We start from the raw sequence: 230,686 nt of genomic DNA on the forward strand, positions 1-230,686 counted from the left end.
TAACAAGGCCTCCAGCCATAATATGGAATAGCGGATCTCCGCTAAATAAACCTGTCGGTCCAAATATCCAAGTTAAAATACCTACAGTTCCAATCATAAATACAGGAACTTCCCAATTTACATATCCTTTATAAATTAAATATATGCCTCCAATCACTAGTAAAACTGTAGATGTCTCACCAATACTTCCACTGCGAGCACCAATGAACATAGCTTTATACATTTGAGGTGCACTTCCAAATGTATCAATGAGTTTTCCATATCCTTGTTGTTTTAAAATATTTAAAGGCGTTGCAGTAGTTACTACATCTACACTTGTACTCATTCTTGTCCAAGTTGTCATTGCAATAGGCCATGATACCATAAGAGCTGCCCTACCAATATGAGCTGGGTTAAAAATATTATACCCAAGACCACCCATAGAATGCTTTGCTATTACGATAGCAATAAATGAACCAACTATCGCCATATAAGGTGGAATCGTCGGTGGCAAACACATTGCAAGCAATAGTCCTGTTAGGAATGCACTTCCATCAGAAATAGTTATTTTCTTTTTTCTAATTTTTTGCATTAGGCACTCGAACCCAACTGCTGACAGACTTCCCATAAGAAGTATAATTAAAGCAGGAATCCCAAAGTGATAAATCCCAAAAATTGCAGCTGGCGACAAAGCCAAATTCACAGTCCACATAATTTTAGAAATAGATGCCTCTGAACGTATATGTGGAGATGTTGAAATGGTAAAGAGATTATCTTGTAATTTTATTTCACTATTCATTTAGCTAACATCTCCTTTTTTTTTGCAGCATCCGCTGTATTTTGCATTTTACAATATCTAATGTATTGTACTATATTCCGCTTAGCGGGACATACATAAACACAACTTCCACATTCTGCACAATCAAAAAGATTTTGTTCAAGCTTTGCTTCTTCATACATGTTTTTTTCTCCCAATATACTTAGCATACTTGGATTAAGTCCACAAGGACAAATGCTTACACATTTCCCACAACGAATACAAGGAGATTGCTTTCCATTATTAATATCTTTTTTATTTAAACATAAAATTCCAGAAACGCCTTTAACAATAGAAACATTTAAATTTGATTGAGCAAATCCCATCATGGGACCACCCATAATAATTTTAGCTGGTGCCTCTACAAATCCACCACAATTTTCAATAGCATCTTTAAAACTTGTTCCAATTCTAAGCAAAAGATTTTTAGGTTCATTTACAGCACTTCCACTTACAGTTATTACTCTTTGAATCAAAGGAATTCCTTTTACCACAGCATCATATATTGCAATAACTGTTCCTACATTTTGAACAACGACTCCTACATCCATTGGCAAACTACCGGATGGAACCTCACGATCCACTAACACTTTAATAAGCATCTTTTCCGCACCTTGTGGATATTTAGTAGGAATTGCCTTAACTTCTACTCTGGTTCCTGCAAAAGTTTTTTGCATAGCACTAATTGCATCTGGCTTATTATCCTCTATTCCCACATATGCTTTTTGAACACCGAGGACCTTCATTACTATTTTTACACCAGTAAGAATTTGCTGGGAATACTCTAGCATCATTCTGTGATCTGCGGTTAAAAACGGTTCACATTCGGCCGCATTTAAAATAAAAGTATCAATTTTGTTTTCTTTTGGTGGCGATAATTTTACATGAGTTGGAAAAGTTGCCCCTCCCATTCCAACGATACCAGCTTCTTTAATAATATCTTTTATTTCATTATCATTTAACTTCTCCCAATCTCTTTCAATTGGAATTCCTTCTATCCAATCATCGAAGCCATCATTTTCAATTACAATAGAAAGACACTTTCCAAATACCGGATGAGGGTATTCTGCCACATCTATAACAATACCGGATATTGATGCATGCACAGGGCTAGATACAAAAACTGTGTTATTCGCTATAACCTGTCCTTTTTTTACAAAATCACCCTTAACTACAATGGGTGAACACGGCGCACCAATATGCTGCCTCACAGGAATAACAACCTTACTTGGCATTAGTGCTATTTCTATAGTCTTATCCGCGGTATAATTTTTATTATCATTTGGATGTATTCCTCCACGAAAACTTTTTATCACTTTCCCACCCCTATTTAGCATATTTTAAAATATATTGAATTATATAGATATCTTTAAATCAAAAAAACTATTTCAAGATAGAATCCGAGTAATAACAAGTTGCATTTCGTCATTATTATGAGCAAATTCATCAAAAATTTTTATATTCACTATGGACAATATAAATGTTAGTATTCCGCCTCCTATTTGAAAACCTCGCACAGAATAACCAATTTTTTTTGCTATTACTTGTCCAGCGATAACCCCCACTACAATAGCAATAAGAGGCACTATATATACAACAAAAGCTGCCATTAACATATTTGTTTCTTTCATTTCAAAGGCAATTCGTTGTCCAGCCTTAGCCCCAATAAAATTTTGAGCCTGAATCACCAATGAACTATCACCTGGGCATGCACCACAATTTTTACATTCGTTATGCCTACCTACCTTGACTTTCGCAATGTTATCCTCAAATGTTTCTATTATAATTCCTTCTTCCTCTTTTATCACCTTTACAGCTCCTCTCCTTGACTACAATATTAATTTTATTGTAAGGCTACGATAAAGTTTTTATATATTCCACATGTAAAATTATACACCGCCTGTTAAATTATATATTAATTTCAATTTCTACAACTTAAGATAGTTTTTTTCAGAGTAAAAGTCAATAATAATTAATTTTTTAACAAACAAATATATAATGATTTACATTTTTTTTACTCAAAAACCATTCTTTTGTAAATGTATACAAAACATTTTGTCCACCTTTTATTTTCACAATTCCTACTTATTCGTACTAATGTTTTGAACAATCCCTAACATATTACTGTGTTAAAGTATTAGCGTAAGCTCTTATATATTCTTTTTTCAGTATTATTACAATTTTATTTGTTAATATTTTTTTATTTTAACTCAATTTAATATTATTGTTAATTCGTGTTAAAATATTAACAATGCCTTCTTATGATACTAAAACTAAAAGTAATCATGCAAAAGCATTGCTAATAAGGAAATAAAAAAGAGATGCATTTGCATCTCTTTAACCCTTATTAATTCATTAATCTTATATTTATATTGCTATTGTTGCACCCTTTAAATACTCTAGTTCTTCTCCTTTTAAATATGGGGAAAGTTTCTCAAATACGGTTCTATGATAATTATTTAGCCACGCCTTTTCGTCATATGTTAATAAAAGCGCATCTATAGCTTCTAAATCTATAGGGCAAAAGGTTAAAGTCTCAAACTTCATAAATTGTCCACCATATTGAGTTTTTTCATCTTCCTTAACAGTAACTAAGTTTTCTATTCTTATACCATGTTTTCCATCCTTATAAACCCCTGGTTCATTGGACACTATCATTCCTTTTTCAAGCTTAATAGTACTGGCAGCCATAGATATTCGATGTGGCCCCTCATGAACATTTAAAAAGAAACCTACTCCATGCCCTGTTCCATGTTTAAAATTCATACCCGCATTCCAAAGTGGAATTCTAGCTATAATATCCAAGTTTGAACCAGTGGTTCCATATAAAAATCTCTGCATACTTAAATCAATCATTCCTCTTAAAACTAGAGTGAAATCTGTTTTCTCTTCTTCCGTTAATGGGCCTACTGCTAGGGTCCTTGTAATATCTGTTGTTCCATCTAAGTACTGAGCACCAGAATCTAATAAATAAAGGCCTTCTTTCTTTATAGTAGCCTGATTTTTTTCTGTAGCAGTATAGTGAGGCATAGATGCATTTGCTCCGTAAGCCGAAATAGATGCGAAACTTAAATCATAAAAATTTTCTCCTGCTTTTCTTATTTCGCAAATTTTATCTGATGCCTCTATTTCAGTAATATTACGCGTTTTTATAGTTTTTTTCATCCAGTTTATAAATTTAACCATAGCCACGCCATCACGTACCATTGCCTTTCTAACATTTTGAATTTCAACATCATTTTTTATACCCTTAAATTTTGTAGTTATATCCATAGCTTCTACCGTTTTAATCTTTATGGCACTATATATCCAAGTACTGTTTTTCGCTGGATCAAATAATATTGTTCCGGCTTTAATATTTTTTAAAAATTCCCCTATGCTATCGTATGGCATTATTTCTACATTGGCCTTTTCAAGCTCAGATCTAACTTTTGAATTAATCTTTATTTCATCTATAAATAAATAACATTTTTCCTCTGAGATAACTGTATAAGCTATTGTTAAGGGATTACATTTTACATCTCTTCCTCTAATGTTTAATAGCCATGCTATATCATCGAGTCCTGATATAACATAGTAATTTGCTCCCATATTCTTCATTTCCTGGACTACTTGCGCAAGTTTTGTTCCTCTTGACTTTCCTGCATACACTATATCGTGCAAAATCACCTCACTGGAGGGTCTTGCTGGTCTATCCTTCCATATTTTATCTATTAAATCTTCATTAACTTCAAATGAAAATTTCTTACTTTCTAACGCTTTCTCTAACCCTCTAAAATACTCTACTGAAATAACCTTGCCATCAAAAGCAATCTTTGCTCCTTCGCTAAGAGATTCCTTCAAAAATTCCTCAACAGTTGGAACATTACTCTCTCCCATTTTAAATAAAGTTACACCTGTACCTTGTAATTCACTTTCTGCTTGAATAAAATATCTTCCATCTGTCCAAAGATAAGCATCCGTAAGTGTTATAATTGCAGTACCAGCAGAACCTGTAAATCCTGTTATAAACGTTCTAGCAGTATAATGTTCTGCTACATATTCACTTTGATGTGGATCTGAACTAGGTACTATATATGCTTCTATGCCTCTTTCTCTCATACCATTTCTTAACTCTTCAATTCTTTCTTTTACATTCATCATATTCACCCCGTTAATTTGCAAGCGTTTACTTACAATTTTTAAATTACTTGTTTAATTATACCATAAATAAGTTGGGATTATTAAAACAAAAACTGTAATTTTATATAATTTTTAAGTTTTGAACTATAAGTACTTATATTAAGTCTTTTATTAAAACTATCCTAGCAGGAGCACCATCTGCTCCCTTAATTTTAAGTGGCATAGCACACATGAAGTATTCATCTTCTTTTATTTCTTTTAGTCTAACACCTTCTATTATAGTTATTCCCTTGCTAAAAAGAATTTTATGGGTTTCATGTTCTGGCTGAGACCTTTCTATTCCAAGTGAATCTATTGCTACTCCAATTATTTCTCTTTCTGCTAGATACTCTGCTCCACTTTTTTCAAGAAAAACAAAATCAAATTCAAACTCATTTGTGAATGAGTTGCGAGTTTTAAGCAATAAGAATTCACCTGGCCTTATGTTTTTATCCATAAGATCTTCTTTTGTTATTCCATTTACTATTTTTGTTAAATCCAAAACTCTACACTTTGTAATCAATTTATTTAAATCAATAGCATCAATAGTAGCACCCATATCATCTACATGATACGGTGCATCAATATGAGTTCCTGTATGTAAATTCATACATATACTAGATTCATTAATGCTATCCTTTGTGATTTTCCTTTCAAATTTAATCACTGGTCTTTTTCCCTCTATATTCTTGTATACTCCCATACTTTTTTCTATAGTCATAGATATATCATATATAATCATGTTACGCCTCCTTAATTTTGTGCTGTATTCCACCACTGTCCGCCATCCCGCTCAACTAAATGCATTGCTTCCTCTGGGCCTGAGGTCCCTGCTGAGTAATTAGGATAATTAGGTATATTATTTTCAAATCCTTTTTCAATACTTTCAATAAATTTCCATGAGTATTCAAGTTCATCCCATCTAGTAAACAAAGATGAGTTATTTCTAATTGCTTCAAGTAATAGCCTCTCATAAGCCTCGGGTGAATCATTTAAATACTTACAGCTTTGACAATAATCTAATTCAACTTTTTCCATTTTAAATTCACTACCTGGCCTTTTAGCATTTATCTGAAAGAAAAAGCCCTCTTCTGGCTGAATTTTTAAGACTAAAAGATTATGACTAATCTGATTAAACTCCTTATAATAATTAATTCCAGGAAGTTTTTTAAACTGAATAACTATCTCTGTGCTTTTAGTATCCATTCTTTTTCCTGCTCTTATATATATGGGTACTCCTCCCCACCGGAAATTGTCAATATAAGTCTTAAGGGCTATAAAAGTATCTGTGTTTGACACTTTTGATACCCTATCTTCGTCTCTATACGCCACCTCTTTTATACCATTGACAAAGCCAGAGCCATATTGACCCCGAACAATATTTTCCGTGCAAGTCTCAGCGGTAAAAGGTCTGAGTGATCGTAATACCTTGACTTTTTCATCTCTTATAGATTCAGGTTGGAAGTCTACTGGAGGTTCCATCGCAATCATAGTCAATATTTGTAACAAATGATTTTGAAGCATATCTTTTAAAATACCAGCATTTTCATAATATCCGCCTCTGTTCTCTACGCCTAAAAGTTCATAGGACGTAATTTGAATATTATCAATATAATTTGCATTCCATAGTGGTTCAAATAATGAGTTACCAAATCTTATTGCTAATATGTTTTGGATCATTTCCTTTCCCAGATAGTGATCTATTCTAAATATATCCTCTTCAGGTATAAGCTTTGATATGTTATCATTTAAAATCCTAGCCGTTTTCAAACTTGATCCAAAAGGCTTTTCGATCATTATCCTCTGCCAGCCAGTGTCTTTGCAAACCATAGCATTATTCTTTAAATTTCTAATTATCCCTTCAAAAAACTCTGGTGCAACTGCTAAATAATATAATCTTTTGCCTCCAGTTAAATATTTAGTCTCCATTGTTTCCAAAAATGAATCTAAATCCTTGTACGCTTCATTATCTGAAGTAAAATCAAAATTCTTATAAAAAATTTTCTTACTAAATTTATCCCATAGTTCTTCATTTAAAGAAAACCTAGAGAATTTTTTCACTGATTCATACATTTCTTCTCTATATTGCTGATTTATTTTTTCCCGTCTTCCTATAGACACAATTGTAAAATTTTCAGGTAATTTCTCCTCGTACATCAAACTAAAAATAGCTGGAATAAGTTTTCTTTTTGTCAAATCACCAGTTCCACCAAAAATTATAAATATACTAGAAAGTTCTTCATCCATACTTTTCTCCATTAAAAGTGCTCCTTCCTGCAATTCTTTTCATACGCACTATTTCTTATTTTTTTGTTCTGATCATAGCATATTAATTAATAACTACATCTACGGGTTTACTTAAATGAAATAGCTATCATATTACAATTTCAATTAATAATAATATACCACAAACTCATGAAATGCGTAAAAGTATATTTGCAAGTACTTTTGTTGAATTTCTATATATTGTATTTTTTTCATTAGAAATTAGTGTTTCTAAATAAAAAGCCAACCTGTAAAAAAATACAGATTAGCTTTATTTATATTCTATAAATCTACAATTGTTACACCTTTTCCGAATACCGTTTCAAAATCAGCTGTAAAATCCTCCACCGTCTTCGGAGAATACCGAAGCCTTGATTATGTAATGAAAGAGGTTATTATACGTATCCCCGTAATACCTGGTATCAATGATAGTTTGGAAGATGCGCAGGGCTTTTGTAATCTATTAAAAGAAGTGGGTGTAGCCGAAGTAAATCTATTACCCTTCCATCAATTTGGACAAAATAAATATTCCTTATTAAATAAGGAATACAAGTTTGCAGATGTTGCGCAACTACATGAAGAAGATTTAAACTCATATAAAGAGATATTTATTCAAAACGGCCTAAATTGTATAATATAATTTAGGCTATTTTTTATTCCAGTTTGTTTCATAGAAATCAGGGAATGCTATCTATAAAAAGATAGATTGGCGGTATGAAATCATGATAAATATAAAAGTAAAGGTGGAAAGCCTAACAATTACAATGTTATTGCTAGCTGCTATTGGCATTACAAGCGGCTATCCATCAAAAATCAGTAAAAGCGAAAAGAGCATAGGAACATTTAAATTACAAAATACTGCAATAAAAAAAACTCCAGACATTAAAAGTATGAACGCTGTGGTAATACGGAAAAATGAATTACTTTTAGTCTCCTTAAATGATAAAAATGATAATATCACATTAGATAGTGGAGGTACCTTTTCTCACCCACTCATATCTCCTGATAAAAGTCTGGTTTCATACATGAATGATAGTGTTTTATATATTACAACGGATAAACTGGAACATATAAAAGTAGTCGATAATGCGTCACAGTTATCATTTGCATGGCAAGATAAAAATACTTTACTATACTCTCCTACCACTGGCGGCTTATATGTTTATGATGTTGTAAATAAAATCAGTAAACCTTACCTTCAAAATGAGTTTAATTACCAAAATATTACCTTAGATAGTAAAGGAAGAATATATGCAGAGCAGTACCTATACTATAAAAAAAATGGATCTGATTATAGAAATGATTATGGAATATTATTTTTTGATCCAATAGCAAAAACACAAAAAATAGTTATAAAATCAATCCCAAGTAAAATAGATACAGGTGACGATTTAGGAATGTATCCTATCATAATCGGTATATCAAATGATGATAAGTATCTGTATATATGGAAACATCCACATGCAGGCTCTCTTCCAGCAGATGGAGTTGATTTGGCAGTGTACGATATTTCACAAAATAAATTAATAGAATATACTAATCCAAATATAATTTCACTAGGCTATAGTGATAATATATACCCAAACCCTAAAAACAGTAACTCTTTAGCATTAATCTACGGTGGTGGTAGAGAGATGGGTAATAACAAAGTTTTAGTTGTTCTAGATATCTTAACTGGCAAATTTCAGTCCTTATCCCCAAAGGGAAAAACAATCATGACACCTTATTACACAAATGATGAGAATACAATCCTATATGCTTCCTCTAAAGAACAAAAATATGTGCCTAGCGGCTTAACTCAATGGCTTTTAAACGGGCGACACCATATTTTCAGTATTGATACAACTACAAAACAAATAAAACAGCTTACAAATAACCAAAATTATTTCGATTTTTCGCCAATATATATAAATAACAAAGACATCATATTCTTCCGTAGTGATAAATCTGAAAATGTGTCTATTTGGAAATATGCTAATGGCCAGGAAACTATGCTTGCAGATGGTTTAATATTTTATGATGATATGAATTATCCAGCCCAAAACTATTTTGGTCATTTTAACACCACTCAGTATACTGATATACGATAGCAAATTGAAGTTATCCCCTTTCTATGGATGATTTTTACGTAATATAAAATTTATTACTTTCATTTATGATAAATAAAGTTCAAAAAGGTTCTAGCAAAATTGCTAAAGCCCTTTATTTAATAGCGAGAAAAATATATATTAAAAATAAATAGACCTTTTGAATCTTTATAGATTAATTACTCCATTTAATGTTGGTTTGTTTTCATCTCTTGAATTTAGCTCTATTATATCTGGTAATTTCCAATTTCTTATTCCTCTATTAAATCTCCGTGGTAATAGATATCTAGCTGGCTTATACCCCTTTTTCCGGTGATTCATTATATCTTCCTCAAACATGTTTTTTACTTCGTTCATATGACAACTATTTATTTTAATTTGTTTAAACTTAAGTTCACTTACAATTTTCAAAAACCTATCTACTTCACTTTGAAAAACTTTGGCAAAAAAAGCATTTGCCTTATTGCCATCACAAATTAATATTGGATTTAATTGACTTTCATTTATAATAGCTTTCAATTTAAATACATCTTTTTTACTCTTCCCAATAAAATAACCATAATTAATATAATTAGGATCACTATCTTCGGGAAAAATCACATTATATAACAATTCTTCTTCTTTCATTTTAATCCTCACCTTTCTAATAAAATACTAGATTAATAAAACTAAAATTTTCAAAGCCTCTGATATATATATTCGTTGTAGTTATTATAGTAGTTAATTGTAAATAATATGTTATGAATTTGTTTAGACTTGACTACGTATTGTTAATTTTCAAAACATTCTTTAAATTCCTTCTTGATAATTAAAAAGTCCTCTAAATCATTTAAAAATAGAAATAATAATGCCCTATTTTCAAATTCATTTCTATTCTTTGGCAATGCCATAATTTCATAATCTTTCCTAAGTAAAGTGAGCTTATTAATAAGTTCGATGCAATCATTATCTTCATGAATATTAGTTGCAACATCATTAGTAAATTCTGACAATGTTATAGTTTGATCATAGGTTATATAAAATCTTGAAAAATGTCTTTTCATTCTTTTTATAGCCTCTAATTGTATTTTTCTCATATCTATATAACTTACATAATAATCATTACTCTTAAACAAATGATTATTATTTATTATTTGTACCATCAATTTAGTATTTTTAATTAGTTTTTCAACACTCGAAATTACTTCTTGCTCATAAATTGGTACAGCTTGTGAAATCAAACTTAATGCCATATCTGATAATATTAATCTATATTGTTCTTCTATATTCTCTTTATTCTTCTCAAAATCCTCTTCTAATGATGCTGTATATAAATTAAAAACCATTGCAACCCCAATACCTATTATAGTTAACTTTGCTTCATTTATAATCCAAAAAATATTAATATCTGTACTTATTAAAAGATGTGTTGATAATACTGCGCCAATAACCATACCCTCACTTGTTTTCAAAATATTAGTTATCGGTATAAATATAAGTAAAAATAGTCCAAATACAATAGGATTATTACCAAGTAAAATATATAACATAAAAGATAAAAGTATAGCTACGGTCGATGCGATTATTCTCCTACCTGCAACTAATATAGATTCTTTCTTCGTATCTTGAATACTTAATATTGCAATTATACCCGAAGTTACTCCAAATTCTAATCCCATATAATTTGATATAATAATTGCTATTGTTGCAGACAAAGTTATCTTAACTGTTTTTGATTGTAAATATTTTATCATTTCACAACTTTCTCCTACTACCATAATTATATGGTATGTTCTTTATTTATAATTAACTTTTTTGCTTTTTATTTCAGTCAGGTTTCTTATTATGGTGCATCATATAACAAAAAACCTTTGAATTTCAAGGTTTTTTATTTGTTTTCTTTATCAAGTACAATCCATATTTCTATTGACTTTGCTAAGATAGCGATAGATACTAGGCTCTGAACAATAAAGTTGTTTTGCTACTTCACTTACAGCTCCCTTAAGCATAAAAACACCTTTTCGGTTTAATATATCAATGATATTTATCCGTTCATTCTTCGACAATCGATCAATAGGGATGTTATTGTCGTCTAATACCTTATTTAAAACAGTTTCTGTTACTTCGGCAATAGATCCCGAAAAGGTCTCAGTATTATCATTCAAAAGAGAATTAACAGATTCATATGTGCTATTTTGCTCAATTAATTTATCTGGGTGACAAAGCTTTAATATTTGGTCGCTTATATCTACATATTTTTTATCGTCGAAATTAATGCACAACATCCCCACAAGCTCATCGTTATCGTCCTTAATAAACATGGTTGAAGATCTCAATATGCGTTGATCTTTAGAAACTCCATTATAGTTGAGTTTATAGTTGTTATTTTTATAACTCTTATCTGATATAATACTCAGTGCTAGATTAGTCATGGGAGCACCAACTGTTCGTCCGCTAACATATCCATTCGCTATTGCAACTACGGAATTTGTATCGTATCCAAAATCATGTAAAGCAACTTCATAGTCTGGACCTAGGGACTTTCCTAAAAATTCTACAAGAATGCTATATTGTTTTAACATAATGTCATTCATTTTTCCACCTACTCTTATATATTTATTACACCACTTTATATGGAACTTCATAACTAGTGTATTTATTATAGAAATTTTAAAATCTAAATTTATAATATGCTATATAGATTATCACAATTATATAAAAGTTACAACGTAAACGTTACTTTATTAATAATTTATTATTAATAAAGTAATTACTTATCAACTACAAATTCATTTAAAGCTATAAAAAATCCTTAAATCAGGCAAAACAGTATAACAAATCCCATTTACTAGTAATTATTTCTACTTATTGTTAATAATTTTATTAAGACCATTGACTAGATATTATTGCAGTGATAAAATCGTTCTATAGGGGGTTTAAAATATAAAAACCATTATATTACAGGGGGGCAATGATTTATTCATTCAACATAATTACATTTTAAATAAATAAAATGGAGGTTTTTATTATGAGCATAAAATATATACCAGAACCATTTAGAATTAAGATGGTAGAGACTCTTAAGATGCTTACACGTGAGGAAAGAAAACAAAAGATTGCTGAAGCAAAATACAATATGTTTAACCTTCGTGGTGAAGATGTTTATATTGACTTATTAACAGATAGTGGAACTAATGCAATGAGTCAAGAACAATGGGCTGGTATCATGAGAGGCGACGAAGCCTATGCTGGTTCATCAAGTTACTATAAACTTGTAGAAGCAGGTCAAGATATTTTTGGTTATAAATACATTCAGCCAGTTCATCAAGGTCGCGCAGCGGAGAAGGTTATGTTTGGATTATTAATGGAAAAAGGTAAATACGCTATCTCTAATACCTTCTTTGATACAACAAGAGCACACGTAGAAGCAACAGGTGCAAGAGCCATTGATTGTGTTGTTGCTGAGGCTAAGGATCCAGCTAAAAGAGCACCTTTTAAAGGAAATATGGATGTTGAAAAATTAGAATCTTTAATTAAAGAGTATGGTGCCGATAAGATTGGTCTTGTTGTTATTACAGTTACAAATAATTCAGCAGGTGGTCAGCCAGTATCTGTACAAAATGTAAGAGAAACATCAAATGTTTGTAAAAAATATGGTATTAAATTATGTATCGATGCTGCACGTTATGCTGAAAACGCTTACTTAGTAAAACTAAGAGAAAAAGAGTTTGCAGATAAATCAATTAAAGAAATTGTAAAAGAAATGTTTAGTTATGCAGATATGTTTACAATGAGTGCTAAGAAAGACACAATTGTCAATATGGGTGGATTAATTGGTATTAAATATGATGATAAATTGTTCCAACTTTGTAAGGCACGTACAATTTTATTCGAAGGTTTTATTACTTATGGCGGTCTTTCAGGTCGTGATCTTGAGAGTTTAGCAATTGGTCTTTATGAAGGACTTGATGAAAATTACCTTAACTATCGTATTGGACAAATGGAGTATCTTGCAGCACGACTTGATGACGCAGGCGTTACGTACCAATCACCAGTAGGAGGCCATGGTGTATTTGTAGATGCAAAGGCGTTGTTACCTCAGATTCCATACTATGAATTTCCAGGGCAAGCTCTAGCGATTGAGCTTTATATAGAAGCCGGAATTCGCACATGCGATATTGGATCTTATATGATGGGAAATGATCCTGATACAGGAAAACAAATAGAATCAGAATTTGAGTTTACACGTTTTGCAATTCCACGTCGTGTTTATACTCAATCACATATCGATATTATGGCAGATGCCCTAATTGCAATTAAAAAAAGGGCAAGCGAAATAACAGGTTACCGAATTACATGGGAGCCAGCTGTTCTTAGACACTTCCAAGCAAGTCTTGAACCAGTAAAAAAATAAGATATTTTAAATAAAAGCTTGCAATTTTTTTAAGTTGCAAGCTTTTATATTACTCCACTACGCCTTCCATTACATGAATAACTCCAGTCTCAGCATCCATTTCCACCCTTGCTCCAATGGGAAGGGTGAGTTTTGGATAGTCATGACCTGAGCAAAACCTTGAAAACATTGGGATACCTAACTTATATAATCTATCTTGAAAAACCTCTTCTAAAGTAAGGCTTCTTTGATAACTAGGTAAATCACAACCTTTAAATTGGCCTAAAATAATCCCCTTGCACTGTTGAAGTTTTTTAGCTAATAGGAGTTGTGTTAGCATCCTATCAACTCTATAAGGTTCTTCGCCAACCTCTTCTATAAAGAAGATTTTATCTTTCATATTAATTTCATAGGGAGTTCCAAGCAAGTTGCATAATAGCCCAAGATTACCACCTATAAGATTACCCTCAGCCTTACCTTTTGTAATACACTTAGTAGTAAATCCAGATGGGTTTTTAATAGTATAGGGCTTATACCCTTCCATAAATGTGAACATAAAACTTTTAAAAGTTTCAATATCTTCTAGATTAGAACTGCCCATTGGGCTATGAAATGTAGTTAGTTCACATTTCTCATAAAATGAATTTAGAAAAACTGTTATGTCACTAAAACCCGCAAATATCTTTGGATTTTTTTTTATTACATCAAAATCTAGATAAGGGAGTACTCTGCTTGAACCATATCCCCCTCTTATGCAGAGGATCATATCTACTGCTTGATTTTTGAACATTTCCATTATATCTGTTGCTCTGTCTTCATCCTTGCCAGCAAGATATCCCCACTTATCATATAGGTGTTTTCCTTCTATTATATTAAACCCTCTATTTTTTAGAAATGAAATTGCCTTTTGTATTGCTTCAATATTTTCTGGGCTGGCAGGAGCAATGAGTCCAATAGTGTCTCCTAAACATAGTCTTTTTCCAAGCATTATTAACACTTCCTCGAATTAATTTGAGATAATATCTTTTATAAAATATTCGAATTAAATCCTCTACCATCTACTTCTGAAGCATCTATTATTGAAATTAAAGCATCCTCGTCTATTTTCTGCACTGAATATTTAAACTCTGGTAATTTTGATACATGTACTATGCAATAGATAACTTTTCTTTCTTTGCCTGTAAGTGCGTTGCCCTTTAGTATTGTAGCTCCACGGTGCTTAGAGTTTGTTATATACTCACAAACTTCCTCCTCTTTATCTGTAATTATAAGTAATACCTTTTTTCGTGATAAACCGCGGATTATCTTATCTGTAACAAAAGCTGCTATATACATGCTCATTAACGTGTATAATGCAATAGTTATTCCATTTAGTAGCATTCCTAAAAATACTATAATGCAATTTACAATAAAACCCAATTGACCTACATCAAAACTATCACATTTCTTTTTAATTAACATTACTATTATGTTCATACCACCCTCTGAGCCGTGGTTTGAGTATGCAAGCCCTGCTCCTGCGCCCATTAATACCCCTCCATATACAGAAATTAGAAGCGCATCATGTACCGTAATAATACTGCTTAAATTTTTAGTCATTACTAAAAATAGCGATAGTGATACAGTCCCTATCATACTGTATATAGTAAATCTTTTGTTTAATTTCCTATAACTTAATGCCAATAAAGGTATATTAGCTAGTAGTACAGTATATCCTGCTGGAACCTTCAAAGCATACTGTATTAAAATTGCCATACCTGACAGACCTCCACTGAATAGTTTTGCATTTACTAAAAACATATTTACACCTATAGCAGATAATAAACACCCCAGTATCACAAAAAATGCATTCTTTATATTTTGCTTGTTTAATATCGTATCAACTTTCATACTAGCCTCTCCATCTTTATTTATTTTGATTATCTTTACTCATAAACGTAAACATTTCTTCTTTATACCAATATATAGTCAAATTATTTTTTTGTACCGTTTCTAGGCTAAAGATTTATTTAGCCTTAAACTTTGCACCCAATCTTGTCTTTATTAAAATTTTAAAAAATTATGTCAAGCATTTTTGAAAATGTCCCAAAATATTTAAAACATTAGCACCAGTTTTTCTGGTGCTTTTACATTGATTTTGATTACCTAATGCATGTTGTGCAAACTGGATATAAGATTATTTAGTTACTTTGAAATTTCTCCTAAAATCTTTCCTAAATATCTTTTAGCCGTAGGCTTATAATTTTTGATGCATTAAAGCATCTCCTTCTGAAATGTCATTAAAACTGAAAAATTGTTTTTGAGGGTATGCAAGAATCCTTCCATTTATATTAGCGTAGCTAGTGAATGGGAATCCAGTTATTTTTGTCAATTTGATTTTATTAGCTTTTGCTTCCATTGGCCAGTTTCTTAATCTATTATTGAGATATGTTTTGGGTTCACTTAATAAACCTTAGAAGATTGTCTTTTTCAAAGATCTAAAATGAACAGATTTTTAGTGTTCCTATGCTACATTATCGCTGCGGTGAGCCTGTTTATTTAGATACCGCTCAAAAGAATCTTGTTTCCAAGGATGACTCATTGGTGGTATGTAGCGTTTTCTAGGTTGGTCATTTGGAACAACTAAATCAAAGTTCTTAGAGGAAAGTTTATGCCCTGGTAATAAATCTAGCGCATAAACCTTTTCATCTACACACAAGAAAATCTCGTCACTAAATGCCTGAATTACCATTCCAGATGTTCCTTTGCGATAATGTACAGGATGACCATTGGAATCTATAGGTAAATAGTAATTCTTTTTAAATTTGATACAGCTTCCGTTATCTACCTTCCTACTAGTCAATACGGCAAGAGTTAAGTTGATTTTTTCATTATCTGGTTGCATTTCAAAGACAGATTTGATATCATCAACAGGTAATGCAAACTGAGCATTGAATTCTTTTATGTAGGAGTTTAAGAATTCGTTTGCTTGCTCAATTGTGTTTATACCAGCTAGTCGCATTTCCAAGGGGAGGCGTGATTGTAACGTCTGAAACATTCTTTCTACGCGTCCCTTGGCTTGTGCAACACTACTGGTTCTAATTTCTATACCCAATTGTTTACACGCATAGCTAAACTGTGTAAATGTGTCCTCTTCAACTGAAGGGGATTTTTTTTGTTTATATTCAAATACAGTACGTCTATCAGTGAATAACATGTAGGGAATACCATAGTCAGTAAGCACTTGGTGTAGTACATGATAGTATCCGTTTAAAGTTTCCTGTGGATCGAAATAAGCCCCCATAATAGCGCCAGTGGCATCATCTACAGCGATATGCAACTGACTTTTTTCATTACCGAACCAAAGATGTACCGAAGCATCCATTTGAAGCATTTCACCTGTATAAGCACATCTTGGACGTCTAGGATGTGCATCCTCGGCAGCAATTATGGAACTTTGAATTTCAGCAATTTCTTTAATAGAATTAGTTGTTTTTTGTAGTTCTTTTAATTCTGCCTTGATCCTTTTTCTTGTAGCACGCTTCGCCTTAGGGGACAGGATGAAATCCTGTATAAGGATAGAGTGAATAGTGCTAGTAGAAACCGTTATATTGTGATGTTTTTTTAGTAATTCAGAAAAGTGAGTAAAATTGGCTTCAGAGTATTTGGTACGGTATAAATCCAGGATTAACTGCTTTGTATTAACAGTGAGGGCATGTGAGGGCTTCCGCCCTCGATTACCATGAATAAAGAATTCCTTTCCACTTTCTTTATATCCCTTAACCATTCTGTTAATATGCCTAACTGAACAATTGAGAGCTATAGCTGCTCGCTTTTTATTTCCATCTGTTTCTACTAATTTTTTTATAGTAGAGTACTTATCTATTTCTTCCATAGTTAAATTCACCTTTCTCATTATCGGCACCTCATTTCTAGTCATGAGGTTTATTATACAATGTTTTCATATTTGGGACATAATCAAATGTGGTATAGTAAGACATTATCATAAATCAATCATAGTCTTTATTAAAATTTTAAAAAATTATTGACATATTTAGTAGTTCTGATATAATAAAAATTGTGATTCATTGATAATGATTGTCATTTGCAATTATCACTCATATAAATAATTTATGATTTCGGTTAATCATTGGGTCGTATACATATCTAATTCAAATTAAACTAGGAGAGATTTATTATGAAGAAAAAAAGATTATTAGGATTAATAACATTAACAGTAATTTCCATTATAGCTTTTACAGGTTGTTCAAAAACCGTTGAAGAAGTTAAAGAAAAGAGTGTAACCAAGGTGGTTAGTACAATAAAAGGTGATGTAACAGTCCCTACTACCCCCCCTAAACGTATTGTAGATATATCTGGATCAAGCGAGGAATTATTAATTTTAAACCATATCCCCGTAGGTACTGCAAATGCTGATTCTTATAAAACTACGGAAATACCAAGTTATCTAAAAGATAAAATGAGTACCTCTGAACTTGTAGGCTTTTCCATGATGGATACTATGGATATGGAAGCTATACTAAAATTAGATCCAGATTTAATTTTAATGAGCGAAAGGCAAACAAAAATATATGCTCAGTTAAAAGCTATTGCACCTGTCGTAATGCTTAAAGACTATGCTAACGATTGGCGGACCCGATTAACTGATGTTTCCAAGCTATTTGGGCAAGAAAAAGATGCTCAAAAATGGCTAGCTGAATACGATAAAAAAGCTATTCATATAGGATCTGAGATAAAGAAAGAAAATGGCCCGCAAACTTACCTTACGCTACTTGCAAGTTCAGGCAAATTTTATATTTTCAGTGATGCAGGTATAGGTTCAATACTATTGTCAGATATGAAATTAGCTCAACCGTCTAACATTCCAAAGCAAGAAGGAATAAGTTTACCAGTAGTAACTATGGAAGGTTTATCATCCATTGATGCAGATCATATTGTGGTTATAGCAGCTGATGCTGATAAAAAAGATTTAGAGAGTAGTACTGTTTGGAAAAGCATGAGAGCTGTAAAAAATGGAAATGTTACAACACTTGATAGTAGCCCATATTTTGCACAAGGTTATTCTCCAATAGGAAGAGAATTATTACTTGATTTGATAAAGAAAGAATTCGTGAAATAACATATATTATATTTCTAGGTGATAAATGATATATTTCCATATACCGTTATCACCCTTTTATCCTAATACATTTTAATCTAAGGCTAATGTGAGGTGTACCGCTTTAATGGAAAAATCGATAGTTACAGAACATAAGAAAAAAATGAATAGACTAATCATAAGCTCATTATTAATTGTAATTGGACTTATTATACTATTTTTTGGTATGGTATTGTCCGTATCCCTGGGTGCAAAACATATAGACCTATATACAGTAGTTAATAGCATATTTTTAGATGGCGTTGATATAAACTCAAAGATTATCCGTGATATAAGACTTCCCCGGATGATTGCAGCTGCTTTGGTCGGAGCTTTTTTAGCAGTATCTGGTGCTATAATGCAAGGAATAACAAGAAACCCAATAGCTGACCCCTCTATAATGGGTATTACTCAAGGTGCAACTTTTACCATAGCTATAGCCTTTGCAATGAGGGCTAATATAGGGACTTCAGGACTGATCTTTTTCGCTTTTATTGGAGCTAGTTTAAGTGGTGTATTCGTGTATCTATTAAGTTCAAAATCTAGTAAAGGTGTTAGTCCCATTAAACTTATTTTAGCGGGAACTGCTCTAGGAACTCTTTTAATATCTCTCGCAACCGCTATTGCAATGTATTCTAATTTATCTCAGCAACTAAGCTTTTGGGTTGCTGGTGGATTTGTTACTGCAAAATGGCAAGGGGTAAAATTATTAGCCTCCGTTGGTGCCTTTGGTGTCATTGCCGCAATAATTATATCTCCTAAAATAACCATTTTAAGTCTAGGGGAAGAGATTGCCATAGGCCTTGGTCAAAAGACAAATATCATAAGATTTATTGGTATAGTCATCGTAATATTACTTAGCGGTAGTTCAGTCGCGGTAGCCGGAAATATTTCTTTTCTTGGGCTTATTGTGCCACAAATTGTAAGAAGTTTAGTTGGACCAGATTATAGATTTATAATCCCGTGTTCACTAGTACTCGGTGCGGATTTGCTAGTTTATAGCGATATAGCAGCTAGGATGATAAATCAGCCTTATGAAACTCCTATCGGGTCGCTAACAGCATTACTGGGTGTACCCTTCTTCATATATATTGTCAGAAAGGAGGCCAATTCATTATAATGCGAAACCATAAAAGAAAGAAAAAGCTAATTTTGATTATAAGCATATTATTCGTTCTACTCTTTTCAATATTTATAATTAGCTTTAATATTGGAACTTTTGCTATAGGTCCTCTAGATGTAATTAAAACTTTATTTGGGCAGGGAAATAAAAAGCAGGAACTGGTACTCTTCACTATGAGGCTTCCACGAATAATTATAGCTATACTTGTGGCAAGTGCCTTAGCTATAGCAGGAACCGTACTTCAAGGAATAACTAAAAATGATCTGGCTGACCCCGGCATATTAGGCATAAGTTCTGGTGCAGCCTTGGCTGTAGTTATTTATATATATTTTATGAATGGAGAAGTATATTCTGATATAAGCATGCTAACAGTGTTTACCATACCTATCGTAGCTTTGCTTGGAGCAGGTTTTGCAGCTTTCCTTATTTATACTTTAGCTTGGAAAAAGGGGCTAAATCCTACTAGATTGATTTTGATGGGGATAGGTATTAATTCTGCTTTTAATGCTATATTGATCCTATTTCAATTTAGATTTACAACTCAAGATTTCAACAAAATAATGGTTTGGACCTCAGGAAGTATTTGGGGAACCAATTGGAGTTATGTTATTGCAACTCTGCCATTTGTATTTATTTTTACCGGACTTATAATTTATAAAGCAAGATATCTAGATGTTTTAAGTTTAGGCGACGAACTCTCAGTTGGACTCGGCGTACATATAGAAAAAGAAAGAAGATCACTACTAATATATACCGTGGCATTAGCTGGTACGGCTACGGCGGTTGCCGGAACCATATCATTCTTAGGGCTAATTTCCCCACACATAGCAAGGCGGCTTGTTGGACCAAAGCACAAATTATTAATACCAACTGCAGCACTAGTTAGTTCAATAATTTTATTATTGTCTGATACCATAGCTAAAAATGTTTTAGCTCCTATTGAAATGCCCATTGGAATAGTTGTTTCAATTATTGGCGTACCCTATTTCATCTATTTAATCATGAAGGAATAACTTAGGAGGTTACATATGAACAGCATAAAAACCGAAAATTTATCTATATCTTATGGATATTTTGACATAGTAAAAGATTTAAATTTGAACATACCTAAAGGAAAAATCACAACTATTATAGGCTCTAATGGATGTGGGAAATCAACTATATTGAAGACTATTGCAAGAATATTGAAGCCTAAAAATGGAGTCATATACATAAATGATAATGACATTCAGGATTTAAGTTCTAGTTTCATATCTAAAGAAATGGCGGTTTTGCCACAAAGTCCTCAAGCACCAAATGGATTAACTGTTGGTGAGCTCGTATCCTATGGAAGATTTCCCCATCAAAGTGGATTCGGTAAACTAACTAGTCAAGATAAAGAAAAAATAGATTGGGCACTGAAGATAATTGGCATGCAAGAATTTAAGGACAGACCTATAGAGACATTGTCAGGTGGCCAAAGGCAAAGAGTTTGGATAGCTATGGCACTCGCCCAAGAAACTGAAATATTATTATTAGACGAACCTACTACCTATTTAGATTTAGCACATCAGCTAGAAATTCTACAATTACTAGAAAGTTTGAATAAGACGCAAGGACAAACCATTGTTATGGTTATTCACGATCTAAATAATGCCGCAAGGTTTGCAGATTATATGGTAGGAATTAAAGATGGTAACATAGTTTGCACTGGCAGTCCTAAAGAAATAATGACTAAAGATAACTTAAGGAAAATATTTAATATAGATGCTGTAGTAGTTAATGAGCCCCTAAATAACAAACCAGTTTGTATTACATATAACTTAATATAAAGTTATTAATATGCTTTCCTATGTTTGATGCAAAGTGTGATTTCATAGGCAAGCATAACAATCCATCGGTATTACTGATATTGTTGCATTATTTTAGGGGCTACTATTAATTAACTTGTTTTTTTGTACTTATTTCTTTGATGTTTTTTTATAGAGAAGCAATAATATATATGCACAAACACACATAATCACACAAGTTATAAATGCTGAGGACGTTGAAATATCAGCGGTCTTTCCAATAATTACATTTGCTCCTGCAGCAGTTAAATCTCCAAACATAGCAAATACTGATAAAAGGGTCGCCCTGCTAGCAGTACTTATATTTCTATTTTCAATATCTAAAACTATAGGTGAAATTATAGCTGCACTTCCACATATAACAATTATTGAAAGTATAGTTAATGCAGCGCTAGATGTAAATATAAGTATTGTACAACATATAGTAATAATCATATATATAATTTGAATACTTCTATTGGAACCTAGCTTAATGCTTACTTTATAAGCTTTAATTGAACTCAATCGAACTATTTGCATAACAACTGCCAATACTCCAAAATATTTAATACTTATTCCACAACGCACATATTGTGATTGATTTAAAAATACACCTACTACTTGAACTCCTTCATTTATTAAGGCAAAAGAAATTACCAATATAATAATGCTTTTGTTTTTAAAAGCTGTTAGTAAACTTTGCTTAAACTTAGGCTTTTCGATTTGCTGCACATTAACCTCTTTTATAAACAAAGTTAATACTGCTGCCACTGCATAAGGTATAATAGTCCAAAATGCAGTACTATCCATGGACTGTTTTACGAGTATTGAAAACATAATAGAGGCAATTAAATAACCACCAGTTGAAAATGCATTATATATTCCAAATACTTTTTCACTCTCCTCTTGCTTAACTGATGAATATATTAGAGCAATGTCACAACCTGAAATTCCGGCTAATGCTACTGCTAATAACACTCGTTCTATGAGGAACATCCCAAAGGAATTTGATTTATAAAAAACTATTTTTGATATAAAAAATATAAAATTTGAGATAACAAGTGTTTTCTTATACCCAAATTTATCTGCAAACCATCCCCATGGGATTTCAAAAATAATCATTAATATCCAGGATATAGACTCTATTAAAAACATATTAGACAAAGATAAGTTTCTATTTTGCCTTATCAATGATTGCCCATTTTTCAAAATAATTCGCTAAAATTTTATTCTTACTTATCCATATAAATTGTGCATCACTATTAAGTCTTTCTGTATTTACATTCGTAATTTCGCCTGTAGATAAATTTAATAATTTTACGTTTTTATGAAGAAGCTCTCCTGAATCAAGAGCTTTTTGCCATTCCGGACTTTCACATTTAGGAATGGTTCTTGCCTCTGAATAAAGAACATACTTTTTATCAGGAGACACACCCATAAATTCATCTATATTTACATCAAGGAAAAGATAACAGACCCAATATAAAGAAGATTTTTTTGATTTTCCTGCGTTTTTCCTGAATTTTTTAAAATTGATCGATTACCAATGTTGCAATAAGGGCTTGGAACTGCATAAATGCCGTATCCTAAAAAATGTAAAATCCTGTTTGAGAAGGTTCTGAAAAATCGCATTTTGAATAATATAAATAGGCTGAACTCCTGTTTTTTTTATTTTATTGATAGTAAAAAAACCCGAACATCACTTATATCAATGATTTTTAAGATACAAATGCTAAAGTGTTGGTGGTAAGCATTTGTCCACTATTCACTATTTAATATTTGTTACATATACTGTTACCGGTAAGTATCCAAAAATGCAGACTTCTAAGCAACCAGATTTATGTTCCTATGATGAGTTTTATTGAGAGGATGAGGAAAATATGATAGAAAATGATCCGATTTATTCTACCTTTTTAAATATAAAAGATCATTGCTTTATTAATGGAATTGTAACGGACAAACAGGGAAATTTCTATGTACTAACTAATGAGATTTCAGCAGAAGAATCAACCCTGTATCAAGGATTAGTTGTTATAAAAAAATTTAACTCTTCTGGTAACTTCTTAAAGATTTTTTACTGTGCAAACCTTGTTTAGGCTATGGACTCACAATAGATAAAAAAGGTGATATTTATATTACAGGCCTAATAGCTGACGTGAAAGATGTTGATTTCCCAGTTACAAAAAATGCTGCTCAAACTAAGCGAAAAACCGATGGGTTAGCTCATGCATTTGTAGCAAAAGTAGAAGGAAAAACCTTTGAAACTAAACCTACTGTAATTTATGCAACTTATTTAGGCGGTTCTAGTTCAGATGTAGGTTATGCCATAGCAGTAGATGATGCTGAAAACGCCTGGGTAACAGGCTCAACTACTTCTGCAGACTTTCCAATAACAGGCAAGCCATATCAAGAAAAACTAGCATATGCTGGTGGATTGCCAAGTGTTGATGCTTTTATAACTAAAATTAATAGCACTGGTAGTGAATTTTTATATTCAACCTTTTTAGGTGGTCAACAAGAAGACACCGGACTGGCAATTTCCGTGGATGATAAAGGAAATGTATATGCCACAGGCTTTGCAGACTATGCCATAGTTGATAATTATTACAATGGCAAGCCTTATCAAAACAAGTTTAAAGTATCAGAAAACGCTTTTCAAAAACAATTTGGTGGCGGAGCTAATGCTGCTTTTATCATAAAGTTAACTAATGATGGCACCGTTGTCTATTGCACCTATTTAGGTGGAAAAATTGCTGACAGTGGAACTGCTATTTCTTGTGATAAAGAAGGAAATGCCTATGTGTCTGGAAAAACTTTCGGAGATTTTATTGTTACAGAAGGTGCCTTTAATCCTAGTTTTCCTGGAGGGAATCAATCAATTTTTGTAACCAAAATGAGCAGTGATGGCTCCAAACTATTATATTCAACCTATTTAGGAGGGAGTAGCACCGATGAGGTAAAGTTCATTAGATTAGATAATAACAATAATTTATATTTAGTTGGGAATACCACCTCCTGTGATTTTAATGTTACCAATGGAGCTTATGAAACAAAATATTTTGCAGGAAATGGAGACGGTTTTTTATCTAAGCTTAATGAAGATGGAAATAAGTTGATTTATTCAACCTATATTGGAGGAAGTAAAAAAGATAGTTGTGACTCTTTCTATTTAGGTAATACTGGTATTGCCTATATATCTGGTGTAACGAGTTCTAAAGATTTTTTTGTGACTGAGGATGCCTTTTGTAAAACAAATCCCAGTAAAAATAACGATGGCTTTATTATAGAACTTTCACTAAAAGTTGCAGAAGAAAAAGAAATAGATATGCCTGATATTGATTTAAAAAAAACTTTAAATGAAATGCTAGGTAGAGATGGTAATCATAAAATTACTAATAATGATATGGAAAAGCTACCAATAGAAATAAATTTAAGTTCTAAAAGCATTGAAAATTTAAAAGGATTAGAATATGCAGTGTATGTAAGAAGCTTAAATATAGATAACAATAAAATTCGGACTACGATGCCCCTATTAAATTTAGTTTGATTGCAATATTTAGATGCTAGTAAAAATTTATTAAATAATATTGGTGCACTTAAAAATTCGGAAAATTTACTGCAGTTATATTTAAATGAAAATAGCATTGATAATTTAGATGTACTTTTAGAAATGAAGCAATTAATGGATTTAGAAATGAATAATAACCATATAGATGATGTGTCTGCCTTAGCAGAATTAAAATGGCTAAAAAAAGTAGATTTTAGTGGTAATAAAATTGTTGATCTATCCCCACTAAAAAACCTACACCACATTATTAAAATAAACTTTAGCAATCAAAAAGTTATACTAGCTCCCATAGAAAAATCTCTATATGATGATGCAGTATTAGTATTAGACTTCTTATCAAATATTGACGGAAGCACGCCGTTAATATTTGACATTTCCGATAATGGAGTTTATAAGGATAATATGATTACTTGGGGGGAAATCACTAAAAATAAAGATGTAACTTTTAAGTTTGCCAGTAATAACAATTTTAGTGGATTAATTACCACTCCAATAAAAATAATATAAAAATAAAGTATAAGTGGTGAAGATAATATGAATATAGTAGAGGTATTAAACCAACCAAGTCCTGTTGATGTTACAGGTGAATTATTTTCAGACACAAAATATTCAACACTTCTAGGGATGCCCAAAAATTGTGAAGTAAAAGGATTAGTTAAAGATAAAAGTGGTAATGCTTTTATCCTAGTTAATGAAGGTAGTGATCTCAACAATGTAATGCTAATTAAGAAGCTAAATAATACAGGTGAAAAACTTCTTGGAGAATTTGCTCTTCCTAAGGGAAATATAGGAACGGGGCTGGCAATAGATAAAAATGGCGATGTTTATGCTTGTGGATGGACTGGAAATATTGATAATTCTTTTCCAGTAACTCCAGGCGCAGCGCAAGAAGAAAAGGGAAGTTTAGGTGCGACTGGGATTATTATAAAACTTAAAGGTGAATCTTTTTTTGAAACTAAAGCCGAAATAATATATGCCACTTATTTAGGCGCTCAAGCGGTAATGACAATGGATATGATAAATGCCATAGCAGTGGATAATGATGGCAATGCATGGGTAACTGGTAGCACTATGGGTATTATGGCAAAGAATTTTCCAACTACAAAAGAATCTGCGTATCAATGTGAAATTTCTGGAATACAGAATGCATTTATAACTAAATTTAATAGCAGCGGCAGTAAATTTTTGTATTCGACACTTCTAGGAGGAAAACAGTCAGACAGCGGTAATGCTATTGCTATTGATAAAAATAACAACGTATATGTTACTGGAATAGCTGACCAATTAAGTGAAAATGAGTCACCAGAAGGCCAAGGACACTTCAAGGTTACCACTGGTTCCTATCAAGAAAAATTTGGAGGTGGTAACGGTGATGCTTTCGTCATAAAACTTAACAATCTAGGCAACGTTAAGTACTGCAGTTACCTCGGAAGCAATGGTTCCGATAGTGGAATGTCCATTGACTGTGATAATGATGGTAATGCTTATGTAGCTGGGATTACTACAGGAAATTTTGAAATAACTAAAGATGCTTATCAAAAAATCTATTACGCTGGGGACCAAACTACTTTTATAGCAAAAGTTAACACGGATGGAACTAATTTAGACTACTCTTCTTATTTTGGTGGATGCAACAATAATTCTGTTAAGGCTATGAAAGTAGATAATGGCGGGACTGTTTTTATGGTAGGTAGCACCAACTCATCTGATTTTAAAACTACAGAGGGAGCTTATAAAACAACCTATTTGGGTGGAGAAATAGATGGATTTCTAAGCAGATTAAATGTAGTGGATAATAAATTAGCATACTCCACTTTTATTGGTGGTTCTAAAAAAGATAGTTTAGATGCGTTAGCTTTAGGCGATTTGCCAACTGTTTATATAGCTGGTCCAACAAATTCAGGCGATTTTGCAACTACAACTAATGCTTATTGTGAGAAATATGCTAGTAAATCAAATGATGGCTTTGCAATGAAATTTGATGCTAAAAATTCAACTGTTATTAAAGTGGATATTCCAGATGAAAACTTAAAAAAGGCCATAAATCAAATACTAAAAAGAGATGAAACTCATAATATTACTGATTCTGATATGCGAAATCTTCCAAAAGAGCTTACTTTGGCTTCGAAAGGGATTAAAAATATTAAAGGGCTAGAATATGCTATTAATGTTACAAAACTTGCTATAAATAATAATGAAATTCAAACCTTATCATCTATAGGTACCCTTCATAATTTAGAGTATCTATATGCTAGTAATAACAACATTCATAGTATTACTCCATTAGCATCCCTGAATAAACTAAAAACTTTATATATGGGTAATAATAAAATCGAATATATTAATGCATTATTATTTTTAGACAAATTAGTAGTTTTATCCTTAGAAAAAAATGAAATAGAGAAAATTGCCTCTTTAGCAAATTTGGAACAGTTAGAATATTTAAATCTTGCTGACAACCAAATTGAAAACTTGATGCCAATAATAAAGCTTAAATATTTGGTGAATGTAGATTTTAGCAATCAAAAAACAAAACAAAATAAGATAATAAAAACAACAGCAGAAGATGCTATATTATATTTAGATTTTCTTTGGGATATAGATGGAACAATACCATCTATCGTAAATATTTCTTATAAAGGTGTTTTAAGTGATGATAGAATTGTTTGGCATGGAATTACTACTAATAACGATGTATCGTTTACTTATAAAGGCAAAGGTACTTTTAATGGAACGGTGACTGTGCCATTAAGAAATAGGTAGTTAATTTCAGCGCCTGGCACACCAGTAAAACCCTCAACTAATTAATTAGTTGAGGGTTTTACTGGTGGAGGCGAATCACATTATGCAACATCCACCACTTATTAAAACTATTTCGTATTACATTAATCCATTTACTCTTTCCCACTTTGTCGTCAAACAGACATCACAAAGCCCTTTTCCAGGAAAATACCATAGCAAAAGGGACTCTAACATTTCTGCTAGAGTTCTTTATTTTGGCGGAGAAAGGGGGATTTGAACCCCCGGAACGGAATAACCCGTTCGCCTGTTTTCGAGGCAGGTACCATAGGCCACTCGGACATCTCTCCATATATTAAATTGCTTTTTAATTATACCATATTTGAATTTTATTTAAAACACCTTTTATCTTTAAATTAGAAATTAAACCGCATATACAATATTTGTCTTTTTGTATTTACATTTATGGTGTAGGATATAAATGGATGTTATTACCTTGAATAATATGAAATTTTTATTTAATCTTGTATACTTATAATATAAATTGTAAAAAAGGAGATAATTAAATGAATGATTTAATTAAAATAGTATTAAATAAGAAATCTAGTACTTCTATATCGATAAAAAAAAACCATGAAACACAAATAATTATTTTACTTTTCATAATCCTTGTTGCTGTTTTTTTTATTTCACTAACAGTAGGCAGGTATACAATCCCTCTCTACCAAATTTTTAACATCATTTATTCAAAGCTATTTAACCTTCCAATAACATGTCCACCTGCTGTAGAATCTGTGTTGTTTAAAGTAAGACTACCAAGGGTTATAGCCGCTATTCTAGTCGGGACTTCTCTTTCCATATCTGGTGCAGCCTACCAGGGCTTGTTTAAAAACCCCATGGTATCTCCCGATATACTTGGAGCTTCTGCTGGTGCTGGCTTTGGTTCAGCTTTAGCAATTCTTTTGTCATTTAATATTATTGCTATACAGTTTTCATCATTCGCCTTTGGACTAGTAGCAGTTACATTTACTTATTTATTAGGTAAAATTATAAGCCGTGGAAACAATTCAGTTATGGTACTAGTATTGATTGGCATGGTTGTTTCAAATCTATTTACAGCCTTTATTTCAATAATAAAATATGTAGCTGATACAGATAACAAACTTCCAGCAATAACTTTTTGGTTATTGGGTGGATTATCTTCGGTTACCTTTAAAGATTTGAAAATTATAATTTTCCCTATAATCATAAGTATAATACCCCTGATTTTATTGAGGTGGCAAATGAATGTGATTTCATTTGGAGATGAGGAGGCTGCCTCTCTTGGTATTAATACTTCTAAAATGAAAGCTATTGTTATCATATGTTCCTCACTGCTAACTGCCGCCGCGGTGTCAATTAGTGGCATGGTAGGATGGATTGGGCTTATTATACCCCATCTTGCCAGAATGATTGTTGGGCCTAATTATAAAACCCTATTGCCTGCTTCTCTCTTGTTGGGAAGTATCTTTCTTCTACTAGTAGACGATTTAGCTCGTAGTATGTTTCCAGTGGAAATACCATTAGGTATTCTAACATCATTGATTGGAGCACCATTTTTTATTTATCTATTGTTAAAAGGAAGGAGAAGTTGGTTATGATACTTGAGATAAAAAATGCAGTATGTGGATATGGATCAAAACCCATTGTAAATAACATATCTACAAGCGTTAAATCTGGGGAAATATTGTGTATACTTGGACCAAATGGTGTAGGAAAGACAACATTTTTTAAGACTATACTGGGATTTTTAAAATTGCAGGGTGGAGAAATATTATTAGATGGCAAAAATACTAAGAATTGGTCCAAAAACCAAATAGCGAAAATGATTAGTTATGTTCCTCAGACTCATACGCCCCCATTTCCTTTCAATGTATTTGATGTAGTATTAATGGGAAGAACAGCTCATATAGGTATGTTTTCTGCCCCTTCCAAAACGGATAAAGAAATTGCAGAATCAGCAATTAATGACTTAAACATATCCTATCTCAAAGACAAAATATATACGGAAATCAGTGGTGGCGAAAGACAAATGGTTTTAATAGCTAGGGCCCTTGCGCAACAGTCTAAAATACTTATCTTGGACGAGCCTACCTCTAATCTAGACTTTGGTAATCAGATACGTGTTTTAGAACAGATTAATAATCTTGCAAAAAAAGGCCTTGGAGTTATAATGACTTCGCATTTTCCCGATCATGCTTTCCTATGTTCTACTAAAGTAGCACTGATGCATAAAAACAATAAATTTATCATTGGAAGTATGGACGAAGTTATAACTGAAGAAAATCTTAAATCCGCCTATGGCATCAATGTTAAAATCATAAGCACAGAAACTAGCAATGGTGAAAAAATCAAATCATGTATACCGTTGTTAAATAATGTAAAATCTTACTAATTCAAAATCTTATATATAAAAAAGGATGGATTAAAATGAAAAGAAATAATTTTTTTTTATCAATACTAGTAGTTATTATAATAATTATTTCGTTCACTGGGTGTGGGAATAATGCTAGTTCCTCAAAAACTTCACAAAAGAATCAACCTACAACAAGAACAATTACCAATATGTCTGGAGAAAAAGTTAAAATACCAACAAACATTCAAAAAATTGGTGACTCATGGCCTGCCCATAATGAAGTATTAAGTATGCTAGGTTCAGGTGAAAAAATTGTTGCTACAGTCCTCACTCCACGGGGAAGACCTTGGTTATATAAAGTAAATCCTCAGATGAACAAATCAGAAACCGTTTTTACTGCTGCAGATGTTAATGTAGAAGAGCTTTTGAAAACAAAACCTGATATTGTATTTATGCCTTCAAGCTATAAATATAGCGACAAAATAACAAGTGCAGGTATCCCCGTTGTTCAATTAAATTTTACAAATTATGAAGAATTAAAAAGTTGCTTCAAACTCACAGGAGATATACTTGGAACCGAAGCTAAGCAAAAAGCAACTAAATACAATTCATATTTAGATAGTAAACTTAAAATGGTAACAGATATAACTTCAATTATACCAAAAAATCAGAAACCAAAGGTTCTTCATATAAGTTCACTTTCACCATTAGCTATTGACGGTAGCAGCTCAATTATTGATGCATGGATTAATGCTGCTGGTGGAACAAATGTTGCAGGTGAAATCAAAGGCAATATGAAGGTTGTATCTATGGAACAAGTACTTAAATGGAATCCAGATGTTATCATTCTTGGAGCAGATACAAAAAATTCAGAAAGTGTTATGAGTTCTGATGGCTGGGAAAAAGTAACTGCCGTTCAAAAGGGAAAAGTAGTTCACAATCCTGATGGAGCTTATATGTGGGATCGTTACAGTGCTGAAGAAGCATTACAGATACAATGGGCTGCAAAACTTTTACATCCTGATAAATTTAATAATTTAGATATTGTTAAAGAGACTATGAACTTTTATAAAGAGTTTCTTAACTATAACCTTACAAAAGAAGAGGCAAATCTAATAATTAGTGGTAACCCTCCGACAAAAGCACAATAATAAAGATATTTATACGCATCTACTGCACAAGAGGCCTCTTCTCTTATATATTATCTTACAGCCTCTGGAGTAGGTTTTATTTTCATATTCATTTATGTGGTGCTAATCCAACAATTACTGTTAAATCATAAATAACAAGGGAATCACCTAAATTAGCGCTGATTCCCTTGTTGCTTTTACTTTCCAAAATCATCCTCATCCACCTCCCAATTAGACATTTATAGCAATGTTTGAAATTTATGAAACTATAGTCCCAATTCTTTTAATTTTTCTTCCGTTGGAATACCTTTTTCATTCCAGCCTCTTTCATTATAATATGATGGAAGAAGTTCAGATAATCTGTGCACATTCCCTTTTGAAGGTCCTTCTGGAATTGGCTCCTCTAGTAATCTTTTGGGTAGTGTATCCTGCGTCGCATCTATTCCAGCCTGTAAATTAAATTGTCTTTCAATGTTCCAAATTCTGTCTCCTGAATCAAGTATGGATTCTGCAGTGTGCTCTGTACCACATACTGCATTATACAAGTTAGCATAATCTTGAGCTCCCATAGCAAAAGACGTAAACAAACACAATCCAAGGGAATCTATAGATGCAGTTAAGTCTTGGAAAATCTTAACCCAAGTAGCTTTTCCTTCAAGTGAAAATCTATCCAACTTTTGTGGCAAGCCTAATATTTCTGGTGATATCATATATCCTCTAACATGGCATCCGCCTCTGTTTGAAGTAGCAAATTGAAGCCCTTGTCCCATTATACCCCTTGGATCATAAGCAGGAATTTCAAGCTTTTTAACTGACATTGAAAACTCTGGTGCACCATAAGATGCGCATAGTCTGTATGAACCTTCAGACATTTTTGCTCCTAGTCCTTCAGCTTTACCTATTTTTATTGTCCATTCAACTACACCCTCTATGTTTCCAAATTCTAGAGGAGTCCCTTCAAGTTCTTCGTTTTTAATATATCCCTTTTCACGTAGTTCCATAGCCGCTGCGATAGTTGTACCTACAGAGATTGTGTCCATACCATATTCATTACACCAGTAGTTCGCCTTGAAAGTTGTAACCATATCAGAAATACCACAATCTCCACTAAAAGCCCAAAGTGTTTCATATTCAGGTCCGCCTACTTCTATACCCATATCCTCTATTTTTACATATCTGCCACAGGCAATGGGACATCTATAACAAGGGTTTTTACGAACAAGGTAATCCTTTGTCATTGCCTCTCCACTTACGTCATCAGCTTTTTCAAAGTAAGACTTTTGAAAATTATTGGTTGGATATATCCCATTTTCATTTAGTATATTTACAAGTACTGCAGTTCCGTATGTTGGGAGACCTGTGCCTGTAACCCCATTGGCTTTTATAGTCTTCAACCAAACTTTCGAAACCTCTTTTAGCGTTGTCGCATCTGCTACTTGTGGTTTTGAACTTCCTTTAACTACAATAGCTTTGAGATTTTTCGAACCCATAACAGCTCCGACACCAGAACGGGCCGCTGCTCTATCATAATCATTCATTATAGCAGCCATATTGGATAGTCCTTCTCCTGCCGGTCCAATGGTCATAACTCTTGATTTATCAGGCATTTCTTTCCTTAGAATATCTGTAGTTTCTGTAACAAGCTTTCCCCAAAGACTGCTAGCATCCTTTATTTCCACTTTATCATCTATTATAGTTAAGTAAACTGGTGCATCAGCCTTGTCCTCAAATATGATCATATCATAGCCTGTAGCTTTGAATTCAGCTCCCCAATAACCACCTGAATTTGAACAAGCAATTGTACCTGATTGTGGTGATTTTGTAACTACCATGTATCTTCCACCGGTTGGAACAGGCGTACCTGTTAATGGTCCTGTAATAATTATAAGTTTATTTTCAGGGCTTAATGGATCAACTCTCGGATCTACTTCATCCATAAATATTTTTGTTCCAAGCCCTCTACCACCAATAAATTTTTTAGCTTGCTTTAAATCAAGTACCTCAACTTTAATAGTCTTATCTTTTAAATTAATTCTTAATATTTTACCATTGTAACCGTACATTAAAATTCCCCCTTTTATTTTCTCTAAATACTTATTCCTCCACTACAATCTCATCTCCAGCCTGGATATACCCCTCCTCTAGTACCTTAGCAAATATCCCTTCTCTTGGCATTATACAGTCACCAACCAATTTCATAATTTCACAACCCTTATGACATTCCTTTCCTATTTGTGTTACCTCTAAAACTACATTTCCTATTTTAAGTTTAGTTCCCACAGGCAGTTCATACAAAATTATTCCTTCGGTAGTAATATTTTCAGCAAACTTTCCTGAACATAAGCCCAGAGCTCCCTTAGCTTTCATTTTATCAATACTCTCAACACCAAGAAAACTCACCTGTCTATGCCAATTACCTGCATGTGCATCTCCCTCAAGTCCGTGATTGACTTTAAAAAAGCCTTTCTCTATAGGGTGTTTTATCACACCTTTTTTTTCACTTGTATTTATTGCAATAACCTTTGCCATTATAACGACTTCCTTTCGAATATTCCTGATTTTCCCCCGCTTTTTCTCACAAGCATAATATTATTTATAAGCATTTCCCTGTCAATTGCCTTACACATATCATAAATAGTTAATGCTGCAACAGATACCGCAGTTAGCGCTTCCATCTCAATGCCTGTCTTTCCTACAGTCCTTGTCGTTGCTTCTATTTCTATTTTAGTATTTTCAAAGTCAATTTTAAAACTTATATCACAAGCTGATATCATTATAGGATGGCACATTGGTATTATTTGCGAAGTACTTTTTGCACCCATAATTCCCCCTACTTGTGCTACAGCTAGTACGTCTCCTTTTGAAATAGACCCATCCCTTATTCTTTCAAGTGTTTCTCTTTTCATAGAAATTGACCCAACTGCTATAGCTTCCCGAACAGTGTCACACTTTTCAGATACATCAACCATTTTAGCTCTTCCTTCTTCATTTATATGCGTAAGTTCCATCACTTTATCCTCCTATCTGATACATCATCTTTTCACTTCTACTGGTTTTTTCCTCTTCAAGATGATGTTCGAGCGGTTTATTAAAAATTGCTTGTTTTAATTCATTTGTAAGCATCTCTTCGTTATTTAGGTATTTCCTAATATTTATTTCTTCCTTTGAATGAAGACATGCTTTAATAGTTCCTGTAGATGTGAGCCTTATTTTATTACAATCCGCACAAAATTTACAACTTACTGGACTAATGAATCCAATTTTTCCTTTTGTCCCTTTAATCTTGTACAATTGAGCGGTGCTACTTTTAGAGGTTTCTATTTCAGTTAACTCAGGATGCAACTTTAGCATTTCCCTAAAACTTAATTTACTTTTTTCATAAAGTTTAATACCTTCACCTATTGGCATGAGTTCAATAAACCTTACTTCGATTGGCATTTCTCGAATTAAGGTTAAAAAGCCTTCAAACTCTGCATCATTAAAGCCTTTCATTAATACTGTGTTTATTTTGACCGGTTTTAACCCAAGGGTTAAACATTTATCTATACTTTCCATTACCTTATCTAGATTTCCTATTCTCGTTATACTTTTAAACTTTTCTTTATCTAAAGTATCAAGGCTAATATTTACCCTTTTAAGTCCAGCTTTTTTCAAATCTGATGCCATACCAGATAGTAAAATACCATTTGTAGTTATAGCAATATCATCTATTCCTGGCAGTTTTGAAGTTTCATATATAAGCTTGTCTAAATCTTTCATTACTAGTGGTTCCCCACCAGTGTATCTTACTTTATTAATACCTAATTTTTCTGCTGCCTTCACAATTTTTAATATCTCTTCAAAACGTAGAATATCCACATGATTCTTACTCTTAATTCCCTGCTCTGGCATGCAATATATACATCTTAAATTACATCTATCAGTTACCGATATCCTTAAATAATTGATATCTCTTCCATGACTATCCCTCATAAAACCGTCTCCTAAAGTTCAATTATTTCCCCTATTTGCGTATAATCATAGCCTCCAAGTTTATCAAGCTCACCTTTAAATTCATCTGTTTTAATTACTTTAATGAATTCCCTTATCATATCCATATCTATAAATTCCTTAGGCACAACAAAATCATAATCCTCATCCCCAAGTTTTATAAAATCTAGACCCAAAAGCTTGGCTGCAGAATAAATTCCAAGTCCACAATCTGCATCTCCTGCTGCAACTACTGCTGCGACGGCAATATGGGTGAATTCTTCTCTTTCATATCCTGATATGTTTTGTGGATTAATATGGAGCTTTTTTAAATTATAATCTAGAAATAACCTTGTACCTGAACCTCTTTGCCTATTTATAAATCTTCTACCTTTTATAACTATATCCTGTAAACATTTAATATCTAAAGGATTCCCTTTAGAAACCATAATTCCCTGAACTCTTTTAACACCTTTAATTAATACCATAGGTTTATTCGGTAAATACTTTTTAATATAAGAAATATTATAAATACCATTCTCCATATCCAATAAATGAATAGGTGCTATATGAGTTTCTGAACCTATTAATGCCATTATTCCTCCCATACTTCCAACATGAGCAGAAGAAAGAAAATACTTCCCATTTTTTATATGAAAAAGATCCGAAGCTATATCAACTATTGGGTCATGGCTTCCAATACATACAACTGTATTTTTAATTTCTTCCTTGCTTCTTAAAAGTTTAACATTCACCGCAGTTCCTACTTCATAGCCCTCAATATTTTGTGGTATTTCTAATATACCATCTGCCCTTACTAATGACATTGTTGTTCCAGCTCCACGACCTATAGGTGTTGCAATATATTTTCCCGAAACAAATCCAATTTTAACTCTTACAAATTCTAAATATTTTAAAGTAGACATTATACGCCTAGTAAGTACAACCTCAACAGTGGTATATTCTTCTTCATTTATCCCTATATAAGCATGTACTATTTTCTTGCATATATTGTCCATTACGACATAAGCAGATACTGGAAATCCAGGTATACCAATCACAGGCTTTCCCTCTATACTTCCAAGAATAACAGGTTTACCGGGCTTTATAGCTATTCCATGTACATAAACCTCACCTAATTCTTCTATTACATTACAAGTAAAATCCTCTCTACCAGCTGAAGATCCTGCATTAATAAGTATAATATCGCATTGCTGGACTGCCTTTTTTACAGCATCTTTAATAAGCAAATAATCATCTTTTACTATATCAAATCTTAGGGGTATACCTCCCCATTCCTGAACTTGGGCAGAAAATACTCTTGAATTGAACTCAATTATGTCCCCAATATTAAGTTCTTCACCTGGCTCCACCATCTCCGTTCCAGTCGGAATTATTCCAACCACCGGCCTTTTATAAACATCAATATTATTTACTCCCCCAGCTATAATAGAGCCTATATCTACTGGTCTAATCATATAATTTGAAGGGATAATAAGTTGTGTTTTTACAATATCTTCTCCAATTGGTCTAATATTCTGAAAAGGGGCAGCACTTTTATAAATAGCTACTTTTCCCTTATCTAAATTTATCAAATCCTCTACCATAATTACACAATCGAATTCTTTAGGTAGTGGATCTCCAGTATCCACTACTAAATAATCAATTCCTTCTTGAAGTTGGATATGACTCCGATCTGTTGCTCCATATGTTTTGGTACTTATAGTTGCAATACCATCCATAGCAGAACTCTTATAAAAGGGTGAAGATATTTTCGCAAAAATTGATGAGTATGAAACTCTTCCTACAGATTCCCAAGTAACCACATTTTCCTTTTCACCTTTAATGCATAATAACTTATTAAAATATATTTTAACTGCTTCATTCAAATCAACATTTGATAGAAAGACTTCTTGAGCCAATACTCTCATCTCCTTTATAATTTATAGACTTCAACTGCTTGTCCTTCTTTTAAACCTTCCGCGTTTTTTTCTATCTTTATATACCCCCATGCCTTTGAAAATGCTGTTATAATCCCAGATTTACCAAACACCGGCTTTGCAATAACCATGCCTTCTATTGTTTCAAGCTCTACAGGTAGATATTCTTCCCGGCCTTTAGCTTTATGGTAATTTATACTCATTACTGCATTTGTTCCATAAATCTTTTCGCTTTGAAGCATTAGGCTATATATATAATTTTGAACTAGTATTTTATATATAATACAACATGCAAGTGGATGTCCTGGAAGTCCAAATATTATTTTTTCTTTATGTTTTCCTATTATAGTTGGTTTCCCAGGCTTTACTGCTATTTCATGTACCAAGACCTCTCCATCGTCAAATGAAGCTATAACCTTTAAAGTGTGATCTTTCGTGCCAACAGAACTTCCTCCTGAAATTAGTACCACATCACATTCATTAAATGCTTTTTGTGTTGCACTCTTTAACAGTTCATAATCATCCTTAATAATTCCATAGCTTACTGGCTCCATTCCATCCTCAAGAAGTAGAGACCAAATCAGGTAAGTGTTTATGTCCCTCACTTCACCCAAAGAAGGCTTTACTTCGCAGGGTACTACTTCATCACCAGTTGAAATAATACCAACCCTAGGTCTTTTATAAACCATCACCTCAGAAATTCCTATACTTGCAAGAACACCTATCTCATAAGGTCTGAGTTTACTTCCCTTTTTTACGACAATATCCTGAGTATTTATATCTTCACCAATTTGTATTACATTATCACCCATAGCCACAGGTGAATAAATAAGTATTGTATTATCATCTAGCTTATGGCTGTACTCAACCATAACAACACTATCTACGCTTTCCGGAAGCATCCCTCCTGTAGGTACGTATAAGCACTCCCCCCCTGCAATATCCGAGGGTGGGATATTCCCCATAAATACCTCACCCTTTAGTTCAAGCATAGACGGGAGTCCTTCACTAGCTCCAAATACATCTCTTGATCTTACTGCAAAGCCATCTACTGTCGATCTCTTAAATTCTGGTATATTACATTCTGCTTTTATATCTTTAAAACTAATTCTATTAACGCTTTGCATAATGTTAATTTTTTCAGATTCAATCTTATAGATAAAAGAACTATCTATTATTTGTTTAGCTTCTTTTACAGATACCACATTAAAAAATTCCATTCTCATTCTCCCTTTTGTTAACTTCTACCACACTCGCTAGCTTCCCCTGTAAGTATAGCAATTCCATGTGGAATTGCAGGTATTATAAATTGAAGATTTTCTACAGCACCTTTTGGGCTTCCTGGAAGATTAATAATTAGGGTTTTTTTGCGGATTCCTGCAATGCTTCTTGAAATCACAGCCTTTGATGTAATCTGGAGTGATTTCATCCTCATAACCTCACCAATGCCGGGTACATATTTCTCAATTACATTTCTAGTTGCCTCTGGCGTAACATCTCTTTCTGAAAACCCCGTTCCTCCATTAGTTAAAATTAAATCCACCTTAAGCTCATCACATAAATAAATCAATTCTTTTTCTATTTCCTGTTTCTCATCAGAAATTATTTTATAGAAACTTATAACAAATCCTTTACCTTCTAATTCACTTCTTATTGCAGGACCTGTCCCATCAATTCTTTCTCCCCTAGAACCTTTATCACTCATGGTTAAAATTGCAGTTTTTATCATTTTCATCACTCCTTTTCAACATCGGTCTTAACAATTTATGCCTAGAAACTTAAGAACCTTATTTTTTTACTTAATTTTCTTAATTTTAATCTCATTATTATATTTTCAATTACTGAAGAATTCAATAAATAGGGCTTTTAAATCATAACTAATATATCTCTTCTTATAAATTCACAAGTCTGGGATAATAAATGACAAGGTTATACTTACTGGTTATTTTTTAAATTTTGTACTTTTTTGTTTAATTATAACATTTTACTATAATACAAGTATTTTACCACATTTTTAATTTATATACTATGTGGCTAGTTACATAACAATATTAGCGACTACTCACCCCTCCTCTCTATCTTTATTTTTTTACATTTACCTAAAATTGAAAAAAAAGTGGGAAACTCAAAATTCAGTTCCCCACTCCACAGTATTATTAGTCTTGAAATAAAATTATGTGAATTCTTCCACCCAATGTATTTTACCCGCCCCCAAATTATATTCAATAGTAGTATTAATTTGAATGTTATTTTACAACAACTGAAACTCCATCTGGTATTACTGTTATTGTCGCATCATCTCCCTTTATTTTAAGAGCTCTAACAAGCGCTTCTTCAAAGGTAAATGCATGCTGCATATGCATATTCTTTATCATTTCAGGGTCACACATATCTGTAACAAGAATTACGGTATGCGCATCTAGTATCCGCGCAAGAATCTGAAATTCCCATTGATCTGGTGCTGTATCATTTCTTCCTACTTTAATTACCCTATCAAGAACTTCTCTTGGGCTACTTGCATTTGCGATATTGTCATAAAATGACTGACCACCATGTCCATCATTACAAGCAGACACCATGATTATAAGTCCGCCGACCTTACAAGTTGCTTCTGCTGCAGTCATACCTTTTACAGTCTGATATATATTTTGGTCTAGTGGATATCCTCCATTAGTTGATATTGCAATATCTGCCTTCACAGCTTTCACAGCTGCAAGTTCCATAACAAATTTACAACCTTCAACGTGGGCAAGCTCACTATCTCCTGCAAATGCATTTATAACATTCTTCTCACTGTCAATAACAACATTTAGTATAAATGCCAGTTTAGCTTGCTTCGCAGCGTAAAGCATATCTCTATGAATTGGATTATTTTCAATAACTCCAGACCGTGCGTACTCACTTGCTATAAATTCAGAACAATGATTTGCCATAACTGTCTTTGCTGATGCCACTCCAGGGAGAACACTCTTTCGTCCTCCAGAAAAACCTGCAAAGAAGTGTGGTTCTATAAATCCTTCTGAAATTAAAAGTTCAGCTTCCATCGCTATCTTATTAAGCAATAGTTCTCCACCTGAGGGAAGAGTTCCGACGCGTACCATATCGCCATAATCCTCTGATACATGATTTATTATAACTTCATTATCTACTATTTCCTGACCAAACTTATCAATCATTTCTTCTCTTGTAGTAGGTCTATGGAAACCAGTAGCAATTAATATTGTTATTTCAATTTTAGGGTTCGATGATCTTATTCTTTCAAGTAGTATTGGCAGTGTTACTTTACTTGGTACAGGTCTTGTATGGTCACTAGTTATTAATACTAAGTTTTTCTTCCCCTTAACTAGCTCTTCTAGTTTTGCACTTCCAATAGGGTTATCAAGTGCTTTTTTTACAATTTCCTGCTGAGTACTTTCAACTTTGTATGCATGAGCTTTTGATTCTAATATTGCTACCAAATTTTTATCTGGAATTTCAATTTCCAAAAATTGTTTTGAATATGGTATTTTTACTTTAGTCATATATGTTCCTCCCTACATTATAAAATATTTTGCTCCAAAGTACGTAATTAATCCTAATATTGCTACATATGCAAGGCAAAATTTTAAAGTTGCCTTTAATATCTTACCTTCAGCTCCTACAAGTCCAGTGGCTGCTGTGGCAACTGCAATACTTTGAGGAGAAATCATTTTACCTGCAGTGGCACCACCAGTATTAGCAGCTGCTAACCAATAAGGACTCATATGTAAATTTTTTGCAACTTCAACTTGAAGTGGTCCGAACAATACATTTGCAGAGGTATCACTACCAGTTACAAAAGTACCTAAAGCACCTATGATTGGAGCAAATAATGGATAAAAGCTTCCTGTTGCTGCAACTAAGACCACAGCAATAGATGTTATCATTCCGCTATGACTCATTACCTTTGCAAGAGAGACTATTGCAAGTATTGTAATTGCAGTTTTACTCATTTGTTTGCATGTATCAATAAATACTTTTACTATTTCTTTAAACTTAGCTCCCTGAATAAGCCCCCCTATAAATGTGGCAAGAATTATAAGTGTCCCTGGATTAGCAATCCATATAAAGGAACTAATTTTTGCATCTGGGCCATTATATATTTGAACAGATGTTTGTATAGATGATAATGGTTTATTGATTGCTGGTATAAGAGAACTTGTTATTAATATAAAAGTCAGAACTAATATAAATGGCACCCATGCCAATAACCCTTGTTTTGCGGATATATTAACTTTATCTTTAGATGCAGTATTTTTATAGAATATTTTAGTTATTGCAACTGTTACAATAATACATATTATTGAACCAATTAGTGCTGGAAGTTCAGGACCCATATATTTTGCAACTAGAAGTTCTGGTATTGCAAAAGCTAGCCCTGACGCAATACAAATAAGCACAACTCCCTTTATTGCCTTTACACTTTTACCTGTTAGCATTACTAATATTAATGGTAAAACTGCAATTAATACAAATAATTGAAGTGCAACTGCATAGCTTAAAGTAACAGGATCAATTGCTGCAACCTTTGCTAAGGTTGTTACAGGTAGACCTATTGCTCCAAAAGCTGTTGGTGTTGTATTTGCAATAAGACATATTATTGCTGCAAATACAGGATTAAAGCCAAGTGCGGCTAAAATACTGGCAGGTATTGCAACTGCCGTACCAAAGCCTGCAATTGCTTCAAGAAATCCACCAAAACCCCAAGCAATAATTAAAACTAAAATTCTCTTATCAGTTGTTATTCCTGTCATCATATCCTTTATTACGTCCATACTTTTTGTATGAATAGAAAGATTGTAGGTGAACACTGCTGCAATTATTACAACAATTATTGGCCATATTGCCATTGCTGCACCCTCAAGTGTCGCTGTGAGAGCTTGACTAATTGGCATCTTCCAAACTAGGATTGCAAGTATTATTGTAATTACGAGTGTGATTGAACAAGTTTTATGTCCTGGCATTTTTAAAACACCGAGCGAAACCATGAGCCATACAATGGGGATAAGTGCTATGAAAAATAATAAATAATTATTCATCTTTTATTCCCTCCTCTATTAATAACACTAGTCATAATACTGGAATCGACTACATTAAAGTATTATTATATCGCCAACATCTTTAAAAGACATTGGCGATATCATTTTTTCTATTCACAAACCTTTCCTGGATTTAATATATTGTTAGGATCAAATGCCAATTTTATATTTTTCATAAGTCCTACATATACAGGACCAAATTGTTCAAGCATATATGCTTTCTTAGCAAATCCAATTCCATGTTCTCCAGATACTAAACCCTTGAGCTCCCTTGATTTTTCATACATTGCTTCAAATACTTCTTCAATCTTCACTGACCATTCTTTATCTGTAAGCTCATCCTTTAATACATACACATGTAAATTACCATCACCTGCATGACCAAAGCTTCTTATTCTCACATCAAATTCTTTTTGAAGTTCATTAGTATACTTAATGAACTGCGCAACTTTATTTCTTGGAACAACAACATCACATTCATCCATATCAGTTGTCGTTGCTTTAACAGCTTCAAGGAAAGCTCCTCTTGCAGACCAGACAGCCTCTTTTCGCTCATCTGTATCAGTTATAAATACATCAAGAGCACCTTCTTCAAGGCAAATGTTGGCTACACTTTCATAAGCTCTTTCTATTTCTTCTATGCTATTACCATCAAAAGTTAATAAAAGATATGCATCTGACGAATTATCTGGGAATTTTTTTCCTAGGAATTCTTCAGCAGCGATAATAACTTCTCTTTGCATAAATTCTATAGCAGTTGGCGCAGATTTTGATTTAACTATCAAAGGTACTGTTCCTATTGCCATATCAAGATTTGGAAAAGGTATTAAGAGCGATACAGCTTTCTTAGGTAGTGGTATAAGTTTTAATATAATTTTTGTGATTATTCCAAGGGTTCCTTCAGATCCACATATTAAATCTTTTATGCTGTATCCAGTAGAATTCTTAACTACTTTTCCTCCAACATCAAGTATTTCTCCGTTTGGGAGCACTACTTCAAGGCCTCTTATATAATCTCTAGTAACTCCGTACTTAACAGCTCTCATTCCACCTGCATTTGTATTGATGTTACCAGCAATTGTAGCCGACTTTTCACCTGGGTCTGGTGGATAAAATAAATCAAACTCTTCAACATATTTGCTTATTTCCATTAAAAGTACGCCTGGTTCAAGGGTTAATGTTAAGTTTTCTTCATCAATCTCAAGTATTTTGTTCATTCTGGACATATTTATCATAATTCCACCGTGAATTGGAACTGATGCTCCAACTAGTCCTGTTCCAGAACCTCTTGCTACAACAGGAATCATGTTTTCATTTGCATATTTCATAATCTTTGATACTTCACTTGCTTCAAGAACCTCAACTAATACGTCGGGCATTTTGCTTATTCCACCCATCTCGTCATGGCTGAAATCATCATTTATTGCTTCTCCAGTAAACACCCTATCTTTATCTAATATTGACACTAAAAACTCTATATCCTTAGCATCAAGTTTTTTGTAATCCATAAAATTACCTCCTCGATTCTGAATTTAGTGTTTAAACTTAGTTAGTTTAAACACTAACTTACTTATTATCTATAACTCCAATTTAAAAGTTAACGTATACAATACTCAGCTCCTGAATTTTTAATATTTTCAATCAACTGAGGAACTATTTCATAAATATCTCCTACTATCCCATAATGAGCTACATTGAATATAGAAGCATTTTCATCTTTATTTATTGCAAATATACGCTCTGAACTATTCATACCAGCTGTAAACTGAACTGCACCAGAAATTCCAAGAGCTATTATTAGCTTTGGTTTAACTGTTCTACCAGAAAGACCAATTTGTTTCTTAGCATTAATCCAACCTGCTTCAATTGTTGGTCTTGTCCCAGCTATTTGAGCACCAAGAATGTCTGCTAATTCTTGAATCATAACCATATCCTTTTCTGATTTTAATGCCCTACCAACTGCAATGATTACTTCTGCATCTGAAATATTTTCCTCAACTTCTTTCTTTGTAACCTTTAATACTTCAATATTCGAATCGAGTTTTGCTCTATCCATTTCACAGATTGTAATCTTACCTTTTGCATCGCACTGTTTTTCAGGTGCATTCATAACCTTATATCTTACTGTTGACATCTGTGGTCTATTATTAGGACATACAATTTGAGCCATAATGTTACCACCAAAAGCAGGTCTTATCTGTACAAGGTCTGTATTTTCTTTCATTTTAAGTATTGTACAATCAGCTGTGAGTCCAGTTCTAAACCTTGCTGCTACTCTTGGAGCAAGAGATCTACCAATTGTTGTAGCACCAACCAATAATGATGATGGCTTTACCTTGTTTACAAAGTCTTCAAATGCAGCTGTATAAGGTTCTATCCTAAACTCCTCAAATTCTTTATAATCGTATACAAAGACCTCATCAACTCCATAATGAAGCAATTCTTTAGCCTTTTCCTTTATGTTATAACCAATAAATACACAATATACTGGGAAATTAACAACTGCGGCAAGCTCCCTAGCTTTACCGATAAGCTCCATTGTTACAGGATGTATAACTCCTTCTACATGGTCAACATATACTCCTATACCCTTCCATAAACTTTTATCAACTTGCACGGCCTCTGTTTCAATAAATTCCATTACACCTGTTGGACCTTTTTTAACGCAAATCTTACACATTTTGCATCCTGCATTAACTTCAACTTTACCATCTATGTATTCAATAGCACCAAAAGGGCAAACCTTTATTAATTCTTGAATATTTGAATCGTTTACTTTCTCTTGGTTACAAATTAACTTACTCATGAAAATTCCACCCTTCTCTATACAAATTTTAATTGTTTAAGTTTTGCAGCTATTTTTAAACTAAGCTCTGCACCATTGCCTGTCCATGTTTCTCTATCATTATTTACATCTGGTGGAAATATTCTTTCTACCTGAGTTGGTGAACCATTAAGTCCATATTTCTTTTCATCTTTATCTTCAAAATCGTTTAATGTTATCATTTTTATTTCTCTATCTTTTGTAGCTAATTTTTTCCTATAAGATGGAAGTCTTGGTTGAAATATATCTTTATCTACAGTTAAAAGACATGGAAATTGAATCTCTGCTACTTCAACAGTATTTGCCATATCCATTTCTACAATAATTGATTTTTCTTTTATTTCTATTATTTTTAAAACGTTTGCAATGTGAGGAATATTAAGATATTCAGCCATTTCTGGTCCTACTTGAGCAGTGTCTCCGTCTGTTGTCTGCTTTCCACATAATATAAGATCAAATTCTCCCATTTTCCTTACACCTTGTGAAAGTGTATAAGCTGTAGCAAGAACATCTGCTCCGGCAAACTTTCTATCAGACACGAGTGCTCCTTCATCTGCTCCCATCATATATGCTTCGCGAATTACATCATTTGCTTGTGGTGGTCCCATAGTTATAACCTTAATTACCCCACCTTTTTCTTCCTTTATTCTAAGTGCTGTTTCTAATGCATATAAATCATAAGGATTCATTTTTGAATCTACACCATCTCTTTTTAAAACACCTGTAACTGGATCTACTTCAACTTTTGAAGTTCCTGGAACTTGCTTTATACAAACTAAAATTTCCATATGTGCTCCTCCATTCTTTTTATAGAAAATCTAAAACTCATTAATGGTAAGATGGTCTGACCATCTTTTAAATCATAATAACACACTATTGAAAATATTTCTACTATTATTAATTAATTAATTAACAATATTTATTTTATTCAAAAATTTAAAAGCGAGGGTAATATTTGTTATTACTCTCACTTTTTGCTTTGGACAAAATTATATGTTTTGAAATCATTTTATTTTACTCATATACCTATTTGCAAAATCTAAATGTTCCCGCATTGCTTTTCTAGCATCAGCTGAGCTATGTTTTTCCATAGATAAATATATCTCATTGTGCTGAGAAAAAAGTATTTCTTTATTTTCTGGGTCAACTAATATTAATTTTCTTGCATCCTTAATAAAATGATCTACAAGCGTTGAAACTGTTTTAAGAATGTTAAATACTAAAACATTGCCCGAGCACTCAGCAATCTTATAATGAAATTCTTTATCAATTTCAACATTAGTATTCTCATCCGCACAATTCATAAATCTTTGAGTAAGCTCTTTTAACTCTTTTAGTTGTTCACTCGTTATCCTATTCGCAGCAAGGCCTGAAGCCTCCACCTCCACAATCTTTCTAAGCTCCCATATCTCTTCTGGATTGCTTCCCTCTAACATAAACATAATTGATAGCGGTTCAAATAATTTATCTTGAAAATTTGCTTTTATATAACTACCTTCTCCTTGTCTGCACTCTATAAGTCCAATGACTTCTAATGTTCTAAGCGCTTCACGGATAGAAGCCCTGCTTACCTTTAATTGCTCCACTAAATTCCTCTCTGAAGGAAGTTTGTCACCCTTTTTAAGCGTACCTTTATCAATCATATTTTTTATTTGATCTATTACCTGTTCATAAACTTTTGTGGTTTTTATTGGACTAAACATCTTGTTCCCCCTGTATATTTCTGCAAATAGTTAAATATAAACTTTACATTTTTTTTCATTACGCTTCTTCTAATATTCAAAACCCACACAACGTATACATTTTATTCAAATTCCACATAATATATACATTATAACATAATATTTGTATTGCAACGTAATAATTATAGTTTCATAATACTTCAAAAAATTTCTTAATAACTATTTATAATTGTGGATTGGCATAATAAACATCATCAGAGTGGATTAAAAAACCGACAAGACTCATACAGTCTTATCGGTTAAATCATCACCTTCGTAGCTGCTCATCATCTTGGACGCTGCAAAATTAATCTTACAGTTTAAATTTTGAACCATGCTATTCAGTTTTCCCGCTAATTTGGATTGATTTTCAGAAGCAAAGCCTTCTCACATAAATTTTTAATGCGATAGCCTTTAATTTCAGTATTTATGGTTGAAAAATAGAAGGACATCCCCTTATTTGGCATAATTGAATGACAACACACAAAAACCAAAAGGGGATGTTCTTTATGAATATAATTATAACAAAAAATTATACTGAAAAACAGTTTAATTTGATAAATTTTTTATTGTTTTTATTATAATCCTCAATAATTAAAAATGCCCTTGAACCATTATTAAGAGAAAATAAAATTAATTTTATTTTCTTCAAAAAATTCTATATATTTTTCAGATGGTTTTCTATCTGTTATAAGATAATCTATATCTGTTAATTGACAATAAGTCATAAGTGATGAAACTTCAAATTTAGACGAATCTGCTAACAAATACAACTCATTACTCTTTTCTACTATAATTTTTTTAATCTTATATTCTAATGGTGAAGAATTTGTGGCTCCATTAGATATAGAAATACCTGAAGCAGCCATAAATGCTTTATTTATATTATAATCTTTGAATATTGTAAGAGTATTTATCACCTCAAAAGAATTTGTTTTTCTTATTAACCTTCCTCCCGTACAAATAACATTTAAATTTGGAAAAGGGAGTGCGATTATTATAACATTCAAACTATTCGTCAGTATAGTTACATCATTTTTGTTTTTTAAGAAGTCTATCATATTAATTGTTGTTGTCCCAGAATCAATGAATATTACATCTCCATCATTTACAAATTCAGATGCAACCTTAGCTATTGCCATTTTTTCATAATTATTTTTAATGTTTCTTTCTTCGAAAGGAATTATTTCTTTAATAATAGCTGTTACTCCTCCATAAACTTTTTTTACACTCCCTTTTTTTACAAGTTCATTTATATATCGGCGAATTGTATTTTTAGAGATTTTAAAAATATCGCATAATGAATCTAAAGTGACTGATTCATTTCTTAATATATATTCCTCAATTTCTTTGATTCTATTAATTTTCATAATCAATTATCCTTTCGCACATGATTTTTCTAGGCGATAGATTGTAATTTCAGTATTTATAGCAAAAACCCATAAGAACATTCTCTTATTTCTTTTTTATTTAGCAAGTCCTAGTGGTGAAAATAATATATACATTCCGATCATACAAATTACAACAGCTATTCCAATACACTTTCCATATTTCCAAGGTGTTAAATCAACTTTACTTTCATCATCTTGAATTTTGAATGGTATTTCCATCGGTTTTAATTTACCAATTAATAACATTATTAAAATATCCAAGAAAAATAAACCACTCAATACGTATAAAAAATTAACATCAGCAAATAAAAATTTAGAAATCGTATAGGCTATAATATGAAAAATCATTGTTACTTTTGCGGCTAAGGCAGGAACACGTTTTGTATAGAAACCAAGCAGAATAATTGCTAGTAATGGCATATTATAAAAGCCATTGTATTCTTGAAGGAAAGTATACAAACCTGCTGGTGCATAAGCAATAAAAGGGGCTACAACTATTGAAACTATTGCTACAAATGCTGTCACTATTTTCCCAACTTTAACAACTTCTTTGTCAGAAGCTTTAGGCCGAATTATTGGTTTATAAAAGTCTAATGCGAATAGGGTTGAAGTACTATTTAAAGCTCCTGCGAAAGAACTTAAAATAGCTCCAAAAATTACTGCTCCGAAAATACCATAAGCCCATGTTGGAAGTACTGCCGTGACTAAAGATGGGTACGCATCATCAGCTACTTTTAGTGTCTTTCCAAACATATTATATGCAATAATACCCGGAAAAACTAAAAATAAAGCTCCAAAAATTTTAAAAAAGCCTACATATAAAGCACCCTTTTGTGCTTCTTTAAGATTTTTTCCAGCTAATGCTTTTTGAACAATCATTTGATTAGTACACCAATAAAATAGATTATTGAAAAACATCCCGAGGAACAATGTCGGCCAAGGAATCAATTTTGAATCAAGTGCTCCGATAGCATTTAATTTGTCTGGAGTTCGCTGGATTATTAATTGAATCCCTCCAGTGAAACTACCGTTACCGAGCAAGATTAATCCTAAAATTGGGATTGAAATACCTCCAACAATTAAACCAACACCATAAATCGTATCACTAAAGGCACTTAAAGAAATTCCTCCAATCAACACATACAGGAGTCCAACCAAGCCAATAAATGCTGCTACAATTATAATTGCAACTTGGCCATTTACATTTAATAACTTATCTATATGGAAAAGTTTATTAAAAACTAACGCTCCTGAAAACAATACGACCGGTAAAAAAGTAACTGTATAACTTACTAGAAACAAAAATGATATAATTCTTTTAGTCGTTGTATCATAACGAATTTCAATAAAATCAGAAATAGTACTAATTCCATGTTTTAAGTATTTAGGTAAGAAAACAAACGCCAGTAGTACACAAGCAAAAGCAGCTGTAACCTCCCAAGCCATTACCTCCATTCCAGCTACGTAACTTTGGCCATTTTGTCCAACAATTTGCTCTGTAGATAGATTCGTCATTAGAATTGTTCCAGCAATTGTTATTCCTGTTAGGCTTCGTCCTCCAAGGAAATAACCATCCGCATCATCTTTGTTAATTAATTGTGATTTTTTCCAAGCAATAAACCATACAGTTGCAACGATAGCCATAAATGTAATTCCTGAAAAGAGATTCATTAAGTCACCCCCTTTTTGTAATAGGATTATGCTCCGCATATATCTTTAATATATTTTCTTGCCTTTACTGCATATTCAAATGGATTTGCCTTTGCTGGGTCTTGCTCTGCTTCCACCAATAGCCAACCCTCATAATTATTTTCTGCTAAAATTTTGAATATTGGCTTAAAATCAATGCTTCCATCACCTGGTACTGTAAAAGCTCCTAATCGAACTCCTTTTAAAAAACTAAGTTTTTCATCTTTAACCTTTTTTACTATCTCCGGTCTAATATCTTTTAAATGAACATGCTTGATTCTATTTATATATTTTTTAAGTATTGCTATATGATCCTCACCTGAATATACTAAATGACCTGAATCAAATAACAAGTAAACTAACTTTTCATCAGTAATACTCATAAGCTTATCTATCTCTTTTGTTGTTTGTACTCCTGTTCCCATATGATGATGGTAAACCATTTTCATTCCCTTATCTTGAGCTAACTTTCCTAGCTTGTTTAATCCATTTCCAAGCAGCTTCCATTCTTCCTCATTAAAATGGTACTTCCCATCAAACACTGGAGTATCTAGTTCACCTTGTACGCTATGTCCTTGCTCAGCTACAACGATTACATTAGCCCCCAGATCATGTAGAAAATCTCTATGCTTAATAAATTCTGCCTCAGTTTCTTCATATGGTTTCGTAGTTAAGAACGAACTAAACCAAGCACTTGCAATTTCCAACCCTCTAAGCTCTAAAGCCTTTTTTAAAACTTTAACATCCTTTGGATACTTATTTCCTACCTCTGTTCCTTGGAAACCGGCTAATGCGGCTTCACTCAAGCACTGATCAAAAGTATTTTCTTTTCCTAAATCTGGCATATCATCATTTGTCCATGCAATTGGAGCAATACCTAATTTGACCTTTTTACTATCTAACATAATTAACACCCCTCATAATTAAAATTTAATTTCAGATAATTTAACTGGTCTATTCTCATGTAATGATTTTGTAGCAGCTTCACCAATTAATACAGCTTGTAAGCCATCTTCGGCATCTACGGGTGTATCTGTATTATTTACAATTGCGTCAATAAATTCTGTTATTTCCTGCGCATAAGCCTGCATATATCTTTCTAGGAAGAAGAATAATGGCTTTTCTCCTGTAACACCATTTTCATTTGATATTACTGCCGATGAAGTGCTATCATTTGCTATTGAAACCTGACCTAATGATCCAAACACTTCAGCCCTTTGATCATATCCATAAGCTGACTGCCTTGAGTTATCAATTACTGCTAAAGTTCCGTTTTGCATCTTTAATGTTATAATAGCTGTATCAATGTCCCCAGCTTCGCCTATAGCGTTGTCTATCAATACATTACCGACTGCATAAACTTCTTCAACTTCACTATCTAAAAGATATCTAGCCATATCAAAATCATGAATTGTCATATCTAAGAACATGCCACCAGAAATCTTCACATAATCTATTGAAGGTGGCTCAGGATCTCTTGAAGTTATTTTCAAAATATGAGGTTCTCCAATTTTTCCACTAGCAACCGCATTCTTAACTGATTTAAAGTTATGGTCAAATCTTCTATTAAACCCTACTTGATACTTAACCTTAGATTTACCTAATTCATTAATGACTTCTTTTATTCTAGTTAAATCATGATCAATTGGTTTTTCACAGAAAACATGCTTTCCTGCTCTTATTGCTTCTATTGAGATTGGTGAGTGTGTATCTGTTGAGGAGCAAATTAATACTGCATCAATTTCTGGATCTTCTAATATTTTTTTATAGTCAGTATATACCTCAAGTATTCCCTTACTCTTTGCCCATTCTCTTGTAGCATCGTTTAAGTATGCATCAGCAATTGATTTAATTTCAACATTTTTAACATATTTTGATATACTTTCTCCATGTACCTTCCCAATTCTTCCTACACCAATAATTCCAACCTTTAACATAATAACATCTCTCCCCGTTTTAATATTTTCTTGCATTTGTAAGATTATCTGTTTTGTTAATGTACGCATTTTTTATTGAATCTTTATCAGAAACCTCAGCAACTCCTACATGCCACCAAGACTCATAACCGTTTGTCATTGTTTTTGGAAGTGTTTTTATATCTATTAAAGTAGATCTAGTTTGTTTTTTGGCATCTACTAGCGCTTCTTTAAGCTCTTCTATTGTTTTGACTGTATAGCTTTTTACTCCATACCCTTGTGCACATTTTGCAAAATCTATTGGAATCAATCCACCATTAAGCTTGCCGCTTTTTTCATTTCTATATCTAAATTCTGTTCCAAAACTGCCCATTCCATTTCCCATTTCTAAATTGTTAATGCAACCAAATCCACTGTTATCAAATAGTAATACATTTATCTTCTTGTTTTCTTGAATAGACGTTATTAATTCCGAATGAAGCATTAAGTAACTTCCATCACCAACAAATGCATATACTTCTTTATTAGGTTCTGCAAGCTTCACTCCTAAAGCTCCTGATATTTCGTATCCCATACATGAATAACCATATTCCATGTGGTAGCTATACTTATCTCTTGAAGTCCATAACTTTTGTAAATCGCCTGGTAAACTTCCCGCAGCACCCACTACAACATAATCTTTTTTAAGAAAATTATTAATTTCACCTATAACTGTGGTTTGTGGAAGAGCTTCTCCGCAAAGTTCATAAAATTCTCTTAAGCTTGCTTCATTTTGTCCTAGCATTTCAGGTTTGAAATTATCTTCAATATATTTTATACTATATAATCTCTCAATTTCTTTTCCCCATTTATTTTTGGCATCAGAAATCTCCTTGTTATACTCGCTTTTATATCCTTTTTCAATAAGCTTATATCTAAGTTGTTCTAAATTAACCAATACATCCCCGACCACTTTAGTAGCATCCATTTTAGTTGCATTATATTTAGATGTATTTATTGTCAAGAATTCAACTTCATCATTCTTAAATAATCCTTTAGAAGCTGTTGTAAAATCTGTAAATTTTGTTCCAAGTCCTATTATGAGGTCTGCATCTTTAGCTATAATATTTGCAGCAAGGGTACCTGTAACTCCAATACCTCCTAGATTCAGATAAAGGGTTGATTCTACTGCACTTTTTCCTGCCTGCGTTTCTGCAATAGGTATATTAAATTCCTGCGCAAATTTCTTTAGTTCTTCACCTGCTTCTGAATATTTGGCTCCTCCACCACAAATGATTAATGGTTTTTTCTTTCTAGCTATTAAACTTATAGCATCTTCTATTTCTAAATCCGTAGCTTTTCTTCTTTCAATTCTATGCACTCTCTTCTTGAAAAAATATTCTGGATAATCGTAAGCCTCTCCTTGAACATCCTGTGGCAGTGCAATACATACTGCGCCAGTATCTCCCTCATCTGTTAATACTCTCATTGCATTTATCATAGCTGACATCAATTGTTCTGGTCTGCTCACTCTATCCCAATATTTACTTACAGGTTTAAAAGCATCATTTGTAGTAATTGAAGCATCATGATCTTGTTCGACTTGTTGAAGTACAGGATCTGGCTGCCTTGTAGCAAATGTATCACCTGGAAATAATAATACAGGTATATTATTTGCTGTTGCTGTTGCGGCAGCAGTTACCATATTAGCAGATCCAGGACCTACCGATGATGTACATGCATATATTTTTTTCCTTCTTTTTTGCTTAGCGAAAGCCACAGCTGCTTGGGCCATGCCTTGTTCATTTCTACCTTGACGCACTATTAATTTGCCAGGATCTTGTTCTAATGCTTGACCAAGACCTAATACATTTCCATGTCCGAATATTGCGAAAATTCCTTCGATGAATCTTTCTTCTTTGCCATCAAAACTTATAAACTGGTTATTTAAAAATTTAACCAATGCTTGTGCAGTAGTCAGTTTAATTGTACCCATCTCAAACCCCCTTATATCTTAATCAATCATTTATACTATTTTTCTGGCCATATCTTAACATTTTTGTCCCAAAGCCAAGTATGATCTTTATCATCTATTCTGTCAGTCCATGGGTTATTATCTAAATGTCTTATCATCCAACAATAGTACATAGCATAACCTGGTGCAGCTGTTTGAGGATGAACGAGGCCTCCTTGAATTAAAGCAAAGCTTCTATCTGTTATCTTATAAGCATTTTCACCTATTAGACATAAACCAAATCCTTGAGGTTTATTAAATTTATAGTAATAAACTTCAGGTTGTGGATGATGATGTGGTGGGTAACTTGACCATTTACCAGGATAAGTAATAACTTCTCCCATTACCATGTTTGAATATGGTTCATTTTTATAATCAAATACTGTTCTAACTACTCTTCTTGCAGTACCATTCCATACCCCTTCACCAAATACTTCACTTTTACAATCTTCTGGATAATATAATTTTGCTTCAAAGGTATTTTTATTATCTGTATATTGAAGAAGTATTTCGCTTTGTTCTAAAATTTCTACTTGGACCTTTGTATCCTTTGGCACATGTAAACACCAGGGACCTTCATCAAATACTGAAGTTCTCTCTATTACTTTTTTATTTCCTGACCACCTAATTTCAAGTTTTCCTGTTAACATCAATACAGCCAATTCTTTGAAATCTGAATAGTACGTTTTAACTGAACCTTTTTCAAGTTTTATTACAGCAATATCCATTAACATTTTTTTGTTTTTACCGTTAATCTCGCATATTGTATTTTCACCGTATTTTAGATTACCTAAACTTTCTACCATTTAAATCCTCCTTATGATTTTACGACCATTTCACCATATTCCTCTTTGCTCTTTCTTATAAATTCATTAATCCCTTCGACTTTTGGCATCGCATCAGAGCAGCTGTGACTTGCAACTAACATTGATGCTGAAGCACTACCAAACTCTAAGCAGTCAATAATATCCCATCCTTCAAGTAATCCATAAACAAATGCAGACCCATATGCATCCCCGCCACCAAAAGATTTAAGAAGTTTAACTGGGAAAGGCTTTATATTAAAGCTTTTTTTATCTGATGTATAAGCAGTTGATCCATCTTTTCCATGCTTTATAACAACAATTTTACTACCATAATTAAACCATCTATTAGCGGTTTCCTGATCGCTACTATCTTGTCCAATTATTCCTTGCGTTAAATCAAATTCTTCTCTTGACCCTATTATAACATCACTGTTTTTCGCGACTAGAGCATAATAAATTGCAATCTCATCATTATTAGCCCATGAATATTCCCTATAATCAATATCAAAAATAACTACTGTATTATTTTTCTTTGCATACTCTAATGCCTTCAAGGTTGCTTCTCTTGACGGACTCTGAGATAAAGCAGTCCCAGATATTATAATAGCTTTAGTATTCTTAATATATTCTTCACTAATTTCGGAGACCTCCAGCGCTAAATCTGCAACACCATTTCTGTACATTAAAATACTACTTTCTGTTGGACTAAATATTTCAGTAAAAGTAAGTCCTAAATTTTCTCCATTTTTAGCAAAATAAATTTGCGTTGTATCTATTCCTTCATTTTTAAAATAGTTAATAACAAATTCACCAAACCTATCATTTGATACTTTACCAATAAACCCTACCTTTTTACCTAGTCTTGCAAGTCCAACTGCAGTATTAGCTGGCGACCCACCTAAATATTTTTTAAAAGTCGTACTTTCTGAAAGTGGCATATTTATATCAATAGGATTAAAATCAATTGCAGCTCTTCCGAGTGGCACAATATCAAATTCTCTACTATTATCAAATTTAATGTAACCCATTATTTCCCCCTATGCTTTGTTTTGACTTCCGAATACCTTAATATGTCTCTTTACATTAATATAAGCACCTTCTATTTCTTTCTCATGCAACTCGAAATAATCAACTTTTTCGGACTCTTCATATAACTTCCCAACATTTTCTTCAACTGAAGCAAATGTTGCTGTTGCTATATTAATTTTTCTAATTCCAAGACTTACACATTTTCTAAAATCGTCATCACTTATACCTGTTCCCCCATGCAATACTAATGGAACATCTACCCTTTTGTTTATTTTGTCTAATACATCAAAATTTAATTTCGGATTTTCTAAATATACTCCGTGAGCATTTCCTATTGCCACTGCTAATGCATCAATGCCTGTTGCATCGAAAAACTCCTTTGCCTCATCTACCCTAGTAAACAAACCTGATATTTCTTTTAAGCCATCTTCACTACCGCCTACTCGTCCTATTTCAGCTTCTACGTCTGCATTATATTTTTTTGCTTCATCTATAACTTCTCTTGTTAACCTTATATTATCTTTCAGTGGATATTTTGAACCATCTATCATAACTGAAGTAAATCCAATCTGGAGAGCTTCCTTTATCTTTTCTAAAGTTAAACCATGATCAAAATGTATAGCTACTGGTATTTTCGCTTTTTTTGCTCCTGCAACCATCATAGATCCTATTAACTCTAATGGCGATGCTTTTAATCTTACTTCTGCAATTTGAATTATTATTGGAGAATTTAACTCTTCACCAGCCTTTATAGCACCGATTAACATTTCCATATTTGCTACGCTAAAAGATCCAACAGCATATTTTCCTTTTTCTGCTTTACTCAATAAATCTCGCATATTTACTAGTGGCATTTATTTCACCTGTTTCCATAATAATTTATAAATATTTATTATGTCTTCCTTTTCAGTCTTTCTTCTTGTATTTCCTGGGCTGCCACTGTCTAAAGCATCGCCCGCCATTTTTTCTAAATTTTCAAAGAATTTTTGCTTATTAACACCAACCTCTTCAAGGGTTTGAATGTTTAAGTCTCTACATAGATCTCCAATTTCTTTTATAAAAGCTTGACCTGCTTCTATATCACTCTCACCTTTCTTATAGATGCCTATAGCTTTAGCTAAATCACAAAATCTTTCTGGTGTTCCAGATAGTGCAAAATTCAAACAATCTTGCAACAATATAGCATTAGATAATCCATGTGGTACATGATAAAGTGCACCCACTGGTCTACTCATACCGTGAACTATTGTCACTGAAGAGTTATTAAAAGCAATTCCAGCTTCAAGTGCAGCTATTGACATTTCTGTTCTAGCTTCAACATCATTCCCATTTTGATAAGCTTTTAATAAATACTTAGTTATCCTTTTAACCGCAGAAAGAGCAAAGGTATCCGACATTGGCTGCGATTTCTTTGATGTATATGCTTCGATTGCATGAGTTAATGCATCCAATCCTGTAGCTGCTGTTACGTTAGGTGGAGCTGTCGTCGTAAAAATCGGATCTATTATTGCTAAAGTTGGCATTAGATAAGATCCCTTTAACAACATTTTTATATCCCTCTTTGTATCCGATATTATAGTGAACTGAGTTGCTTCTGAACCCGTTCCTGCTGTTGTAGGTAATGCAACTAGAGGAGGGGTTGCATTAGGAATCGTTTTCCCTAAATAATCATTAATTTCCCCCGTATTCGTTATCATAGCCCCTACCGCTTTCATTGTATCTATAGGGCTTCCTCCACCTAATCCAATTAAGAAATCACATTTTCCTTCTTTATAAGCTTTAGTTCCATCGTTTACCATGATATCTGTCGGTTCACTATTTACTTTACTATAGATCGCATATTCAATATTAATACTATCCAACATATCTGTTACTTTTTTTAAACTTCCAATCTTGACCATTACATCATCGGTTACAATTAAAGCTTTTTCCCCTAGCTGTTTAACGTTTTCGCTAGCTAGATTAAGTGCTTCCTTTCCAGTAATTATATATCTTGGTGTTAAAAACAAGTTGCTCATTATATAACCTCCCATGTTGTTGTTTTAATGTCACTTCTTAAGTATATTATGCGCAACTTAACCAATATATGTTAATAATAGTAGTATATTTAATTATTTCTTCACATTCATTATCATTATCATTTTCCCTGGAATATCGTAGACAACTGAATAATAGTTATAATTATGATGCTAATCTATATTAATAATTTTACAGTATACTGTTAAAGGTGATGTAGTTCTATGAAAATATTAAAACCTAAAGAAGCTGCTGAGTTAGTAAAGGATGGCGATTATATTGTAACAGATGGATTTGTTGGCAGTTGTTGTCCTGAAACCCTTACTACAGCTTTAGAAAAGCGTTTTTTAGAAACTGGTAAGCCTATAAATTTAAATCTTATATACTCCGCTGCTCAGGGTAATCAAAATGGAAGAGGTGCAGATCATTTTGCACACGAAGGAATGACTAAAAGAGTAGTAGGTGGTCATTATAACATGGCACCTGCCCTAGGAAAATTAGCTGTAGAAAATAAAATAGAAGCCTATAATCTTCCACGAGGAACCCTTTCTCAGCTTTTTAGGGATATTGCCGGTAAAAGGGTTGGTACTATAACTCATGTAGGACTAAACACATTTGTTGACCCTAGAATTGAAGGAGGGAAATTAAATGATATTACAAAGGAGGATATTGTAAAGATAATTGAAATCGAAGGTGAGGAGAAGCTACTATATAAATCATTTCCAATTGATATCTGTTTTGTACGCGGTACATATGCAGATAAAAATGGTAATATTAGTCTAGAAAGAGAAATAGCTACTCTCGAAGCAACATCCATTACTCAAGCAACAAAAAACTGCGGTGGAATAGTTGTAGTTCAAGTTGAAAGAGTAGTAGCTGATGGCACCCTTGATCCACGACTTGTGAAAATTCCTGGTATATATGTAGACTATGTTGTTGTTTCAAAACCAGAGGAACATGAGCAGACCTTTGGATTTGAATATAATCCAGCTTGTACAGTTGAAATAAAAGCAATAATGGATTCAATTGAAAATACCCCTTTAGATATTAGGAAAATATCTAAAGGAGAGCTGCCTTTGAGCTTAAATCTAATACTGTTGTAAATTTAGGAATTGGAATACCTGAGGTGATATCATTAGTTGCTAGTGAAGAGGGAATTTGCGATTATATGACACTTACAGTAGAGGCAGGCGCAGTTGGTGGATTGCCACAGGGTGGATTAGCTTTTGGTGCATCAGTAAACCCAGAAGCAATTCTAGACCAAGCATGCCAATTTGATTTTTATGATGGTGGTGGAGTTGATTTAGCATTCTTAGGATTAGCTCAAGTTGATAAAGACGGTAACTTAAATGTAAGTAAGTTTGGAACACGTGTTGCAGGATGCGGTGGCTTTATCAATATTACCCAAAATGCAAAAAAAGTTATGTTCTGTGGAACATTTACAGCCCAGGGACTTAAACAAGAAATAAAAGATGGAAAGCTTGTTATCAAACAAGAAGGTAAGCTATTTAAATTTATTGATCAAGTTGAGCAAATTACTTTTAGTGGGAAATATGCACAAAAGGTAAATCAGCCAGTAATGTACATTACTGAAAGAGCTGTATTCGAACTTAAAAAGGACGGACTTTATCTTACTGAAATAGCGCCAGGTATTGATTTGCAAAAGGATATTTTAGATTTAATGGCTTTCAAGCCAAAAATGAATGATATTCCCAAACTTATGGATGAGCGCATTTTCTATGATAAACCAATGGGATTAATAGATTTTAGTTTATCAAGAGAGAAATATATTTAATAAGATAAAAGCCTCATACTAGATTAATTAAATAGTATGAAGCTTTTTTTTTATTTTGTTCTAAGTCTTTACCTTAAAAAATATCTACTTTATATCTGCCCAATTAGCAGGATATGTCACAAACATAAATTTTGCATAGTTTGGAACACTGAATTGAATTTTTGAATTTTTAGGAATTAAAATCATTTCCCCTTTATTGGCTACAACTTTTCTTCCATCAATATTTACTTCTAAAGTTCCCTCTATAACATAATCTATTTCATCATATTTTAATGTCCAATCAAAGCACGTTTCTTTCATTTCCATAAGACCGCATCCAAGTCTCGGACTTTCTTCTAATGTTAAAACATCTGTTAAAAGTACGTCATCTCCCTCTTTGCCAGTATCAAACTTACCCATTTTTACAGTGTCTAATTTTATTGACATTATACCACTAGGATCTACATGCTTTTCAAATTCGCATTTTTCCTTTGATAAACTTTCTGCTATGATTTTTCTAACCATGTCTTCAATTAATTTTGAATCTATATTTTCCATTTTAATTCCTCCATTCATTATTATCTTATAATGCTATTATGCTTGAACAGACTTATCTTTTTTATTTTTCGAAAGTATAAAACAAGCTAACGCAACCGCTGCAACTCCACCGACTAATTTTGCAACTATCATAGGGAATATCATTCCTTTTTCTACTCCAGCAACAAAACCTAAATGATCTCCAAATACAAAAGCTGCACTAACTGCAAATGCAACGTTTATTATCTTACCCCGCTCATCCATGTCTTTCATCATTCCAAACATTGGTATACTATTTGCAAGACTTGCCACCATACCTGCTGCTGAAATATCATTCATACCTAGTAATGAACCAAGCTTCATTAGAGGTTTTTTAAATACTTTTGTTATAACATAAACCATTGGGAAGGCTCCTGCGAGTACTATTGCAATAGAACCTACTATCTCAATGCCTTCGGATAGTGGTGCCATTCCAGGAATAACAACTACTCCTGTTAAAGTTTCTATTATTATAGCTGCAAGACCTATTGTTATAAGCACAACTACGCCTTTTCCGAAAACGGTAAAGCCTTTTATCATTTTTTCAGGAATTAACCATAATCCTACAGCGAGAAGTGCTGCAAATATTATTATTGGCACAAGATTTTTAAGTAACATTATTACTCCAAATCCAGCTACAAGTCCACCTATAAGCGCGCCTATAGGAATTGTTATTATCCCTGCAAGTACACCTGTTGCCAAAAATTTATGGTCTTCTTTTTTAATTATTCCAAGAGCAACTGGTATAGTAAATACAATAGTTGGTCCCATCATAGATCCTATAATTACGCCTGAGAAGCTTGCTGCTTGTGCTGTTTGTGCAAGTTCTTTTGCAAGAGGATATCCTCCCATATCACAAGCAAGTAAAGTAGTAGCAAACATAGATGGATCTGCTCCTAATGCAGTGTAAATTGGGACTATTACAGGTTTTAATACACTAGCAAGTACTGGTGCTAAACAAACTACACCAACCATTGCTATAGTTAATGAACCCATTGCCATAAATCCCTCTTCAAATTGTTCTCCTAAACCAAATTTATTTCCTATGCACTTATCTATTGCACCTAAAACCATGAAAACAACCATTATATATATAATAATTTCATTTATTCCCATTTTTTCTCCTTCCAGAAAATTATTTTTTGATCATATGTATTTTTTTAGAATTTATCTACATTGTTAACTATTATTATAAGCTACTGATTAGTTCCTTAGATGGTGATGGAATTACTATACTTGAAACTATTTTTTTCTCATCAATTTCTCTTAAAGCTTCTTTTACAGCTTCCTGCACAGAACTCATATCACCATATATAATAAAATAAGATTTTCCACCAATTAAAGTGCCGAGACTTAACTTAAAAAGCCTTACCTCTGCTGCTTTAAGCGCCTTATCTAAGATAAATATTCCAGAAACTACATTAGTGGTCTCCACTACTCCTATAGCTCCATTAGGTACTACTTTTATTTTATTTTTTAATGATTGTATAATATCCTTATGTACATTAGGAAGTAGAAAACTTCCTATCAAAAAACCTTTACTTTGATTCGTCCCCTTGTCTAAGGCTTCTTTAACAGATCCTACTTCTCCTGATATAAGTATCATAAATTTCCCTGGACAAATAGTTCTACAAAATACTAATTCTACCTCTGCTGCTTTTAGAACTACATCCGCTATTTCTATTCCTTTTGCAATACTTCTAAATTCCATCATTCCTAAAGTTTTAATCATAGATTCACTCCAAATAAATTTATTTATACGAGAAGTGCTTAATTATAGAAATTCTGCATCTACTTCTAAACTATCTATTATACCTACTATAACAGCATCCACAGGCACATCTTTTATATGCAGTGATGCGCTAGCAGCGCTACCTTTAGTCACTAGTACACTATCCCCTATGCCAGCCCCTACTATATCTGCGGCAACAAAAATTCCGCTCCCCTCGCCGGCTGCAGCTTTAGATGGTTCTATCACTAAGAATTTTAATCCATTTAATTTTTCATCTTTTCTTGTAGCCCAAACATTGCCTATAACTTTACCAATAATCATTAACTGCCCCCCCTTTTTATCTTTTAAAATGTTTTAGAATAACCCTAAACTCTATTTATCTTTAATCGTTTTATTCTTATAAAATCTTGAGCAAGTGGGGTTAATATAGCTTTTTTAATTAAGTTTACTTCCTTTATTCCGTTCATATATAATTTTCTAAGGTCTGATTCTGTAATCAGTCTTTTATTATTTATTTCTACTATTTGATGAGATTGCACAGTATCCTCTGAAACCGCTTTTTTAGCTTGTGATTCAGTTTTATTATGCATATCATCGATTACTATATTTGATTCTATTGAGCAGGATTTTTGCACTGATTCATCATTGCAATTAGCGCCCATTTGCATGCTTTTTAATAAATCCTTTTGATGGACTAAAACAATTCCATAAGACATGATTTTGTGTTCATATTGATTATATAGATTATATAAAGCTTCATTAGACGTACTTAAATGTTTTCTGTACTGTATTCCCTCTTTTAATACATAAACCTTCTTACCGTTAAAAAGAGCCTCTACTATAAACGCTTGTACACCATTATTACATAACCCAAGCGCCATTGATGATAATCCTTTATTACATAAATTTGTAACTATTATATGCTCATAGTCTCTCAAATTTATATCTTCTTTATCATAAATATGAACCTCGTATTTATCTTCTACAAGCTCTTTAATCACTGTTAACTCTTCTTCAGAGGAACTTATTACCAATACCTTTTCTTTATCCATTGCAGTACTATTTCTACTGCTAGGAATCCTCTTCATAACTTCCTTAGTGATCATATCTACTAATTTTTCTATATCCACTTAAATCACTTCCTTATATAAAAATTATAATGTTTAATACAGCTTAACATATAAGGTATATCATCTTATTTTTAAAATCATCTATAAAACAACAATTCTATTTTATAATTTTTGCAGTAGTGCCTTTATTATATCCACAGGCATTTGCCTCATCATAATCTATGTGCATAAATGTTCTAAATTCTTTCTTTACCCTAATTACAACATCATCAAATATTAGCGGTCTTTCCCCAGAAACTTCAACTTTAACTATATCTTTATCACGAACCTTAAATAACTTTGCATCTTCTAATGTTAAATGTATATGACGTTTTGCAACTATTAACCCCTCTTTAATTGTTAAAGAAGCTTTTTCTGTAGATATAGTTACACCTGCACTACCCTGTAATTTTCCTGATTCACGAATTGGTGCTTTTACTCCTAAAATAACAGCATCACTCTTAGATATTTCAGCCTGTGTGTGTGTTCTTTCTGGTCCAAGTACAACTACATTTTTAATTGTTCCTTTAGGCCCAGTTAGGCTAACTCTTTCGTTGCAGCTATATTGACCTGGTTGTGATAATTTCTTTACCTCTGTTAATTTATAACCCTTACCAAATAATGTATCAATACTTTCTCTTGAAAGATGAACATGTTTTCCTGAAGCTTCCACTGTAATTTTAAATTTTTCATTTACTCTTTTTATGACTTCTTCTATAATGTATTCAATGTCTATACCGGTCACTGATGTGCCCCCTCTATTTATATTTTCCTGACAAAAACTTAAACATCATTATATATAAACAGCTGCTTAATCTATTTAAATATCTTATAATATCGTTTCTTGTTATCTCTGCGTCAATGTCTTTAAATGCCTTGAAACCACATATTTCAACTTCTCTTATATTACTTCTTATGGAATTAAGTCCAACAACTATTTCACCCATTTTATAATTAGGCATAAAATGATCCATATTAAAATATTTTTTGGGATTATGTGACATTTCCCTCAGGTCATTCTCACTAATTCCTAAAATAGAGAATTCCGGAAGATTTTCTTCTAATACTTCCGCCCTTAATATGTTACGTACAAAAGATAGAATCTCCTCTAAGTCTTTTGCTACTCCTTCATTTTGAAGTTTTGAAGCTATTACTTGAACTTCCAAAATTTTAGATTGAAGACTATCAAGTCTTCCTCTAAACTCTATTTTTCTATGATCTTTAGGTACTAATTTATTTCCATATAACTGTGTCATATGCTCTGGTTTTTCCTCTACATAACCACCCTTGAGGCAAATATATTTCGGGAAAATTTTTCCTTCATCTTCCTTTTCAGTTTTGGAATTACCTTGTTTCTTAGCACTCAATGTATCAACAATTATTAGTTTAATGTTTTTATCTTGTAGATACTGTTTTGCAGAGGGGGTAATAATAACACCCTTTACTACTTCGTATTCTTTAATATCTGTATTTTTAAGTTGTTTTCTTAGTTCACTTTCAGTTAACAAACTCATATAACTCACATCCCCTTAAGAAGATTGTATATAAGCATACTACCCCACAACCTTTTGAATTGTGGGGATAGTATGTTTTTAAATATTATTCTTCTATTACTTCTTTTACTTTTGGAAGTATTGCATCTACTTCAGCATGTGGTCTTGGAATTACATGAACAGAAACTAATTCTCCTACTCGTTCTGCAGCAGCAGCTCCAGCATCTGTAGCTGCTTTAACAGCTCCAACATCTCCTCTAACCATTACAGTTACGAGTCCTGCACCAATTTGCTCTTTTCCTACTAATGTAACATTTGCAGCTTTAACCATAGCATCTGCAGCTTCTATTGCACCTACGAGTCCTCTTGTTTCAACCATTCCTAATGCGTTTGTACTTGCCATTTTATATTCCTCCTAAAATTTTTTTTATCTATATTAATTTTATATAACTAGCTTTTCAATTTTTCCATGATTTTTTCTACTATTAGATTTATAGAGTCTTCATTTAAATCTTCTTTGCTAATATTAGAATTAACAGTGTTACTTCTATCTACTATATCCTCTATTTCACGAGTTCCATAAACCAATCTTCTTATATTCAATAAGTTCATAGGTCCAACATTATCAGAAGTTGCACTTCCGCCAACTGCTCCACAGCCTAAAGTTAAAGCTGGTACTAAGCTTGTAGTAGCTCCTATTCCACCTAGTGAACCTGGAGTATTAACTAATAATCTTGATACAGGTTTTTTAAGTGCAAATTCTCTAATTACAGCCTCATTATTTGAGTGTATTATAAGAGTATGCCCTGCTCCCTCATTGTTTAATATATCAATACATTTTTCACAAGCCTTTTCCCAAGTTTCTTCACAGAAGAAACCTAAAATTGGAGCTAACTTTTCTCTTGAATATGGATACTTATGTCCTACATTTGTTTCTTCAGATATAAGTACTCTAGCTCCAGTAGGAACATTTAAGTTAGCCATTTTAGCTATAGCTTCAACACTTTTTCCTACTATTTGAGGATTCATTGAACCATTACTTCTAAGTATAAATCCTGCTAATCTATCAGCTTCTTCTCTATTTAAGAAATAAGCGCCCTGTGCTTTTAATTCAGAAACTACTTTGTCCTTAGAGCAAGCTTCAACTACTATAGATTGTTCTGAAGCACAGATAGTTCCATTATCAAAAGTCTTACTATCTAATATTCTCTTTACTGCTAAAGGAATATCTGCAGATTTTTCTATGAAAGCTGGTCCATTTCCTGGTCCTACTCCTATAGCTGGATTACCTGAGCTATAGGCTGCTTTAACCATAGGTGTACCACCAGTTGCGAGTATTAATGAAATATCACTATGTTTCATTAACTGATCTGTACCTTGCATAGTAGGTATAGACATGCATCCAATAGTTCCTTCTGGTGCTCCTGCAGCCACAGCTGCTTCAGATATTATTCTTACAGTTTCCAATATACATTTTTTACCCATTGGATGTGGTGAGAAAACTATGGAATTTCCTGCTTTTATAGATATCATAGCTTTATATATAGCTGTAGATGTAGGGTTAGTTGATGGAATAAGTCCTGCAACAACCCCTACTGGAACTGCCACCTCAACTAATTTTTTATCTTTATCTTCATTTATTATTCCTACAGTTTTTAAATCCTTTATATATTCATAAACTCCCTTACTAGCAAAAGTATTTTTCACAATCTTATCTTGCCATTTTCCAAAACCAGTTTCCTCTTCTGCCATTTTAGCTAATTTTTCAGCATTATTATAAGCTGAATCACTAATAGCTTTAACTATTCTGTCGATTTCGCTTTGGCTCATTTCGCCTAATTTCTTTTGTGCAATCTTTGCTTTAGCTATTAGGTTCCTAACTTCTTGAATTGACATTAAATCCTTATCCACTATTTACTCCTCCTTTGATAGAATAATACGATCTCTTCTACAAGCCTATCTTTTTTAGCAAACTTTATCTGTTTCTTAGTCATATTATCTAAGTCAAGACTTCTCGCTAATGTTCTGAGTTCATTTACTTTTTCACTCTCTAACTGCTCTTTTAGGCTTGTACTATTACTTAGAGTGTTACCTCCAAATTCTATCGCTTTAATCTCTTGTGTTTTTTTGTCTTGATTTACATTCTTGATTTTTTTACTTTCAACAACTAATACCTCTTCACTACATTCCTTATGTTCACAATCCTTAGTGCTTGTATTTTCCACAATAGTGTTCCATACTGATAAGTCTGGTCCAGGAATTACATGAGCTACTACTAAAATATTTAACTTTGTCACAGCAATTTCAGCCGCTTCAACAGCTGCTTTAACTGAAGAAACATCACCCTTTATCTTTACTGTAACCAAACCACCATCAACTATTTCACAACCTATAAGCTTTACATTAGATGTCTTAAGTGCCACATCTGCAGCTTCTATGGCACCAAGGTACCCATGTACCTCGATTAACCCTAATGCTCCCTTATACATTTAATTGCCTCACTTTAAAAATTTGTAGGATTTTCAGCTACAAATTGGACTGCTGCTGCAAAAGCATCACAAGCTGCTTGACAAGCTGATTGGCTACCTGTAAGCAATGCTCCACCAAAGTTAGTTTCTGATGGTGGTCCGTAAAAAGTTACTAATTTAACATCTGCTGCTTTTAAAGCAGCATCTAATGCATATACAGCTTCAAGTGGAGGAGCTATCAAATAAGCTATAGGCTCTCCCTCTTTAATATTCGCAGTTTTCGATAAAAAGCTGCCTGTTCTTGATACACAGTGAGCATAATATGGAACTGTATTATCATCATTAGCACTTGTAAAACTTGCTCCATTTTCTATGAAATCTAGAGCAGAATTAAGTCCACTTCTAACCTCTGCTGGACTTGGTCCAGCCATTATTCCTATAACTTCACCTGCTAGTTTTGTACTTGCATTTGCAGAACCTGCATACATTGATTTTGCATATACTATTTCTACCTCTGCTGATTTCGTAGCTTCATCTAAAGCTGTATAAGTAACATCATCTATATCTGCTGTTATAATTCCTAAACTCTTATGATGTGGCGCTAAATTAAAGGCTTCTACCAAATCTTGACTAACATTTGATATTATTTTTACACCTAATACCGTTGCACGAATAGCTTCATTTTTCATGTGTTTTGCCTCCTAATTATAATTTCTTTACTATAATTTTAAATCTACTCCACTTGCTTTCTTTTCTAGCATTAATTTTATTATTTCAGAAATATGAGCACCTGCTTCTACTGGAGGAGTACCACCTTTATGTATATTAGATACAACTGTTCTTCTAGCTTCTGGCATATTTACAGTAGCTTTGTATGCTATATAAGCACTCATACTTTCTGCTGTAACAAGGCCTGGTCTTTCCCCTATAAGTACACAAGTAACATCTGCTTCTAAGGTTTCAGATACTACATCCATAACGCCAACTCTTCCATTTTTAACGAAGAATGGAGTTCCTACAGAAATTTTGTAGCCCTCGAGGCCCTGCACCATAGCTGGAAATACATCACGAATATTAGCTTCTATAGCTGCTGAGCTTAATCCATCTGATACATATATTTGTACCTGTGGTCTCATTTTGCAGTTAGTTTTTATAGCTTTTATACCCTCTTCAGTTATCTTTTTCCCAAGGTCTGGTCTTGTTATAAATTCATCTTTATTGATGCATTCTGTTTTAACAGAAAATAAATTCATTTCCTTTAAGAATTCCTCTGAAACATCTGAGAAAACTGAATCTTGAGCTGCCGCATGATCTGCTCTAACTCTTAAAGCTGTTTCAGTTTTATATCTAGGACCTGCTCTCCAAATTCCTAATCTTGCTGGAGTAGATTCCTTCATTTTTAAATATCCCTTAGCATCTGCTGGGTTTGGAACTAAAAGTTGTTTTTTAATATCAACAGTTGTAATGTCCTCAATAAATCCATCTTCAACCTCTGTTTTAATAGAATTTTCAACTTTAGCTGTAACTTTCTTATCTTTACTTGTCATTTCAAGTAGTACCTGTTCAACCAATTTTTTTAAATCATTTTCTGATACCATTATTTTTCCTCCTCTCATTATTTAAGAAATACAGATGCATCTCCTGTTTTTTCAGTCAATTTACCATCTTTTGTGAATCCCATTTTTTCCATCCAAACTTCAAACTCTTTTATTGGTTTTAAGTGTAATAAATCTCTTAATGTTGCTGTTTCATGGTATCCAGTAGACTGGTAGTTAAGCATTATATCATCACCATGAGGTAATCCCATAAAGAAGTTACATCCTGCCGCTGTAAGAAGTACGGATAAATTTTCTATATCATTTTGATCTGCCTTCATATGGTTTGTATAACAAGCATCAACACCCATTGATACTCCAGTTAATTTACCCATGAAGTGATCCTCAAGACCTGCTCTTATAACTTCTTTACTATCATATAAATATTCGGGTCCTATAAATCCAACAACAGTATTTACTAGGAATGGGTTATATCTCTTAGCAAATCCATAACATCTTGCTTCCATAGTTACTTGGTCTACACCATTATGACTATCTGAAGATAATTCTGAACCCTGTCCTGTCTCAAAATACATTACATTAGGGCCAGATCCTGTGCCTTCTTTAAGTGCTAACTGCCTTGCTTCTTCTATCATATCTGCAGTTATTCCAAAAGCTTCATTTCCTTTTTGAGAACCTGCTATACTTTGGAAAATTAAATCCGCAGGAGCTCCACGTCTTATAGCTTCCATTTGTGTTGTTACATGAGCTAATACACAGTTTTGAGTTGGTATTTCCCATTTATTCTTAAAGTCTTCAAAGGTTTTAAGAACTCGCATTACACTTTCAACGGAATCATCAACTGGGTTTAAGCCTATAACCGCATCTCCAACACCATAAGTTAATCCTTCCATAAGAGAAGCTAAAATCCCCTGTGGATTATCTGTGGTATGGTTAGGTTGAAGTCTTGCAGATAAGGTTCCGTCTAGTCCTATTGTTGTATTACAATGTGCAGTAATTCTTATCTTTTTTGCTCCATAAATTAAATCTAAATTAGACATTAACTTAGCTACAGCAGCTACCATCTCACTAGTAAGTCCGCGACTTATCCTTTTAATATCTTCTCCAGTAGTATTTTCATTTAATATCCACTCTCTAAATTCAGATACTGTTAAGTCTTTAATTCCAGCGTATATCTTTTCATTGACATCATCTTGAATTATTCTTGTTACCTCATCTATTTCATAAGGTACTGCTGGACAATTCCTCAAATCCTCTAAAGTTAAATGACTCAAAACTACCTTAGCCGCCACTCTTTCTTCTGAAGATTCTGCTGCAATTCCTGCAAGCTTATCTCCTGACTTTTCTTCATTTGCCTTTGCCATAACTTCCATTATTGATTTAAAATCATACACTTTTCCAAATAACTTTGTTTTTAATTTCAAGATAATTCACCCCTCTTATTTTTTATGAATTAAATATTAGTGTTTTAATTATTACTGGTACAACCCTACCATTTGCTAGAGGTTTACCTATGTCTATGTAATCGCCATTTTCTACGTTTATAGTGTCAATACACACAACTTCTTTTTTGAAATTAAGCTGTCTATATAAAGTTTGTCCCAAGACTTTAGCTATATCATTTTCAACTACTAAAACAGTTGGAAAATCACCTTTCAAAATCTCTTCCATTCCCAAAAGCAAAGTCTCCGCTAGTTTTTGCACCTCTACAAAGCTAGGATTCAACTTTCCTTTTATGGCTATAGCCACGGGTTGAAGCTCATTCTCTAAAGTAAACCATTTAAGTTTTTCCTTTATAACCTTAACCATGTTTTCATAACCTGAATTTTCTTCATCCTCTGAAAGTTTTAGTATTGGAAGGTTTTTAATAGGAAACTTATCCTCTGTATATGTTATTGTACTGCCGCTAATTTCTGTGGTGTGAGAACCAGCTCCTACCACCGTAGCCCTTATGGTCTCTATAGATTTTTTAACCACAATTTTAGTACATAACTTTGACTTACTAATAGCTTGACCAAGTAATATACCTATATCTCCATACTTAAACATTTCTTCAGGTTCCAGATTGCAAACATAATCAGCAACTCCTCCAGAAAAGGTAATATAATCTATTGCTATATCGCTTCTAATTCCCTTATTGGTAAGTATTCTTTCATAGAAGCTGCTCTTTTCTCTTATATTCACACTTTCCTCTAAAAGTTTAACCATTTCATCGACTATAATATTCAAAGCCTCAAAGGTTGACTTCTGCCCCTCTTCTATAGAAACATGATTTAACTTAGCTAATTCCTTTATCTTCTCCGCAATATATAGAACTTTGCCCGAAGACTTATCAATTTTAATAAGTCTTCCACCTATATCTAAACATCCTGTATCTAAAAGTTTTCCTTCTTTGAAGACTGCTATATTAGTAGTTCCTCCACCAATATCCAAGTTAACTACAGTAGACTCTTCATCCTCAGAAATTTTATCTGCTCCTGCACCTTTTGCTGAGATTATTGATTCTAAATCAGGTCCTGCAGTAGCTACAACAAACTCTCCTGCAAGTCCACTTAATTTTTGCAAAACATCGTTAGCATTTTGCTTTCTAGCAGTTTCACCTGTTATTATAACCGCCCCAGTTATAACATCTGAGGGCGCTATTCCTGCTGCAAGGTACTCTCTTTTTACTATTTCGCGAACCTTTTCACCATCTATCTCCTTTTGTGATTTAAGTGGTGTGAAGTATATTTCACTTCTATATATAATTTCCTTATCCACAATGGATATTCTAGGTATAGAGAAATTTGAGGCCAAATTTTCTATAATTATCTTGCTAAATACAAGCTGTGTTGTTGAAGTCCCAATGTCTATACCAACACTTATAATTTCTTCTCTCATATTAATTCCTCTTTTCAAATGCCTTATAAATTTTCAGAAACACAGTTTAAAGAACAAAAAAAGGCTTAAAGTCATTTTAAAAAATAACTTTAAGCCTCATCGCTTATCTTAAAAACACGCCCTTGTGTTTCCATTATCCATATTAATTTTTGAAATCAAATACCACTCTAGTTCCTTCTGAATCTGTTGCTATATTAATATCTCCATTTAGCTTATCCTTAACTATAGTCTTTACTATACTAAGTCCTAAACTATTTTTTCTAACCTTATTAATATCAAATCCTGTACCATTGTCAACTATTACAATGGTAGAATATATTTCACTTTTTTCGATTACAATATCTATATTACCTGAAGGTTTATCTACAAAAGCATATTGCATAGAATTATGAAGTAATTCATTTACTACAAGAGCTATTGAAGTCGCTTTATCAGAACTTACTTTAAAATTACCTCCAATTAAATTCACTTTAATATTTTTATTAGTTGCATTAAAATATCTTATAGCGTTATCTTTAATATTAGAAATAACTTCTTGTATACTTACTTCATCCAGACCTTCTTGCGATAATATCTCATGGGTAGCTGCTATACTTAAAATTCTATTCATGCTTTCATTTAATGCATCTTTAGTCTGCTGGTTATCACTTCTTCTTGCTTGAAGTCTTAATAAACTTGCTATAGTCTGTAGATTATTTTTCACTCTATGGTGAATTTCTTTAATAGCTACAGATTTTAAAATTAATTCCTTCTCTTTTTCCTTCATCATTGTTATATCCCTAATCATGGTAACAAGTTTTAATTTTTTATCAGTTAATATTATCCTCTTAACTTTTAAAAACAGTTTTCCTAAATGCACTTCACATTCATTAGAATTAGGAAAATTCATTACCTCCGTAAAATTAATATCATCTAAGGCTAAATTATCATAATCCATGCCTAGTAGGCTGTCCTTGTAGCCAAGCTTTTTATATAGTAAATCAGCAATAGGATTTTTAAACCTAACTACTCCTTCTTCATCAAAGATAATAATAGCTTCATCTAAGTGATCAGCTATGTTATTTTCATTTTCTGTAGAAGATACTAAAGTATTAGCTAACTCCTCGTAGCCTTGTTCTAGCATTTCCATATGTTTTTTTTTTTTTATTTTTTCTGTTATGTCATTCTCTACTATTAGAACCCCTATAATTTTGCCGTTATTCTCTATAGGTGACACCGTTTGTCGTACATTTATATGTTCTTGAGTTACAGCCTTCAAGTCTTTGGTTGTTATTCCAAGATCTAATGTTCTAAGCACAGCAGGCTCATTATCTCTTAATGCTAGTTCTCCTACTACAGTATTTTGATACATCGAAGGTCTATTAATAGGTTTTGCCTCAGCTATTACTATAGCTTCATCAGCTTCTCTAGTTGGACAATCTATAAAAACATCTGCATTTAAAATGTCGGCAAAATATTTAATACAAGATGACATTTGCTGTATTTTTAAAATGTCATCTTCATCTAAATTAGTGTACATTCTACATAGTTCATATATTTTTTTACTGTTCATAACTCATTATTATAGCCTCAGCTATATCTCCCATTGAACATCTTTTATTCATACTAAGTGTTCTAATCTGGTCATAAGCATCTTGCTCAGTAATTTTATCTCTTTGAATCAATAAGCCTTTAGCTTTTTCAATAATTTTTCTTTCTTCTAGCTTACTACAACCTTTTTCAATTTCTATTTTCATTTTTTTTATTTCTGCGCTCTTGGATATAGCTACCTCCAAAGTTGGAATAAGTGATTTTTCATCTATAGGCTTAACTATGTATCCTATAGCCCCTACTTTGATAGCTTTTTCTACAAACTCTTTGCCACTATAAGCAGTTAGCAGAACTATCCCACTGGCCAAATTTTCATTTTGAATTATTTTAGCTGCATTTAATCCATCAAGAAGAGGCATCTTTATATCCATAAGCACTAAATCTGGTGAATGTTTTCTACACAATGATACTGCATCAAATCCATCTGAAGCTTCTCCTACAACATCGTATCCTGCCGCTTCTAGTATTTCTTTTAAATCCATTCTTGTAATAGGCTCATCATCGGCTATTACTATTTTTTTATTCATACTTCACCTCATAAAATAAAAATAGATTTTTAAAAAGTTTAATTCATAATATAATCCTTTAAATTTTCTAAACCAGATTTATCAAAAGCACTTATTCTAAAAATTCTTTCTACTCCTGCGCTTACTAGAACTTCTTCTGCTGCTTTTAACTTGTTTTCATCACAGCACAAATCTGTTTTTGTAATAATTCCAATAATAGGCTTTGCAAATATACTAGCAAAGCTTGGCGGGAAAATACTATCTTCCTGCGTACAATCGTGAATCATAGCGATTACATCACTATCTGCAGAAGTAACTATAAGAGCTCTATAATAAGATCTGTTTTCAATGTACTCACCAGGAGTATCTATAATTCCGTCGATAATTTCAACTGTCTGAGTTTTCTTATAATGTAAATCTTCTTCGTTTATTGCTTGAGTCAAAGTAGTTTTGCCACAATTTGTTTTTCCAATTAACATTAAGGTTTTCATATACCACCTCTAAGATCTGGTTATCTTACATTCAGAAAAATCGAGTACATTACTAAGAACCTTAATAACTTCAGTAAGTGCTGACTCTACACTGCCTACATCACCAACTATAACCACTGATCCACTAAATCTATCCACAAATCCAATAGATACATCTGCCGACTTTGTTGCCACGTCTGCTGCTATAATAGAGGCCTCGCTAGGTGTTATAGTAAGTATACCTAAGGCATCCTTATGATCTGCTGTAAGTCCTAGCTTTTTATATAGATCTTTGTTGGGGTTTGCAATTAAGTGGGCTAATGTAACTTGCTTGCCAGGAACATATTCTTGTATTACTCTTTGTTTCTCTTCCATAGTATCACCACTTCTTTGAATTTTTATAAAAAAATAGGCTCACTAAAAATATAATTATATTTTTAACAAGCCTCATTGCCTTCTTTAAAATGTACACGCCATTGTGTACCTATGCTTAAATATTATACTCTTTATTCTAATTTGTCAATATGAAAAATTAATATGGAAAACGTTTTTAATATTGTTAATTTTTCCGTGCTATTTATATCAATGTGACCTATTATTTTTTATCAAAAACCCTTTCAAATAAAGCTATTATTTCCTCTATATTAGGTACTCGTGGATTCGTTTCAGTACATCTATCCTCTATAGCTATTAGGGCCATTTGTGAAACTTCTTTTTTAAAATCATCTGCCTTTATCCCTGTTTCTTTTAGCGATGTAGGCATATTTAATTCATTTAAAAGCTTATTTATAGCTGCTATTAGACTTTTTACCCCTTGTCTAACATTTGATGATGGCAATCCTAATATTTTGGATATTTCTGAATATCTTTTAGCAGCCTTTGTATAATCATTTGAATTAAAACCTTTTAAATCTGCATTGTATTCTATTACATATGGCAGTAATATAGCATTAGTTTTTCCATGAGACACATGAAATCTTCCACCAACAATATGTGCCATTCCATGATTTAACCCTAGTGATGCATTATTAAAAGCTATCCCTGCTATACAAGAAGCATTGTGCATTTTTTTTCTTGCGTCTAAATCATTACCATTCTTATAAGCTCTCATTAAATTTTCAAAAACCAATTTTATAGATTTTTCTGCTAATGCATCTGTATAATCTGTTGCTTTAGTAGATACATAAGCTTCTATAGCATGGGTTAGTACATCCATTCCTGTATCTCCTGTTATAAAATTTGGCACAGTTGTAACAAGTTCTGCATCTAATATAGCTTCGTCAGGTAGTAGTTCATCTGATACTAAAGGATATTTTATATTCTTACTTTTATCTGTAATCACAGAAAAACTTGTAACCTCTGAACCTGTGCCACTAGTTGTAGGTATAGCTATAAATTTAATTTTTTTATTATTAACGCCACGATCCATACGATCATGTATCTTAGAACTAAAAGAACATATTGCTTTTGCTGCATCTATAGCAGAACCTCCACCTAGAGCTATTACTACTTCTGGATTAAATTTCATCATAACCTCTATACCTTTTACCACAACTTCGATTGGTGGGTCTGGTACAATATCTGAAAATACCATATACTGAATGTCACCCTTCGAAACTTCATCAGTAATCTTGTTTATGGCACCTGACTTTACCATAAAAGGGTCTGTAACTATAAATGCCCTTTTACAATCAAGTTGATTTAATCTTTCTAATGAACCGTCTCCAAAATATATCTGCGTTTTAATGTTAAAACTTTCCATTAATATTCTCCTTTCAGAATTAAATCATCTCCTGCGGAGCTGAAACAGCTTCGCGGAAGCTGCATTGACGACTTCAGAAGGAGATTTATACACCCACTGAAGTTTTCTATTTGTTATAGTACGTAGTTCCCGCTTATAGAAGTGGGAGTCTTTCCTTCTAAACTGTCGTTAAATAAAAAAGCGCCATAGGAATCAATTCCCACGGAGCCTCAATGCTCATTTAATACACTTCATTGTGCATAATTAAAAATATAAAATTATGTTATCACTTAAATTCTATATTTTTAATTATAATATGTCAAGGATTAATAATATTACATTTTTTGTTAGTAAAAACGGATTAGGTGAGGAAGATGTTTTTATATGATACTATATATACAACAACAATAGTGTTAACACTATTCAGAATGCTTAGGAGGTCTTATAATGAATTTTCATGGAATTTTTATTGGCATTGCTGCCTTTCTTATTATTGGAGTTTTTCATCCTATAGTAATTAAAGGAGAATACTATTTTGGTAAAAAAATATGGCCTGTATTTTTAATTTTAGGAATTGTTTTTGTGCTTATCTCCTTGTATATTAAAAATACTACACTATCAGCTATAGTAGGGGTAGCTGGTTTCTCATGCATTTGGAGTATTCATGAAATTATAGAGCAAGAAGAAAGAGTTAAAAAAGGATGGTTTCCCAAAAAAACAAATAGGAAATAACTAAAACTACCCTGCAGGATAGACTTTTTTAAAATTGTCTACTCTATAGGGTACATTTTAGTTAGTTCCTTGCTAAAATTTTATGAAAAAGCCACTTCATCACTTATAAAGTCATTGGAATTTTTGTTGTTAAATCTGTCTAAAAGTTTGGGTATAGTCAAACTTTTCTTTTCTTCTCCGCTGATATCTAAAACTATTTCTCCACCATGAAGCATTATCAGCCTATTTCCTATATCTATGGCATAATTTAAATTATGAGTTATCATAAGTGTAGTTATATTTTTTTCACTAACTGTATTTTTAGTTAATTTTATTATATTTTCAGAAGTCTTTGGATCTAAGGCTGCGGTATGCTCATCTAAAAGCAATAAATCAGGATTAGATATAGTTGATATAAGTAGTGACAAAGCTTGTCTTTGACCACCTGATAATAAACCAACCTTTTTATTTAAGTTATTTTCAAGACCCAAAGAAAGTCTGGATAATGATTCCTTAAATAATTCTAAATTTTTATTGTTAATGCCAGGAGTTAATCCAAATTTACTCCCTTTATTATAAGCCATTGATAAATTTTCTAATATGGACATAGAAGGAGAAGTACCTAAAGTTGGATCTTGGAATACCCTTCCTATAAATTTTGTTCTTTTATGTTCTGGAAGCGATGAGATATTTCTTCCATTTAAACAAATAGAACCCTTGTCAGGTAATATTGAACCAGATATTAAATTTAATAGAGATGATTTGCCGGCACCATTGCTACCTATTACAGTAATAAAATCTCCCTTGTTTAAATGAAGGTTCAAATTATTAAATATAACTTTTTCATTTATTGTATCCTTGTTAAAAACCTTTTGAAGATTATTTATCTGAAGCAATTGGAACACCTCCTGACTTAAATTTCTTTAACATTTTAAAACTTAAATTAACCTTTCTCCCATTTAAGGACAAAGCAAATATAACAATTATACAAGTTATAAGTTTTAAATCTGTTGGAGGTAACCCTAAGTTTAAAGCAAGAGATATACTGCCTTTATATAATATTGAACCTAAAATTGCAGTAGTCGTTGGAAGCATCCATGAAGTTTTTTTGAAAATAGCTTCTCCTAATATAACAGACGCTAGACCCATAACTATAATTCCAGTTCCCATGCCTACATCAGAAAATCTTTGATATTGAGCCATCATAGAACCAGAAACTGCTACAAGACCATTTGAAAGCATAAGACCAAGTATTTTGATAGTCCCTATATCAATTCCTAAGGAAGTTACCATTTGAGAATTATCTCCTGTAGCTCTTAATATAAACCCTAGTTTTGTATTCAAAAACAAATCTAAAACTATCTTAGCTAAAATAGCAAATAAAGCAATTATGATTACTGGAGAAATATCATTAGAAAAAATAGTGCTTTGTGAAAATAATGGCACATTAGCTTTACCCATTATCCTAAGATTTATAGAATAAAGTCCTATCATAACTAAAATACCTGAAAGTAAATTTGTTATTTTAAGCTTCACATGAAGTATCCCAGTAATTCCTCCGGCCATTATGCCTGAAATAAAAGCTAAAATTAGTGATATAAAAGGATTTACACCTTTTACTAATGCGGCTGCTGTAACTGCAGCGCCTAATGCAAAAGTTCCATCTACAGATAAATCGGGAAAATCTAATATTCTATAAGTTATATAAACTCCTATAGCCATTATTGCAAAAATAAATCCTTGTTCTAGTATGTTTATAATAAGGCCATCCATTACTTAGCACCGCCCTTAACTATCACTGCTTTTGCCACTAAATCACTTGGTATAGTAATTTTAAGTTTGCTTGCCGTATCTTCATTTATGGTAAGTGTTGATTCCTTTAAAGTTTGTATAGGCATATCATTTGGCTTTTTACCATTTATGATATCTACTGCCATAAGACCTGTCTCAAAACCAAGTTTATAGTAGTCTATACCTTCTGTAGCTAATGCACCAGCATCTACATGGGCTTTTTCAGCGCCTATTATAGGGATTCCTTTTTCAATGGATTTTAAGCTGATGAGGGGCATTGAAGATGCTACTAAGTTATCAGTTGTTGTATATAAAACATCAATTCTAGGAAGCAATGAAGCTAATGCTTGAGATATATCGTTAGAACTTGAAATCCCCACAGCTATTATTTCTAAATTCATCTTTGAACCTTGATTTTTTGCCATTTCTACTTGAATTTCTGAATTTGCTTCACTTGTATTATATAATATACCTACCTTTTTACAGTTAGGTTTTAGTATTTTTATTAACTGAAATTGTTTATCCATAGGCAATTCATCACTAGTGCCTGTAACATTTGTATCGGGTTTGTTTAGAGATTTTACCAGACCTGATTTTACAGGATCACTTACAGCAGTTATAAGTATAGGAATACTTTTAGTACTGTTATATGCTGCCTGTGCGCAAGGCGTTGCTATAGCATATATTAAATCCTTTTTAGTTGAAGTGAAATTGCTTGCAATAGTTTGAGCTGTTGGAATATCGCCTTGAGCATTTTGAAAGTCTATTTTTATTTTTTCACCATCTATAAACCCCTTAGAACTAAGAGCATCTATAAATCCTTTGTGAGCTTTGTCTAGTGCGGGATGTTCTACAAGTTGAATTATTCCAATACTTGTCACCTTACCAGAATTACCTTTACTTTTTGTTTTAGCAGTCGAACAACCTGCTAAAACTGAGGCACCTAAAAACAACGTGCCAATTACACATAATAATCTCTTTTTCGCTACCATACTACCATCCTCCTAAAATATTTAATTATAAAAATAAAAGCTACTATTAAATCATCTCCTGCGGAGTCATCTCCTGCGGAGCTGCAATATTAATGACTTCAGAAGGAGCTTTATACTCCCGCAAGAATTTTTTCTTTGTTATAGTATAGAACTCCCACTTATAATAGTTGGAGACTTTCCTTCTGAAATGTCATTAATTTTATAGTTATCTTTATTTACGTCTTAATCCCTACCATTATTACACTACCATACTACCCTACTACGCTACCATACTACATGCTACAAAATACCTTAACTACATTATCATTCTATGTTAAATTTTTTATTAATCTTATAGCATTTTTTTCAAATTGTCAATATATTTCTAAAATATTAGATTTTTAAATTATAAAATTTCAGTTAATAAATATCAGGTATAGAACGATGTGAAAGTCCTATTACAACTTCATTCAAATGGAGCAAACCTATACTTAAAAATATACATACACTTATATGTTCACCAGATCTCGCTATTCCCATTTTCCCACCTACATTTAATCCGTTAGCTTTAGGTGCAACCTGGGCTAAAGCATCTTTAGTAGCACCAGCTACAGCACCCTCATGAACATGACACTCCTTTATAAGTCCACCTCTTTTGGAGGCTACAATAGCACTTTCAATTACCTTTGTAGTAAATGCAGAAAAATTACCTCCAATATCTATTGCGGCAACTAATATTCCTTTTTCTTTGTAAGCTGCGATAAATTTTTCTTCACTAGCTCTTGGACATAGGGACATTTTCACAGAAATTTTAGCAATATCTGTACTTTTATGATCCATAAGTATCACCTCTAAATTAATATTTTTCACTTTTAGTATAACATATATCATACTTGCATCCAAAAGTTTTATCATTTTATATTCTTTAGGCTACGAACATGATTCCGTAGGATATAACTAAATCCAGCTCCTTACTACCTCATTGACTAACTCCTTCATTATAAATATAATATATATAATGCGCAGGGAAAGGAGCTGTAATGTATGTCTCAAACCACAAAAAAAGCTTTAGCATCATCATTGAAAAAACTAATGAATACTACTCCATTAACAAAAATTACAATTAATGATATTGTTAACGACTGTGGAGTAAATCGCCGTACATTCTACTATCACTTTCAAGATATCTATGCACTTTTAGAGTGGGTTTTTGAAACTGAAGTTGCTAGTGTCATGGCAGAAAATAAAACGTATCAAACATGGCAACAGGGATTTTTGCAAATATTTCTCTATTTAGATCAAAATAATAAAATGGTGTTAAATACCTATAATTCCGTTGGGCGTGAGTATTTGGAAACCCATTTATACAATGCAGTGTACACTCTTGTCTTTAATGTTGTTGATGAGATCGCCGTGGACATGAAAATTTGGGAAGAAAAAAAAGAATTTATAGTTAATTTTTATAAATTTGCATTTGTAGGGTTATTGCTTGATTGGATAAGAGCAAGGATGGTTAAAAATCCAGAACAACTTATCGCCGATCTCAATAATGTAATAAGTGGCGATATACATAGAGCGTTGTTAAAATGCAAAATACAAAAATAGTAAACAATTTTACCAACCATACTGTCACTGATAGTATAGTTATTTAAACGTCAGAAATTGTATGTGGTAGTTATTATAAAAATATTTATAAAAAAAAGAACAAGGAGGAATTAAATTTCTCCTTGTTCTCTTTTTTATATTTAAATTAACCCTTCAAGTGTTGTGTTTTTCAAAAGCTTTTTCACAATCATCTCAGCGGGGAGAGGACGTCCACTATATAATGTCTTTGTTGCCGCAGCAATCACGCGAACATCGTATTTAGTGGGATATACATCCGGTACTTCTTTCTCAAGATTAAGTAGCGTATAAACCGCCATCATAGCTGAACGAATGGAATATTCAACTGTGAATACACAATCATCTGCAACTTCTGCAAATTGTCCTAAAAAGGCAAGATTGTTGCTGCCTTTCGGAATAACGTCAGGACGATCACCCTTGACACGTGGCATAAACTGACTGGTTGTATAAGGCATCATGCAAGGGATAACATTAACGTTTTTAAGGATTTCTGGTATTTCATCTTTCTTACCCATATGGTATAAAAGCTCCGTTACAAGTTCTTCACCAGTGCAATCGCACATTCTCTTTTTTACAAAATCTCCAACATTGTCAGGGAAAAGACCATAAGCCCATAGTACCAATACATTTTTAGGTTGGTCAATAAAGTGAGGCTGTCTATTACAAGTTACGCTCAAAAGCCAGCTTGAATCTTTGATAGTTATAATACCTCCTGTAACAGTTTTCCCGGAATATGGGTCATTACCGGTTAATTCCTTAAGAAGATCTGCTATTTTAGGATCCGCGCTAGTTATAGTAAAAGATTCCCATTTGCTTTTGTCTATGTCACTACAAAAAACTTCTGGTTTTCCAAATGAAGGATCTTTCTTAGCGATGTTTTTCCATAGATCCCAGCAACCTCCTGTTCCACGATTAATTGTTGCAGGCTCGTGCATACTTCCAATCGTAGAATTTTCTGTCATAGATCCATTGGTAACAAATACCAAATCATTCTCGGTTGTATGAATTATTTCTTCCTTGCCATTATGCAACAGTCGAATGGCCGTAACAGTTTTTTTATCAGTTTCTATATCAATATCCAAATCTGTAACCTGTGCATTTAGGTTAATGACTACATTTTTAGATTGCAACCATTTTTCCAAAGGAAGAATCATAGACTCATACTGGTTGTACTTTGGAAACATAATGTTTTTCATATGGCTCATTCCAGGAAGCAAGTGCATAAAACGTTGCATATATCGTTTCATTTCCACAACGCTGTGCCAATTTTCAAATGCAAACATAGAGCTCCAGAAGCACCACATATTAGTTTCTAAAAAAGATGGGTGAAAATACTGCTCAACAGTTGTGGCTCCCAAATTTTCTTCGGTTGCAAGAAGAAGCATAGTAAGTTGCTTAATATGAAGATCGTTTAATCCAAGAGAGGAAAAATCGGCCTTTTCACCACAGTTATGAAGTAACCTACAAGTCGATTCGTTAGGGTCAGCCATATTTAGCTCTCGAAATTCGTCCAAAACAGTTCGATTAGGGGCGCTTAGAGAAGGAACCGCGCTAAATAAATCCCAACAACACTCATAATGTTCTTCCATTTCGCGTCCACCGCGAACAACGTAACCGTCCTTTGCGTTTCCAGCTCCATCCATACTACCACCGATAATATGTGCTTGTTCTAAAATAGTGATATTTTTACCATCCATATGACCATCTCGAATTAAGTATGCAGCAGCCGCAAGAGAGGCTATACCCCCTCCGACTAAATATGCTTTTTTGTTTTCAATGCCTTCTGGCTTTAAAGTATTAATATTCCGAAAATTCCCCATAAATATTCATCCCCCTAAATGTTAATTAATTCATACGTCTACTAAGTAATTTACTACAACTACAGAAAAAAACAAATCAACAATCTTCAACGAATGTGCAATTTTGCAATAAAATCATAATTTTGTGCAATAAATTCAGAATCAAACATAATTCTCCATTAAATCTAAAATTCATTATTTTTCATACAAATCACCTCTACTCTTCTTATTTTTGAGTTCTAATAAATACGATACTAAATGCTAACAAAATTAGGCTTATAATTACTAAAATCACTCCTCATTGACCATACTTGAAATATTGGAACGCTCTCTTAAATACCATAGTTATAGGGCCCTGGAACTTCACCAGTGGTAGTTATAGTAAAAGCTCAGCAATGTACTGATATCCACGGAATGGCTGTCACATATCAAAAAAATTTATTAGAATAATATCAGTAGAAATGTTATATTTTCTCTTTTAGTATTTACTAAAATACTGAAAGAAAAAAATAAAATTACTATATTGACAATATTCTCTAAATGGTTTATTATAATGTTTAAGCAAACGATTGCATAGATAAGATTTAATTAGAAAATAGGGGGGGCTTAATAATGAAGAACACAAAAAAGCTTATAGCAGTTGCATGTACAGTTGCTATAATGACAGGTATGTTGTCTGGTTGTAGTAAAAGTACAGATCCTGCTGCTTCAAAGGCGGTAGGCAAGGACGTCGTAGTGGACATATTCCAATTTAAAGTTGAAGCTAAGGATGCTCTTGAAAAAGCTACAAAAGAATACATGGCATTAAATAAAAATGTTAAAATTAATGTACAAACAGTTGGTGGTGGAGAAGACTACGGTGCGGCATTAAAATCTAAATTTGCATCAGGACAAGAACCAACAATATACAATATTGGCGGAACTCAAGATGTCCTTGACTGGAAAGCTAAACTTCAAGATTTATCAAGTGAACCATGGGTATCACAAGCTTACCCAGGAACTTTAGATGCTGTAAAGATGGATGGTAAACTTTATGGTATGCCGTTTAACCAAGAAGGATCTGGACTTATTTACAATAAAACAATATTCACAAAAGCAGGAATTGATGCTTCAAAAATCAAAACATATGCAGATTTAAAAGCCGCATCGAAAACGTTGGATTCAAAGAAGAAAGAATTAAAGCTAGATGCAGTATTTGCTTTACCTGGCAAGGAAACTTGGGTAACAGGATTGCATTTATCTAACGTTGCTTTTGCAAATGAATTTCCAACAGTTGTAGATGCATTTAATGCAAAAGAAATAACATTCAAACAAAATGAGCCATTAAAGAAACTATTAGATCTTCAAATTAAATATGCTTATAAGCCAGATGGTACTAATAAATCAATTAACAGCGTGGACTATTCTACTCAAGTTGAAAAAATGTTCTCTATGAGTAAAGTAGCAATAATTCAACAAGGAAACTGGGCTTTTGGATCAATAGATGGTATCGATCCAGAATTATCCAAAAATATTGGTATATTACCAATGCCTTTAGATGGCGTTAAAGAAGGTTGTATCCAAGTTGGAGTACCTATGTATTGGGCTATTAACAGTTCAAAAGATGATGGAGCTAAGAAAGCTGCTGCAGACTTCTTAAACTGGTTATATACTTCAGACAGAGGTAAAGAAATGATCATTAAAGACTTTAAGTTTATACCAGCTTTCAAAGGTTATGACGGTGAGAAATTACAACCAACAGATGCACTAGGTAAAGAAGTACTTAGATACGTAAACGAAGGAAAAACAATACCATGGGTATTTATGGGATATCCTACAGGTTGGGGAATGGAAAAATTCGGAACAGACGTTCAAAAATATATTGCTGGCACCATCACATGGGATAAATTAGCGGATAATATGAAAACAACCTGGTCAGCAGCAAGAAAAAAATAATGAATATGATTTAAGATTTAAAAATCCTGGGAAAGTTCAAATCTGTTCCAGGATTTTATTAATATCAAGCTAATGTACGAAAGGAGATACTGTAATGAAAAAAAATAATGCGTCATTTTGGATGTTTGTAGGTCCAATTTTAGCTGTATTCACTATAGTTATGATCATACCATTGCTTTTTGGAGTTTACTATTCTTTTACAGACTGGAATGGAATTGCATCCGATATAAGTTGGATTGGATTTGCAAACTACGTGTCTGCATTTAAGGATGAGACTTTCCTTGCTTCATTCTTATTTACAGCTAAATTTACTATAGTTTCAGTTGTTGTAATAAATTGTATTGGATTTGGTCTCGCTTTACTTGTAACAACTGGTATGAAAAGCAATAATCTACTTAGAACTATATTTTTTATGCCTAACTTGATAGGAGGACTTATACTTGGATTTATTTGGCAGTTTATTTTCACACAAGTTTTTTCTAGACTTGGAACTATTTTCCATCAGCAATGGTTACTTGGATGGTTATCGGATGGGACTACTGGATTTTATGGGTTAGTAATTTTAATGTCATGGCAAATGTCAGGATATTTAATGGTTATTTATGTAGCTGCTCTTCAAAACATACCACCAGAGCTTACGGAAGCAGCTGAGATTGATGGTGCAAATGCATGGCAGAGAATAAAGAATATTACATTCCCTCTAGTAGGACCTGCCTTTACAGTAAGTTTATTTTTAACTTTATCTAATTCCTTTAAACTTTATGACCAAAATTTATCCTTAACTGCAGGTGGTCCTGCAAATTCAACGCAGATGCTCTCTATGAATATTTACAACACCGCATTCAAATTTAATCAAATGGGCGTAGCGCAAGCAAAAGCTGTTATATTTTTACTAATAGTTGGTGCGGTTACTTTAACACAAGTATATCTTTCTAAGAGAAATGAGGTGGAAGCATGATAAAAAAAACCAGAAAATTAAATGTAGGTAAACTAGCTCTAGGAGTTATTGGTATTGCCTTAGGCGCATTATTTTTATCACCTTTTTATATCATTATTATCAATTCCCTTAAAACAAAAAAAGAATTATTTGCAAGTGTATTGTCCTTTCCTGAAATATTCACTTTAAATAATTATAAAGAAGCATTTGATAGGTTGCACTATTTAAATGCAATTACTAACTCTTTAACAATAACAATATCTGGTGTTATTTTTATTGCAATATTCGCTTCAATGGCGGGCTGGATGTTAGAGCGGACAAAAACAAAACTGAGCAACGCTATTCTTTTGTTATTTATTTCATCCATGTTAATACCTTTTCAAGCAATCATGTTGCCCCTAGTTAGAATTATGGGTAAATTTAAATTATTGAATATGGGTGGACTCATATTTATGTATCTTGGCTTTGGATCAGCCTTATCCATATTCCTGTATCATGGTTTTGTAAAAGGAATCCCAAAGGAGTTAGATGAAGCTTCCATGTTAGATGGTTGCAACAAATTTCAAACCTTTTGGTATATAATATTTCCTTTGTTAAAACCAATAACCGTTACAGTTTCTATCTTAAATACCGTTTGGATTTGGAATGATTTTTTATTGCCATCCTTAGTTATTAATAGACCAGGAACACAAACATTGCCATTAAGAACTTTCTTTTTCTTTGGTGAATATACCAAACAGTGGAATTTAGCTCTTGCGGGACTAACTCTCGCAATTATTCCAGTTATAATATTTTATTTTTTAGCACAAAAACAAATTATAAAATCTATTGCAGCTGGAAGCATAAAATAATCAGTTTTTCTTTAAATTGTAGATATCTTTAGTGTGAACCAAACTTAGGAATCCATACAATTTCTAAGCTTATTTAAAAATTTCTACATAATTACCAATACTAATAAATCCCGGAAGATGTTAATTCTCCGGGATTTATTAGTTGGCTATTTATTCAACAGATTCATTCAATAATACGAGTTTTACCATGTGATAGTCGAGTTACAGCTAATTTCAGTAACATTCTAGGATTGTTCTTCATATATTAATACAGTAGAAATATTTGAAGGGAGCCTTTTATGTTCTATTGTCCAAACAATTATAATGATCCTTATCCGCTATATAGAGTTACCCCTAAGAATTCTTATTTTAGGATTCTTCATGCTTCACCTAAATCCCCAGCTGTTGATGTATATATTAATGATATGTTAAAATTTAAAAACCTTACTTATGGTGCTTTTACAGATTATATAGAAGTTATGGCTGGAAATTACAATGTAAAATTGTATGCTACAGGTACTAAAACTACACCTGTACTTAATAAAAATATTTTTATTCCTCCTGAGAAAATTTACACAGTTGCAGTTATTGGTCTATTACCTAACATTGAGTTACTACCTGTTCCAGAACCTATAGTTATAAATCCTAGTAACAATGCTTATATTAAATTTGCTCATTTATCACCTAATCTTGGTGCTGTAGATGTTGCATTACCAGACGGTAAAATTCTATTTAAAAATATTAAGTACAAACAATTTACTGATTATATAGAAGTTCCTGTTGGAACTTATACTTTAGAAGTTAGACCTACTGGTACCAAAACTATTGCTTTATACGTCCCTAATATAAAACTAAAACCTAATCGTTTTTACACTGTTTATGCTGTAGGATTAGCTAACGATATTCCAGGCCTTCAAGCTCTAATTCCTCTTGATGGTAGTTCTTATTTAGATTTACGCGAAGATTAGTTATTGCGTGTTTTTGATAAAAAATATTAAAATTAAAGTTCTAGGATTTGCAAAAATTCCTAGAACTTTATGGTGCGCTGGAATGGATTCAAGCTTTCGATTTCCTGGAACATAGATTTAAGCTATTCTATATTTTATACCTTCATATAGACTTTTCTTCTCAATAATTCTACATTTTACTTATCATCCTTTAATGCCTCTATTAGTTTTGTTGGATTTATAAGTTTGCCTGTTTTGGTTTCTTTACCTTCATTCTTTATCTCCATAGTATCACCTGTTTTCAGTGCAGTACTCCAAAATAGATCGGGAGTAATATTGGGTTTCACTTGGCAAGACAGGGCATATAGTCCAGCAAGATAAGGTTCTACCGAGCTCCACCCACCTATTCTAGCAAAACTGTAGCCATTGACATCTTCTGGAATCGCAAAGGTTTTTGAACTCATTGGAACTAATAGCATTTCTTTTGTTGCTAATTCATTATACTTTTCTTCATAATATTTACCAAAACCAGGTATATTTTCTACGAAAGAAATCCAATTACTCCATTTATGAGGTTCGTAGGAGGATTGTTTCTCTGGATCAGCCATAGGTTCTCTATCAACGCCATAATACCAAAACTTATAATTAGAAGTTTCAAATATATTGGCAGAAATAACGAAAATCCCAGCATTTTCGGCTCTTTTCACAGCTTCATTCATTTCCTTATATCCTTTATTATTGGGACCCCATACAGATGAAATTGATAATACTCTTATTTTATCTTTTTCAGAAAGAGTTTTATTAATTTTTACAATTTTATCAATTGCCTTTACCTCCGCCAACGTGTAATCTATTTTAGAATTATTTTCTTTAGTATTAAAATTATAGCAACCAACATAATAAAGATTAGCTTTTGGTGCAACTCCTATTGACTTACCTACAGCTATTGAAGTCATTGCAGGCCCATGCATTGATGATTCTCCCCCACAATTGATCTCATCATAAAATTTTATCTGATCTTTATATTGCTTATGATCAACTAATAAGGGCTGGTCTATTATTGCAATATTAATTCCTCTACCATCTATACCCTCATTATTAAGCTTTCTTATTCCTAATCCTTGATTTTTGCCAAGCTCCAAAATGGTATCTGGCTTATATTCTTTTGTCATTTTTTCAGGCCATTTAGTATAAGTACTAAAAAAACAATTACTAAGTTGTTCACTATTTTGACTTAGATTGACATTACTTAAGTCACTATACCGTAAATCAAGATAACCGTTAAAATTTTTCGCATCTCCTAAGAACTTTGATTTGTGACCTGTTATTACATTAAGACCACCAATATTTTCTCCGGGTGTAGGAGGATGCCTCACAATATAAGTCCCACTTTTAGAAGTAGGAGTATTTTCACTATTAGAGCTTTGTAATGCAGTAGTTACAGCATTATTTTTTGCATTGCAACCTGAGAGCATTAAAACTATAGATAATGCTAACAACAAATATATTTTTCTCATATTTATCCTCCAAATTTCTTAATCTGAAACATTATGATTAATAAATAAGCGCTTAGTCATTAATATACAACTTATTGATGCTACTAACATTACAAAGAATGCTAGGTAAGGATATAATACAGGATATCCCAGTATATTAAACGCTTTAAAGTCTTTATACAAATAATTCGAATAAATGTATCTTATATAATAAAAATCTGTTAAATTCTTTAGCCACTCTGGAAGAATACTTTGAATAATTTCAATTACATTTATAGCTACAACAGCTGCAATTCCAGTGAATGCCGGAATAAGCAAATTTTTAGCTTTTGCAGAAATAACTAAAATGAATAAACCAAGAGCTATACCCGCAGTAAGATTAGTTAGAAATTGAAGAACAAAATGTCCAAACATGCTTAAAGGGAATGCAACACCGCTATAATTACCCAGCATACTTATATCGAAAATTGTCTGAAGTGTACATGCAAAACCTGCAATAACAATGATATATACTACCGCCGCTAATATTTTTGCTCTTACTATAGTATTTCTTCCTTTTTTACTACTTAGTATTAGAGCATCAACACCAGTTGAATATTCCTCAGAAAATATAGGAGATATTCCAAGTATAATAAGAAACGCAATAAAGCAATATATATCATTTTTTCTAAGAATAGCCGGCCATATACTATGGTAACTGATGGTTTCTGGTGATCCTATCTTTTTAAGGTAATTATATTCTAGGTTCTTTTTCCTATAAGTATAACTACTAATCCCCTTTACTTTTTGAATTTTTGTTATTTCATTTTTTAGTTTAGTAAGCTTCTCTTTGTGATTTGACCACAATATGTTAGGACGAGAAATTGTGCTATATAATATCTCCTGCTCCATATTACTTACCATTATTGTACTTTTACCAGTATTAATTGCATTATTATATTTTTTAAATGTATTATTTACATTAGAAAGCTGCGAAGCTATTAATACAATGAAACCTGCAAGTATCACTATTCCAATAATTACTATCTTTTTCGAAAAAATTTTATATAATTCATGTCTTACTAAATCCATAAACTCACCTCCATCTATACTTCAAAAACTGTAATTTAATTAACAACTTCATGTTTTCTAAAAGAGTGCTTTGTAATATATATAGAAATCATAGAAAATATTATTAAAGCGATACCACAAGCGACTATATTTATCACAGGTGTCCCAAATATATTATAGGTATTAACCATTTGTAATGAATCAGAAGGACTTATAAAAAAGCAATATGAATTTATAAGTCCAAGTATAGAATGCTCAATCACCATATTTCCAGCAAGATATAAAGGCATTATAATTGCTGCAAAACTAACGAAGAACGTTACCAGTAGATTCCTTATACGTGAGGAAAACATTAAAATCAATAACCCAAAGGCTAATATCCCTATAAACATCATCAAGAACTGCAATAAATATACCTCAGATACATTTAGATGATATGGGCTAAAAGAATACATTCCCAAAACTTGCATTGGGCTATCAAAACCGTCTATATTTCCATAGCATAAAACAGATGATATAATCGGTATAATTCCAAATATTAAAGCAATAGAAGAAGAATAGATACATGAAGCAATGAGTTTTGCAGTAATTATAGTTTTTTTACCATACTTGCTGCTTAATATAAGTGCATCCATACCACTCGAATATTCTTCTGAAAATACTCCTGAAAGCCCCAAACATAAAAGTAGTAATAAACCAACAATAATGCTACTTGTACCTATAAGATTAATATCCCCCCAAAGACCTAAGTAATAAGGCTTTGCATCTTTATTTACTTTTTTATACATATTAAGTTCCATAACCTTTGATTTGTACTCATATCCAGTGATGCCACTGGCCTTCATTCCATTTAACTTATCTTGCAATTCAGCAACATTTTCAGCATTATTTGTTTTATATTCCTCTAAGTTAAAGATATTTGTATAGATTGATAATCCCTCTTTTTCTTTTTGCGTAATTTGACTAAGTTTTGTTACATTACCACCAGTTTTATAATATTCTTTGACTAGATTTTTAGCCTCTATCGCTTTATTCCCACCACCTGTCAATATTGTACTTAATATTAGAATTGTTACAAACACTGCCAAGGAAATTAAAACACTTTTCTTATAAAAAATTTTATAAAGCTCATGCTTTATTAAATTAAATAGCTTGCTCATCAGTTTGTTCCTCCTCAAAGTAATACATGTATAAATCCTCTAGTCTTGGAACTTCAACTTTCGCTTTAGGTAACGGTTTTTCATCGCTTATTATTCTTACTTCAATGCCTTTTTCTTTTCTCATTATATTGCCTACTTTAAAATCCTTGTTAAGCTCATTTAGCATATTTTCCTCAACTATAGCGCTCCATACTTTGTTTTCCATATTCTTTAGAATATTATCGATAGAATCTTTTTCAATAAGCTCTCCATCTTTAAGCAGAAGTACTTCCTTTGACATATCTGATATCAAATTTCTGAATCTTATCCGCTCCTTTGGATCAAGTCCTGTGGTAGGTTCATCCAATATAAGAATTTTAGGATCATTTAGTAATGCCTGTGCTATTCCTATTCTTTGTTTCATTCCACCTGAAAATGTTCCCAGCTTTTTTTTACTAACTGCCTTCAAATTAACAAGTTCAAGCAGTTCGTCAACCCTTTTTGGGGCAGAACGTGTATCAAGTCCCTTCAAGGCTGAAATGTACATAAGAAACCTATGGGCAGTAAAATCTTTATATATACCAAAGTTTTGTGGTAAATATCCCAGAATATCCCGATACCTATCTCCCATTACCTTAATATCCTCACCATTAAGAATAACTCTTCCTCCTGTTGGATTTAAAATATCCGTCATTATTCTCATAAGTGTTGTCTTCCCCGAACCATTAGGACCAAGAAGTCCATACACTCCTGGGGTTAGTTCAACCTTTAGATTTTTAACCGCATATTTGTTTTTGTACTGTTTTGATATGTTTTCAAGCACTAATTTCAATTTGATTTCCCCTCTCAAAAATATTATTATATCTGCTTTGTAAAGCTTTAAGCTGTAGTACTAACATTAATGTACTGATTGATAATATAACCATATATGCAACAGTATCAAGTTGCATAATGGTATTTACAAATTTCTTATCGATGCACATATATAAAATTACCATTGACCAAATTGATACAATCGCAGCTACCGCATAATCTCCTTTGATTTTCATTGCTATCCAAAGTGATACTCCGGAAACCAATGTAAGCGGTGTTAGCCACAGTACTGATAGCTTCCATAGAACCTCAACTATACCTAAAATAGAAGGCAAAGGCGCTAACGCCATAATGGTAATGTATGGATCAATCTGATTAATAGATATAAAATACCCTATAATGAATATTGCGGTACTAATAATTCACTATATATTAGGCTTGTCATTTTTTTTGTATATCTTATTGATGTGTTTATAATAAGATGTTATAATGTTGTCAGGTGCACATGTATATACACTAGTATATACATGTGCACCTGAGTTAAATAACAGTTAATGTGCATAATATTATAAACATCCTTTATATTCATAACTTAACAAAGTATATATTTTATTAGGAGGAAAACTCATGGAAAAATTCAAAATCGTTGTAAAAAAAGGCTTTAAACGATATTTTTTAGATGCCTTGAGTGCGATGGCATTAGGTCTATTTGCTTCATTAATTATTGGACTAATACTAAGTCAATTATCAAAAATACCTGCACTAGAGTTCCTTAAAGAGTTTGCAGAAATCATTTCAGCTAAATCCCCCGTAGTTGGCGCAGCTATTGGTGTAGCTATAGCTTGGGGCTTAAAAGTTACCCCACTTACTATGTTCTCCTGCGCTGCTACTGGTGCTTTTGGATATATGTATATGGGTGGTGGCCCAGTAGGATCTTTCATTGCTGCAGTAATAGGTGCAGAACTTGGCAACTTTGTGTCTGGAAAAACTAAGATTGATATTGTTATAGTTCCCATTGTTACTATTGTTACTGGAAGTATATCCGGTAAGTTTGTTGGCCCTTATATCTCAGTTCTTATGACGAATATTGGTGCAGTCATAAATTCTGCTACAACTCTTATGCCTATTCCAATGGGTATTGCTGTATCTACTTTAATGGGTTTAGCGCTTACTGCTCCAATTAGTAGTGCTGCCATAGCAATTTCACTAAAAATGTCTGGCCTTGCAGCCGGTGCTGCCACTGTTGGTTGCAGTGCTCAAATGATAGGTTTTGCTGTTTCTAGTTATAGAGAAAATAAGATAAGTGGTTTAGTATCTCAAGGACTAGGTACCTCTATGCTACAAGTACCTAACATAATAAGACGTCCCCAGGTTTGGATACCTCCAACACTTGCCGGTGCAATACTCGGCCCTCTTGCTACTACGGTTTTCTCCATGAAAAACAACTCTCTAGGTGCAGGTATGGGTACTAGCGGTCTTGTAGGTCAGTTTGGAACCCTTGCCGCTATGCAGGGGAGCCAACCTACTTCGGTGATAGTTTTAAAAATATTACTTCTACACTTTATAGCCCCTGCTGTTTTAACTCTACTCTTCTCAGAAATTATGAGGAAGAAAGGGTGGATTAGTCAAGGAGACTTAAAGCTTAAGCTTTGAGTTAGTGAAATTCAAAAGAAGCTGCAGGTGATAATACACCCTTTGGGTGAGTTCACCTGCAGCTTCTTTTGTTATAATATTTAATTGTATAAATCACTATAAATAATTTTAAATACTTCTAAAGCCTCTTCTATTTTATCTTGTAGTAGGTATTTTTTATTTTCTAGCTGCCTTCTACCTTCCACCGTGATTTTATAAATTTTCTGTGCTTTCTTGGAATTACTCCATTCCCCAATAATCAATTTTTCTTTTTCTATTTTTTTTAAAAGAGGATATATTCCGCCTGTACTAGGAATCCAAAGACCATTTGTTCTATCACCAATTTTATGAGATATATCGTTTCCATTAGTTTCGCCTAAACTTAGAATGTATAGCACGTACAAAGGTAGTAACCCTTTTGTGAATACTTGACCTACAGCTTCTTTTTCCTTTTGAACTTTTCGAAGCTGTAAAAGTTTTTTCTTGTATTCAACATACAACCTCTTTTCCTGCACCCTAATGTCTATCTCACTTTCTTTATTCACTATATCATCCATTTTTATTTAAGGTTCCTCTATACAAACCATTCCTACCAAACCTGGTCCACTATGAACCCCTGATACAGGACTTATATATCCTCCTAATTCTACGGAAATAGCATTTGGATGGAGACTTATACTTTCCATTACTTTTTTAGACTCTTCTAATGCATCACCGTGTAATATATAAACCCTACACTTCTTTTTATCTAAAATGCTATTTGTAAGTTCTACAAGTTTATTAAGAGATTGCTTTCTACCCCTTACCTTTTCACATGTACAATACTTACCTTCATCATCAAACGAAATTATAGGTTTAATGTTTAAAAGCTCAGCTATTGTGCCTGCAACTTTCCCTATTCTTCCACCTTTTTTTAAGTACTCTAAAGTCCCTACTACAAAGTATAGATGGATTCTTTTTTTAATAGACGGAATAGCTTCAACAATTTCTTCAAAACTCTTTCCTTCTTGTATCAGCTTTCCACATTCCGCTACTATTAACCCTTCGCCTAGGGCTATAGATTGTGAATCACATACATGAGTAATAATACTTGGATGATTTTCACTTGTAAGCTTCACAGCATTAAATATACCTGATAACCCAGTAGATAAAGTTATTGCTATAACATGAGTGTATCCTTCTTCTTCTAATTTCAAAAACAGTTCTTCCATATCCTTCATTGATGGCAAAGAGGATGTAGGTACTTCTGTTTTCATATTATCGTAAACTTCTTGTGGCGATATATCTATATTATCCAAATATTCTCTATCAGAATAGATAATCCTAAAGGGTAATACATTTATGTTATATTTCTCTATTGTTTCTTTACTTAAATCACTTGTAGTGTCTGTAATCAACGCTATTTTATTCAAATTAAATCCTCCTACATTACATAATATCAATATTATATCACTATAATATATGTGTATCAATAGTGATACATCCACAATCATTTTAATTAGTTTGTACAAATAACTACAAATGTATGCATACAGGTATGTGAGACAGTTAATGAATTTAAATAATACATAATTATAAACCCCTTTAGCTAATATTAAACTAAAGGGGTTTGTATAAACTAATTTTCACATCGTTAATTCCGATATATATTTTATAAGTTCTATTTCACTATAAAACACCTGTGAATATACCATTGGTTTTCTTCCTATTATAAACGCTGGTATATTATTATCTATAGCTGCTTTTATTTTGTCGTAAGTCCCACCTTGAACTCCGCTATCCTTCATGAGTATTGCCTTAGCCTTGTATTCTTTAATAAAGCCACAATTTAATTCATAGCCTACAGGACCCTTCATCGCCACTATATCCTCAACTCTTATTCCTAATTCTAAAATCTCTTCTAGAACCTTAACAGAAGGTAAAACCCTATGTATTATCCTATTATTTAAATTAAAACTTAGAATTTTATTTATATTTCTGCTACCCGTGGTATTTAAAATATTTCCCTCTACTTTTGTAAGCTGTGTATATAGACTATCGTAATCCTCCACCACAATAACATTTTTATTTTTCTTAAACTTTTCCACAACTGATGGCCTCTCATATCTAACATATTGTACCCCATAGATTTTACATGCTTCCATTGCATTTTCAGTAATTTCTAGAGCATAAGGGTGAGATGCATCAATTAATATTTTAATATCATGTAATCGTATGACTTTCATTAACCCTGAAAGGTCTAATGGTTTTTCATTGAAAATTTTATATTTATAATCTTTCAAAAGCTCTGCGCCATAAGCCGTAGCTGTTGAGATGAAAATATCCTCTGTAAACCCATTCAGTCCTGCAAGAATATTTTTCCCCTCTGAAGTCCCTACAATTAAACCTATCATTTTTATTCACATCCTAAAATAGTTGGGGACGGTTAACAACTTTTTCTTACTTATTAGTTTACTAATAGCTAAAAAGTTGTTAACTGTCTCTCAATTTTTTTAAACCTTATAACCTCTTGGTGTTATAAACTTACCATCTTTTACATAGCTTTGACTGTTACCAATTATAACAATTGAACGCATATCAACTATGTTTTCATCAAAGGTATCTAATGTAGATATACTTACTTCTTGTCCATCCCTAAGCGCATTTTTAACTACGGCTATTGGTACGGTTCCTTCTCTATATTTTTTTATTAAATCTATACTTTCTTTTAAATAATGAGGTCTACCCTTACTTTTAGGATTATATAATGAAATTATGAAATCGCCTTCTGCGGCTAACTTTACTCTTTTTGTAATTAATTCGTATGGAGTCATTAAATCGCTTAAGCTTATGTTACAATTGTCATGCATTAAAGGTGCTCCTAGCACTGAAGCTGCAGCTGACGATGCTGTAACTCCCGGAATAACCTCAACCTCCTCATCTATTCGAAGCTGAAGAATTAATCCCGCCATTCCGTAAATTCCAGCATCACCAGTACTTATTACACTAACTATCTTACCACGGCAAAGCTCTAATGCCTTTTTGCATCTCTCTTCTTCTCCCATCATGCCTGTAGAGAATACTTCCTTGCCTTGTAATAATGGTTTTATCATATCTATATATTTGTTATAGCCTACAACTATATCACTCTCTTTAATGGCTTCCATTGCTCTTATTGTCATATGAGAAAGTCCACCTGGTCCTATTCCTATTACATATAATTTACCCAATTCTACATCCCCTTCGCTATCTATTTTTTTCCTTCTCTAAACATATGTGTAAAGGTCTTGTCATACAAAAGGCTCTTTTCATATTCACAATCTATAAAATCGCCTACAAGAATTTGAGCACATTTTGTTATTTTAGCTATTTTTACCTTTTCTGCTATATCATCTAAAGTCCCAATAATAGCTCTTTCATCTGGCCAAGTAGCTCTTTCAATCACAGCTATTGGAACATTCCTTCCGTAACCTGCTTTAAGCTTTGCAACTACCTTGTCTATCATACTTATAGATAAAAAAATAGCCATAGATGCTCCAACTGATGCAAGTTTTTCTAAATCTTCTGTTTCAGGTACTGGGGTTCTACCCTCTACTCTTGTTAAAATTAAAGTTTGAGTTACACTTGGAAGTGTGAATTCTTTTTTTATAACAGAAGCTGCCGCTGAAAAGGAGCTTACTCCTGGTACTATTGAATAATCTATATTTAGTTTATCTAACTCATCCATTTGTTCTTTTATAGCTCCGTATATAGCTGGGTCTCCAGTATGTAGTCTTACTACATTTTTATTTTCAATATGTGCCTTTCTCATAACCTCAATAACTTCTTCGAGTGTCATTGAAGCGGAATTATGAATTACTGCATCTTCCTTACAGAAAGTCATATGCTCAGCACTCACAAGCGATCCCGCATATATAACTACATCTGCACTAGATAATATATTTCTTCCCTTAACTGTTATTAAATCCACATCTCCTGGCCCTGCACCTATAAAATAAACCATAAAATCCACCTATCCCTTATTAATTATTATTGATATAGTTGTTAACCGTCCCCGCTTAATTAGTTGTTACCTGTCCCTACCCTATTCCTTCTTAGCAATTATTAAACTCATGTACTCTTTATTTTTTAATATATCCAAACGGCTTCTTAGAACTTCTTGTCCTTCCCTACCTGCTTTTTTAACATATACATAGCTATATCCCTTTGCTTCTAGATGATTTATTACTTCCTCTTCTACTTTATAAACCTTCATAATTACTAAGAATTTTTCATCCTTTATAGTATCAAGCCTAGATGCTGGAAGTATTAAAAGAGGCTCATTACCAATTACTAAATACTCATTTGCAATACTCGCACAAGCACAAAATGATGTTATACCTGGAATTGTTTCAACTTCATATCCGCTTTCCTTTATATAATTTAAAAGATATATATATGTACTATATACAAACGGGTCGCCTATAGTTAAGAAAGCCACATCTTCCCCAGCTTTTAGCTTTTCTTCAACAGCTTTAAATGCTTCATATATTTTAGATTCCTGCTCTTCTCCCCCCATAGGAAAATGCTTAACTAGCACCTCAGAGTCCTTATTAATATACTCTTCTGCTATTTCATGTGCTATACTTTTGCCTCCATTCATAGCACTAGGCACTACTATTACATCGCATTTTCCAATAGTTTTTATTGCTTTTATTGTAAGTAATTCCTTATCTCCTGGTCCTACCCCTACACCATATAATTTTGCCATGTTTAATCCCCCATATCTAAGTAAGCACAAACAAATCAATATTATTGTTTATTTTTATGTGTCTTACTTAATTTAAATTTTCTATAACAACCACACTAAGGTCATTAAAAGTTTTTTCCTTAATTTCTTCCACTGTACCTTTTATTATTCTTTCATCCTCGTATGATAATTCTTCCCCAACATATGCTGTGGCTTTAATATTATTTTCATAGAGCTTTCTACATAAAGCTTGTGGCGAATTACTTTTATCCGTAAGCCACACAGATATCTCGTGTTCCCGCACTATTTTTATGAATTCTTCTCGTCTTCCATGCATACTACCTAAATAAGCGTTTTGCCACGGCTTTTGGAGCTTACACATTAAGTATTGAAAAGAACTTATACCAGGTACTATTTCTATTTTGCTTTTAAAATTACTCTTTATATAATTTGTGATACCATAAAAGCATGGATCACCTGATGCTATTATTGCGATATCCTTCTCTATGTTTTCTGTTATAAAATTCATAATATCCTTTAATGTTTTCACTACTATCTTTTCGACATTAATCTTTGGTATACTCATTGCAGCTCTTTCAAATCCTATGATTACATCAACCTTTTCTATAGTCTCTACTGCCAAAGGAATAATATATTTAGGGCTTCCAGGCCCAATACCCACTATATAAACCATATACTCTGCTACCTTTCATTATTTATTCATCTATTAGTTGTTAACTGTCCCTAAGCATTTTAACCATTATAACTATTCTTTCTTGTGTCACAGAGAATTCCCTTATCCATAGAAAACATAATAACCTCTGCCGGAATTGTTTCATAAGTATACTGGAATAATCTTCGCTTTACCTTATTTGCAATGTTTTCATATATATCCTTATAATTTTCACCTACTAGCTTTATTGCTCCTTCAGTAGTTTTTTCCTTATATACCTGTGTAATAAGCTGCGTAGGTGCTCCAGCCAACGCCAGTTCTAAAGCTATTACTTCAAGCCTCACATCACATACTCTACTGTGAGTTTGAAAACATCCCGCTGCAATTTTACTTACCTTTCCTATATGTCCTACTAAAATTACACTTTCTACTTCCTTTTCCATACAGCTGTTTAGTGCAAATCCTATGAAATTTGAAATCATTACTATATTGTCAACTTTAAGGCCTACCTGTGCAGCCACATCCTCACCCATGTTACCAAAAACTAAGGTAAGATTTTTATGCCCCGCAGCTACCTTTTGACATATTTCTATATGTATAGATTGTGTGAGAGCTTCTTCTGACATTGGTGTCACAATTCCTGTTGTTCCGAGTATTGATATACCACCTTCAATGCCAAGTCTAGGATTAAATGTTTTCTTGGCTATTTCTTCTCCCTTAGGTACAAATATAGTTATTGTAATCCCAGAGTTCTTAGGAAGCACCTCTTTTACTTCTTTTTCTATCATTTTTCTAGGTACTGGGTTTATTGCCCATTCCCCTTTGGGTACATATAATCCTTCTCCTCTAACTATCCCTACACCTTTTCCACCTTTTAATGTATATACTGATTCTGCTTTTTCAGCCCTTGCCCAAATTTCTATACCATTAGTTGCATCAGGGTCATCCCCCGCATCTTTTATAATACAACACTCAGCAAAATTTTCTCCCTTTGCTACCTTAGATATTGGTAGCAATAATTCTATACCCTTTGGAGTATCTATCCTTATCTCGTCTATTTCGGTATCATAAAATAAAATTTGTGTGGCAGCTTTTGCTGCCCCAGCAGCACAAGAACCAGTGGTATATCCACATCTAAGCTTTTTTCCATTACTATTAACATATAAATTCAGCATTATTACGTACCCCCTGTTAAGTTTCTTATTCATTTAAAGATACCTAACATTTATTTCAAAATGCCTAATAACTATGAAACTCTAGCGGATTACTAACTCCTATCTACTATCATGTACATCAGTGCATTTAAAATGGATGCAGCTACTGTGCTTCCACCTTTTCTTCCTCGCACTGTTATCATTGGCAGATCTAATTTTTCAATTTCTTTCTTAGATTCTGCTGCTCCAACAAAACCTATAGGTGCTGCCAATATAAATTTAGCATTACACTTTCCTTCCTCGATTAGTTCCTTTAATCTAAACAAAGCTGTAGGTGCATTACCAAATATGAAAAATTCTACTCCATCATCTACCGCTTTTTCAACTGCTGCCATAGACCGCGTTATGTGACGCGCTTTTGCTATCTCTGCCACTTTTTCATCACTTACATAGCATAAAGCCTTACAATTTAAATCTTTAAGAGCTTTTTTGTTTATACCTGCCAGTGCCATTTTTGTATCAGTATAAATGGTAGCTCCATTTTTAAGTAACTCTACAGCCTCATCAATAGCTCCATCCCTAATATAAACTATGTTTTTATAATCGAAATCTGCTGTAGTATGTATTACTCTTTTAATAATTGAAAGCTCTTTGTCAGAAAATTTATGTTCTCCCATTTCTTCTCCAATAATTTCGAAGCTTTTTTTTTCTATATCCATAGGAATCTTTATATAATCCATATTTTAATCTCCTTTTCTTTTAATTTAAATAAGTGTTCATAGGTAGGGACGGTTAGCAACTAATTAATCTATTTGAAAATCTCCTTAAACCATTGTAAGTTTCCCCAAAAATGCACATGTCCATAAGCTGCCATAGTATTTTTTTTAACATATCCGCATTGCCAATTTTTCTCATACCCATCATAACCCTCTTTAGAAAGCTTAAATACCTTTTCTTCAGATAAATTAACAATAGATTTATGAAACTCATGACAGTTTATACTCATATTTTGCGGTAAAATATTATTTTCTACCCCTACCTTTATTTCTGCATACCCAAAGTTCTGAAGCTTTTTTGTTAAGGTGTAATACCCCTTAAAAAAGCCAACGGTATTATGTGATATTTTTTCTTCGCCTTGCAGTTTTTCTCCCTCAGTAAGATACATTAATCCTCCACATTCGGCGTAACAGTGTAGCCCATTATCAAGAGCTTTTTTTATACTGCCAAGCATTGATGTATTTTCAGATAGCTCCTTTATAAAAACCTCAGGGTACCCTCCACCTATGTAAAGAAAATCAATATTACTGGGTAGCTTCTTATCTTTAATTGGACTAAAATATATAACTTGTCCCATTTCCTCTAGAAGCTCTAAATTTTCTTTATAATAAAAACTAAAGGCCTTGTCATAGGCTACAGCTATCCTTTTCCCCTTATTCTCCACATGAAAATCATCTATATGCCTTTCACTTTCTTTAAATTGTTCTAACAATAAATCCATATCCAAATGCTTTTCTAATAACTTGGCACAGATTTCAATCTTCTCATCTAAATCCTCTGTTTCACTGCTTTGAATTAGCCCTAAGTGCCTACTTTTTAAGCTTAATCGTTCATCTTTTGGAAGATAGCCTAACACTTTCAAGTTACAGTTTTCTTTAATTGCTGCCTTAAGTAACTTATAATAATTTTCTGTTATATTATTTAGTATTATGCCCTTTATATTCGCCTCTTTAAAATTTAATATTCCATTAATTTCTGCACAGAGGGTTGCTACCTGAGCCTTTGGAGACAATACAAGTATGATAGGCAAGTCTAAAACCTTTGACACGTGATACGTAGAATAGGGTGTATTTATGCCTTTCCCATCATATAAACCCATTACGCCTTCAACTATACCCAATTCTCCGCATCCTCTAGAAAAGCTAGCCCTAACTCCCGCCTCTCCCATAAGATATAAATCCAAATTTCTTGAACCTTTACCTGTTATCTTTGTATGAAAAGCTGAGTCTATATAATCAGGTCCTACCTTATACCCTTGTATCTCAAATCCCTTATTTTTAAACGCTTTCATAATTCCGAGTGTTACTGTGGTCTTACCACCACCACTTGAATTTGAAGCTATGACTATACTCTTCATTTATATTCACATCCTTTTGCGGACTATCCTCTAATGTGCAATTAGTTGTTACCTGTCCCCAATGTTTTCACTATCAATTCTAAGTTTTTCAAACACTGAATCAATTTTCCATTCCTATCATTATCCTTAATAGCAAGCCTTACATATTGTTTATCTAGTCCTCTAAAATTATCTGCTTTTCTTATAACAAATCCTTGAGCTAGGCATAGTTTATAAAGTGTCTCTGAGTCCAGTCCTTTTAATTTGCATAATACATAATTTCCATAGGTTAAATACACTTTATCTATAAATGAAATATTTTCAAGTGATCTTATAAACCTAGGCCTTTCCGCTCTTATCCACTCTTTGCTTTTTTCAATATAAACGTTATCTTTTAACACATGACGTGCAGCCATTTCTGCAAAACAGTTTATGTTCCAGGGGTTTTGTTTTTCTTTGACTTTTTTTAATAGGTCTACGTTACTACTTATTCCATACCCAAACCTTATACCAGGCATCGCAAAAAATTTGGTTAATGCTCTTATTATAAATAAACATTTGTATGTTTTAACTTTTTCACTGAAACTGTGCTGTGAATCTCCAGTAAATTCTATAAAAGCCTCATCTATTATTATGACTTTGTCGTTACATTCACAATATTCAAGAATTTTTTGAAACTCAGCCTTATTTATGATATTGCCATTGGGGTTATTTGGATTACCTAAAACCACACCTTCTACACTCTGTAATCTATTAAGAATATCCTCATAATCATAGAAAAGTTCAGCATATTCATGCTTTAATAAGGTATTCTCATTAATCTTCTCTTTTAAATAAGAATACTCTATACTACAATTCCACTTTTTAGCATCAATTTCGTACTCTACAAAAGATGGCACCACAATTAGTAGATTTTTATGACAAGCTATAACTAAGTCAATTATTTCTGCAGCCCCATTTCCTAAAACAAAATATTCTTTTGGGCAATCAATGTATTCTTTTAATTCTTTCAATACCTCCCTATATTGAATATCTGGATATCTTGTTAAAGCATCTACGGCTTCACTAATGTTATCAGTGAAACTTTTAGGAACCCCTAATGGATTAATATTAGAACTGTAATCTATTAATTCTCGCCCCTCAAGTAATCCATTAGTATAAACATCTCCACCATGTATCATCGAATACCTTCCTTTCTACTTGTAACTCTCATCTACCGTACTTTAGTTACTTATAACTTACGAAGAATTTTAATTTCCCTTATGTGTTTTCCCTACATTCTTAAACTTTTCATTAATTACATCATTAATGTGCTGTATATAAATGTCTTGAACGTCACTATTTTCTCCTAACCCATGCAGATATATTTTAACTTTAAACCCTTTTGCCTCTAAAATACTCTTCCAGGAGTCCTCTGCATCTCCCGCCATGTCATTCTTGGCATGATCTCCTGCTACGAGCAGTAGTGGCATTAAAGTGACTTCGCTAATACTCTGAGTAGTAACATTAGGTATTACTCTTTCCAAAGTTGGATACCCTTCCACGGTTGCTACATGTACATTGTTAAAACCTCTATCCCTTAAAACGCTTTCAAAACAGCAATATACTGCATTTGCAATATGGTTTGTACCATGCCCCATCAAAATTACTGTATCCATTGGTTGCAATTGCTTTGATAGAGCATCCACCATTATTGAGTAATCATCTGGCACGCCTGCTTCTTCTCCCTTAAAACATAAAAGAGGTCTTCCTATTAAGATATTTTTAAATGCTTTACATTCTTTGTATCTATTAACTACATTATTTATATAATCAAATTCTACTCCAGGAATAACATGCAAAGGCTGAACAATTACCTCATTATATCCTTCGCTTTTTAACTTTTCCAAAGCTTCTTCTGGAGTATCTACATGAATATTATCCCTATTCTTAAGTACCCTAAGAATAATATGTGAAGTAAATGCTCTTCTTATATCATAATCTTCAAAAGTATGTCTTATTTTATCTTCTATTGCATCGATAGTTACTTTTCTTGCATCTTCATGTGTTGTTCCAAAACTTACAATTAAAATTGCCTTCTTCATTTCGATCATCCACCTTGCTAAATATTTTCCGAAATCTATCATAACATTTACATATAATGCTTTTTAAAACAAAAAAAATAGTACGCATACGATAGCGACTACTTTTTAATTAATCCATAATTAAATAGTTCTTTCCCTCCGAAAGCTTGTTAACATCATTTAGGCAGGTCTCCTGGCTCTTGATTCTTCCTTTAATTATCCTTCCTCATTTTTAATTTACGAAGTAGCATTTAAAAGTTTTTCATCAATTACAGTAGCGGGGGCTGCTGCGGATTTAAACCGCATTCCCTTTTCACCTATTTCAAGGCACCTAAAATCATATTCAATTCTCTATTAATTCTAGTTTATTATATTTAAGCCGTACTGTCAATATTTAGAGTGTCTCCTTAGTTTAATAGGCAAAAAAATAATTCAGAAAAATAATTAGAATAATTAGGGACGATTAACAACTATTTAAATTATTTATATATATATTAGCTTAAGATTATGAATATCATCCCGATTCATAGGCAATAATTCAAATAAAAATCTATGAGGAAGGGTGATTTTAATGCCAAGAAAGGCAAGAGAAAAAACAGATGACTCGATATTTCATATTATGTGCAAAAGTATCAGCGAAATAAATTTATTCAAGGATGATGAGGATAAGAACAAGTATTTATCACTTGTAAAAAAGTATAAATATCTCTATAATTTTAAAATCTACGGTTACTGTCTTATGGATAACCATTCTCATTTAATGATTGATGCTAATGGTACTGATATATCAAAGGTAATGCATGGAATAAATTTTTCTTATGCAATGTACTTTAATAAAAAATATAAAAGGGAAGGACATCTTTTTAAGGATAGATTTAAGAGTAAAATAGTTAATAATGAACGATATTTGAAGACTTTATCTCTATATATACACAATAATCCTACGGATATAGATGAATATAAAAATTGTCCTGAAAAATATGCTTTTTCTAGTCTAGCCATATTTTTAGGAAAAAGACATGATTCTTTTAAATTAGTTGATTATGGATTTATTATGAGCTCTTTTGGTAATAGCCTAAAAAGTGCAAGAAAGAATTACTATAATCTTGTCTTTCTCTGTAATGGAGAAAAATTAAAACACGAAATAGAATTTAAAGATGAAAAATCAGAGTATAAATGTGAACGAAAAATACTTGTAAGGAACTTTAAGCCAGAAGATATAATAGAATTTATAGCGTCAAAGATGAATGTATCAAAGACTCATCTTTATATGAAGTACAGCAGAAAGCTTGTACGGGCAAAAGCCTTAACCGTTATTCTAATGAGGAGCCTCTGTAATTTTAAATCTAGCGATATATCCAGCACTCTTGGAAACATTACACAGTCTAGAGTATCAAAATTAAGCACTATTGGCATCGAATTAATTGGAACAGAAGAAAAATATGAGAATATTATCATGGATTTTATTAAACGTTATGCTTAGTAATAATTTATTAATATAATCTTCAATATTATGATTAATAACTTAATGACAATCATTAAAATTCATTCTAATTATTTATTTTAACCTACCTATTTATTAAATCTGTTATATTAAATAAAAAAAATTAGAATAACAGATGGATATATTTATTTAATAAACATGGACAAGTATCAAAAATATGCATTTTACTTATGTATAATATAAAAATAATTAAAACAAGCTTTCAATAAATTAATCCAACGATAAAAAGGTACAAGTTTGCATAAACAACTTGCACCTTTTTATAATATAAATAATTGTTAACCGTCCCCATTACCTTACCTTAACTTATTGCTATAAATAAAATCATAGTTAGAATTTCAACTAATTCATTATTAGCTCCTAAGCTATCTCCCGTAAGCCCCGTAATTTTACTCTCGCAAAACTTATTAAATAAGAAACTTAAAAGTAACGCTGATAGTATCAATATAACACTTTTGTTAAATCCTATTAATAAAGTTCCAAATACAATCGTTATAATACCCGAAATTACCACCCTTTTGATGTCAATATTTCCAATAAATATATTACCCGAGCCTGTTTCTTTAGCATTCTTACCAATAAAAGATATAAAGACAACGGTAAATCTTGCAATTATTGGCGTTGCAATTAATATGAGTGGTAAATTCTTTCCTATGATAGTGCAGACCGCTGCATATCGTGCTAACATATCAAATACTATAGCAATAGTTGCATAAGTACCTACTGTGCTGTCCTTCATAATTTCTATTATTTTATGTTTGTCTCCTTTAAACGAAAAGAAACCATCACAAGTATCTCCAAGTCCATCCACATGTAATCCTCCAGTAATAACTATCGGTATAATAACCACAAATATTGCTGTAATATCTACTGGCAGCACTTTTATTAATATATAATAAGTTATCCACTGGACAATTCCTATAAATAATCCTACCACCGGAAAAAATACAGATCCCCGCCTAAAGTTTTCCTTGTCACAGTCTAAACTTCTATTTATAGGTATCCGTGTGAAGAATTGGAAAAATAGTAATAAATCATTTAAATATTCTCTCATTTTATTTGCTCGCAAAAACTTGTCCTTGCAAAGCTCACCTCTTTCCTAAATAGTAATGTTTATTTTAATTTTAAAGTTAATCGGCAAGAACTAAATATACCTCAAATCAATTTTCTAACTATTCATTATGAATAATAGCATCAATATATAAATTACCATATTCATATTTTATAATGCTTATATCCCCATTTTTACAACCAAATTTCCAAAACAAATCTATATTTTCATTCATAATATAACAATATATAGCTCTTATGACTCCCGAATGAGCGCATATTAAAATATTATCGCATTCTAGCTTTTTAATATGCTCCAAAAAGTTCTTAACTCTTTCACATAGTTTAATATAACTTTCTCCATTCGGAGGTACAAATTCTTTCCAATTATTTTGCCAACAAATACACTGTTGGGGATATGAAACTTTAATTTCCTCGTATGTTTTCCCTTCAAAATCTCCAAAATCAGTTTCATTTATTCTATTATCTTGTATAACTGCAATTTCCTGTTGTCCTAAAACTAACTTTGCCATCTCTAAAGTTCTTTTTTTATCACTAACGTATACTCTATCTAATTTTATGCCATCAAAGAAATCTTTAGCCTTATTGCCTTGAGCTATGCCAATTTCATTTAGACTTATATCCAAATTACCATAATAAGACCCTTTTCTATTTTCTTCAGTCTGGCCATGTCTTAACAAATAAATATTCATAAATTCTCACACCTAAATTTTACCCTACGGTATTCTCCCTTATATCTATATACTTTTTACTATCAAGCGTTGCCTCTTCAAATGTCCCCATATTATCCATAGTGAAAATCGCCGCCTCAATTATATTAAAAGCGAGTGGACAACCTGACCCTTCCCCCAGTCTCATGTTCAAATTTAGCATAGGTTTTAATCCTATTTCCTTCATTATAAAAGCTGCCCCCGGTTCCGCAGATAAGTGAGATGCAAATATATATTCCTTCACTAATGGGTTTAGTCTATAAGCACATAATGCAGCTGCTGAGGCTATAAATCCATCAATAACAATAGGCACCCTATTCTTCGCAGCTGACAGGAAGCACCCACATAGTCCCGCAATATCAAATCCTCCAACTTTTGAAAGTACATCGATAACATCATTTTTATCTGGTTTATTTACTTCAATAGCTTTCTTAATTACCCTCTTTTTATTAATAAATTGCTCCTGCGTAATTCCTGAACCTTTACCTACTGACACCTCTACTTCAAGTCCTGAAAGAACGCTCAAAATTGCTGCACTTGTGGCAGTATTTCCTACCCCCATTTCCCCGGTACCAAACAAATCATACCCCTTACGCGCTAAATCATCAACTGTATCGATTCCAACCTCTATAGCTTTGATTGTTTGCTCCCTAGTCATTGCCGGCCCCTTCATCATGTTCATGGTACCATATGCAATTTTTCTATTTACAATTTTAGGATTGTTAAAGTCTGCATCAACGCCTATATCTACAACTGTAATCTCACTTCCAACAAATTTTGATAAAACATATACACCCGTGATTTTTTTAGTGAAATTATTAGTAACTATAGCTGTTACGTTTTTAGGACAGTTAGACACATCTTCTTCCACCACTCCATTATCGCTGCACATTATAACTACATTCTTTTTATTAATTTTATTATGTATCTCTCCAGTAATCCCTGCCATCTTAGCTATAATATTTTCTATTTCACCAAGACTTCCTATAGGTTTTGATAAACTATCAAGTCTATCCCACGCTTTTTTCATAGCCTCTTTATTTAGTGGTTTAATACACTGTAATGTGTTGTTTAGCAATTCCATTTGTTTACCCTCCTGCTTATATAGTTATTACATAATATTAACACATTTAAACACACCTTCCCCCTTTTTCAAAGGAAAAACTTTTTGGATATAAATTACAGTCAACAACTAATGTGAATTAGTTGTTAACTGTCCCTCATTAAAAACATTAAAAAACAGGGACATTCGTTATCCCTGTTTTTTAATGTTTTTAATAGATATCATTATCATCTATAACTGGTAAATTGTCTAAATTATTGGATTTATCTTGATCAGGTAGACTTTTTAAAAATTCTTCACCTTTTTTTGAAGTTGAGACAGATACTCCACTTATATTTCCTTGTTTTGCAAGCAGCACTGCTTGTTCTTTTGAAACTATTTCTCCATTTTCAAGTTCGTAAGCTGTAATTTCTCCTTGATTGTCTTTCGCTACTCTACTAATAACATGAGCTGAGATTTCTTTTTTATTCAAAATAACACTACCTTTCTTAATACATATAAACATGTATCTCTTATTGGTAGATACTTAAACAATATTATATATACTTTTAAATTAAGTATCGCCATATACAGTTTTACCAATTATATAAATTTTATGAAAAATATTAATATATTTATTTATCAATAACACTAAGAGATTATTGCAAGTTATTCGCATTTGGGTGTATACTATTTCTTGCTACTATTTTTGTGCACATATTATTATTGCCTTTTGCATAGTTAATTTTGTAATAATTAATAGTTGTTAACTGAAAGAATTAGTGAGGAGGATTTACATGATTAACATAAAAAATTTATGTTTTACATATACAAATTCAAAGCCATATATATTAGATAAGGTTAATCTTAAAATTGAAAAAGGTAGCTACGTCTCAATACTAGGTGAAAATGGTAGTGCCAAGAGTACTTTAGTTAAATTAATATTGAACTTATTAAAACCTAATAGTGGTCAAATTATTATATTTACTTCTAAAATCGCATATGTAGCGCAAAAAGTTGAAAATTTTAATGCGCAGTTTCCTATAACAGTTTATGAGATGCTAAATTGCCACAGGAAAGTATTAAAGCTTAAAGATAAAAGTTTAATTTTAAAAAGTCTACAAGCTGTAGGTATGGAAAGTCATACTCATACGCTTATTGGAAATCTTTCTGGAGGTCAGCAACAAAAAATCTTTATTGCTAGAAGTTTAATTGGTGACCCTGATCTATTAATTTTAGATGAGCCTTCTACTGGTGTAGACATTCAAAGTATGGAAGATATATATAGAATTATTAAAGGCTTAAATAAAAACCTAGGTATTACAGTTGTTTCTGTAGAACATAATTTAAAAGCTGCATTAGATAATTCAACTGATATTTTTGAAATGGGTAATGGTAGCGGAATACTTTATAATATACATAATTATAAAAACAAATTAAATGAAGAAAGGGGGTAACATTACTTTATGTTTGAATATGGTTTTATGCAAAATGCTTTAATTGCATCAGTTTTAATTTCTATTTTGTTCCCAATTGTAGGGGTTTTTCTTGTATTAAAAAGGTATTCCATGATGGGAGATACTATGTCGCACGCCTCCTTCGCTGGGGTGGCTATTGGCTTAGTTCTTGGATATAACCCCATAATTTGTGCTTTTGTTTTTACAGCTCTATGCGGTTTATCTATTGAATTTTTAAGAGATTATTATAAAAAATACGCAGAATTGATTTTGGCAATTTTACTTACATTTAGTGTAGGTGTTGGTATAACTTTAGTAAGTACAGGCAAAGCAGGTGCCAATGTTAATTCTTATTTATTTGGAAGCATTCTGACTGTTACAAAAAATGATTTATACATAATGCTTGTACTTAGTATTATTTCTATAGTAACTCTACTTTCTTTATATAATCAATTATTATATATTACCTTCGATGAAGAGGGTGCTAAGGTTTCTGGTGTAAAAGTTAAGGTGATTAACTATGTTTTTGCGCTACTCGTAGGCGCTACTATTTCAGCATCGCTAAGAATACTTGGAATACTTGTTATGTCCTCTATGATAGCGTTACCTGTAGCAACATCACTGCAGCTCAATAAAGGTTTTAAGCATACCCTACTTTACTCAATAATGTTCGGATTTATTGACATAATTTTAGGACTTCTTATATCTTACTACATAAACTGTGCCCCTGGGGGAACTATAGCCCTGACTTCTGTCTTTGTCTTAGTACTTGTAATCGGCAGCAAAAAAGCATTGTCTAGAGTTTAATTGTCACCTGTGCAGCCGTTCATCATATTCGATGCTGTAATATTAAATAGCAGTCGAAAATTTAGATAAAGTAGAGGAATTTATTATGATACAAGCTATAAATTTAAGAAAATCCATAAGAAATTATAAAGATAAAAAAATATCCGGGGAACATTTGCAAGAGATTAAAACTATTATAAATGATGCTAAACCTTTGTTTGACAATATACCTATGGAAGTATTACTAATTGAAGATGGTGAAAAAATTACGGATACATTTAAAGGTCTTATTTCCAAATATACAAAAGTTAAAGCTCCACATTATTTAGCCTTTACTTCCGAAATTAAGGAAAGTCATTTAGAGAATATAGGCTTCATTGGTGAGGAAATAGTTCTTAAGTTAACAGAGCTTGGTATTGGAACTTGTTGGTTATGAAGTGCGATTAAACAGGAGTTATTTAAAACAATATTCAAAGTAAAAGACAAACAAAGTTATATAATTTTAGTTGCTTTTGGGTACCCAACTTCTCAATTAAAACCAGTTGTAAATAGAAAGAGATTTGATAAAATCAAACTAGTTACTGGTGCTTATGAAAATCAATATGAAACTATAATACAATCACTTATTGATGCCCCCTCTGCAATTAACTCTCAACCTTGGAAATTATCAATTAACAATAATAAATTTGACTTATATCTAGATAACAGAAATATTTTAACTAAAAAGATGCTTAAAGACACCAACCGTATAGATATGGGCATAGGGCTTAGTCATTTATATAATTCGGCAATTGAACTAGGCTATAAGGTCGAACTAAAGCAAAGTTATCATGACGTAGGCAACTCCCTTTATATTCTTAGTGCCATATTAAATAAATCTTAATTAATATATTGACGTTTGCAAGTTGTAAACATATAATATTCACAAGTTCACTCTATAGAAGTTATTAAGTTAAATTAAATTTTTAATAGATATTTCTTAAAATTAAAAGCAACAGTAGACAATACCCATGTCTACTGTTGCTTTTACTATTTTATAATAAACTCAATGTTCCTTAATCCATCTTATTACATCCACAATTACTTCTTCCTTGTTGGTTTCATTAAGCATCTCATGTCTTCCATTCTTATAAAGTTTATAAGTTAAATCCTTGATCCCATGTCGTTTATAAGTCTTAACCAGTTTTAGAACACCCTTTCCATTTTTTCCTACGGGATCTTTATCTCCCGAGAAAATATAAATGGGTAAATCTTTAGGAATATTTTTAATTTCCTTGTCGTCAGCTATACCCTTTAGTCCACCTAAAAAATCATAGAAAAATCCCGTTGTAAAAACCGTCCCACAGAATGGATCGTCTATATATTTATCTACTTGTTTGTTATCCCTACTTAACCAATCGAATGCTGTTCTATTTGGTTTAAAAGAATTGTTATACCTTCCAAAAGATAACCTATCTAGTTTCTTGCTTTTTGCAATTTTTCCATTTTTCTTAATCTCTCTTTTTGCTATTAGTCTTGCTATATCTATAATAATTCCCTGTTTGCCGCAGGATCCTGAAATAATTGCCCCCTTTAATCCACTTCCATATAAACAAATATATCTTTGTGTTAAGAAAGATCCCATACTATGCCCAAATAAAAATATAGGTAAATTAGGATTTTCTTCTTTAATCTTCTCATTTAGTTCATGCATATTTTCAACCATCGAATTAAATCCATCATCACCTAATTCTCCTAGTTTTCGGACTTCGCCTGCAGTTTTTCCATGCCCTCTATGGTCATTAGCATAAACAATGAACCCATCATTTGTTAGCGCACTTGCAAAATTTTCGTACCTAGCTGCTGTCTCTGCCATTCCATGAGCTATCTGAACTACCCCCTTAATTTGTACGTTCACATCAGGTAGCCATTTGTACACAAATATCTCTAAGTCACCCTTATCTTTAAACTTAAAATTTTCTACTATCATAACTTCATCCCCTATTTATATTTTGAAATGTCATTAAATCATCTCCTGGGTCGCTACAATATTAGCGACTTCAGAAGGAGATTTATACTCCCACTGAAGTTTTCTCTTTGTTATAGTATTGAACTCCCCCTTATATAAGCGGAAGGCTTTCCTTCTGAAATGTCGTTAAACACAAAAAGCCACACTAATTAATCCATTATTTAACAGATTGATTAGTGTAGCTCTCATTTTTTTTTAGCAATATTTCATATTTCACATTTACTCTCATATAAATTATATCACTAAACTATATATTTGCAAAGTAATATTATTTAAATAATTAATTAATATTGCATTAAAGTATCTTTTTTAACATATTACCATTTATTTCTCCAGGACCTCATAGTCAACCTCTATATATTTATCTTTATCGTAGAATTTCTCTGATTGCCCATAAACCCGCACTTTTGTTTCCACAGCGTTTTCTGCAATATATTGTGCAGTATTTAAAGCTACATCAATAGTTTTATCTATTACAACAGCGGTTACTGCTGCTGTTATTTTCACAGCTTTATCAATCCCTTTAGAAGCTATCGTAGCATACTCCTTAGTGTTTACGGCTAATTTTTCATTTCCTGAGATTTCCGCTATAGATGATATAACATTACCCGTTAGTTTAACACTATATCCCGCGGTATTTCCAACTAATTTTCCAAAACTATATATTATTTTTCCTGCCATCGTCATAATTATCACCATACCTATATTTATATACACTTATTATACCATATTATCAAAAAATTATTATTAGTAAACTTTTTTACAGACTTCTTTAAATCAATTTACTCTCATCTGTATAAATCTTTTAAGGTATTGTATAATGGGTAATGTTATACAATATAAAGATATAGGAGTGAAAATATATGACAAAAACTATATTTAAAGGCAGTGCAATGTTAAACCCTGTTCCCGTAGTATTAATCACCTCAAAAAATAAAGAGGGAAAAACAAATGTTTTTACAGTAGGATGGATAGGAATGGCTTGTACTAAACCACCAATGATAACTGTAGCCATAAGACCCGACAGGCTTTCTTATGAATACATAAAAGAAAGTGGTGACTTTGTAGTAAATTTACCTAATTCTAGCATGGTTCGTGAAGTTGATTATTGCGGGGTACGCTCTGGTAAGCAAATAGATAAAATTGACGAAATGAACTTCTCTATTGAAAATGGCAAGGATGTCATAGCACCTCTAATTTCTGAATGCTCAATAGCTTTAGAGTGCAAAGTTAAAAGCATTACACCTTTAGGTACCCATGATTTATTTTTAGCTGAAATTGTGAATACTCATGTAGATAATAGCTTAATAGATGCTTCTGGAAAAATTCATTTTGAAAAGGCAGATCTTATTACCTATTCTCATGGCGAGTATTTTAGTGTTAATTCTAACGCTTTAGGAAAATTTGGTTATTCAGTTCAGAAAAAAAACAATAAATCTCATTCTAAAAATAAAAAGAAAGCCTGATCGCTCAGGCTTTCTTTTATATTGATTTATTTTCACAGTTCTTATTCATTTTTAACATATCAGCTATGGCTGCTATACTGCCTAAACTTGACAATGTTTCATTTGGAAGTATAAGTTTATTAGCTGGATTTTTTGCCATTTCTTTAAGAGCCTCTATCTGTTTTAATGCTATTACTGTTTCATTTGTACCTGACTCTATAATAGCTGTATTTATTTTTCTTATTGCATCTGCTTCTGCAATTGCAATAGTCTCTATAGCACGAGCTTTACCCTCTGCTTCAAGAAGTTGAGATTCCTTCATTCCTTCTGCGTGTCTAATATTTGCTTGTTTTTCTGCCTCAGCATTTAATATTTGAGCTTGCTTATGTCCTTCAGCTTTTTCAATTAGACTTTGTTTTTCACCTTCTGCTGTAAGAATAAATGCTCTCTTATCTCTCTCTGCTCTCATTTGTTTTTCCATAGCCTGTTGAATTTCAGCCGGTGGAATTATATTTTTAATTTCTACAGATAATATTTTTATTCCATAAGCATCCGTGATTTCATCGATTATTTCAAGAAGCTTAGAATTTATTCTATCTCTTCCTGATAATACTTCATCTAAAGTCAAATCTCCCACGATATTTCTCATATTAGTTATAGTTGAGTAAACTATACCTGATTTATAATCCTCAATATTGTAGACCGCATCCCTTGAGTTAATAACCTTATAAAATATAACATTATCAATCGATATATTAACATTATCCTTAGTTATAACATTCTGTGGTTGTATGTCTAATATTTGCTGCTTAGTAGAAATCCTTCTTCTAACAAAATCTGCAAATACAATTGTTAAATGCCAGCCCGGTTCTAGTATCCTATGAAACTGACCAAATCTTTCTACTAAATACACAGATCCAGTATTAACAATCTTAATTGATGATAAAATCATAATAACTATTACGAACAATATAAACAAGCCTATAACTGTTCCTATTCCCATTACAAATTCCCCCTTATATTTTAATATAGCTTATACTTTAGTTATTAGTAATTTATTCCCTTCTATACCAATAACCTGAACCAATTCACCTTTTTTTAAAGGTTCTCCAACATTTTTTACAGTCCAATAAATCCCTTGAAACTTAATATTTGCTTTCTCATCAATATCTTTTGTTATTGTAAATTCTTTTCCAACATACCCTTCCTCCATAGTTAAAGTTTTTTTCACAGTTTTTTTTATAGTTTTCTTGACTATAGGATAACCCACAGCCATAACCACTGCACTAACTGCTACAAAAACAATTACTTGAACAATTATTGATGCACTTAGCCCAATAGCAATTATTGCCGCCATTGCACCTACAGCAAACCATATAAACATAAAACTACTAGTTGTAATATCAATAACTAATGCTGCTAATGCTACAACTATCCAAAATATCATCGGCGTCCAGTTCATGTTGTACCCCCTTACGAATATCACTTAATATTATACACTCTTCTCCCCTACGTATTACTAGCTTCTATCTTAATTATACATCTTCTGTGCATTTTATAATACAATTTTATTATGTTACCACTATAATTATATATTTTATGTTATATATATTAAACCTAATAAAGTTTAATTTTAGTGCATTATACATTCTTCTTATTGTTTTGGACTTCTTCTTTCTCATGTCTGCTCTCATTCTCTTCACAATTAAAATTGTCACAATAGCAAGGGACAGTTAACAACTATTAAAAAGGCAATAAAAAATAATGGTAAAATAATCATTAACCATCCCTACTATTCTAGCTAATATGATATAATTTCAGTAAATATTTATTATTTAAAGTCAACTTTACATATACTATATTTGAAAAACTAAAGAAAGGTCGTGAATTAGTTTGGAAACTTCTTTTATAAAGGTTTCTGTTGCTTGTCCAATTGTAAATGTAGCAGATATAGAATTTAACTTAATCAACATAAAAAACTGCATTAATCAGGCTTATGATGAGAAATCAAAATTCATAGTTTTCCCAGAACTTTGCATAACAGCTTACACATGTGCGGATTTATTTTTACAGCATCAGCTAATTGAAAAATCTGAAAAGGCAATTAGATCTCTATGTGAGTTTTCTAAAAATAAAGATATCCTAATTGCTGTAGGGTCTCCTTTATACTATAACAATTCTCTATATAATTGTGCTTATATAATATTTAACGGTAAACTTTTAGGAATAGTACCAAAAAGCTATATTCCAAATTACTCTGAGTTTTATGAAAAAAGATGGTTTACTGAAGGTCTTGGCCTCATAAGCAAAACTGTAAACCTTTCTTTTGCAAAAGGCATCCCTTTTGGGACAAATTTATTATTTACCAGTGGCAATATTAAATTTGGTTTTGAGATTTGTGAAGACCTTTGGGTAACTATTCCTCCAAGCAGCTATTTAGCTCTTCAAGGTGCAAATATAATTGCTAATCTATCTGCATCAAATGAATTAGTTAGCAAAGCTGATTATAGAAAATCCTTAGTTTCATCCCAGAGCGCAAGATGTATGTGTTCTTATTTATATGCATCCTCTGGTGTTTTTGAATCCTCTACAGATTTACTTTTCAGTGGCCATCTTTTAATTAGCGAAAATGGTTTAGTATTAAAAGAAAATAATAGATTTCAAAGAGAAAATGAAGTTGTTACTTCAATTATTGATATAGATAAATTAAACAGTGAAAGATTAAAAAATACCAGTTTTAGAAATAGTATTTCTATATGCCCTTTTGAAGCATGTGAAATTCCTTTTGAATTTGTGAGTTCAGATTTTGGCGTTTTTGATAGAAATATTGATAAGCATCCTTTCGTTCCTTCTAATTTATATAAACGTGAAATACGTTGCAAGGAAATATTTAATATTCAATCCTCAGCCCTTGCTAAAAGATTCTCTTATACTGATCTTAACAAGGCTATTATTGGGATTTCTGGTGGGCTTGATTCAACTTTAGCATTACTCGTTATAGTTAAAACCTTCGACCTGTTAAAAATACCCAGAAAAAATATTATTACTATAACTATGCCTGGTTTTGGAACTACAGATAGGACTTATATGAATGCAATAAACCTATGTAAAAATTTAGGAACAGAACCCAGAGAAATTAATATAGTAGATGCATGTCTGATGCATTTTAAAGACATAGATCATCCAGTGGAAAAACATGATATAACTTATGAAAATGTTCAAGCGAGAGAAAGAACTCAAATTCTTATGGATGTTGCAAATAAGGAAGGTGGCCTCTTAATAGGTACTGGAGATTTATCAGAACTCGCCTTAGGTTGGTGCACATATAATGGTGATCATATGTCTATGTATTCCGTAAACTGCTCAATCCCTAAGACTTTGGTGAGATATTTAGTTAAATATGTAGCAGATAAAGAAGCTTCAAAGGAAGTAACAGACATTCTTTTAGATATCCTTAACACTCCTATAAGTCCTGAACTTCTACCCAAAGATAAGAACGGTCAAATAACTCAAAAAACTGAAGACATAGTAGGACCATATGAATTACACGACTTTTTCCTTTATTATTTTATGAAGCAAGGTACTTCGCCAAGTAAAATATTATTTTTAGCTAAGGAAGCCTTCAAAGCTGATTACTGCGAAAAAGATATACGCAAATGGTTAGATAAATTTATAAAAAGATTCTTTACTCAACAATTTAAACGTTCAGCTCTGCCAGATGGTCCAAAAGTAGGAACTATAAGTGTATCCCCAAGAGGAGATCTTAGAATGCCGTCAGATGCTAGTTTTAATTCTTTCCTTTAGAGTTCTGAAAAAAGTGCATATATTTTGTGAAGTTTGTATAATAACCTTTACAAAATATGTGTACTTTTTTAATTGTAAATATCTACAATTAACCCCTAAATTTCATCAATAGTGTTTATACATTTGCCAATTTTTTTTTATAATAGTATAATTATATGGTAAATATTATAGATTAAAAGTATAGGTTCATACTTTTAAGGGCATTTCTATTGATATAATCAAAAATTTAACTATTTGAGGTGAGAAAAACGAAAAGATTACTCAATATGTTTTGGACTTTCTTTAAAATAGGAGCTTTTACCTTCGGTGGAGGTTATGCAATGATACCACTCATTGAGACTGAAGTTGTAAGTAAAAAACAATGGCTTTCAAAAGAAGATTTCATGGATATAATTGTTGTTTCCCAAACTTTTCCTGGAGCTTTAGCAGTTAATAGTAGTATATTTATTGGTTATAGAATTAACGGCCTACTTGGCGCTATCATCGGGCTTCTAGGTGTGATTTTACCTTCATTTTTCATAATATTATGCATTGCAGTTTTCTTTATGCAATTTAGAGATTATTATTATGTTGATTTAGTTTTCAAAGGCATTTCCGCTGCAGTACCAGTTCTTATACTCATAGCTGTGGTAAGCTTATCCAAATCTTTAAAGAAAAGCTATGTAAATTTTATTATAATTTTAATTTCTATGATAAGTATATTATTTTTTAATGTACACCCTGTTATAGTTATACTTTTATCTGGTTTATACGGGATTATATTTCTTGGAAAGAAGGTGAAGTAAATGTCTATTTTAATTAAAATTTACCTATCGTTCTTTAAAATAGGTGCCTTTAGCTTTGGTGGAGGCTATGCTATGCTTCCACTTATCGAAAGAGAAATTGTATCCACTAATAATTGGATTACCTTTAAAGAGTTTGTTGATATTATTGGTATATCACAAATGACTCCGGGACCTATAGCAATAAATTCAGCTACTTTTGTAGGTTATAAAGTTTCTGGAGTACTCGGTGCTATTTCTGCAACCCTAGGTGTAGTTTCATTTTCTTTTATCTTAGTTTCCATAGCTAATCACTATATTTTAAAATTTAAGGAATCCTATATAATGAAGGCCGCACTATCCGGTATGAGGCCTGCACTAATTGGCCTTATAATCTCTGTATTCTTATCCATGGGAAGGGAATCATATAAAGATATTAAAAGTATAATAATTGGAATTATAATTTTAGGAATATTATTAACTAATAAACTCCATCCAATTTTAGTAATAATAATTTCAGGAATATTAGGTATTGTATTTTATTTTTAATAAATTAAACGGTAACAACAAATACTATACACGAGGTGGTATTTATGTATTTTAACAAAACTATAGAGGAAGTTCTAAAAAAATTAGGCTCCAATCCACTAACAGGACTTTCTCAAAAAGAAACGGCCCTAAAAAGAGAAAAATTCGGACTAAATGAGTTAGAAACTAAAAAGCCTAAAACTTTAATATCTATGTTTTTTTCCCAATTAAATGATATTTTAATTTATATTTTAATTGCAGCTGCTGTAATTTCTGCCCTCCTTGGTGAAACAAGTGATGCAATTATAATTGCTATTGTAATTATTATTAATGCTACAGTCGGAATTATTCAAGAGTCAAAAGCAGAAAAGGCTCTTGATGCACTAAAAAAATTATCTACGCCTAAGGCTGTAGTTAGACGCGATGGGCAGTTAAAAGAAATTCCATCTAACGAAGTTGTACCTGGTGATATTATTATTATTGACGCTGGAAGATATGTGCCTTGCGATTTACGGCTTATTGAAACTGCAAATTTAAAAATTGAAGAATCTACACTTACAGGAGAATCCGTGCCAGTAGATAAAGATGCATCCCTAGTCTTAACTGGTGATGATATTCCACTCGGCGATCAAAAGAATATGCTCTTCATGTCAACACTTGCAACTTATGGTAGAGGTATAGGCGTTGCTGTATCTACTGGAATGAATACTCAGCTAGGTAAAATTGCTAAAATGCTAGATGAAAAAGTAGACGACCAGACCCCCTTACAAAAAAAACTGGCTGAACTTGGAAAGTACCTAGGAATAGGCGCCCTACTCATATGCGCTCTTATGTTTATAGTAGGCGTTCTTCAAAAAAGAGATCTTTTTGAAATGTTACTTACGTCTATTAGTTTAGCAGTAGCTGCGATACCTGAGGGTCTTCCTGCAATAGTCACTATAGTACTTGCTATGGGCGTTCAAAAAATGATAAAAAAGAATGCAATTGTACGTAAATTACCCGCAGTTGAAACTTTAGGTTCAGTAAATATTATATGTTCAGACAAGACAGGAACGCTAACTCAAAATAAAATGACTGTAACAAAATTCTATGCAGATGGTCTCTTAGGTAATATAGACACTTTAAACATTAATGACAATGAGCATAAGCTCTTACTTGAAAATCTTATTTTATGTAATGATGCTACGTACTCTGAGGATTCAAAAACAGGTGACCCCACTGAAATTGCTTTACTAGTAGCTGGGGTAAATTACAATATATTTAAAGACCATTTAGAAAAAACCCATAAAAGAATTGCTGAGATTCCTTTTGAATCAGATAGAAAATTAATGACTACTGTAAATAAATATGATAATGAATATTATGTAATGACAAAAGGGGCTATTGATAATCTCTTAAAACTATGTACTAAAGCCTGTATTAAAGGCAATATAATAGAAATTACTCCGGTCATAAAAAAAGAAATATTAGATGTGTCTAATAAAATGTCTGATGATGCTTTAAGAGTTCTAGGCGCAGCTTATAAAATTCTTCCAACATCTCATGTGGATATTGATTCTTTAGAAAGTGATTTAATACTTATTGGTCTGGTAGGTATGATAGATCCACCTAGACTGGAAGTTAAGGATTCTATTTCTGTGTGCACGAATTCCGGAATAAAAACTGTAATGATAACCGGCGATCACCAAAACACAGCTTTTGCTATAGCGAAAGACCTTAATATTACTAAAGATCCCCTAGCAGTTATGTCTGGCTCTGATCTTGATAAACTCTCAGATGAAGAACTGAATAGTAAAATTGATAATATAAGGGTATTCGCAAGAGTGTCTCCAGAGCATAAAGTAAAAATTATAAATGCTCTTAAATCTAAAGGAAACATTGTATCAATGACTGGTGATGGAGTAAATGACGCGCCATCGCTGAAAATGGCAGATATAGGTGTAGCCATGGGTATAACAGGTACCGATGTAGCTAAAGGTGCTGCTGATATGATATTAATAGACGATAACTTTTCAACTATCGTTTCCGCTATAAAGGAAGGAAGAAATATCTTCACGAATATCAAGAAAACTGTAGTATTTCTTATTTCCTGTAATGTTGGAGAAATTATAGCGCTATTTCTTGCAATACTTTTAGGTTGGGCATCGCCACTTAGACCTATCCATATATTGTGGGTTAACTTAATTACAGATACGCTTCCAGCTTTAGCTTTAGGTGTAGATCCTGGCGACCCCGACGTAATGAAGTATAAACCACGCAACCAAAAAGATGGTTTATTTAAAGGTTCAACATTAAGTTTACTTCTTAACGGATTGTTAATCGGTTTAGTAACTTTAGCAGCCTTTATAATAGGTGCAAAATATTATAGTGGCACAACTAATTTATTCCCACTATTCCCTAAAAACATTTCACAAGATGCTTTAAAGCATGCACGAACTATGGCATTTGTAGTACTTAGTGTTTCTCAGCTTGTTCATTCTTTAAATATGAGAAATGATAAAAAATCCATATTCCAAATAGGTTTATTTTCAAACAAATATTTAATTGCAGCTATAGTTTTAGGTATACTGCTACAAGATTTGATAATAACTATTCCACCTCTAGCAAATGCTTTTAGTGTTCATGCTTTAAGTTTAGCAGATTGGGGTATCGTTACTATTTTAGCCTTAATGCCATTACTTTTTAATGAAATTGTAAAGATATTTAAACGTAGTTCATCTAAAATATAAATAGTAAAAGGCCGATGAGTTAACTCATCAGCCTTTTACTATTATAAACATATCTAATTACTTTAATCTAGTACCTTCTTCATCTTGATGGATTATCCCATTTTTCATAAGTCCTCCTAATGCCCTTTTAAATGCGTTTTTGCTTGTTTTAAAAACTTTCTTTATATCATCTGGAGAACTTTTATCATTGTATGGCATAAAGCCATCACTTTTATCTAAGTATTCTATTATTTGTTCCTCAACTACATCTCTTTCTTCTAGTCTTGGTTTTCTTGCCGTAACGTCCATTTTGCCATCTTCATAATATTTTTTCACTCGTACACTTAATCTATCTCCTGGTATTACACTCATATAATTCTCATTTCTTAGAATAACCGCTCTATAAATATCATCAATAGCTATCATTACGGTACCATTAGTCTGGATTCCGTATACTGTTCCTTCCACTTCCTCATCAATATCATATGAATCTGTATCGTATAAATATTTATCAATAAAAGTAGTGGCCGCTATTCTTCCAGTCTTATCTAAATATATATAAAAAAGATATTTTTTGCCTGTTTCTAATTTGTAATTTTCCTCCTTAAAAGGAACTAATACGTCTCTTTCTAAACCAATTTCTACAAAACTTCCTATTGCAGTCATGTCAATTACTTTAAGGTAGGCTAAATCACCAACCTTTGCAAGAGGTTTTTTTAAAGTTGAAATTAACCTATCACTTGAGTCTCTATATACGAAGGCTTCAACTTCATCATCAATATTAAGTGCTCTACCTAAAGTGCTTTTCATTGGCAATAATATATCATCACTAGTGTTTTCAGTCTCAGCGCCCAAATAGTACCCAAATTCTGCTCGCCTAACTACTTTTAAATTATTAAATTCTCCTATGTTTATCATTTATTATCTCCTACCTTTTTTAAACTTTTGACCAATCTATATATTTGTTAAATTTATCAACATATTGTACTAAATATTTTCTGTAAACATGTATTTATATTTCTGCTCATCTGTCACCTTTTCTATTCCATTTAATATTATCATTTTTCGCACTCTATAACAATCTAAATTAAGGTATGGTCATTTATTTGTTTTGTATTATATTTCATTGAAAGCTCTACATAATGCTGAGCTGATTTTTTTAATCCTTCCTTTTCTTCTGTAGTTAATTCGCGAATGACCTTTGCGGGCACTCCCATACAAAGAACCCCTGAGGGTATTTTCTTTCCTTGAGTAACTAAGCTACCAGCGCCGATTATAGTATACTCCCCTATTTCCGCTCCATTTAGTATAGTACTTCCCATTCCAATTAAAGTATAACTTGAAATTTTACAACCATGTATTATGGCATTATGTCCTATAGTTACATACTCTCCAATATTAACCGAAAATTCATCATCATTATGTACTGTACAATTGTCTTGAATATTTGTATAAGAACCTATAGACATGGAATTCATATCGCCTCTTAATACAGCTCCAAACCAAATACTACTGTACTCTCCTATAGACACATTTCCTATAACATCTGCACTGTAAGCAATATAAGAATGTTTATGTACATTAGGTATTTTTCCATCAAATTGATGTATCATAATTTCATCATCACCTCTTCCAAAATAATAAATACGTAGGTTTATTATGCATAATAATAAATATTTAGATTTATTATTATTTTACATAATAATAAATATTTAGGTTTATTATTTTACATAATAATAAATATTCAGGTTTATTATTTTACATAATAATAAATATTTAGGTTTATTATTTTACATAATAATAAATATTTAGGTTTATTATTTTACATAATAATAAATATTTAGGTTTATTATTTTACATAATAATAAATATTTAGGTTTATTATTTTACATAATAATAAATATTCAGGTTTATTATTTTACATAATAATAAATATGTATTTATTATACTACTATATTATATAAATTTGCCGTTTATTCGTCATATTTCTGGTTAATATTTAATGTTGATTTTTATTTGATTCTATTATATAATACCATCTGTAGTTATAATTCTTTTTCTACTTACTACATATGGTGTTATACTAATATAACACCTAATAATTAAACTAAATAATCAAGAAAATCTTTTAGTGTAGTAATATCAACCATACAGAAGTATGTTTTACATAATTTAGACTTAATCTTAATTATCATGCAACTAATAGGAGGTGAATATACTAGCTTTTTAAGCTAGTATTAATTATGGCGGAGATAAAAAATTTAATCAAACGATTTTATACAAAGGAATTAGAAAAAGATAAAACTATTACTGTTTTTGATTTATTCAAATGGAAAAAGGTAAATGTTTTTTTAAAAGACCATAAAACAAATAAAGTGCTTTTAGATATGAAGGCTTTAGAATTTCCAGAGCATTACTCTCAAAATTCTTGCGATATTATTGCTTCAAAATATTTCAGAAAATCTGGTGTTAATAATAAGCGAGGTTATGAGGATAGTATGAAAATGGTAGCTCATAGACTTGTTAATTTTTGGTGTGAATCCTTGACTGATGAGACTATTATTAAATCTCAAGAGGAAAAAAGCATTATTTATGATGAATTAATATATGCATTTTTGAATCAAATGTTTGCACCAAACTCTCCTCAATGGTTTAATACGGGCCTTAACCTATCCTATGGTATAAAAGGCGAATCCTTAGATAATTTTTATTACGATGAAAAAGAAAAAATGATAGTTAAAAGCGAAGATGCTTATACAAGGACTCAAGCTTCAGCTTGTTTCATTCTATCAATCCAAGATAAACTACTTGGCAATCATTCAATCTCTGAGCAGTATGTAACAGAGACTAAATTATTTAAAGGTGGCTCTGGCACCGGAACTAACTTCTCATCCATAAGAGGTATAGGTGAGAGATTATCTAGTGGTGGAGTTTCATCAGGTCTTATGAGTTTTTTAAGAGGACTTGACAGAAATGCTGGAGCTATAAAATCTGGTGGAACTACAAGGCGTGCTGCTAAGATGCTATGCCTTGATATCAATCACCCTGAAATAATGGAGTTTATGACTTGGAAAGCTAAAGAAGAAGATAAAGTACGCGCTCTTACTAAAATGGGTTATGATGGTAGCTTTGAAGGAGAGGCTTATGAGACTGTATCTGGCCAAAATGGAAACAACTCCATAAGATTCTCAGATGAATTTATGATGAAAGTTGATACCTTATCGAAAAATCCTAATCAGACTATTACTCTTAAAGGGAGATGTGATTCCACAGTTGATGCAGACATAAGTGTTAAGACGCTATGGGATACCTTTAATACCGCTGCTTGGCAATGTGCTGATCCAGCGCCTCAATTTGATGACACCTTTAATGCATGGCATACTTGCCCCGGTGGAGAAGATGGAGTAGTTAATGCTAAACATAATAGAATTAATTCGACTAATCCTTGTGGAGAATATGCTTTTTTAGATGATACCTCTTGTAATTTAGCTTCTATTAATATTTATAAATTTTATGATGCTTTGACTAAAAAATTTGATGTAGATGGATATGTCCATCTAATAGGACTTACTCAATTAGTCCTTGAATCCTCCATTCATTGGGGCCAGTTTCCAACTGAAGATATAGCAAGGAAAAGTTATTTATTTAGAACCACAGGTCTTGGGCTTTCAAATTTAGCTTCTTTATTTATGGTAATGGGCTATGCCTATGACTCAGAAGATGCTAGAAATATAGCTGCAGCACTAAGTGGAATAATGACTGCACAGGCTTATTATGTATCATCCCTACTTTCAAAAGAACTAGCTCCTTTTGAAAAATATGAAATCAACAAAAAACATATGCAAGTAGTTATAAGGAATCATGCAAGAGCTGCTGGAGCTCTAAATAGTAACTATGAACATTTGAATTATGATCCTATAAAAGTTAACCATGATATTTTAAGTAATGATTCCCTAAGCAATATAAGTGAAACCTTAAAAAACTGTTGGTCAAAGGTACTAAGCAGTGGCGAAAAATATGGTTTTAGAAATGCTCAAGTTACAGTTCTAGCTCCTACTGGCACTATTTCTTTTGCAATGGATTGTGGTGCAACCTCAGTTGAACCATATTTCAGCCATTTTATTTATAAAAAATTATCTGGTGGTGGATTTATGACCATCGTAAACCCCGTAATTAAAGACTCATTGGATAACCTTGGATATTCCGAAAGTGAAACAAATGATATTCTTGATTATATTCTAAGAAAAGAAAAGGTTGATGAAAACGGCTTTGAATATGAAAAAATCATTGATGGAAAAATTGAGGGTGCTCCACATTTAAAGGTAGAACATTTGCCTATATTCGATACAGCAAACAAATGCGGTAGCGGAAAAAGATATATTTCATTTATGGGACATGTTCTCATGATGGCGGCAATAACCCCAATGATATCAGGTTCTATATCAAAGACTGTAAATCTACCTAAAAATGCTACCATAGAAGACTTTAAAGAAGTAATATTAAATTCTTGGAAGCTAGGCGTGAAAGGTATCTCCTTATATAGAGATGGTTCAAAAGCAAGTCAACCTTTAAACACTACTTTATCTGTTGACAAAGAACTGTTACTTGAGGATTTATCATACGAGGCTCTTTTAAAGAAAGCAAAGTCATTACAAGAAACTTCAAACCACTCCACAAGAGAAAAGCCAATTGGAATACGTTATGGAACTACTCATCCTGCTCAAATTGATGATGTAAAAGTCTATACTACGATAAATAGGCGCTCAAACGGAGAAATTTCTGAAATATATATAACTACAGATAGGGAAGGTACTATAATTACTGGATTATTGAATTCTCTTTCAAAGGCAATTTCAGTAATGCTTCAGCATCATGTACCTGCGCAAGCCATTTCTAAAATGCTTCGCGGACAAAAATTTGAACCTTATGGTTTTGTACAAAAGCATCCTTATATTAAATCTGTTTCTTCTATATCTGATTTAATTAGTAAGATTATTGATATAGAACTAGGAGATTATAGTAGATGTCAAATTAAACCTGAAAATTACGACAACGCTAATATACCTAAAAATCCACTAATGCCTGGTGAGACTGAAATTTCAACTGGCCTAGCAGACGCTGAGAATGTCCTCGCCCCTACTAACATAAGCACAGACACTATCCAAGGGGAAAGATTATACTCTGAAACCTGCTCTCATTGCTCAAGTACTAGGCTTGTTAGAAACGGCACTTGTAAAGTTTGCCTTGAATGTGGAACTACTACTGGATGTAGTTAGCTTCAACAAATCAAAATCTCACAATTATTTTGTGACAGTTAAAAAGTATTAAATATTATATATATAGACACATTCAAAAGGAGTACAAATTCCCCATGGAAATTTGTACTCCTTTTTATTATTTTTTATTATTTTTATTCCTATTAGGTTTAGCCTTGGACCTAATTACTACATCGTCCTTCTTATCTTTTTTAGCATTAATATTTGCAGAACCTATGCTTGTTGAATTTTTTTTAAAAATATTCGAATTTTTTAAAAAACCTGATAAATCCGTAAACCATAAAACCATAATAGCAGATATTCCTGTCATTACATAGTAAGTTACATGATTTATAATATTAGGCCATATGAGCACAGGAACCACATATATTACAATAGCTAATAAAAGCACTATCCACTTGTTAATATTTACCTTATCTAGTACGTAAGTTTTTAAAACATTATATATTACAAGAACAATAATTGCAAATGCAACAACGCTAAGTATTTGTATGAAGATATTCATATTTTATCCCTCCCTTTTCTATAGATAATGTTAACACTATCTTTCTATAAATAAATGTATACTATACATTATCAAACATATTTTAATATATATCAATAGCTTATGCATTAATTTATCTATTTATATTTGCATTTCAAAAAAGTTTATACTAAAATATCTTTGAGCAGTATTTAATAAGAACTGCACTTAATTATTTAACATATTATTAATAATCCACTATTAAATACATGGTGAAATTAAATATTTTTTTTTAATATAGTAATAATTTTTTAAAAATTGTAAACAATAATACTAAGACTTATGAAAGAGGAGATGTTTACAATGAAAGCATTAGATGGTACTGCACTAGTATTAGTTATCATAGGCGCTATAAATTGGGGACTAATTGGATTTTTCAAATTTGACCTAGTATCAAGCTTATTTGGCACTGGAACAGCATTTACGAGAATTATTTTCGCTCTAGTAGGTTTATGCGGTCTATACTCTTTATCTTTCTTAGGAAGAGACAGAGCTAGCGACAGCGATAGAACTGAGGTTAAATAATTTTCAAATAAATATTTCTATACAATATAAAAGAAGCTGAAGTTTCAAATTCAGCTTCTTTTATGTTACTTCAGCTTTAGGGTATTTAAATAAATAACAAATAAGCATATAAATCTATTTTCCCTCACGTTCCTTATTTAAATTGTTTTGGATTATATTTCGTACTACCTCTGAAATTTTTACTTTTTCTTCCTTTGACATACCCTCCATATATATAGGTTTATCTATTATAAGCTTAGCATTTGCCTTTTTAATTTTCCCATTATTACCTTCCATCGCTTTATAAGTATCATAAAATGTTATAGGAACAATAGGTACCCCTGCCTTTATCGCTAGCCTCATACTACCTTTTTTAAACTCCCCTATACTGTTACTTCTACTTCTAGTACCTTCTGGAAAAATAATCATAGAATATCCATTCTTTAAATTTTGAACACCTTCCGAAATTGCCTTCAAAGCTTCTCTTGGATTTTCCCTATCCATAAATACACAATGTATTTGCCTCATCCAATAGCTCATTATTGGTATTTTTTTCATTTCTTTTTTAGCAACTGCACCAGTAAGTCTATTCATATTAGATAATATCACTGGTGTATCAAAATTACTTTGGTGATTTCCCACAAAAACACAAGGCTCATTTGGTATATTTTCTTTTCCTACGACTGTTAAATTTAATCCTGCGACCCTAAGCACAAAATTAGACCACTTCGTAGCTACTTTGAATATATACACATCTGCCTCTTCTCTAGTTTTATGTTTTTTTATGCTATTAAATTTTATCTTCTCAAAACTTTTACCGATCAAATTGATAATAAAACACAAATAAAAATATATAGTTCTCATATCACTGTTCCTTTCATTTTACGATTGAATTACAACTATAATTATACTAGTTTATAAGACTTATTTCAAATTTCTCCTTGGTTATTGATATTTTTTTATATAATTGGATAAAATCATTTATATGCTTCAAATATTACATAGGAGATTAATCATATGCCAAAGAAAACCTGGTTAAAATATATTTTACTTTGTACCGTCTTAGTTTTTATATCTGTCTGTGTTACTATATGTTATAAATCTACTATAAAAACTAACTTAAATTTAGAAAATAATATGGTTACTCATTTTATTGATGTAGGACAAGGTGATTGTATACTTGTTCAAGTAAATAATAAAAACTTACTAATTGACAGTGGCACCGTTGATTCAACTCAAAAGTTAATTAGATATCTAAAAAAAAATAATGTTAAAAAACTTGACTATGTAGTTGCAACTCATCCCCACGAAGACCACATAGGCGGTATGGCTAAAATAATTAAAACCTTCGATGTAGATGAATTCTATGCCCCTAAAGTCATATCTACCTCGCAGTCATTTGTTGATATGATCAATTCTCTAAGAAATAAAAATCTTAAAATAAAAGTATCTGCACCTAATATTTCTTTAGATTTAGGCCCTAATGCAACATGCGTTATGCTATCACCTAATAAAACAAGTTATGAAAACACTAATAATTACTCCTGTACAATAAAGGTATCTTATAAAAATTCAACTTATTTATTTACAGGTGATATAGAGTCCCTAGCTGAGCAGGAACTACTAGACAATGGTTACAATTTAAAATCTCAGGTGCTTAAAGTAGCCCATCATGGCAGTAAGTCATCAACCTCACAAGAATTTCTAAATAAAGTTTCTCCAAAAATTGCTGTAATAAGTTGTGGAACTTACAACACTTATGGTCATCCAAATAAAGGAACCTTAGCTAAATTGAAAAAGATAAATTCTATTGTCTATAGAACTGATTTAGATAAAAATATTATACTTATAAGCGATGGCACGAACATAAATAAAAAAAACTAGTTACCTAGTTTTTTTATTTAAATCAAGAAAACATTAATTTAAATCTTCTTCGAATCTATGTAGAGAATCATGTAATGATCTAATTTCCATAATATTATTATTTATAATGAAATAGTACCAATCTTAATTAAAAACAGCAAAACTACACCAACAATTATTCTATAAATAGCGAAAACCTTCATAGGTTTTTTCTTTAAATAAGAAACAAATTTATCAACCACAATTAATGCAACTAAAAAGGCTGTTACAAATCCAATAACCAAAGTTATAATTTCTCCACTACTAAAATTCATTCCACTTTTAAATAAAGTTAATGCTGTAGCTCCAACCATAGTTGGTATCGCTAAAAAGAAAGAAAACTCAGTTGCAGCAACTGTAGAAACGCCACAAATCCAACCTCCCATTATCGTCGATGCTGATCTTGACATACCTGGCCATAGTGCTAAGCATTGAAAAAAGCCTATTTTAAATGATTGCTTAATACTTATTTTCTCTATACTTTCTGTTGTATACTTTTGCCTAAATCTACCTTCTATAATAATCATTAGAACTCCGCCAACTATTAACCCCACGGCTACAGTTCCTGAATTAAAAAGATATTTATCTATTTTATCATTTAGAACAAACCCAAAGACTGCAGCTGGTATAAATGCAACTATAATATTAGTCCAAAACTTAATACCTGAGGGTTTCCCTTGAAAAAATTCCACAACTGATTTCCATATTTTATTCCAATATAAAACTATAATTGCAAGAATAGCTCCTAATTGAATGACTACCTCAAATTGATTTGCAAATGCCCCTTTAAAATTTATAATATCTCCTACAATGATCATATGTCCAGTAGAGGAAATAGGAACAAATTCTGTTACCCCTTCTACTATAGCTATTATTATAGCTTTTAACACCAATATAACGTTTAAATTCATCTAATGTCTGCTCCCTTCTAAGCATAATTTATTATATTCTATTTGTATGTTGATATGTTTATTTTTCTATTACAACTTCCCTAGATAAAGTTTTACCACCTTGTGACTTATTCCAATAGAATCTAAACACTCTTCATACATAATTGTATAATACTATCTGATACTTCATTTCCATCTAAAGCTACTTCCATTATTTCTAATGCATTTTATTACTAGTCATTTAGGTCGTTCCCGCCTTTACTTTTTCTATTAATAAACTGCATGATTTTTATTGAGTTCTCAAATTTATGATCCTTATTCAAAATACCTAATGAATACTCATTTATTTAATGAGTATATCATATTTACGCAAAAAATCACATAAAAACCCGTCGGATTATAATGCTTCTAGCCGTCGGGTTTTTATATTATTTATATATAGGTCCAGCTTTTTTTATGTTTTCTGCAACTCCTTTAAATTTGCTAAAGTTCTCAGCAAATTTGAATGCTAATTCTTTAGCTTTTAAAACATAATTTTCTTTATCTCCCCATGTATTTTGTGGATTCAACATTTTTGTTGGAACATTTGGCACCGCCACCGGTATATCTACTTTAAATATTGGATGTTCTTTATACTCAACATCCTTAAGCTTACCTTCAAGAGCAGCTTTTACCATAGCCTTCGTATATGATAGTTTCATTCTTGAACCTACCCCATATTCTCCGCCAATCCAACCTGTATTTACCAAAAACACCTCAGTGTCATATTTGTCTATTCTCTCACCTAAAAGCTTTGCATAAACTGAAGGGTTCATTAGCATAAAAGCTTCTCCAAAGCAAGATGAAAAAGTCGCTTTCGGTTCTGTAATCCCACGCTCTGTACCCGCAAGCTTACTTGTATATCCCGAAATAAAATGATACATTGCAGCTTCTTTTGAAAGTTTTGAAATTGGTGGAAGAACTCCAAAAGCATCTGCTGTTAAAAATATTATAGTGCTTGGTTGTCCACCAATTCCACTTAGTTCTGCATTTTCGATATATTCTATAGGATATGCGCCTCTTGTATTCTCTGTTAAGCTATCATCATCATAGTTAGGCATATTATTATCATCAAGCACGACATTTTCAAGCAATGCACCAAATTTTAATGCTGAGTAAATTTCACTTTCATTATTTTTATCTAATTTTATAGTTTTGGCATAGCATCCACCTTCAAAGTTAAATACTCCTTTATCACACCAACCATGTTCATCATCTCCGATAAGCTTTCTTTCTGGATCTGCCGACAATGTGGTTTTTCCTGTACCTGAAAGGCCAAAGAATACTGCTGTGTCTCCATTTTTACCTATATTGGAAGAACAGTGCATTGGGAATACGCCTTTTCCAGGTAATAAAAAATTCATTATTGAAAAAATTGATTTTTTAATTTCTCCTGCATACTGTGTTCCACCAATTAAAACAATTTTCTTATCAAAATTTATTATAATAAAAGCTTCAGAATTTACTCCATCTTCTGCTCCTTTTGCTTTAAATCCCGGAGCCGCAATTACTGTGAATTCAGCCTTATGATACTCAAGCATTGTTTTATCTGGTCTTCTAAATAATTGATTAGAAAGCAATGCCTCTGATGCAAATTCATTTACTATTCTAATAGGTAGTCTATATTCTTCCATAGCACCAACATAACCATCAAATACAAATATATCTTTATCACTTAAATATTTACACACTTGACTATACAAATTTTCAAAAATACCCTCTTCAATTGGTAAATTTATATCGCCCCAATTTATTAATTCTTCAACACTTTCTTGTGAAACTATAAATCTATCCTTAGGCGATCTGCCTGTATATTTTCCTGTGTTTACAACCAATGCACCTGATTCTGATAAAGTACCTTCTTCTCTTTGCAGCGCAAAACTTACTAGATCGGATACAGGTAAATTCCTGTATATTTTTTTTGATGTTCTTATATTTAAATAATTCAAGTTTTTTAAACAAACCACAATGTTACCCCCAATTACATAATATCATTATTTCTATATCTAATAATTTTAAAAATAATTAGTATATTTAACCTGCCTATAAAATTAGTTACTATAATAATATAGTACAACATTCCAACAAAAATGCAAGATAAAAATTGAAAAAAATTCATTCGATGCTTTTTATGCATAAATTCCTTCATTATAGTAATTTATTATTGTTATAGATAACTAAATCTTATTAATATAAAAAAATGTTTTCGGCTTCTGTTACTAACAGTATTTGTTACAGTATGGAACCCCCACTTAAAGAGGTTTGAAACTTTCCTTCTGAAATGTCGTTAAATCTAACGTTTTGTGTGTTATAGTTATATTCTAATAAATGCATAACTAAAAATCCAAATTATTTAATTTTGAGTTACATTATTATGTTAGAGATTTATGCAAATATGTTATAATTATATATTGGCTTAAATATATAATTATTTATTTAACAATGGTGGGGTTGAAGCATTTTCTTAAAATGATCACCTATAAGAATAATTAACAGAAAAAATGAAATAAGCTATTCATCTTTACTACTGACTTTTTTTATGAATTATACAAATGACTATTGCCCAACGCCTATAAATGGCGATGCTAAGCTAAATTTACTAAGTAGATTAAGTAACCTCTCCAAAGATTCACGTTTTAAAATAAGTGATGAGTTTTTCTATATAAATGTCAATAATAATAATAATAATAATAACTAAGTGCATAAGTACAATTAAAGGATGTGTTCAACATTAAAATTCAGTCGTTACTCAGTATATTAGTTTCAAAGTCTATTATGAAATTATCAAAATTTTTATTTCAAGGTGGCACAAATTTCCCCGGCAAAATTGCCTTAAAGCTTGATAAAAATATTTTAAAAACAATTGCTAATAATTATGAGGTTATACTCATAACCGGTACAAATGGAAAAACCACAACAACAAGCATGATTTACAGCATCGTAAAAGATAGCAATAAGCAAGTAATTACTAACAATACTGGAGCAAATATGTATACAGGAATAGTTGCGTGTTTTATTTCAAATTATTCTTTTAAAAAGTCTTGCGAGAAAAAAATAGCTGTTATAGAAGTAGATGAAGCCAATGTAAAGTTTGTAACTGAATATATATCTCCGCGTATAATTACTGTTACCAATTTATTCAGAGATCAACTGGACAGATATGGTGAGGTGTATACAACGCTCAAGAAGATACTAGAAGGTGTAGAAAAAGTTCCCACAGCGACACTTCTTCTTAATGGGGACGAATCTTTATTCGGAAACTTAAACCTCAAAAATGATATTGTATACTATGGTTTCGGTACTAAAGTTAATGATAACAACATTGTAGATATCAATGCTGATGCTAAATTTTGCACAATCTGCAAATCTCCTTATGAATATAATTTTATTACCTACAACCATCTAGGGGACTTCTATTGCAGCGGTTGTGGATATAAACGTCCAAATCTTACATACTCTGTGGATAAAATTGTTGATTTAAACACCAGTGGTTCCACTGTTCATATTAATAATAAAGAGTATTACATAAACCAACCAGGTACTTATAATATTTATAATGCCCTATGTGCATATTCCGTAGCTAAGTTACTTGGCCTTGAAGATACCTCTATAGAGCACTCTCTTAAAACAGTAGCTAGTAGCTTTGGCAGACAAGAAACCCTTAATATTGAAGGCAAAGAGGTTAAAATAATATTAGTTAAAAATCCAGCTGGCTATGATGAAGCAGTAAACACTATTAATCTTGATAAACGGAAAATAAATTTATCGCTTCTGCTAAATGACAATTATGCTGATGGAAAAGATGTTTCATGGATTTGGGATGTTAATTTTGAACGTCTAACTAGCCTTAATATTAACAAAATTATGATATCAGGAATACGTTTGTATGATATGGCCATAAGACTTAAAGTAGCAGGCTTTACCTCAGAATCTTTCCTCTTATGCAAAGACGAAGAGTCCTTACTACATCAAATCAAAGCTTGTGATGGTGAAATAGTTTATATACTAGCTACCTATACTGCCATGATAAATTTAAGAAAATCTTTACACGCTAAAGGATACATAGATAAAATTTGGTAATATAAAAAAATTTAAATTAGAAGGTGAATATTATGGAAATTAACATTTGTCATTTATATCCTGATTTATTGAATGTTTATGGGGATGTAGGAAATATTTTAATATTGAAACATAGAGCTGAGCTGCGTGGCATTAAAGTAACCATTGTTAATATATCTATGGGCGATATTTTCAAAGTAGAGGATTATGATATTGTATTTTTCGGTGGAGGACAAGATTATGAGCAGGCCATAGTTTCCCCTGATTTAATAGAATTCAAAAAATCTGCTATAGAAGAATATATACAAAGTGGAAAAGTGTTTTTAGCCATTTGTGGTGGATATCAATTGCTTGGTAAATATTATACTACTCCTGAGGGCGTGCAGCTTGAGGGTCTTGGTATTTTAGATATTTACACCGAAGGCGGAGATAAACGTTTCATAGGCAACACAGTTATTCATAATGAAGCTTTTGATGAAACCTACGTAGGCTTTGAAAATCATTCTGGAAGAACCTATATTAACAACTTAAAGCCACTTGGCACAGTTGAAGTTGGCTATGGCAACAACGGAGAAGACGGTTATGAGGGCTGCGTTTACAAAAATACATTCTGTACTTATTTCCATGGCTCCCTTTTATCTAAAAATCCTGAGCTCGCAGACAGAATACTTACACTAGCATTAACTAATAAATATAATGAAGTAGCTTTAACTTCTTTAGATGATAGTTTAGAAATTAAAGCTAAACAATTTATAATAAACAGAGAAACTTCTAAATAAAATAAAAAAAGATGTAGGACTTGGATAATTCCAAACCTACATCTTTTTTTCTAATTGGACCGCTAAACTGAAATACTTTATAGAATCAGCTACATTACCAAGTTTATGATACATACTTCCCATTTCTAAGTAACGCGAATATATATTTTGCTTCGCGCCGAATTTCAATAATGAATCTAAAGACAAGTTCATATACATCTCTGCATTAGATGCCTTTCCTTGTCTGTCAAGAATAATAGCTTTATAATAATAGCTTTTTTCAATTAATTTAATATCATCTAAATTAATTGCATAGTTTAACACTTCATCCGAAATAGACTGTGCGAACTCTATTACGTCATTTTTAATAAGCTCTTTAACGATATCTAGCATAAAGCTAACTAGTCCTCTCTTATCGCCCCTAGGATATACGCTTAAACCCTTATTGATATATTCAACTGCTCTATCTTTCATATTACAGTCAAACATTGTGGATCCATAATTAAAAATAGCTATTGCCTTACTAGAAGTTTCATCTTTATACAGCTTATACGACTTTTTTTCATATTCTTGGAACTTGCCATTGTTCACTCTTATAGATAGCATAGCCAACATATGATATATCTCGGCCGCTTTAAATTCTGTATCCACGTGCTTAAGTAAATCTAATAATCTTATTCCCACATGATAAGCGCGTTCAAAATTTCCAAGCATAATGTTACAGGCAGCCTCACTATAAGTTACCGTTATTATTTTTTTATAATTAGGCGTCTTGCTCGCTTTTAACCCTTTTCTCACATTACAATAATAGCTCGAGGCTTGAAGATAATCTTCTTTTATATATAAGCGTCTTGCCATGTCTATATAGTAAGTTAATTGATTATCTTCTATTGATGTTTTTAGGTGTAAATCATAATATTTTGAAGTAATTAATTGAGTCTTCTCAAAGTCTTTTTTATCTAAGTAAAAATTAAACAACATATGTATTAGTTCAATTGCTAAATCATAGTAATTATATTTTTCAGCAAACTTCAAATTATAAGATACTTTAGCTTCAAATGCATCATCATTGATATCATTTGTATCATTTACATGAATGACATTCATGTCATTCTGTTTCAACTCCTTAATGTTTTCCTCAATTTGATCAAACACGTTTTCATTTAAATATTCAAGATCTATGTCCAATTTATTACTAATCAGTTCAAGTACCCAACGTTCCGCCATGACCTTGTTATTTTCTATACAGCTCATTTTAGACACTGAGATCTTGTCATCGCATATTTCTCTCAAGGTATATCCTTTGTATATTCTAGTCCTTTTTATTTTTTCTCCCGTTGATAATATTTCCATCCTCATCACCCATCCACAAGTCAAATAACTAATTTATGAAGCTAATCATAAAATAGCTTTACTTAAATCATCTTCTGAAATGTCGTTAAACTACTTAATTATTCCTAGTTTTTTAAATAACTCTACACCTTCGTTTAGGTATTTAGCTGCGTCCGTACCTCTACCACCTTCAATATAGAACTTTCCAATCATTATAGATATCTCAGCGGCTTCCTTTATTTGCCCTTGTTCTTTCACAAAATTTAGTGCCTGTACTAAAGTGTTTTCTGCTTCATTCTTATTGTCTTCTAATAAATCGACCCTATATTTTAATAAATAGTAATGGCATAACTCTTTATAATTTCCATCTTCTATATATTCTATAATACGATCTAAAGCTTCCTTAGCTTCATTTACATACTTAAGCTTAATATAATTTTCACAAATATTTACTAAGGTATCTATTAACTTTAAGTCATTAGTCTTTTGCCTTATTTCCTTAGCTTTATTTAAATGTATAAATGATTCTTCCATGTTTTCAAACTCATAGAATAATCTCCCTAAATTGTTTTCTATATCTGACACATAACTTAAATTGTTAATTTCATAAAAAACTTTTAAAGTAATCTCTGAATATTTTATAGCATTCTTAATATCGCCTTTTTTATTATATTCATGTGCTAATAATAAAAGTGAATTAGCGTATTCTTTCTTATTATCTATTTGCTTAAACTTTTCTTGAGCTAAATATGAATATTCTATAGCCTTTTCTATATTTTCTAATTTGAAATAAGTAAAACCTATGTAATAATATATTTCACCTAATAAAAAATCATTTCCAATCTGATTATCCGTAAAAACCTTTTCGGCTTGCTTAAAATAACTCGAAGCTGACTGATAACCCCTAAGTTCAAGTGTTATTTTCCCAAGCTTCAGAAAAGTTCCAATTATTTCTTCATAAGAGTTATTTTTGATGAATATAACATTTGAGGAAATGAAAGCCTGTTGAGCTGATGCGACCTCTTCCCTAGCCATATATATATCCCCTCTTAATGATAAATTTCTGGCTTTTCTATATTCCAATTTATATTTTTCAGAATAACATATAGATTTTTCGATATTTTGCTCCGCTTGTATTAAGTCACTATTTAGAATAAGTGCTTCAGCAATATTTTCATAAAATAAACATATTTTCTCAGCTTGAGCCTCTTCCGACTCCATTAGATATTCAACAGATGTATTTAAGGCATTTGCCAAATATTCTAATAAATCCATGCTGGGATTAGACTTCCCAGATTCAACCAAACTAATTTGTCCAGGAGTTATTCTGCTTCCTGCAAGATCCTTTAATGTCATATTGAAATTTTTTCTTTTCCTCTTTATCTTTTCTCCTAAAGACAATATTTCCATAATCACTCTTCCTTTACAACATGGTAATATATATAAAATATTATTAATTTAAACAATCTTAGACAATTTTAATTCAATTATAACATAGTTTACCTATAAAATTAAAATTTTATGAACAATTCTTTGATTCTCATTAATAAAATTAAAAATTGTAAACTATACATTTATTTGTATATTTTGGAATTCTAATTCTTAATGGTGATATCAATTAAAAACTCCAAACTATATATTTATTAATATAGTTTGGAGTTTTCTAATTATGTTTATAAAATATAATCCTTCACGTTATCATACATATCTCCTGCCATATTCATTACCACTTTACCAGCTTTTTTAGCTCTTCTTTTTGTGCTCCTGTCCATATTAGGAATTAGCATTACACCTGCCGCTACTCCAATTATTGCCCCTGCTGTAATTGTTGATATAAATTTATTATGCATAAGTTACACATCCTTTCCTTCTTTAGTTTATTTACTCTTTATAGGATGTGCATTTTTCAAATAATTAATCTCTTTTTTTTAAACTTTATCTTTATATCTGACATTAAAAAAGCTAATAATTCACAAATATTTATGTCATAACTTAAAGTTTTTATAAATTTTCATAAAGTATAACGACATTACGAATAAATATCTGACAGTTCAACTTGTATACTTTCGTTTTTACTTCTCACATTGCTACTATATATCATATTTTCATGAAGTACCTTTTTTGAAGGAAGCAAAACTGTAAACTTACTTCCTTTCCCAAATTTACTTTCAACATATATATTACCACCATGTAATCCTACAATCGACTTAACCAAACTTAAGCCAATGCCTGTACCTTCTGCATTTCTTGATAGAGATTTATCTACCTGCTTAAATCTATCAAATATCATATCCAAGTGCTCTTCTTCAATACCAATGCCATTATCCCTCACTGATATTTCTACGTACTCGTTCTTATCCTTAATGTTCACAAATATTTCATCACCTTCATCTGAAAATTTTATAGCATTTGATATAAGATTCAATGCTATTCTTTCTACCTTTTCTGTATCACAAGCAATAATTTTTTCTTCTATATCCGTATCGAAAATAATATTTAATCCTCTACTTTCACTAAGTGCAGTTACAGACATAACTATTTCTTCTACAACTTCAACTATATTGTTATTTGATAGATTTAGTTTAAAGAATCCTGCTTCAATTTTTGATAAATCAACTATGTTATTAATAATTTTAGATAACCTATAGGAATTTTGCTTTATTGATTCAATATATTTAATAATTGAATCCTTCTTCTCGTCCAGGGACCCACTATTGCAATACATATTAAATAACTGAGCTGTTGCAAATATAACATTTAGAGGTGTTTTAAGCTCATGTGATATGTTAACAAGAAATTCTCCCTGTAATTTCAATGCTTTTTCCATGATCATATTAGATTTTATTTCATTAGTAACATCTATTATTAAAATTAATATTTCTCTGACCTCTCCATTTAATTCAATCATGGGCTCAAAAATGATATTCCAATATACTTCGTTCCCATTTATTAAAAGATTTTTTTTATTCAAATACTTAATTTTCTTTTCTTTTAACACTTCACCAATACACTGGTAATATTCTCTTGTTTCTAATATTTTAAATAACCCTTCAATCCCATTATCTTTTATTTGCTCCATTGATTTAACGGTAGGTCTGAGCAACTTAATTATACTAAATGCCTTTTTATTAATATCCACGATCTTTAAATCAGGACATGATAATCTGACAAGAGGTAAATCAAAAGTATTTACCATTCTGTTCAAAAATTCATATCGGCTTCTTATAGCTTCTTCATGCTTTAAATAGGTTGTCATATCTTTGCTGCAAATCACACCTAAAGTAAATTTCCCTTCGAGGTCATATATAGGCGTTCCACTAACATCTAATTGTAACGTTTTATAAGGAGACTTTACTATAAGTCTCATGTTTTTAAATTTTTCACCCCTCATAACTCTATGAGATGGAGTATTTTCAGTCTCAATTTTTTCTCCAAAAGTATCATAAAACTCAGATGTTTTATACCCATCAACTATATTTTCCATGCAATTATAAGATTGGAAAAACATTTCCCTTGATGCTTTGTTAATTAATACATATCGTTCTTTATTGTCAAAAATAGCAATAGAATCAGATATATTTTCTATGATAGCTTCTAATTCCTTTTTCTGTTCTTCAATTTTTCTAGATTGTTTAATTGTTTCAGTAATATCATGAAAGCATGATACTATCATAGTTAACTCTCCACTCGCATTATAAATTGGAATTGAACTAATTTCAGCAAAATACTCTTTATTAGGATGGCATACGAATATCTTAATATTTTTTATTCTTTCGCCTCTTAATGCTCTAACTGAAGGAAAATTTTCAAATGCTATCTCATTGCCTTTCATATCAAATGCTTTAGTGTTTTTATAAGCATCGCCTAGAGTAATTCCTATGTCCGATTGACAAACTAACCTCTTCGCTTCTGCATTCACCATTATAACTTCACCTTTATTATCTGCAAACATTACTCCCTCAGATAAATTTTCAATTACGCTAATTAACTGTATATTCTGTTGTTCTAACTTCTCCTTTTGCTGTTCTAATATCTTGTTTTGTCGTTTTATACTTTTATTTTTTAAAACCCTTTCAGTAATATCATTAGCGGTTACAAATCTGTATTTCATCTTTCTGTTTTCAAATATAGGCATTTGCGTAGACTCCCAATAAGTTATACCTCGTGCAAGCTCATCAAATCTGACTTCGTTTATATATCTAGTCTTTTGCGAAACAAGAACAGTATTCCAAATAGCTTCAACTTGACTTCCTACAAACCCTGTTAGAATTTCCTTAATAGATCTACCTATACTATTTTCTTCTTTATTAAAAGGTGAATCTAAAAAATTAAGATACGTCTGATTTGCTCTAAGCAGTATTAAATCGGGCAAACTGTAAACAGCTGCGCCCGATATCTCATCTACAAATATTTGTTCTACAAAAATGAGTTTTTCATCAAGTCTAGAATTTAATTCCTCAACAAAAGTATATTTTTTTATATTTGCCTCGGTATCATGAAAAAGCGATATATTTACTTCTCTTGCACTGAGGGATTTCGTGAATATATATCCCGAGTACTTACTGCTTATACTATCAAGAAATATTTGTGAATTGATTTTAAGCATTCCCCCTATTTCTATAAGTGATTTACCTAACAATTCATCCAATGAATATCCTGTAAAATCAAGAAACCCTTGATTAACCTCTATTAAAATACCACCACTACAATAGAAATATGGTTCTACTATTCTGTTATTAAAAATATTTCCCAATGTATTCCTCCCCCATATTCATATTATATTTGTGTTTTTTTAATTTTATCTAATAAATAAGTAATAAAGTTTGTTTTATCGAAACTACTTAGATTATCTATTACCAAACTTACATCTTCTGGATTTAAGATATATTCACTAAGAATATTGCTAAACCCATCTACCTTAATTTCTTCTTTACTTTTCTCATCATTAGAATTTATAACAATTATGTTCGACTCTCCATTGCTCGCTATTTTTAGAATTTCTTGTTTTACAACGTCACTTGCTACATTTATAATATTTTTAAGTAACCATTTTTCTACAACTTTATCTGATTTTATACCTAACCTTTCTTTGCATTTTTCATCAACAAGCTCATTAAATAAATCTCCCGTGTGACTATCCACCTTAACAAATATAACTTCTATTCCACTACTCATTAATTCTTGCATTTTCTCATAATATTTTTTTGATGATTCTTCTTTTCTATCCCAAAACCCTGTAGCATGGTAACAAATCCCTACATAATCATGAAATATTACTACTTTCTTTTCACCTTTGTTCTGAGCATACTGCACACCTTTTAATGCACCTTCTAGTTCTCCCGCTATTTGTCTTATATTTTTTGCTGTATCGCTTTTCCCTGCACCGCTCTCTATATGTATAACTACATCATTCCGCGTAGCTACCATTCCATAACTATACTCCTCCGTGGCAGAATTGTAGCTACCATCAACATAAATATGAAGGCAATTTTCCGGATAATTATTATCTATTTTTTTTAATACATCTCCTACCCCACTTAAGAACTTTTTAGCTTCATTTATATCCTCAAAACTCTTATATTTAGCACCTTTTACACCTTTTACATATTTTAAGCACTCTGCCCAAGTGCCAACTATTTTATTCACTATTTTTTTATTAGTACTAAAATTAAATCCTTCCTTTATTGCATAAACTTTCTTTCCCATTTTATCTGTTCTCCTTTTTTAAATCTATCCTAGTGTTAAACCTTAAATAAAGTATACAACAAATAATGAATTTATCAATTATAATTTTTACATTATTTACATTTCCAAATTCTATTAGGTTCAATGGACAAGGCCTCATAAAAATATTATAATAGCCATTATAAGTTGATATTTCTTCAATACAATTTTGTATAACATTCAAAATTCACAAACTACTATAACAGATATATTAGTATAACATTTAAATATTAGAAATAAGGAAAAAAATATTAGGCACATTCAAATAAATGTACTATCCCAGTATAGGCCCCTATACCGACTTATTGTTTATTTGAATGTGCCTTACTCGAAAGGATGGTGAATGAGGCGATTCCACGGTTGCTTTAAACAGCATAGTGGTCTCTCGCTTCTATCATATGATTAAACTTAAGAACAAATATATTTTACTTCCTATTATCACCGCAATTTGTTCGTTAGTATTTCTTGTTTTTGTGAGTAATCCCTTTAAACCACCTACAAATAAACAATATACCGATTTTCTTAAAGATGCCTCGCTAAGGACTGTCTCAACTGTATACGTAACAACCGCTCCTAAAATTCAAGTTAAACTTAAAGATGGCACTGTTTATGAAACTGATAATCCAAGAACTAATAATTTCAAAGAAGATTTGTTAAAGAATGGTATAGATGTTTCTGAGCAAACTCTAACAAATCCTGCTGAAATAGCATCAATTGCAGGATTTGTGCTTTCACTTATAGCACTTGGAATTATGTCCTTCAAACATACAAAGATAAAATCTAAAAGTATGTTCTCATCTACGAATCTTGATGTTGCCGCAGTAAAGGATATAGGTTTTAACTTTGATAGTTTAGCAGGTAATGAGGAGGCTAAAGATAGTGTACAGGATGTAGTAGATTTCCTTAAAAGCCCTGAAAAATATTCCGCATATGGTGCAAGAATGCCAAAAGGAGTAATTTTATATGGAGACCCTGGGACTGGTAAAACCTTACTTGCAAAAGCCGTAGCAGGAGAAGCAAACGTTCCATTTTATGCGGTATCCGGTTCTGATTTTGTTCAGATATATGTAGGGGTTGGTGCTGGAAGAATTAGAAGCTTATTTAAGAAAGCAAGAAGTCATGGCAGAGCAGTTATCTTTATTGATGAAATTGATGCTATTGGTAAAAAAAGGGATAACGGACGCGGTGGGGGCTCTGACGAAAAAGATCAGACGCTTAACGCTCTTTTAACGGAGATGTCTGGTTTTAATGAAACAGAGGGCATAATTATAATTGCAGCAACCAACAGGCTTGATATGTTAGATGAAGCTCTACTAAGACCTGGACGTTTTGATAGGCATATCGAAGTTACTTTACCTGATGTATCTGCCAGAGAGAAAATCTTAAAACTTCACCTTAAAAATAAACCTATTAAAGATATAGATTATAGTGAATGGGCACATAAAACTTCATCTTTTTCAGGTGCAAAGCTAGAGAACTTAACTAATGAAGCTGCTATTATTGCATGCAAAGACAATTCTGTGTTTATTGGAAATGAACATTTAGATAAAGCTTATTCAATAATGCTAGCTGGTTATGAAAAAGTTGATAGGGATTATATTAAAGACGAGGATAGAAAAATTACCGCTTTCCATGAAGCAGGACATGCTTTTGTTTCACTTAAGATGTTACCAAAGGATAAAGTCTCTAAAGTAACTATAATTCCAACTACCAAAGGTGCAGGCGGTTATACTTTAAGTATTCCTGAAGACACGCTATACCAGAACAAGGAACATTTAAAGAAAAAAATAATGGTACTTTTAGGTGGTAGGGCTGCTGAAGAAATTATCTTTGGATCAGACCATGTAACCACAGGTGCTTATAATGATTTACAAAGGAGTACACAGCTTGTAACAAATATGATAACAGAATATGGTATGGGTGAATCTTTAGGACTACTTACTATGAACCAATTAAAAGACTCAGGCTTTACGAATCAAGAAGCAGTACTTTCAGAATGTAAAAATTTAATCTCAGAACTATATGAAGATGTTAAAAATATCCTATTAGGTGATAAAGAAACTTTAGAGGCTATGACTGCTTTATTAATTGAGAAGGAAACTATAGATCATGAGGATTTAATTAATATTATCAGAGATAGACATAATAATGGAGTTGCCTAAAATTCTTAAGACCCTCGAAGCTAAATCTTCGGGGGTCTGTTTATTTAAGGGTGACTATTAGATTTCGGCTCTAAAACTAATCAAAAATGATGTAATTATGCCACCAATTAGTCCACCTATATGACCAAAATTATCAATATTTGGTAGAGTAACTCCTATAAATATATTTATAAATATAACCGATAAAATACTTCTTATAAAATCATTTCCAGTTTTACCCTTAGACTTAATTGCGAAAATAAGCACTGCCCCGAGCAGTCCAAAGATTGCACCAGAGGCTCCAATAGAAACACTTGTTGAAAAGATATAACTAAGTATTGATGCACATATTCCAGAAACAAAATAAATAGCAATATACTTTATCTTTCCATAAACCCTCTCAACCATTGCCCCAATGGCATAAAGTGAATACATATTGACGCCTAAATGCACAATTCCGCCATGTAAAAACATACAAGAAATGAGCCTAAAATACTGGCCTCGTGCAATTAGCTCATTAACTTTCGCACCTAGTAAAATTAGAATTTTGATGTCACTATTAAATATGCTACCTTTCGCATAAACATAACTCAAATAAGCTGTAACTATATACATCATTACATTAATAGCTATAATTACCATAGTAACCCAAGGTCTATCTCTTGCACTTATTTTTTCACTATCACTATGTAAATTTGTATTATTCATTACGGAAGCTAAATCTTGAACCACTTGTGAATTTACATTTCCAGAATAATTCACTTTTTTCTCTAAAACATTCACTCTAATTAAGGGTTTTTCTAATAAATTATTTATTGCAATCTCTTTTGAAACTTCTTCCTTATTGAATTCATCGTCAGAAAATAGTATATATATATTGTTTTTGTCCTCTGGAATGTCATATTGTATTAATTGATTCAGGCTAAGCGACATCATAAATATTAACCGATACGACTCTCCACCTATATCTTTGCTCACTGTCCACATATTCGAATTGTTATTCTTACTTATTATTTCCTCTAAAAAATATCCATTTTGCTGAGTAAAACCAGTTATAATGGTTTTTATATTTTTTTCTTTCATATTTTACTCCTACTCAAATTTATATTTTTTATATTATTGACTGCACCGCAATGTTATTGCATTTCAACAAATCTATTTCATAAAATTTAATAGGTTCCCTAGTTTATTTTTCATATAGCACTTACGATTTCATTATTTTAGACATATTTTTCATGGTTATTGATTTTAAATTACTTAGTTTTCCATCTTCTATTGATCATCACCTACTCCAGCATCTTCTACGTATACAATCTCTATTTGTACTCTTCTTCTTTTTCTTTAATTTTAATAAAAACTTCTTTAAGTTCTTGCTTTATTAATTCACAAATCTCGATTAAAGCTTCCCTAACAATCATATGCTCGTCAGAATATTTGAACTTAACTAACCAAGTTGGGTTATACTCATCATCTACTGCTTCAATAGAATAACCTTTAGATCTAAAAATTTCTTCATTAAAACAATCATAAATTGCTGTAAATTGCCACTCTTCCACATCATCATGAGTATCAAACGTCAAGTTGATCAGTTCTCCAGAATAATTTAATTTTATAACAAATTCTGCCCCTTCAGAAGTTTCATAACTTCCAAGCTCTTTAACAAATTGATTAGTTTCTTTATCTACTTCCATTAATACCAATGAAGAAAATTGCATAAATCTCATCCTCTCTTATTTTTTACATTCTTTACATATGCCTTTTAAATAAACATGGCTTTCTGTAAGAGTTATTCCTGTCTTTGCTTTTATTTGTTCTTCTATTTGGGGTATTGGACAATCTATGACCATTTTCTTATGACATAAATCACACTCAATTACATGTTTGTGGGAATTGTTATTTATAGTATAATTATACATATTATTGCCCAAATCAAACTTATTTAAAATCTTTTTACCCTCTAGCAAATCTAGGGTTCTATATACCGTGGACAAATCTATTTTTATATTCTCTTTTTTAAGTAGCGCATATATTAGGTTTGCATTTATAGCATCTTTACTGCAAATTATAATTTCTAATATGCTTTTTCTTGCATTAGTTACTTTAATATTATTCTCTTTTAAATATGAAATTATATTCATCTATATACATCACCTTACTACATTATTATAACAATTATAATATACCTCAATATGGTCATGAATACAAGCAATGCTTATAAAAAGGCTTCTACAAAAGTAGGAGCCTTTTTATAAGTCATTAAAGTAGCTTTATCTACTAAAGTAGCTTTATCTATTTCATGTACCTGATCATTTTATTTCTTTTAATATTGCTACTAAGTAATCCCATGTCCTCTCTGTTGATGAAATACTTAGGTTTTCACTCGGTGTGTGTACATCATACATATTTGGTCCAAAAGATATTTGATCAATATCTCCTTCAAACTTTTCACTAAATAATCCGCACTCGAGGCCTGCATGAATAGCTGCTATTTCAGGCATTTTACCATATAAATCAGTATATGCTTTCTCTAGTATACTCCTTATTTTAGAATCTGGATTGTATTGCCACTCTGGATATTCAGATTCAAATTCAATAGTTGCTCCTGCCATTTCTGCAAGCACTATAGTTTCATCGCATATTGCTTTCTTTAAAGTCTTTACAGAACTTCTTATTGCAGAGTCAAATACTATATTTTCATCACTCGTCGTAAGAATCCCTATATTTGCTGAACTTTGCACTAATCCATCAATCGCCATACTCATACTTTTAACTCCATTTGGAATTAAGAAAAGTATTTGAAGTGCTTTTGTAGCGGTGTCATCTGAAAAAATCTTATTTACTTTATTTTCCAATATTTTAATAGTTAAATCAACATCTGGATCAATAGTATTTAATTCATTTTTCAATGTAGAATTCCACTGTGATATTTTTTCATTAACTATTTTTTTATCATTTTCTCTAAACAATATAATAGCATCAGCATCACGAGGAATTGCGTTATTTTTAGCTCCTCCATTTATAGAGTTTATTTTAAAATCTATAACTGATCTTAAATCCATTAAAAAACGTCCCATAATTTTGTTAGCGTTTCCTCTTTCTTTGTTTATTTCCATTCCAGAATGGCCGCCTCTTAATCCTCTTAGTCTTATTTCACAGCTTATAAAGTTTTTATCTGCTTCTTCCCAAATTATTGGAAGCCTTATTTTTTCACGCACTCCCCCTGCACAACTTACTAAAAGTTTTCCTTCTTCTTCTGAATCTATATTTATTAATATTCTTCCATCTAAATTCTTAGGATCTATTGCCTGAGCTCCGCCCATACCCGTTTCTTCCTCTGTAGTTACTAATAACTCTATTGGTGGATGCGGTATATCATTAGACGCAAGTACTGCAAGACTTAATGCTACTGCGATTCCATCGTCCGCGCCTAGTGTAGTCCCATTTGCCCTTAAAAAATCATCCTCTACAATAAACTCAATAGGGTCTCTTAAAAAATCATGCTTTATCCCTATGTTTTTTTCACAGACCATGTCCATATGACCTTGAAGTATTACCTTTGGAGCATTAGTTCGACCTTCTGTACCAGGCTTTTTAATTATAATGTTTAATGCGGTGTCTTGGATAACTTTCAAATTATGTTCTTTTGCAAAGGTTACTAACCAATCACTTACAGCTTTCTCATTGCCGGAACCTCTTGGGATCTCGTTCATCTCTTTAAAATATTTAAATGCCTTAAATGAATTTAAATCCTTTAATTTGTTTAACATTTATATCATCCTCCCTTTCAAAAAAACATCATTTTTAGACCGAAAATTATTAAGATTATTCCTCCAATGTAGTCTGCATATTTTCCTACAATTTCTATTTTTTTTAGGTATCTAGAAATTACAAAGGCCATTATTGACATTACTAGAGTTATTCCCCCAATGAATAGTGTATTTTTTAATAATATAGCATTTGTTATATTATTTAATACCGTAAATCCTACCACCATTGCATCTATACTTACGGATATCCCTAAAACAAAATACATTTTAGGTTTAAGCAGTGGACACTTCCCTTGATTTTCAAAGCCTTCCTTAATCATAATCACTCCAACGAAAGATATAATCATACCACCAATTATGGTAGGCATTGAAGCTACATATGTATTGAAAAGGAAGCCTGCATAAGCTCCTATATATGATAATAAAAATTGAAATAGTCCAAAAGAAATTGTAAAACCTACCTTATTTATAAATCTAGTTTGATTGTTTAATCCTATACATAAAGCTACTCCAAAAGCATCTAAAGATAATGCTAAAGCAATTGTAAATAATGGGTACATATCCATGAATTTTTACGCCCCCCAATAATACTCCACAATATATTTAGTCTGTTTTCTTTATTATTATTCCATTTTTTTAAATTTATGTGAATAACTTTACATATACTATTATCAATTATTCGAGCTTCCTTGTCAACTGTGGTTTAGTATTCGAATTGCTATGGTTAAAATAATTATGAGTTGTCTATCCTGCCTTTTATAGACTATAATATAAAGGGAATTACACTAGGAGGTGTTGCAATGATTTCAATATATAGTAGTGTAGAAAACAACCAGCTAGCAAAGCTAGAAAATATAGAGCCAGGTTGTTGGATTAACATGATTGATCCATCAGATGAAGAATTAATATTAATTTCAAAAAACACTAATGTTCCTATGGATTTTTTAAGGGCTGCTTTGGATGAAGAAGAAACCTCCCGTATTGACATAGAAGATTGTACATTAATTATATTGGATATTCCCTTTACAGCTATGGATGATAACTCTTTAACCTATGACACTTACCCTATAGCTATGATTCATACTGACAAAGTAATAATTACAGTTTGTTTGATAAACAGTAAAGTATTGTCAGATTTCGCCGAAGGGAAAATCAGCTCCTTTTATACCTTTAAGCGTTCAAGGTTTATGCTACAAATCTTATATAGAATTGCCAACTATTATCTAATATACTTAAGACAAATTGATAAAAAAAGCTACATAGTAGAAAAACAACTTCACAAGAACTTAAGAAATAAAGAACTTATTCAATTATTGGCACTCGAAAAATCTCTTGTGTATTTTTCCACTTCCTTAAAGGGAAATGAAATTACCTTAGAGAAAATGCTTAAATTAGACATTCTTCAAAAATACGAAGAAGATAAAGACGTATTAGATGATGTCATTATTGAAAATAGACAGGCTATAGAGATGTGTACTATTTATAGTAATATTTTAAATGGTACTATGGATGCCTATGCCTCTGTTATATCAAATAAACTTAATATAGTAATGAAATTTCTTGCTGCTATTACTATAGTTATGGCTATACCTAATATGATATCTGGGCTATTTGGAATGAACCTATCTGGAATACCGTTTTCCGCTAATGCTGTGGGTTTTTGGTATGTGGTTGCATTAATTGGACTTATCGTAATATTTGTTATATATTTCTTGAATAAGAAGGACATGTTTTAAACAATTGAAATGGAATATAGCTTGAGTAGCTACATTATAATAATAAAAAAATAATCTTTAATAGGATAAAGCCTCATACTAGATTTATAGTATGAGGCTTTTATAACAAATAAGAATCATATCGTCTTATTTACTCTTTACTTTGTTTCATTAGTTTATTTGTTACTACTCCACTTGAGTTATATATTTACACCTTGTATTTCAACTTATCTATATATATTATAAACAACCATATAATCATTGATATTAAGCCTAGTATAGTCGGAAAACAATAATTAACAATTTCCATATTTAAGTATTAAAAGTGCTTATTTGAATGAAAAGTTATATTTGAATTAATTACGGACATGACAAAAAGACTTTTTTATACACTATTTTAAAAAAGCCGTAGGCTGGTTATTGAATTGAAATTTATTTTAAATTACGCAGCTATATTTTTAAGAGTTGGGAAAATATCGGCAAGGGCTATTAATCTTTCTGATGCCCAAGCATCTATGAAACAGCAAAATGCACCAAGAAATACCCTTGTTATTCTACACCCAACAGAATAAATAATTGCATCTTCAGCATGAAAATTGTTATTTATTCTATCCCAACATCTTTCAGTAGTTGAACGTCTTTTATAAAGAGATTTCCATTGTTTTGAACCTCTTAATATTGGAGTGAAATACCTTGGGTTGTCTAATGTTTTAGTGTAATAAGATTTATTGCTTTTCATAGGACATTTTTCACAGTTTTCACATTGAACTGGGAATAACCATTTATGTCTATATTGTTTACTAATAATTCCCCAATTACGAAGCTGATGTCCACAAACAGTTCCGTGTGGAATAGCATTCTTATCAAGTTTAACAAATTCACTATTTGATGAAGGTTTTGAAGAACGTGAATTTAAATCAATAATAGGATTTATTCCATAATGCATGCATAAAAGATAAAAAGCATTAGCATCATAAGCAGAATCTAAGGCTACAGAATGAAATTTAATTTCAGGATATAAATCCACAAGTTCTTTAAGTGCATAAACGCCAGTAACAGCATCATGGCGTGCCGCGCTAACAAATTTAATATGGATAGGTAGGCTGTAAAAGCTATCACAGGCAGTAAATCCGTGATAGGTATGACCATAGTAATAATGTTCATTAAAGCTATCCCAACCCCAGCTAGCACTGGGGTCGGTAAACTTTCGATAACAGTCACAATGTTCTCCTGGTTTAAGTTTGCAATCACAAACTTTTTTACCGTAAGGCGAAGCCTGTGTTGGCATACAGGTTCCGTCGCCAGCAATATTTAGTTTAGAAGGATCGCCCAAAATACCCATTGATAAAGAAGGAATAACAAATAATTCTTTAAGTATGTTGTTCATTTTGGATTCGCTTCTGTCAAGGAGCTTTGAATTATCATATTTTAAGATTCTTTTAACTAAACGGTCAACTACACCAGACTTGGAGTTATTCATCTTTTGGTTTTTCTTTTGTTTTTTACGTGGTTTACGTTTAATTTTACGCAGTTTGGATTTATTAAGGATCTTATCCTTATGAATCAGCCTATCCATAAAATCATAAAAAGTACCTACACCAGGAATTCGGTCAACATGTATGCCTTCGGCTTTAGAGTCTGAATAGCAAGCGGGTATAAAGCCAGATAAAATTGAATAGAAAGGGTCTGAACGTAATGTTTTTACCCAAGATGATATACTAGTTTCTTTACAATAAGCCATGATAATAAGTGACCTGAGTAATGCTACCGCATCTTTGGGCGGAGCCCCTTGATTAGATTTAGAGTAAGTACTTTCTATTAGAGGGACAATTCCGGTTAGGTCGGTAGACCAGATTTTAGTTATTTGTGAACTACGCTCAAACAAAGTGATTTGTTGATTGGTTTGAATATAGAATTTTTCTAAAAATGTTTCAAGAAAATATTGATATTGAGAATGAGAAACCTTAACAGTTAACATAAAAACACTCCTCGCAAATGAAATAATGTAAAAAAATATACATATTTAATTTTGCGAATTTTTACTAGCTGTCAAGTCTTATTTCACAATGTTTAAGTAAAAAAGATTAAAAGTAATACGAATAGCTTAAATTTTCTAGGTTATTCGTACAATATGAGGCACCACGAATTTTTGAGGTGAAGTTGATTTTTGAGCAAAATGAATCAAGAGTTAGCAGTACCTTAAGAGTTTCCGAGAGTGCACTTAAGCCATCTATGAGGTGTAAAATATTATTTTTGATTAAATATTAACTAATTGTATCTAATTATCTTTTATAGAGCGGTGGCAAAAGGGTGGCATACGATAAATTTGCTACCCTTTTTATAACCCTTATATTTTCTAATCACACCATAAACATTTCTCTATTGTTCAATTATGTTCCTTTAGCTGGTATTCAATAGAATATTCATTACACATTTAACGGTTCCAATTTTGACCTGTACAACCTTCGACCTTCAGATTCGAAAGAAGCAGTTCTTATTAAGTTTAAAATATCGTCAATCCTTTATACCTAGCCATTTTGCTTTTTAACTAAGTTTAAGTAATACCTATTTAATTCAACCTATAAGGGGCAAAATTAATATACTACTTTTGTTTCTATCAATAACTATATATTGACTACCGATTTGCCCTTTATACAACTCTCAATTCAGCATTTATTTTAATATACAAATTTGTTATTGAACTTTGTACAGTATTTGGCTCGATATTTTAAAATGTTTTATTAATTAAAACGCATTCTAATTTATGTTAAATTGCTTCTATCCACTTTTTGAGAACTTGGTAACCTCCCACAGCCACACTCCCCCTATACTTCCCTACATTTATTCACACAAATATCTTCCCTTTTACATTCATGACAACATGGTTTCCTTCTCTTATAATATCCACTTAAACAGTTTTCTTTACACCTCATATCTATTCCTCCTTAAAAATAAAAGTTCATTAATATACTTGAACATGAACTTATGTGTTGTTGTTCATTGATTGTTTAAGTTCTTTATACATTTTATTAATATATGACTCATTTACATTTGGATTTTTAGATTTTATTATTGCAATTATCTCTTCTACATCTTTATTATTCTTTTCTTCAATTTGTTCCTCATTCAATCCGTATCTTATATTGAGAATGAAGTAATTTTTAAATCTTTTTTTCTCCTTTCTTCCGCAATTATATCTTTCTATCGTTCATTACTTTTAGCTTGCTCTTCGTCTGAAGCTCTGATAATGTTTTGTCCGATACCTATAACTCTAAAAATAAATTTGTTATCCTCCAATGAACATAAGCATTTGCTGATTGATGATTTAGTGGCACCTAATATTTTTTCTAAATCATTTAAGTTTGGAAGGTACCTTGGTTCTTCTGATGATAAATGTAAAAGTAATACCGCCTTTAATCTTATATTTAACCCTGAAACATTACTACTATTACCGTTTTTTTCAACAAATGCTCTCTTAAAATAATCCTTTTCTATGACTATTTTGCCATCTGATATGGTTACTAATTGAAATTTTTCTGCACATTTATCCAAAATTACACCTCCTCTTATTCACGAAACATTTTATTAAAATAAGAATAACATATGTTACATTAAACACCAATCCAAAAGTATAAAAAACAAGCCATTTTGGATTCTTTTATAAGATACTAAATAACCTTAATTTAAAATTGTATTAATTATTTATCATCATTCCATTCATCAATAAAAAAAAGCATTAGTTCGATGATTTGCATACTCTAACCAGTGCCTAAATATATTATCATCAAACCCTAAGAATAACCCCTATGATTTAGTTATTAAAGATACCATCAGCTTTCAAATAAACTTCATTTAAATAAGTCATCTTCCATGATAATTGATTTCAAATCTATAAATTTAATAAAATTAATAAATGGGGTTTATCATTATCGCTTTACTTGTGGATCAACAATTTATATAACAAAATCTAAGAATGGAAGAGTATATGGAATATCGGAATAGTCTAGAGCTTAGAGTATATTTTCCGCTAAAAGATGCCTGCACCCCAACATAATTTAAGGATACTTTTATATTTTTAGTTGAAATTTTTTTAATTCCTAGGTTTTCTATATTATGGGGTAGGACTCGCAATTTGTGCAAAAGTACCTTTAAGAAAATTCGACTAACATTTAAGTAAATATATAGTAAATGTAGTTGATTACCTAAAATTCTAATGTAATAAAATACAATAAATATTACATTAGATAATCGACTCTTAACCCTTGATAGTACTCGATTATCAAAGGATTTAAAACTAATTTAAATTAAGTTTATAGTTTTAATGTAATGTTTTAGTCCAAACTCTCACTAAAATATCACATTAATAATTTACTACATAAAATATTAAAAACTTAATGTTTTTATGTAAAATATATCTTGGAATATATTAAAAAACCTTATTTAGCATTTAATTTTACAGTAATTTGAAAATATGTTAATTGTTTTTCATTAACGGTGCTTTTGCACGAAAAGAGAGTACTACCCCGAAGTAACACAATACCAATTGTGTTACTTTCATATTGAGGCTATTAGTAACATAAGCATTTAGCGCATGCTATTAAATCCAAGTAACATCTAATGGGTTACGATCTACCAGTCGCTTATACCCATATTTAGGATAACCAACCATAACTGCGCCTGTTAACACCTTGTTTTTAGGAATATTAAACAATTCTAGTAATGGATAATAATTAGCAAATGCACACATTTCAAAGAGTCCAGCCCAACAGCTACCTAATCCGTGAGTCGTTGCAAACAATTCCAAGTAAGCAAATGAAAAGATTGTATTTTCTCTGCCATTTTTCATTTCTTTTGGAGCCATTGCTAAAATTAAATTTGGAGCATCACGTAATATTTGATCTATTCCAGTTTCCCTATAAGCACGAATATGATAAAGAAAACTCCAGTGCAAAGGATTTTCACCTTGTGATTCCATCCACTCTATGACAATCTCTGTAGCTTTTTTTAGTATTTTTTTATCTTCAACAATTATATATGATATTCCTTGCTGATTACTAGCAGTAGGTGCAAAACGTGCTATATCAACTAATTCAATTAATTGCTCTCTTTGCACTTTCATATCTTTGTAACATCGGATTGATCGTCGAGACCTAAGAAACTGTTTAGCGGTTTCTTTATTAATAACTGGGAATTTTTTTAGAATGGTCTGATTGTTTAAAGGTGTTTTTATATTATCAATTGCACTGTTAGGGCATACAGCAACACATTGACCACAGGCATTACATCCTTGTGGCTCAATTGCTATAGGGCCATTTTCTCCCATACCCAAAACTTTTGATGGGCACACATTCACACAAATTCCACATTTAATACATTTTGATTGATTCACTTTAATTAAGTCCATTGGTTTTCATCCCCATATTATTTATTTTCAATTTCCATAATATACTTTTCATGGTATAATAATATACCGTAGTATTGTTTTTTACAAGTACATACCAATTAGTGCCTTAGTATCTATTTCAAATAAATTATATATGTAAATACTAACGAAAGTAACACAAATGTAATTGTGTTACTTTCACATTGAGGCTATTGAACACTCCTTAAAAATATAATTTCGAATGTAACATATTGTATTGACTTGTTACTTTTAATGTAACATAAAAAAATCCTATAGATAAGAATATAAGAAGTGTTACTATTAGAGAGGACAAGTTTCCTATTTGTATATCCAATGAATTACGGGTTTTAGGAGTAAAACTACTACTCTCAAAAACTCCTACGCTAAAGTTGGATATATTCCATAGGTGAAGTCCATGGAACCAAGGTTGGTTGTTCCAAAATAACTTGGCTTGCTAATGATATTTTTTAGAATATATGAGATATATGTTATAAATTTGTAACAACTGTATTGTATACTTATTGAAGTAAGGGGGCCATGCTATGAATAATAATATACTTATAATTGAGGACGATGAATGTATAAGAGAAATTTTGACATATCCATTTAAAGAAGAAGGGTTTAAAGTTTTTGAAGCTGCAACGGGTATAGAAGGATTAAAAATCTTAAAAAATCAATATATAGAACTAATTATACTGGATTTAATGTTACCTGATATAAGTGGTTTTGAAATATGTAAGAAAGTATCGGTAGAATATAAAATCCCTATAATAATGCTTACGGCAAAAAATGATATTATGGACAAAGTAGTAGGCTTAGAACTTGGAGCAGACGATTATATTACCAAGCGTGCGACACGTTGCAATATTAAAAATATTGCCTAGATAGCAAATCTATCTAAGAACTAATAACTTGAAAAGTCAAATGAGAGGGTAACGCCTCGAAGGGCTTTCTCTGATACTCCGAATAGCATCTTTACTAAGAAGAGTGAAGTTGTTATAAGCTCGGTGAAGTCGGCTGAGAGTACACCCTAATGACTTCGTAAGAAGTTATGGAAAAGCGAACCAGAGGTGGTCGAGTGTATGATAGGTCGGGAGTCCATAAAATACCTATGGTAAGAATGTCTAAATATAAGAGACTGACAAAGTTCCGAATGTAAGGTTCTAAATGATGAGGGGGTAGAAATACTTCAACTACCTAAGTTGTAGTGTCTGTGAGGATGAGTAAGATTGTTTGGTATGAAAATCCTTATACTGTTACAGGCAGTATGTTACAGACAGGACTAGAGGAGCTACCTAAGGGTATATGTAAGGATAAAGTTATTGGAACGTGGTAAGCTGGTAACATGGAGGACTTATTTTCTATGAAGTGGTAGCAAGGAAAGACGATAGTTATAACTTGCTTTAATATCAGTGAAAGTAGTGGCACAGTACCGTTGAAGTTAACGAAAGTTAGTGGAGGGACAGCCACAAGTTAATATTTAAGAAAAGATATATTACGTAAGTCCATTAGGTTCGAGTAAGACTAAGAGAAGCATAAACCTTAAACCAAGAATTTAAAGGAATGAATGCTGACTAATGACAACAAGACAGATGAAGTATAAGAAAAATCAGAAACTAAGAAATAATGAGTATTATAATACTCAAGCAATACAAGATAATTTATATAAGCTTAGTAAAGAGGGAAAAGAATTTAAAAATCTAGTACCACTAATACTGAAAAAAGAGAACATTTTATTAGCCTACAGAAATATTAAAAAGAATAAAGGGAGTAAAACACCAGGAATAAATTCAAACACAATTATAGATATAGCTAAAAAAGACATTGAAACTATAATTGAGTATGTTAGAAACAGATTAGAACAGTTTACACCACATAAAGTAAGGCGAAAAGAAATTCCAAAGCTAGGCGGAGGAATAAGACCTCTAGGTATTCCAACTATAGAAGATAGGCATCTGCAACAATGTATAAAACAAGTATTAGAGCCTATATGCGAAGCAAAGTTCTATACTCACAGTTATGGTTTTAGACCAAATAGAAGTACGAAACACGCCATAGCTAGATGTATGTTTCTTACTAACAGAGCTGGGTTACATTATGCAGTTGATATTGATATAAAGGGTTTCTTTGATAACGTAGACCATAATAAATTATTAAAGCAATTATGGTCACTTGGGATAAAAGATAAAGAACTTCTTAAATTAATATCTAAAATCCTTAAAGCTGAAATAGATGGCATAGGAATTCCTAACAAAGGTACTCCGCAAGGAGGGGTAATTTCACCGTTACTTTCTAATGTGGTATTAAATGAACTAGACTGGTGGATGTGTAATCAATGGGAGTATTTTCAGACCTATTATAGATACTCAGATAATAGCAATAAAATACGTGCATTGAAGAATACCAACTTAAAGGAAATGTATATCGTTAGATACGCAGATGACTTTAAAATTTTCTGTAGAAATGCTAAAACTGCACAAAAGGTATTTGTGGCAGTAAAGCAATGGCTTAAAGAAAGACTTAACCTAGATATTAGTCCTGAAAAATCAAAGGTTGTGAATTTAAGAAAGAACTACTCTGATTTTCTAGGATTTAAATTAAAAGTTAGGGTTAATAGAAACAAAAGAATTGCTAAAACTCATGTTAGTGACAAAGCAAGTGCTAGAATAATAAAAACATTTAAAAAAATGGTTAAAGACATAAGAAAAAACCCCTCTGGCCAAGCAGTAAATAAATTAAATAGTAAAATACTAGGGTGGCATAACTATTACAATGTAGCAACAAATGTTAGCTTAGATTTTAGTGAAATATCTTTCTTAGTTAAAAAGAACCTATATAATGGCACAAGAAGTATACGAGGTAGTCCAAATATAATAAGTAAAGCCTATAAAAAAAATTATAGTAGATATAACTGTAAAACAATAACTATTGCAGGGATAACAATCTTTCCCTTACATGGAGTTAAGCTTAAGTATGCAAAGAATTTTTCACCCAAAACATGCAATTACACTGAAGAAGGTAGAAGTATAATCCATGAAAAGCTGAAAAAAGACCATGGCGAAGCCATTAAGTTCTTGATGGATAACAATGTAATCAATGAAACCCTAGAATATAACGATAATAGAATATCCTTATATATAGGGCAGAATGGGAAATGTGGAGTGTCGGGAGCAACATTAAAGAAAATTAGTATGGTTGCTCATCGTAGAATTCCTAAAAACAAAGGTGGAAAAGACAACTACAATAACTTAACATATGTAAATAGATACGTTCATGAGCTAATTCATGAAGAAAAAGAAGAGGCAATAGAAAGACTTAAAAATAAGATAAAGCTTGATAGCATAGGTTTGGTTAAAATTAATATACTTCGTAAACTTGTTGGAAATTACGTGATATAAATAAGTAATAAATATTGATGGAACGCAGTGTGCGGTGAAAGTCGCAAGCACTGTGTGGAGGAGGGGAAAAGGCGGAGATAACTTCAAAGTCTTACCTATTCCTATCTTTTGACATAAGAGAAGTAGTTGCAAGAGCAAAAGTTAGTATAAGAAGGATAGAACAATTTAAAAACATTAAGGATAAAGAAAATATTATAAAATTAGAAAAAAACATAACAATATTTAAAGATAATTATGAAGTATTTAAGGGAGATAAATTAGTGAATCTTACAGCAAAAGAGTATGAATTGCTATATAAACTTGCAGCGAATAGGGGAAAAGTATTTTCACGCGATAAACTTTTAGAAACTATATGGGGGTTTGATTTTGAAGGTGAAAGCAGAACTGTAGATGTTCATATTCAAAGGTTAAGAAAAAAATTATCTAGTGATAAAAATAACTCTGTTATAAAAACTGTATTTGGAGTAGGGTATAAAATTATGTAGGAAGGGGATATATTTTTCATGAAAATGTCTATAAAGCGTAAATTTATCATTGGTTTTTTAGTTATATTTTATATAGGGTATAACACAATGAGCTTTTTCATGAATAAGCTTATTGTAGAAAACAATAAAGAGATAATAAGTAAGGAATTAGTAACCTTTGAAAAGGATTTGAACACATATTTAAGACAGTATTTTGAATTGAAAAATAAGGATATGTATTCTAATAATTTTAATAATTCTAGCAATGGTATAGCTTCAGATTTGTCTATAAAGGTTGGAAATAGAATAATGATTTACTCATACGAAGGAAAATTTTTAGTTGATTCTGCAAATGCAAATGGAAAAGTACTAAATTATGAAGATAGTGATAATAAAAATAATTATAGTGATGAAGATTTAAAACTATCTATTAATAACAAGTCTGCATTTACAATAGTACCCGTTAAAGATAAAGGACAAGGAATACCTTCTAATAAGTTAGAAATGATATTTGAACCTTTTTATAGGGTGAATAAACAAACTTCAAGAGAAGCAGGAAGTTCTGGATTAGGACTATCTATAGTAAAAAAAATTATAGATAAACATAATGGAAGTATAAAAATAATTAGTGAAGAGAGAAAAGGCACTGGAGTACATATAGTAATTCCTCTAAAAGTTTACGACATTGTAACATCGTGTTAACTCAATGATACAACTTTTGTTTATAATTAACTTATAAAATTTAAATTTAGGAGGAAGAAATTATGGGACAAGGAAATAAGAATTGGAAAGTAGGGGCCGTAGTTGCAGGGATATTAGTGTTAGGGGCAGTGAGTGTAGTATATTCATACTCCAAGCCCTTAATGGCAAGTAATAATTCTGTAGTGCTGCCTTATAACAAAATAAAGGCAATCGCTCCAGATGAATATAAGCCACTTCAATTAGTAAAGAGTGAAAAAACAGATAGAATAGAAGGACTTAATAATATGATAGGCCTGGTAGGAGATAACCAAGCTATTGTTCAAATAGGACTCAGTAGAAAGGATATAGAGGAGAAAATTAAAAAGATTGATAATGAAAATACAAATGAAGAAGAAGAACTTAAATTTAGTAAGGAGGTTAGAGGAGGCACCTATAAGCTTAACTTATCTACTTTTGAAAAATCACCTTCAAATTTAGAAGATGGGGCTACGATTTCTCCCGATAAAACAAAGTATCTATATGACACAAAGGAAAAGGGTGAAAGCTGTTATTATATAGTCGATATAAAAAGCAATTCCAAGAAGAAAATTAATGTGAAAGGCAATATGCTGGGAGAATGGTCTATAAATAGTAAATATATAGTAGGATTAACATTTGCTAAAAGCCCATCAATAGTTGTATATGACGTGGAGAATGACAAATTGAAAGAATTTAAAGAGGGTAATCAGAGAATAAATCAATTAGCAGGTGTTTATAGTAATAATGGAAAAGATGTTTACTTTGTAGGGACTGCTAAAACAAAAAACAATGAAAAAACAATTATAACAGAAGGCATTTATAAGATAACTACAGATGATGGGAAAGTGCAACCTGTGATGGTTTTACCATCTGCTGAAGCAAAGACACAAAAAAACCGTATAGTTAACTATGGTTTTGCTGTTATTAATGAAGGACAAAAAATAGTTTTTGAAGGAAACATAAATGGGGAAGATGGCTTATTTATTTATGATGTAAATAGTAAAAAAACAAATAAATTCGCACAATCAATAGGAAGCCATATTGTACCATTTTGGATTTCGCCGGATGAAAACAAAATTGTTTATGCAACATATAGTGGTGAAGATTATAAAGGAGTATGGAGTATATATGCAGCAAAGTTTAATGGAAACGAAATAGTTAATAAGATTTTATTGCTTAAAAATATAAATTATTTTAATGGACTTAACCATAATGGAGTATTTTGGAATAATGATAGCAATAAAGTTACAATTTTTGAATCTAAAATTTTAAATTTAGATGGTAGGATCTTTGCTGAAAATGGAAGTATTCATAGCATATATTTAAAATAGAAAAAAGTAATCCTATTTAGAATGGTTATCAAAGACTGCATTAAATGATAATGCTTTTGTTGATTCTCTCAAAATGAGTTAGTTAAATTATTTGAAATATATAAACAAGTCTCAAAAACGTTCGTTTTTGAGACTTATTTGGTTTTAAGTGAATTTTAATAAAAGGGCATCAAAACTGTATCAAATCTTATCTCAGAATCATAGTATTAATACTTGACCACTAAGTTAAGTTATGAGACTATATTTTTAAATGCCATTTTTTCAGCTTCCTTTTGGATCACACTAAAGTCAGTATCTTTTATTAATCCTTTGCTTAAATCTTGTGGGTTTATGCATGTCCTGGGTGCTAACATTCTTATTCCTAATTTACCTTTAGGCATTTCAATTTCAAATATTAAGCCTTTTTTCCCAGGAGGTAGTTTGTTTAACATTTCCATACTCAGTGCAGTTTTGCCCATACTAGGCCTTACAGCTATAATACGTAAATCTCCTTTTACAAAACCATTTATAGCATTATCAAGAGGCTTATATCCTGTAGTCGTTCCTAGTAGTTGTCCCCCATTTTTATATCCATTATCAATTAAATCTATTGATTGAGTCATTAGTTCTTCTAAGTTTACTGTTTTTTCTTCGTACATATCGCTTGCGCTAAACATCTTAGTTTCTAAGGTAGCAATTACGTCTCTTATGTCTATATTTTCTCCATACACCATGTTTAGATCATCTTGACACGCCTTTATTAGTTCTCGTTTAATACTTAAGTTCTTAACTGTTTTTATATTATGGTGAATTTTATACTAAAAATGATTTTGTATGTACTCAAGAAAATGGTGGACTTGTCTCAAATAATAGTTTAATATATATATCTCGTGTAGTTAATTATGAGTTAGGAATTAAATATAATTTTCATTCTTTAAGACATACTCATGCCACCATTCTTTTAGAAGGTGGCGCTGTTCCAAAAGATATTCAAGAAAGACTTGAACATAGCAAAATAGGCACCACTATGGATACTTATTCTCATGTAACCTTAAAAATGAAAAATGATACTGTAAATATTCTTGAAAATATATTTGCCACCCAAAAATAATTAAGGGTGGCAAAGGGGTGGCATATAGACCAAATCAAAAGATTGGTTACTTGTAAAACCTAGTTATTTCAACGTTAGTCTGCAATTTTACTCCACTTGAGTTATAAGTTTCCTCATAATATCCTTTAATTTTAATTCTGTAGTATCCTCTGATGCTATAATTATAACTAACTTTATCCCATCATCTGATTTATCCCATTTATAAGCTTTAATGTCCATAATAGCACCGTCAGGAACGTATTCCTCAATGTCCATTGCAATTTCTTCTGCCAGTGATAAGTATTCATCAAACAATTCATCTTCTGTTAATTCATTTAAATTAAATTCACCTTCCATTAGGTCATTTAATGTATTTATTTCTACACTTAAATTAAAAGCTAATATATCATTTCTCTTTGAACCTTTACTCATGTCTTTAACTACTTTAAATTCTGTATTTTTTTCAATTATATCTTTTATATCCTTGCTATCTACAATTTTATTATTAAACTCTACGTACATTTTTATATCTCCTTTTGGTGCTATCTTTAGTGCGTGGCACCCTCACTCTAAACCCTAAAATCTAAAAATCTCCAGAAGTTCTTTCTTTGTAAGTTTCCCTAGAATATCACTACTCGTAAGTTCCCCTGTAATTACACTATCTATTAAATGTTTTTTGTTTTCTTGGAGTAGAATGATTTTTTCTTCTATAGTCCCCTTAGTAACTAACTTAATCACTTCTACTACATTTTTTTGGCCAATTCTATGAGCTCTATCTGTTGCTTGATTCTCTACTGCTGGATTCCACCAAGGGTCAAAATGAACAACTAAATTTGCAGAGGTTAAGTTAAGACCTGTTCCCCCTGCCTTTAGTGAAATTAAAAAAACTAATGATTCACAACTGTTATTAAATTCATCTACCAGTTTAATTCTATCTTTTGCTTTTGTTTTTCCATCTAAATAAAGGTACCGAATTCCCTTTTCATTTAAATTCGCTCCTATATTTTCAAGTACCGACGTAAATTGAGAAAATAATAACATTTTCCCGTCTGTTTCCATATGCTTTTCTATAAGCTCAGTTGCAATTTTCAGCTTTCCACTTCCACCTTTGTATTCATCTAATACAAGTGAAGGATCTAAACAAATTTGTCGCAACTTAGTTAAACAAGAAAAAATATCTATTTTACCATCACCGTTATTTTTCATTTTATCCCTGACAACTTTAGTATAAGATTTATATACAGCCTTTTGAACTGATGTCATCTCAACTATAAATTTCTTTTCTATTTTATCTGGTAGTTCTTTCAATACTTCTTTTTTTGTTCTCCTTAAGAGAAAAGGTTTAATTAGCAATTTAAGTTCTTCTAAATCACCTTCTTTATTAATTATAAATTTTGATTCGAAAATTTCTTTAGAGTATAAATAACCTGGCATTATAAAATCGAAAATAGACCAAAGTTCTGTTAAATTATTTTCAATAGGAGTGCCTGTTAATGCGAATCTTACCTTAGCTTTAACTTCTTTAATAACCTTTGTATTTTGTGCTAAATGATTTTTTATGTTTTGGGCTTCATCTATAATACAATAATCAAAACTAATATCCTCATATAACTCTATATCCGTTCTTAAAGTTCCATAGGTTGTTAGTATTATATCATAATCCTCTAAACTATGAATCAATTTAAGCCGCCGGCTTTTTTCGCCATGTACAATAGCTACATTTAGACTAGGTGAAAATTTTTCTAGTTCAGCCTTCCAATTATAAATAAGGGAAGTTGGACTAATAATAATAGATTTTTTATTCTCTTCTGATAATATAAAGGCTATTGTTTGAATTGTTTTACCAAGTCCCATTTCATCGGCTAATATCCCTCCAAATCCTAACCGACTTAGACTTTTAAGCCATTTAAAACCATCTATTTGATATTCACGAAGTGTGGCTTTTAAGTTCATTGGCACCCTTATATCCATATTATTTATATCCAATAAAGCGTTTTCTATATCATTTAACACTTCAGTACCTTTTACAAACTGAATACCCTTGTTTTTAATTTTTTCATTTAAATATAATGCCTTACCTTTATCCATATGTATTAATCCATTTTCTATTTTTTTATTAATATTAAATACTTCTATTAAATCAAAGAAATTTTTAACTCCCGCATCTTTAAAATCTAAAAAGTTATTATTCTCAGTTTTATAAAACCTTCTTTTTTGCTTAAATGAAGAGAGTACACTATTTAATTCTTTATTTTTGATATCATGTATCCCATAGGAAAAATCATAGTAGCCATCCTTTTCTTTAATTTCTGCTTCAATAGCCGTGAAATCATATATTTCCCTGTCTTTAATCCCTTTTCCAAATGTAACATTGCCAAGAGAATGTAGATTCTCGTCGCTCTTACTTAATATATCAAACAGCTGCTCATCTGAGCCTATAAAAAGTAGCTTCTCATTTCTTTTTATAAACCTATACTTTTCTAGTTGCATAAGTATTTTGTCTTCTTTTTTATAATTACGTGTAATTATATTTTTACTTTTATCTTTCTTTAATATATTTATTTTATCATTACCGTAAATCACTTCTATATCACAATAAATATCACTGTCTATCTCATATATGTGAAACTCAGGTTTTATGAAATTTGCCGCAAAATCTCTTATCTCTTCACTAATATTAATATTATTTGAAATACTACTTAAAAATGAGATAATTTTGTTATAGTTTTCTATTCCGGCGTGGTACAGAATTTCACCATTTGTTTTTAACTTTTCACATAGCGCAACGTATTTTCGAACTTGATTTTTTGATGGTATATAAAGTTTCCAATTAAATAAATACACATCATTTTTATCATTTAATGATACTGGAAACTGCCTATGAGTTGTTAAAACAAAATATTCGTTTCTAATCTTTAATGTAAAGTTTAGTGGTAAATCTTTTAGCACTATTGGAGCTTCAAACTCAAAACTATCATAGTTTAGCTTAATTTTCTTATGGTTAGTCCCAGTTAAAAAAGTTCTCAAGTCCTTAGGCTCTATCTTTATTTTTTCCTTACCTATTGCATATTGCGCTTCATAATAGGTCGGGCCTTTTGAAACCTTACGAACTAACTTTATAATACTTTCGCTTCCCTGATTATTTGAATTATCTTCTTTTAACTTTTCCGTTTTTTCATTTTTCTCACAATTTTTTTTTGCAGTTATGCTAAAAAAACTATATGCTGTAGCCGTTAAATGGCTACACATAAATAAATAGCCCATATTCGATGCTTCTTTGAAATCCTCACAAGTACATTTTATACCATCCAATTTTTTCTTTAATAAATCTATTTTAATATGCGTGTTTAACTCACTCCATTGAGTATCACTCTTGACGCGACCATAAATATGATATATATTTTCTATTTTCTTGCCTTTAATCTTAATAACTAATCCACTATTAAACGCATTTTCTCCCTCACTTCTCATAAGCTCTGAAGATGATTTAAATACTATATTCTCAAGCTCTTTTAATTTCATAAATGCTCCTCACTAATTGTTTATATCACTTATTGTCATATTTTTCAAGAAAATTTTGAGGTACCTCGAAGAATAATATTTCTTTTGATTCATAAATATATAAAAAGCACCTTTTGATATCCTTACCATATTCACAAGTGCTTGCACAGTTACCTTGCAAATACTGAATTTTTTAGATATCGTTCTGAGGCCTTGTATAATTTTGTTCAAATATTTATAGTCATATTATAGCATGGTGCCGCTCACGCTACAAATGAGTTGCTTGCACTCTACAACCTACTTGCAACAAAAAATAGTTGCCTCCCACAAATAAACGTGCTACAATATTGTTGAAATATTCTATCGTTCCATATATTGGTACAGATACATGACTCCCCTACTTCTCATGCATCTTTTGAGAGTGATTTTAACTATAATATGTTTAAGATTACTGTATTTTGGGCATCTGACACCAGTACTTAATCATCAAAAAAAATAGACTAGAATGATTAGTATTATTTTTTGTAGATGCTTTGTACTGAATTTTATAATAGGAGATGATATTCTGCTTAAATTTATGAAAGATAAGCGAACAAAAATTGTGATTGGATCTATTCTTATCACCATACTTGCAACTTTAACTGTTTTCATGAGCTTTATCAGAAAAAATATTACAGTGGTTGTAGATGGCAAACCTACTAAATTAGTAACTTACCAAAAAACTTTTGACAGCGCCTTAGAAAAAGCTGGTATAAATATAGCAGTAAAAGATAGGATTGACAAATCTTTAAATTCAAAAATAACTACCAATGATGTTATAACTATAGATCGCGCTGTAAATATTAAAGTCTTAGTAGACAATAAAGAGCTTAACATAAAGTCTGCTGAAAAAGATATCGCCCTAATGTTAACTACAGAAAAAATCGTTTTAAGCCCTACTGATAAGATTTCACCATCAGTAAAAACGAAGTTATCTAAAGGTATGGATGTTACCATAACTAGAGTTAAAATAGAAACACTAAAACAGACAAAACCCATTGATTTTAAAACTGTTATTAAAAAGGATAGCGATACATTAAAATCTCAAAGTAAGGTTGTCCAAAACGGAACAAAAGGCGAAAAAAGTATTACTTTAACTGTAACTTATGAGAATGGGAAAGAAGTAACTAGAAAAGTTGTTACAGAAGCTGTAGTTAAAGAACCTCAGAGTAAAATTATAGCTCAAGGCACTTTGTCACCCATAACCCCTTCAAGAGGAGAATCTTTAAAAAGTTCTGTGAATCCTCAAAATGGTTCAGCTCCTTCAAGGGCTGCTAATTTAAAAGCTACTGCATCTTCTGGTAGGTCTTTTAGTGTAAAGGCCACTGCCTATTCGACAGATTCTCCAGGTAATACTTATACTGCCTCTGGAAGAAAGACTGAGCGAAATCCAAATGGCTATAGTACAATAGCTGTAGACCCTAATGTCATTCCTTTAGGAACAAAATTATATGTTGAAGGTTATGGCAATGCAATTGCTGCGGACACTGGTTCTGCAATAAAAGGTAACTTTATAGATGTATTTTTCAACACCCCTGAAGAAGTTAATAACTGGGGCGTTAAATACTTAAACGTACAAATACTAGATTAATTATTTTGTAAATGCCTCATATGCGATTAATGAATAATAAACCAAAATCAGGGACAGTTAATAATTTATAAAATTATTAACTGTCCCTGATTTTTCTACTTTACGCTACAGCATCTTCTTTTCTACTTTTTTATTTCTTTTCTTTCTAATATTAAGAACTACAGTAGAACCAAAGAGCCCACCAATAATTCCACCACATATGGCAAATAATATAGCGAAAATAACTGATTTAGGTTCATTGAAGCCAAATGGTGCTAATAATCCAGGAATAGGTGCAGCCGTACCTGGAGCATTATTTATTATTTTAAAATAAGCAGCACTTAAACCAGCTAGTGCACCTCCTATAAAGTTTGAGAAAAATATAGGAGGTGCATTTGAAGTTACTATATCAGCCTGTGTTAGCGGTTCAAGCATCACACCTATTATGTTACTTTTATCACCAAGTTTAAGTCTTTTGAATACTATACCATCTGAAAAAGCTCCACCAACACAGGCAATAGATGCTATCCCCATTGCAAGACCTTGTAACCCAAGCATTGCGGTTAGTGCCATAGCACTTAAAGGAGATGTACATATCATCTTCATAATTCCACCTAATAAGAACCCCATAATAAAAGGGGATTGATTAGCAGCGACAGTTATCATACTTCCAATACTAAGTAAAGTTGAATTTACTATTGGATCTACCACTAAAGCGATACCCCTAGCAAGTGGTGCAATCAAAATTGCACCAACTATTATATCTAGTCCTTTGGGTAGCTTTTTCTCTAAAATTGGGCCGATAAATGCAATTATATATCCAGCTACAAAGCCTGGAAGAATACCATACCCAAATACTGCAGCACCAGCTGTTACAGCATATATAGGATTCAACCCCATATTTATACTAACTAATATTACAGCAACTACGCCACCCATACTTCCTGAGGAATCGCCTACTTCACCCAAGAATTTAATGTTTAATAAATTTCCGCTTATATATTTATGTATCGCTTCTACTAAAAATGTTGCTACAGCAGCATTTGCCAGGCCTGACATAGCTTTTTGACCTTTAGGCATTTTTAAACTAAAAAGTGAAAACAAGAACAATGTAAAAAGTAATAATCCTATACCTTTAATTAATACAAACAAATTTATCCCCCTTTTCATTTTGAAATACTATCATTTATTATACTTGTTTAATTTGTTAGTTCTTATATTTGTAATATTTATCCTTGCAACAAATTCAAAGTTTTACAATCTAATAATAACATTCCAATATACATGTTACAATCAAATTATAAAACAAAACCTGAATGAAATTTTCAAAGGGACAGTTAATAATTTATACAAATTATTAACTGTCCCTTTTCTTTACTTGCTACTTTCCAAGTGGGTGACACCTTTTTTTGCCTTATCACAATAGTAATACATTGCCTCACTTAAGAACTTAGCTAGACCTTCTTTATACTTATCAATATTAGCTGTAAATCGTTCATCACAAACATATAAATCTCCAAGTCCTCTAAATATTTCTATAGTACAATTGTAGAAGTTATCTGTAATTTGCTGTCTTAGCTCGCCTACTGCCTTTTGAACTTCTGAATGTTCTACACCTTTATCCATATTATCTACAATTTTCTTGTAAATTTGTCCACTTGTTGTATTGATTCTGGCCCAATCATCTTTTGTGTACTTTGAGGTTTTTTTCACGCTTTCCTTGTATTCATCAGAGTTACCATATTTTTGCTTTGTTTCCTCTGCATATTTTTCTTTATGTGCCTCTATTCCAGTCATATCAAATCCCTCAAACATTTCCTTCTTATTCATATCTGTTCCCCCTTCAATGGAATCTATAGTTTTATTTACAGATTTTATTATCTTATCAAGTCTCTTCTTTTTTTCTATCAGTAGCTCTTTATGTGTCATTAACGCATGTTTTCTATCAAAACCTGGATTATCTAAAATTTCTTTTATTTCTTGCAAAGTAAAATCCAGTTCTTTAAAAAATAAAACTTGCTGTAATCTTTCAATGTCCATCTCAGTGTAAAGTCTGTATCCTGCTGTTGTTACAGAATCTGGCTTTAGAATACCTACTTGATCATAATGATGAAGTGTACGTACGCTTACTCCAACCATGTCAGCTACTTCTTTTATTTTGTAGGACATAAAATCATCTCCTTCGTTCTTTATTAATCATCATCAATACCGAATCAGCTTTGCATCTTCATAAACTAAAGTGTCGTTACCCTAGAAATCCCCTCTCTATTTTCTTCCCTACAAATCTATAATAATCTATAACGTAACGTTAGCGTCAATATATTTTTCAATAATACTTTAAATTTTATTTATGTACATAGAAATAATGTCTAATTGACATACTTAATTATATGAAGTAAACTTTATTAATATAAAACTTAAATAAGACAGTTCTAAACCATCCTGTCTATAAACAAAACTAGGACGTTAAGGGCGTTTTACGCCCTTTTTTATTTTTTAGGAGGATTTAAAATGAAGAAAATAGGCTTAACAACTACCGTACCTGTAGAGGTTATAATTGCGGCGGGTTATACCCCTGTAGATTTAAATAATGTTTTTATAACCTCTAAGGACTATTTGAAATATATAGACATTGCAGAAAAAGATGGCTTTCCTAAAAGCTTGTGCACTTGGATAAAGGGAATTTATGGAGCGTGCTTAGCAAACGGCATCAAAGAGATAATCGGAGTTGTGGAGGGCGACTGTTCTAATACCAAAGCCCTTATTGAAGTGCTTACGTTAAAAGGAATAAAAGTTTATCCCTTTTCCTTTCCACACAGTCACAAATTAGATGATGTAGAACACGAAATAAATAAATTAATGAGTATCTTTAATGTAACGATTGAGGAAGTTGAAGTAGTTAGAAAAAGGCTAAATGAAATTAGAGCCTTAGCTAAAACAATTGATGAATTAACACATATCCATAATAAGGTAACTGGTTTTGAAAATCATCTATATCAAGTAAGCTTAAGTGATTTTAATGGAGATATAGATGCCTTTGAAGTCGAACTTAAAAAATCTATTTGTTATATGAAAAATAAAAAACCAGTAATTAGAAAACTACGACTTGGATATATAGGGGTTCCTCCCATGACTTGCGATATCTATGAATTTGTTGAGAAGTTTAATGCTAATTTTGTATACAATGAAGTTCAAAGAGAATTTGCTTTTCCAAGAGCAGATAAATCACTAAATATATTTCAGCAATATTATGACTACACTTATCCTTATGATACTGACTTTAGGATCAAAGAGTTACAAACGCAAATTGACGAACGTAAACTAGATGGAATAATTCACTACACTCAAGCCTTTTGCTATAGATCAGTCGAAAATATTATTTTAAAAGAAAAACTAGATATACCCATATTAAATATCGAAGGTGACAAGTTAAATATCTTAGATGCAAGAACAAAACTTAGGTTAGAAGCCTTTCTTGATATGCTACTAGATTTGAAGGAGGCTGAAAAATGCGAGTGTTAGGAATTGACCTTGGAAGCCGCGAGGTTAAAATTGTTTTAATGGAAGATAATAAGATAATACAGAAGGCGAAAGTAAGTACCATGAGCTTTTACAGAAATTACTGCGACTTTGATGGTAAGATTATTGTTAATTTAGATAAGCTTGATATTAGGCAAATTGATAAGGCAGTATCTACAGGCTACGGAAGAAATAATATTGACTTATTGTTATTCACACCAATAAATGAGATAAAAGCCCACGTGTATGGGGGGCTGTATCAAACTGGCTTAAAAGATTTTATACTTTTAGATGTAGGTGGCCAAGATGTTAAGGTTGTAAAAGTAGAAAAAGGTATCACCACTGACCTAGAGCTTAATGAAAAATGTGCTGCTTCCTGTGGTAGATATTTAGAGAATATGGCAAATGTACTTGAAATATCTCTTGATGACATGAGTGTGAATTATGAAAATCCTATAGAACTTAATTCAACATGTGCTGTGTTTTCTGAGTCAGAGTTAATTGGAAAAATAGCTGAAGGTGTAAGTATAGAAAACTTATGTTCCAGTGTTAACTATTCTCTATACAAGAGACTTCAACCTCTTTTAAGTAGATTTAAAGGTAAAAAATTAATTTTAACTGGTGGTGTTGCTAATAATACCGCACTAAAAAAATATTTAAAAGAAGATTATGAAGAGATAGTATCAATTGAGCATCCACAATTTAATGGGGCCATTGGATGTTGCTATTATGGAGATAAGTTTTTATAAACTTACTCTTTTTTTATCATAAAAGCCCACCCTACTTTGATAGAGTGAGCTTTTACTTCTATGTTATTAGAAACAAGGTATTTAAAATAACTAATTGTTATAGTAAAGACTCTCAGTTGCATATTCTGCATCACAGGTTATATCTATGCCAAGTTTTCTAAAAGTTTGCTCATCATTTGTACTTATAATTGTAGTTGAGTGAGCTTGACATCCTTTTAGCATTACTAATTTATCCATGGCTACCTTTGCTGTTGGATTTGTAGCAGCACATATACTAAGGGCAATTAACACATTTTCACAATCTAAAGCTGGTTTCTTACTACCTAATGTTTTTGATTTTAGATTTATAATTGGCTCAAGTATAACTGGAGAAATAAGGTGAATCTCGTCATTTATATTTGCAAAATACTTAACAGCATTTAAAATTATGGCAGCTGTTGCATCCATTACAGATGAACTTTTACTAGTTACTATTGTTCCATCATTAAGCTCCATTGCCATTGCTGGACAAGTTTCATTTTTACTCGAACATTGTTTTAAAGCCGACGAGCGTTCTCTTGCAGGAATAACAACTTTCCTATCTTGCTGTTTTAAATTAAGCTCTTCCATAAGAAGCTTTACCCGCTCGAAGGTTTCTTTATCTATGTAACCTTTTTTATACTCACATCCTGTTTTGAAATACCTTCTTATTATCTCTTGTCTAGATGCTTCTTTAATAACCGTATCGTCAATAATCCCAAAGCCTACTCTGTTAACTCCCATATCTGTTGGAGATTTATAAACAGCTTCTTCATTTGTTATCCTTTCTATAATTCGCCTAAGTACAGGGAAAGTTTCAATATCGCGATTATAGTTTACGGATATTTTATCATAAGCATCAAAATGGAATGAATCCAGCATATTTACATCGTTAAGATCCGCTGTTGCAGCTTCATAGGCTATATTTAAAGGATGCTTTAAAGGAATATTCCATACTGGAAAGGTTTCAAACTTTGAATAACCGGCTGCTCTGCCTTGCTTATGTTCATGATAAAGCTGACTAAGGCAAGTAGCTAGCTTGCCACTTCCTGGCCCTGGTGCTGTTACAACTACAATAGATTTTGTTGTTTCAATATATGGATTTTTGCCATATCCCTCATCACTTACAATTGCATCTACATCTGTAGGATATCCTTTGGTTGCCCTATGTTTGTATACTTTTATTCCTCTACGCTCTAGCTTATTTATAAAAATCGTAGTTGCTGGTTGCCCATCATATCTGGTTATTACAACGCTATTTACATCAAGATCATATTCACGTAAATCATCAATTAATCTTAAAACATCAACATCATATGTAATACCGAAATCCCCTCTAATTTTGTTTCGCTCGATATCTCCTGCATATACACAAATAATGACTTCAACTTTTTCTTTTAATTTATGTAGTAACTTAATCTTTGCATTTTCATCAAATCCTGGTAAAACTCTTTTTGCATGAAGGTCATTGAAAAGTTTCCCCCCAAATTCTAAATATAATTTATCGTAATTATTAACTCTTTCTAAAATATATTTTGATTGTTCTTCTAAATATTTTTTCTGATCAAATCCTATTTTCATTTTTACTCCTCACTAACAACATTATTTTTTAGATATATTATACCCAATATTTCTCCATGATACTATAATTGAATATGCTTTTACAACTTTATATTATTACACAATTTCAGTTTAAAGTAAACTTTATATTGAGTTGACATACCTCATAACTTATAGTAAAATTAGTAATAATAAAACCTAATAAGACAGTTCTAAACCATCCTGTCTATAAACAAAACTAGGACGTAACTACCGTTTTAGGTAGCTTTTTTTGTATGAGGGTAGATTATGCCCTTTTTTATTTGCAAAAAATTATAAACATGAAAATAAAATGATTTTTTCGAAATATTAAGGATATTAACATAAGTATTGAGGGGAGTGAACCCATGTATATTTTAAAGACAGAACACAGCTTTGACAGTGCACATTTTCTTTCTGGTTATAAAGGAAAGTGTTCAAATATTCACGGACATAGATGGAAAGTTGAAGTTTACATTCAATCAGAAACCTTGGCACAAGGCGGACAACTTGACGGCATGATAATAGATTTTGGCGACTTAAAAAAAGATGTTAAAGATATGGTAGATTCTTATGACCATGCCTTAATAGTGCAAGAAGATACCATGAGAAGTGAAACCTTAAATTGTCTAAAGCAAGATGGCTTTAATGTAATTCTGGTTGATTTTAGACCAACAGCAGAAAACTTTGCATCATTTTTTTTTGAACTACTGAAAGATAAAGGTTATCTTGTAAAAAAAACTACGGTTTATGAAACGCCTACTAATAGTGCATCATATGAAGAAAGTGAGGTACGTTAAAGTGAAATACAAAGTAGTTGAAAAATTTATAAGTGTTAATGGAGAAGGTCCTCTGTCAGGACAACTAGTAGTATTTATAAGATTTGCAGGCTGTAATTTACATTGTAGCTATTGCGATACCACCTGGGCCAATAATGAAAATGTTCGTTATGACTTCATGACGCCTGTTGAGATATACAAATATGTAAAATCTACTAAAATTAGAAATATAACCTTAACTGGCGGTGAGCCACTGCTTCAAGAAGGAATTATAGAACTATTACAAACGCTCTCTAGAGATAGATCGCTTCATGTTGAAATAGAAACTAATGGTAGTGTTATTTTAGATGAATTTTTAAGTATAGAAAATCCACCAAGCTTTAATATGGATTATAAATTACCTTCAAGTAATATGGAAGATAAAATGACTTTAAATAACTTTAAATATTTAAGTTATAAAGATACAGTTAAATTTGTATCTGGCAGCATGGAAGATTTACAAAAGGCCAAATTTATAATAGATAAATATGAGCTAACTAGCAAAACAAATGTATGTATTAGTCCAGTATTCGGACAAATTGACCTAGCAGAGATTGTAGAATTTATGAAGTATAATAAAATGAATGGTGTTAATCTTCAAGTGCAACTTCATAAAATCATTTGGGATCCAAATAAGAGAGGTGTGTAAAATATGGCAATTGATACGAACGCAATTGAAGAACATATAAAAGGTATTTTAATAGCAATAGGTGATGATCCTTCAAGGGAAGGCCTTAAAGATACCCCAACCCGTGTAGCTAAAATGTACGAAGAAGTATTCGCTGGCATGCGATATAGCAATGATGAAATTTCAAAAATGTTTAATACAACATTTGTTGATGATTTAATAGTTGAAGAAGAGTCTCGTGATATGGTAATAATGAAGGGCATCCAAATCTTTAGTCATTGCGAACATCATTTAGCTTTAATGTATGATATGAAAGTTACGGTTGCATATGTTCCTACAAAAAAAATTATTGGTTTAAGTAAAATTGCAAGAATAGCTGATATGGTAGGTCGCAGATTACAGCTTCAAGAAAGAATAGGTACAGACATAGCTGAGATTATGCAGATGGTTACTAACTCACGCGATGTGGCTGTTATTATAGAAGGTGAGCATGCCTGCATGACGACCCGTGGAGTAAAAAAGCCAGGCACTAAAACATTGTCAACTACTTTTAGGGGAAGATTTAATACTGATGTGATTTTAAATAATAAATTGATGATGCTTTATAGTAAATAAATAGAGGGTTTATAGTAAATAAGGGGAGGCGTATTAATTATAAATAGAGAAAAAGCAGTAGTAGTATTCAGTGGCGGACAAGATAGCACAACTTGTTTATTTTGGGCGCTCGCGAGATATAAAGAAGTTATAGCTGTATCTTTTGATTACGGTCAAAAACATATATTAGAACTCGAATGTGCAAAGGATATATGTAAAAAGCACGGCGTTGAACATCATTTTCTAGACTTAAACCTATTAAACCAACTAGCACCAAATTCATTAACAAGAAAAGATATAGAGGTGGACACGTCAGCACCTAAATATAGTGTACCTAATTCCTTCGTAGATGGAAGAAACTTATTATTCTTAAGTTTTGTAGCTGTGTTTGCAAAGCAAAGAGGTATAAGCAATATTATAACTGGTGTATCTCAAAGTGATTTTAGTGGATACCCAGATTGTAGAGATGTATTTATAAAATCTCTAAATGTTACCTTAAACTTAGCTATGGGTTATGATTTTGTAATTGAAACACCTTTAATGTGGATTAACAAGGCAGAAACTTGGAAAATGGCTTATGATTTAGGTGTACTTGATATAGTTAAAGAGGATACTTTAACTTGTTATAATGGAATAAAAGGTAATGGTTGTGGAGACTGCCCCTCTTGTAAACTAAGAAAAAATGGATATTTAGAATTCAAAGAAAAAAATCTATAAATATTATTTTATAGATTTTTTCTTTTGTTAACCAACTCATTCCTAGATATAATGATTAAATCTCCTATAAGTGTTCCAAAAAAAGAAATATAGGTGTATACAAAACACCAAATTAGAAAACTTGAATTAAATACAGTAAAGGTTACAATCAACCAAACTCCAAAGTTAATCAGTAAAATAACAAACATTTAATAGATTTAAATCGAAATCAATATAAAAAAAGACGTTCCTCAGTAGATATGATGAACATCTAGTGCTTTAATATACTACATAATAATCCATTACAGAAATTTCTTCAAATCCACAGGATTCATAAAGTCCAAGTGCATTTTTATTTGACCTAGAAACTTCAATAAAAATATTATCTACATTTTTATTATTTAATATATTAAGGGCAGAATTTAAAATTTCTCGTCCATATCCCTTTCTTCGAAAATCTGGAATTACTCCAACTCCATAAATAAACCCCTCATTATCATTTATACAAATATGAATTTTACCTATAATTTCCCCATTAAGCTCAGCCATATAACTAATAAAATTATCATCCACATTAATTGACGGTTTTTCCATGTCCATTTTATCCTCTTTATCATGAGCATCTTTTTTAGGAGCCCCAAAATAAATAGAACTTTGCCTATCAATTTCAACCGAGTCTTCACTTGTTGATGCCAATCTAAGTTTAATTGCATTGCTAGGAGTAGAGTATAAAACTTTCTTATTTAAGCACATTTTATACTCTGAACAACCATATTCTGCTCCAATGGAGTTAATAAATGCAAGGCCCGAAACCGATGTATGGTCACATATCATTAACACCTCTTGAGGACATATTCTTTGCCATTCTTCCTTAGCAATTAAATATAGTTTTTTAAAGATTCCTTTTCTACGAAAATTAGGGTGTACCATACCGCTTATTTCTACTGTAGCTCCTCCGAAATTGCATAAGCCTAAATAACCTACTAGAATTTCATTTTCATAATATAGAAACTCTCCAACAATTTTATTTTTTACATTTTTTTTTCTTTGGCGCATTTTAAGACCAAGTTCTAATTTTAAATTATTTTTTTGTTTTTCATAGCAAGCAGCTTCCAAGCTTTTAATAGCTTCATATTCTTCTTCGTTTAATTCCAACTTTATAGAAATTGTATGATGATAATTATCCATTGTTTTTCCCCCTAATTTAAAAATTCGTATTTAAAGTATAATCTACATTTTAGTGTATCTCAATGCAAAAAACATATAAATTATTGATACATACGATTTATATGTTTTATTTTTATTTTTAATTCTTGCATTATATGTTACTACCCTAAATAAGACACTTTATCAACAATTTAAATTTAAATCCTACTACTATTTTTTTTACTATTCATATCTCTATATATAACCTTCCAAAAATGTCTAAGCGTATGTACCCATTCATAAAGAAAACCTGTTTTACAAAAGAAAAGCTCATCCTCTTTTGTTTTTGTCTTCTGTTTAAATGGATAGTCGTTGAGATTTCCAGAATAACAAATAAACTTTTCCATAATGTCACAAATTTCTGTTGGTGTTATCTGATAGGGTTCTAATGAAGTAAGCTTGATCCCTCCTTGCCTTAATGCTTCCATGACAAATTCAGAACATATATATGTCTTGTAAACAGCATGCTTCTTATTAGAAATAATCCCAATAGCTTGAAGGAAATTATAGTAATATATCTCAGTATCATTATATATATCATATATGAATTTACTTATTAATTCATATTTTCTAACAGTTACTGGTATCCGATATACATTAATAGGAACATCTTTTTCAAGTCCTATGGTAAGCGTAAATGCACTTTCTCTCACTATACCTCCTACAAGGGGATTGCTAATTGAAAATCTACAAAAGGAATACATTTGAATTAAATTTTTATCTAGGCTAATTGATGCATGATTATATTTTTCTTTTAAAAATTTTCTAACTATCTTGCCTGTAGAAGTTGGTGTTCTTGAAATAACAATATAAATATATTTCCCCATTAACTCCTCCTTACAACTTCTAAATATATATCAATTCTTGAAGTATTACAATAATATTGTTTCCATATTATTCATTTATTATGTAATTTTTCAGTAAATTGTTAACCCTCCATATTTTTATTTTTTCCTGCAACTTACCATGTGGGTATAACTTTTAAATTCATGATGTATAATATACCTATACATATACATAATAATTAATGAAGAGGTTATTACAATGCGAAAAGAATATATAAGTTATATAAACGATTTACCTATAAGCATTTCCCTTGAGAATATAAAGGATTATCCAATCCATTGGCATAATTCTATAGAAATAATCTTTGTGCTTGAGGGCACTATTAATGTACTTATAGAATCAGAGAATTATGAAGTATACGCACATGAGCTTGAAATCATAAATTGTGATGAACCCCATAGAATTTATTCAAATGAGAAAAATAAGGTTTTAATTTTCCACTTGGATTTTACATTTTTTGAAAAGTATTATGATGATATGAAAAATATTTATTTTTATACGAACTCTAGTAAAGAAGGTGCACAACATGAAGAAAAATATGATGTTTTAAGGCAATACTTATCTATACTAGCTTGCGAGGTAATACAAAAAAGTGAAAACTTTGACGATCAAATAGATGCTGTTTTAGTAAAATTATTATTCCATTTAATAAATAACTTTCACTATCTTACTTATGAGAACGCTTTAAAAGAAAATGTAATGCAATTTCAGAGGTATCATAGAATCATCAAGTACATATATAATAACTACATGAATAAAATTACTTTACAGGATATAGCTAATCAAGAATACTTAAGTTCTTACTATTTATGTCATCAAATAAAAGACATCTCTGGAACAACTTTTAAAGAGTTAGTAAATAATGTTCGAGTAGATGAATCTATTAAACTACTATTAGATACTGATAAAACAATCTCAGATATTTCTTTGGATGTTGGCTTTTCTCATGCTAGGTATTATAATAAGAGCTTTAAAGATTACTACAAGTGTACTCCTCTGCAATTCAGAAAAAAATATCATATACCAGAGGAAGAATTTGATAGCTTTAAAAAAGTAGAAACGTATGATTTATCTAGCTCACTTCAGTATTTATCTTATTATTTAGAGGACTATGATAGATTTAACTATACTAACAAAATTATAAAACTCCAAACCGATTTCGCATACCCAAGCACAGAATTACAACATAAATGGAAGAAAAAAATAAATTTAGGACAAGCAAAAGAACTTATTAAAGCACGGGAACAAGGATATTTAAGAGCTATTCAAGATGCTATAGGTTTTAAAAATGGTATAGTTCAAAACCTATTTGGAAAAGAAATGAAAATATATTTCAATGAGAATGTAAGGTTTTTAAACTGGAATGAAGTTGAAAAACTTTTAGAATTCTTAATGGATATATCCCTTGTACCATTAATAATTTTGAATCAGACTTTTGAAGATAAAAGTTCTTTCATAAAACTTTTAGAAAGCTTTATACTATATTTTGCTAATATATATGGAATTGAGGTAGTAAAGCTATGGAAATTCCAAGCCTCAAAGGATTTATCTATAGAGTACATAAATATTACTCGGGAAATTTTCGAAAAATATAAATTGCAAAATTTAATAGAGGATCCTTTTAATGTTCCTAAAGCTATAAATACTATTTATGATTCTTCCTATATGCTTCCATATATTATTCATAATTTTATTAACAACAATAGCAGTCTGCTCACCCTAAAAGCTTTTGATACCGTGGAGGAGAACTCAATTTTAAACAACGAATTGTTTTTTGGTTCACCAGGCCTGCTTACTTTAGATGGTATAAAGAAAGCTTCCTACTACGCTTATTATTTATTATCAAAACTAGGAAATGAGGTTGTAGACCAAGGTGATGGATATATTATCACAAGGCAAGATGAAGATATCCAGGTCTTACTTTACAGTTACAGTGATGAACTTAATACCCTGATTAAGTTAGAGGATTTATCTAAAGGTAAGGGTAGTAAAAATATTACTGAAAGAAAAATATCATTATCCATTAAAAATTTAGTGCATGACTATAAAGTTATTAAATATGAAATTGGAGAAAAAGTTGGATCAGCTTACGATATTTGGTTACGCATGGGTAAGCCGAAAAGACTGAGTTATGATGAATGGAAAATTCTAACTAAGATTTCTGCTCCCAATATTTCTTTATCTTTTGCAAAAAAAACTGCAGTTTATAATAACATAATAAAGATTGAAGGCTATGGTTCTACCTTAATAGTTCTCCAAGAAGTACAAAAACACCTATTTTAAGGTGTTTTTGTGTTATTTAAGTATTATCCATTCTCACATGTCAGCAACTTTGTACTTTTTATGTAGCAATTGTGTGAATGTTAAAATATTCATAATAGCGTATAATAATATTAAGGAAACAAATTGATTAAGGAGAAGTGGAATTCATGACAATGAGTAGTGTCACAGAAAGCAATAAAATGTTTGGCGAGGAAAAAATCTGGAAACTGTTATTAAAATTTTCCGTGCCAGCAATAATTTCTTTAATGGTAGCAGAAATGTACAACATGGTAGATTCTATGTTTTTGGGACAATCAATAGGGGCTAATGCTATCGGTGCTTTAACCATAGCCTTTCCAATTCAAAGATTATTTTTAGCTATATCTATGCTTATAGCCATCGGTGCTTCTACCGCCGTTGCAAGAAGCTGTGGAGACGAAGATTTTAAAAATTTAAGAATTATTATACCTAATGCTATAGTTCTAATGTTTATAATAATATCTGTGGTTAGTTTTAGCATTTTTATTTTTCAAGATAAAATTTTACTTAGCCTAGGTGCTTCGCAAAATACATTTCCTCTTGCAAAAGATTATGTAAGTATAATATTAATGGGCGTTTTATTTCAATCCTTTACATTAATTGCATCTTATATTATAACTGCTTTTGGAAACACTAAAATAGTTTTATTAAGTACTTCTATTGGAGCAATTTGTAATGTAATTATAGATTATTTCCTAGTAAATGTATTTTCATATGGAGTAAAGGGAGCTGCTATAGCAACAGTAGTATCTCAGATAATAGCTTTTATATATGTTTTAATTGTATTTATGAAAATAAAGAAGGGATTAAACTTTTCTTTTAAATTAACTCTTAATAAAGCAGTATCAATTGGAATAATATGTGTTGGATTCTCAACCTTTATAATAGAAATATCAGATGCCGTAGTCGCTGCTATATTAAACAATTTACTAGCCTCTTATGGCGGAGATTTGGCCATCGTAACAGTTGGTTTAACTACAAGAGTTTCAATGTTTTTGTTTATGACGATTATGGGTATAAGTTCAGCTATGCAACCTATAGCCGCCTATAATTATGGTGCTGGAAATTATACAAGATTAAAAGAAGTTGTTAAAACATCTATAATTGCAGTATCTGTAAGTTCAACTTTATTATGGGCAATATTCATGACCTTTTCAACACAACTTATAGGATTATTTATAAATGATCCTGCCATTATACAGCAGACAGCAAAGGCTTTCAGAGTAGTTATAGCTGTATTCCCTTGCATTGGAGTATATTATTTGTCAATCGCCTATTGCCAAGCTATAAATAGAGTTAAAGCCTCTTTAAAATTATCTATTTTTAGACAGCTAATAGTATTTATACCACTAGTATATGCCTTTGTAAGTGGTTTGGATATGGGTGTGTTTGGAGCATGGCTTGCTTATCCTGTATCGGATATGATATCCTTCATTACAGCTGCTATATTCATTAAATATACTTATATTTCTTTAGAAATACTAGAGATGCATCAAATTTTCAAGAAGAATAATGCTAAACTTAGACTTGCTAATGCAACTATTTAAAATTTTATATTTCCAGCAAAAGTCGATGTATAAATTATTACATCGACTTTTAACGACATTTCAGAAGGAAAGTCTCCCACTTCTATAAGTGGAGTTACATACCCTAACAAATAAAAAACTTCAGTGGGGGGATAACAATTGAGAATTGTTATCTACAGAGGTCTACAAAGGGGTAAATCTCCTTCTGAAGTCGTTAATGCATCTTCTATGAAGATGTTGCAGCTCCGCAGGAGATGATTTAACTAAGCTTTCCTTATTTCACCCTCTTTTATCATTTTTATATCCCCATAAAAGTGCAATTTATTATCAATCACAATGATTCCATCGCCGTCATTACATGTATAAACTGTATTGCCCGTATTGTTAGAATATTCCTTTAAATCATCTAAATAATGGCTGTGATTATTCCAATGTGGCATAAAATCAAAATCAACTAGAGCTAAAGATGATAAATCTGATAATCCAACTATATCTTCATCCCCAAATTGTGCAGCTGATATGTCTTTTGCCATCATTATTGCACCTGCGCTTAATCCTATAACATAACCTCCATTTTCAACATACCTTCTAAGTCTAGTTATAAAATATCTTTTCTTTAAATTATTTAAAAAGTAATAGGTATTCCCTGATGATAGATATATTACTTCCGATTTAAATATTTTTTCTATTTTTTCTATATTACAAAAATAATCTATATCAAAATAATTAAATTCGAAGTCCCCATATTCACTTAACTTATTTTTTGTTTTTTCAAAACACTTTAAATTTATATCAGTCATTGAAGGTATATAGCTTAAAGTATATTTTTTATCTAGAAATAATTCTTTCATCTTTTTTTTCAAATTAACATTATCTTTTTCAGTAAAATCGCTTAGCAGAACCAATGCTCCCATATTATCATCTCACTTCCATATTTTTCCCTTAAGTCTTTACTTTTGATAACTTCTAATTATATGTTTCATTCGTTTTATATATTATACCTTATTTGCCAAAATCTAGACATTTGTATAGATTTATTGCTTTTTCATTACCCATAAATACACTTCTGAAGCTTTGAGTTCTTATACTTTTTCCACTCGTGATGCTATTCTATTCCACCTACCTTCATCTTGACACCTTATGTAATTTCTAAATGCTAGCCTTATTATAAAATTGACATCCAATTTTTCTCCTAAAATATATATTTGTTGCTATTTTTTGCTTAAAATATAATTTGTTGTATGTTGACATTCTAGATAATATATGTATAATTAATGTTAACTATAATGGAAAAGAAAAGTAATTGTAATTTCAATTTAAAGATAACCAATAAGTTTACCTTCATCCTATATAGGATGATAGGTTTTTTTATTTTTAATTAAATTATCACGTACATTGCTTCACTTTTATAAGAAAGGATGATTAAAATGGATTATATAAAACTATCAGATTTACTGCTACCTAACATAAGCACAACTCCAGAACACTATAGAGAGTTTTATCCAAAAAGAAATCTTAAACCCAATGCTATGGTTACAAGATATGCCCCAAGTCCTACTGGATTTCAGCACCTTGGAGGTGTATTTGCGGCTCTTATATCTGAAAGACTAGCTCATCAAAGCGAAGGAATATTTTATCTTAGAGTAGAGGATACTGACAAAAAGAGAGAGGTTGCTGGTGCCATTGAAGACACCACTAACACTCTAAGGGATTTTGGAATTCTTTTTGATGAAGGAGTTGTAGATTCTGATAATGAAAAAGGCACATATGGACCTTATAAACAAAGCGACAGAATTAGTATATATCATGCTTTTGTAAAATCGCTAATAAAAAAAGGCTTAGCTTACCCTTGCTTTTGCACTGAAGAATCTTTAGATAACACAAGGAAAATTCAACAAGAACTTAAAATCAATACAGGATATCATGGGAAATGGGCTATTCACAGAAATTCTAGTCTTGATGAAATTAATTCTGAGTTATCAAAGGGCACACCTTATGTTATAAGACTTAGAGCTCCTGAAGAATCAGGTCGAAGAGTAGTTTGTAATGATTTAATTAAAGGTACTATAAGTATGCCAGAAAATGATCAAGACATTGTTCTCCTTAAAACTAACGGGATTCCAACATATCATTTTGCACATGCAGTAGATGATTATTTAATGGGAACAACCCATGTAATACGTGGCGAAGAGTGGCTTTCATCTCTTCCTATACATTTGCAATTATTTGAAATGTTAGGCTGTACGCCTCCAGAATATGCTCATATACCTACAATTATGAAAATGGATGGTACATCAAAACGTAAGCTCAGCAAGAGAAAAGACCCTGAAATTTCCGTAGATTTTTATAAATCTCAAGGTTATCCTTTTATAGCTGTAACTGAGTACCTTGTAAATCTTATTAACTCTAATTTTCAAGAGTGGAGAGATACCCATGAAAATGAACCTTGCACAAACTTTAATATCACCCTTGAAAACATGAGCAAAAGTGGAGCACTATTTGATATTTTAAAACTTAATGATATTAGTAAAAATGTTATAGCTACTATGGATGCGTCCACAGTATACGACCTTTATCTTAATTGGGCTAAACATTATGATACTACAATTGCAAATGAGCTAATAGAAAATGAAGATTATTCGAAAAAAATATTTAATATTGAAAGAGAAAATGAAAAGCCAAGAAAAGATTTTGTAAAATGGTTAGATGTAAAAGAACATATTGAATACTTCTTTGATGATCTTTATAAAAACAGCATAAAAGGTAATTACAATTTCCCTACTCATATACCAATGGATGAGGTAAGAAGAGTTCTTACTAGCTATATAGATGTATATAATTATTCTCATGATAATGAGACTTGGTTTGCAACCCTTAAAGAGCTAGCACTCGACCTTGGGTATGCAAAAAATGCAAAAACTTATAAAAAGAATCCAGATTTATTTAAAGGTCAACTATCTGATGTTGCCACAATTGTCAGAGTTGCACTAACTAATAGAACACAAACTCAAGATTTACATGAAGTAATGCAAGTTATGGGTGAAACCCGTGTTATTAAAAGATTAAGCCAAAACTTTATTTAAATAAAAATGCCACCTACATGTAGGAGGCCACTGAAAAAAGCACTCTCTTTTCAGTAAGTTTTTTAGGCTTGAACAGAAAAAACATGAAATACCCATATTTTTGGATGTTTCATGCTTTTTCTTTTTATATTTTTATATTTAAGTTAAAAAAGCCTTATTTCATGCCTTTCAACTTGATTATTCTCTTTAGATTCACAGTGAAGATTGATAACGCACCTTGCATTTGCATGCTAATTAAACCTGACGATGTTGCTACATCATAGCCATGCTGGTGCTTAAGTTCACTGTTTTTAGCCTCTATCATATAACGTTCTCTAGCACGTTTTTTAAAATACTCACTTTTTTCGAACTCTATTTGATCTTTGTGAGTATTTGACTTTATTGAAACCGAATAAGTTTTAGATTTAGCACCTTCTTTATAGCACCCATCTTTATGAACACAATTTTTACACTTTTCTACATTAAAATAGTAAGTTAGCACTTGATTTTTACCAACATTCTTCTTTCCCTGTTTTGCTTTTTTAATAGCCATATGGCCTGCCGGACATACAAATAAACCAGCATCTTTATTAAACTCAAATTCATCTTCTTTTTTTCGCATTCCTTGTGAAATTACAGGATTTAGTCTTGAAATTAATACAATTTTATTTTCTTTTGTATATTTTAAGTTTTTCATTTCAGAATAAGCTGTATCTCCAATTACTTCATTAACATCTATACCAGCCTCACGGCTTTTTTCTATTAAGGCTATGAGCTCCTTTCCATCACTTTTTTCGCCAGTTGTAATAACAGCTGCTGTAATTAAACGTTCTTCACTCATAGCAAGGTGTGATTTATATCCAAAAAAAGAACTATCTTCAGTTTTATGCCCCACTTTTGCATCCTCATCTTTTGATAGTTTTAGATTTTCTAAGTCATCATTAATAGCTTCCATTAAGTAGTTTAATTTAGTTTTCACAGCTGGATTTGCTGCAGTTTCTGGCTTCTCGTTTATGCTATCAATTAATAATTTGCAGTACTCAAGAATATCTTCAAGTACTCCAGTTGTAACTTTATTAGGTAACTCTTCTTTAATACCAGGATGTACTCCATACAATGTTTTTCTTAAGTTTTTTGCACGTTTCAATAATTCTTCGCTCGCTGACTTTTGGTTATAACGTGACTTGGTATGCGTAGCATCAACTATTATTGCTTTACTTTTTAAAACTCCCTCTTTTATAGCAAGTTCTACAGTCTTGTTTATTAATAAATCCAATAAATTCATGTCTTTAAGGCGAAGCTTTCTAAATTTAGTTAATGTACTTGAGTTTATTAAATTTGTTTCTTCTGGGGCTAAATTTAGAAAATATTTAAAGGACATATCATAAAGAGTTCTTTCAACAACATCTTCATCAGACAATTCATATATTACTTTCAAAAGTAAATATTTAAATAGCATTATGGGGTTAATAGCACCTCTACCCATAGATGAACTATAGTTAACCACCAATTCATCATAAACAAATGAAAAGTCAACAAGGTCATTAATTTGCTTTAAAATGTTATCTTCCGGAATAATTAACGAATATAAGCTATGGTATGTATTTATTTTTATTTCCAATTGTCCTTTTAGCATAATAGTATAGCCCCTTTTATTTTAGTCTACTATACTAATTCGACATATCTTTTAAAATTCCTTTTTGTTTTTAGTCTTTTACATAAAAAAAATCGCCATCTTTAATTCGATGACGATTTTTTTTATAGTTTTTCAGTGGCCTCACATGTAGGTGGCATTTTTTATAGTCTTTTAAATTCACAACAAATGCTTAACACGTCATTATTAATATCCGTTGTTATGACTGCATTCATTTTTTCTATAAGTGTTTTTACAATAGAAAGCCCAAGTCCTGTTCCTTTTTCTGAGCGGTTTTTGTCTGCCATGTAAAATCTATCAAAGATCTTTTCTACATCTTCGACTGATAAATTTATAACTGTGTTGGTTATTTTTAATAATACCACATTTGAGTTGGTTTCTAAATAAATTGATACATTATCTCTTGCGTATTTAATAGCATTACTTAGCAAATTTTCAATTATTCGCTCTAAAGATTTTTTTTCTGCTATTATATAAATGTTTTGATTTGGTATTTGTATATTGGGCTTCAAATTTCTACTTGTAAAATCACTATACTTGCCAAGTAATATTTCTTGCAATATATTGGTAATATTTATTTTTTCAAAATCCAATTCAAAATCTTGGGATTCAACTAAAGATAGTTCATAAAAATCATTTAATAAGCTTTCAAGAGATTTAGTCCTCTGCTCCGCTATGTTTAAATATTCCACTCTTTCTTCATCACTTATATTATCTAGTTTTAAAAATTGAATATATCCCTTTATTGATGTTAGAGGCGTTCTAAGGTCATGTGATATATTTGCAATGTTTTGTTTTAGCTCATTCTGAAATTTAATTTTGCTTGCTTCGCATTGTTTTCTCATATTTGTAGTGTCATTTATAACTTTAGTTAATGCTTCAATTTCTGGGTTAATAAGACTTATAGTTAATTTTTTATCTATATTTTTTTCATTAATATCTATAAGTTGATTTGTTACGCTTATCACTTGTTTTTTCATATAAAATAGGCGAGCAAACAAAATCACTGATATGATTATTAGCACTACAACTATAAATATCACTTTATCTTCCACCTTTGCTATATATATTTTTTTCTAAAATCACTTAATCTCTGCTTTGTTAAAAAAATACACACTTAATAACGTTGAAACTACTATTGTTGTTATAGCGACTCCTATTATTTTAAATCCCTGTGAAAATTCTACATAATGCGTGTCCAAAAACAATGATTGACCAAATATAGTTCTAGTGTAAATTTCACCACTAAGGTATTTTTGAAAAACTAAACCTCTGCAAGCTCTATTAACTGTATCTATTAAAATAAAGGCCACCACTGTAATTATGCCATTTCTACATATAAATGATATTAAAACTGCAATACTTCCTATGCCAATATATATAAGAACCATAAGAAATGATACTTTAAGTATAAATGCAAGTGAAATCAAATTAAATACCTCACCATATCCATTCATAATAGTGTTTATTGTAGTAATTAAAATTGGAGATGTTAAGCTAATAATTGCAATGCCAAAATAATAACTTATACTTTTTGATATAATAATATTTCTTCTTTTATGTCCATAAGCAATTAAATTTTTTATACATCCTGAGTTAAATTCATCGCCTATATAACATGCTGCGAACGCGCCTATTAACATGTATAAAGCTATAAATTCTTGTGCCCCAAACACCTGTAATAGCACCTGTTTCCCAGTCATTTCCTTACTAAATAATATAGGACACAAAATTGATTGAAGTACCATTAACACTAATATCAACTTGAATGTTTTTGATGTTTTCAACTTGTAAAATTCAACTTTTAATAAATTAATCATCTAATTCGCCCCCTATTACTTTAGTAAAGTAATCTTCTAAGTCATCTCCCATAGGCATAATTTCTTCTACTGAAATTCCTTCCGCTGAAAGGACCTTCGACACTTTACCTGCATTATCTACATAATCATATAATTTAATTATATTATTAGGTAAAACCTCAAAATTCCTTGTTTGTAACTTTGTATTTAACACAACTGATGCTTTAGCAGCATCGTCTACTTTAATGTGAATAAGCTTTTTACATTTCTCCTCTAATTCACTATCTATAATTTGTTCTATGAGTTTACCATTATGAATTATTCCATAGCAATTTGCTAGTTGATGAAGTTCCGCTAATATGTGACTAGATATCAACATTGTAACGCCATTTTCAATATTTAGCTTTTTTAATAGCTCCCTTATCTGTATTATTGCAATAGGGTCTAATCCGTTAGTAGGCTCATCCAGCATTAAAAATTCTGGTTCACTAAGAAGTGCCATTGCTATGCCTAATTTTTGTTTCATACCTTTAGAAAAATTTCTCACCTTTTTATTCTTTAAATCTACTAATCCTACATCATTTAAAACTCTTTCTATACACTCTTTTCCTGGTATACCCTTTTGAATCCTTTCAATTTCTAAATTTTCATAAGTTGTCTTATTAACATAAATCCCTGGTGTTTCTATTAAACACCCTATACGCTTTCGATTAGCTTCAACAGTCATTTCATCATTTTCACCAAATAACTCCACCCTTCCCCTGTCCTTTACGCAAAGGCCAGCTATAACCCTCATTAATGTGGTTTTCCCCGCTCCATTTAATCCAATAAGTCCATATATCTGCCCCTTATTAATAGTCATGTCTACTGTATCTAATGCCTTCATTCCTTTATATATCTTTGAAACTGCTGTAGTTTTTACTATTACATTATTCATAATCAGCTCCACCCTTTCTTTAGATATTTTTTTTATTAATTATAATGCAGGTTGCTATAAGAAATATAGTGGTTGCCTACAATTCCAATAATTTCTCCTTCATTTATAGATAACTCTAATTTATCTAGCACCTTTTGCTTTCCATAAACTTTACTTATATTACTTAGCCTTAAAGCTTCACTCACTTTAACTCCCCCAAATTTTTTATTTCTTATATATTTATCTTAATACTCAATGCATAAGAGAAATTAAAGAACTCCTTAAGAAAACCTTAAGAAGAACAAAATCTCCCTACGGTCGAGTATTAAAGTGATGCTCCACAAATAGTGTGGCATCACCTCTTAATTATCATATCTGAACCACATTCTATACACAAAACAATAGGACTACCACTTTTCTTGTCATATTCTTCAGGCGTATAACATTCAAACGCAACAAAGTCAGGCACTTCTTCTTCAAACCCACATTTTTTACATTTAAAAAGTATCATTTTATCACGTTCTTGTGGTCGAAATGGTATGCTATCCTCATTCACTTTACCTTTAAAAATTCTTTTAATACGTTCCCATATCATATATATACCCATACTTTCTATGCCATATTTGCCACAATTCCATTAGCTGGCCGCATTTTAAACACTTTCTCGGATCTTTGGAAAAATTAATAATCATTAATTCTCTATAAGTCATTTTTCTTGTTTCCTTTTTCCAATTTATTTTTAGTGTGAACTGAATTGCCTTAAGACCACTTTTTATGTATTGCAAAAGACCAAAACACTTCCGAACTTTTACACTTATACTGCCTGCATATACTCCGTATAGTCTAACCATCTTGAAATATTTAGGGGTAATATGCATTAATAATCTACCTACAAATACTTGCGCTGTAACTGTTTCTTCTACTCTTTCATTGGTTTCATGACTCTTATACCAAAACGTTACATTTTTCCCATCATAACTAAGTATTCTATATTCTGCTATCGCGGGCCTTGCTAAATATCTACCGATATATCTTGCTGCACCTCTTGCGCTTTTCATTCTTGATTTTGCATTTATATAAAATCCATCTGGATAATCTTTGAACATTTTTAAGTACTCTGTTTTTTTCTCTGGATTTTTACTAATCATATAATTTATTAATTTGTACTGCCATACCTTCCTAAAATACTCATAGTCGAAGAAGCACATATCTTTAACTTCGTTACTCCTTGTTTTTATTTCTGGAACCAATGCATGCACATGAGGGTTAAATCCTATATTCCTTCCAAATGCATGAACTACTCCAATCATTCCACTTTGCCAAAGTACTCCTCCTTTTTTGCTCCTTTTCTTCTTTTGATATTCTTCTCTATTTTTATAGTTTACACCATTTGCAAACTCATTTATAACCTCATACACCATGTCTTGCAGGTCTTTAAGACTCTCTCTATTCCAGAAAAAATATTTTCTGTACTCAGCGGGTATTGTGAACACACAATGTCTATGTGGTACATCTAAAATCTTGTTTACTTGTTTTTCTACCCATTCACTTATGTACTTTTTCCCACATTTACTGCAAAATCTACTTTTGCATGTAAATCCTATTTTAAATACTTCTAAACATTTTAAGCATATATACGCAACAAAACCTAATGAAATATCTCCACATCCTATCATTTTCATTACTTCGATATTCATATGTTCTCTCATCTTTTCAGGATACTTTTCTTTATTCAATTTCCAAAACTCTGGATAATTATCTTCAAATATTTGTTTTATAGTAATCTTATTTTTTTTCATGATTTAATCATCTCATATTTATCTGATTTTTTCTATCTATTTTTTAGCTAGAATGTTATCCACAGCGGTTTCCGCAAGCTGTTTCCTATATAATAAAAAAATAACTAGTATATTTACTAGTTATTTTTTATGATATTTTATATCCCATACCCCATATTGTTTCTATGTATTGTTCATTAGGATTTGCCTTATGTAATTTATTTCTTATATTACTCATATGAACATTAATTGTATTGTCATCTCCTAAATACTCACTTTCCCAAACACTTTCAAACAAGTTAGCTTTACTAAATACTTTTTTAGTGTGAGACAGAAACAACTCAAGTATTGTAAATTCTCTAGTTGTTAATATTAACTCCTGATTATTTACAATAACTTCTTTAGTTTCTTTGTTTAGAACTATATCTTTATATGTTAAATTCCGCTCACAATTATCACTATTATTAAACTCCATATATCTTCTAATATTTGCTTCAACCCTAGCTGAAACCTCCCCTATATCAAAAGGCTTTGTAATATAATCATCTGCTCCTAGCTTTAGCATATCTATTTTATCTTGTTTATCTATTTTCGCCGAAATCACAATTACTGGCATTTGCTTAATTTCCCTTATACCCTTTAATACTTCGTCTCCATTCATTCCAGGCAACATTAAATCAAGTAGTACCAATTGAAAATCATTGTTTTCAATATACATCATAGCCTCTGTACCTGAATAAGCTTGTCTTACGTTATAATTATCTTTTTGCAAAAGTCTAGCTAACATACTATTTATATAATCATCATCTTCTATCACTAATATATTAATATCCTTATTCATACTCCACCCCCAATCTGCAACCTTTATACCACCTATTTCATTATGTATTTATTGTTTTTTTAAGGGTATCCGGAAGGTTACCCTTATACTATATCATGATTTATACTTTTTTATTTTAAATATTACCATTAAATCTTCTACGGAGCTGCAACAGCTTCGCAGAAGGTGCATTGACGACTTCAAAAGGAGATTTATACTCCGACTGAAGTTTTCTATTTGTTAGGGTAAGTAACTCCTACTTATAGTAGGTACTCCCGCTTATAGACGTGGGAGACTTTCCTTCTGAAATGCCATTAAAAATTATGTACTTACACTCTCTTATTTTTATCATAATTAACATTTGCAGTTACCTTCCTCTCTTAATATATTGAATATTTAATATATTTATGTGTCAAGCATTTTTGAAAATGTCCCAAAATATTTAAAACATTAGCACCAGTTTTTCTGGTGCTTTTACATTGATTTTGATTACCTAATGCATGTTGTGCAAACTGGATATAAGATTATTTAGTTACTTTGAAATTTCTCCTAAAATCTTTCCTAAATATCTTTTAGCCGTAGGCTTATAATTTTTGATGCATTAAAGCATCTCCTTCTGAAATGTCATTAAAACTGAAAAATTGTTTTTGAGGGTATGCAAGAATCCTTCCATTTATATTAGCGTAGCTAGTGAATGGGAATCCAGTTATTTTTGTCAATTTGATTTTATTAGCTTTTGCTTCCATTGGCCAGTTTCTTAATCTATTATTGAGATATGTTTTGGGTTCACTTAATAAACCTTAGAAGATTGTCTTTTTCAAAGATCTAAAATGAACAGATTTTTAGTGTTCCTATGCTACATTATCGCTGCGGTGAGCCTGTTTATTTAGATACCGCTCAAAAGAATCTTGTTTCCAAGGATGACTCATTGGTGGTATGTAGCGTTTTCTAGGTTGGTCATTTGGAACAACTAAATCAAAGTTCTTAGAGGAAAGTTTATGCCCTGGTAATAAATCTAGCGCATAAACCTTTTCATCTACACACAAGAAAATCTCGTCACTAAATGCCTGAATTACCATTCCAGATGTTCCTTTGCGATAATGTACAGGATGACCATTGGAATCTATAGGTAAATAGTAATTCTTTTTAAATTTGATACAGCTTCCGTTATCTACCTTCCTACTAGTCAATACGGCAAGAGTTAAGTTGATTTTTTCATTATCTGGTTGCATTTCAAAGACAGATTTGATATCATCAACAGGTAATGCAAACTGAGCATTGAATTCTTTTATGTAGGAGTTTAAGAATTCGTTTGCTTGCTCAATTGTGTTTATACCAGCTAGTCGCATTTCCAAGGGGAGGCGTGATTGTAACGTCTGAAACATTCTTTCTACGCGTCCCTTGGCTTGTGCAACACTACTGGTTCTAATTTCTATACCCAATTGTTTACACGCATAGCTAAACTGTGTAAATGTGTCCTCTTCAACTGAAGGGGATTTTTTTTGTTTATATTCAAATACAGTACGTCTATCAGTGAATAACATGTAGGGAATACCATAGTCAGTAAGCACTTGGTGTAGTACATGATAGTATCCGTTTAAAGTTTCCTGTGGATCGAAATAAGCCCCCATAATAGCGCCAGTGGCATCATCTACAGCGATATGCAACTGACTTTTTTCATTACCGAACCAAAGATGTACCGAAGCATCCATTTGAAGCATTTCACCTGTATAAGCACATCTTGGACGTCTAGGATGTGCATCCTCGGCAGCAATTATGGAACTTTGAATTTCAGCAATTTCTTTAATAGAATTAGTTGTTTTTTGTAGTTCTTTTAATTCTGCCTTGATCCTTTTTCTTGTAGCACGCTTCGCCTTAGGGGACAGGATGAAATCCTGTATAAGGATAGAGTGAATAGTGCTAGTAGAAACCGTTATATTGTGATGTTTTTTTAGTAATTCAGAAAAGTGAGTAAAATTGGCTTCAGAGTATTTGGTACGGTATAAATCCAGGATTAACTGCTTTGTATTAACAGTGAGGGCATGTGAGGGCTTCCGCCCTCGATTACCATGAATAAAGAATTCCTTTCCACTTTCTTTATATCCCTTAACCATTCTGTTAATATGCCTAACTGAACAATTGAGAGCTATAGCTGCTCGCTTTTTATTTCCATCTGTTTCTACTAATTTTTTTATAGTAGAGTACTTATCTATTTCTTCCATAGTTAAATTCACCTTTCTCATTATCGGCACCTCATTTCTAGTCATGAGGTTTATTATACAATGTTTTCATATTTGGGACATAATCAAATGTGGTATAGTAAGACATTATCATAAATCAATCATATATATTGAATATTTAATATATTTATGTTGACAAATACACTTGAAAATATTAGTATATGAGTATAAAGCTTATGTACGGGTTACAAAATAACATATGTAGAGGGAGTAACTTCCTGCTTTTTTTAGCAGGTTCAAAGTCGTCACCACGGATTAAATCCCGGCTTTGATAACTTCTAAAGTTTAGTAAGACTCTACAATTGATATAACTATCAATTGTAGAGTCTTTTTTATTTTGCCCTGTTATTATAATCAATAGGTTTTATATCTATTTTTATTAGCTATTTTTCATTTAATAGTAATAAAACAGAGATAGTGTTTACACTATCCTACTTGAGAAGGGGGACAATAATGAAAATATTTTATAATCAAACATCAAAAGAAGTGATGAGCACTCTGGGGGTTAATGACAAAGGACTAGATGACCTTGCAATAAAAAACAGGCGGGAAGAACAGGGCTTTAATGAATTAACTGAAGCTGCTAGAAAAAATCACATACAGGTGTTTTTAGATCAGTTCAAGGATTTTTTAGTATTAATACTTATAGGTGCTGCAATAATATCGGCCTTCCTTTCAAAGTTTGAGAGTACACTTGTTATAATTGTAGTTATTGTTATAAATGCGATTCTTGGAACTGTTCAGCACATTAAAGCAGAACAATCTTTAAAAAGCCTTCAGGCTCTTTTTTCTCCCACAGCCAAGGTTCTAAGAAATGGTCAAAAGCTAGAAATCCCTTCAAAGGAATTGCTGGTTGGAGATATCTTCTATTTAGATGCAGGAGACTATGTAAGTGCTGATGGAAGAATAATTGAAAACTACAGTCTTCAGGTAAATGAAAGTTCTTTAACAGGTGAGTCAGAAAGCGTTTTAAAAACAACAAATATAATAAATGAGGATAATTTATCAATTGGTGATAAAAAAAATATGGTGTTTTCCGGAAGTTTTATAACCTATGGAAGAGCTGTTGTTTTAGTTACATCTATTGGAATGAAAACAGAACTAGGTAAAATAGCTAACCTTTTAGAAACTGCAAAGGAAAAGAGGACTCCATTACAAGTTAATTTGGATAACTTCGGTAAAAAACTTGCCTTTGTTATACTTGCAATATCAACTCTTATTTTCGCTCTCAATATATTTAGAGACTATGCAATTATTGACTCCTTCATGTTTGCTGTATCTCTTGCTGTTGCTGCAATACCTGAAGCCTTAAGCTCAATAGTAACAATAGTTCTTGCCATTGGAACCCAAAAAATGTCTCATGAAAATGCTGTTGTAAGAAAGCTTCATGCAGTTGAAAGCCTGGGAAGCATTTCAGTGATATGCTCAGATAAAACTGGAACGCTAACACAGAATAAAATGACTGTACAAAAGGTATATGTTGATGAAAAAGTATTGTCGCATGATGAACTTGACCATGATAATCTTTTGGAAAAGAATCTTGTACTAATGGCGCTATTATGTAATGATGCTGTAACTATTAAAGACAAAGAGATTGGTGATCCCACTGAAGTTGCACTTGTAAACCTAGGTGAATTATACGATTTGGATGAGCTAGATATCAGAAAAGACTATCCAAGAGCTTTCGAGGTACCCTTTGATTCCGATAGAAAACTAATGAGTACAGCAAATAAACTTAAAGACAAAACCTTTATGATAACCAAGGGTGCACTTGATGTACTTTTATTAAGGACAATAACTATTGTTACATCAAGTGGAGTTAAAACCCTCACTGATGATGATAAAACGGAAATTGAAAGGGTAAATAGGGAATTTTCTGAAAGTGGACTCAGAGTTTTAGCTTTTGCTTATAAAGAAATAGAAAATGGAAAAACAATTGATACGTGCGATGAAAATGACTTGACATTTGTAGGTCTAATTTCCATGATGGATCCTCCAAGAGCGTAATCTAAAGTCGCAGTTGCAGAATGTATCAAGGCTGGCATTAAGCCAGTAATGATAACTGGAGATCATAAAATAACCGCTTCTGCCATAGCTAAACAAATAGGTATATTAAATAATGGATTTGTTGCTATAGAAGGCTATGAAATTGATTCCTTAAATGATGAAGAGCTTAAATCTAAGGTAGAAAATATTTCTGTATATGCAAGAGTATCCCCTGAACATAAGATAAGAATAGTAAGAGCATGGCAAGAAAGAGGAAATGTAGTGGCAATGACCGGTGATGGTGTAAATGATGCCCCTGCTTTAAAACAAGCAGACATTGGTATAGCTATGGGAATAACGGGTACTGAGGTTGCTAAAGATGCTGCTTCTATAGTACTTATGGATGATAACTTTTCAACCATTGTAAAGGCAATTTCCAATGGCAGAAGTATATATTCAAACATAAAAAATTCAATCAAATTTTTATTATCTGGAAATTCTGCCGCTGTAATCTCGGTGCTTTATACTTCACTTGCAGCGCTTCCAATGCCTTTTGCACCAGTGCACCTTTTGTTTATCAACTTGGTTACAGATAGCCTTCCAGCTATTGCAATAGGACTTGAGCCTCATAATAAAAATATAATGGATGAAAAACCTAGAAATATAAACTCACCTATATTAAATAAATCCTTTTCAATAGAAGTACTACTTGAAGGGTTACTAATTGCACTATGTACAATGACAGCGTTCCATATAGGATTATCCACCGGTGATACTATGGTTGCAAGCACAATGGCCTTTGCAACACTGTGTTTATCAAGACTGCTCCATGGATTTAACTCTAGGTCACAAGAATCAATATTTAGAATAGGAGTTTTCTCAAATAAATATTTATGGATTGCCACTATATTAGGTTATTTGCTTTTAGAATTTGTTTTAAGCTTTAAGCCATTTATGGGAGTTTTCGAAGTAGCTACTTTAACAATAACCCAACGTGCTATGATATATGGACTCTCCCTTATGCCTCTAATTCTTATTCAAATATATAAACTATTATTTGTAAGAGCTCATACGTAATATACTAAACTATAGAATAGGGACGGGTAATAACTTCTAGTAAAGTTATTACCCGTCCCTTGTATTTATAATTTATTATATCAGAATTTTCTATGCCGTGCTTTCTCTTAAGAAAGCACCGTTTTGCTTTCCATTTCCTTATCTTCTAAGAGCTGATTTGTATATAGTTTATAGTAACAACCTTTTCTTTTTAGTAGTTCTCTGTGATTTCCTGATTCCGTAATCTTTCCATTTCTTATAACAAGAATTCTATTTGCAGATACTATGGTAGAAAGTCTATGGGCAACCACAAAACTAGTTCTACCATTTAAAACTTTTTCTATGGCATTTTGTATCATTCTTTCTGTTTCCGTATCTATAGATGATGTAGCTTCATCAAGAACAAATAGTGCTGGATCTGCTACAACAGCTCTAGCAAAGGAAATAAGTTGTTTCTCTCCTGTGGATAGATTCCCTCCCCCTTCACCAACCTGCGTATCATAGCCTTTTTCTAGTTTACTTATAAACCCATGAGCATTTACAAGCTTTGATGCATTTTCAATTTCATCGAAGGTTGCATTAAGCTTTCCATATATAATGTTATCTCTAATATTTCCACTAAATAAATGTGGGCTTTGAAGTACATAGCCTACATTAGATTGAAGCCACAATAGTGATCTTTCTCTATAATCTTTTCCATCAATTAATATTTCTCCACTACTTGGTTCATAAAATCTACAAAGTAGGTTTACTAAAGTGCTTTTACCAGAACCTGTTTCTCCAACTAATGCTATAGTTTCACCTTTTTTCACTTTTAGGTTAAAGTTTTGAAACACCTTTTCTCCATTTTTATAGGAAAAGCACACATCTTTAAACTCAATATCTCCATGTATTTCTTCCCAGTTTTCTTGTTTTGCATTAAATAAATCTCCGTACTTTTCAATTACATCATTCTTATCCCATATATCTGGCTCAGTTTCTATTAAAGCTATAATTCTCTCTGCAGATGCTTGAGCATTCTGAAGTTCTGCAATGGTTCCAGCTAGCTGACTTACAGGGTCGAAGAACTGCACAGTATAAGCAATAAACATTACAAAAGTACCATAAGATAACGATTGTGATATAACCCTATCCCCTCCTAGCCATAAAGCAAAACCTGCTCCTACGCTTCCCATAGATATAACAATTGGAAGAAAGAGAGAAGAGAACATAGCTGCCTTAACTGAAGAATTTCTCATATTGCCTGCATCTTGTTTAAATTCGTTTAAGTTTTCTTCTTCACGAACAAGAGTTTTAGTAGTTTTAGCTCCAGATACCTCTTCACTAAAATCCGCAGTTAAATGTGAATTTAATTTTCTAACCTTTCTATATGATTTCAAGATTTTTTTTTGAAAAAATATCCCTATTAAAAATAAGAATGGCACCACACTCATACTTATAAGAGTTAGCTTTACGTTATTATAAAGCATTACTCCTATAAACCCAATCATCATAACTATTGCCCACACCATATCAATTAATCCCCAGGATATTATTTCACTAAGCCTTGTTACATCTGAGGTCATCCTTGCCATAAGCCATCCCACTGATGAGTTATCATAATATGAAAAAGATAGCTGTTGAAGCCTTTTAAACCCAAGCTTTCTTATATGATAAGCTAAGTGCGTTTCAATTTTACCTGCATGCATTATAAATAATCTTACATTTAACGCTTGAAAAACAATTATGCAAAAGTAAACTAATGCAAATATTGCAAGCCCGTCTATGGTTTTCTTTGCTATAAAATTATCAATAGCATACCTTGTAAGCAGTGGCATTACTACATCTACGCCTGCCACACCTACCATTAGGAAAGCCAAAAATATAAGTCCATTTTTGAATTCTGTAAGGTATTTGAAGAGCTTTCTCCATATACCTATATCTATTTTTTTAGTAGCTTTATTTTCATCTATCCTATCCATAATATCACCTGCCTTTTACTCATTAAGCACCTGCTTTTCAACCTTTATGGAATCTAGCGATGTCTGTATATCCCATATTCTTTTATAGATACCATCTTTTTTAATGAGTATGTCATGGGTTCCTATGTCTTCAATCTTTCCATGATTTATTACAATAATTTTATCCGCAGCCATAACTGTAGAAATTCTGTGAGAGATTATGAAGGTAGTATTATTTTCACTTTTCTTTTTAAGTTTCTGCCTTATAACTCTATCAGTTTCAGTATCCACCGCGCTTAGGGAATCATCAAATATCAATATAGGCATATTGTTTATAAGTGTCCTTGCTATGGCGACCCTTTGCCTTTGTCCTCCTGACAAGGTAACACCCTTTTCTCCCACAATAGTGTCATACCCCTTTTCAAAAGAAGATATAACATTATGTACATCAGCTACCGTAGCCGCATCATGGATTTCTATATCTTCAGAGTCTATCTTTGCCATTTTGATATTTTCCTTTATAGTTCTTGAATAGAGGAAAGGCTCCTGAAGCACTATTCCAACATTACTTCTCATATGCTTTCTTTCAATATCTTTAAGCTCTACTCCATCAACCTTTATAGACCCACTATTGTAGTCATAAAGTCTTAATAATAGATGCACTAGCGATGATTTACCTGAACCTGTTGGTCCAACAATAGCCACTGTTTCGCCTTTCTTTACTGTGAAAGTTATATCGCTTAAAATTATATTATCTTCCTCGTATTCAAAGTTTACATTTTCAAAGCTTATATCACCTTTAATTTGTGGCTTAAGTGCTTTTCCATATTCCTGTTCTACGTGCGCTTCAAAAACATTCGTTATTCTCTTAAGAGAAACTGACATTTTCCCCATATCTGAAAGAATTCTACCCAGCTGCCTTACTGGCCATAATAACATTCCTTCATATGTGTTAAATACCACCAAACTGCCCAAACTTATTTCTCCATTAACTGCAAAATATATGCCCGATACTAAAACCAAACCAATTTGAGTCATACAAAGTATATCTGATGTAGACCAATAAATTGAATGTAGCTTTACTAATTTGAAATTTAAATCTCTATATTTCATATTCTCTTTTTCATATTTTTCAATTTCAAATTTTTGCCTTCCAAAAGCTTTTACCACGCGGGCTCCGCTTAAATTTTCTTGAAGCACTGAGGTTAGTACCCCCTCTTGTGCATCTGAGTGCTCAAAAGTGTCCTTTATTTTATAAAAGAATACATATGAAAATATAAATATAATTGGTACTATTACCATGGCAATAATCGTCATTTTTTTATTAAGTGATAACATCATTAAAATTGCAAATGTTACTATAAAAAACGCTCTTCCTATTTCCACCATTTGCGTCGCAAAGAATTTTCTAACGGTATCTACATCTGACGTACATCTTTGAATAAGATCACCTGTTTCTGCTTTTACATGATATCCATATGGCAAATTCTGAATATGATCATACAGCTTAACTCTCATATTTCTTGCAATATTTTCAGCAGCGCGAGCGGAAAGATTCCCTCTTAGGAATAAGAAAACTCCTCTTATACACGTTAATATTACAAGACCCAAAGCACATATCCATAGATTTCTCGAAAGCACACCTGTGCCACCTAATAACCTAACCAATTTTTGCATAGGTAAAGGAACGTCCATTGGTTTATTTCCTATTATTGAATCTATTGTTACTTTTATAACCATAGGCTCCAGCATTGCTATGAAAGTAGCTACTGCTATAGAAATTATTGCTGTAATATATAATAATCTATTTCCTTTAGTTAACTTTAAAAGTTTTTTCATATAATTTATCTCCTTGTAGCTGGGCCTATTTGATACTGATTATTAATCACTTTTCATGTATATACTTTCTAGTCTCCTCTTCAGTGCTAGTATATGCTATCCCCATTTTGCACCTAAACTCATCTGTGCTTGTGCAAAAGTCTGGAATACCCAATGTTTTTATAACTCCATGCTTAACTTCGGGTGTTACATAAGAAAATGTCATGTTTAATACATCATCATCTATTTTATTAAAATTTTCAAATTCTCTTTTTAAATCTTCAATAGTTTTCCTTGACCTACGGTGTATTTTTGCTTTACGTTTAACCTTTTCACCTTCATTACCACTTCTTAAAGTTCTCAAAGCTTGTAAAAATCCATCTTTATCCATGCCTCTCAGTTTCAAAATTACAAAGGGATCCTTATCAAATTCAACACCAAGCATATAATGAACTGCAGCGATATGTTTGCATGGGTTTGCAACGTCTGAGCAGGAACACTGAGTTACTAAATGTATTTGTTTTTTAGGAAAAAGAGAAACTCCGGCTTCTTTAAAAGCTTCCTCTATATTTTCAGGCATTTCTCCATTTAAAAGTTTAGCGCAAAATATAGCTTTTTGCGACATAATCTTCATGATTTTTTCCCACTGCTGCTCCGAAAAACAATCAAGCTCCATATTCACTTTATAAGGTGTTAAGCTGCTTCCCTGAACTTCTGCCTCAATTTTCCCCTTTGAAACTTCTATGCTCAGTACATTTCCACCTCTTGCATATTCTCGTCCACTGTCAACTCTAGAACTTATAGTAAAGCTCGAAATTGCGTTATTCCATTTTTTAGACCACCAATTGCTACCAAATTCATTTCTTATTCTTCCAGCCACAGGTTTCCACCTCCTTGCCAATGTCTATGTTTAGGTAACAATTATTAATTATCACCTTCGATGTTATCTATCAATTGTAATCTTTGTTGTCCTGCTCTAATGTAAAGAGTTCGCAAAGCTCTTCATTGCCCATCTCTGATATCCAGTTTTCATTTGTCGAAACTACACTTTCAGCAAGTGCCTGTTTCTTTTCTAGCATAACATCAATTTTTTCCTCTAATGTTCCCATACATATGAATTTATGAACATGTACATTCTTAAGTTGCCCTATTCTAAAGGCCCTATCCGTTGCTTGATTTTCTACAGCAGGATTCCACCATCTATCAAAATGAAATACATGATTAGCCTTCGTTAGATTTAACCCAAGTCCACCAGCCTTTAAAGATAATATAAATACCATAGGCTCATTACTCTCATCTTGAAAAATATTAATTAGTTCTTCTCTTTTCTTTCTGCTGGTTCCACCATGTAAAAATAGTGTTCTTACCCCTAGTTTTTTCTCGATCTCTGATTTTAAAATATGTCCCATTTCTGCAAACTGCGTAAATACAAGCGACCTATCCCCTTCTTCTATAACAACTTCCAGCATTTCTAGAAGCCTTTCAAGTTTTCCAGAGCGTCCTTCAATGTCGCCATCGTCCTTTAAAAATTGCACAGGGTGATTACAAATTTGCTTGAACTTTGTTAATGAAGAAATAATAAGGCCCCTACGCTGAATACCCTCTGATTCATCAATTTTATTTATGCAATCATTTACCACAGCTTGATATAAAGTAGCCTGTTCCTTTGTTAAAGCTGTATATTCCTTAGTCTCTATTTTTTCTGGCAAATCTTTGATAATATTTGTGTCAGTTTTAAGTCTTCGTAGTACAAATGGAGCAATTATTTTTTTTAGTTTATTACTTTTTTTAGAATCTCCATCCCGCTCTATAGGAACTGCAAATTCACTCCTAAATGTTGACCAATTATATAGATATCCTTTATTTAAAAAGTCCATAATAGACCACAAATCTGAAAGTCTATTTTCAACCGGCGTTCCTGTTAATGCAACTTTATATTCCGCTTTAAGTTTTTTTATATATTGAGTTTGTTTGGACGCGCTATTCTTAATATTTTGAGCTTCATCTAATATAATTCCTGCCCATTCTTCTTTTTGGAATAACTCCTTATCTCTTACTATTAGCGCATAGGTTGTAATAACAACCTCATTTTTATGTATTTCCTCACTAAAAGTTTCATAACTCCACCTACTATTTCCGTGGTGAATCGCTGATTTAAGATTAGGTGCAAACTTTTCAATTTCTTTTTCCCAATTTCCCACAACAGACGTAGGACATATTATTAAAGTAGGTTTATCCGTTAACCCCTTTTCTCTCTCATAAAGCATAAGACATATACTTTGTACAGTTTTTCCAAGCCCCATATCATCAGCAAGGCATGCCCCTATACCATGATTTCGCAAAAAAGATAACCAGTAAAACCCTCTTTTCTGGTATTCACGAAGGGTACCTCTAAATCCTAATGGAATATCAACTTCTTCTATATTATTCAAATCAAATAATTTCTCAAAAAAATGCCCCACAGCTTCTTGATTATCTATATTATCAACAGTAACTCCTGGAATTATCTCCTCATCACTTAAGTTGAGTCTTAATAATTCTCCGACAGGAATCTTCCCATTTAATCCTTTGTTCATTTTCATCTTGGAGAGTGTTTTAATTTGATGTATATCAACCTGTACCCACTGACCCCTTAATTGAATAAATGGTATTTTCAAATTTGAAATTTTTTCAAATTCCTTCTCACTTATATCTTCTCCATTTAATGCCAATTTCCAGTCATATTCAAGAATAGTATCCATATTGAATGTACTCTTTACTGCTAAATTAGTATTTGTAATGTGCTTTTTATCCTTTAGTTTAACAGAGATCCTTGAAGGTTTTTTCCACCAAGCTGGTGCAATAATACCAAATCCTTTTTCTTTCAAGAAATAAGCTGATTCTCTTAAAAATGAATAGGCTTCCTCCATAGAAAGCTTGCACTCTATGGGTACTGCATCATAAAGACTCCTTTCAATAGGAATAAATACTCTTGATGCAACTGCTAAATCCTCTAGAAGCCTTTCTTGGGGATTATTAAATTTTTTATTTAAATAGGTTATTGTATCCACAGATTCTTCAAAAATCATTTTTGCTGGTAGCACAAGGCTAAGATCATCCTTTGCTTGAAGCAAATATTCAATTGTCCAATCCTCTTCTCTTGTAGGTGGAATAACTTTGAAACATGTACGGAATTTAAAATTACTGTTTTTAATTTTTATAGGTTCTATCCATTTCTTATACTCATTTAGCATTTTAACCTGGTCACTTGTGTCTATCGGTATCTCAGGCAATTCTGAAAAAAGAGAATGCATCCAAGTACTACTTAAATTATTAAAATCATACTCTAAGTAATCATTATCTTTGTTTATTTCGTTACAACTACTTCTTACCATACTGTCAATCATAGAATCCATAAAATTACTTACCAGTTTATTACTATTTGTGTATATGAATTGCTGATCATCTAAATGAAAATATGCCTTACACTCTGTAGGCATATTACTACATAAAACCTTCTTTTTATCAATATACTCAGGATCGCTTGTGTGCCATCTCCACTGGGAATTCACTTTTTTCTTTGCTCTATCGATGGTTAAAGAGGGTAAATACTTATGCTTTATAATTAGCTCAGCGGTAAACTTTGCCACTGTAATCCAAAACTTTATTTCCCCTGATAACTCTATCTGCTTCGTACAGTCTCTTTCTATATTCAAAATCAAATTAAATGAATCTAAATTACTAAAAGTAATACCCCTAATTTCTCTTTTTAGAAGTTCCTTTTTTATTGCATCATATTTATATTTCCCATGTTTTATATCTATTGCTGAATTATTTGTTTTGCTACGCAATTCTACAACTGAAGCCATTTTTTCATATAGTGGAAGTGCATTTTTAGGCTTTCTACCTCGTCTTGTGCACTTAGTTTCTCCACTCTCGCCCCACAATATAAATGTATGCATACCTTCTGTAGTTTCTATCCATCCGCCATTTAATATCAATTTTACTTCACCCTCTAAATAATGCTGTTAACATTTTACTATATACTATATAGTTTACCATATTTTACTGGAAAATTTCACTTTTATATTCTATTTTACTATTTTTAAATTTAACTTGTTCCTTAAAGCTTTATTTTAACATTTAAAAGTAAAGTTATGGACATTTTGCTTGAAATATAAATATAAATATAAATATAAATATTTATTTTAAAATGCTATGTTTATACCTATTTGAAAGTGAGGAAAAATATGAATAATAATATACTATTATAATCTGGAACTGGTGAACTTGAAATACTAGAATTCATCATAAATAATAAACACTATGCAATTAATTCACTAGTTATAGAAATATTATTTCAGACAATAAAATAATATTATTACTGGGTTTTAAAAAAATAGTTACTAATATTAGCCCTTATTATACTATAATTATAACCAATATTAAAATAACTCAGATGGATATTTATCCTATATACTTGTAAAAGCTGTGAAAGTCAAGTTCACAGCTTTACGATTATATTACTACATCTACTATTTCATCTCCATAATCGTTCAAACTTTCTTCAAAACATTCAATAGTTCCTCTGTATATTGATCTATTAAAATAGTCATTATTATATAAATCAAAATTTTCAACAGAATATCCTATAAGATTTTGTACAATATATACAAGTTGTTTACCATATAAATCCATACACCCCCTAGGGTTAACTCCCGGCCAAGCATTACAACTTACTACTGTTCTTTGATTAAGTGATTTCAAACACTTTGGTATAGTACTATACTCGTCATCAGCAGGGTAAATAACAATTTTATCCAGAGTTCCATGTGGTACACCTTCTATTGCCTTTACTTGAATAGGATAAACATCTGATAAATAAGGATCTGATGTTAAATCTAAAATTATAGAATGCTCCTTTAAATATCCTAATAATTCATTGCTGACAATATACTCTGTTGCATCATCCCTAGTAGTTGCATCTACTAAAATATCCGTATTTTTTAGAATTTCTATCATATGTTTTTTATCATCCGTTATATTTCTAGGTAGCATCTTAACAAGTACACCTTTAGTTTTTTCCTTAAGTATATCTTCATTTGCTTTGTTATTCCCATATTTACCAGCCAGTCTTGCTGCTGTTAAACCAACCCGTCCCATTCCCATTATACTCACAATTATAGGTTTTCTTTCTTCAATACAAGTATTTTTATAGTTTTTTGCCAGTTCAGTAAATGCTGCATTAATTCCATTTCCTGAAGTTCCCTCATAATCTACAACAATTCTTTCTGAAAAATCATTTCTAATAGAATCCATAGAAACAGCAAATATGCCTTTTTCTTTAAGCTTTTCTACCCTGGTAGCTCTAGTTGGATAATGGAGCATACTTAATAAAATACTTCCTTCTTTCATATAATCAATTTGCTCAAACTCTGGAGATCTTAAAACTACAACTATATCTTTTTCATAAGATTCTTTATTTGATACAAATTGTATTGTGCTATTCTTATTTAAATAATCTTCCTTTGTATAACCTAAAGCCGAACCATATCCTTCTTCAAGAAATATTTTCACTTTTTCCTTTTGAAGTATATCAAAAAATGCTGGCAAAAAATCTCTTTTCTCATTTATTTCTTTATGCATTCTTGGAAAACCTATCGTTTTCAATATTCTCATCCTCCTTGTCTTTCTCTTCTTTTGTTTGATTTTTTTTGAAAAATTGCAGAACCAAAATAAATAGTTGTTATTTTTAAAAAAATAACACCTTTATCCTTCTTAGTTTTATTTTTTTGTTTTTGAAAAATAGATGTACTAATAATTGAATTATATTTTGAAAGGCTTTAAAATTATAAAGTATTAATTTTAAAATTGTATTATGAAGCAGTGTGAGACTGGGTGTTACTAACTTTTGACAAGTAACAATCTGCATTGTATAATTAAGTTGTTACTTACTATAATTTGATTATACAATGCAAATTGCAAGTTTGCAATGTTTATTAGGAGGTTGTGTTAATTTATGAAGTATTTTTTAGATAAGTATATTAAATATCCAAATTTCGATTTTATTTTAACTATAGATTGTGAAGGATACAATTTCGATAAAAATTTAAAAAACAATGTAATGAATTTAGAGAGGCTCTTAAAATTAAATTCCGAGAACAATATATATACACTTTTATTCATAACTCCGTTTTTTGCCGAAATGATGAATGAGCTAGATCTAATAGAAAAGATAAAAAATAATTATAAAGTTATATTTGGCCTTCATATTCATCCAAATAATTTACCAGAACATATAGAAAAGCTTTGTCCATTTATAAAAAGCGATGAAGATTTAATATCCTACTACCCTTATGATCAGCAAAAGATTATAATAAAGCATTGTTACGAATATATTTCAAAAATAGGAATTGAGCCTATTGAGGCTTTTCGTGGAGGATATTTTTCAATAGATGATAATACAGCAAAAATATTATCAGAGTTAACTAATATAAAATATGAATCTCACAATATTTACAGACCTCAGTATAAAGTAACAAAAAATATATTAACTTCTTTACCTGTCTACGCACAAAATGAGAATGAAGAGTTAAGACTCGAATACTTTAACATTGAAAAACTTTCAGAAATATTTGAAAAAGGAATCAAGGAAAATAAAACACTGTTTGGAGTAACTCATAGTTACTTATTAGATCCAAATGATTTTCATTATAAGCGTGATAACATAGAACCAAATATTCATGAAAGAATGAATATTTTAATAGATATTATAAATAAAAATAAATAAAAATAAACAAGCTATTAGTTGTAAAATATATATTTTACAACTAATAGCTTGTTTATTTTTCAAATATTCCCTTAACCAAAACCTTATTTTTATGAATCATTGTTATACCCTTCGCTACTACAGTATTGATATTTAAATCATCTTCATTAACTACAATAATATCTGCATCAAATCCAACCTTTAAGTATCCTTTTGTTTTCAGTTTTAAGTGTTCTGCAGGATTTGATGTTATTACACTAATTGCATTTTCTATACTAACATTTTCATTCATTATAGCATCTCTTACCTCTTTATATAGCGAATCACATCTCCCAATCTTAAGACCAATACATTCTCCTTTATCATCGAAGTCTGGAAGGCTTCCTTGTCCATCTGAAGTAAATGTTATATTCTTAATATTAACACATCCCTCAAGCATAATTCTAAGACCAGTGCTGCATTTCAGTTCTCCTTCTTCTAGAAATTTTTTTGTAGTACTTGTCGTTAAATCAACATACCCACCATTTTTTGCATATTCTAAACCTTTTTTAAATAAGGATGGATTCCTATTTATATGTGTTGGAATAATTTGAGTTAGCGGTATATCCGTTTCTTCAGCTAACCTATCCAGATAATTAAGTTCATTCTTACCATCACCCATATGAACATTTATGACTCCTGCCTTTCCAGATAACATCCCAGCTACCCTTGCATCTCCTGCTAATTGTGAGAACTGTTCAAATGTTGGATTGCTTGATCGATGGTCTGACAGGGCTACTTCTCCAACACCAATAATTTTATCAATTAAAATAATATCTTCTTGCACATTTCCGGTTATAGATTTAATCGGTATCTTATACGATCCTGTATATATGAATGTTGATACTCCTTCTTCTTCAAGGGCTCTTGCCTTTGCAAGTAAAGACTTCACATCTCTTGATATACCATCAGTTCCTAAACACCCAATTACTGTAGTTACCCCTGCAGTTGTTAAATCAGATAAATTTATTTCTGGAGTTCGAGTTTTAAATCCACCCTCTCCTCCTCCTCCTAAAATATGGACATGCGAATCAATGAATCCTGGGAATACCACTTTCCCATATGCTTCTATGACTTTAATTTCTAACCCACTATTTTCTATATTAATACTATCCTCTATAAGCTCTATTTTATCACCACATATTAAAATATCTTTCTTTCCCATATACTGTGGCGAGTATACTTTTCCTCCCTTAATTAACGTTAACATGCTAATTCTCCTTTCATTTTAAGTATTTTAGTATCCTATTGCTACAGCTGTAAACATTACAATTGAAGATATAACAAATAATACACCTTGAAATTTCATTTGGAATTTTGCCCATTTACCCCAGTCTAATTTTGCAACACCTAATACCGCCATTAAACATCCTGAAGTTGGAACAATTAGATTTGAAAAGCCATCACCTAATTGGAAAGCCAATACTGCAACTTGTTTGCTTACACCTACCATATCTGCAAGTGGTGCCATGAGTGGCATTGTTATAGCCGCTTGACCTGATCCAGAAACAACAAAGAAGTTAAATATCGCTTGGAATATATACATAAACCATGCATTTAATCCTGAAGAAAGCCCCCCAAGTGTAATAGCCATACCATTAAGCATAGTATTTAGAACAGAGTTAGTTACAGGAGACGAATCTCCAAGTACTAAAATAATACCCTGTGCCATACCTACTACTAATGCAGCCCCAACTAAGTCTTTTGCTCCTTCTTTGAATGAAATTGAAATATCGTTTACACTCATATTGTTAAGCTTAAATATTACAGCAATAATACCTGAAACAAGTCCTATGGTAAAAAATACTGTTGCAATTTCCGGAATATAGTATCCGTATTTAGTAACCCCATATACAACCCATACCATTCCGAGTACTATGGTAACAAGCACTAACTTATGTCCAAATGTAAAATCAATATCCTTAAGATCTTTTTTTTTGAAATCCTTTCTATAAAAGCCGTCTGATTCATATGCAACTGATAATAATGGATTTTTTCTGATCTTTTTAGCATAAAACCAGGTATATGCGATTCCTAATGTAGTGAAGAATACCCATAAAACTATCCTAAATCCTGCACCAGACAAAATAGGTATACCTGCGATGCCTTGTGCAATGGCCACATTAAATGGATTCATCCATGATGTACCAAACCCTATTTGGGTTGCACCATAAGTAATCATAATACCAACTATTGCATCATATCCCATAGCTATTACTAATGGAATAATAATCATAGCAAATGGAATTGCTTCCTCCGACATACCAAATACAGCACCTCCCAATGAAAACAACAAGAAGATCAATGGTATAAGTATAACCTCTTTCCCTTTGGTTTTACTTATCATTGAAAGAATACCTTCCTCAACAGCGCCAGTTTTTAATATAATTCCAAATGCACCACCGACTACTAAAATAAATGCTATAACACCTACCGCACTTCCCCACTTGTCTCCTTTTACAAGACCCTCAAATATATAATTAAGGAAGCCCACCTCCCCACCACTTGCAAATAGTTTAACTCCTTTTCTTTCTCCCGTTGAAAAAAATTCACCAAATTCCTGTACTATCTTAAAAGATACCTTATCATCTTTTTTTACTTCTAAAGCCTTAGCCTTGCCCTTATTTATTTCACCTACTGGTTCATCTTTACCTTCTTCAATTAATAAAGTTTTTTCACCTGAAGCGTCAATAATATACTTTTGGTTATGTACCTGAAAAGAAGCTTTTTGCCCATCTGCAACTTCAACAATTTTTTTGCCATTATCATCATAAGCTTTATAATTAATCTCAAATCTGCCTACAGGCATGACATAAGTTAATAGTGCCGCTAATAAAACAACAAAGAATACGATTACATAAGTGTCCGGCATTTTAAAATCACAGTTTTTCTTTTTATTTTGCACCATTATGATTCCCCCTTTAATTCATATGTTTTATATAGTAGCAATTTATATGCCAATTTATATTTTTGTTAAATTGAGTTAATTGCCTATATAAGTTAGTCATAGTCTCAATTATTTTTACATACTAAAAATGAATGGTGACCACATAGCATCCAATTATGCTTAATGGTCACCATTCATTATAATGTATCTTTAAATTAACATATTAAATTTTATTTTATTTTATTTTTGTAATACTACTTTTTCACCTAACTCTGTAAGGCACGTACCTTTTTTTCCTTTACCTTTTACTATTAAGCCCTTTCTTTCTAACCTTTCTAATCTAGTTCTAACCATTGATTCGCTCATATTAAAGTTATTTTTTTTACTTTCTTCTGAAATAATCTTTCTTCCTACAATTATTCTTTCATTACTCAATTTATGTACCTGCATTAGTATATACTTAAGTTCCCTATCTAAATAATCAATAGTTAAACATGAACTTCCATTAATTTTAGTATCATAATTTTGAAAGAAACTTATATCTGGCAGTTCATTTAATGTTATAGTATCACTATCTCTTATAGCAAGCATATAGTTTATTGTATTTCTAAGTTCGCGTACATTCCCATACCAATCATATCTTTTTAATATTTCAATTACATCACTATCAATTTTAATCTCTTGTCTACTTTCCATATTTAGGAAACATTTCATTAGCGGCTCTATATCCTCTTTACGATCACGTAGGGGGGGGGATTTTAAGGTATCCTATTTTTAATCTGTAATATAAATCCTTTCTAAATTGGCCTTCTTCTATCATTTTAAACAAATTTCTATTGGTGGCTACTATTATATTAACGTCTACAGGTATTATGCCATTACCGCCTATCCTCATAACTTCTTTCTCTTGAAGCACTCTAAGTAATCTTATTTGAACTTTTAATGAAATATCTCCTATCTCATCCAAAAAAATAGTCCCTCCATTTGCTTGCTCAAATAAACCGGGTTTTCCACCCTTTTTTGCACCTGTAAATGCTCCATCTTCATACCCAAATAATTCACTTTCAATAAGCTCATCAGGTAATGAGCTACAATTTACGGCGAGAAACGGTTCTTTGCTACGTCTTGAGCTTTTATGTAGAGCACTAGCAAAAAGTTCTTTTCCCGTACCATTCTCTCCTTCAATTAATATAGTTAAATCTGTTTTTGCTAATTTTCTTGCTATGTTTTTTGTTTTTTGCATATTTGAATTATCACTTATAATATCATCAAAGGAATATTTAGCAACCAATCCTTTTGTTATAAGATTTTTTTCCTTGTTATCATTTGTTGTATCATAGTACTTCTTAAATACTGCTACTGTATAATCATTATCTTCAATTTGAAATTTATTAACCGATAAATCTATCCCCTCTAAATTAAACCCTTTTTCACCAAACTCTGTATTATCCATAAGGTATTCTAAAAGTTTTTTATTATACACCACATTTTTGAGTCTTTTACCTACTAATTTATTATTACTTATTTTTAAACTGCATTTTAGGTCTTCATTTAATACATTTATTATTCCATTTTTATCATATACAATTAACCCTTGCTGAAGTCCATCAATAACATAATTAAGATGTGAATTCATCTTGATTATTTTATTATTATATTTACCTAATTTTTCTGCAATATTAATTATTTTGAAAAGATAATTTTGAGAAAATACAAATGATTTTTTTTCTAATAGATCTAGCTTAACTAAAATTTTTATTATTGTAGTAGGATCCATTATTCTTGGTCCTATATCATAATTTTTTTCTATAAAACGAGGAATTTTATCTGTCTCCCCTGGAGTTATAGCGATTTTTATTCTTTTATTAATTTCTAAGATTCCTGGATAATATGGTACGCATTTAATGTGGTCAATACCCAATTCCTTAAATATTTCTATCATTTCATATGTACTTTCTTTTAAATCATTCACAAAGAGCACTTCAGTATTTTCCGGTATTAAGAATATTTCATCAATATGGTCATAATTTATAGTTCTCTTTGCAATAATGATATCACATTTAGTATTTAACAAATTCTTTTCAATTAACTCCTGCTTAACAATTTCGCCTGAAAGAATTACCAAATCATTTTCTATTATGTCATGAATTTTGTTATTTTCTATGGCATAGCTTTTTACATATTTGATATCTATGTATTCTTCAAGTTGCTTTAACAAAGCTATTTTTGTAGATTCAGAACCTGCGACTAAACTTATACCTCTAATCATATGTATTCCCCCAATATGTATTAAATAATATATATTATATTATACACTACTTTATAAACAATCTAGTATTCCATAATATAAAGCTTAAATATCAATTAAAAAAAATCGAAATTTAAGCTTATATTACAGTTATTTTGTTGTTTGAAAATATTATTCAACTAATTTATTTGCATATTATTTTTTAATAGGAAAATAATTTTCAGGAGTTTCATCATTAATAACTTTAAATTCGTATCCATTATCTTTATAGAATTTTATTACCCTAGGTAGTGCCTTACATGTGTTTTTATGCATATAATCACAATGCATAAGCAATATTATAGGATGCTTCGTAACGGTATTTTTTGTAGCTTCTGTATACAACTTATCAGCGGGAAATTTAGCGTTGATTCCATCAGACATAGTAGCATTCCAATCATATACTTTAAAATTATAGCTATGAAGTTGCTCTAAAAAAGCCTTAGTTAAATGTTTACTACTACCAGACGGAAATCTTATTATTGTTGGATTAGTTCCTATAAGTGAATTAATTTCTTTCTGAGTTTGTAACATTTCAGAAATAAACCCCTTTCTACTGGGGTATATATTCTTATATTCATGCGTATAAGAATGCAGCCCTATATTATGCCCTTCATTATATATTCTCTTTACTACAGCTTCTTGACCTTTAATTTGATTTCCTATAAGAAAAAAAGTAGCCTTTACATTATTCTCTTTAAGTATATCCAAAACTTTATCTGTCATAACACTAGGTCCATCATCAAAGGTTAAATATATAACTTTTTCATCTTTTTTATTTGCTATAGAATAACCTGATGCTCTTTGGCTACCTAATAAACAAGAATTAACAGATAAATAAAATACCCCAAGGGATATAATTATAAATCTAATTAAATATTTCTTTTTCACAATTTCTCCTCCTTAAATTTAATAAAACATATTTTGTTCATTAAATTTATTTTACCCTAAGTAATCTATATAATAAGTGGAATTTACTGTATTGTCCTAAAAATAATTGTATTATCTTTGCTTATTGTATACATAATATATAATAAATTAGGTATACTAATTACTATAATTTAAATTCCATATGTATAGCAATCATAATATATGTTTTATATTATCCTTGTAATTATCTACAGCCTTATTGACTTTTTCGACAATTTATTAAATTTGTATTTAAAGAGGCAAAACATGAGCAATGCATCAATTCCCCATTGCACCGCTGTAATCCACCATACCGCTGTAATCGGGTATTTTAAAATATAAATAAAATAATATGTTAATGGTAATCTTATAATCCAACTTGTAAAACAACAAATAAAAAACGGACTTTTAACGTCTCCTAACCCCTTTAATGCACCAGCGAAGACTACCGATATACCTATAAACGGTTGCTCTACTGCTCCGATGGCAAGACATTTCCCTGCTAAATAAGCAACCCTCTTTTCATTTTCATTTACAAAAAACTTTACCAGAATGTTGGACATAAATAAGAATATTATTGCAAATATGCCCATCATAAATACAGCATAAAAAACACAATTATACGCAGTTATTTTTGCTTTTTTATAATCTTTTTTCCCTATATTAAGCCCTACTAAAGTAATAACTGCGATTCCAAATCCAGTACTAGGCATAACTGAAATTCCTTCTATCATATTAGCTATTTCATCCGCTGCATAGGAAACGCTTCCTGAATGAATTATAATGGCAACACATATCAATTTGCTAATGCTAAAAACTGTTTCTTCCAATGAACAAGGAATGGCGAGTGCTAATATTTTTTTGACATCTTTAAAAGTAATACTGAAAATAAAAAAGGGTTTAAACTTAATTTTAGCCTTAAAAACAGTATAGTAAAATGAAAAAATAAAACCACCTAAATAAGCAATTATAGAAGCTATAGCCAATCCTTCTATCCCCCTTGCTTTAAATGCGATACCAAAAATTAATAAGTAATTAAAAATCATTTTAAAAGAAATTACAATTAAGGAACATATGAATGGTATAAAAGTGTTTCCATATCCTATTAAAATAGAATTTAAAAGCCTCATATTCATACAAAAAAACATAGCTATAGAGTTAATTTTTATAAATGAATATCCTATTTCTAAAATTCTATTTCTAGCTCCAAGTATATAAAGAAGCTCTTTTCCAAAATTAAAAATAAAAATTGTAATAATTAAACAAAATATAACACCTAAAATTAATCCTATTGCTGCGAATTTTTCAGCGGTTTTATACTGCTTTGCACCTACCAGTCTAGAAACTAGTGAAACAATACTTATACAAAAACCTCCTAAAACAAATATTCCTATGAATGCATTTGTTAAATTATTACTTAATCCCACAGCACTTACTGCTACATTCCCGCCATATTTGCCAATCATCATCAAATCAAAAATGGACATTAATGTATATACTGTTATCTCCGCAACTACAGGTAAAGAAATATTAAGGACTTCATTTGTTGTATCCCTATATGCCATACATAATCTACCTCACAAAAATTAATTGCCATTATAAAGTATATTAGCTAACTCTGTTTTGATGAATAATTCTTCAACATTTAACAATAATTTATTTTTAAATTTTGCAAGAAATCTTAATAATGTGGAATACTAAATTAGTACTTATTTTATTATTGCTTTAAATAGATTGGAGGTGTATCAATTCATGAGAAAAAGCATTAACCGAATTCGTATTTCTATTATCATTTTTCCTTTTATTTTATTGTTGTGTTTATTTTGCTATAAACCAGATACTTTTTATATCAATAAAGATACTGCTATTCCTACAATATCTTTAGTAGATTCTGATAAAACTGAAGTTACAAAAGCACTCGAAGATATTTATAAAGAACGTTGCTCCATGTTTATTACTAAAGATCTTACTAATCTCCCTAATTATTTTGATACCTCTCAAAAACTTGGGAAATGGAGTTTAGAACATGAAGTAAAAAGATTAAGTTATTTTAATGATTGGTCAAGTCAAAGAGATATGAATTTTATAAAAGTTGAATCTACCCCCAAAGTTAGAAAAATAACTAGTACCAAAAGAGGCATTCGCTTATTAGTGGATGAATATTACAAATTTCAGTATTCTTATAAAAATGATATAGCACCCACTACAAATGTTTTTGGAGTAGGATTAACACACTCTATTGAATTAATCAAAAAAGAAGGGAAATGGGTAGTTTATTCCGATTGGTATTTAGATTGCTTTGAAGATGCATTAAAATCTTATTTAGGTGAAATAAAAGACGTCAAACTTAATGCTAATAAACAGCCTATTTATAAGCTGGAAAATTGCCCTAAAATATCATCTGAATTAAAAGTTATTACCAAAGGTCATTATGACAAAATAAATGCTGTTAAATACGCAGATAAATATTGTGGAATACCATGGGCAAGTGGAAATTCAACAAAATATAATAAAAGGTACACAAACTATACCGGTATCGGTGGAAATTGTACAAATTACGTATCTCAATCAATGGGAGATAAAGAGGGTGGTGGCCTAAAATTTGATGGCACTTGGAACTGTACTTACAAAAAATATGACGGAGCTGACGGAAGCTCGGCATGGGTTAATGCTGATGCCTTTAAAAATTATTTACTTTATAGTGGCAGAGGAAAACTACTAGGAAAAGGGACATTTAAGGAATTAATTTCTCCCATTCCTGGTTATCCATGTGGTGCAGTACAAAAATTGGATATAGGCGATCTTATATGTTATGCCAAAGGTAGCGATATAGATCATTTTGCTATGGTTACCGGTTTTGATTCTCATGGTTATCCTCTTGTTAATACTCACACTATTGATAGATATCATGTACCTTGGGATTTAGGTTGGGGCGATAAAAATATTAATTTCTACTTAATACATGTCAAATAGTTTTAAACTCATATTCATTATTTTTATAAAAATCACACCCCATTTAACGGACACAACTAAAGAAAGTTGTAAATCCATTTGATGGGGTGTTTTTATATTTATCTAATTGATACTAATTAAAAAATATTAAATTTCATTATATGATGACTTAGTCCCTAATATTGTTGTTATTTTCTTTTCAGCCACTTCATATAACTTTTCAACTTTGCTCCTTAATTTCAAGTTATAAATATAACTTGTTACAAAAACAATTACATATGCTCCTATAGTATCCATAGGATAGTGATGCCCAACATATACTCTTGAAAAGCCCATAATAATTGATAATATTATTAATATTATACTAACCAACTTGTTATATTTTTCAATTCCTAATGCTATGCTCATTGTTCCTATAACATGATCACTTGGAAATGATGCATTTTTTGCATGAGGTAATAATAAATTCACCTTATTATGCACAAATGGTCTGTCTACATAGTATATACCTCCAATGATAAAAGCTAGTATTAAATTAATTACTGTAATAATAGAAGTATTAACAGCAACTTTTCTATAGTCAGAATTATTTTTTATAATTCCTATAACAAATACCATTGCAATAACTGCCATAAATATATACGGTACATATTTTGCAAAGAAAATCATAATCCAATCTAATGTTATATTCTTACTTGCCAAATTATTTATTAATCTAAAAAATATCATATTCATTTTCGACTACTCCTTCTATAATATATTCTTGTAAAAATAGCTATATTTTTCATATACCCTTCCTGTAATATTGTAATTTATACAGTTAAATATCCATGTTTTTTCCCCTTTCGTTATATGGCGCTTTTATAACTTTTACCATATTTCATATTGTATATTTGTAAGATTAAAAATAGATTAAAAAACTCTTAGATTTAGCTTAAGAATTATGATAGTCTATAATAAAAAAACACCTACACAACAGATAAATCTGAAATCTAGATGTTTATTATAACAGTTATTTTTGTTCTAGTGTAAATTTAATACTAATTGATATAACCGTTATTATCCTCATTTTCTAAAAATAATTCTTCAGAGTCATGATCGTAATTAAATACCTCTGCATACCTACCCCAATCAATTATTGAACCCATTGTATTTTCTACTTCATAAGTTGAAAAATGCTGCATAAATAGTTCCTTAAAAAATTCTTCTTTCATAGTCTTATTTCTCTTACTATTTAACACATTTTCAATAACTCTAAACGTTGAAATATTTTTAATCTGATTTTTAAATATAGTTTTGCTATCTTCTATATCAGCTTCAACGAATTCTTTTCCAAGCGTTGTAATAATTATATCTCCCTCTTTTATTTCAGCGAAATTAAGCATACATGTACCTTCAATATTTGGAAGTAAATCATCACTTTCCATCATTAAATCACGTCCAAGCTGATAGATATCCATTTTGCCATCATTATCGTCAATGAGTTCAAGAAGACCTGACATAACCCCTATAGGAGCTTTTGGTATTAGAACAGGTTTTTCTTTATTTTCATTTATAGCTTCAGTTACTTCTTTGTCTTCAATCTTTTCTTCTAATTTCCCACTGGTCAAAATTTTATAGATGTTATCTACAATACTTTCAAATTCAGGAGACTTCCTATTTCTTGGGTGAGGTAGGTCTACCTTTAATTCTGCAATTACCCTTGCAGGATTTTTGCTTAATATTATTATTTTATTAGCCATAAGTACTGCTTCTTCAATATTGTGAGTTATCATTATCACACTTTTCATTGGCATTCTTTTATCTGTCCATAAATCTATAAGTTCAGTTCTTAAATTTTCAGCCGTTAAAAAATCTAGTGCAGAAAAAGGTTCGTCCAAACACAGAAGTTTAGGCTCAACGGCAAGTGCCCTAGCAAATCCAACTCTTTGTCTCATACCACCTGATAGTTCTTTAGGATAAGCCTCTTCAAATCCATCTAGCCCTATAAGATTTATTAAATCTTCTGCTTTCTCTGTTGTATATTCTTTAGGAAATCCTTTAGCTTTAAGCCCAAGTTCTACATTTTCAAGTACAGTTAGCCATGGATATAAAGCAAAGGTTTGAAATACTATAGATGCATAGGGATTAACGCCGTTAACTCTTTTACCATCAAATAAAACTTCACCTTTTTCAGGCTGAATTAGACCTGTTACTATTCTCAATATAGTTGATTTACCAGATCCAGATGGTCCGAGTATCCCAACAAAATCTCCTTCATTAATATCTATATTTATATTTTCAATTGTAGGCTTATCTGAACCTCCATAATATTTAGTTATTCCACTTACTTTAATAAACTCTTTTACCTTTGCCATTACTAACACCTCTTTCTATCTTACTATAGTTCTATTTTATACTTCACTTCTGCTAAATTATACAATGGTTTCCAAATTAACTTATTGAATGTAACTACCACTATACACATAACGATTGTACTAAGAATAAGCATTGGAAAATCCCCACTATTACTTGCATCTGATATTAATGCTCCAATTCCTATAGTGCTAAATGTCTCTTTCCCAAAATTCACATATTCAGATACTATAGTGGCATTCCAACACCCACCTGTAGCTGTAATCATTCCAGTTATGAGATAGGGAAATATTGCTGGTAGTATTAGTATCTTCCACTTTTTAAAGCCTTTAAGTCCAAAAGTCTTACTAGCTGCTACCAAATCCTCTGGTATTGCCATTGCTCCTGCAATTACATTAAACAATATATACCATTGCGTTCCCATTAACATCAGAAAGACTGATGCTATACTTAATCCTCCAACAGCACTCATAAATAATCCCAATACTACAGGAAATAGTGCAGTAGCTGGAACCGATGCTATAACTTGGATAATTGGTTGAAATATATTTGCTAGCTTTTTATTCATTCCTATAGCAACTCCAACTGGTACTGTCCATAAAAGTGCTATAGCTTGTGCAGCAAGTACTCTTACTAATGAAGCTCCTACAGCTGGAATAAACTTGCTTAATTCATTAAGAGAAACCGTAGATACAAGTTTTAACGCGTTAAATAACGAATAACAAAGTAAAATAATTATTATAATTCGTACTATTATGCTTATAAACTTCCCTAAAATACTAACCCTCGAATATTTGCTACTACTAAATCTGCCTATTAAATTATCAATAATATTATTAGCAAAAAATTTAATTTTACTAAATACCTTTTCTGATAGAAATTCAATAATCACTGAACGTCTTATCATTGTAAGAATGAAGGAGTGGGATTTTTCATCATTTCCAGTAAGCTCTACTTTGAATTTATCAGCCCATACAATTACAGGTTTCCAAACCAATTCGTTTAGCAGTACAATCACTAGTACTAATGTAATTATTCCCCACAAGAGTGCTTTTTCATCTCCCTCATTAGCTGCTGTTTGAAGATAAGATCCTAAACCCTCAAGTCTAAAATTTCTATCCTTTATGGTAAACATTTCACACGCCATTAGGAAGAACCAACCACCAGCCCAAGACATCATGCTATTCCAAACAAGACCTATAGCTGAAAATGGAAGTTCCATGGTTTTAAATTGTTGCCATTTACTTAATTGAAAAACTTCAGTTGCTTCTTTTAAATCTCTTGGAATATTCTTAATTGAATGATAAAAGCTAAAGGTCATATTCCATGCCTGCCCGGTAAAAATCAAAATAATTGAAGCAATTTCAATTCCTATGTTATTATTAGGGAATACTGCAACTAATCCCAAAACAACAGCTGGCAAGAATGAAAGTACAGGAATTGATTGCAAAATATCGAGTATAGGTACCAGAATCTTCTCTGCCTTTTCATTATGGGCAGCCATATATCCGTATATAAATGTAAATATTAATGATAAAATATATGCTGCCGTCATTCTTCCAACTGACTTAAGAGCATAAATTGGAAGCTTTGATAGACTTGTTGAAATCACTACACTTTGACCAGTTGAAGTGTGGTTAATACTTGGTGACACCAAAATATACAATAATGCTATTATTGATGCAAATATTATAATGTCAAATAGTCCAAATTTTCTTTTAATAAAACTTACTGTATGTTTCATTTTAAAACCTCCTATGATTTGTATTATGAATTAAAATTAACACATCTCATAGTAATCTAAATAAACTTAATTAGTTAAATCATCGTCTTCGATGCTGCAACCTTATATTTCTACCATAACTAATACATATTTAATAAAACATACCTATCAAATAGCGATTGGCTATGGTAATGATATAAAATTCATTAAATTTGTTTATTAAATTACTATCCGCAGGGCCATCATCCATATCAATCACCTCCTTAAATCATCTTCTGCGAAGCTGCAATATCAATGACTTCAGAAGGATATTTAGACTCCCACTGAAGTTTTTTCTTTGTTATAGTATGCAACTTCCACTTATAGACGTGGGAGACTTTCCTTCTAAAATATCATAAAATAAAAAATCTCTCCACAACAAGTGAAGAGATTCAATACGAATCAAATAATACCTTCTCCACTCGTTGAGTTTTAGCACTGTAAAGCGTAGAACATAATCATTCATATTATCTATGAATGTTGTCAGCTACATTAAGTAAAACCTTAATCCGGTAGTACCTGCTGACCCATTGGCGTCTCTCGACATTTCTGGGCAGTAGCATATTTCTATACAGTAACCTCACCTAACAAGAATATAAAATTGTTATTCTCAATTAGTTTTAGTCTATATTTTTATAATATGCGTAAAACTAAAGTATGTCAATGATATTTTCAATAGTTTTTAATTGTTGTTATCAATTAGAAACCATTATTAATATCCCACACAGATACTTTATATCTTTAATTTAATAAAATAAACCACAGTATTATTTTATCCAGTTTTTTTAATATCATTCACTACAGTTTCGTCTTATTAATCAAAATTTTCACCTTACTACTACTGTAGATATATTATGAAGCTCTGTAGTTATAGCATATCAAAAAAACAGCATCATAAAAATAGGTATCGTTTCTCCTATCCACTTGTTTATTAACAATTAACATATATTAATGCATATTATTCACAATTAATTCTCATTAATATCTGCATATAATTATCAATTGATAATATATATTTATATTATTTTTTTTGAAACCTTTAACATTTCTACGTTCATAACATATAGTAGTTAGTATATGTATTATTAATTGATAATGAGGTGTAATAAGTGAAAGATAATTCATTAAAAGGTTTGAGTAAGATCGAGGTAAAAACTCTTAGAGAAAAATATGGTTTTAATGAGCTTGCGAAAGTTAAAAAGTCTAATCCCATAATAAAATTTTTAAGTGTATTCAAAGAGCCTATGTTTTTATTATTAGCAGGGGCCTCAACCTTATATTTTATTTTAGGTGAACCAAGAGAAGGTAGTATAATGCTTATTTTTGTTATTTTTGTTGCTACTATAACCTTCGTTCAGGAATGGAAAACCGAAAAAACTATGGATGCTTTAAAAGATTTGACGGCACCCCATGTTATAGCCCTTAGGGATGAAAAAAAACAAGTAATTAAAAGTTGCGAACTTGTGCCTTCTGATATAATTTTTTTATCAGAAGGAGATCGTATTCCAGCAGATTGTGAAGTAATCGAAGAATCAAATTTCTCAGTGGATGAATCTTCCCTTACTGGAGAAAGCGAACCTGTATATAAGCTACCCACCGGAGCTATAGATTCCTCTAAGGAATACTGGAAACAGGATTATTTATATGAAGGTACTTTGTCTAATTTCGGGAAATGCACTGCTAGAGTAAGGACAATAGGCTTTGAAACGGAATATGGAAAAATAGGAAAGGCTATAAATGAAACAAATCAGGAACCCTCTCCTCTTCAAAAGAAAGTATCTCATTTAGTAAAAACATTAGCTATTGCTGGCTTTATTTTATGCATTATAGTAATAAGTCTTTCCTATATGCATACTGGTGAATTTGTTGAGAGTATACTCGCGGGTATAACCTTGGCTATGGCCATTATTCCAGAAGAGTTCCCCGTAGTGCTTACAATATTCTTATCCCTAGGCGCATTTAGGTTAGCTAAAAAGAACACCTTAATTCGCAGTATACCTGCAGTGGAAACTTTAGGTTCCACCACCGTTCTTTGCGTAGATAAAACAGGAACAATCACACAAAATATTATGAGGGTAAAAACTATATATAACAACAAATTTATAGACCCAGATAAACTTCTGGATAAAGATTTAGCTAAGCTTTTAGTTTTAGCTTGCGAAAAAGATCCCTACGATCCTATGGAAAAAGCAATAGTTGCAGCTGGCACTGATAAAATAGACATAAATGAGCTTTACAATCTTGAGTTAGCTAAAACCCATGCTTTTGATCCTAAAACCAAAAGAATGGCGAACATTTACAAAGAAAATGATACCTATTATATAGCAGCTAAAGGTTCCCCAGAAACTATATTGCCACTATGTAATTTAAGTCCAAATGAAGAAGCCAAAATTTTAAATATTATCGATGATATGGCTATCAATGGGTTAAGAGTTATTGTACTGGCTGATTTAGTAACTTGTACCCTTAAAGATAATTTAGAAGAGTATAGATTATGTTTTAAGGGATTAATCGGACTTCAAGATCCACCGAAAGAAGGCGTACAGGATGCTATAAATATATGTAAAAAAGCTGGAGTAAGAGTAATGATGATAACTGGAGATTATTCTAAAACAGCTATAGCCATAGGACATGAGATCGGTCTTAATTTTAATAACTCTGCTATTACTGGAGATGAAATTGATGCTATGACCGACTATGAACTTTACGAGGCAGTGAAGCATTGTGATATTTTCTCAAGAGTAATTCCAGAACATAAAATGAAGATAGTTAAGGCACTTAAAAAGAACGGTGAAATTGTTGCAATGACTGGTGATGGCGTAAACGATGCCCCAGCTCTAAAAAATGCTAATATAGGTATTGCAATGGGCAAAAGAGGAACAGAGGTTGCGAAAGAAGCTGCCGATATGATTCTAATGGATGATAATTTTACAACTATAGTTCACTCCATAGAAGATGGAAGAAGGGTTTTTGATAACATTCGTAAAGCTATGGTATATATAATGATAATTCACATTCCTATTATGGCCTTAGCGTTATTTTCACCTGTTTTTAACTTACCACAAATATTACTACCTGTTCATATCGTTCTTTTAGAGTTAATTTTGGATCCAACCTGTTCTATAGTTTTTGAAGGTGAACCAGCAGAAGATTATATAATGGATCAGCCCCCACGCTCGCCAGATGAACCTCTACTAACGAGAGCATTAACAAAAAAAGTTTTATTACAGGGTACAACAATGTTTTTAGCAGCATTTTTACCTTTCCACTATATGGTTGACTCAGGTCTAAGTGCAGACTATGCAAGAACTTTTTCTTTAATGAGCCTGATAGTCGGAAATGTAATTTTAGTCTTAGTTAATAGATCCAACACTAAGTATCTATTTAGTATTTTTAAGGAAAAAGGTAGCAAAGCTAGACTTTACATTAATAGTTTAGCCTTAATGATGTTATTTTCAATAGTGTATATTCCAGCTGCTCATCCTATTTTTAAAACTGTAGCGCTGAATTTTAAAACCGCTATACTAGCTTGCATCCTTGGTGCTGCTTCTACTGGTTGGTGGGAAATTGTTAAGTTTTATAATAATCCAAAGAATAATAAAATTAAAAAATTTAAAAAAATGCCCTTTCCTAATTAGGATAACTACTGATAGTCTCCCAATTGCCTACAAAAAAAAAAACCCTATAGGTTTAATCCCATAGGGTTTATAGTAAGTTCTTTACTAGTTTCTGAATCCTCTGTCATTTTGTTGTTTTCTTGCTCTTCTGCAATCAACACATCTTTGAGGTTCATTGTCGAATCCTTTTTCTTTGTAGAATTCTTGTTCGCCTTCAGTGAATACGAAATCTTTACCACAGTCTTTACATACTAAAGTTTTATCTGCCATTTTAAACATTCCTCCTTTTTCAAATATTAAGATCTAACAACCGATTAACAATTATATTCTAAAAAGAGGATATGTTGTTATCTAGTTTAGTCTCAGTAATAACTGGCGTTAACCAGTTAATATACATGTATCTTACCATACATATTAGTGAATAACAATACATTTTTCATCGTTATTTTGGAATTTTTTTATCCTATACTGTTATAAATAATTTAATTTTATATTTACACCTTTACAATGTAATATTTATCCTCTATACTATAACTGTATTGTGTTCAATAATACAGTTAACACACTAATGTTATACATTTAAAATAAGAAGGAAAGGAGAAATAAGATGTTTGAATTAGATTTAAGAAGTCGGCTGCCCCTTTACGAACAACTAGTAGAAAAGTTTAAGCAGCTTATAATTAGTGAAATATTGAAGCCTAATCACCAACTACCCTCAGTGCGCACTATTTCAATGGAGCTTACTATGAACCCCAATACTATTCAAAAAGCGTATAAAGAACTAGAAACACAAGGATATATTCACTCCATAAAAGGAAAAGGCAGTTTCGTTACTCCCTCCGCAAAAGTAGCAGATTCTGAAAAACTAAAGAAAATAGAAAATGAATTAACAAAAATACTGTCTGAAGCGATGTATATGGGGATGACAAAAGAATATATTTTAAAAATAATTTCACAAATACAAACTAATAAAAAGGAGGAATAAATATGATTTCAGTAAAAAATATTTCTAAATCCTTTGCTGATTTAGAAGCATTACAAAATGTAAACCTTAATGTTAATAAAGGCTCTATTTACGGCCTTGTAGGTTCAAACGGTGCCGGAAAAACAACTCTTTTAAAGCTTTTAGCAGGTATCTATAAACAGGACACGGGAATAGTTCAAATAGCTGGTGAAAATGTATTTGAGAATGTATTAACCAAATCAGAAACTATATTTATACCAGATTCCCTTTATTTCTTTTCCCAATATACAATAGATAATATGGCTAACTATTATAAAAATATTTATCCTAAATGGAACAATGAAAGATTTGAAAATCTAATAAAAGTATTTGATATGGATGTAAATAAAAAAATAAATAGTTTATCTAAAGGTATGCAAAGACAGGTTGCCTTTTGGCTTGCACTATCAACTATACCTAAGGTTATGATTTTAGATGAGCCCCTTGACGGCTTAGATCCAGTTATGAGACAAAAGGTCAAAAACTTAATAATCCAAGATGTTGCAGACAAAGAAATGACTATTATTATTTCTTCCCACAATTTAAGGGAATTAGAAGATATCTGTGACCATATAGGAATTCTTCATAAAGGAACTCTCATAGTAGAAAAAGATTTAGATGCGTTAAAATCTGATGTGCATAAAATACAAATTGCCTTTAAGGATAAAGTACCAAAAGAACTTCTTAGCGGTGCTAATATACTCCACAAGGAAGAAAGAGGAATAGTGCTTCTTCTAATTGTTAGAGGAAATAAGTCTGATGTTATTAATTACTTTAATAAATTTAATCCTGTGATTATGGATGTTCTTACTCTTACCTTAGAAGAAATATTTATATATGAAATGGGGGCCGTTAACTATGAAATTGAAAACATCATGCTTTAATAAAGGGGTACTCGTAAATGATATAAAACGCTTTGGCTGGATAGGCATATGTTACACAATATTTTTATTATTTGAAGTACCTTTTAAAATATTAATGATGAACTCTAGTAACACAGCTCATCCAGAGTATTCTTCATCAATTAAAGATATTTTTAATAATAACATACTATTGATGTCCACTGCAGTTATACCGGTTTTAACTGCTATACTATTATTTAGATACATACAAAACAAAAATTCTGTAGATATGATTCACGCTCTTCCTATAAAAAGGGTGAAGTTATATGATAACCATATATTTATAGGAATACTACTTCTTTTAGTACCAGTAATTGTCGCTGCACTTTCTGCATTATTACTTAAAGAATCTTTAAATTTGAACACTGCTAATATTCACTTTACGGTTAAAAATGTTATGTTCTGGGCTGGACTAACAATTTTATTTAATATTGTTATTTTTCTTTCAAGTGTTTTAGTTGGTATGTTCACAGGACTTTCAACTGCACAGGGAATACTTACGTATATATTTTTATTTTTACCTCTTGGATTAACTGCCTTAATTAGTTATAATCTTGACTTCTTTATTTATGGTATTGCCAGTAACTATCTTATAAATAATAGCATAGAATTTTTTTCTCCAATTACAAGATTTTTAACTAATACACCAATGACTTCAATGGAAATATTTATATATATAATTTTATGTATTATTCTTTACCTTGTAGCTAGATTCGCATACCATAAAAGAAATTTAGAAGCTGCATCTAATGTTGTTGCTTTTAAACATCTACAACCTGTATTTAAATATGGCATAACCTTCTGCTGTATGCTAGTAGGTGGAACGTATTTTAAAAGCGGAGGCTATGATATACGCTTTATTATACTCGGATATGTTATAGGCTCTGTAATTGGATATATTATTGCAGAAATTATAATAACTAAATCCCTAAGAATTTTTAGAAATATAAAGGGGTATTTCATGTACGCAGGTATTATCGCCCTACTAGCACTTGTTATTAATTCTGATATTATCGGATATGAAAAACGAATTCCTACTATAGAAAATATCGACAGCATTGTTATAGATAATGGGTTCTATTATTCAACTGATATAAAGGACAACCCAATATCTGCTTATCATGAAATACAAACTCTTAATAACATTGTGAAATTGCATAGTAAGCTTATAGATGATAAAAAAACTTTAAAGTACGCTTCAAATACAAATAAGCAATTTGATATTCTATATAACTTGAAAAATGGAAAGCAAATAAAAAGACAATATAATATTCCACAAGATGAGTATGGAATATATCTAAAACCTATATATGAATCAAAGGAATATAAAGAATTTCATAATAGTATTTTAAATACCGATTATAAATCCATTGATAAAATTTCAATTAACTCAAGATATGAAAATAATGGGATAACAATAGCAAACCAAACAAAAATTAAAGAAGCAACAGATATTTTGAAAAAAGAGGCTTTAAATGAAACTTATGAAAGCATCATAGATTCAAGAGATTCATGGGCGAATATTGATATATTATTATCAAATGATGAAAGAATAAATTTATCTTGGAAAAAATCCTATAAAGAATTTGAAAATTGGTTAAAACAAAATGGATACTATTCTAAGGCTAGAATAATGCCTGAAGATATAGACTATGCTATTATAGAAAAAAGAAATCCTAGTAACCTTAACGGTGGAATTACTCCTTTGGAAGAAAACAAAAATGTAAAAACACTTAAAATCACTGATAAAAATAAGCTTGAAACCTGCTTAAAAAACTACTCACAAAATAATAAAGGGCAGTATGTTTTAGGTCTATATATGAAAAATGGTAATGATATTACTTATTTAAATATTGAAGACGCATATGTACCTGATTTCGTTCGCGAATATTTCAAATAAAACAAGAAAATATGGGGACGGTTAATAACTAATTGAATGTAATTAGTTATTAACCGTCCTTTTTTTATATTTTTACCAAAGAAGTTCAGATATGGAGAGAGTATTTTAGGATGTTGAGCAAAATGTATGTGATTAAATCATTTACAAATTGGCTAAAATATCTATATGTAGTTAATTATTATAATACAAAGGATGTTTAATTTATGAATGCAAATGACTTTTCAAATATAAACCTAGTAAAATCATTAGATGAAAATATTAATATGATAAAAAGCATTTTTATTAATGACACAACAGTCGTATATAGAGATCTATCAATTGGCAAACCTACTAGCACTAAGTGTACGCTTGTTTATATTGATGGAATGGCAAATCTGAAAACAATTAATGAAGATATTATAAAGCCACTTTTGTTAGGTGATTTATCTGATATTAATGATAGTAACATTATGGATATTTTAATGCAAAAAATACTTTTAACTGCAGACAACAAAAAAACATCTATTGTTGATAATATCATTAATGAAATTATATACGGAAAAACTATGCTTTTCATAGATGGTTTGGCTGAAGTAGTTTCTATTGGTACTATAGGCTGGGAAAAAAGGGCAATTTCAGAACCTCAATCAGAAACTATAGTTAGGGGTCCTCGGGAAGGCTTTACCGAATCAATGAATTTAAATCTTACACTTATTAGGCGGAAACTTATTAATTCTAACTTAAAATTCGAATTCATGAGAATTGGTGAACAAACTAAAACTCAAATATGTGTATGTTATATTAAAGGTATAGCAATGGAACCTATACATAAAGAGCTAATGACGCGGCTTAATAATATTGATATTGATGGTATTTTAGATTCTGGTTACATAGAGGAATTAATTAAAGATGCCCCTTATTCTCCCTTTAGGACTATTTTTAATACAGAAAGACCTGATGTGGTTGCAGGTAAACTTCTAGAAGGAAGGTTTGCAGTTCTCTGCGATGGAACTCCCGTTGTTCTAACTCTTCCAACTATCTTTGTTGAGGTTTTTCAGAGCAATGAAGACTATTATAACAATTTTTTATATTCCTCCTTTGTCAGATTTCTTCGATGGTTATGTTTTTTTATTAGCACTAGTACTTCAGCTATATATGTAGCACTTGTTACCTTCCATCAAGAACTTATTCCAACTCCACTCCTTCTAAGTATATATTCTGCGAGACAAGGATTACCTTTTCCTTCAATTGTAGAAGCCATGGGCATGATGATTGTATTTGAGATACTTAAAGAAGCAGGTCTTAGAATGCCTAAACATATTGGCGGAGCAATTAGTATAGTAGGTGCCTTAGTTCTTGGTGATGCTGCTGTTAACGCAAGACTAGTCAGTGCCCCTATAGTAATAGTTACTGCACTAACTGGAATTTCAAGCATTATGCTACCTCAAGTGGTAGGAATAGTAGAGATACGAATAATTTTTTTATTATTATCTTCCTTCCTAGGTTTATATGGTTATATTTTTGGCGTAATGGGTTTAGTTCTTCATATGATGTCTATTCGTTCCTTTGGTATACCTTATATGACTAACATCCCTTCTTTTTCTATTCAGGATATAAAGGATACTGTAATTAGAGC

General features: G+C 31.5%; 199 protein-coding genes, 1 tRNA gene, 5 pseudogenes and 2 riboswitches (2 of these 207 only partly in view). Of the genes and pseudogenes, 63 read left to right on the forward strand and 142 right to left on the reverse strand.

The features are described from left to right. The 6 genes from ACWJKP_RS16060 to zwf form a co-directional block, all read right to left on the reverse strand. A protein-coding gene (locus tag ACWJKP_RS16060; protein ID WP_165413099.1) for an RnfABCDGE type electron transport complex subunit D crosses the window boundary here: on the reverse strand, positions 1-778 show its 5' portion. The gene continues 215 nt to the left of window position 1, outside the view; 778 of the gene's 993 nt are visible here — the first part of the coding sequence; the start codon lies at positions 776-778; its stop codon lies off the left edge, out of view. Further along, a complete protein-coding gene (gene rsxC, locus ACWJKP_RS16065) occupies positions 775-2,112 on the reverse strand; it encodes an electron transport complex subunit RsxC (protein ID WP_165413098.1) in 1,338 nt (445 codons plus the stop codon). The genes ACWJKP_RS16060 and rsxC overlap by 4 nt, the downstream gene beginning before the upstream one ends. 72 nt (positions 2,113-2,184) lie before the next feature. Next, on the reverse strand, positions 2,185-2,604 hold the full coding sequence (locus ACWJKP_RS16070; protein ID WP_165413097.1) for a SoxR reducing system RseC family protein: 420 nt from the start codon (positions 2,602-2,604) through the stop codon (positions 2,185-2,187). A 559-nt stretch (positions 2,605-3,163) separates the two neighbouring features. After that, the gene (locus ACWJKP_RS16075) at positions 3,164-4,936 is read right to left on the reverse strand and encodes an aminopeptidase P family protein (RefSeq protein WP_165413125.1); all 1,773 of its coding nucleotides are present in this window, start codon (positions 4,934-4,936) and stop codon (positions 3,164-3,166) included. A gap of 136 nt (positions 4,937-5,072) precedes the next feature. Next, complete coding sequence (locus ACWJKP_RS16080) at positions 5,073-5,699, reverse strand: cyclase family protein (protein WP_462961314.1); 627 nt, start codon at positions 5,697-5,699, stop codon at positions 5,073-5,075. A gap of 11 nt (positions 5,700-5,710) precedes the next feature. Further along, positions 5,711-7,216 (reverse strand): glucose-6-phosphate dehydrogenase, encoded by a 1,506-nt coding sequence (gene zwf, locus ACWJKP_RS16085; RefSeq protein ID WP_202881869.1) that lies wholly within the window; start codon positions 7,214-7,216, stop codon positions 5,711-5,713. Between the two features lie 388 nt (positions 7,217-7,604). Here zwf and ACWJKP_RS16090 point away from each other — a divergent pair, with 388 nt between their 5' ends. Beyond that, entirely contained in the window at positions 7,605-7,862 is a 258-nt protein-coding gene (locus ACWJKP_RS16090; protein ID WP_165413095.1) for a glycyl-radical enzyme activating protein, read from the forward strand. An 82-nt stretch (positions 7,863-7,944) separates the two neighbouring features. Beyond that, a complete protein-coding gene (locus ACWJKP_RS16095) occupies positions 7,945-9,312 on the forward strand; it encodes a TolB family protein (protein ID WP_462961315.1) in 1,368 nt (455 codons plus the stop codon). Between the two features lie 165 nt (positions 9,313-9,477). On the opposite strand, the gene ACWJKP_RS16100 is transcribed toward ACWJKP_RS16095, so the two are convergent. The 3 genes from ACWJKP_RS16100 to ACWJKP_RS16110 all read right to left on the reverse strand — a co-directional run bounded on the left by ACWJKP_RS16100 (position 9,478) and on the right by ACWJKP_RS16110 (position 11,933). Continuing rightward, positions 9,478-9,936: a hypothetical protein gene (locus tag ACWJKP_RS16100; RefSeq protein WP_165413093.1), complete on the reverse strand. Its 459-nt coding sequence runs from the start codon at positions 9,934-9,936 to the stop codon at positions 9,478-9,480. 143 nt (positions 9,937-10,079) lie between these two features. After that, the gene (locus tag ACWJKP_RS16105; RefSeq protein WP_165413092.1) at positions 10,080-11,042 is read right to left on the reverse strand and encodes an aromatic acid exporter family protein; all 963 of its coding nucleotides are present in this window, start codon (positions 11,040-11,042) and stop codon (positions 10,080-10,082) included. A 150-nt stretch (positions 11,043-11,192) separates the two neighbouring features. Further along, on the reverse strand, positions 11,193-11,933 hold the full coding sequence (locus ACWJKP_RS16110) for a helix-turn-helix transcriptional regulator (RefSeq protein ID WP_462961316.1): 741 nt from the start codon (positions 11,931-11,933) through the stop codon (positions 11,193-11,195). 383 nt (positions 11,934-12,316) lie between these two features. Between ACWJKP_RS16110 and ACWJKP_RS16115 the strand changes: the two genes are divergently transcribed. Then, on the forward strand, positions 12,317-13,702 hold the full coding sequence (locus ACWJKP_RS16115) for a tryptophanase (RefSeq protein ID WP_165413090.1): 1,386 nt from the start codon (positions 12,317-12,319) through the stop codon (positions 13,700-13,702). A 49-nt stretch (positions 13,703-13,751) separates the two neighbouring features. Here the strand turns inward: ACWJKP_RS16115 and ACWJKP_RS16120 are convergent, their stop codons facing one another. From ACWJKP_RS16120 to ACWJKP_RS16135, 4 genes are all read right to left on the reverse strand, one after another. Continuing rightward, complete coding sequence (locus ACWJKP_RS16120) at positions 13,752-14,669, reverse strand: S66 peptidase family protein (protein WP_165413089.1); 918 nt, start codon at positions 14,667-14,669, stop codon at positions 13,752-13,754. A gap of 38 nt (positions 14,670-14,707) precedes the next feature. Continuing rightward, a complete protein-coding gene (locus tag ACWJKP_RS16125; RefSeq protein ID WP_165413088.1) occupies positions 14,708-15,571 on the reverse strand; it encodes a YitT family protein in 864 nt (287 codons plus the stop codon). 346 nt (positions 15,572-15,917) lie between these two features. Beyond that, positions 15,918-16,079, reverse strand: a complete 162-nt coding sequence (locus ACWJKP_RS16130) for a hypothetical protein (protein ID WP_165415094.1) — start codon at positions 16,077-16,079, stop codon at positions 15,918-15,920. A gap of 105 nt (positions 16,080-16,184) precedes the next feature. Continuing rightward, positions 16,185-17,555, reverse strand: coding sequence for an ISNCY family transposase (locus ACWJKP_RS16135; RefSeq protein ID WP_462961669.1), 1,371 nt, complete (start codon positions 17,553-17,555; stop codon positions 16,185-16,187). A gap of 303 nt (positions 17,556-17,858) precedes the next feature. Between ACWJKP_RS16135 and ACWJKP_RS16140 the strand changes: the two genes are divergently transcribed. The 4 genes from ACWJKP_RS16140 (at position 17,859) to ACWJKP_RS16155 (ending at position 21,752) form a co-directional block, all read left to right on the forward strand. After that, on the forward strand, positions 17,859-18,800 hold the full coding sequence (locus tag ACWJKP_RS16140; RefSeq protein WP_165411617.1) for an ABC transporter substrate-binding protein: 942 nt from the start codon (positions 17,859-17,861) through the stop codon (positions 18,798-18,800). 106 nt (positions 18,801-18,906) lie between these two features. Continuing rightward, positions 18,907-19,938 (forward strand): FecCD family ABC transporter permease, encoded by a 1,032-nt coding sequence (locus ACWJKP_RS16145; RefSeq protein WP_224578791.1) that lies wholly within the window; start codon positions 18,907-18,909, stop codon positions 19,936-19,938. Continuing rightward, positions 19,938-20,954 carry a FecCD family ABC transporter permease gene (locus ACWJKP_RS16150; RefSeq protein ID WP_165411616.1) on the forward strand — a complete coding sequence of 339 codons (1,017 nt, stop codon included), beginning with the start codon at positions 19,938-19,940 and terminating at the stop codon, positions 20,952-20,954. Before ACWJKP_RS16145 ends, ACWJKP_RS16150 begins: the two co-directional genes overlap by 1 nt. Before the next feature lie 15 nt (positions 20,955-20,969). Continuing rightward, positions 20,970-21,752, forward strand: a complete 783-nt coding sequence (locus ACWJKP_RS16155) for an ABC transporter ATP-binding protein (RefSeq protein WP_165411615.1) — start codon at positions 20,970-20,972, stop codon at positions 21,750-21,752. 129 nt (positions 21,753-21,881) lie between these two features. Here ACWJKP_RS16155 and ACWJKP_RS16160 read toward each other — a convergent pair whose 3' ends face one another. Together ACWJKP_RS16160 and ACWJKP_RS16165 are read right to left on the reverse strand one after the other, a co-directional pair. Beyond that, positions 21,882-22,940, reverse strand: a complete 1,059-nt coding sequence (locus tag ACWJKP_RS16160) for an MFS transporter (RefSeq protein ID WP_165411614.1) — start codon at positions 22,938-22,940, stop codon at positions 21,882-21,884. Beyond that, positions 22,924-23,187, reverse strand: coding sequence for a hypothetical protein (locus ACWJKP_RS16165; RefSeq protein ID WP_224578789.1), 264 nt, complete (start codon positions 23,185-23,187; stop codon positions 22,924-22,926). Before ACWJKP_RS16165 ends, ACWJKP_RS16160 begins: the two co-directional genes overlap by 17 nt. Positions 23,188-23,629: 442 nt before the next feature. Between ACWJKP_RS16165 and ACWJKP_RS16170 the strand changes: the two genes are divergently transcribed. From ACWJKP_RS16170 to ACWJKP_RS16185, 4 genes are read left to right on the forward strand one after another with little or no spacing between them, the layout of a single operon-like run. Then, positions 23,630-23,845 (forward strand): hypothetical protein, encoded by a 216-nt coding sequence (locus ACWJKP_RS16170; protein WP_165411613.1) that lies wholly within the window; start codon positions 23,630-23,632, stop codon positions 23,843-23,845. Between the two features lie 59 nt (positions 23,846-23,904). Beyond that, complete coding sequence (locus ACWJKP_RS16175) at positions 23,905-25,296, forward strand: SBBP repeat-containing protein (RefSeq protein ID WP_165411612.1); 1,392 nt, start codon at positions 23,905-23,907, stop codon at positions 25,294-25,296. Continuing rightward, positions 25,297-25,824 carry a leucine-rich repeat domain-containing protein gene (locus ACWJKP_RS16180; protein ID WP_165411611.1) on the forward strand — a complete coding sequence of 176 codons (528 nt, stop codon included), beginning with the start codon at positions 25,297-25,299 and terminating at the stop codon, positions 25,822-25,824. A gap of 27 nt (positions 25,825-25,851) precedes the next feature. Then, complete coding sequence (locus ACWJKP_RS16185; RefSeq protein WP_165411610.1) at positions 25,852-28,080, forward strand: SBBP repeat-containing protein; 2,229 nt, start codon at positions 25,852-25,854, stop codon at positions 28,078-28,080. A gap of 234 nt (positions 28,081-28,314) precedes the next feature. On the opposite strand, the gene ACWJKP_RS16190 is transcribed toward ACWJKP_RS16185, so the two are convergent. Next, positions 28,315-28,406, reverse strand: a tRNA-Ser gene (locus ACWJKP_RS16190). Between the two features lie 216 nt (positions 28,407-28,622). Between ACWJKP_RS16190 and ACWJKP_RS16195 the strand changes: the two genes are divergently transcribed. The 3 genes from ACWJKP_RS16195 to ACWJKP_RS16205 are packed head-to-tail and all read left to right on the forward strand — an operon-like array spanning position 28,623 to position 31,602. Next, positions 28,623-29,696 carry a FecCD family ABC transporter permease gene (locus ACWJKP_RS16195; RefSeq protein ID WP_165411609.1) on the forward strand — a complete coding sequence of 358 codons (1,074 nt, stop codon included), beginning with the start codon at positions 28,623-28,625 and terminating at the stop codon, positions 29,694-29,696. Next, positions 29,693-30,490 carry an ABC transporter ATP-binding protein gene (locus ACWJKP_RS16200; protein ID WP_165411608.1) on the forward strand — a complete coding sequence of 266 codons (798 nt, stop codon included), beginning with the start codon at positions 29,693-29,695 and terminating at the stop codon, positions 30,488-30,490. The genes ACWJKP_RS16195 and ACWJKP_RS16200 overlap by 4 nt, the downstream gene beginning before the upstream one ends. Before the next feature lie 35 nt (positions 30,491-30,525). Continuing rightward, on the forward strand, positions 30,526-31,602 hold the full coding sequence (locus ACWJKP_RS16205) for an ABC transporter substrate-binding protein (protein WP_165411607.1): 1,077 nt from the start codon (positions 30,526-30,528) through the stop codon (positions 31,600-31,602). A gap of 245 nt (positions 31,603-31,847) precedes the next feature. On the opposite strand, the gene ACWJKP_RS16210 is transcribed toward ACWJKP_RS16205, so the two are convergent. The 22 genes from ACWJKP_RS16210 to ACWJKP_RS16315 all read right to left on the reverse strand — a co-directional run bounded on the left by ACWJKP_RS16210 (position 31,848) and on the right by ACWJKP_RS16315 (position 57,934). After that, entirely contained in the window at positions 31,848-33,644 is a 1,797-nt protein-coding gene (locus tag ACWJKP_RS16210) for an aldehyde ferredoxin oxidoreductase family protein (RefSeq protein ID WP_165411606.1), read from the reverse strand. A 31-nt stretch (positions 33,645-33,675) separates the two neighbouring features. Further along, positions 33,676-34,110 (reverse strand): MOSC domain-containing protein, encoded by a 435-nt coding sequence (locus tag ACWJKP_RS16215; protein WP_165411605.1) that lies wholly within the window; start codon positions 34,108-34,110, stop codon positions 33,676-33,678. Beyond that, positions 34,110-34,589, reverse strand: coding sequence for a cyclic pyranopterin monophosphate synthase MoaC (moaC, locus tag ACWJKP_RS16220; protein WP_165411604.1), 480 nt, complete (start codon positions 34,587-34,589; stop codon positions 34,110-34,112). The genes ACWJKP_RS16215 and moaC overlap by 1 nt, the downstream gene beginning before the upstream one ends. A gap of 4 nt (positions 34,590-34,593) precedes the next feature. Further along, the gene (gene moaA, locus ACWJKP_RS16225; RefSeq protein ID WP_165411603.1) at positions 34,594-35,553 is read right to left on the reverse strand and encodes a GTP 3',8-cyclase MoaA; all 960 of its coding nucleotides are present in this window, start codon (positions 35,551-35,553) and stop codon (positions 34,594-34,596) included. A gap of 11 nt (positions 35,554-35,564) precedes the next feature. Further along, entirely contained in the window at positions 35,565-37,472 is a 1,908-nt protein-coding gene (locus tag ACWJKP_RS16230; protein ID WP_165411602.1) for a molybdopterin biosynthesis protein, read from the reverse strand. 14 nt (positions 37,473-37,486) lie between these two features. Then, positions 37,487-38,710, reverse strand: coding sequence for a molybdopterin molybdotransferase MoeA (locus ACWJKP_RS16235; RefSeq protein WP_165411601.1), 1,224 nt, complete (start codon positions 38,708-38,710; stop codon positions 37,487-37,489). A gap of 17 nt (positions 38,711-38,727) precedes the next feature. After that, a complete protein-coding gene (locus ACWJKP_RS16240) occupies positions 38,728-39,219 on the reverse strand; it encodes a MogA/MoaB family molybdenum cofactor biosynthesis protein (protein WP_165411600.1) in 492 nt (163 codons plus the stop codon). A gap of 517 nt (positions 39,220-39,736) precedes the next feature. Next, a complete protein-coding gene (gene larA, locus ACWJKP_RS16245) occupies positions 39,737-41,011 on the reverse strand; it encodes a nickel-dependent lactate racemase (protein WP_165411599.1) in 1,275 nt (424 codons plus the stop codon). 12 nt (positions 41,012-41,023) lie between these two features. Further along, a complete protein-coding gene (locus ACWJKP_RS16250) occupies positions 41,024-42,547 on the reverse strand; it encodes an L-lactate permease (RefSeq protein ID WP_165411598.1) in 1,524 nt (507 codons plus the stop codon). Positions 42,548-42,657: 110 nt separating this feature from the next. Continuing rightward, the gene (locus ACWJKP_RS16255) at positions 42,658-44,055 is read right to left on the reverse strand and encodes an FAD-binding oxidoreductase (protein ID WP_165411597.1); all 1,398 of its coding nucleotides are present in this window, start codon (positions 44,053-44,055) and stop codon (positions 42,658-42,660) included. Positions 44,056-44,144: 89 nt separating this feature from the next. Further along, on the reverse strand, positions 44,145-45,353 hold the full coding sequence (locus tag ACWJKP_RS16260) for an electron transfer flavoprotein subunit alpha (RefSeq protein ID WP_165411596.1): 1,209 nt from the start codon (positions 45,351-45,353) through the stop codon (positions 44,145-44,147). A gap of 17 nt (positions 45,354-45,370) precedes the next feature. Then, positions 45,371-46,159, reverse strand: a complete 789-nt coding sequence (locus tag ACWJKP_RS16265) for an electron transfer flavoprotein subunit beta/FixA family protein (protein ID WP_165411595.1) — start codon at positions 46,157-46,159, stop codon at positions 45,371-45,373. Positions 46,160-46,375: 216 nt separating this feature from the next. Next, on the reverse strand, positions 46,376-47,074 hold the full coding sequence (locus ACWJKP_RS16270) for a FadR/GntR family transcriptional regulator (protein ID WP_165411594.1): 699 nt from the start codon (positions 47,072-47,074) through the stop codon (positions 46,376-46,378). A gap of 635 nt (positions 47,075-47,709) precedes the next feature. Further along, on the reverse strand, positions 47,710-48,462 hold the full coding sequence (locus tag ACWJKP_RS16275) for a DeoR/GlpR family DNA-binding transcription regulator (protein ID WP_165411593.1): 753 nt from the start codon (positions 48,460-48,462) through the stop codon (positions 47,710-47,712). A gap of 96 nt (positions 48,463-48,558) precedes the next feature. Further along, positions 48,559-50,154: a solute:sodium symporter family transporter gene (locus ACWJKP_RS16280; protein ID WP_165411592.1), complete on the reverse strand. Its 1,596-nt coding sequence runs from the start codon at positions 50,152-50,154 to the stop codon at positions 48,559-48,561. 26 nt (positions 50,155-50,180) lie between these two features. Next, complete coding sequence (gene iolE / locus ACWJKP_RS16285; RefSeq protein WP_165411591.1) at positions 50,181-51,077, reverse strand: myo-inosose-2 dehydratase; 897 nt, start codon at positions 51,075-51,077, stop codon at positions 50,181-50,183. A gap of 18 nt (positions 51,078-51,095) precedes the next feature. Continuing rightward, a complete protein-coding gene (gene iolG, locus ACWJKP_RS16290) occupies positions 51,096-52,109 on the reverse strand; it encodes an inositol 2-dehydrogenase (protein WP_165411590.1) in 1,014 nt (337 codons plus the stop codon). Between the two features lie 19 nt (positions 52,110-52,128). Continuing rightward, the gene (iolD, locus tag ACWJKP_RS16295; protein ID WP_165411589.1) at positions 52,129-54,063 is read right to left on the reverse strand and encodes a 3D-(3,5/4)-trihydroxycyclohexane-1,2-dione acylhydrolase (decyclizing); all 1,935 of its coding nucleotides are present in this window, start codon (positions 54,061-54,063) and stop codon (positions 52,129-52,131) included. A gap of 35 nt (positions 54,064-54,098) precedes the next feature. Continuing rightward, positions 54,099-54,887, reverse strand: coding sequence for a 5-deoxy-glucuronate isomerase (locus ACWJKP_RS16300; protein WP_165411588.1), 789 nt, complete (start codon positions 54,885-54,887; stop codon positions 54,099-54,101). A gap of 11 nt (positions 54,888-54,898) precedes the next feature. Further along, a complete protein-coding gene (iolC, locus tag ACWJKP_RS16305; RefSeq protein ID WP_165411587.1) occupies positions 54,899-55,915 on the reverse strand; it encodes a 5-dehydro-2-deoxygluconokinase in 1,017 nt (338 codons plus the stop codon). Positions 55,916-55,924: 9 nt separating this feature from the next. Beyond that, entirely contained in the window at positions 55,925-56,770 is an 846-nt protein-coding gene (locus ACWJKP_RS16310) for a class II fructose-bisphosphate aldolase (protein WP_165411586.1), read from the reverse strand. Next, positions 56,771-57,934, reverse strand: coding sequence for an iron-containing alcohol dehydrogenase (locus ACWJKP_RS16315; RefSeq protein WP_165411585.1), 1,164 nt, complete (start codon positions 57,932-57,934; stop codon positions 56,771-56,773). A 222-nt stretch (positions 57,935-58,156) separates the two neighbouring features. Between ACWJKP_RS16315 and ACWJKP_RS16320 the strand changes: the two are divergent. Then, a pseudogene (locus ACWJKP_RS16320) lies at positions 58,157-59,727 on the forward strand (acyl CoA:acetate/3-ketoacid CoA transferase). Between the two features lie 84 nt (positions 59,728-59,811). On the opposite strand, the gene ACWJKP_RS16325 reads toward ACWJKP_RS16320, so the two are convergent. The 19 genes from ACWJKP_RS16325 to ACWJKP_RS16415 all read right to left on the reverse strand — a co-directional run bounded on the left by ACWJKP_RS16325 (position 59,812) and on the right by ACWJKP_RS16415 (position 75,848). Beyond that, positions 59,812-60,264, reverse strand: coding sequence for a cupin domain-containing protein (locus ACWJKP_RS16325; RefSeq protein ID WP_165411584.1), 453 nt, complete (start codon positions 60,262-60,264; stop codon positions 59,812-59,814). 36 nt (positions 60,265-60,300) lie between these two features. After that, complete coding sequence (gene eutH, locus ACWJKP_RS16330) at positions 60,301-61,398, reverse strand: ethanolamine utilization protein EutH (RefSeq protein WP_165411583.1); 1,098 nt, start codon at positions 61,396-61,398, stop codon at positions 60,301-60,303. A 73-nt stretch (positions 61,399-61,471) separates the two neighbouring features. After that, a complete protein-coding gene (locus tag ACWJKP_RS16335) occupies positions 61,472-62,014 on the reverse strand; it encodes a BMC domain-containing protein (protein WP_165411582.1) in 543 nt (180 codons plus the stop codon). A 42-nt stretch (positions 62,015-62,056) separates the two neighbouring features. Beyond that, entirely contained in the window at positions 62,057-62,335 is a 279-nt protein-coding gene (locus tag ACWJKP_RS16340; RefSeq protein ID WP_165411581.1) for a EutN/CcmL family microcompartment protein, read from the reverse strand. A gap of 44 nt (positions 62,336-62,379) precedes the next feature. After that, positions 62,380-63,144 (reverse strand): hypothetical protein, encoded by a 765-nt coding sequence (locus tag ACWJKP_RS16345; RefSeq protein WP_165411580.1) that lies wholly within the window; start codon positions 63,142-63,144, stop codon positions 62,380-62,382. Between the two features lie 97 nt (positions 63,145-63,241). Next, complete coding sequence (gene eutD / locus ACWJKP_RS16350) at positions 63,242-63,868, reverse strand: ethanolamine utilization phosphate acetyltransferase EutD (protein ID WP_165411579.1); 627 nt, start codon at positions 63,866-63,868, stop codon at positions 63,242-63,244. 13 nt (positions 63,869-63,881) lie between these two features. Further along, positions 63,882-64,637: a cobalamin adenosyltransferase gene (locus tag ACWJKP_RS16355; RefSeq protein ID WP_165411578.1), complete on the reverse strand. Its 756-nt coding sequence runs from the start codon at positions 64,635-64,637 to the stop codon at positions 63,882-63,884. Between the two features lie 85 nt (positions 64,638-64,722). Further along, positions 64,723-65,019, reverse strand: a complete 297-nt coding sequence (eutM, locus tag ACWJKP_RS16360) for an ethanolamine utilization microcompartment protein EutM (protein WP_165411577.1) — start codon at positions 65,017-65,019, stop codon at positions 64,723-64,725. A 47-nt stretch (positions 65,020-65,066) separates the two neighbouring features. Next, on the reverse strand, positions 65,067-66,512 hold the full coding sequence (locus tag ACWJKP_RS16365; RefSeq protein WP_165411620.1) for an acetaldehyde dehydrogenase (acetylating): 1,446 nt from the start codon (positions 66,510-66,512) through the stop codon (positions 65,067-65,069). Positions 66,513-66,526: 14 nt separating this feature from the next. Then, positions 66,527-67,105, reverse strand: coding sequence for a BMC domain-containing protein (locus ACWJKP_RS16370; protein WP_165411576.1), 579 nt, complete (start codon positions 67,103-67,105; stop codon positions 66,527-66,529). Between the two features lie 14 nt (positions 67,106-67,119). Continuing rightward, complete coding sequence (eutL, locus tag ACWJKP_RS16375) at positions 67,120-67,773, reverse strand: ethanolamine utilization microcompartment protein EutL (protein ID WP_165411575.1); 654 nt, start codon at positions 67,771-67,773, stop codon at positions 67,120-67,122. A 30-nt stretch (positions 67,774-67,803) separates the two neighbouring features. Continuing rightward, on the reverse strand, positions 67,804-68,682 hold the full coding sequence (gene eutC / locus ACWJKP_RS16380) for an ethanolamine ammonia-lyase subunit EutC (protein WP_165411574.1): 879 nt from the start codon (positions 68,680-68,682) through the stop codon (positions 67,804-67,806). A gap of 17 nt (positions 68,683-68,699) precedes the next feature. Continuing rightward, positions 68,700-70,064 carry an ethanolamine ammonia-lyase subunit EutB gene (locus tag ACWJKP_RS16385; protein ID WP_165411573.1) on the reverse strand — a complete coding sequence of 455 codons (1,365 nt, stop codon included), beginning with the start codon at positions 70,062-70,064 and terminating at the stop codon, positions 68,700-68,702. 22 nt (positions 70,065-70,086) lie between these two features. Continuing rightward, positions 70,087-71,520: an ethanolamine ammonia-lyase reactivating factor EutA gene (gene eutA / locus ACWJKP_RS16390; protein ID WP_165411572.1), complete on the reverse strand. Its 1,434-nt coding sequence runs from the start codon at positions 71,518-71,520 to the stop codon at positions 70,087-70,089. Between the two features lie 142 nt (positions 71,521-71,662). Next, entirely contained in the window at positions 71,663-73,072 is a 1,410-nt protein-coding gene (locus ACWJKP_RS16395; protein ID WP_165411571.1) for a sensor histidine kinase, read from the reverse strand. After that, the gene (locus ACWJKP_RS16400) at positions 73,062-73,637 is read right to left on the reverse strand and encodes an ANTAR domain-containing response regulator (protein ID WP_165411570.1); all 576 of its coding nucleotides are present in this window, start codon (positions 73,635-73,637) and stop codon (positions 73,062-73,064) included. The genes ACWJKP_RS16395 and ACWJKP_RS16400 overlap by 11 nt, the downstream gene beginning before the upstream one ends. A gap of 38 nt (positions 73,638-73,675) precedes the next feature. Then, positions 73,676-74,107 (reverse strand): EutP/PduV family microcompartment system protein, encoded by a 432-nt coding sequence (locus tag ACWJKP_RS16405; RefSeq protein WP_165411569.1) that lies wholly within the window; start codon positions 74,105-74,107, stop codon positions 73,676-73,678. 9 nt (positions 74,108-74,116) lie between these two features. Further along, positions 74,117-74,461, reverse strand: a complete 345-nt coding sequence (eutS, locus tag ACWJKP_RS16410; protein ID WP_165411568.1) for an ethanolamine utilization microcompartment protein EutS — start codon at positions 74,459-74,461, stop codon at positions 74,117-74,119. A 220-nt stretch (positions 74,462-74,681) separates the two neighbouring features. Further along, positions 74,682-75,848, reverse strand: coding sequence for a 1-propanol dehydrogenase PduQ (locus ACWJKP_RS16415; RefSeq protein WP_165411567.1), 1,167 nt, complete (start codon positions 75,846-75,848; stop codon positions 74,682-74,684). A gap of 426 nt (positions 75,849-76,274) precedes the next feature. On the opposite strand from ACWJKP_RS16415, the gene ACWJKP_RS16420 reads away from it, so the two are divergent. Next, positions 76,275-76,559, forward strand: coding sequence for a DUF4491 family protein (locus ACWJKP_RS16420; RefSeq protein ID WP_165411566.1), 285 nt, complete (start codon positions 76,275-76,277; stop codon positions 76,557-76,559). A gap of 80 nt (positions 76,560-76,639) precedes the next feature. On the opposite strand, the gene ACWJKP_RS16425 is transcribed toward ACWJKP_RS16420, so the two are convergent. The 4 genes from ACWJKP_RS16425 to ACWJKP_RS16440 form a co-directional block, all read right to left on the reverse strand. Continuing rightward, positions 76,640-77,434 (reverse strand): ABC transporter ATP-binding protein, encoded by a 795-nt coding sequence (locus tag ACWJKP_RS16425; protein ID WP_165411565.1) that lies wholly within the window; start codon positions 77,432-77,434, stop codon positions 76,640-76,642. Continuing rightward, complete coding sequence (locus ACWJKP_RS16430) at positions 77,418-78,311, reverse strand: ABC transporter permease (RefSeq protein WP_165411564.1); 894 nt, start codon at positions 78,309-78,311, stop codon at positions 77,418-77,420. The genes ACWJKP_RS16425 and ACWJKP_RS16430 overlap by 17 nt, the downstream gene beginning before the upstream one ends. Further along, positions 78,311-79,321, reverse strand: coding sequence for an ABC transporter substrate-binding protein (locus ACWJKP_RS16435; protein WP_165411563.1), 1,011 nt, complete (start codon positions 79,319-79,321; stop codon positions 78,311-78,313). Before ACWJKP_RS16435 ends, ACWJKP_RS16430 begins: the two co-directional genes overlap by 1 nt. Positions 79,322-79,720: 399 nt before the next feature. Next, positions 79,721-80,140, reverse strand: coding sequence for a HutP family protein (locus tag ACWJKP_RS16440; RefSeq protein WP_165411619.1), 420 nt, complete (start codon positions 80,138-80,140; stop codon positions 79,721-79,723). A 204-nt stretch (positions 80,141-80,344) separates the two neighbouring features. Here ACWJKP_RS16440 and ACWJKP_RS16445 point away from each other — a divergent pair, with 204 nt between their 5' ends. Next, positions 80,345-80,905, forward strand: coding sequence for a TetR/AcrR family transcriptional regulator C-terminal domain-containing protein (locus ACWJKP_RS16445; protein WP_165411562.1), 561 nt, complete (start codon positions 80,345-80,347; stop codon positions 80,903-80,905). Between the two features lie 140 nt (positions 80,906-81,045). Here the strand turns inward: ACWJKP_RS16445 and ACWJKP_RS16450 are convergent, their stop codons facing one another. Beyond that, a complete protein-coding gene (locus ACWJKP_RS16450) occupies positions 81,046-82,743 on the reverse strand; it encodes an oleate hydratase (RefSeq protein WP_165411561.1) in 1,698 nt (565 codons plus the stop codon). A gap of 591 nt (positions 82,744-83,334) precedes the next feature. On the opposite strand from ACWJKP_RS16450, the gene ACWJKP_RS16455 reads away from it, so the two are divergent. The 4 genes from ACWJKP_RS16455 to ACWJKP_RS16470 all read left to right on the forward strand — a co-directional run bounded on the left by ACWJKP_RS16455 (position 83,335) and on the right by ACWJKP_RS16470 (position 87,392). Beyond that, positions 83,335-84,657: an ABC transporter substrate-binding protein gene (locus ACWJKP_RS16455; protein ID WP_165411560.1), complete on the forward strand. Its 1,323-nt coding sequence runs from the start codon at positions 83,335-83,337 to the stop codon at positions 84,655-84,657. Positions 84,658-84,751: 94 nt separating this feature from the next. Continuing rightward, complete coding sequence (locus ACWJKP_RS16460) at positions 84,752-85,615, forward strand: carbohydrate ABC transporter permease (protein WP_165411559.1); 864 nt, start codon at positions 84,752-84,754, stop codon at positions 85,613-85,615. Beyond that, positions 85,612-86,445, forward strand: a complete 834-nt coding sequence (locus ACWJKP_RS16465) for a carbohydrate ABC transporter permease (protein ID WP_165411558.1) — start codon at positions 85,612-85,614, stop codon at positions 86,443-86,445. The genes ACWJKP_RS16460 and ACWJKP_RS16465 overlap by 4 nt, the downstream gene beginning before the upstream one ends. Before the next feature lie 278 nt (positions 86,446-86,723). Further along, the gene (locus tag ACWJKP_RS16470) at positions 86,724-87,392 is read left to right on the forward strand and encodes a DUF4397 domain-containing protein (RefSeq protein WP_165411557.1); all 669 of its coding nucleotides are present in this window, start codon (positions 86,724-86,726) and stop codon (positions 87,390-87,392) included. A 176-nt stretch (positions 87,393-87,568) separates the two neighbouring features. Here the strand turns inward: ACWJKP_RS16470 and ACWJKP_RS16475 are convergent, their stop codons facing one another. From ACWJKP_RS16475 to ACWJKP_RS16495, 5 genes are read right to left on the reverse strand one after another with little or no spacing between them, the layout of a single operon-like run. Then, positions 87,569-88,888 carry a S8/S53 family peptidase gene (locus tag ACWJKP_RS16475; RefSeq protein WP_165411556.1) on the reverse strand — a complete coding sequence of 440 codons (1,320 nt, stop codon included), beginning with the start codon at positions 88,886-88,888 and terminating at the stop codon, positions 87,569-87,571. A gap of 18 nt (positions 88,889-88,906) precedes the next feature. Then, entirely contained in the window at positions 88,907-89,938 is a 1,032-nt protein-coding gene (locus ACWJKP_RS16480) for an ABC transporter permease subunit (protein WP_165411555.1), read from the reverse strand. Positions 89,939-89,973: 35 nt separating this feature from the next. Next, positions 89,974-91,077 carry an ABC transporter permease subunit gene (locus tag ACWJKP_RS16485; protein WP_165411554.1) on the reverse strand — a complete coding sequence of 368 codons (1,104 nt, stop codon included), beginning with the start codon at positions 91,075-91,077 and terminating at the stop codon, positions 89,974-89,976. After that, positions 91,061-91,879: an ATP-binding cassette domain-containing protein gene (locus ACWJKP_RS16490; RefSeq protein ID WP_462961688.1), complete on the reverse strand. Its 819-nt coding sequence runs from the start codon at positions 91,877-91,879 to the stop codon at positions 91,061-91,063. Before ACWJKP_RS16490 ends, ACWJKP_RS16485 begins: the two co-directional genes overlap by 17 nt. Next, on the reverse strand, positions 91,872-92,204 hold the full coding sequence (locus ACWJKP_RS16495; RefSeq protein ID WP_165411552.1) for a hypothetical protein: 333 nt from the start codon (positions 92,202-92,204) through the stop codon (positions 91,872-91,874). Before ACWJKP_RS16495 ends, ACWJKP_RS16490 begins: the two co-directional genes overlap by 8 nt. A 292-nt stretch (positions 92,205-92,496) precedes the next feature. On the opposite strand from ACWJKP_RS16495, the gene ACWJKP_RS16500 reads away from it, so the two are divergent. Next, on the forward strand, positions 92,497-93,522 hold the full coding sequence (locus ACWJKP_RS16500) for a PTS transporter subunit IIC (RefSeq protein WP_165411551.1): 1,026 nt from the start codon (positions 92,497-92,499) through the stop codon (positions 93,520-93,522). 80 nt (positions 93,523-93,602) lie between these two features. On the opposite strand, the gene ACWJKP_RS16505 is transcribed toward ACWJKP_RS16500, so the two are convergent. The 12 genes from ACWJKP_RS16505 to ACWJKP_RS16560 form a co-directional block, all read right to left on the reverse strand. Next, the gene (locus tag ACWJKP_RS16505; protein WP_165411550.1) at positions 93,603-94,058 is read right to left on the reverse strand and encodes a PadR family transcriptional regulator; all 456 of its coding nucleotides are present in this window, start codon (positions 94,056-94,058) and stop codon (positions 93,603-93,605) included. Between the two features lie 6 nt (positions 94,059-94,064). Beyond that, positions 94,065-94,913, reverse strand: coding sequence for a DegV family protein (locus tag ACWJKP_RS16510; protein WP_165411549.1), 849 nt, complete (start codon positions 94,911-94,913; stop codon positions 94,065-94,067). A 213-nt stretch (positions 94,914-95,126) separates the two neighbouring features. Then, positions 95,127-95,894, reverse strand: a complete 768-nt coding sequence (locus ACWJKP_RS16515; RefSeq protein ID WP_165411548.1) for a cobalt-precorrin-6A reductase — start codon at positions 95,892-95,894, stop codon at positions 95,127-95,129. A gap of 99 nt (positions 95,895-95,993) precedes the next feature. Beyond that, positions 95,994-96,710 carry a precorrin-3B C(17)-methyltransferase gene (cobJ, locus tag ACWJKP_RS16520; RefSeq protein ID WP_165411547.1) on the reverse strand — a complete coding sequence of 239 codons (717 nt, stop codon included), beginning with the start codon at positions 96,708-96,710 and terminating at the stop codon, positions 95,994-95,996. 20 nt (positions 96,711-96,730) lie between these two features. Further along, on the reverse strand, positions 96,731-97,483 hold the full coding sequence (gene cobM, locus ACWJKP_RS16525) for a precorrin-4 C(11)-methyltransferase (RefSeq protein WP_165411546.1): 753 nt from the start codon (positions 97,481-97,483) through the stop codon (positions 96,731-96,733). An 81-nt stretch (positions 97,484-97,564) separates the two neighbouring features. Then, positions 97,565-98,230, reverse strand: coding sequence for a cobalt-factor II C(20)-methyltransferase (locus ACWJKP_RS16530; protein WP_165411545.1), 666 nt, complete (start codon positions 98,228-98,230; stop codon positions 97,565-97,567). A gap of 67 nt (positions 98,231-98,297) precedes the next feature. After that, the gene (gene cbiE / locus ACWJKP_RS16535; RefSeq protein ID WP_165411544.1) at positions 98,298-98,903 is read right to left on the reverse strand and encodes a precorrin-6y C5,15-methyltransferase (decarboxylating) subunit CbiE; all 606 of its coding nucleotides are present in this window, start codon (positions 98,901-98,903) and stop codon (positions 98,298-98,300) included. Between the two features lie 59 nt (positions 98,904-98,962). Then, positions 98,963-100,057, reverse strand: coding sequence for a cobalt-precorrin-5B (C(1))-methyltransferase CbiD (gene cbiD / locus ACWJKP_RS16540; protein ID WP_165411543.1), 1,095 nt, complete (start codon positions 100,055-100,057; stop codon positions 98,963-98,965). A gap of 92 nt (positions 100,058-100,149) precedes the next feature. Beyond that, positions 100,150-100,776: a precorrin-8X methylmutase gene (locus ACWJKP_RS16545; protein WP_165411542.1), complete on the reverse strand. Its 627-nt coding sequence runs from the start codon at positions 100,774-100,776 to the stop codon at positions 100,150-100,152. A 68-nt stretch (positions 100,777-100,844) separates the two neighbouring features. Further along, positions 100,845-102,170, reverse strand: a complete 1,326-nt coding sequence (locus ACWJKP_RS16550) for a cobyrinate a,c-diamide synthase (RefSeq protein ID WP_165411541.1) — start codon at positions 102,168-102,170, stop codon at positions 100,845-100,847. A gap of 41 nt (positions 102,171-102,211) precedes the next feature. After that, entirely contained in the window at positions 102,212-103,330 is a 1,119-nt protein-coding gene (locus ACWJKP_RS16555; RefSeq protein WP_165411540.1) for a pyridoxal phosphate-dependent aminotransferase, read from the reverse strand. 69 nt (positions 103,331-103,399) lie between these two features. Continuing rightward, entirely contained in the window at positions 103,400-104,233 is an 834-nt protein-coding gene (locus tag ACWJKP_RS16560; RefSeq protein WP_165411539.1) for a sirohydrochlorin cobaltochelatase, read from the reverse strand. 145 nt (positions 104,234-104,378) lie between these two features. Continuing rightward, positions 104,379-104,563: riboswitch (cobalamin riboswitch) on the reverse strand. 220 nt (positions 104,564-104,783) lie between these two features. Between ACWJKP_RS16560 and ACWJKP_RS16565 the strand changes: the two genes are divergently transcribed. Beyond that, entirely contained in the window at positions 104,784-105,695 is a 912-nt protein-coding gene (locus tag ACWJKP_RS16565; protein WP_165411538.1) for a transposase, read from the forward strand. A 322-nt stretch (positions 105,696-106,017) separates the two neighbouring features. Here the strand turns inward: ACWJKP_RS16565 and cobS are convergent, their stop codons facing one another. From cobS to ACWJKP_RS16585, 4 genes are all read right to left on the reverse strand, one after another. Further along, on the reverse strand, positions 106,018-106,770 hold the full coding sequence (gene cobS, locus ACWJKP_RS16570; RefSeq protein WP_165411537.1) for an adenosylcobinamide-GDP ribazoletransferase: 753 nt from the start codon (positions 106,768-106,770) through the stop codon (positions 106,018-106,020). Positions 106,771-106,888: 118 nt separating this feature from the next. Continuing rightward, positions 106,889-107,479, reverse strand: a complete 591-nt coding sequence (gene cobC / locus ACWJKP_RS16575; protein WP_165411536.1) for an alpha-ribazole phosphatase — start codon at positions 107,477-107,479, stop codon at positions 106,889-106,891. 19 nt (positions 107,480-107,498) lie between these two features. Beyond that, positions 107,499-108,581, reverse strand: coding sequence for a nicotinate-nucleotide--dimethylbenzimidazole phosphoribosyltransferase (gene cobT, locus ACWJKP_RS16580; RefSeq protein ID WP_165411535.1), 1,083 nt, complete (start codon positions 108,579-108,581; stop codon positions 107,499-107,501). A gap of 190 nt (positions 108,582-108,771) precedes the next feature. Next, positions 108,772-109,032, reverse strand: a complete 261-nt coding sequence (locus ACWJKP_RS16585) for a DUF3892 domain-containing protein (RefSeq protein WP_224578786.1) — start codon at positions 109,030-109,032, stop codon at positions 108,772-108,774. A gap of 304 nt (positions 109,033-109,336) precedes the next feature. Here ACWJKP_RS16585 and ACWJKP_RS16590 point away from each other — a divergent pair, with 304 nt between their 5' ends. The 3 genes and pseudogenes from ACWJKP_RS16590 to ACWJKP_RS16600 all read left to right on the forward strand — a co-directional run bounded on the left by ACWJKP_RS16590 (position 109,337) and on the right by ACWJKP_RS16600 (position 111,665). Further along, complete coding sequence (locus ACWJKP_RS16590; protein WP_165411533.1) at positions 109,337-109,996, forward strand: metal ABC transporter ATP-binding protein; 660 nt, start codon at positions 109,337-109,339, stop codon at positions 109,994-109,996. 9 nt (positions 109,997-110,005) lie between these two features. Next, positions 110,006-110,803, forward strand: a complete 798-nt coding sequence (locus tag ACWJKP_RS16595; RefSeq protein WP_165411532.1) for a metal ABC transporter permease — start codon at positions 110,006-110,008, stop codon at positions 110,801-110,803. An 85-nt stretch (positions 110,804-110,888) separates the two neighbouring features. After that, a pseudogene (locus ACWJKP_RS16600) lies at positions 110,889-111,665 on the forward strand (nitroreductase family protein). A gap of 162 nt (positions 111,666-111,827) precedes the next feature. Here the strand turns inward: ACWJKP_RS16600 and ACWJKP_RS16605 are convergent. Both ACWJKP_RS16605 and ACWJKP_RS16610 read right to left on the reverse strand, forming a co-directional pair. Further along, the gene (locus ACWJKP_RS16605; protein ID WP_165411530.1) at positions 111,828-112,751 is read right to left on the reverse strand and encodes an alpha/beta hydrolase; all 924 of its coding nucleotides are present in this window, start codon (positions 112,749-112,751) and stop codon (positions 111,828-111,830) included. Positions 112,752-113,114: 363 nt separating this feature from the next. After that, positions 113,115-113,471, reverse strand: a complete 357-nt coding sequence (locus ACWJKP_RS16610; protein WP_165411529.1) for a hypothetical protein — start codon at positions 113,469-113,471, stop codon at positions 113,115-113,117. 182 nt (positions 113,472-113,653) lie between these two features. Between ACWJKP_RS16610 and ACWJKP_RS16615 the strand changes: the two genes are divergently transcribed. After that, a complete protein-coding gene (locus tag ACWJKP_RS16615) occupies positions 113,654-114,256 on the forward strand; it encodes a flavin reductase family protein (RefSeq protein ID WP_165411528.1) in 603 nt (200 codons plus the stop codon). Between the two features lie 16 nt (positions 114,257-114,272). Here the strand turns inward: ACWJKP_RS16615 and ACWJKP_RS16620 are convergent, their stop codons facing one another. Together ACWJKP_RS16620 and ACWJKP_RS16625 are read right to left on the reverse strand one after the other, a co-directional pair. Then, positions 114,273-115,238, reverse strand: a complete 966-nt coding sequence (locus ACWJKP_RS16620) for an SPFH domain-containing protein (protein WP_165411527.1) — start codon at positions 115,236-115,238, stop codon at positions 114,273-114,275. Positions 115,239-115,268: 30 nt separating this feature from the next. Beyond that, a complete protein-coding gene (locus ACWJKP_RS16625; RefSeq protein WP_165411526.1) occupies positions 115,269-115,697 on the reverse strand; it encodes an NfeD family protein in 429 nt (142 codons plus the stop codon). Between the two features lie 431 nt (positions 115,698-116,128). Between ACWJKP_RS16625 and ACWJKP_RS16630 the strand changes: the two genes are divergently transcribed. The 4 genes from ACWJKP_RS16630 (at position 116,129) to ACWJKP_RS16645 (ending at position 122,057) form a co-directional block, all read left to right on the forward strand. Beyond that, complete coding sequence (locus tag ACWJKP_RS16630; RefSeq protein WP_165411525.1) at positions 116,129-118,039, forward strand: NAD(+) synthase; 1,911 nt, start codon at positions 116,129-116,131, stop codon at positions 118,037-118,039. A 266-nt stretch (positions 118,040-118,305) separates the two neighbouring features. Further along, positions 118,306-118,824 (forward strand): chromate transporter, encoded by a 519-nt coding sequence (locus ACWJKP_RS16635; RefSeq protein WP_165411524.1) that lies wholly within the window; start codon positions 118,306-118,308, stop codon positions 118,822-118,824. Continuing rightward, a complete protein-coding gene (locus ACWJKP_RS16640) occupies positions 118,825-119,349 on the forward strand; it encodes a chromate transporter (RefSeq protein ID WP_165411523.1) in 525 nt (174 codons plus the stop codon). 44 nt (positions 119,350-119,393) lie between these two features. Next, on the forward strand, positions 119,394-122,057 hold the full coding sequence (locus tag ACWJKP_RS16645) for a cation-translocating P-type ATPase (protein WP_165411522.1): 2,664 nt from the start codon (positions 119,394-119,396) through the stop codon (positions 122,055-122,057). Between the two features lie 57 nt (positions 122,058-122,114). Here the strand turns inward: ACWJKP_RS16645 and ACWJKP_RS16650 are convergent, their stop codons facing one another. Continuing rightward, on the reverse strand, positions 122,115-122,954 hold the full coding sequence (locus tag ACWJKP_RS16650; protein ID WP_165411521.1) for a CvfB family protein: 840 nt from the start codon (positions 122,952-122,954) through the stop codon (positions 122,115-122,117). 164 nt (positions 122,955-123,118) lie between these two features. Continuing rightward, entirely contained in the window at positions 123,119-123,649 is a 531-nt protein-coding gene (locus tag ACWJKP_RS16655; RefSeq protein WP_165411520.1) for a gamma carbonic anhydrase family protein, read from the reverse strand. A gap of 630 nt (positions 123,650-124,279) precedes the next feature. On the opposite strand from ACWJKP_RS16655, the gene ACWJKP_RS16660 reads away from it, so the two are divergent. Next, entirely contained in the window at positions 124,280-127,312 is a 3,033-nt protein-coding gene (locus tag ACWJKP_RS16660; protein ID WP_165411519.1) for a vitamin B12-dependent ribonucleotide reductase, read from the forward strand. A gap of 118 nt (positions 127,313-127,430) precedes the next feature. On the opposite strand, the gene ACWJKP_RS16665 is transcribed toward ACWJKP_RS16660, so the two are convergent. Beyond that, entirely contained in the window at positions 127,431-127,817 is a 387-nt protein-coding gene (locus ACWJKP_RS16665) for a hypothetical protein (protein ID WP_165411518.1), read from the reverse strand. Positions 127,818-128,138: 321 nt separating this feature from the next. Here ACWJKP_RS16665 and ACWJKP_RS16670 point away from each other — a divergent pair, with 321 nt between their 5' ends. After that, a complete protein-coding gene (locus tag ACWJKP_RS16670) occupies positions 128,139-128,360 on the forward strand; it encodes a DUF378 domain-containing protein (protein WP_165411517.1) in 222 nt (73 codons plus the stop codon). Between the two features lie 114 nt (positions 128,361-128,474). Here the strand turns inward: ACWJKP_RS16670 and ACWJKP_RS16675 are convergent, their stop codons facing one another. Further along, on the reverse strand, positions 128,475-129,203 hold the full coding sequence (locus ACWJKP_RS16675; RefSeq protein WP_462961317.1) for a lysophospholipid acyltransferase family protein: 729 nt from the start codon (positions 129,201-129,203) through the stop codon (positions 128,475-128,477). A gap of 153 nt (positions 129,204-129,356) precedes the next feature. Here ACWJKP_RS16675 and ACWJKP_RS16680 point away from each other — a divergent pair, with 153 nt between their 5' ends. Beyond that, a complete protein-coding gene (locus tag ACWJKP_RS16680; protein ID WP_165411515.1) occupies positions 129,357-130,223 on the forward strand; it encodes a ComEC/Rec2 family competence protein in 867 nt (288 codons plus the stop codon). A 101-nt stretch (positions 130,224-130,324) separates the two neighbouring features. On the opposite strand, the gene ACWJKP_RS16685 is transcribed toward ACWJKP_RS16680, so the two are convergent. Together ACWJKP_RS16685 and pckA are read right to left on the reverse strand one after the other, a co-directional pair. Further along, positions 130,325-131,152, reverse strand: coding sequence for an undecaprenyl-diphosphate phosphatase (locus tag ACWJKP_RS16685; protein ID WP_165411514.1), 828 nt, complete (start codon positions 131,150-131,152; stop codon positions 130,325-130,327). 407 nt (positions 131,153-131,559) lie between these two features. After that, the gene (pckA, locus tag ACWJKP_RS16690) at positions 131,560-133,137 is read right to left on the reverse strand and encodes a phosphoenolpyruvate carboxykinase (ATP) (RefSeq protein ID WP_165411513.1); all 1,578 of its coding nucleotides are present in this window, start codon (positions 133,135-133,137) and stop codon (positions 131,560-131,562) included. 754 nt (positions 133,138-133,891) lie between these two features. On the opposite strand from pckA, the gene ACWJKP_RS16695 reads away from it, so the two are divergent. Together ACWJKP_RS16695 and ACWJKP_RS16700 are read left to right on the forward strand one after the other, a co-directional pair. Further along, positions 133,892-135,250, forward strand: coding sequence for a MurT ligase domain-containing protein (locus ACWJKP_RS16695; RefSeq protein WP_165411512.1), 1,359 nt, complete (start codon positions 133,892-133,894; stop codon positions 135,248-135,250). Positions 135,251-135,282: 32 nt separating this feature from the next. Beyond that, positions 135,283-136,008 carry a type 1 glutamine amidotransferase gene (locus ACWJKP_RS16700; protein ID WP_165411511.1) on the forward strand — a complete coding sequence of 242 codons (726 nt, stop codon included), beginning with the start codon at positions 135,283-135,285 and terminating at the stop codon, positions 136,006-136,008. A 36-nt stretch (positions 136,009-136,044) separates the two neighbouring features. On the opposite strand, the gene ACWJKP_RS16705 is transcribed toward ACWJKP_RS16700, so the two are convergent. The 5 genes from ACWJKP_RS16705 to ACWJKP_RS16725 all read right to left on the reverse strand — a co-directional run bounded on the left by ACWJKP_RS16705 (position 136,045) and on the right by ACWJKP_RS16725 (position 143,025). Then, positions 136,045-137,340: a helix-turn-helix domain-containing protein gene (locus ACWJKP_RS16705; protein WP_165411510.1), complete on the reverse strand. Its 1,296-nt coding sequence runs from the start codon at positions 137,338-137,340 to the stop codon at positions 136,045-136,047. A 90-nt stretch (positions 137,341-137,430) separates the two neighbouring features. Continuing rightward, positions 137,431-138,729 carry a helix-turn-helix domain-containing protein gene (locus ACWJKP_RS16710; RefSeq protein ID WP_165411509.1) on the reverse strand — a complete coding sequence of 433 codons (1,299 nt, stop codon included), beginning with the start codon at positions 138,727-138,729 and terminating at the stop codon, positions 137,431-137,433. A gap of 263 nt (positions 138,730-138,992) precedes the next feature. Further along, on the reverse strand, positions 138,993-139,169 hold the full coding sequence (locus ACWJKP_RS16715) for a YtxH domain-containing protein (RefSeq protein WP_165411508.1): 177 nt from the start codon (positions 139,167-139,169) through the stop codon (positions 138,993-138,995). A 179-nt stretch (positions 139,170-139,348) separates the two neighbouring features. Further along, the gene (locus ACWJKP_RS16720) at positions 139,349-142,072 is read right to left on the reverse strand and encodes an ATP-binding protein (protein WP_462961318.1); all 2,724 of its coding nucleotides are present in this window, start codon (positions 142,070-142,072) and stop codon (positions 139,349-139,351) included. A 23-nt stretch (positions 142,073-142,095) separates the two neighbouring features. Beyond that, on the reverse strand, positions 142,096-143,025 hold the full coding sequence (locus tag ACWJKP_RS16725) for a ribonuclease H1 domain-containing protein (protein ID WP_165411506.1): 930 nt from the start codon (positions 143,023-143,025) through the stop codon (positions 142,096-142,098). A 416-nt stretch (positions 143,026-143,441) separates the two neighbouring features. Here ACWJKP_RS16725 and ACWJKP_RS16730 point away from each other — a divergent pair, with 416 nt between their 5' ends. Further along, positions 143,442-145,205, forward strand: a complete 1,764-nt coding sequence (locus ACWJKP_RS16730) for an ATP-dependent metallopeptidase FtsH/Yme1/Tma family protein (RefSeq protein WP_165411505.1) — start codon at positions 143,442-143,444, stop codon at positions 145,203-145,205. Positions 145,206-145,262: 57 nt separating this feature from the next. Here ACWJKP_RS16730 and ACWJKP_RS16735 read toward each other — a convergent pair whose 3' ends face one another. From ACWJKP_RS16735 to ACWJKP_RS16755, 5 genes are all read right to left on the reverse strand, one after another. Then, positions 145,263-146,267 (reverse strand): rhomboid family intramembrane serine protease, encoded by a 1,005-nt coding sequence (locus tag ACWJKP_RS16735; protein WP_187351388.1) that lies wholly within the window; start codon positions 146,265-146,267, stop codon positions 145,263-145,265. 233 nt (positions 146,268-146,500) lie between these two features. Then, positions 146,501-146,899, reverse strand: coding sequence for a DUF6762 family protein (locus ACWJKP_RS16740; RefSeq protein WP_165411504.1), 399 nt, complete (start codon positions 146,897-146,899; stop codon positions 146,501-146,503). Positions 146,900-146,914: 15 nt separating this feature from the next. After that, positions 146,915-147,322 carry a Fur family transcriptional regulator gene (locus ACWJKP_RS16745; RefSeq protein ID WP_165411503.1) on the reverse strand — a complete coding sequence of 136 codons (408 nt, stop codon included), beginning with the start codon at positions 147,320-147,322 and terminating at the stop codon, positions 146,915-146,917. 168 nt (positions 147,323-147,490) lie between these two features. Then, positions 147,491-148,951, reverse strand: coding sequence for an aminoacyl-histidine dipeptidase (locus ACWJKP_RS16750; protein WP_165411502.1), 1,461 nt, complete (start codon positions 148,949-148,951; stop codon positions 147,491-147,493). A 17-nt stretch (positions 148,952-148,968) separates the two neighbouring features. Beyond that, positions 148,969-149,517, reverse strand: coding sequence for a manganese efflux pump MntP (locus tag ACWJKP_RS16755; RefSeq protein WP_165411501.1), 549 nt, complete (start codon positions 149,515-149,517; stop codon positions 148,969-148,971). A gap of 234 nt (positions 149,518-149,751) precedes the next feature. On the opposite strand from ACWJKP_RS16755, the gene ACWJKP_RS16760 reads away from it, so the two are divergent. Further along, a complete protein-coding gene (locus ACWJKP_RS16760; RefSeq protein WP_462961319.1) occupies positions 149,752-150,687 on the forward strand; it encodes a magnesium transporter CorA family protein in 936 nt (311 codons plus the stop codon). A gap of 421 nt (positions 150,688-151,108) precedes the next feature. Here the strand turns inward: ACWJKP_RS16760 and ACWJKP_RS16765 are convergent, their stop codons facing one another. The 4 genes from ACWJKP_RS16765 to ACWJKP_RS16780 all read right to left on the reverse strand — a co-directional run bounded on the left by ACWJKP_RS16765 (position 151,109) and on the right by ACWJKP_RS16780 (position 156,070). Beyond that, complete coding sequence (locus tag ACWJKP_RS16765) at positions 151,109-152,644, reverse strand: transposase (RefSeq protein WP_224578784.1); 1,536 nt, start codon at positions 152,642-152,644, stop codon at positions 151,109-151,111. Positions 152,645-153,649: 1,005 nt separating this feature from the next. Further along, positions 153,650-153,796, reverse strand: coding sequence for a hypothetical protein (locus ACWJKP_RS16770; protein WP_462961320.1), 147 nt, complete (start codon positions 153,794-153,796; stop codon positions 153,650-153,652). A gap of 71 nt (positions 153,797-153,867) precedes the next feature. Continuing rightward, a complete protein-coding gene (locus ACWJKP_RS16775) occupies positions 153,868-154,218 on the reverse strand; it encodes a hypothetical protein (RefSeq protein ID WP_165414970.1) in 351 nt (116 codons plus the stop codon). A 1,045-nt stretch (positions 154,219-155,263) separates the two neighbouring features. Further along, on the reverse strand, positions 155,264-156,070 hold the full coding sequence (locus ACWJKP_RS16780; protein WP_165414971.1) for a nitroreductase family protein: 807 nt from the start codon (positions 156,068-156,070) through the stop codon (positions 155,264-155,266). 542 nt (positions 156,071-156,612) lie between these two features. Here ACWJKP_RS16780 and ACWJKP_RS16785 point away from each other — a divergent pair. The 5 genes from ACWJKP_RS16785 (at position 156,613) to ACWJKP_RS16805 (ending at position 161,983) form a co-directional block, all read left to right on the forward strand. Beyond that, positions 156,613-156,954 (forward strand): response regulator, encoded by a 342-nt coding sequence (locus ACWJKP_RS16785; protein WP_165414972.1) that lies wholly within the window; start codon positions 156,613-156,615, stop codon positions 156,952-156,954. A 693-nt stretch (positions 156,955-157,647) separates the two neighbouring features. Continuing rightward, positions 157,648-159,468 carry a group II intron reverse transcriptase/maturase gene (gene ltrA / locus ACWJKP_RS16790; protein ID WP_224578720.1) on the forward strand — a complete coding sequence of 607 codons (1,821 nt, stop codon included), beginning with the start codon at positions 157,648-157,650 and terminating at the stop codon, positions 159,466-159,468. Positions 159,469-159,728: 260 nt separating this feature from the next. After that, entirely contained in the window at positions 159,729-159,953 is a 225-nt protein-coding gene (locus ACWJKP_RS16795) for a winged helix-turn-helix domain-containing protein (RefSeq protein ID WP_165413902.1), read from the forward strand. 18 nt (positions 159,954-159,971) lie between these two features. Beyond that, on the forward strand, positions 159,972-160,634 hold the full coding sequence (locus ACWJKP_RS16800; RefSeq protein WP_462961321.1) for an ATP-binding protein: 663 nt from the start codon (positions 159,972-159,974) through the stop codon (positions 160,632-160,634). A 62-nt stretch (positions 160,635-160,696) separates the two neighbouring features. Then, positions 160,697-161,983, forward strand: a complete 1,287-nt coding sequence (locus ACWJKP_RS16805; RefSeq protein WP_165413904.1) for a TolB-like translocation protein — start codon at positions 160,697-160,699, stop codon at positions 161,981-161,983. Between the two features lie 230 nt (positions 161,984-162,213). Here the strand turns inward: ACWJKP_RS16805 and ACWJKP_RS16810 are convergent, their stop codons facing one another. Next, positions 162,214-162,696: a DnaB-like helicase C-terminal domain-containing protein gene (locus tag ACWJKP_RS16810; RefSeq protein ID WP_165413905.1), complete on the reverse strand. Its 483-nt coding sequence runs from the start codon at positions 162,694-162,696 to the stop codon at positions 162,214-162,216. 62 nt (positions 162,697-162,758) lie between these two features. Here ACWJKP_RS16810 and ACWJKP_RS16815 point away from each other — a divergent pair. After that, positions 162,759-163,073: pseudogene (locus ACWJKP_RS16815) on the forward strand (tyrosine-type recombinase/integrase); the annotation flags it as partial. An 87-nt stretch (positions 163,074-163,160) separates the two neighbouring features. Here ACWJKP_RS16815 and ACWJKP_RS16820 read toward each other — a convergent pair. Then, entirely contained in the window at positions 163,161-163,574 is a 414-nt protein-coding gene (locus ACWJKP_RS16820) for a hypothetical protein (RefSeq protein ID WP_165413906.1), read from the reverse strand. Between the two features lie 54 nt (positions 163,575-163,628). Beyond that, positions 163,629-166,574 carry a DEAD/DEAH box helicase gene (locus ACWJKP_RS16825; RefSeq protein ID WP_165413907.1) on the reverse strand — a complete coding sequence of 982 codons (2,946 nt, stop codon included), beginning with the start codon at positions 166,572-166,574 and terminating at the stop codon, positions 163,629-163,631. Between the two features lie 484 nt (positions 166,575-167,058). Between ACWJKP_RS16825 and ACWJKP_RS16830 the strand changes: the two genes are divergently transcribed. Continuing rightward, the gene (locus ACWJKP_RS16830) at positions 167,059-168,183 is read left to right on the forward strand and encodes a 3D domain-containing protein (RefSeq protein ID WP_165413908.1); all 1,125 of its coding nucleotides are present in this window, start codon (positions 167,059-167,061) and stop codon (positions 168,181-168,183) included. Positions 168,184-168,288: 105 nt separating this feature from the next. Here ACWJKP_RS16830 and ACWJKP_RS16835 read toward each other — a convergent pair whose 3' ends face one another. Both ACWJKP_RS16835 and ACWJKP_RS16840 read right to left on the reverse strand, forming a co-directional pair. Continuing rightward, complete coding sequence (locus tag ACWJKP_RS16835; protein WP_462961322.1) at positions 168,289-169,314, reverse strand: PTS sugar transporter subunit IIC; 1,026 nt, start codon at positions 169,312-169,314, stop codon at positions 168,289-168,291. 222 nt (positions 169,315-169,536) lie between these two features. Beyond that, positions 169,537-170,331 (reverse strand): MerR family transcriptional regulator, encoded by a 795-nt coding sequence (locus ACWJKP_RS16840; RefSeq protein ID WP_165413910.1) that lies wholly within the window; start codon positions 170,329-170,331, stop codon positions 169,537-169,539. Between the two features lie 342 nt (positions 170,332-170,673). Between ACWJKP_RS16840 and ACWJKP_RS16845 the strand changes: the two genes are divergently transcribed. Both ACWJKP_RS16845 and ACWJKP_RS16850 read left to right on the forward strand, forming a co-directional pair. Continuing rightward, positions 170,674-171,684, forward strand: coding sequence for a 2-hydroxyacyl-CoA dehydratase family protein (locus tag ACWJKP_RS16845; protein ID WP_165413911.1), 1,011 nt, complete (start codon positions 170,674-170,676; stop codon positions 171,682-171,684). Then, positions 171,672-172,430, forward strand: coding sequence for an acyl-CoA dehydratase activase (locus ACWJKP_RS16850; protein WP_165413912.1), 759 nt, complete (start codon positions 171,672-171,674; stop codon positions 172,428-172,430). Before ACWJKP_RS16845 ends, ACWJKP_RS16850 begins: the two co-directional genes overlap by 13 nt. Before the next feature lie 90 nt (positions 172,431-172,520). Here the strand turns inward: ACWJKP_RS16850 and ACWJKP_RS16855 are convergent, their stop codons facing one another. Beyond that, positions 172,521-174,029 (reverse strand): DUF1846 domain-containing protein, encoded by a 1,509-nt coding sequence (locus tag ACWJKP_RS16855; RefSeq protein ID WP_165413913.1) that lies wholly within the window; start codon positions 174,027-174,029, stop codon positions 172,521-172,523. A 365-nt stretch (positions 174,030-174,394) separates the two neighbouring features. On the opposite strand from ACWJKP_RS16855, the gene queD reads away from it, so the two are divergent. From queD to queC, 4 genes are read left to right on the forward strand one after another with little or no spacing between them, the layout of a single operon-like run. Next, positions 174,395-174,826 carry a 6-carboxytetrahydropterin synthase QueD gene (queD, locus tag ACWJKP_RS16860; protein ID WP_165413914.1) on the forward strand — a complete coding sequence of 144 codons (432 nt, stop codon included), beginning with the start codon at positions 174,395-174,397 and terminating at the stop codon, positions 174,824-174,826. A 1-nt stretch (position 174,827) separates the two neighbouring features. Beyond that, the gene (queE, locus tag ACWJKP_RS16865; RefSeq protein ID WP_165413915.1) at positions 174,828-175,493 is read left to right on the forward strand and encodes a putative 7-carboxy-7-deazaguanine synthase QueE; all 666 of its coding nucleotides are present in this window, start codon (positions 174,828-174,830) and stop codon (positions 175,491-175,493) included. Positions 175,494-175,496: 3 nt separating this feature from the next. Continuing rightward, the gene (gene folE, locus ACWJKP_RS16870) at positions 175,497-176,087 is read left to right on the forward strand and encodes a GTP cyclohydrolase I (RefSeq protein WP_165413916.1); all 591 of its coding nucleotides are present in this window, start codon (positions 175,497-175,499) and stop codon (positions 176,085-176,087) included. Between the two features lie 39 nt (positions 176,088-176,126). Continuing rightward, positions 176,127-176,783 carry a 7-cyano-7-deazaguanine synthase QueC gene (gene queC, locus ACWJKP_RS16875; protein WP_165413924.1) on the forward strand — a complete coding sequence of 219 codons (657 nt, stop codon included), beginning with the start codon at positions 176,127-176,129 and terminating at the stop codon, positions 176,781-176,783. Between the two features lie 8 nt (positions 176,784-176,791). Here queC and ACWJKP_RS16880 read toward each other — a convergent pair whose 3' ends face one another. The 3 genes from ACWJKP_RS16880 to ACWJKP_RS16890 form a co-directional block, all read right to left on the reverse strand. Continuing rightward, entirely contained in the window at positions 176,792-176,971 is a 180-nt protein-coding gene (locus tag ACWJKP_RS16880; RefSeq protein ID WP_224578782.1) for a DUF2651 family protein, read from the reverse strand. Between the two features lie 70 nt (positions 176,972-177,041). Beyond that, a complete protein-coding gene (locus tag ACWJKP_RS16885; protein ID WP_165413918.1) occupies positions 177,042-177,950 on the reverse strand; it encodes a GNAT family N-acetyltransferase in 909 nt (302 codons plus the stop codon). 176 nt (positions 177,951-178,126) lie between these two features. Next, positions 178,127-178,795 (reverse strand): hypothetical protein, encoded by a 669-nt coding sequence (locus ACWJKP_RS16890; RefSeq protein ID WP_165413919.1) that lies wholly within the window; start codon positions 178,793-178,795, stop codon positions 178,127-178,129. A 217-nt stretch (positions 178,796-179,012) separates the two neighbouring features. Here ACWJKP_RS16890 and ACWJKP_RS16895 point away from each other — a divergent pair, with 217 nt between their 5' ends. Both ACWJKP_RS16895 and ACWJKP_RS16900 read left to right on the forward strand, forming a co-directional pair. Next, a complete protein-coding gene (locus tag ACWJKP_RS16895) occupies positions 179,013-181,097 on the forward strand; it encodes a helix-turn-helix domain-containing protein (RefSeq protein ID WP_165413920.1) in 2,085 nt (694 codons plus the stop codon). 146 nt (positions 181,098-181,243) lie between these two features. Continuing rightward, a complete protein-coding gene (locus tag ACWJKP_RS16900) occupies positions 181,244-182,662 on the forward strand; it encodes an MATE family efflux transporter (protein ID WP_224578780.1) in 1,419 nt (472 codons plus the stop codon). 242 nt (positions 182,663-182,904) lie between these two features. On the opposite strand, the gene ACWJKP_RS16905 is transcribed toward ACWJKP_RS16900, so the two are convergent. Beyond that, positions 182,905-183,555 (reverse strand): Type 1 glutamine amidotransferase-like domain-containing protein, encoded by a 651-nt coding sequence (locus tag ACWJKP_RS16905; RefSeq protein WP_165413921.1) that lies wholly within the window; start codon positions 183,553-183,555, stop codon positions 182,905-182,907. A gap of 513 nt (positions 183,556-184,068) precedes the next feature. On the opposite strand from ACWJKP_RS16905, the gene gltX reads away from it, so the two are divergent. Beyond that, entirely contained in the window at positions 184,069-185,724 is a 1,656-nt protein-coding gene (gltX, locus tag ACWJKP_RS16910; RefSeq protein WP_165413922.1) for a glutamate--tRNA ligase, read from the forward strand. A 154-nt stretch (positions 185,725-185,878) separates the two neighbouring features. Here gltX and ACWJKP_RS16915 read toward each other — a convergent pair whose 3' ends face one another. From ACWJKP_RS16915 to ACWJKP_RS16960, 10 genes are all read right to left on the reverse strand, one after another. Then, on the reverse strand, positions 185,879-187,339 hold the full coding sequence (locus ACWJKP_RS16915; protein WP_224578778.1) for an IS1182 family transposase: 1,461 nt from the start codon (positions 187,337-187,339) through the stop codon (positions 185,879-185,881). 161 nt (positions 187,340-187,500) lie between these two features. Then, positions 187,501-188,400 carry a sensor histidine kinase gene (locus tag ACWJKP_RS16920; RefSeq protein WP_165414987.1) on the reverse strand — a complete coding sequence of 300 codons (900 nt, stop codon included), beginning with the start codon at positions 188,398-188,400 and terminating at the stop codon, positions 187,501-187,503. Between the two features lie 39 nt (positions 188,401-188,439). Beyond that, the gene (locus tag ACWJKP_RS16925) at positions 188,440-189,177 is read right to left on the reverse strand and encodes an ABC transporter permease (protein WP_165414988.1); all 738 of its coding nucleotides are present in this window, start codon (positions 189,175-189,177) and stop codon (positions 188,440-188,442) included. Continuing rightward, complete coding sequence (locus ACWJKP_RS16930) at positions 189,170-190,093, reverse strand: ATP-binding cassette domain-containing protein (protein WP_165414989.1); 924 nt, start codon at positions 190,091-190,093, stop codon at positions 189,170-189,172. Before ACWJKP_RS16930 ends, ACWJKP_RS16925 begins: the two co-directional genes overlap by 8 nt. A gap of 35 nt (positions 190,094-190,128) precedes the next feature. Next, a complete protein-coding gene (locus ACWJKP_RS16935) occupies positions 190,129-190,278 on the reverse strand; it encodes a hypothetical protein (RefSeq protein ID WP_165414990.1) in 150 nt (49 codons plus the stop codon). Between the two features lie 149 nt (positions 190,279-190,427). Continuing rightward, entirely contained in the window at positions 190,428-190,667 is a 240-nt protein-coding gene (locus ACWJKP_RS16940; protein WP_165415064.1) for a hypothetical protein, read from the reverse strand. Continuing rightward, positions 190,648-191,871: an IS91 family transposase gene (locus tag ACWJKP_RS16945; RefSeq protein WP_224578775.1), complete on the reverse strand. Its 1,224-nt coding sequence runs from the start codon at positions 191,869-191,871 to the stop codon at positions 190,648-190,650. Before ACWJKP_RS16945 ends, ACWJKP_RS16940 begins: the two co-directional genes overlap by 20 nt. A 127-nt stretch (positions 191,872-191,998) precedes the next feature. After that, positions 191,999-192,691, reverse strand: coding sequence for a response regulator transcription factor (locus ACWJKP_RS16950; RefSeq protein WP_165414991.1), 693 nt, complete (start codon positions 192,689-192,691; stop codon positions 191,999-192,001). A gap of 563 nt (positions 192,692-193,254) precedes the next feature. After that, entirely contained in the window at positions 193,255-193,416 is a 162-nt protein-coding gene (locus ACWJKP_RS16955) for a hypothetical protein (protein WP_165415094.1), read from the reverse strand. Between the two features lie 105 nt (positions 193,417-193,521). Continuing rightward, positions 193,522-194,892, reverse strand: a complete 1,371-nt coding sequence (locus tag ACWJKP_RS16960; RefSeq protein WP_462961669.1) for an ISNCY family transposase — start codon at positions 194,890-194,892, stop codon at positions 193,522-193,524. Between the two features lie 471 nt (positions 194,893-195,363). On the opposite strand from ACWJKP_RS16960, the pseudogene ACWJKP_RS16965 reads away from it, so the two are divergent. Beyond that, a pseudogene (locus ACWJKP_RS16965) lies at positions 195,364-197,973 on the forward strand (cation-translocating P-type ATPase). 107 nt (positions 197,974-198,080) lie between these two features. On the opposite strand, the gene ACWJKP_RS16970 reads toward ACWJKP_RS16965, so the two are convergent. The 4 genes from ACWJKP_RS16970 to ACWJKP_RS16985 form a co-directional block, all read right to left on the reverse strand. Then, positions 198,081-199,913: an ABC transporter ATP-binding protein gene (locus ACWJKP_RS16970; RefSeq protein ID WP_165412999.1), complete on the reverse strand. Its 1,833-nt coding sequence runs from the start codon at positions 199,911-199,913 to the stop codon at positions 198,081-198,083. Positions 199,914-199,928: 15 nt separating this feature from the next. Continuing rightward, the gene (locus ACWJKP_RS16975) at positions 199,929-201,731 is read right to left on the reverse strand and encodes an ABC transporter ATP-binding protein (RefSeq protein WP_165413000.1); all 1,803 of its coding nucleotides are present in this window, start codon (positions 201,729-201,731) and stop codon (positions 199,929-199,931) included. A gap of 46 nt (positions 201,732-201,777) precedes the next feature. Then, positions 201,778-202,590 carry an SWIM zinc finger family protein gene (locus ACWJKP_RS16980; RefSeq protein WP_165413001.1) on the reverse strand — a complete coding sequence of 271 codons (813 nt, stop codon included), beginning with the start codon at positions 202,588-202,590 and terminating at the stop codon, positions 201,778-201,780. Positions 202,591-202,660: 70 nt separating this feature from the next. Next, a complete protein-coding gene (locus ACWJKP_RS16985; RefSeq protein WP_165413002.1) occupies positions 202,661-205,690 on the reverse strand; it encodes a DEAD/DEAH box helicase in 3,030 nt (1,009 codons plus the stop codon). A 249-nt stretch (positions 205,691-205,939) separates the two neighbouring features. Here ACWJKP_RS16985 and ACWJKP_RS16990 point away from each other — a divergent pair. Next, positions 205,940-206,041 (forward strand): annotated as a pseudogene (locus ACWJKP_RS16990) (chemotaxis protein CheV); the annotation flags it as partial. 166 nt (positions 206,042-206,207) lie between these two features. Here the strand turns inward: ACWJKP_RS16990 and ACWJKP_RS16995 are convergent. Then, positions 206,208-207,359 (reverse strand): Rossmann-fold NAD(P)-binding domain-containing protein, encoded by a 1,152-nt coding sequence (locus ACWJKP_RS16995; RefSeq protein WP_165413003.1) that lies wholly within the window; start codon positions 207,357-207,359, stop codon positions 206,208-206,210. A 349-nt stretch (positions 207,360-207,708) separates the two neighbouring features. On the opposite strand from ACWJKP_RS16995, the gene ACWJKP_RS17000 reads away from it, so the two are divergent. Next, positions 207,709-208,479: a polysaccharide deacetylase family protein gene (locus tag ACWJKP_RS17000; protein WP_165413004.1), complete on the forward strand. Its 771-nt coding sequence runs from the start codon at positions 207,709-207,711 to the stop codon at positions 208,477-208,479. 52 nt (positions 208,480-208,531) lie between these two features. On the opposite strand, the gene iadA is transcribed toward ACWJKP_RS17000, so the two are convergent. The 6 genes from iadA to ACWJKP_RS17030 all read right to left on the reverse strand — a co-directional run bounded on the left by iadA (position 208,532) and on the right by ACWJKP_RS17030 (position 216,145). Then, positions 208,532-209,707 (reverse strand): beta-aspartyl-peptidase, encoded by a 1,176-nt coding sequence (gene iadA, locus ACWJKP_RS17005; protein ID WP_165413005.1) that lies wholly within the window; start codon positions 209,705-209,707, stop codon positions 208,532-208,534. A 27-nt stretch (positions 209,708-209,734) separates the two neighbouring features. Continuing rightward, a complete protein-coding gene (gene yfcC, locus ACWJKP_RS17010; RefSeq protein WP_202881867.1) occupies positions 209,735-211,405 on the reverse strand; it encodes a putative basic amino acid antiporter YfcC in 1,671 nt (556 codons plus the stop codon). Between the two features lie 219 nt (positions 211,406-211,624). Next, on the reverse strand, positions 211,625-212,098 hold the full coding sequence (locus ACWJKP_RS17015) for an AAA-type ATPase lid domain-containing protein (protein ID WP_462961323.1): 474 nt from the start codon (positions 212,096-212,098) through the stop codon (positions 211,625-211,627). Between the two features lie 25 nt (positions 212,099-212,123). Beyond that, on the reverse strand, positions 212,124-213,653 hold the full coding sequence (locus tag ACWJKP_RS17020) for a sigma 54-interacting transcriptional regulator (RefSeq protein WP_462961324.1): 1,530 nt from the start codon (positions 213,651-213,653) through the stop codon (positions 212,124-212,126). A gap of 174 nt (positions 213,654-213,827) precedes the next feature. After that, positions 213,828-214,562 carry a polysaccharide deacetylase family protein gene (locus ACWJKP_RS17025; RefSeq protein WP_165413007.1) on the reverse strand — a complete coding sequence of 245 codons (735 nt, stop codon included), beginning with the start codon at positions 214,560-214,562 and terminating at the stop codon, positions 213,828-213,830. A gap of 227 nt (positions 214,563-214,789) precedes the next feature. Next, positions 214,790-216,145 (reverse strand): MATE family efflux transporter, encoded by a 1,356-nt coding sequence (locus ACWJKP_RS17030; RefSeq protein WP_165413008.1) that lies wholly within the window; start codon positions 216,143-216,145, stop codon positions 214,790-214,792. A 187-nt stretch (positions 216,146-216,332) separates the two neighbouring features. Here ACWJKP_RS17030 and ACWJKP_RS17035 point away from each other — a divergent pair, with 187 nt between their 5' ends. Then, positions 216,333-217,553: an amidase domain-containing protein gene (locus ACWJKP_RS17035; RefSeq protein ID WP_165413009.1), complete on the forward strand. Its 1,221-nt coding sequence runs from the start codon at positions 216,333-216,335 to the stop codon at positions 217,551-217,553. Positions 217,554-217,679: 126 nt separating this feature from the next. Here ACWJKP_RS17035 and ACWJKP_RS17040 read toward each other — a convergent pair whose 3' ends face one another. From ACWJKP_RS17040 to ACWJKP_RS17050, 3 genes are all read right to left on the reverse strand, one after another. Continuing rightward, positions 217,680-218,267 (reverse strand): phosphatase PAP2 family protein, encoded by a 588-nt coding sequence (locus tag ACWJKP_RS17040; RefSeq protein ID WP_165413010.1) that lies wholly within the window; start codon positions 218,265-218,267, stop codon positions 217,680-217,682. Between the two features lie 305 nt (positions 218,268-218,572). Next, on the reverse strand, positions 218,573-219,889 hold the full coding sequence (locus ACWJKP_RS17045) for an ABC transporter ATP-binding protein (protein WP_165413011.1): 1,317 nt from the start codon (positions 219,887-219,889) through the stop codon (positions 218,573-218,575). A 23-nt stretch (positions 219,890-219,912) separates the two neighbouring features. After that, positions 219,913-221,631, reverse strand: coding sequence for an ABC transporter permease (locus ACWJKP_RS17050; RefSeq protein ID WP_165413012.1), 1,719 nt, complete (start codon positions 221,629-221,631; stop codon positions 219,913-219,915). Between the two features lie 427 nt (positions 221,632-222,058). Next, positions 222,059-222,248: riboswitch (M-box (ykoK) riboswitch) on the reverse strand. Between the two features lie 510 nt (positions 222,249-222,758). On the opposite strand from ACWJKP_RS17050, the gene ACWJKP_RS17055 reads away from it, so the two are divergent. Further along, positions 222,759-225,287, forward strand: coding sequence for a cation-translocating P-type ATPase (locus ACWJKP_RS17055; RefSeq protein ID WP_462961325.1), 2,529 nt, complete (start codon positions 222,759-222,761; stop codon positions 225,285-225,287). Between the two features lie 84 nt (positions 225,288-225,371). Here ACWJKP_RS17055 and ACWJKP_RS17060 read toward each other — a convergent pair whose 3' ends face one another. Continuing rightward, positions 225,372-225,536 (reverse strand): zinc-ribbon domain-containing protein, encoded by a 165-nt coding sequence (locus tag ACWJKP_RS17060; protein WP_165413014.1) that lies wholly within the window; start codon positions 225,534-225,536, stop codon positions 225,372-225,374. Positions 225,537-225,873: 337 nt separating this feature from the next. On the opposite strand from ACWJKP_RS17060, the gene ACWJKP_RS17065 reads away from it, so the two are divergent. The 4 genes from ACWJKP_RS17065 to ACWJKP_RS17080 all read left to right on the forward strand — a co-directional run. Further along, positions 225,874-226,251, forward strand: coding sequence for a GntR family transcriptional regulator (locus tag ACWJKP_RS17065; protein WP_165413015.1), 378 nt, complete (start codon positions 225,874-225,876; stop codon positions 226,249-226,251). 2 nt (positions 226,252-226,253) lie between these two features. Further along, positions 226,254-227,153, forward strand: coding sequence for an ABC transporter ATP-binding protein (locus ACWJKP_RS17070; RefSeq protein WP_165413016.1), 900 nt, complete (start codon positions 226,254-226,256; stop codon positions 227,151-227,153). Then, positions 227,128-229,071: a DUF6449 domain-containing protein gene (locus tag ACWJKP_RS17075; protein ID WP_165413017.1), complete on the forward strand. Its 1,944-nt coding sequence runs from the start codon at positions 227,128-227,130 to the stop codon at positions 229,069-229,071. Before ACWJKP_RS17070 ends, ACWJKP_RS17075 begins: the two co-directional genes overlap by 26 nt. A gap of 203 nt (positions 229,072-229,274) precedes the next feature. After that, positions 229,275-230,686, forward strand: the 5' portion of a protein-coding gene (locus tag ACWJKP_RS17080; protein ID WP_165413018.1) for a spore germination protein. 88 nt of this gene lie beyond the right edge of the window; only the first 1,412 of its 1,500 coding nucleotides appear in the window; its start codon is at positions 229,275-229,277; its stop codon lies off the right edge, out of view.

The sequence above is a fragment of the Clostridium sp. CM037 genome (genome assembly GCF_055081095.1).

What these genes read in the sequence shown, in the direction of transcription:
- ACWJKP_RS16075 (WP_165413125.1), bottom strand. Translation starts at nt 4,936, where the DNA reads ATGAATGTAAAAGAAAGAATTGAAGAGTTAAGAAATGGTATGAGAGAA.
- ACWJKP_RS16080 (WP_462961314.1), bottom strand. Translation starts at nt 5,699, where the DNA reads ATGATTATATATGATATATCTATGACTATAGAAAAAAGTATGGGAGTA.
- zwf (WP_202881869.1), bottom strand. Translation starts at nt 7,216, where the DNA reads ATGGAGAAAAGTATGGATGAAGAACTTTCTAGTATATTTATAATTTTT.
- ACWJKP_RS16090 (WP_165413095.1), top strand. Translation starts at nt 7,605, where the DNA reads ATGAAAGAGGTTATTATACGTATCCCCGTAATACCTGGTATCAATGAT.
- ACWJKP_RS16095 (WP_462961315.1), top strand. Translation starts at nt 7,945, where the DNA reads ATGATAAATATAAAAGTAAAGGTGGAAAGCCTAACAATTACAATGTTA.
- ACWJKP_RS16100 (WP_165413093.1), bottom strand. Translation starts at nt 9,936, where the DNA reads ATGAAAGAAGAAGAATTGTTATATAATGTGATTTTTCCCGAAGATAGT.
- ACWJKP_RS16105 (WP_165413092.1), bottom strand. Translation starts at nt 11,042, where the DNA reads ATGATAAAATATTTACAATCAAAAACAGTTAAGATAACTTTGTCTGCA.
- ACWJKP_RS16110 (WP_462961316.1), bottom strand. Translation starts at nt 11,933, where the DNA reads ATGAAGTTCCATATAAAGTGGTGTAATAAATATATAAGAGTAGGTGGA.
- ACWJKP_RS16115 (WP_165413090.1), top strand. Translation starts at nt 12,317, where the DNA reads ATGAGCATAAAATATATACCAGAACCATTTAGAATTAAGATGGTAGAG.
- ACWJKP_RS16120 (WP_165413089.1), bottom strand. Translation starts at nt 14,669, where the DNA reads ATGCTTGGAAAAAGACTATGTTTAGGAGACACTATTGGACTCATTGCT.
- ACWJKP_RS16125 (WP_165413088.1), bottom strand. Translation starts at nt 15,571, where the DNA reads ATGAAAGTTGATACGATATTAAACAAGCAAAATATAAAGAATGCATTT.
- ACWJKP_RS16130 (WP_165415094.1), bottom strand. Translation starts at nt 16,079, where the DNA reads ATGGAAGCAAAAGCTAATAAAATCAAATTGACAAAAATAACTGGATTC.
- ACWJKP_RS16135 (WP_462961669.1), bottom strand. Translation starts at nt 17,555, where the DNA reads ATGGAAGAAATAGATAAGTACTCTACTATAAAAAAATTAGTAGAAACA.
- ACWJKP_RS16140 (WP_165411617.1), top strand. Translation starts at nt 17,859, where the DNA reads ATGAAGAAAAAAAGATTATTAGGATTAATAACATTAACAGTAATTTCC.
- ACWJKP_RS16145 (WP_224578791.1), top strand. Translation starts at nt 18,907, where the DNA reads ATGGAAAAATCGATAGTTACAGAACATAAGAAAAAAATGAATAGACTA.
- ACWJKP_RS16150 (WP_165411616.1), top strand. Translation starts at nt 19,938, where the DNA reads ATGCGAAACCATAAAAGAAAGAAAAAGCTAATTTTGATTATAAGCATA.
- ACWJKP_RS16155 (WP_165411615.1), top strand. Translation starts at nt 20,970, where the DNA reads ATGAACAGCATAAAAACCGAAAATTTATCTATATCTTATGGATATTTT.
- ACWJKP_RS16165 (WP_224578789.1), bottom strand. Translation starts at nt 23,187, where the DNA reads ATGGGTGTGTCTCCTGATAAAAAGTATGTTCTTTATTCAGAGGCAAGA.
- ACWJKP_RS16170 (WP_165411613.1), top strand. Translation starts at nt 23,630, where the DNA reads ATGATAGAAAATGATCCGATTTATTCTACCTTTTTAAATATAAAAGAT.
- ACWJKP_RS16185 (WP_165411610.1), top strand. Translation starts at nt 25,852, where the DNA reads ATGAATATAGTAGAGGTATTAAACCAACCAAGTCCTGTTGATGTTACA.
- ACWJKP_RS16195 (WP_165411609.1), top strand. Translation starts at nt 28,623, where the DNA reads ATGAATGATTTAATTAAAATAGTATTAAATAAGAAATCTAGTACTTCT.
- ACWJKP_RS16200 (WP_165411608.1), top strand. Translation starts at nt 29,693, where the DNA reads ATGATACTTGAGATAAAAAATGCAGTATGTGGATATGGATCAAAACCC.
- ACWJKP_RS16205 (WP_165411607.1), top strand. Translation starts at nt 30,526, where the DNA reads ATGAAAAGAAATAATTTTTTTTTATCAATACTAGTAGTTATTATAATA.
- ACWJKP_RS16210 (WP_165411606.1), bottom strand. Translation starts at nt 33,644, where the DNA reads ATGTACGGTTACAATGGTAAAATATTAAGAATTAATTTAAAAGATAAG.
- ACWJKP_RS16215 (WP_165411605.1), bottom strand. Translation starts at nt 34,110, where the DNA reads ATGGCAAAGGTTATTGCAATAAATACAAGTGAAAAAAAAGGTGTGATA.
- moaC (WP_165411604.1), bottom strand. Translation starts at nt 34,589, where the DNA reads ATGGAACTTACGCATATAAATGAAGAAGGAAGAGCTAAAATGGTTGAT.
- moaA (WP_165411603.1), bottom strand. Translation starts at nt 35,553, where the DNA reads ATGAGGGATAGTCATGGAAGAGATATCAATTATTTAAGGATATCGGTA.
- ACWJKP_RS16235 (WP_165411601.1), bottom strand. Translation starts at nt 38,710, where the DNA reads ATGGAATTTTTTAATGTGGTATCTGTAAAAGAAGCTAAACAAATAATA.
- ACWJKP_RS16240 (WP_165411600.1), bottom strand. Translation starts at nt 39,219, where the DNA reads ATGATAAAAACTGCAATTTTAACCATGAGTGATAAAGGTTCTAGGGGA.
- larA (WP_165411599.1), bottom strand. Translation starts at nt 41,011, where the DNA reads ATGACTAAAGTAAAAATACCATATTCAAAACAATTTTTGGAAATTGAA.
- ACWJKP_RS16250 (WP_165411598.1), bottom strand. Translation starts at nt 42,547, where the DNA reads ATGAATAATTATTTATTATTTTTCATAGCACTTATCCCCATTGTATGG.
- ACWJKP_RS16255 (WP_165411597.1), bottom strand. Translation starts at nt 44,055, where the DNA reads ATGGATTACAAAAAACTTGATGCTAAGGATATAGAGTTTTTAGTGTCA.
- ACWJKP_RS16260 (WP_165411596.1), bottom strand. Translation starts at nt 45,353, where the DNA reads ATGAGTAAGTTAATTTGTAACCAAGAGAAAGTAAACGATTCAAATATT.
- ACWJKP_RS16265 (WP_165411595.1), bottom strand. Translation starts at nt 46,159, where the DNA reads ATGGAAATTTTAGTTTGTATAAAGCAAGTTCCAGGAACTTCAAAAGTT.
- ACWJKP_RS16270 (WP_165411594.1), bottom strand. Translation starts at nt 47,074, where the DNA reads ATGTTTAGTCCAATAAAAACCACAAAAGTTTATGAACAGGTAATAGAT.
- ACWJKP_RS16275 (WP_165411593.1), bottom strand. Translation starts at nt 48,462, where the DNA reads ATGAAAATTAATAGAATCAAAGAAATTGAGGAATATATATTAAGAAAT.
- ACWJKP_RS16280 (WP_165411592.1), bottom strand. Translation starts at nt 50,154, where the DNA reads ATGAATCTCTTTTCAGGAATTACATTTATGGCTATCGTTGCAACTGTA.
- iolE (WP_165411591.1), bottom strand. Translation starts at nt 51,077, where the DNA reads ATGTTAGATAGTAAAAAGGTCAAATTAGGTATTGCTCCAATTGCATGG.
- iolG (WP_165411590.1), bottom strand. Translation starts at nt 52,109, where the DNA reads ATGTTAAAGGTTGGAATTATTGGTGTAGGAAGAATTGGGAAGGTACAT.
- iolD (WP_165411589.1), bottom strand. Translation starts at nt 54,063, where the DNA reads ATGGGTACAATTAAACTGACTACTGCACAAGCATTGGTTAAATTTTTA.
- ACWJKP_RS16300 (WP_165411588.1), bottom strand. Translation starts at nt 54,887, where the DNA reads ATGGTAGAAAGTTTAGGTAATCTAAAATACGGTGAAAATACAATATGC.
- iolC (WP_165411587.1), bottom strand. Translation starts at nt 55,915, where the DNA reads ATGGGTTACATTAAATTTGATAATAGTAGAGAATTTGATATTGTGCCA.
- ACWJKP_RS16310 (WP_165411586.1), bottom strand. Translation starts at nt 56,770, where the DNA reads ATGCCACTAGTAAATATGCGAGATTTATTGAGTAAAGCAGAAAAAGGA.
- ACWJKP_RS16315 (WP_165411585.1), bottom strand. Translation starts at nt 57,934, where the DNA reads ATGAGCAACTTGTTTTTAACACCAAGATATATAATTACTGGAAAGGAA.
- ACWJKP_RS16325 (WP_165411584.1), bottom strand. Translation starts at nt 60,264, where the DNA reads ATGGAAAATATAGATTCAAAATTAATTGAAGACATGGTTAGAAAAATC.
- eutH (WP_165411583.1), bottom strand. Translation starts at nt 61,398, where the DNA reads ATGGGAATAAATGAAATTATTATATATATAATGGTTGTTTTCATGGTT.
- ACWJKP_RS16335 (WP_165411582.1), bottom strand. Translation starts at nt 62,014, where the DNA reads ATGATTAAAACTTTAGGAATGATGGAATTTAGAAGTATTGCAAAAGGA.
- ACWJKP_RS16340 (WP_165411581.1), bottom strand. Translation starts at nt 62,335, where the DNA reads ATGATTATTGGTAAAGTTATAGGCAATGTTTGGGCTACAAGAAAAGAT.
- ACWJKP_RS16355 (WP_165411578.1), bottom strand. Translation starts at nt 64,637, where the DNA reads ATGAGTTTGTTAACTGAAAGTGAACTAAGAAAACAACTTAAAAATACA.
- eutM (WP_165411577.1), bottom strand. Translation starts at nt 65,019, where the DNA reads ATGGCAAGTACAAACGCATTAGGAATGGTTGAAACAAGAGGACTCGTA.
- ACWJKP_RS16365 (WP_165411620.1), bottom strand. Translation starts at nt 66,512, where the DNA reads ATGTCAATTCAAGAAGTTAGGAACCTAATAGCTAAAGCAAAGATTGCA.
- ACWJKP_RS16370 (WP_165411576.1), bottom strand. Translation starts at nt 67,105, where the DNA reads ATGTATAAGGGAGCATTAGGGTTAATCGAGGTACATGGGTACCTTGGT.
- eutL (WP_165411575.1), bottom strand. Translation starts at nt 67,773, where the DNA reads ATGAAAAATGAAGCTATTCGTGCAACGGTATTAGGTGTAAAAATAATA.
- eutC (WP_165411574.1), bottom strand. Translation starts at nt 68,682, where the DNA reads ATGGTATCAGAAAATGATTTAAAAAAATTGGTTGAACAGGTACTACTT.
- eutA (WP_165411572.1), bottom strand. Translation starts at nt 71,520, where the DNA reads ATGAGAGAAGAAATTATAAGTGTTGGTATAGACATTGGGACTTCAACA.
- ACWJKP_RS16395 (WP_165411571.1), bottom strand. Translation starts at nt 73,072, where the DNA reads ATGAACAGTAAAAAAATATATGAACTATGTAGAATGTACACTAATTTA.
- ACWJKP_RS16400 (WP_165411570.1), bottom strand. Translation starts at nt 73,637, where the DNA reads ATGAATAAAAAAATAGTAATAGCCGATGATGAGCCTATTACAAGAATG.
- ACWJKP_RS16405 (WP_165411569.1), bottom strand. Translation starts at nt 74,107, where the DNA reads ATGAAAACCTTAATGTTAATTGGAAAAACAAATTGTGGCAAAACTACT.
- eutS (WP_165411568.1), bottom strand. Translation starts at nt 74,461, where the DNA reads ATGGAAGAGAAACAAAGAGTAATACAAGAATATGTTCCTGGCAAGCAA.
- ACWJKP_RS16415 (WP_165411567.1), bottom strand. Translation starts at nt 75,848, where the DNA reads ATGGAAAGTTTTAACATTAAAACGCAGATATATTTTGGAGACGGTTCA.
- ACWJKP_RS16420 (WP_165411566.1), top strand. Translation starts at nt 76,275, where the DNA reads ATGAATTTTCATGGAATTTTTATTGGCATTGCTGCCTTTCTTATTATT.
- ACWJKP_RS16430 (WP_165411564.1), bottom strand. Translation starts at nt 78,311, where the DNA reads ATGGATGGCCTTATTATAAACATACTAGAACAAGGATTTATTTTTGCA.
- ACWJKP_RS16435 (WP_165411563.1), bottom strand. Translation starts at nt 79,321, where the DNA reads ATGGTAGCGAAAAAGAGATTATTATGTGTAATTGGCACGTTGTTTTTA.
- ACWJKP_RS16440 (WP_165411619.1), bottom strand. Translation starts at nt 80,140, where the DNA reads ATGGATCATAAAAGTACAGATATTGCTAAAATTTCTGTGAAAATGTCC.
- ACWJKP_RS16445 (WP_165411562.1), top strand. Translation starts at nt 80,345, where the DNA reads ATGTCTCAAACCACAAAAAAAGCTTTAGCATCATCATTGAAAAAACTA.
- ACWJKP_RS16450 (WP_165411561.1), bottom strand. Translation starts at nt 82,743, where the DNA reads ATGGGGAATTTTCGGAATATTAATACTTTAAAGCCAGAAGGCATTGAA.
- ACWJKP_RS16455 (WP_165411560.1), top strand. Translation starts at nt 83,335, where the DNA reads ATGAAGAACACAAAAAAGCTTATAGCAGTTGCATGTACAGTTGCTATA.
- ACWJKP_RS16460 (WP_165411559.1), top strand. Translation starts at nt 84,752, where the DNA reads ATGAAAAAAAATAATGCGTCATTTTGGATGTTTGTAGGTCCAATTTTA.
- ACWJKP_RS16465 (WP_165411558.1), top strand. Translation starts at nt 85,612, where the DNA reads ATGATAAAAAAAACCAGAAAATTAAATGTAGGTAAACTAGCTCTAGGA.
- ACWJKP_RS16470 (WP_165411557.1), top strand. Translation starts at nt 86,724, where the DNA reads ATGTTCTATTGTCCAAACAATTATAATGATCCTTATCCGCTATATAGA.
- ACWJKP_RS16475 (WP_165411556.1), bottom strand. Translation starts at nt 88,888, where the DNA reads ATGAGAAAAATATATTTGTTGTTAGCATTATCTATAGTTTTAATGCTC.
- ACWJKP_RS16480 (WP_165411555.1), bottom strand. Translation starts at nt 89,938, where the DNA reads ATGGATTTAGTAAGACATGAATTATATAAAATTTTTTCGAAAAAGATA.
- ACWJKP_RS16485 (WP_165411554.1), bottom strand. Translation starts at nt 91,077, where the DNA reads ATGAGCAAGCTATTTAATTTAATAAAGCATGAGCTTTATAAAATTTTT.
- ACWJKP_RS16500 (WP_165411551.1), top strand. Translation starts at nt 92,497, where the DNA reads ATGGAAAAATTCAAAATCGTTGTAAAAAAAGGCTTTAAACGATATTTT.
- ACWJKP_RS16505 (WP_165411550.1), bottom strand. Translation starts at nt 94,058, where the DNA reads ATGGATGATATAGTGAATAAAGAAAGTGAGATAGACATTAGGGTGCAG.
- ACWJKP_RS16515 (WP_165411548.1), bottom strand. Translation starts at nt 95,894, where the DNA reads ATGATAGGTTTAATTGTAGGGACTTCAGAGGGGAAAAATATTCTTGCA.
- cobM (WP_165411546.1), bottom strand. Translation starts at nt 97,483, where the DNA reads ATGGTTTATTTTATAGGTGCAGGGCCAGGAGATGTGGATTTAATAACA.
- ACWJKP_RS16530 (WP_165411545.1), bottom strand. Translation starts at nt 98,230, where the DNA reads ATGGCAAAATTATATGGTGTAGGGGTAGGACCAGGAGATAAGGAATTA.
- cbiE (WP_165411544.1), bottom strand. Translation starts at nt 98,903, where the DNA reads ATGGTTTATATAGTGGGTATTGGGCCTGGAAGCCCTAAATATATTATT.
- cbiD (WP_165411543.1), bottom strand. Translation starts at nt 100,057, where the DNA reads ATGCTGAATTTATATGTTAATAGTAATGGAAAAAAGCTTAGATGTGGA.
- ACWJKP_RS16545 (WP_165411542.1), bottom strand. Translation starts at nt 100,776, where the DNA reads ATGGATTATATAAAGATTCCTATGGATATAGAAAAAAAAAGCTTCGAA.
- ACWJKP_RS16550 (WP_165411541.1), bottom strand. Translation starts at nt 102,170, where the DNA reads ATGAAGAGTATAGTCATAGCTTCAAATTCAAGTGGTGGTGGTAAGACC.
- ACWJKP_RS16555 (WP_165411540.1), bottom strand. Translation starts at nt 103,330, where the DNA reads ATGATACATGGTGGAGATGTTTATACTAATGGATTACTTGAGGGGCGA.
- ACWJKP_RS16560 (WP_165411539.1), bottom strand. Translation starts at nt 104,233, where the DNA reads ATGAAGAAGGCAATTTTAATTGTAAGTTTTGGAACAACACATGAAGAT.
- ACWJKP_RS16565 (WP_165411538.1), top strand. Translation starts at nt 104,784, where the DNA reads ATGCCAAGAAAGGCAAGAGAAAAAACAGATGACTCGATATTTCATATT.
- cobS (WP_165411537.1), bottom strand. Translation starts at nt 106,770, where the DNA reads ATGAGAGAATATTTAAATGATTTATTACTATTTTTCCAATTCTTCACA.
- cobC (WP_165411536.1), bottom strand. Translation starts at nt 107,479, where the DNA reads ATGAATATTTATTTGTTAAGACATGGCCAGACTGAAGAAAATAGAAAA.
- cobT (WP_165411535.1), bottom strand. Translation starts at nt 108,581, where the DNA reads ATGGAATTGCTAAACAACACATTACAGTGTATTAAACCACTAAATAAA.
- ACWJKP_RS16590 (WP_165411533.1), top strand. Translation starts at nt 109,337, where the DNA reads ATGATTAACATAAAAAATTTATGTTTTACATATACAAATTCAAAGCCA.
- ACWJKP_RS16595 (WP_165411532.1), top strand. Translation starts at nt 110,006, where the DNA reads ATGTTTGAATATGGTTTTATGCAAAATGCTTTAATTGCATCAGTTTTA.
- ACWJKP_RS16605 (WP_165411530.1), bottom strand. Translation starts at nt 112,751, where the DNA reads ATGATAGTAGAAAATTTTAAGTTTAAAGATAAGGGTGACTTAGAGATA.
- ACWJKP_RS16610 (WP_165411529.1), bottom strand. Translation starts at nt 113,471, where the DNA reads ATGGCAGGAAAAATAATATATAGTTTTGGAAAATTAGTTGGAAATACC.
- ACWJKP_RS16615 (WP_165411528.1), top strand. Translation starts at nt 113,654, where the DNA reads ATGACAAAAACTATATTTAAAGGCAGTGCAATGTTAAACCCTGTTCCC.
- ACWJKP_RS16620 (WP_165411527.1), bottom strand. Translation starts at nt 115,238, where the DNA reads ATGGGAATAGGAACAGTTATAGGCTTGTTTATATTGTTCGTAATAGTT.
- ACWJKP_RS16625 (WP_165411526.1), bottom strand. Translation starts at nt 115,697, where the DNA reads ATGAACTGGACGCCGATGATATTTTGGATAGTTGTAGCATTAGCAGCA.
- ACWJKP_RS16635 (WP_165411524.1), top strand. Translation starts at nt 118,306, where the DNA reads ATGTTTTGGACTTTCTTTAAAATAGGAGCTTTTACCTTCGGTGGAGGT.
- ACWJKP_RS16640 (WP_165411523.1), top strand. Translation starts at nt 118,825, where the DNA reads ATGTCTATTTTAATTAAAATTTACCTATCGTTCTTTAAAATAGGTGCC.
- ACWJKP_RS16645 (WP_165411522.1), top strand. Translation starts at nt 119,394, where the DNA reads ATGTATTTTAACAAAACTATAGAGGAAGTTCTAAAAAAATTAGGCTCC.
- ACWJKP_RS16650 (WP_165411521.1), bottom strand. Translation starts at nt 122,954, where the DNA reads ATGATAAACATAGGAGAATTTAATAATTTAAAAGTAGTTAGGCGAGCA.
- ACWJKP_RS16655 (WP_165411520.1), bottom strand. Translation starts at nt 123,649, where the DNA reads ATGATACATCAATTTGATGGAAAAATACCTAATGTACATAAACATTCT.
- ACWJKP_RS16660 (WP_165411519.1), top strand. Translation starts at nt 124,280, where the DNA reads ATGGCGGAGATAAAAAATTTAATCAAACGATTTTATACAAAGGAATTA.
- ACWJKP_RS16665 (WP_165411518.1), bottom strand. Translation starts at nt 127,817, where the DNA reads ATGAATATCTTCATACAAATACTTAGCGTTGTTGCATTTGCAATTATT.
- ACWJKP_RS16670 (WP_165411517.1), top strand. Translation starts at nt 128,139, where the DNA reads ATGAAAGCATTAGATGGTACTGCACTAGTATTAGTTATCATAGGCGCT.
- ACWJKP_RS16675 (WP_462961317.1), bottom strand. Translation starts at nt 129,203, where the DNA reads ATGAGAACTATATATTTTTATTTGTGTTTTATTATCAATTTGATCGGT.
- ACWJKP_RS16680 (WP_165411515.1), top strand. Translation starts at nt 129,357, where the DNA reads ATGCCAAAGAAAACCTGGTTAAAATATATTTTACTTTGTACCGTCTTA.
- ACWJKP_RS16685 (WP_165411514.1), bottom strand. Translation starts at nt 131,152, where the DNA reads ATGAATTTAAACGTTATATTGGTGTTAAAAGCTATAATAATAGCTATA.
- ACWJKP_RS16700 (WP_165411511.1), top strand. Translation starts at nt 135,283, where the DNA reads ATGGAAATTAACATTTGTCATTTATATCCTGATTTATTGAATGTTTAT.
- ACWJKP_RS16705 (WP_165411510.1), bottom strand. Translation starts at nt 137,340, where the DNA reads ATGGAAATATTATCAACGGGAGAAAAAATAAAAAGGACTAGAATATAC.
- ACWJKP_RS16710 (WP_165411509.1), bottom strand. Translation starts at nt 138,729, where the DNA reads ATGGAAATATTGTCTTTAGGAGAAAAGATAAAGAGGAAAAGAAAAAAT.
- ACWJKP_RS16715 (WP_165411508.1), bottom strand. Translation starts at nt 139,169, where the DNA reads ATGCATAATAAATTTATATCAACAATTACAGCAGGGGCAATAATTGGA.
- ACWJKP_RS16725 (WP_165411506.1), bottom strand. Translation starts at nt 143,025, where the DNA reads ATGGGAAAGAAAGTTTATGCAATAAAGGAAGGATTTAATTTTAGTACT.
- ACWJKP_RS16730 (WP_165411505.1), top strand. Translation starts at nt 143,442, where the DNA reads ATGATTAAACTTAAGAACAAATATATTTTACTTCCTATTATCACCGCA.
- ACWJKP_RS16735 (WP_187351388.1), bottom strand. Translation starts at nt 146,267, where the DNA reads ATGAAAGAAAAAAATATAAAAACCATTATAACTGGTTTTACTCAGCAA.
- ACWJKP_RS16740 (WP_165411504.1), bottom strand. Translation starts at nt 146,899, where the DNA reads ATGCAATTTTCTTCATTGGTATTAATGGAAGTAGATAAAGAAACTAAT.
- ACWJKP_RS16745 (WP_165411503.1), bottom strand. Translation starts at nt 147,322, where the DNA reads ATGAATATAATTTCATATTTAAAAGAGAATAATATTAAAGTAACTAAT.
- ACWJKP_RS16750 (WP_165411502.1), bottom strand. Translation starts at nt 148,951, where the DNA reads ATGTTAAACAAATTAAAGGATTTAAATTCATTTAAGGCATTTAAATAT.
- ACWJKP_RS16755 (WP_165411501.1), bottom strand. Translation starts at nt 149,517, where the DNA reads ATGGATATGTACCCATTATTTACAATTGCTTTAGCATTATCTTTAGAT.
- ACWJKP_RS16760 (WP_462961319.1), top strand. Translation starts at nt 149,752, where the DNA reads ATGATTTCAATATATAGTAGTGTAGAAAACAACCAGCTAGCAAAGCTA.
- ACWJKP_RS16765 (WP_224578784.1), bottom strand. Translation starts at nt 152,644, where the DNA reads ATGTTAACTGTTAAGGTTTCTCATTCTCAATATCAATATTTTCTTGAA.
- ACWJKP_RS16780 (WP_165414971.1), bottom strand. Translation starts at nt 156,070, where the DNA reads ATGGACTTAATTAAAGTGAATCAATCAAAATGTATTAAATGTGGAATT.
- ACWJKP_RS16785 (WP_165414972.1), top strand. Translation starts at nt 156,613, where the DNA reads ATGAATAATAATATACTTATAATTGAGGACGATGAATGTATAAGAGAA.
- ltrA (WP_224578720.1), top strand. Translation starts at nt 157,648, where the DNA reads ATGACAACAAGACAGATGAAGTATAAGAAAAATCAGAAACTAAGAAAT.
- ACWJKP_RS16800 (WP_462961321.1), top strand. Translation starts at nt 159,972, where the DNA reads ATGAAAATGTCTATAAAGCGTAAATTTATCATTGGTTTTTTAGTTATA.
- ACWJKP_RS16805 (WP_165413904.1), top strand. Translation starts at nt 160,697, where the DNA reads ATGGGACAAGGAAATAAGAATTGGAAAGTAGGGGCCGTAGTTGCAGGG.
- ACWJKP_RS16810 (WP_165413905.1), bottom strand. Translation starts at nt 162,696, where the DNA reads ATGGTGTATGGAGAAAATATAGACATAAGAGACGTAATTGCTACCTTA.
- ACWJKP_RS16820 (WP_165413906.1), bottom strand. Translation starts at nt 163,574, where the DNA reads ATGTACGTAGAGTTTAATAATAAAATTGTAGATAGCAAGGATATAAAA.
- ACWJKP_RS16825 (WP_165413907.1), bottom strand. Translation starts at nt 166,574, where the DNA reads ATGAAATTAAAAGAGCTTGAGAATATAGTATTTAAATCATCTTCAGAG.
- ACWJKP_RS16830 (WP_165413908.1), top strand. Translation starts at nt 167,059, where the DNA reads ATGATTAGTATTATTTTTTGTAGATGCTTTGTACTGAATTTTATAATA.
- ACWJKP_RS16840 (WP_165413910.1), bottom strand. Translation starts at nt 170,331, where the DNA reads ATGTCCTACAAAATAAAAGAAGTAGCTGACATGGTTGGAGTAAGCGTA.
- ACWJKP_RS16845 (WP_165413911.1), top strand. Translation starts at nt 170,674, where the DNA reads ATGAAGAAAATAGGCTTAACAACTACCGTACCTGTAGAGGTTATAATT.
- ACWJKP_RS16850 (WP_165413912.1), top strand. Translation starts at nt 171,672, where the DNA reads ATGCGAGTGTTAGGAATTGACCTTGGAAGCCGCGAGGTTAAAATTGTT.
- ACWJKP_RS16855 (WP_165413913.1), bottom strand. Translation starts at nt 174,029, where the DNA reads ATGAAAATAGGATTTGATCAGAAAAAATATTTAGAAGAACAATCAAAA.
- queD (WP_165413914.1), top strand. Translation starts at nt 174,395, where the DNA reads ATGTATATTTTAAAGACAGAACACAGCTTTGACAGTGCACATTTTCTT.
- folE (WP_165413916.1), top strand. Translation starts at nt 175,497, where the DNA reads ATGGCAATTGATACGAACGCAATTGAAGAACATATAAAAGGTATTTTA.
- ACWJKP_RS16880 (WP_224578782.1), bottom strand. Translation starts at nt 176,971, where the DNA reads ATGTTTGTTATTTTACTGATTAACTTTGGAGTTTGGTTGATTGTAACC.
- ACWJKP_RS16885 (WP_165413918.1), bottom strand. Translation starts at nt 177,950, where the DNA reads ATGGATAATTATCATCATACAATTTCTATAAAGTTGGAATTAAACGAA.
- ACWJKP_RS16890 (WP_165413919.1), bottom strand. Translation starts at nt 178,795, where the DNA reads ATGGGGAAATATATTTATATTGTTATTTCAAGAACACCAACTTCTACA.
- ACWJKP_RS16895 (WP_165413920.1), top strand. Translation starts at nt 179,013, where the DNA reads ATGCGAAAAGAATATATAAGTTATATAAACGATTTACCTATAAGCATT.
- ACWJKP_RS16900 (WP_224578780.1), top strand. Translation starts at nt 181,244, where the DNA reads ATGACAATGAGTAGTGTCACAGAAAGCAATAAAATGTTTGGCGAGGAA.
- ACWJKP_RS16905 (WP_165413921.1), bottom strand. Translation starts at nt 183,555, where the DNA reads ATGGGAGCATTGGTTCTGCTAAGCGATTTTACTGAAAAAGATAATGTT.
- gltX (WP_165413922.1), top strand. Translation starts at nt 184,069, where the DNA reads ATGGATTATATAAAACTATCAGATTTACTGCTACCTAACATAAGCACA.
- ACWJKP_RS16915 (WP_224578778.1), bottom strand. Translation starts at nt 187,339, where the DNA reads ATGCTAAAAGGACAATTGGAAATAAAAATAAATACATACCATAGCTTA.
- ACWJKP_RS16925 (WP_165414988.1), bottom strand. Translation starts at nt 189,177, where the DNA reads ATGATTAATTTATTAAAAGTTGAATTTTACAAGTTGAAAACATCAAAA.
- ACWJKP_RS16930 (WP_165414989.1), bottom strand. Translation starts at nt 190,093, where the DNA reads ATGAATAATGTAATAGTAAAAACTACAGCAGTTTCAAAGATATATAAA.
- ACWJKP_RS16940 (WP_165415064.1), bottom strand. Translation starts at nt 190,667, where the DNA reads ATGATATGGGAACGTATTAAAAGAATTTTTAAAGGTAAAGTGAATGAG.
- ACWJKP_RS16945 (WP_224578775.1), bottom strand. Translation starts at nt 191,871, where the DNA reads ATGAAAAAAAATAAGATTACTATAAAACAAATATTTGAAGATAATTAT.
- ACWJKP_RS16950 (WP_165414991.1), bottom strand. Translation starts at nt 192,691, where the DNA reads ATGAATAAGGATATTAATATATTAGTGATAGAAGATGATGATTATATA.
- ACWJKP_RS16955 (WP_165415094.1), bottom strand. Translation starts at nt 193,416, where the DNA reads ATGGAAGCAAAAGCTAATAAAATCAAATTGACAAAAATAACTGGATTC.
- ACWJKP_RS16960 (WP_462961669.1), bottom strand. Translation starts at nt 194,892, where the DNA reads ATGGAAGAAATAGATAAGTACTCTACTATAAAAAAATTAGTAGAAACA.
- ACWJKP_RS16970 (WP_165412999.1), bottom strand. Translation starts at nt 199,913, where the DNA reads ATGGATAGGATAGATGAAAATAAAGCTACTAAAAAAATAGATATAGGT.
- ACWJKP_RS16975 (WP_165413000.1), bottom strand. Translation starts at nt 201,731, where the DNA reads ATGAAAAAACTTTTAAAGTTAACTAAAGGAAATAGATTATTATATATT.
- ACWJKP_RS17000 (WP_165413004.1), top strand. Translation starts at nt 207,709, where the DNA reads ATGAAGTATTTTTTAGATAAGTATATTAAATATCCAAATTTCGATTTT.
- iadA (WP_165413005.1), bottom strand. Translation starts at nt 209,707, where the DNA reads ATGTTAACGTTAATTAAGGGAGGAAAAGTATACTCGCCACAGTATATG.
- yfcC (WP_202881867.1), bottom strand. Translation starts at nt 211,405, where the DNA reads ATGGTGCAAAATAAAAAGAAAAACTGTGATTTTAAAATGCCGGACACT.
- ACWJKP_RS17015 (WP_462961323.1), bottom strand. Translation starts at nt 212,098, where the DNA reads ATGAAATGTTTCCTAAATATGGAAAGTAGACAAGAGATTAAAATTGAT.
- ACWJKP_RS17020 (WP_462961324.1), bottom strand. Translation starts at nt 213,653, where the DNA reads ATGATTAGAGGTATAAGTTTAGTCGCAGGTTCTGAATCTACAAAAATA.
- ACWJKP_RS17030 (WP_165413008.1), bottom strand. Translation starts at nt 216,145, where the DNA reads ATGGCATATAGGGATACAACAAATGAAGTCCTTAATATTTCTTTACCT.
- ACWJKP_RS17035 (WP_165413009.1), top strand. Translation starts at nt 216,333, where the DNA reads ATGAGAAAAAGCATTAACCGAATTCGTATTTCTATTATCATTTTTCCT.
- ACWJKP_RS17040 (WP_165413010.1), bottom strand. Translation starts at nt 218,267, where the DNA reads ATGAATATGATATTTTTTAGATTAATAAATAATTTGGCAAGTAAGAAT.
- ACWJKP_RS17045 (WP_165413011.1), bottom strand. Translation starts at nt 219,889, where the DNA reads ATGGCAAAGGTAAAAGAGTTTATTAAAGTAAGTGGAATAACTAAATAT.
- ACWJKP_RS17050 (WP_165413012.1), bottom strand. Translation starts at nt 221,631, where the DNA reads ATGAAACATACAGTAAGTTTTATTAAAAGAAAATTTGGACTATTTGAC.
- ACWJKP_RS17060 (WP_165413014.1), bottom strand. Translation starts at nt 225,536, where the DNA reads ATGGCAGATAAAACTTTAGTATGTAAAGACTGTGGTAAAGATTTCGTA.
- ACWJKP_RS17065 (WP_165413015.1), top strand. Translation starts at nt 225,874, where the DNA reads ATGTTTGAATTAGATTTAAGAAGTCGGCTGCCCCTTTACGAACAACTA.
- ACWJKP_RS17070 (WP_165413016.1), top strand. Translation starts at nt 226,254, where the DNA reads ATGATTTCAGTAAAAAATATTTCTAAATCCTTTGCTGATTTAGAAGCA.
- ACWJKP_RS17075 (WP_165413017.1), top strand. Translation starts at nt 227,128, where the DNA reads ATGAAATTGAAAACATCATGCTTTAATAAAGGGGTACTCGTAAATGAT.